The 230,686-nt window shown below is 68.1% G+C and carries 194 protein-coding genes, 6 tRNA genes, 7 pseudogenes and 2 riboswitches (1 of these 209 cut by a window edge); of the genes and pseudogenes, 140 read left to right on the plus strand and 67 right to left on the minus strand.

Annotated elements, in window-relative coordinates; genetic code table 11:
• On the plus strand, positions 1 to 412 hold the final stretch of the coding sequence (glmM, locus tag RM25_RS02880) for a phosphoglucosamine mutase (protein WP_013160545.1). The gene continues 959 nt to the left of window position 1, outside the view; 412 of the gene's 1,371 nt are visible here — the last part of the coding sequence; its start codon lies off the left edge, out of view; the stop codon is at positions 410 to 412.
• Between the two features lie 138 nt (positions 413 to 550).
• Here the strand turns inward: glmM and coaA are convergent, their stop codons facing one another.
• Positions 551 to 1,633 (minus strand): type I pantothenate kinase, encoded by a 1,083-nt coding sequence (gene coaA / locus RM25_RS02885; protein ID WP_013160546.1) that lies wholly within the window; start codon positions 1,631 to 1,633, stop codon positions 551 to 553.
• A 154-nt stretch (positions 1,634 to 1,787) separates the two neighbouring features.
• Here coaA and glmS point away from each other — a divergent pair, with 154 nt between their 5' ends.
• The 3 genes from glmS to RM25_RS02900 are packed head-to-tail and all read left to right on the plus strand — an operon-like array spanning position 1,788 to position 5,560.
• Positions 1,788 to 3,632, plus strand: a complete 1,845-nt coding sequence (gene glmS / locus RM25_RS02890; RefSeq protein ID WP_013160547.1) for a glutamine--fructose-6-phosphate transaminase (isomerizing) — start codon at positions 1,788 to 1,790, stop codon at positions 3,630 to 3,632.
• 40 nt (positions 3,633 to 3,672) lie between these two features.
• Positions 3,673 to 4,140, plus strand: coding sequence for a holo-ACP synthase (locus RM25_RS02895; protein ID WP_013160548.1), 468 nt, complete (start codon positions 3,673 to 3,675; stop codon positions 4,138 to 4,140).
• Position 4,141: 1 nt separating this feature from the next.
• Positions 4,142 to 5,560 (plus strand): NAD(P)H-hydrate epimerase, encoded by a 1,419-nt coding sequence (locus tag RM25_RS02900; RefSeq protein WP_013160549.1) that lies wholly within the window; start codon positions 4,142 to 4,144, stop codon positions 5,558 to 5,560.
• 28 nt (positions 5,561 to 5,588) lie between these two features.
• On the opposite strand, the gene RM25_RS02905 is transcribed toward RM25_RS02900, so the two are convergent.
• Positions 5,589 to 6,728: a glycosyltransferase family 4 protein gene (locus tag RM25_RS02905; protein WP_230579845.1), complete on the minus strand. Its 1,140-nt coding sequence runs from the start codon at positions 6,726 to 6,728 to the stop codon at positions 5,589 to 5,591.
• Positions 6,729 to 7,011: 283 nt separating this feature from the next.
• On the opposite strand from RM25_RS02905, the gene RM25_RS13145 reads away from it, so the two are divergent.
• From RM25_RS13145 to RM25_RS03025, 24 genes and pseudogenes are all read left to right on the plus strand, one after another.
• Entirely contained in the window at positions 7,012 to 10,143 is a 3,132-nt protein-coding gene (locus RM25_RS13145) for a DEAD/DEAH box helicase (RefSeq protein ID WP_052809094.1), read from the plus strand.
• 230 nt (positions 10,144 to 10,373) lie between these two features.
• Entirely contained in the window at positions 10,374 to 11,369 is a 996-nt protein-coding gene (gene tsaE, locus RM25_RS13390; RefSeq protein WP_052809095.1) for a tRNA (adenosine(37)-N6)-threonylcarbamoyltransferase complex ATPase subunit type 1 TsaE, read from the plus strand.
• A complete protein-coding gene (tsaB, locus tag RM25_RS02925; RefSeq protein ID WP_044636028.1) occupies positions 11,366 to 12,052 on the plus strand; it encodes a tRNA (adenosine(37)-N6)-threonylcarbamoyltransferase complex dimerization subunit type 1 TsaB in 687 nt (228 codons plus the stop codon). Before tsaE ends, tsaB begins: the two co-directional genes overlap by 4 nt.
• The gene (locus tag RM25_RS02930; protein WP_013160554.1) at positions 12,049 to 12,570 is read left to right on the plus strand and encodes a GNAT family N-acetyltransferase; all 522 of its coding nucleotides are present in this window, start codon (positions 12,049 to 12,051) and stop codon (positions 12,568 to 12,570) included. The genes tsaB and RM25_RS02930 overlap by 4 nt, the downstream gene beginning before the upstream one ends.
• Positions 12,567 to 13,640: a tRNA (adenosine(37)-N6)-threonylcarbamoyltransferase complex transferase subunit TsaD gene (tsaD, locus tag RM25_RS02935; protein WP_013160555.1), complete on the plus strand. Its 1,074-nt coding sequence runs from the start codon at positions 12,567 to 12,569 to the stop codon at positions 13,638 to 13,640. The genes RM25_RS02930 and tsaD overlap by 4 nt, the downstream gene beginning before the upstream one ends.
• Positions 13,641 to 13,713: 73 nt before the next feature.
• Entirely contained in the window at positions 13,714 to 15,594 is a 1,881-nt protein-coding gene (gene bluB / locus RM25_RS02940; protein ID WP_230845411.1) for a 5,6-dimethylbenzimidazole synthase, read from the plus strand.
• A 183-nt stretch (positions 15,595 to 15,777) separates the two neighbouring features.
• Positions 15,778 to 17,226, plus strand: coding sequence for a C1 family peptidase (locus RM25_RS02945; protein WP_196482626.1), 1,449 nt, complete (start codon positions 15,778 to 15,780; stop codon positions 17,224 to 17,226).
• Positions 17,227 to 17,280: 54 nt separating this feature from the next.
• Positions 17,281 to 17,766 (plus strand): NUDIX hydrolase, encoded by a 486-nt coding sequence (locus tag RM25_RS02950; protein WP_044636029.1) that lies wholly within the window; start codon positions 17,281 to 17,283, stop codon positions 17,764 to 17,766.
• A 143-nt stretch (positions 17,767 to 17,909) separates the two neighbouring features.
• Positions 17,910 to 19,136: an MFS transporter gene (locus RM25_RS02955; protein WP_044636030.1), complete on the plus strand. Its 1,227-nt coding sequence runs from the start codon at positions 17,910 to 17,912 to the stop codon at positions 19,134 to 19,136.
• A 24-nt stretch (positions 19,137 to 19,160) separates the two neighbouring features.
• Positions 19,161 to 20,525, plus strand: coding sequence for a class I SAM-dependent methyltransferase (locus tag RM25_RS02960; RefSeq protein WP_052809096.1), 1,365 nt, complete (start codon positions 19,161 to 19,163; stop codon positions 20,523 to 20,525).
• Positions 20,526 to 20,743: 218 nt separating this feature from the next.
• The gene (locus RM25_RS02965) at positions 20,744 to 21,385 is read left to right on the plus strand and encodes an ABC transporter permease (protein ID WP_044636031.1); all 642 of its coding nucleotides are present in this window, start codon (positions 20,744 to 20,746) and stop codon (positions 21,383 to 21,385) included.
• Complete coding sequence (locus RM25_RS02970; RefSeq protein ID WP_052809097.1) at positions 21,382 to 22,716, plus strand: ABC transporter ATP-binding protein; 1,335 nt, start codon at positions 21,382 to 21,384, stop codon at positions 22,714 to 22,716. Before RM25_RS02965 ends, RM25_RS02970 begins: the two co-directional genes overlap by 4 nt.
• A complete protein-coding gene (locus RM25_RS02975; protein ID WP_044636032.1) occupies positions 22,713 to 23,450 on the plus strand; it encodes an ABC transporter permease in 738 nt (245 codons plus the stop codon). Before RM25_RS02970 ends, RM25_RS02975 begins: the two co-directional genes overlap by 4 nt.
• A 3-nt stretch (positions 23,451 to 23,453) precedes the next feature.
• Positions 23,454 to 24,485, plus strand: a complete 1,032-nt coding sequence (locus RM25_RS02980) for a glycine betaine ABC transporter substrate-binding protein (RefSeq protein WP_196488112.1) — start codon at positions 23,454 to 23,456, stop codon at positions 24,483 to 24,485.
• A 236-nt stretch (positions 24,486 to 24,721) separates the two neighbouring features.
• Complete coding sequence (groES, locus tag RM25_RS02985; protein WP_013160565.1) at positions 24,722 to 25,018, plus strand: co-chaperone GroES; 297 nt, start codon at positions 24,722 to 24,724, stop codon at positions 25,016 to 25,018.
• A 21-nt stretch (positions 25,019 to 25,039) separates the two neighbouring features.
• Positions 25,040 to 26,632, plus strand: coding sequence for a chaperonin GroEL (gene groL, locus RM25_RS02990; protein ID WP_044636033.1), 1,593 nt, complete (start codon positions 25,040 to 25,042; stop codon positions 26,630 to 26,632).
• A gap of 146 nt (positions 26,633 to 26,778) precedes the next feature.
• Positions 26,779 to 28,299: an IMP dehydrogenase gene (guaB, locus tag RM25_RS02995; RefSeq protein ID WP_044636034.1), complete on the plus strand. Its 1,521-nt coding sequence runs from the start codon at positions 26,779 to 26,781 to the stop codon at positions 28,297 to 28,299.
• Positions 28,300 to 28,450: 151 nt separating this feature from the next.
• Positions 28,451 to 29,554 (plus strand): GuaB3 family IMP dehydrogenase-related protein, encoded by a 1,104-nt coding sequence (locus RM25_RS03000; protein WP_013160569.1) that lies wholly within the window; start codon positions 28,451 to 28,453, stop codon positions 29,552 to 29,554.
• 31 nt (positions 29,555 to 29,585) lie between these two features.
• Complete coding sequence (locus RM25_RS03005) at positions 29,586 to 29,915, plus strand: chorismate mutase (RefSeq protein WP_013160570.1); 330 nt, start codon at positions 29,586 to 29,588, stop codon at positions 29,913 to 29,915.
• Between the two features lie 303 nt (positions 29,916 to 30,218).
• Positions 30,219 to 30,308: pseudogene (locus RM25_RS13495) on the plus strand (zinc-ribbon domain-containing protein); the annotation flags it as partial.
• 228 nt (positions 30,309 to 30,536) lie between these two features.
• Complete coding sequence (locus tag RM25_RS03010) at positions 30,537 to 31,535, plus strand: hypothetical protein (protein ID WP_044636035.1); 999 nt, start codon at positions 30,537 to 30,539, stop codon at positions 31,533 to 31,535.
• Positions 31,536 to 31,559: 24 nt separating this feature from the next.
• On the plus strand, positions 31,560 to 33,272 hold the full coding sequence (locus RM25_RS03015; protein WP_044636036.1) for a hypothetical protein: 1,713 nt from the start codon (positions 31,560 to 31,562) through the stop codon (positions 33,270 to 33,272).
• 12 nt (positions 33,273 to 33,284) lie between these two features.
• The gene (locus tag RM25_RS03020) at positions 33,285 to 34,502 is read left to right on the plus strand and encodes a hypothetical protein (RefSeq protein ID WP_036939579.1); all 1,218 of its coding nucleotides are present in this window, start codon (positions 33,285 to 33,287) and stop codon (positions 34,500 to 34,502) included.
• A gap of 67 nt (positions 34,503 to 34,569) precedes the next feature.
• The gene (locus RM25_RS03025) at positions 34,570 to 35,409 is read left to right on the plus strand and encodes an N-acetylmuramoyl-L-alanine amidase (RefSeq protein WP_044636037.1); all 840 of its coding nucleotides are present in this window, start codon (positions 34,570 to 34,572) and stop codon (positions 35,407 to 35,409) included.
• 34 nt (positions 35,410 to 35,443) lie between these two features.
• Here RM25_RS03025 and epsC read toward each other — a convergent pair whose 3' ends face one another.
• Both epsC and cysK read right to left on the minus strand, forming a co-directional pair.
• Positions 35,444 to 35,995 carry a serine O-acetyltransferase EpsC gene (epsC, locus tag RM25_RS03030; RefSeq protein WP_013160575.1) on the minus strand — a complete coding sequence of 184 codons (552 nt, stop codon included), beginning with the start codon at positions 35,993 to 35,995 and terminating at the stop codon, positions 35,444 to 35,446.
• A complete protein-coding gene (gene cysK, locus RM25_RS03035; RefSeq protein ID WP_044636038.1) occupies positions 35,992 to 36,918 on the minus strand; it encodes a cysteine synthase A in 927 nt (308 codons plus the stop codon). The genes epsC and cysK overlap by 4 nt, the downstream gene beginning before the upstream one ends.
• A gap of 204 nt (positions 36,919 to 37,122) precedes the next feature.
• Between cysK and RM25_RS13155 the strand changes: the two genes are divergently transcribed.
• The 13 genes and pseudogenes from RM25_RS13155 to RM25_RS03085 all read left to right on the plus strand — a co-directional run bounded on the left by RM25_RS13155 (position 37,123) and on the right by RM25_RS03085 (position 50,160).
• Complete coding sequence (locus RM25_RS13155; RefSeq protein ID WP_230692595.1) at positions 37,123 to 37,506, plus strand: hypothetical protein; 384 nt, start codon at positions 37,123 to 37,125, stop codon at positions 37,504 to 37,506.
• Entirely contained in the window at positions 37,398 to 38,249 is an 852-nt protein-coding gene (locus tag RM25_RS13160; RefSeq protein WP_257009047.1) for an FGGY-family carbohydrate kinase, read from the plus strand. The genes RM25_RS13155 and RM25_RS13160 overlap by 109 nt, the downstream gene beginning before the upstream one ends.
• Positions 38,246 to 38,890 (plus strand): FGGY-family carbohydrate kinase, encoded by a 645-nt coding sequence (locus tag RM25_RS13165; RefSeq protein WP_257009048.1) that lies wholly within the window; start codon positions 38,246 to 38,248, stop codon positions 38,888 to 38,890. The genes RM25_RS13160 and RM25_RS13165 overlap by 4 nt, the downstream gene beginning before the upstream one ends.
• A pseudogene (locus RM25_RS03045) lies at positions 38,887 to 39,592 on the plus strand (L-ribulose-5-phosphate 4-epimerase). The gene RM25_RS13165 and the pseudogene RM25_RS03045 overlap by 4 nt, the downstream one beginning before the upstream one ends.
• 69 nt (positions 39,593 to 39,661) lie before the next feature.
• A complete protein-coding gene (araA, locus tag RM25_RS03050; RefSeq protein ID WP_013160579.1) occupies positions 39,662 to 41,182 on the plus strand; it encodes an L-arabinose isomerase in 1,521 nt (506 codons plus the stop codon).
• 26 nt (positions 41,183 to 41,208) lie between these two features.
• Positions 41,209 to 42,246 carry a LacI family DNA-binding transcriptional regulator gene (locus tag RM25_RS03055; protein ID WP_013160580.1) on the plus strand — a complete coding sequence of 346 codons (1,038 nt, stop codon included), beginning with the start codon at positions 41,209 to 41,211 and terminating at the stop codon, positions 42,244 to 42,246.
• Positions 42,247 to 42,489: 243 nt separating this feature from the next.
• Positions 42,490 to 43,470 carry an ABC transporter substrate-binding protein gene (locus tag RM25_RS03060; protein ID WP_036939569.1) on the plus strand — a complete coding sequence of 327 codons (981 nt, stop codon included), beginning with the start codon at positions 42,490 to 42,492 and terminating at the stop codon, positions 43,468 to 43,470.
• Positions 43,471 to 43,637: 167 nt separating this feature from the next.
• Positions 43,638 to 44,117, plus strand: a pseudogene (fruK, locus tag RM25_RS13170) (fructose ABC transporter ATP-binding protein FruK); the annotation flags it as partial.
• A gap of 210 nt (positions 44,118 to 44,327) precedes the next feature.
• Positions 44,328 to 45,140, plus strand: coding sequence for an ATP-binding cassette domain-containing protein (locus tag RM25_RS13175; RefSeq protein ID WP_230954628.1), 813 nt, complete (start codon positions 44,328 to 44,330; stop codon positions 45,138 to 45,140).
• The gene (locus RM25_RS03070; RefSeq protein ID WP_044636039.1) at positions 45,137 to 46,195 is read left to right on the plus strand and encodes an ABC transporter permease; all 1,059 of its coding nucleotides are present in this window, start codon (positions 45,137 to 45,139) and stop codon (positions 46,193 to 46,195) included. Before RM25_RS13175 ends, RM25_RS03070 begins: the two co-directional genes overlap by 4 nt.
• Positions 46,192 to 47,220: an ABC transporter permease subunit gene (locus RM25_RS03075; RefSeq protein ID WP_013160584.1), complete on the plus strand. Its 1,029-nt coding sequence runs from the start codon at positions 46,192 to 46,194 to the stop codon at positions 47,218 to 47,220. Before RM25_RS03070 ends, RM25_RS03075 begins: the two co-directional genes overlap by 4 nt.
• 294 nt (positions 47,221 to 47,514) lie before the next feature.
• The gene (guaA, locus tag RM25_RS03080; protein ID WP_013160585.1) at positions 47,515 to 49,068 is read left to right on the plus strand and encodes a glutamine-hydrolyzing GMP synthase; all 1,554 of its coding nucleotides are present in this window, start codon (positions 47,515 to 47,517) and stop codon (positions 49,066 to 49,068) included.
• 204 nt (positions 49,069 to 49,272) lie between these two features.
• The gene (locus RM25_RS03085; RefSeq protein ID WP_013160586.1) at positions 49,273 to 50,160 is read left to right on the plus strand and encodes a YwqG family protein; all 888 of its coding nucleotides are present in this window, start codon (positions 49,273 to 49,275) and stop codon (positions 50,158 to 50,160) included.
• A gap of 50 nt (positions 50,161 to 50,210) precedes the next feature.
• Here RM25_RS03085 and RM25_RS03090 read toward each other — a convergent pair whose 3' ends face one another.
• Positions 50,211 to 51,143, minus strand: coding sequence for a zinc-binding dehydrogenase (locus RM25_RS03090; protein WP_013160587.1), 933 nt, complete (start codon positions 51,141 to 51,143; stop codon positions 50,211 to 50,213).
• A gap of 308 nt (positions 51,144 to 51,451) precedes the next feature.
• Positions 51,452 to 51,787: a PspC domain-containing protein gene (locus tag RM25_RS03095; protein WP_013160588.1), complete on the minus strand. Its 336-nt coding sequence runs from the start codon at positions 51,785 to 51,787 to the stop codon at positions 51,452 to 51,454.
• A gap of 346 nt (positions 51,788 to 52,133) precedes the next feature.
• Here RM25_RS03095 and RM25_RS03100 point away from each other — a divergent pair, with 346 nt between their 5' ends.
• Positions 52,134 to 53,327: an ATP-binding protein gene (locus tag RM25_RS03100; protein WP_036939900.1), complete on the plus strand. Its 1,194-nt coding sequence runs from the start codon at positions 52,134 to 52,136 to the stop codon at positions 53,325 to 53,327.
• Positions 53,324 to 54,022, plus strand: coding sequence for a response regulator (locus tag RM25_RS03105; protein WP_013160590.1), 699 nt, complete (start codon positions 53,324 to 53,326; stop codon positions 54,020 to 54,022). The genes RM25_RS03100 and RM25_RS03105 overlap by 4 nt, the downstream gene beginning before the upstream one ends.
• A 236-nt stretch (positions 54,023 to 54,258) precedes the next feature.
• Here RM25_RS03105 and RM25_RS03110 read toward each other — a convergent pair whose 3' ends face one another.
• Positions 54,259 to 54,510 (minus strand): GlsB/YeaQ/YmgE family stress response membrane protein, encoded by a 252-nt coding sequence (locus RM25_RS03110; RefSeq protein ID WP_013160591.1) that lies wholly within the window; start codon positions 54,508 to 54,510, stop codon positions 54,259 to 54,261.
• Between the two features lie 289 nt (positions 54,511 to 54,799).
• On the opposite strand from RM25_RS03110, the gene RM25_RS03115 reads away from it, so the two are divergent.
• From RM25_RS03115 to RM25_RS03135, 5 genes are read left to right on the plus strand one after another with little or no spacing between them, the layout of a single operon-like run.
• Positions 54,800 to 55,816, plus strand: coding sequence for a siderophore ABC transporter substrate-binding protein (locus RM25_RS03115; RefSeq protein WP_013160592.1), 1,017 nt, complete (start codon positions 54,800 to 54,802; stop codon positions 55,814 to 55,816).
• Positions 55,813 to 56,844: an ABC transporter permease gene (locus tag RM25_RS03120; RefSeq protein ID WP_230843908.1), complete on the plus strand. Its 1,032-nt coding sequence runs from the start codon at positions 55,813 to 55,815 to the stop codon at positions 56,842 to 56,844. The genes RM25_RS03115 and RM25_RS03120 overlap by 4 nt, the downstream gene beginning before the upstream one ends.
• On the plus strand, positions 56,837 to 58,120 hold the full coding sequence (locus RM25_RS03125) for an iron chelate uptake ABC transporter family permease subunit (protein ID WP_257009049.1): 1,284 nt from the start codon (positions 56,837 to 56,839) through the stop codon (positions 58,118 to 58,120). Before RM25_RS03120 ends, RM25_RS03125 begins: the two co-directional genes overlap by 8 nt.
• Positions 58,009 to 59,043, plus strand: coding sequence for an IS30 family transposase (locus tag RM25_RS03130; RefSeq protein ID WP_044635816.1), 1,035 nt, complete (start codon positions 58,009 to 58,011; stop codon positions 59,041 to 59,043). Before RM25_RS03125 ends, RM25_RS03130 begins: the two co-directional genes overlap by 112 nt.
• Before the next feature lie 17 nt (positions 59,044 to 59,060).
• Complete coding sequence (locus RM25_RS03135; protein ID WP_036939556.1) at positions 59,061 to 59,816, plus strand: iron ABC transporter ATP-binding protein; 756 nt, start codon at positions 59,061 to 59,063, stop codon at positions 59,814 to 59,816.
• Between the two features lie 72 nt (positions 59,817 to 59,888).
• On the opposite strand, the gene RM25_RS03140 is transcribed toward RM25_RS03135, so the two are convergent.
• The gene (locus RM25_RS03140; protein WP_013160596.1) at positions 59,889 to 61,142 is read right to left on the minus strand and encodes a phospholipase D-like domain-containing protein; all 1,254 of its coding nucleotides are present in this window, start codon (positions 61,140 to 61,142) and stop codon (positions 59,889 to 59,891) included.
• Positions 61,143 to 61,278: 136 nt separating this feature from the next.
• On the opposite strand from RM25_RS03140, the gene RM25_RS03145 reads away from it, so the two are divergent.
• The 6 genes from RM25_RS03145 (at position 61,279) to RM25_RS03170 (ending at position 68,900) form a co-directional block, all read left to right on the plus strand.
• Positions 61,279 to 63,768 (plus strand): UvrD-helicase domain-containing protein, encoded by a 2,490-nt coding sequence (locus tag RM25_RS03145; protein WP_013160597.1) that lies wholly within the window; start codon positions 61,279 to 61,281, stop codon positions 63,766 to 63,768.
• Positions 63,769 to 63,891: 123 nt separating this feature from the next.
• A complete protein-coding gene (locus RM25_RS03150; RefSeq protein ID WP_044636041.1) occupies positions 63,892 to 65,340 on the plus strand; it encodes a cell division protein PerM in 1,449 nt (482 codons plus the stop codon).
• Positions 65,341 to 65,350: 10 nt separating this feature from the next.
• The gene (purN, locus tag RM25_RS03155; protein WP_044636042.1) at positions 65,351 to 65,962 is read left to right on the plus strand and encodes a phosphoribosylglycinamide formyltransferase; all 612 of its coding nucleotides are present in this window, start codon (positions 65,351 to 65,353) and stop codon (positions 65,960 to 65,962) included.
• A gap of 121 nt (positions 65,963 to 66,083) precedes the next feature.
• Positions 66,084 to 67,637 (plus strand): bifunctional phosphoribosylaminoimidazolecarboxamide formyltransferase/IMP cyclohydrolase, encoded by a 1,554-nt coding sequence (gene purH / locus RM25_RS03160; protein ID WP_044636043.1) that lies wholly within the window; start codon positions 66,084 to 66,086, stop codon positions 67,635 to 67,637.
• A gap of 73 nt (positions 67,638 to 67,710) precedes the next feature.
• Complete coding sequence (locus tag RM25_RS03165; protein WP_044636044.1) at positions 67,711 to 68,571, plus strand: bifunctional methylenetetrahydrofolate dehydrogenase/methenyltetrahydrofolate cyclohydrolase; 861 nt, start codon at positions 67,711 to 67,713, stop codon at positions 68,569 to 68,571.
• 5 nt (positions 68,572 to 68,576) lie between these two features.
• Complete coding sequence (locus RM25_RS03170) at positions 68,577 to 68,900, plus strand: DUF3017 domain-containing protein (RefSeq protein ID WP_052809098.1); 324 nt, start codon at positions 68,577 to 68,579, stop codon at positions 68,898 to 68,900.
• A gap of 181 nt (positions 68,901 to 69,081) precedes the next feature.
• Here the strand turns inward: RM25_RS03170 and RM25_RS03175 are convergent, their stop codons facing one another.
• Entirely contained in the window at positions 69,082 to 70,068 is a 987-nt protein-coding gene (locus RM25_RS03175; RefSeq protein WP_013160603.1) for a malate dehydrogenase, read from the minus strand.
• Between the two features lie 177 nt (positions 70,069 to 70,245).
• Between RM25_RS03175 and RM25_RS03180 the strand changes: the two genes are divergently transcribed.
• Positions 70,246 to 71,463, plus strand: a complete 1,218-nt coding sequence (locus tag RM25_RS03180) for an NADP-dependent isocitrate dehydrogenase (RefSeq protein ID WP_013160604.1) — start codon at positions 70,246 to 70,248, stop codon at positions 71,461 to 71,463.
• A gap of 191 nt (positions 71,464 to 71,654) precedes the next feature.
• Here RM25_RS03180 and RM25_RS12545 read toward each other — a convergent pair whose 3' ends face one another.
• Entirely contained in the window at positions 71,655 to 71,966 is a 312-nt protein-coding gene (locus tag RM25_RS12545) for an AzlD domain-containing protein (protein ID WP_013160605.1), read from the minus strand.
• Between the two features lie 62 nt (positions 71,967 to 72,028).
• On the opposite strand from RM25_RS12545, the gene RM25_RS13180 reads away from it, so the two are divergent.
• The gene (locus RM25_RS13180) at positions 72,029 to 72,262 is read left to right on the plus strand and encodes a hypothetical protein (RefSeq protein ID WP_230845413.1); all 234 of its coding nucleotides are present in this window, start codon (positions 72,029 to 72,031) and stop codon (positions 72,260 to 72,262) included.
• Positions 72,263 to 72,270: 8 nt separating this feature from the next.
• On the opposite strand, the pseudogene RM25_RS13185 reads toward RM25_RS13180, so the two are convergent.
• Positions 72,271 to 72,630 (minus strand): annotated as a pseudogene (locus RM25_RS13185) (AzlC family ABC transporter permease); the annotation flags it as partial.
• 293 nt (positions 72,631 to 72,923) lie between these two features.
• Between RM25_RS13185 and RM25_RS03200 the strand changes: the two are divergent.
• The 5 genes from RM25_RS03200 (at position 72,924) to RM25_RS03220 (ending at position 78,703) form a co-directional block, all read left to right on the plus strand.
• Positions 72,924 to 74,444, plus strand: coding sequence for a hemolysin family protein (locus RM25_RS03200; RefSeq protein WP_013160607.1), 1,521 nt, complete (start codon positions 72,924 to 72,926; stop codon positions 74,442 to 74,444).
• An 80-nt stretch (positions 74,445 to 74,524) separates the two neighbouring features.
• Positions 74,525 to 75,814 (plus strand): phosphotransferase family protein, encoded by a 1,290-nt coding sequence (locus tag RM25_RS03205; protein WP_013160608.1) that lies wholly within the window; start codon positions 74,525 to 74,527, stop codon positions 75,812 to 75,814.
• A gap of 129 nt (positions 75,815 to 75,943) precedes the next feature.
• Positions 75,944 to 77,008, plus strand: coding sequence for a BMP family ABC transporter substrate-binding protein (locus RM25_RS03210; RefSeq protein WP_080774465.1), 1,065 nt, complete (start codon positions 75,944 to 75,946; stop codon positions 77,006 to 77,008).
• Positions 77,009 to 77,079: 71 nt separating this feature from the next.
• Positions 77,080 to 78,111, plus strand: a complete 1,032-nt coding sequence (locus RM25_RS03215) for an RNase H family protein (protein WP_044636048.1) — start codon at positions 77,080 to 77,082, stop codon at positions 78,109 to 78,111.
• 76 nt (positions 78,112 to 78,187) lie between these two features.
• Positions 78,188 to 78,703 carry a 2'-5' RNA ligase family protein gene (locus RM25_RS03220; protein ID WP_036939541.1) on the plus strand — a complete coding sequence of 172 codons (516 nt, stop codon included), beginning with the start codon at positions 78,188 to 78,190 and terminating at the stop codon, positions 78,701 to 78,703.
• A 75-nt stretch (positions 78,704 to 78,778) separates the two neighbouring features.
• On the opposite strand, the gene RM25_RS03225 is transcribed toward RM25_RS03220, so the two are convergent.
• Positions 78,779 to 79,711, minus strand: a complete 933-nt coding sequence (locus RM25_RS03225) for an enoyl-CoA hydratase/isomerase family protein (RefSeq protein ID WP_044636049.1) — start codon at positions 79,709 to 79,711, stop codon at positions 78,779 to 78,781.
• Between the two features lie 193 nt (positions 79,712 to 79,904).
• Between RM25_RS03225 and metG the strand changes: the two genes are divergently transcribed.
• Both metG and RM25_RS03235 read left to right on the plus strand, forming a co-directional pair.
• Positions 79,905 to 81,698, plus strand: coding sequence for a methionine--tRNA ligase (metG, locus tag RM25_RS03230; protein WP_036939536.1), 1,794 nt, complete (start codon positions 79,905 to 79,907; stop codon positions 81,696 to 81,698).
• A 227-nt stretch (positions 81,699 to 81,925) separates the two neighbouring features.
• Entirely contained in the window at positions 81,926 to 82,849 is a 924-nt protein-coding gene (locus RM25_RS03235) for a Sir2 family NAD-dependent protein deacetylase (RefSeq protein ID WP_013160614.1), read from the plus strand.
• Positions 82,850 to 82,867: 18 nt separating this feature from the next.
• Here the strand turns inward: RM25_RS03235 and RM25_RS03240 are convergent, their stop codons facing one another.
• The 3 genes from RM25_RS03240 to RM25_RS03250 form a co-directional block, all read right to left on the minus strand.
• The gene (locus tag RM25_RS03240; RefSeq protein WP_013160615.1) at positions 82,868 to 83,512 is read right to left on the minus strand and encodes a DUF421 domain-containing protein; all 645 of its coding nucleotides are present in this window, start codon (positions 83,510 to 83,512) and stop codon (positions 82,868 to 82,870) included.
• Entirely contained in the window at positions 83,509 to 83,964 is a 456-nt protein-coding gene (locus RM25_RS03245) for a DUF3290 domain-containing protein (RefSeq protein ID WP_013160616.1), read from the minus strand. The genes RM25_RS03240 and RM25_RS03245 overlap by 4 nt, the downstream gene beginning before the upstream one ends.
• A 172-nt stretch (positions 83,965 to 84,136) precedes the next feature.
• Positions 84,137 to 84,502 (minus strand): MerR family transcriptional regulator, encoded by a 366-nt coding sequence (locus RM25_RS03250; protein WP_013160617.1) that lies wholly within the window; start codon positions 84,500 to 84,502, stop codon positions 84,137 to 84,139.
• 112 nt (positions 84,503 to 84,614) lie between these two features.
• Between RM25_RS03250 and RM25_RS03255 the strand changes: the two genes are divergently transcribed.
• Both RM25_RS03255 and RM25_RS12700 read left to right on the plus strand, forming a co-directional pair.
• Positions 84,615 to 85,022 carry a carboxymuconolactone decarboxylase family protein gene (locus tag RM25_RS03255; RefSeq protein ID WP_013160618.1) on the plus strand — a complete coding sequence of 136 codons (408 nt, stop codon included), beginning with the start codon at positions 84,615 to 84,617 and terminating at the stop codon, positions 85,020 to 85,022.
• A complete protein-coding gene (locus tag RM25_RS12700) occupies positions 85,019 to 85,189 on the plus strand; it encodes a hypothetical protein (protein ID WP_013160619.1) in 171 nt (56 codons plus the stop codon). The genes RM25_RS03255 and RM25_RS12700 overlap by 4 nt, the downstream gene beginning before the upstream one ends.
• A gap of 250 nt (positions 85,190 to 85,439) precedes the next feature.
• Here RM25_RS12700 and RM25_RS03260 read toward each other — a convergent pair whose 3' ends face one another.
• The 6 genes from RM25_RS03260 to RM25_RS03290 all read right to left on the minus strand — a co-directional run bounded on the left by RM25_RS03260 (position 85,440) and on the right by RM25_RS03290 (position 94,796).
• Complete coding sequence (locus tag RM25_RS03260) at positions 85,440 to 86,765, minus strand: ISL3-like element ISPfr2 family transposase (RefSeq protein ID WP_026138135.1); 1,326 nt, start codon at positions 86,763 to 86,765, stop codon at positions 85,440 to 85,442.
• Between the two features lie 907 nt (positions 86,766 to 87,672).
• Positions 87,673 to 88,674, minus strand: coding sequence for an IS481-like element ISPfr17 family transposase (locus tag RM25_RS03270; protein ID WP_144406025.1), 1,002 nt, complete (start codon positions 88,672 to 88,674; stop codon positions 87,673 to 87,675).
• Positions 88,675 to 88,864: 190 nt separating this feature from the next.
• Positions 88,865 to 89,485: a GNAT family N-acetyltransferase gene (locus RM25_RS11795; protein ID WP_052809099.1), complete on the minus strand. Its 621-nt coding sequence runs from the start codon at positions 89,483 to 89,485 to the stop codon at positions 88,865 to 88,867.
• A 506-nt stretch (positions 89,486 to 89,991) separates the two neighbouring features.
• A complete protein-coding gene (locus RM25_RS03280; RefSeq protein ID WP_026138135.1) occupies positions 89,992 to 91,317 on the minus strand; it encodes an ISL3-like element ISPfr2 family transposase in 1,326 nt (441 codons plus the stop codon).
• 465 nt (positions 91,318 to 91,782) lie between these two features.
• Positions 91,783 to 92,826, minus strand: a complete 1,044-nt coding sequence (locus RM25_RS03285; protein ID WP_044636050.1) for a zinc-binding dehydrogenase — start codon at positions 92,824 to 92,826, stop codon at positions 91,783 to 91,785.
• Between the two features lie 137 nt (positions 92,827 to 92,963).
• On the minus strand, positions 92,964 to 94,796 hold the full coding sequence (locus tag RM25_RS03290; protein ID WP_144406035.1) for a DUF2207 domain-containing protein: 1,833 nt from the start codon (positions 94,794 to 94,796) through the stop codon (positions 92,964 to 92,966).
• 347 nt (positions 94,797 to 95,143) lie between these two features.
• On the opposite strand from RM25_RS03290, the gene nifJ reads away from it, so the two are divergent.
• Complete coding sequence (gene nifJ / locus RM25_RS03295; RefSeq protein ID WP_172664100.1) at positions 95,144 to 98,782, plus strand: pyruvate:ferredoxin (flavodoxin) oxidoreductase; 3,639 nt, start codon at positions 95,144 to 95,146, stop codon at positions 98,780 to 98,782.
• Positions 98,783 to 98,785: 3 nt separating this feature from the next.
• Complete coding sequence (locus tag RM25_RS03300; RefSeq protein WP_036939518.1) at positions 98,786 to 99,793, plus strand: dihydroorotate dehydrogenase-like protein; 1,008 nt, start codon at positions 98,786 to 98,788, stop codon at positions 99,791 to 99,793.
• A 27-nt stretch (positions 99,794 to 99,820) separates the two neighbouring features.
• Here RM25_RS03300 and RM25_RS03305 read toward each other — a convergent pair whose 3' ends face one another.
• The 3 genes from RM25_RS03305 to RM25_RS03315 form a co-directional block, all read right to left on the minus strand.
• A complete protein-coding gene (locus RM25_RS03305; protein WP_013160626.1) occupies positions 99,821 to 100,363 on the minus strand; it encodes a 2'-5' RNA ligase family protein in 543 nt (180 codons plus the stop codon).
• 52 nt (positions 100,364 to 100,415) lie between these two features.
• Complete coding sequence (locus RM25_RS03310; RefSeq protein ID WP_013160627.1) at positions 100,416 to 102,197, minus strand: acetyl/propionyl/methylcrotonyl-CoA carboxylase subunit alpha; 1,782 nt, start codon at positions 102,195 to 102,197, stop codon at positions 100,416 to 100,418.
• Positions 102,198 to 102,352: 155 nt separating this feature from the next.
• Positions 102,353 to 103,168: an Fpg/Nei family DNA glycosylase gene (locus tag RM25_RS03315; RefSeq protein ID WP_044636052.1), complete on the minus strand. Its 816-nt coding sequence runs from the start codon at positions 103,166 to 103,168 to the stop codon at positions 102,353 to 102,355.
• Between the two features lie 646 nt (positions 103,169 to 103,814).
• Here RM25_RS03315 and RM25_RS12555 point away from each other — a divergent pair.
• Complete coding sequence (locus RM25_RS12555; RefSeq protein ID WP_144406036.1) at positions 103,815 to 104,294, plus strand: hypothetical protein; 480 nt, start codon at positions 103,815 to 103,817, stop codon at positions 104,292 to 104,294.
• Positions 104,295 to 104,384: 90 nt separating this feature from the next.
• On the opposite strand, the gene RM25_RS03325 is transcribed toward RM25_RS12555, so the two are convergent.
• From RM25_RS03325 to RM25_RS03340, 4 genes are read right to left on the minus strand one after another with little or no spacing between them, the layout of a single operon-like run.
• The gene (locus RM25_RS03325; protein ID WP_013160631.1) at positions 104,385 to 104,885 is read right to left on the minus strand and encodes an NUDIX hydrolase; all 501 of its coding nucleotides are present in this window, start codon (positions 104,883 to 104,885) and stop codon (positions 104,385 to 104,387) included.
• A 3-nt stretch (positions 104,886 to 104,888) separates the two neighbouring features.
• The gene (locus tag RM25_RS03330) at positions 104,889 to 105,617 is read right to left on the minus strand and encodes a Maf family protein (RefSeq protein WP_013160632.1); all 729 of its coding nucleotides are present in this window, start codon (positions 105,615 to 105,617) and stop codon (positions 104,889 to 104,891) included.
• A gap of 50 nt (positions 105,618 to 105,667) precedes the next feature.
• Positions 105,668 to 105,880 (minus strand): acyl-CoA carboxylase subunit epsilon, encoded by a 213-nt coding sequence (locus RM25_RS03335; protein ID WP_036939881.1) that lies wholly within the window; start codon positions 105,878 to 105,880, stop codon positions 105,668 to 105,670.
• Positions 105,881 to 105,927: 47 nt separating this feature from the next.
• On the minus strand, positions 105,928 to 107,502 hold the full coding sequence (locus RM25_RS03340; RefSeq protein WP_013160634.1) for an acyl-CoA carboxylase subunit beta: 1,575 nt from the start codon (positions 107,500 to 107,502) through the stop codon (positions 105,928 to 105,930).
• A gap of 131 nt (positions 107,503 to 107,633) precedes the next feature.
• On the opposite strand from RM25_RS03340, the gene RM25_RS03345 reads away from it, so the two are divergent.
• Entirely contained in the window at positions 107,634 to 108,980 is a 1,347-nt protein-coding gene (locus tag RM25_RS03345; RefSeq protein WP_013160635.1) for a threonine/serine exporter family protein, read from the plus strand.
• 107 nt (positions 108,981 to 109,087) lie between these two features.
• Here the strand turns inward: RM25_RS03345 and RM25_RS03350 are convergent, their stop codons facing one another.
• Positions 109,088 to 110,560, minus strand: a complete 1,473-nt coding sequence (locus tag RM25_RS03350; RefSeq protein ID WP_052809101.1) for an ABC transporter permease — start codon at positions 110,558 to 110,560, stop codon at positions 109,088 to 109,090.
• 114 nt (positions 110,561 to 110,674) lie between these two features.
• On the opposite strand from RM25_RS03350, the gene RM25_RS03355 reads away from it, so the two are divergent.
• A complete protein-coding gene (locus RM25_RS03355) occupies positions 110,675 to 112,000 on the plus strand; it encodes an ISL3-like element ISPfr2 family transposase (RefSeq protein WP_026138135.1) in 1,326 nt (441 codons plus the stop codon).
• Here RM25_RS03355 and RM25_RS12560 read toward each other — a convergent pair.
• Positions 111,966 to 112,175: a hypothetical protein gene (locus tag RM25_RS12560; RefSeq protein ID WP_144406037.1), complete on the minus strand. Its 210-nt coding sequence runs from the start codon at positions 112,173 to 112,175 to the stop codon at positions 111,966 to 111,968. The two genes, RM25_RS03355 and RM25_RS12560, sit on opposite strands and share 35 nt — an antisense overlap.
• Entirely contained in the window at positions 112,172 to 113,116 is a 945-nt protein-coding gene (locus RM25_RS03360) for an ABC transporter ATP-binding protein (protein ID WP_013160637.1), read from the minus strand. Before RM25_RS03360 ends, RM25_RS12560 begins: the two co-directional genes overlap by 4 nt.
• Positions 113,117 to 113,220: 104 nt before the next feature.
• Between RM25_RS03360 and RM25_RS03365 the strand changes: the two genes are divergently transcribed.
• Together RM25_RS03365 and RM25_RS03370 are read left to right on the plus strand one after the other, a co-directional pair.
• Positions 113,221 to 113,739, plus strand: coding sequence for a hypothetical protein (locus RM25_RS03365; protein WP_013160638.1), 519 nt, complete (start codon positions 113,221 to 113,223; stop codon positions 113,737 to 113,739).
• A gap of 120 nt (positions 113,740 to 113,859) precedes the next feature.
• A complete protein-coding gene (locus RM25_RS03370) occupies positions 113,860 to 114,432 on the plus strand; it encodes a MarR family transcriptional regulator (RefSeq protein ID WP_157763589.1) in 573 nt (190 codons plus the stop codon).
• A gap of 13 nt (positions 114,433 to 114,445) precedes the next feature.
• Here the strand turns inward: RM25_RS03370 and RM25_RS11800 are convergent, their stop codons facing one another.
• Positions 114,446 to 115,036 carry a TetR/AcrR family transcriptional regulator gene (locus RM25_RS11800; RefSeq protein ID WP_157761586.1) on the minus strand — a complete coding sequence of 197 codons (591 nt, stop codon included), beginning with the start codon at positions 115,034 to 115,036 and terminating at the stop codon, positions 114,446 to 114,448.
• 164 nt (positions 115,037 to 115,200) lie between these two features.
• Here RM25_RS11800 and RM25_RS03380 point away from each other — a divergent pair, with 164 nt between their 5' ends.
• The 4 genes from RM25_RS03380 to RM25_RS03395 all read left to right on the plus strand — a co-directional run bounded on the left by RM25_RS03380 (position 115,201) and on the right by RM25_RS03395 (position 118,347).
• Complete coding sequence (locus tag RM25_RS03380; protein ID WP_013160641.1) at positions 115,201 to 115,992, plus strand: biotin--[acetyl-CoA-carboxylase] ligase; 792 nt, start codon at positions 115,201 to 115,203, stop codon at positions 115,990 to 115,992.
• Positions 115,993 to 116,025: 33 nt separating this feature from the next.
• Positions 116,026 to 116,529, plus strand: a complete 504-nt coding sequence (locus RM25_RS03385; protein WP_044636055.1) for a PH domain-containing protein — start codon at positions 116,026 to 116,028, stop codon at positions 116,527 to 116,529.
• 81 nt (positions 116,530 to 116,610) lie between these two features.
• On the plus strand, positions 116,611 to 117,195 hold the full coding sequence (locus tag RM25_RS03390) for a TetR/AcrR family transcriptional regulator (protein ID WP_044636056.1): 585 nt from the start codon (positions 116,611 to 116,613) through the stop codon (positions 117,193 to 117,195).
• A 150-nt stretch (positions 117,196 to 117,345) separates the two neighbouring features.
• Entirely contained in the window at positions 117,346 to 118,347 is a 1,002-nt protein-coding gene (locus RM25_RS03395) for an IS481-like element ISPfr17 family transposase (protein ID WP_044636658.1), read from the plus strand.
• Here RM25_RS03395 and RM25_RS03400 read toward each other — a convergent pair.
• Entirely contained in the window at positions 118,344 to 119,060 is a 717-nt protein-coding gene (locus tag RM25_RS03400; protein WP_013160645.1) for a Type 1 glutamine amidotransferase-like domain-containing protein, read from the minus strand. The genes RM25_RS03395 and RM25_RS03400 overlap by 4 nt on opposite strands.
• Before the next feature lie 68 nt (positions 119,061 to 119,128).
• On the opposite strand from RM25_RS03400, the gene RM25_RS03405 reads away from it, so the two are divergent.
• Together RM25_RS03405 and purE are read left to right on the plus strand one after the other, a co-directional pair.
• Positions 119,129 to 120,310, plus strand: coding sequence for a 5-(carboxyamino)imidazole ribonucleotide synthase (locus tag RM25_RS03405; RefSeq protein WP_080774467.1), 1,182 nt, complete (start codon positions 119,129 to 119,131; stop codon positions 120,308 to 120,310).
• Between the two features lie 76 nt (positions 120,311 to 120,386).
• Entirely contained in the window at positions 120,387 to 120,863 is a 477-nt protein-coding gene (gene purE / locus RM25_RS03410) for a 5-(carboxyamino)imidazole ribonucleotide mutase (RefSeq protein ID WP_044636660.1), read from the plus strand.
• Between the two features lie 37 nt (positions 120,864 to 120,900).
• Here purE and RM25_RS03415 read toward each other — a convergent pair whose 3' ends face one another.
• Complete coding sequence (locus tag RM25_RS03415; protein WP_013160648.1) at positions 120,901 to 122,259, minus strand: LCP family protein; 1,359 nt, start codon at positions 122,257 to 122,259, stop codon at positions 120,901 to 120,903.
• Between the two features lie 125 nt (positions 122,260 to 122,384).
• Here RM25_RS03415 and RM25_RS03420 point away from each other — a divergent pair, with 125 nt between their 5' ends.
• The 5 genes from RM25_RS03420 (at position 122,385) to RM25_RS03440 (ending at position 129,906) form a co-directional block, all read left to right on the plus strand.
• Positions 122,385 to 123,464 (plus strand): mannose-1-phosphate guanylyltransferase, encoded by a 1,080-nt coding sequence (locus RM25_RS03420; RefSeq protein WP_013160649.1) that lies wholly within the window; start codon positions 122,385 to 122,387, stop codon positions 123,462 to 123,464.
• Positions 123,461 to 124,528 carry a hypothetical protein gene (locus RM25_RS03425; RefSeq protein WP_044636057.1) on the plus strand — a complete coding sequence of 356 codons (1,068 nt, stop codon included), beginning with the start codon at positions 123,461 to 123,463 and terminating at the stop codon, positions 124,526 to 124,528. The genes RM25_RS03420 and RM25_RS03425 overlap by 4 nt, the downstream gene beginning before the upstream one ends.
• A 332-nt stretch (positions 124,529 to 124,860) precedes the next feature.
• Entirely contained in the window at positions 124,861 to 125,121 is a 261-nt protein-coding gene (locus RM25_RS03430) for a WhiB family transcriptional regulator (RefSeq protein WP_044636058.1), read from the plus strand.
• Between the two features lie 196 nt (positions 125,122 to 125,317).
• Positions 125,318 to 128,557 carry a glycosyltransferase family 2 protein gene (locus RM25_RS03435; RefSeq protein ID WP_144406038.1) on the plus strand — a complete coding sequence of 1,080 codons (3,240 nt, stop codon included), beginning with the start codon at positions 125,318 to 125,320 and terminating at the stop codon, positions 128,555 to 128,557.
• On the plus strand, positions 128,554 to 129,906 hold the full coding sequence (locus RM25_RS03440; RefSeq protein ID WP_044636060.1) for a DUF5719 family protein: 1,353 nt from the start codon (positions 128,554 to 128,556) through the stop codon (positions 129,904 to 129,906). Before RM25_RS03435 ends, RM25_RS03440 begins: the two co-directional genes overlap by 4 nt.
• A 104-nt stretch (positions 129,907 to 130,010) precedes the next feature.
• On the opposite strand, the gene RM25_RS03445 is transcribed toward RM25_RS03440, so the two are convergent.
• Complete coding sequence (locus tag RM25_RS03445) at positions 130,011 to 130,451, minus strand: metallopeptidase family protein (RefSeq protein ID WP_013160654.1); 441 nt, start codon at positions 130,449 to 130,451, stop codon at positions 130,011 to 130,013.
• 177 nt (positions 130,452 to 130,628) lie between these two features.
• On the opposite strand from RM25_RS03445, the gene RM25_RS13190 reads away from it, so the two are divergent.
• From RM25_RS13190 to RM25_RS03470, 5 genes are all read left to right on the plus strand, one after another.
• Positions 130,629 to 131,018 (plus strand): DUF3499 domain-containing protein, encoded by a 390-nt coding sequence (locus tag RM25_RS13190; protein ID WP_255753005.1) that lies wholly within the window; start codon positions 130,629 to 130,631, stop codon positions 131,016 to 131,018.
• 115 nt (positions 131,019 to 131,133) lie between these two features.
• On the plus strand, positions 131,134 to 131,949 hold the full coding sequence (locus RM25_RS03455) for an HAD-IIB family hydrolase (RefSeq protein ID WP_044636061.1): 816 nt from the start codon (positions 131,134 to 131,136) through the stop codon (positions 131,947 to 131,949).
• 60 nt (positions 131,950 to 132,009) lie between these two features.
• Entirely contained in the window at positions 132,010 to 132,210 is a 201-nt protein-coding gene (locus tag RM25_RS03460) for a Trm112 family protein (protein ID WP_013160657.1), read from the plus strand.
• 7 nt (positions 132,211 to 132,217) lie between these two features.
• A complete protein-coding gene (locus tag RM25_RS03465; RefSeq protein WP_013160658.1) occupies positions 132,218 to 133,234 on the plus strand; it encodes an SIS domain-containing protein in 1,017 nt (338 codons plus the stop codon).
• A gap of 132 nt (positions 133,235 to 133,366) precedes the next feature.
• Positions 133,367 to 134,386, plus strand: coding sequence for a cation diffusion facilitator family transporter (locus RM25_RS03470; RefSeq protein ID WP_044636661.1), 1,020 nt, complete (start codon positions 133,367 to 133,369; stop codon positions 134,384 to 134,386).
• A gap of 155 nt (positions 134,387 to 134,541) precedes the next feature.
• Here RM25_RS03470 and RM25_RS03475 read toward each other — a convergent pair whose 3' ends face one another.
• Positions 134,542 to 134,805, minus strand: a complete 264-nt coding sequence (locus RM25_RS03475; RefSeq protein ID WP_013160660.1) for a DUF3039 domain-containing protein — start codon at positions 134,803 to 134,805, stop codon at positions 134,542 to 134,544.
• Positions 134,806 to 134,935: 130 nt separating this feature from the next.
• Between RM25_RS03475 and RM25_RS03480 the strand changes: the two genes are divergently transcribed.
• The 7 genes from RM25_RS03480 (at position 134,936) to RM25_RS03510 (ending at position 146,021) form a co-directional block, all read left to right on the plus strand.
• Complete coding sequence (locus RM25_RS03480; RefSeq protein ID WP_013160661.1) at positions 134,936 to 136,375, plus strand: MFS transporter; 1,440 nt, start codon at positions 134,936 to 134,938, stop codon at positions 136,373 to 136,375.
• 173 nt (positions 136,376 to 136,548) lie between these two features.
• Positions 136,549 to 137,601 carry a DUF2510 domain-containing protein gene (locus RM25_RS03485; RefSeq protein ID WP_013160662.1) on the plus strand — a complete coding sequence of 351 codons (1,053 nt, stop codon included), beginning with the start codon at positions 136,549 to 136,551 and terminating at the stop codon, positions 137,599 to 137,601.
• Between the two features lie 130 nt (positions 137,602 to 137,731).
• Entirely contained in the window at positions 137,732 to 139,921 is a 2,190-nt protein-coding gene (malQ, locus tag RM25_RS03490) for a 4-alpha-glucanotransferase (RefSeq protein ID WP_044636062.1), read from the plus strand.
• A complete protein-coding gene (locus RM25_RS03495) occupies positions 139,918 to 140,916 on the plus strand; it encodes an o-succinylbenzoate synthase (RefSeq protein ID WP_013160664.1) in 999 nt (332 codons plus the stop codon). Before malQ ends, RM25_RS03495 begins: the two co-directional genes overlap by 4 nt.
• 124 nt (positions 140,917 to 141,040) lie before the next feature.
• Positions 141,041 to 142,696, plus strand: a complete 1,656-nt coding sequence (gene menD / locus RM25_RS03500; RefSeq protein WP_013160665.1) for a 2-succinyl-5-enolpyruvyl-6-hydroxy-3-cyclohexene-1-carboxylic-acid synthase — start codon at positions 141,041 to 141,043, stop codon at positions 142,694 to 142,696.
• A 107-nt stretch (positions 142,697 to 142,803) separates the two neighbouring features.
• A complete protein-coding gene (locus RM25_RS03505) occupies positions 142,804 to 145,374 on the plus strand; it encodes an excinuclease ABC subunit UvrA (protein WP_013160666.1) in 2,571 nt (856 codons plus the stop codon).
• Positions 145,375 to 145,544: 170 nt separating this feature from the next.
• The gene (locus RM25_RS03510) at positions 145,545 to 146,021 is read left to right on the plus strand and encodes a hypothetical protein (RefSeq protein ID WP_013160667.1); all 477 of its coding nucleotides are present in this window, start codon (positions 145,545 to 145,547) and stop codon (positions 146,019 to 146,021) included.
• Positions 146,022 to 146,136: 115 nt separating this feature from the next.
• Here RM25_RS03510 and RM25_RS03515 read toward each other — a convergent pair whose 3' ends face one another.
• The 4 genes from RM25_RS03515 to RM25_RS03530 form a co-directional block, all read right to left on the minus strand.
• On the minus strand, positions 146,137 to 147,360 hold the full coding sequence (locus RM25_RS03515) for an isochorismate synthase (RefSeq protein WP_052809103.1): 1,224 nt from the start codon (positions 147,358 to 147,360) through the stop codon (positions 146,137 to 146,139).
• A 110-nt stretch (positions 147,361 to 147,470) separates the two neighbouring features.
• Positions 147,471 to 148,703 (minus strand): AMP-binding protein, encoded by a 1,233-nt coding sequence (locus tag RM25_RS03520; RefSeq protein ID WP_013160669.1) that lies wholly within the window; start codon positions 148,701 to 148,703, stop codon positions 147,471 to 147,473.
• A gap of 72 nt (positions 148,704 to 148,775) precedes the next feature.
• Positions 148,776 to 149,780: a 1,4-dihydroxy-2-naphthoyl-CoA synthase gene (locus tag RM25_RS03525; protein ID WP_013160670.1), complete on the minus strand. Its 1,005-nt coding sequence runs from the start codon at positions 149,778 to 149,780 to the stop codon at positions 148,776 to 148,778.
• Between the two features lie 162 nt (positions 149,781 to 149,942).
• Positions 149,943 to 151,298 carry a nicotinate phosphoribosyltransferase gene (locus RM25_RS03530; protein WP_013160671.1) on the minus strand — a complete coding sequence of 452 codons (1,356 nt, stop codon included), beginning with the start codon at positions 151,296 to 151,298 and terminating at the stop codon, positions 149,943 to 149,945.
• Positions 151,299 to 151,424: 126 nt separating this feature from the next.
• On the opposite strand from RM25_RS03530, the gene clpS reads away from it, so the two are divergent.
• The 8 genes and pseudogenes from clpS (at position 151,425) to RM25_RS03570 (ending at position 157,933) form a co-directional block, all read left to right on the plus strand.
• Positions 151,425 to 151,718, plus strand: coding sequence for an ATP-dependent Clp protease adapter ClpS (clpS, locus tag RM25_RS03535; RefSeq protein WP_112317802.1), 294 nt, complete (start codon positions 151,425 to 151,427; stop codon positions 151,716 to 151,718).
• Entirely contained in the window at positions 151,715 to 152,323 is a 609-nt protein-coding gene (locus tag RM25_RS11805) for a DUF2017 domain-containing protein (protein ID WP_048735089.1), read from the plus strand. The genes clpS and RM25_RS11805 overlap by 4 nt, the downstream gene beginning before the upstream one ends.
• Before the next feature lie 87 nt (positions 152,324 to 152,410).
• On the plus strand, positions 152,411 to 153,229 hold the full coding sequence (gene murI / locus RM25_RS03545) for a glutamate racemase (RefSeq protein ID WP_013160674.1): 819 nt from the start codon (positions 152,411 to 152,413) through the stop codon (positions 153,227 to 153,229).
• Positions 153,230 to 153,382: 153 nt separating this feature from the next.
• Positions 153,383 to 154,144: a ribonuclease PH gene (gene rph / locus RM25_RS03550; protein ID WP_013160675.1), complete on the plus strand. Its 762-nt coding sequence runs from the start codon at positions 153,383 to 153,385 to the stop codon at positions 154,142 to 154,144.
• Positions 154,141 to 154,761 (plus strand): annotated as a pseudogene (gene rdgB / locus RM25_RS03555) (RdgB/HAM1 family non-canonical purine NTP pyrophosphatase); the annotation flags it as partial. The gene rph and the pseudogene rdgB, both read left to right, overlap by 4 nt.
• Positions 154,762 to 154,948: 187 nt before the next feature.
• Positions 154,949 to 155,761, plus strand: coding sequence for a thymidylate synthase (locus tag RM25_RS03560; protein WP_013160677.1), 813 nt, complete (start codon positions 154,949 to 154,951; stop codon positions 155,759 to 155,761).
• Between the two features lie 87 nt (positions 155,762 to 155,848).
• Entirely contained in the window at positions 155,849 to 156,478 is a 630-nt protein-coding gene (locus tag RM25_RS03565) for a dihydrofolate reductase (RefSeq protein WP_013160678.1), read from the plus strand.
• Between the two features lie 3 nt (positions 156,479 to 156,481).
• Positions 156,482 to 157,933: a DNA polymerase IV gene (locus tag RM25_RS03570; RefSeq protein ID WP_013160679.1), complete on the plus strand. Its 1,452-nt coding sequence runs from the start codon at positions 156,482 to 156,484 to the stop codon at positions 157,931 to 157,933.
• A 203-nt stretch (positions 157,934 to 158,136) separates the two neighbouring features.
• Here RM25_RS03570 and meaB read toward each other — a convergent pair whose 3' ends face one another.
• From meaB to mutA, 3 genes are read right to left on the minus strand one after another with little or no spacing between them, the layout of a single operon-like run.
• Positions 158,137 to 159,150 (minus strand): methylmalonyl Co-A mutase-associated GTPase MeaB, encoded by a 1,014-nt coding sequence (gene meaB, locus RM25_RS03575; protein WP_013160680.1) that lies wholly within the window; start codon positions 159,148 to 159,150, stop codon positions 158,137 to 158,139.
• Positions 159,143 to 161,329, minus strand: a complete 2,187-nt coding sequence (scpA, locus tag RM25_RS03580) for a methylmalonyl-CoA mutase (protein WP_044636063.1) — start codon at positions 161,327 to 161,329, stop codon at positions 159,143 to 159,145. The genes meaB and scpA overlap by 8 nt, the downstream gene beginning before the upstream one ends.
• Entirely contained in the window at positions 161,326 to 163,242 is a 1,917-nt protein-coding gene (mutA, locus tag RM25_RS03585; protein WP_044636064.1) for a methylmalonyl-CoA mutase small subunit, read from the minus strand. The genes scpA and mutA overlap by 4 nt, the downstream gene beginning before the upstream one ends.
• Positions 163,243 to 163,591: 349 nt before the next feature.
• Positions 163,592 to 163,801: riboswitch (cobalamin riboswitch) on the minus strand.
• A 290-nt stretch (positions 163,802 to 164,091) separates the two neighbouring features.
• On the opposite strand from mutA, the gene cobI reads away from it, so the two are divergent.
• From cobI to RM25_RS03605, 4 genes are read left to right on the plus strand one after another with little or no spacing between them, the layout of a single operon-like run.
• Positions 164,092 to 164,850 (plus strand): precorrin-2 C(20)-methyltransferase, encoded by a 759-nt coding sequence (gene cobI, locus RM25_RS03590; protein WP_036939850.1) that lies wholly within the window; start codon positions 164,092 to 164,094, stop codon positions 164,848 to 164,850.
• A gap of 29 nt (positions 164,851 to 164,879) precedes the next feature.
• Positions 164,880 to 165,839 carry a precorrin-4 C(11)-methyltransferase gene (cobM, locus tag RM25_RS03595; RefSeq protein ID WP_013160685.1) on the plus strand — a complete coding sequence of 320 codons (960 nt, stop codon included), beginning with the start codon at positions 164,880 to 164,882 and terminating at the stop codon, positions 165,837 to 165,839.
• The gene (cobJ, locus tag RM25_RS03600; RefSeq protein ID WP_044636065.1) at positions 165,836 to 168,481 is read left to right on the plus strand and encodes a precorrin-3B C(17)-methyltransferase; all 2,646 of its coding nucleotides are present in this window, start codon (positions 165,836 to 165,838) and stop codon (positions 168,479 to 168,481) included. The genes cobM and cobJ overlap by 4 nt, the downstream gene beginning before the upstream one ends.
• Positions 168,474 to 169,715, plus strand: a complete 1,242-nt coding sequence (locus RM25_RS03605; protein WP_080774470.1) for a CbiX/SirB N-terminal domain-containing protein — start codon at positions 168,474 to 168,476, stop codon at positions 169,713 to 169,715. The genes cobJ and RM25_RS03605 overlap by 8 nt, the downstream gene beginning before the upstream one ends.
• Before the next feature lie 31 nt (positions 169,716 to 169,746).
• Here the strand turns inward: RM25_RS03605 and RM25_RS03610 are convergent, their stop codons facing one another.
• The 7 genes from RM25_RS03610 to bcp form a co-directional block, all read right to left on the minus strand.
• Positions 169,747 to 171,039, minus strand: coding sequence for a cobalt-precorrin-5B (C(1))-methyltransferase (locus tag RM25_RS03610; protein ID WP_080774471.1), 1,293 nt, complete (start codon positions 171,037 to 171,039; stop codon positions 169,747 to 169,749).
• Complete coding sequence (locus tag RM25_RS03615) at positions 171,036 to 171,689, minus strand: precorrin-8X methylmutase (RefSeq protein WP_013160689.1); 654 nt, start codon at positions 171,687 to 171,689, stop codon at positions 171,036 to 171,038. The genes RM25_RS03610 and RM25_RS03615 overlap by 4 nt, the downstream gene beginning before the upstream one ends.
• 96 nt (positions 171,690 to 171,785) lie before the next feature.
• A complete protein-coding gene (gene cbiT, locus RM25_RS03620; RefSeq protein ID WP_013160691.1) occupies positions 171,786 to 172,376 on the minus strand; it encodes a precorrin-6Y C5,15-methyltransferase (decarboxylating) subunit CbiT in 591 nt (196 codons plus the stop codon).
• 72 nt (positions 172,377 to 172,448) lie between these two features.
• Entirely contained in the window at positions 172,449 to 173,216 is a 768-nt protein-coding gene (locus RM25_RS03625) for a cobalt-precorrin-6A reductase (RefSeq protein WP_044636067.1), read from the minus strand.
• On the minus strand, positions 173,197 to 173,889 hold the full coding sequence (locus tag RM25_RS03630; protein WP_013160693.1) for an L-ribulose-5-phosphate 4-epimerase: 693 nt from the start codon (positions 173,887 to 173,889) through the stop codon (positions 173,197 to 173,199). Before RM25_RS03630 ends, RM25_RS03625 begins: the two co-directional genes overlap by 20 nt.
• Before the next feature lie 67 nt (positions 173,890 to 173,956).
• Positions 173,957 to 174,038, minus strand: a tRNA-Leu gene (locus RM25_RS03635).
• A gap of 83 nt (positions 174,039 to 174,121) precedes the next feature.
• Positions 174,122 to 174,610, minus strand: a complete 489-nt coding sequence (bcp, locus tag RM25_RS03640; protein WP_044636068.1) for a thioredoxin-dependent thiol peroxidase — start codon at positions 174,608 to 174,610, stop codon at positions 174,122 to 174,124.
• Between the two features lie 173 nt (positions 174,611 to 174,783).
• Here bcp and RM25_RS12705 point away from each other — a divergent pair, with 173 nt between their 5' ends.
• From RM25_RS12705 to RM25_RS03655, 3 genes are all read left to right on the plus strand, one after another.
• Positions 174,784 to 175,083 (plus strand): DUF3618 domain-containing protein, encoded by a 300-nt coding sequence (locus tag RM25_RS12705; protein ID WP_013160695.1) that lies wholly within the window; start codon positions 174,784 to 174,786, stop codon positions 175,081 to 175,083.
• A 47-nt stretch (positions 175,084 to 175,130) separates the two neighbouring features.
• On the plus strand, positions 175,131 to 175,559 hold the full coding sequence (locus RM25_RS03650) for a GroES family chaperonin (RefSeq protein WP_431978048.1): 429 nt from the start codon (positions 175,131 to 175,133) through the stop codon (positions 175,557 to 175,559).
• A gap of 57 nt (positions 175,560 to 175,616) precedes the next feature.
• Positions 175,617 to 175,689: transfer RNA gene (locus RM25_RS03655), tRNA-Lys, on the plus strand.
• Positions 175,690 to 175,820: 131 nt separating this feature from the next.
• Here RM25_RS03655 and RM25_RS03660 read toward each other — a convergent pair.
• From RM25_RS03660 to RM25_RS03675, 4 genes are all read right to left on the minus strand, one after another.
• On the minus strand, positions 175,821 to 176,594 hold the full coding sequence (locus tag RM25_RS03660) for a type 1 glutamine amidotransferase (protein WP_013160697.1): 774 nt from the start codon (positions 176,592 to 176,594) through the stop codon (positions 175,821 to 175,823).
• Entirely contained in the window at positions 176,588 to 177,901 is a 1,314-nt protein-coding gene (locus RM25_RS03665) for a Mur ligase family protein (RefSeq protein ID WP_044636669.1), read from the minus strand. Before RM25_RS03665 ends, RM25_RS03660 begins: the two co-directional genes overlap by 7 nt.
• Before the next feature lie 112 nt (positions 177,902 to 178,013).
• Positions 178,014 to 178,829, minus strand: a complete 816-nt coding sequence (locus RM25_RS03670; RefSeq protein ID WP_044636069.1) for a tyrosine-protein phosphatase — start codon at positions 178,827 to 178,829, stop codon at positions 178,014 to 178,016.
• A 70-nt stretch (positions 178,830 to 178,899) separates the two neighbouring features.
• Positions 178,900 to 181,254 carry an ATP-binding cassette domain-containing protein gene (locus RM25_RS03675; protein WP_044636070.1) on the minus strand — a complete coding sequence of 785 codons (2,355 nt, stop codon included), beginning with the start codon at positions 181,252 to 181,254 and terminating at the stop codon, positions 178,900 to 178,902.
• Between the two features lie 53 nt (positions 181,255 to 181,307).
• On the opposite strand from RM25_RS03675, the gene RM25_RS03680 reads away from it, so the two are divergent.
• Positions 181,308 to 181,814 (plus strand): HD domain-containing protein, encoded by a 507-nt coding sequence (locus tag RM25_RS03680; RefSeq protein ID WP_013160701.1) that lies wholly within the window; start codon positions 181,308 to 181,310, stop codon positions 181,812 to 181,814.
• Between the two features lie 221 nt (positions 181,815 to 182,035).
• Positions 182,036 to 182,164: pseudogene (locus tag RM25_RS12575) on the plus strand (IS481 family transposase); the annotation flags it as partial.
• A 224-nt stretch (positions 182,165 to 182,388) separates the two neighbouring features.
• Here the strand turns inward: RM25_RS12575 and RM25_RS03685 are convergent.
• The 3 genes from RM25_RS03685 to RM25_RS03695 form a co-directional block, all read right to left on the minus strand.
• Positions 182,389 to 182,464 (minus strand) — tRNA-His (locus RM25_RS03685).
• Between the two features lie 75 nt (positions 182,465 to 182,539).
• On the minus strand, positions 182,540 to 183,211 hold the full coding sequence (orn, locus tag RM25_RS03690; RefSeq protein WP_013160702.1) for an oligoribonuclease: 672 nt from the start codon (positions 183,209 to 183,211) through the stop codon (positions 182,540 to 182,542).
• A gap of 20 nt (positions 183,212 to 183,231) precedes the next feature.
• A complete protein-coding gene (locus RM25_RS03695; protein WP_013160703.1) occupies positions 183,232 to 184,497 on the minus strand; it encodes an MFS transporter in 1,266 nt (421 codons plus the stop codon).
• Positions 184,498 to 184,590: 93 nt separating this feature from the next.
• Between RM25_RS03695 and RM25_RS03700 the strand changes: the two genes are divergently transcribed.
• The 5 genes from RM25_RS03700 to RM25_RS11810 all read left to right on the plus strand — a co-directional run bounded on the left by RM25_RS03700 (position 184,591) and on the right by RM25_RS11810 (position 190,455).
• Positions 184,591 to 184,663 (plus strand) — tRNA-Arg (locus RM25_RS03700).
• Between the two features lie 73 nt (positions 184,664 to 184,736).
• Positions 184,737 to 186,239 carry a PrsW family intramembrane metalloprotease gene (locus tag RM25_RS03705; RefSeq protein WP_138427718.1) on the plus strand — a complete coding sequence of 501 codons (1,503 nt, stop codon included), beginning with the start codon at positions 184,737 to 184,739 and terminating at the stop codon, positions 186,237 to 186,239.
• 69 nt (positions 186,240 to 186,308) lie between these two features.
• On the plus strand, positions 186,309 to 188,156 hold the full coding sequence (locus RM25_RS03710) for a GTPase family protein (protein WP_044636071.1): 1,848 nt from the start codon (positions 186,309 to 186,311) through the stop codon (positions 188,154 to 188,156).
• On the plus strand, positions 188,153 to 189,796 hold the full coding sequence (locus RM25_RS03715; RefSeq protein WP_044636072.1) for a GTPase: 1,644 nt from the start codon (positions 188,153 to 188,155) through the stop codon (positions 189,794 to 189,796). The genes RM25_RS03710 and RM25_RS03715 overlap by 4 nt, the downstream gene beginning before the upstream one ends.
• A complete protein-coding gene (locus RM25_RS11810; protein ID WP_052809105.1) occupies positions 189,793 to 190,455 on the plus strand; it encodes a hypothetical protein in 663 nt (220 codons plus the stop codon). The genes RM25_RS03715 and RM25_RS11810 overlap by 4 nt, the downstream gene beginning before the upstream one ends.
• A 17-nt stretch (positions 190,456 to 190,472) precedes the next feature.
• Here the strand turns inward: RM25_RS11810 and RM25_RS03725 are convergent, their stop codons facing one another.
• A complete protein-coding gene (locus tag RM25_RS03725; protein WP_044636672.1) occupies positions 190,473 to 191,474 on the minus strand; it encodes an IS481-like element ISPfr17 family transposase in 1,002 nt (333 codons plus the stop codon).
• A 295-nt stretch (positions 191,475 to 191,769) separates the two neighbouring features.
• Between RM25_RS03725 and RM25_RS03730 the strand changes: the two genes are divergently transcribed.
• The 6 genes and pseudogenes from RM25_RS03730 to RM25_RS13400 all read left to right on the plus strand — a co-directional run bounded on the left by RM25_RS03730 (position 191,770) and on the right by RM25_RS13400 (position 197,483).
• The gene (locus tag RM25_RS03730; protein ID WP_044636073.1) at positions 191,770 to 192,270 is read left to right on the plus strand and encodes a single-stranded DNA-binding protein; all 501 of its coding nucleotides are present in this window, start codon (positions 191,770 to 191,772) and stop codon (positions 192,268 to 192,270) included.
• Between the two features lie 195 nt (positions 192,271 to 192,465).
• Positions 192,466 to 194,154, plus strand: a complete 1,689-nt coding sequence (gene ettA, locus RM25_RS03735) for an energy-dependent translational throttle protein EttA (protein ID WP_044636074.1) — start codon at positions 192,466 to 192,468, stop codon at positions 194,152 to 194,154.
• Between the two features lie 171 nt (positions 194,155 to 194,325).
• Positions 194,326 to 195,321, plus strand: coding sequence for a dihydroxyacetone kinase subunit DhaK (gene dhaK, locus RM25_RS03740; protein WP_013160710.1), 996 nt, complete (start codon positions 194,326 to 194,328; stop codon positions 195,319 to 195,321).
• On the plus strand, positions 195,309 to 195,950 hold the full coding sequence (dhaL, locus tag RM25_RS03745; RefSeq protein ID WP_036939456.1) for a dihydroxyacetone kinase subunit DhaL: 642 nt from the start codon (positions 195,309 to 195,311) through the stop codon (positions 195,948 to 195,950). Before dhaK ends, dhaL begins: the two co-directional genes overlap by 13 nt.
• A 12-nt stretch (positions 195,951 to 195,962) precedes the next feature.
• Positions 195,963 to 196,373, plus strand: a pseudogene (gene dhaM / locus RM25_RS13395) (dihydroxyacetone kinase phosphoryl donor subunit DhaM); the annotation flags it as partial.
• A 126-nt stretch (positions 196,374 to 196,499) separates the two neighbouring features.
• On the plus strand, positions 196,500 to 197,483 hold the full coding sequence (locus RM25_RS13400; protein WP_311317295.1) for a phosphoenolpyruvate-utilizing N-terminal domain-containing protein: 984 nt from the start codon (positions 196,500 to 196,502) through the stop codon (positions 197,481 to 197,483).
• Here the strand turns inward: RM25_RS13400 and RM25_RS03755 are convergent.
• The gene (locus RM25_RS03755) at positions 197,470 to 198,840 is read right to left on the minus strand and encodes a DUF4921 family protein (protein ID WP_013160713.1); all 1,371 of its coding nucleotides are present in this window, start codon (positions 198,838 to 198,840) and stop codon (positions 197,470 to 197,472) included. The two genes, RM25_RS13400 and RM25_RS03755, sit on opposite strands and share 14 nt — an antisense overlap.
• A gap of 56 nt (positions 198,841 to 198,896) precedes the next feature.
• Between RM25_RS03755 and RM25_RS03760 the strand changes: the two genes are divergently transcribed.
• A complete protein-coding gene (locus tag RM25_RS03760) occupies positions 198,897 to 200,933 on the plus strand; it encodes a M3 family metallopeptidase (protein ID WP_044636075.1) in 2,037 nt (678 codons plus the stop codon).
• Positions 200,934 to 201,053: 120 nt separating this feature from the next.
• Here the strand turns inward: RM25_RS03760 and RM25_RS03765 are convergent, their stop codons facing one another.
• Positions 201,054 to 203,882: an FAD-binding and (Fe-S)-binding domain-containing protein gene (locus RM25_RS03765; protein ID WP_080774473.1), complete on the minus strand. Its 2,829-nt coding sequence runs from the start codon at positions 203,880 to 203,882 to the stop codon at positions 201,054 to 201,056.
• 5 nt (positions 203,883 to 203,887) lie between these two features.
• Positions 203,888 to 204,346 carry a MarR family winged helix-turn-helix transcriptional regulator gene (locus RM25_RS03770; RefSeq protein ID WP_036939453.1) on the minus strand — a complete coding sequence of 153 codons (459 nt, stop codon included), beginning with the start codon at positions 204,344 to 204,346 and terminating at the stop codon, positions 203,888 to 203,890.
• A 165-nt stretch (positions 204,347 to 204,511) separates the two neighbouring features.
• Between RM25_RS03770 and RM25_RS03775 the strand changes: the two genes are divergently transcribed.
• Both RM25_RS03775 and RM25_RS03780 read left to right on the plus strand, forming a co-directional pair.
• Positions 204,512 to 206,401, plus strand: coding sequence for an AMP-dependent synthetase/ligase (locus RM25_RS03775; RefSeq protein ID WP_044636076.1), 1,890 nt, complete (start codon positions 204,512 to 204,514; stop codon positions 206,399 to 206,401).
• A 5-nt stretch (positions 206,402 to 206,406) separates the two neighbouring features.
• Positions 206,407 to 207,288, plus strand: coding sequence for an acyl-CoA thioesterase (locus tag RM25_RS03780; RefSeq protein WP_013160718.1), 882 nt, complete (start codon positions 206,407 to 206,409; stop codon positions 207,286 to 207,288).
• A gap of 146 nt (positions 207,289 to 207,434) precedes the next feature.
• On the opposite strand, the gene RM25_RS03785 is transcribed toward RM25_RS03780, so the two are convergent.
• The 3 genes from RM25_RS03785 to pepN all read right to left on the minus strand — a co-directional run bounded on the left by RM25_RS03785 (position 207,435) and on the right by pepN (position 212,659).
• Positions 207,435 to 208,256, minus strand: coding sequence for a hydroxymethylpyrimidine/phosphomethylpyrimidine kinase (locus RM25_RS03785; RefSeq protein WP_013160719.1), 822 nt, complete (start codon positions 208,254 to 208,256; stop codon positions 207,435 to 207,437).
• Between the two features lie 129 nt (positions 208,257 to 208,385).
• Complete coding sequence (gndA, locus tag RM25_RS03790) at positions 208,386 to 209,843, minus strand: NADP-dependent phosphogluconate dehydrogenase (RefSeq protein WP_013160720.1); 1,458 nt, start codon at positions 209,841 to 209,843, stop codon at positions 208,386 to 208,388.
• Between the two features lie 212 nt (positions 209,844 to 210,055).
• Positions 210,056 to 212,659 carry an aminopeptidase N gene (gene pepN / locus RM25_RS03795; protein WP_044636077.1) on the minus strand — a complete coding sequence of 868 codons (2,604 nt, stop codon included), beginning with the start codon at positions 212,657 to 212,659 and terminating at the stop codon, positions 210,056 to 210,058.
• A gap of 342 nt (positions 212,660 to 213,001) precedes the next feature.
• On the opposite strand from pepN, the gene RM25_RS03800 reads away from it, so the two are divergent.
• The 3 genes from RM25_RS03800 (at position 213,002) to ligA (ending at position 217,006) form a co-directional block, all read left to right on the plus strand.
• A complete protein-coding gene (locus RM25_RS03800) occupies positions 213,002 to 213,616 on the plus strand; it encodes a mycothiol-dependent nitroreductase Rv2466c family protein (protein WP_013160722.1) in 615 nt (204 codons plus the stop codon).
• Between the two features lie 224 nt (positions 213,617 to 213,840).
• Complete coding sequence (locus RM25_RS03805; protein ID WP_044636078.1) at positions 213,841 to 214,635, plus strand: hypothetical protein; 795 nt, start codon at positions 213,841 to 213,843, stop codon at positions 214,633 to 214,635.
• Between the two features lie 76 nt (positions 214,636 to 214,711).
• Positions 214,712 to 217,006: an NAD-dependent DNA ligase LigA gene (gene ligA / locus RM25_RS03810; protein ID WP_044636079.1), complete on the plus strand. Its 2,295-nt coding sequence runs from the start codon at positions 214,712 to 214,714 to the stop codon at positions 217,004 to 217,006.
• Here ligA and RM25_RS03815 read toward each other — a convergent pair.
• Positions 217,003 to 218,544: a hypothetical protein gene (locus RM25_RS03815; protein WP_044636080.1), complete on the minus strand. Its 1,542-nt coding sequence runs from the start codon at positions 218,542 to 218,544 to the stop codon at positions 217,003 to 217,005. The genes ligA and RM25_RS03815 overlap by 4 nt on opposite strands.
• 175 nt (positions 218,545 to 218,719) lie before the next feature.
• Here RM25_RS03815 and RM25_RS03820 point away from each other — a divergent pair, with 175 nt between their 5' ends.
• The gene (locus RM25_RS03820; protein WP_013160728.1) at positions 218,720 to 218,968 is read left to right on the plus strand and encodes a hypothetical protein; all 249 of its coding nucleotides are present in this window, start codon (positions 218,720 to 218,722) and stop codon (positions 218,966 to 218,968) included.
• 35 nt (positions 218,969 to 219,003) lie between these two features.
• Positions 219,004 to 219,070, plus strand: a riboswitch (guanidine-III (ykkC-III) riboswitch).
• 9 nt (positions 219,071 to 219,079) lie between these two features.
• On the plus strand, positions 219,080 to 219,394 hold the full coding sequence (locus RM25_RS03825) for a DMT family transporter (protein ID WP_044636081.1): 315 nt from the start codon (positions 219,080 to 219,082) through the stop codon (positions 219,392 to 219,394).
• 198 nt (positions 219,395 to 219,592) lie between these two features.
• On the opposite strand, the gene RM25_RS03830 is transcribed toward RM25_RS03825, so the two are convergent.
• Positions 219,593 to 219,665 (minus strand) — tRNA-Pro (locus tag RM25_RS03830).
• A gap of 259 nt (positions 219,666 to 219,924) precedes the next feature.
• On the opposite strand from RM25_RS03830, the gene RM25_RS03835 reads away from it, so the two are divergent.
• From RM25_RS03835 to clpX, 7 genes are all read left to right on the plus strand, one after another.
• A tRNA-Gly gene (locus tag RM25_RS03835) sits at positions 219,925 to 219,998 on the plus strand.
• A 130-nt stretch (positions 219,999 to 220,128) separates the two neighbouring features.
• The gene (gene tig / locus RM25_RS03840; protein ID WP_013160730.1) at positions 220,129 to 221,712 is read left to right on the plus strand and encodes a trigger factor; all 1,584 of its coding nucleotides are present in this window, start codon (positions 220,129 to 220,131) and stop codon (positions 221,710 to 221,712) included.
• Positions 221,713 to 221,936: 224 nt separating this feature from the next.
• The gene (locus tag RM25_RS03845; RefSeq protein ID WP_044636082.1) at positions 221,937 to 223,130 is read left to right on the plus strand and encodes an AI-2E family transporter; all 1,194 of its coding nucleotides are present in this window, start codon (positions 221,937 to 221,939) and stop codon (positions 223,128 to 223,130) included.
• A gap of 232 nt (positions 223,131 to 223,362) precedes the next feature.
• Positions 223,363 to 224,595 carry an AI-2E family transporter gene (locus RM25_RS03850; RefSeq protein WP_060762516.1) on the plus strand — a complete coding sequence of 411 codons (1,233 nt, stop codon included), beginning with the start codon at positions 223,363 to 223,365 and terminating at the stop codon, positions 224,593 to 224,595.
• An 86-nt stretch (positions 224,596 to 224,681) separates the two neighbouring features.
• Positions 224,682 to 225,317, plus strand: coding sequence for an ATP-dependent Clp protease proteolytic subunit (locus RM25_RS03855; RefSeq protein WP_013160733.1), 636 nt, complete (start codon positions 224,682 to 224,684; stop codon positions 225,315 to 225,317).
• Positions 225,318 to 225,340: 23 nt separating this feature from the next.
• Positions 225,341 to 226,030 (plus strand): ATP-dependent Clp protease proteolytic subunit, encoded by a 690-nt coding sequence (locus RM25_RS03860; protein WP_055344006.1) that lies wholly within the window; start codon positions 225,341 to 225,343, stop codon positions 226,028 to 226,030.
• 121 nt (positions 226,031 to 226,151) lie between these two features.
• On the plus strand, positions 226,152 to 227,429 hold the full coding sequence (gene clpX / locus RM25_RS03865) for an ATP-dependent Clp protease ATP-binding subunit ClpX (protein ID WP_013160735.1): 1,278 nt from the start codon (positions 226,152 to 226,154) through the stop codon (positions 227,427 to 227,429).
• A gap of 111 nt (positions 227,430 to 227,540) precedes the next feature.
• On the opposite strand, the gene RM25_RS03870 is transcribed toward clpX, so the two are convergent.
• Positions 227,541 to 227,855 (minus strand): hypothetical protein, encoded by a 315-nt coding sequence (locus RM25_RS03870; RefSeq protein WP_036939438.1) that lies wholly within the window; start codon positions 227,853 to 227,855, stop codon positions 227,541 to 227,543.
• A gap of 118 nt (positions 227,856 to 227,973) precedes the next feature.
• On the opposite strand from RM25_RS03870, the gene thrC reads away from it, so the two are divergent.
• The gene (gene thrC, locus RM25_RS03875) at positions 227,974 to 229,416 is read left to right on the plus strand and encodes a threonine synthase (RefSeq protein ID WP_044636083.1); all 1,443 of its coding nucleotides are present in this window, start codon (positions 227,974 to 227,976) and stop codon (positions 229,414 to 229,416) included.
• Positions 229,417 to 229,494: 78 nt separating this feature from the next.
• On the plus strand, positions 229,495 to 230,616 hold the full coding sequence (locus tag RM25_RS03880; RefSeq protein ID WP_013160738.1) for an ATP-dependent 6-phosphofructokinase: 1,122 nt from the start codon (positions 229,495 to 229,497) through the stop codon (positions 230,614 to 230,616).
• The last annotated feature ends 70 nt before the right edge of the window (positions 230,617 to 230,686 follow it).

Below are 230,686 nucleotides of genomic sequence, written 5' to 3' on the forward strand. Positions count from 1 at the left end.
TGGGTTCTCCCTGGGCGGCGAACAGTCCGGCCATGTGATCATGAGCGAGTTCGCCACCACCGGCGACGGCGTGCTCACCGCCCTGCACGTGGCGTCCCGGGCTGCCCAGACCGGCAAGAGCCTGGCCGAGCTCGCCGGAGTGATGCACCGCCTTCCCCAGGCACTGGTGAATGTGCCGAATGTGGACAAGTTGCGTGCGGCCCTCGACCCGGTGATCCAGTCGGAGGCGAATGCCGCCAACAAGAAGCTCGGCAATTCCGGACGCGTCGTGTTGCGTCCCAGCGGTACCGAGCCGCTGGTGCGGGTGATGGTGGAGGCCGCCACGCAGGACGAGGCCGATGAGATCGCCAATGCCCTGGCCAAGGTCGTCGCCGAGCGGGTGGGACTGAGCAAGGCGGGCCGGGCGAGCTAGCCGGACCAGCTAGCCGGACGCGACCGGACCAGACGGCCGGACGCCGGCCCACACACATCAGGACCAGCAGAGACGGGAGGGGCCGACAGCGTGAGCTGTCGGCCCCTCCCGTCTCGTGCTTGCCGAGTGCGGAGCGCCTCAGATCTTGCGGATGCGCACGCTCTCGATGCGATGATCCGAGCCCTTGCGCAGGATGGCGGTGGCCCGTGGCTTGGTGGGGGCGATGTTGTCGCGCAGGTTCGGCCCGTTGATCGCCTCCCAGACCTTCCTCGCCTCGGAGCGGTATTCCTCGTCGCTGAGCCCGGCATAGGTCTTGAAGAAGCTGTCCGGGTCGTCGGCGCTGGCCCGGAAGGCCACGGCACGCTCGACGAACCAGCGTTCGATGTCGGCCTCGTCGGCGTCGACGAAGACCGAGAAGTCCATGAAGTCGCCGACGGTCAGGCCGGTGTGCCCGTCGGGGCCCACCACTGCGGGCTGCAGCACATTGAGGCCCTCGAGGATCACGATGTCGGGGTTGTGGATGCGGTTCAGCTCTCCGGGAACGATGTCATAGAGCACCTGCGAGTAGACCGGCACCGACAGGTCGGGGCAGCCCGACTTCACGTCCACCACGAACTTGAGCAGGGCACGGCGGTCATAGCTCTCGGGGAAGCCCTTGCGGGCCAGCAGGCCGAGGCGCTCCAGCTCGGCGGTGGGGTACAGGAAGCCATCGGTGGGCACCAGCGCCACATTGGGGTGGGCGGCGTCGCGCGACAACAGCTCCTGCAGCAGGCGAGCGGCGGTCGACTTGCCCACGGCCACCGAGCCGGCCACGCCGACAATCAACGGCGTGCGCTCGGCGTCGAGCTGCAGGAAGTCGTTCTGGGCGGAGAACAACCGGCCACGGTTCTTCAGCCGCAACGAGATCAGCTGGGCCAGCGGCAGGTAGACCTCTTCGACGTCACGCTCGTCGGTCGGGTCCTGGCGGCTGCGCAGCCGCTCGACGGTCGCCTGGTCCAGCGCGATATGTGAGTCATGGGCCAACTGCGACCACTTCGCACGCGGCAGCTCGATCCACGGGCTGTCGGGCGTCGTGCCCTGCGAGGGCGACGCCGTGACATCGGGTTCGTCGACCCCCCGGGCGGCAAGCGCCTTGGCCAGGGCCTGCTCATGGGCCGTTGCATAGGCGGCGCGGAAGGGACTTCCGGACGCGGCGCCGGGGGCACCGTCAGGATTGCTCATGGGATCCCCGAGGGGGTCACCTCCTAGGTTGGCTTCCGCCTGACCGGGTCAATCATGCCCGTCCGCGGCAACACCGCGCACATCCACCCCCCGCCGGCGCCTGCCCACGCGTGCCGTGACCCAAGGAATTGAGTGAGTCCGTACTCTTATGGGCATGTGCGGAATCATCGGCTATATCGGGCCTGAGCAGGCTACCGGAGTGATCCTCGACGGACTGCGGCGACTGGAGTACCGCGGATACGATTCGGCCGGCATCGCCGTGCAGGACAACGGGCGGCTCGAATATCGCAAGAAGGCCGGCAAGCTGGCCAACCTCGATGCGGAGCTCGCGGAGCGTCCACTGCCCGAATCACACGCCGGTATCGGACACACCCGGTGGGCCACCCACGGCGTTCCCAACGACGCCAATGCCCATCCCCAGCTGTCGAATGACGGTCGGGTGGCCGTGGTGCACAACGGCATCATCGAGAACTTCGCCACACTGCGCGCCGAGTTGGGTGCCGAGGGCGTCGAGTTCACCTCCGATACCGACACCGAGGTGGCGGCCGCCCTGCTGGGCAGGGCCGTCAACCGGGGCAACGACCTCACCGTGGCGATGCGCGAGGTCTCCAAGCAACTGCACGGTGCCTTCACGCTGGTGGCCATCGACTCGCAGGAACCCGATGTGATCGTGGCCGCACGACGCAACTCACCGCTGGTGGTCGGCGTCGGGCAGGGCGAGAACTTCGTCGCTTCGGACGTCGCGGCGTTCATCGACCACACCCGCGAGGCCATCGAGCTGGGCCAGGACCAGGTGGTGACCATCACCGCCAACGACATCACCGTGACCGACTTCGACGGCGGCCCGGCCGAGACCCGCGCCTATCACGTCGATTGGGACACCACCGCAGCCGAGAAGGATGGCTACGACTGGTTCATGCGCAAGGAGATCTTCGAGCAGCCGAAGGCCATCTCCGACACCCTGCTGGGACGCTATTCGCCCCAGGGTGAGCTCACGCTCGACGAGATCCACATCAGCCCCGAGACGCTGCGTCGGGTGAACAAGATCATCATCCTGGGCTGTGGCACCGCCCACTACGCGGGCATGGTGGCCAAGTACGCCATCGAGCACTGGGTGCGCATCCCCTGTGAGGTGGAGCTCGCCAGCGAATTCCGCTATCGCGATCCGATCGTCGATTCGCAGACCTTGTGCGTGGCGATCAGCCAGTCGGGCGAGACGGCCGACACCCTGCAGGCGATCCGCCACGCCCGCGAACAGGGCGCCAAGGTGATCGCCATCTGCAACACCAACGGCTCCACGATTCCGCGCGAATCCGATGCCGTGATCTACACCTACGCCGGCCCCGAGATCGGGGTGGCGTCCACCAAGGGCTTCACCACCCAGCTGATCGCCTGCTACCTGCTCGGGCTCTACCTCGCACAGGTGCGCGGCATGAAGTTCGGCGACGAGATCCGCACGATCATGGACGAGCTCGAGGCCATGCCGGCCAAGATGCAGTCCGTGCTCGACCATGCCGACCAGATCTACACGCTGGCCAAGGGCATGGAGGACGAGGAGGACTTCATCTTCATCGGACGCCATGTTGGCTATCCGATCGCCCTGGAGGGCGCGCTGAAGCTCAAGGAGATCGCCTACCTGCACGCCGAGGGCTTTGCCGCCGGCGAGCTGAAGCACGGACCCATTGCGATCATCAACCCGGGCATGCCGGTGTTCGCCGTGGTGCCCCCGCAGGGCCGTGACCAGCTGCACGACAAGGTGGTCAGCAATATCCAGGAGGTCCGTGCCCGCGGTGCCCGCACCATCGCCGTGGCCGAGCAGGACGACAACGAGGTGGACCAGTTCGCCGAAGTGGTGATCTCGTTGCCGAAGGTGAGCACCCTGCTCCAGCCCGTGCTGGCGGTGGTGCCCCTGCAGCTGTTCGCCTGCGAAATCGCCACACTGCTGGGCAACGACGTGGACCAGCCGCGTAATCTGGCCAAGTCGGTGACCGTCGAGTAGCGCACCAACAGTGCCGGGCTGTCACCCGTGAGGCGGGGCAATGATTGTCGGAGTCGGTATCGATGTCTGCAGCGTGAGTCGTTTCGACGCCATGCTGGAACGCCACCCCGGAATCGTCGAGCGATTGTTCAACCCTGCTGAGACCAGGGTGCGTGGCCTGGCCCGTTCGGGACGCTCCCTGTCGGCCCGCTTCGCCGCCAAGGAGGCGCTGTCGAAGGCACTCGGTGCGCCGGGCAACCTGTCATGGCGTGACGCCGAGGTGGTCTCCGACGACAACGATCGTCCCAGCATGAAGATGCGCGGCTCGGTGGCCCGACGTGCTGCTGAGCTCGGCATCACCCGGGTGCACCTGTCATTGAGCCACGACGGCGGCATCGCCACGGCCATTGTCATCGCCGAACGCGACGAACCCGCAAGCGATGGGCCCGGAGGCGACGAACCGGGCAACGAACCGGGCAACAGCGCAGACCTCGACGAGGCCGAACGCGACGAACCGGGGCGCAACTGAGATGCGTGCCATTGCCACGGTGCAGCAGATCCGCGATGCCGAGCAGGCCTGGTTCGACGCCCATCCGGGCGAGGACCTGATGGCGGAGGCGTCGGCCCATGTGGCCTCGACCGCGTTGCAGATGGTGGGCGACCATGCCCGCGTGCTCGTGGTGGTGGGCACCGGGAACAACGGGGGAGATGGCCTGTTCGCCGCCCGTGACCTGGCCAATGCCGGCTGCGATGTCGCGGTGTGGTGCACGGGCAGCCGTTGGCACGAGGCCGGACGCGCCGCCGCGGAGGCAGCCGGCTGCGTGTTCGCCGATGCCCGGGAAGCAGTCGAGGGACTGGCCGAGGCCAGCCTGGTGATCGACGCCGTGCTGGGGATCGGCGGCCGGGCCGGCCTGCGTGAGCCGGTGGCGGAATTCGCCCGCGCCTGCGCCGACGTGGGGGTGCCCGTGTTGAGCGTCGACCTGCCCTCGGGCCTGGCGGCGGATTCGGTGGGTGCGCGCGACACGATCAGCTTCCGGGCCACCCGCACGGTCACCTTCGGCGCCCTGAAGCTGTGCCAGCTGGCCAATCCGGCCCGGCAGGCCTGCGGGCTCGTGGAGCTGGCCCCGATCGGGCTCCAGATCCCCTCCCCGCGCATGTGGGCCACCGAATTGGTGGACATCGCCGCCCACTGGCCCTTCCCCGGCGTCGATTCTGACAAGTACTCGCGCGGCGTGGTGGGGCTCGATACCGGCTCCGAGCGCTATCCGGGTGCTGGCGTGCTGTCGACCACCGGTGCCCTGTTCAGCGGCGCGGGCATGATCCGCTTCTGCGGGGCCCGGCGCTCGGCCGAGCTGGTCGGTGCGGCCATGCCGTCGGTCACCTTCGGGCCCGGACGCGTCGAGGCATGGGTGCTGGGATGTGGCTGGGGAGCACGCGACGACGCCGCATCGGTGATCGCCGAACGCCTTGCGACAGGAGTCCCCGCCGTGCTGGACGCCGACGCCCTGCGCGACCTGCCCGACACCGTGCCCGGCAACTGCCTGCTCACTCCGCACGCCGGCGAGCTGGCGCGCCTGCTCGGCCGGGATCGCGCCGAGGTGGAGGCCGATCCGGTGGCGGCGGCCCGCACCGCGGCTGCCCGCTATGGCGCGACCGTGTTGCTGAAGGGGTCGACGCAATATGTCGCGGAGCCGTCGGGCCGGGTGACCCTGGCCGTGGAGGGGCCCGCGTGGACCGCCCAGGCCGGCTCGGGTGACACCCTGGCCGGGATCTGCGGCACCCTGCTCGCTGCGGGCCTGTCGGCGCGGTGGGCCGGCGTGCTGGGGGCCTCGATCCAGGCGCTCACCGCGGCCGCCAAGCCGGGACCCTATCCGCCCGATGCGCTGGCGCACCGGATGCCGGGCGTGCTGGCCAAGCTGGCCGGCCGGGCCGCGGGTGCCCGCGACTGAGGTGCCCGCGACCGGGGGGCTTGCGCCGTCAGCGTGATTCGGCCTGCGCGGTGAGCCGGATCGCCGTGCGGTAGTGCTGCACCAGCTGTCCGACGAGTCGTGGCCAGGTGCGCGTCGCCATGGCGCGGTGGGCCTGGTCGCCGAGCCGGTGCCTCAGGGGCGCGTCCGCGACCAGGCGTGCGACCTGTGAGCGCATCGCGGCCAGGTCGCCGGGCGGATACAGGAATCCGGTGCTGGCTTCACGCACGATGTCGATCGGTCCGCCGCGACGCGGCGCGATCACCGGCACGGCGCATGCCGCCGCCTCCTGCAGGGTCTGGCCGAAGGTCTCCAGTTCACCGGGATGGACGAAGATGTCGAAGCTGGCCATGTGGCGGGCCACCTCGGAGCCCTCCATGGCCCCGGTGAACACGGCCGAGGGGAGGCGGGCGGCCAGTTGGTCCCGCAGGGGCCCGTCCCCGACGATGACGCATCGGATGCCGGGCAGGGTGCTGAGCGCCGACAGATCAGCCACGTTCTTCTCGGGGGCCAGCCGGCCCAGGAAGCCGACCACGCACTCACCGCCGGGGGCCCACCGACGGTGCAGGGCCTCGTCGCGGCGCGTGGGGGCGAAGCGCGTGGTGTCGACACCGCGTCCCCAGATGGCGACCCGACCGAAACCGTGGCGCACCAGTTCCTGCCGGGTGGCGGTGGACGGCGCCAGGGTGAGCGTCGCCGGGGCGTGGACGCGGCGCATGATGCCCCAGGCCAAGGGTTCGGCCCGGGCAGGGGACAGGGCGCGGGGCAGGTATCGGCCCAGGTAGGTGGGGAAATCGGTCTGGAACAGGGCGACGCTTGGTATGCCGAGGCGTCGGGTGGCCCGCAGGGCTGCGCGCCCGAGCACCAGGGGTGCCGCGATATGGGCCACATCGGGGGCGAAGTCGCCCAGCAGCTTCACCAGCTTGGAGGTGGTGGCGGTGGCGATGCGCACGGCCGGATACTGCGGCATGGACACCGACGGCACGGTGATCACCGGCGCTCCCGCGTAGGCGTCGGGAACCCCGCCGGGATCGCCGGGAGCCACGATGAGCACCTCATGGCCGTCGTGGCGCAGTTGCTCGACCACCCGCAGGACGGAGTTGGTGACGCCATTGACCTGGGGCAGGAAGCTCTCCGTCACGATGGCCACACGCACACCCGCATCCTAGGCAGTTGGGCATCCCGGGGAGTTGGCCATCCCGGGGAATTGGGGCGTCAGGCAGCTGGATCCGGGGTGGGTGCAGCTCCGGTGCAGGTGGTTCACAACCGCTCGTGACGAGGGGCTGCGACTGGCGCATCGGCGCATCGATGGTGGGGCGATGCGTTCGGCCCGTTAGACTGGGGGTTATTCCTTGGGATGTTCAATGTTCCGGCCCCTTGAGATCAGCAGGATCTAGTCGTAGGGGCTTCTAATCCCCCTCATGAGAGTGCCGATGCCAAAAAACAATAATTCCGCGCGCCCGAACCGCAAGTCGTCAGGTGCGTGGAGCCGTCCCTCGTCCGCACGCGGGCGTGGCAAGTCAAGTGCCGGTGGACGCGGCCGAGATGGATCAACCTCGCGCGGTCAGCGCGACTGGAATGACTCGCGCGGTCAGCGCGACTGGAATGACTCGCGCGGTGGACGCGACAGAAACGATTCGCGTGAGCGCAGTGACTCACGCGGCAAGCGCGATTGGAACGACTCACGCGGCAAGCGCGACTGGTCGAGCCGCCAGCAGTGGGGCTCCGAGGGCTACCGTCCCGCGGGCCGTTCGCGCCGCCACGACAATGACGCCTGGAACGAGGAGGGTCGCCGCCGCTTCGAGGGTGACTCCCGTGACAGCCGCGATTCCCGTGGCGGGCGCTATGACCGCGACAATCGCGGTGGACGATGGAACGACGACAATCGTGACCGTCGTGGCGGGCCGGATCGTCGCCGGAAGCAGTGGGACGACCGCAATCACGGTTCCGACCGCAAGCCGTGGCGTCGCGATGAGCGCGAGGATCGTGATCGTTCGCGTGGCTGGGGCCGTGATGACGCCCCCGATGCCCGTGGCGAGCGCCGCAGCAGCAATTGGACGTCCCGCACCGGCTCGCGCGCCGCATGGAAGCGCGAGGGTCGCGACGACCGTTTCAGTGGTGGTGGGCAGCGCAGTTCTGCGCGTGGAAATTCCTATCGTGGCGGCCAACGTCGCGATGACCGCTGGCGTGACGACAATGATCGTGATCGCAGCCGTGGGGGGCGTCCGCGCTCGTCCTCGCGCAGCGACCACTTTGACTCGCGCAGCGACCGCTATGACTCGCGTGATGACCGTCCGCGTTCGCACGGCTACCGCGACGACCGCGCGCGTTCCTTTGGCCAGCGCGACGACCGCTCGCGCGGCTACAACCGCGATGATCGTCCGCGTTCCTACAATCGCGATGATGAGCGTCGTGGGAACCGTTATGACCGCGACGACCGCAGCGCCCAGCGTGATCGGTCCGGCGACGAGCGCCGTGGCAATCGCTACGACCGCGACACGCGCTCGGACGATCGCCGGGGCAACCGTGACGACCGCTCCCGCTCGTGGGATCGACGCGAGGACCGCGACCAGCGGTCTGCCCACGACACGCCGGCGGACCGGCCCGACGCCAGCGTTGCCCTGCAGGGTGACGAGGTGCTCGACGGCCTGACCAGCCGCATGGAGGCTGCCAAGCGCGAGAAGTTCGAGGCCGACAAGCAGAAGAGCCGCGAGTCGTCGACCCCGGCACAGGATTCCGCCGACCAGGCGTCGTCCCCGGCCGAGGTCTCCGCCGACCTGTCATCATCCCCGGCGGAGGATTCCGCCGACCGGTCATCGTCCCCGGCGGAGGTTTCCGCCGACCAGCAGGCCGCCACCCCGGAGGATTCCGGGTCGGCCCCGGCCACGCCGTCGCAGGCCACCAACGATCAGCCGGACGATGAGTCCGCCTCCTCCGCGGCAGCCAGTTCCGAGCAGGCCAATTCCGACAACGTCAACCCAGAGCACGCCAACCCCGAGAACGAGGAAATCGTTAACCAGACATCCGTCGCCGAGCAGGCGACCGACGAGTCCGCTGCCGAGCAGCAGGCATCCGTCACCCAGAACACCGACCAGCCCGCCATCGACGAGTCCACCACCAGTGAGCCCGCGACCGGACGCCCCGATGATGCCCCCGCAACGGCCAACCGCCGTCGCGAGAGCAACGCCCGCACCGAGCATCCCCATGGCGCCGTGCGTCGCGAGGAGCGCGATGACGACCGCGTCGAGCCCGTGCGCCGCCAGAAGGGACGCACCCGCTTCAGTGAGCTGGGCGTGCCCCAGCCGATCGTCGAGGAGCTCGATTCGCAGGGCATCCTGGCGCCGTTCCCGATCCAGCAGGCCGCCATTCCCGATGCGCTGTCGGGTCGCGACGTGCTCGGCCGTGGACAGACCGGCTCGGGCAAGACGCTCGCCTTCGGCATCCCGGTGATCACCCGCCTGGCAGCCAGTGGCACGGGCCACGGTCGTCAGCCGCGTGCCCTGCTGATGGCCCCCACCCGCGAACTCGCCCAGCAGGTCAACGACGTGTTGTTCCCGCTGGCGAAGGCCATGGGGCTCAGCACCATCCTGGTGGCCGGCGGCATGAGCTACACCCCGCAGCTTCGGGCCCTGGAGCGCGGCGTCGACATCGTCGTGGCCACGCCCGGACGCCTCATCGACCTGATCGAGCGCGGTAGCGCAAAGCTCGGCGAGGTGCAGGAGGTCGTGCTCGACGAGGCCGACGAGATGGCCGACATGGGCTTCATGCCCGACGTCACCCGCATCCTCGACGAGATCTCGCGCGAGGCCCAGCACCTGCTGTTCTCAGCCACCCTCGACCGTCAGGTCGACACCATCGTGCGTCGCTATATGCACGATCCGGTGGAGCACGGCGTCGATTCGGCGAAGGCCTCCGTCACGACGATGCGCCACGAATTGTGGACGGTGAACGCCCGCGACAAGGCCGCGATCATCGCCCAGGCGGCGAACCGTCCCGGACGCACCCTGGTGTTCGTGCGCACCCAGCGTGACGCCGATCGCACCGCCGAGCAGCTGCGCGACCTCGGCCTGATGGCCGGGGCCCTGCACGGTGGCCTGCCCCAGGGCATGCGCGCCCGCGTGCTGTATGCCTTCCGCCAGGGCCGGGTGCCCGTGCTGGTGGCCACCGACGTGGCCGCCCGCGGTATCGACGTGGACGATGTCTCGTTGGTGCTGCAGGCCGACCCGCCGCATGACTCGAAGGACTACCTGCACCGTGCCGGACGCACCGCGCGCGCCGGCGAGGATGGCCTCGTGGCCACCCTCGTGCTGCCGCGTGCGCGGGGTCGCATGGCCCGCATCATGCGTGATGCCGGGGTCAATGAGCGTCCGCATCCGATGCGTCCCGGCGACCGGCTCGAGGAGCTGACCGGGGGCACCGAGCCGCATGACGAGCCGGTGCGCGAGGAGCAGTACCGCGCGATCATCGCGCCGCCGCGCCCGGTGAAGAAGCGTGGGGGCGGCCATTACAAGGGCAAGCCCTGGCAGCGACGCAAGTCGTCGGGTCGTCCGTACAAGCGCGGCTGACCAGCCCAGTCACCAATCTGCCCAGTCACCAGCCGGCCGGGTGTGGGGGAGCAATCTCCCGCACCCGGCCGGTTGCCGTTCCCAGCGGCGCCGGGTCCCGATGCCGGCGTCATGCGGCGGCCTCGATTCGGCCGTGTGTGTGGGCAGGGGGTGGGCGCCGTGGCCATCGCGTCCACGGGGATTCGGCGCCTGACAAGCCGGGCTGGACGCGGTTACTAGAATGGCAGTTCGTGACCACTGACGAGGTACAGCTGAGGCTGGCAGGCATTGACGATGCGCCGGACCTCCTGGCCATCATCCGCAGCGCCTTCGGCGTGCGCCGTCCCGCGTCCACGCCGCCCGCCGCGATGAGTGATTCCACCGAGTCGGTGCGACGGCGCATTGCCGCGGGTGCCGGTGTGATCGCCGCGGTGAACGGCGAGGATGCCGGGTGCCTGTTGCTGGGCTTCGAGCCCGACCAGGTGCTGACGATGTCGCGGGTGAGCGTGCTGCCCACCCACCAGCATGAGGGCATTGCCGCCGCCATGGCCCGCGCAGCGGCCGAATACGGGGCCGACCTCGGTTTCCGACGCGTGGAGCTGATGGCCCGCGCCGACTTTCCCGAGCTGGTCACCTGGTGGCAGCTGCACGGCTTCGAGGTCGATCGCGAGGTGCCCGGCGGATTCATCCTGGGTGCCGGGCTGCCGGTCAGCATCACGGTGCCCACACCCGAGGACATGCGTCGGCTGGGGGAGCTGCTCGCCGGCCACCTGCGCGGGGGCGACCTGCTCGTGGCCAATGGGGAACTCGGGGCGGGCAAGACCACGCTCGCCCAGGGGCTCGGTGCCGGGCTGCGCGTCGACGGCCCGGTGATCTCACCGACCTTCGTGCTGGCCCGCAACCACCATTCGTCGGTGGGCGGGCCCGACCTGGTACACGTGGACGCCTATCGGATGGGCTCGGCGGCCGAGCTGGAGGACATCGACCTCGATTCGTCGATGGCCGATTCGGTGACGCTGGTCGAATGGGGTGCGGGCCTGGCCGAGGGACTGGCCGACGACCGCCTCGACATCGACATCGTGCGCAGCGCCGACCCTGCGGACGACACTCGCGTGGTCTACCTGCGCGGCCACGGTGCCCGCTGGGCCACCGAAGACCTCTATCCACTGCGCGAATCCTTCGTGCCGGGCACCGCCCCGCACCGCTCCGCGCCACATGTTGCAGACCAGTCCGAGGAGACCGAATGACCACGTGGACCCTGTGTATCGACACCTCCACCGACGTGTGCGCCGGGCTGGCCCGGGACTCCGAGGTGGTGGCCAGTGCCCATGTGGGTGACAACCACTCCCATGTGGAACTGTTGATGCCCACCATCATGGGCCTGTTGGCCGACGCCGGCATCGGCCTGTCGCGGGTCGATCGCGTGGGCGTGGGTTCGGGGCCGGGACCCTTCACCGGCCTGCGCGTGGGCATGGCCACCGCCTTCACCCTCGAGGTGGCCGGCAACAAGCCGGTCAAGGGCGTGTGCAGCCTCGACGTGATGGCCGCGCAATGGCGCGCCACCGCCCCGGCACCCGACGAATTCGTGATCGCCTCCGATGCGCGCCGCAAGGAGCTCTACTGGGCCCGCTACGACCAGACGGGTCGCAGGGGAGAGCCCCAGGTCACCCTTCCGACCGCCCTGCCCGACCTGCCGATCGCCGGACCGGGCGTCGCCGTGTTCGCAGAACTGCTGACGTCGCGGATGCCGGCCGGTGCACCCACCTCGATCGATGCCGGCTTCATGGCCGCGCACCTGTCGCAGCTGCCCGATGCCGGTCGCGAGCCGATGTACCTGCGCGAACCCGATGCGAAGCCGCCGTCGGCCCGCAAGTCGGCGCTGGCGGGCAGCCATCGCCGCCTGGGCCCGGCCGTCCGAAGGACGCCATGACCGCCGCGCCCGCCGAGCCCCCGGATGATGCCGAGCTGGTCGAGGTCGGGGCGGGGGACCTCCCCGAGCTGGTGGCCCTGGAGTTCGAGGGCTTCCTGGGCCATGAGCGCTGGAGCGAGGCCTCCTGGCGTGCCGAGGTGTGCCGCGACAACCAGTGTGCCTTCGGGCTGCGCGTCGACGGACGACTCGTCGGTGCCGCCCTGGTGAGCGCCTGGGCGCCTGATGCGGAACTGTTGCGGATCATCGTGGCCCACGCCCACCGGCGTCGGCACTTCGCGGCGCGCCTGCTGGACGCCGCCACCGCATGGGCAACCAGCCGCGGGGCCACCCGGATGCTGCTCGAGGTGCGCGACGACAACCTCGGCGCGCTGGCCCTGTACCAGCGGGGCGGCTTCGTGCGCATGTCTGAACGTCGCAACTACTACGGGCCCCATGCCACCGCGCTGGTGCTCGTCCACACGCTTGAACCCGGCGTCACCGGAGCACCCGGCGACGCCACCAGGAAGGACACGCCATGAGCGAGCCATTGGTGCTGGGCATCGAATCCAGCTGTGACGAAACCAGCGTCGGCATCGTGCGGGGGGAACACCTGCTGGCCAATGAGGTGGCCAGTTCGGTGGAACTGCACGCCCGCTTCGGTGGCGTGGTGCCCGAGGTGGCCTCGCGGGCACACCTCGAAGCGATCGGCCCCACCCTGCGACGCGCCATCGAGACCGCCGACATCGACCTTTCCGAGCTCGACGCCGTCTCGGTGACCGCCGGGCCCGGACTGATGGGCTCCCTGGTGGTGGGCGTGGCGGCCGCCAAGGCGCTGGCCGCCTGCCTGAACAAGCCACTGTACGGGCTCAACCACCTGGTGGGCCATGTGGCGGTCGACCTGCTCGACCATCCGGACGACGAGCCGGCACGTCCGATCGCCAAGCCCTGCCTAGCGCTGCTGGTCAGCGGTGGGCACACCCAGCTGCTCAAGGTGGACGACATCACCGGCGGAATTACCGAGGTGGGCACCACGATTGACGATGCCGCGGGGGAGGCCTATGACAAGGTGGCGCGCCTGCTGGGATTGCCCTATCCCGGCGGCCCGGTGATCGACAGGGCCGCCCAGCAGGGTGATCCGAAGGCCATCCGCTTCCCGCGGGGCCTCACCGCCGGTCATGACATGGTCAAGCATCGCTTCGACTTCAGCTTCTCGGGCCTCAAGACCGCCGTGGCCCGTTGGGTGGAGACCCGGCGCCTGTCCGGGGACGAGGTGCCCCTCAACGACGTGGCCGCCAGCTTCCAGGAGGCGGTGGCCGATGTGATCACCGCCAAGGCGGTGGCGGCGGCGCAGTTCCACGGCATCACCCACATGATCATCGGTGGGGGCGTGGCGGCCAACTCGCGCCTGCGGGGCCTGCTGGCGGCCCGCACCGCGTCGGCAGGCATTGAGCTGCGGCGTCCCCGTCCGGCCCTGTGCACCGACAACGGGGCCATGATCGCCTGTCTGGGCGCGCAGGTGGTGAAGGCCGGCCTGGCCCCCAGCGGGCTGACGATCGCCGCCAATTCCGGTTTGCCGGTCGAGACCGTGGTCCTGCCGCCCGCTGCCTGAGGCGCATGGGGCGGACTCCCAGGACGCGGGGGTCGTCACCGTCGGAACGCCGCCCATCACTAGGCTGTTCGCCATGAGTGATGAGGCGCGTGATCCCGAGACGACAAACCCCGCTGACGAGCCCTTGCCGGGCGACCACCTGTTCGAACGTCCCGTCCCGAATGTGGGCGACGACTCATCGGTCAACGAGCGCGACCGTGATGTGAGTGGTTGGGCCTTCGACCAGGCCACCCAGGCGGCCCTCGACCGGGTGATCGGTGCCCGTCGCGATATTCGCCGCTTCCGTCCCGACCCCGTGTCGGACGAGCTGGTGCGCGAGGTGCTCAATGCGGGCCATGGTGGCCCCAGCGTCGGTCAGTCGCAGCCCTGGCGCTTCATCATCGTCAAGGATCGTCGCACTCGCGAGCGTGCCGCGCTGATGTCGGATCGTGAGCGGATGCGCCAGTCGCGTCAGCTCACCGCCGAACGCTCCCAGCGGCTCCTCGACCTGCAGCTCGAGGGCATCCGGGAGGCGCCCCTGGGCATCGTGGTGGCCTGCGATCGTCGCGCCCCCGCTGCCGGGGTGCTGGGCCGCAACACCTTCCACGACGCCGACATGTGGAGCTGCGCGGCGGCCATCGAGAACATGTGGCTCACGGCCCGTGCGCTGGGACTCGGCATGGGCTGGGTCACGCTGATGCAGCCCGACGAGCTGGCCGGCCTGCTGAACCTCCCCGAGGGCGTCACGACGCTCGGCTGGCTGTGCCTGGGCTGGCCCAACGAACGTCCGCCCTACCCGGGGCTGGAGCGGCGTGCCTGGTCGCACAAGCTGCCCCTCGACCAGGTGGTGATGACCGACCGCTGGCCCGACAACGGCCCCGAGCCGCCGGTGTCCGCCCTGGCCGGCATGGCCCCGGCCGAGCCGGTGGAATCACTGATCACCCGGCCCATCCCCGACGATCCCAGCTCGGTGCTGTGGTCCGATGTGCACGCGCCCAGCCCCCAACAGGTGGTGGATGCGCGCGACAAGGGCGAGAAGCTGCTCACCCCACCCGGATCGCTCGGCAAGCTCGACCAGGCACTTGACCGCCTGGTGGCTGCCAGCGGCGACCAGGTCACCGGCGGCACCCTGGTGCTCGTGGGTGCCGACCACCCGCTGAACGCTCACAAGGTGTCGGCCTTCGACCAGTCAGTCAGCCGTCAGGTGATGGAGGCCGCGTTGGAAGGACGCGCCGTGGGCGTGGTCACCGCTCGCAGCGCCGGACTCGACGTGATGGTGGTCGACGCCGGCATCGACGGCGGCCCGGTCGCTGGTTGCGAACTGGCCCGTCCCGAGGACGTGCGTGGCGACCTGGTGAACACCTCGGCCATGACCACCGCCGATGTGCGTCGCCTGGTGACCCGGGGACGTGAACTCGGTGCCCGCGCCGCGCAGCGCGGTGTGGTCTGTCTGGGCGAGATCGGCATCGGCAACACCACGATCGCCTCCGCGCTGGCATGCGTGTTCACCGGCATCACACCCGAGCAGGCCGCTGGGATCGGTGCCGGCTCCGACGCCAAGATGGTGGAGCACAAGGCCGAGGTGCTGCGCGCGATCTTCGCCCGCACCGACATCACCGCGCTGCGTGCCGATCCGGCCCTCGCGCTGGCGGAGGTTGGCGGCCCCGAATTCGCCGTGCTCGCCGGCGTCATCCTGGGTGCCGTGGAGGCCGGCTCCACCGTCGTGCTCGACGGGCTGGCGGGCAGCGTGCCGGCCCTGGCCGTGGTCGAGGTGAACCCGGCCGTGCAGTCCTATCTCATCGCGGGGCAGGTCAGCCGCGAGTTCGCCCATGGCGCGGTGCTCACCCGCCTGGGCCTGGAACCGCTGGTCAGCCTGCGCTTGCGCGCCGGTGAGGGAGTGGGGGCCTGCCTGGCCACCCAGATGCTGTTCACCGGACTGGCCGTGCGTCGCCAGTCCGGGCGCACCGAGGAGTAGCGCTCCCGCAGCGCACGCGCCCGTGCCAAGGAGCCCCGGCCGGACCATCCGGTCCTACCGGGGCCCCTTGGCCTGCGGTGGCCGGTTCGGTGGGCGGCTACCGTTGAATCATCCGCGGCGATGGCCGCTGGAGCCGACGCCGCTGCGATTCCGCGGCGTGACGCACCGACGTGATGAGGACCCATGAGCGAGAACACCGATCGGGCGAAGACGCCCACCACCAAGCCGAAGGGCGCCGCAGCCCAGCCGACCGGGCAGCCGTCGCAGGCCGACGAATTGCTGGCCACCACTGCGGTGGAGGGCTCACTGGCCGCCCTCGATGAGGCCCGCGTGCTCGATCCGTCATGGGCCGACACGGCCGCCAAGGACTTCCTGGGGCACAGCGCGGCCCGCGTGATGGGCAATGCCGTGGCCACCACGGACGTGGAGAAGCTCTCGCTCGATCGCACGGTGGTCACCTCGATCGATTCGTCGATGAGCGATCTCATCAAGGACGCGGCGATCACCGACCAGAAGCGCTCCGGACGGTGCTGGGCGTTCGCCGGACTCAATGTGTTGCGCGCCGCGGCCATCAAGCAACTGGAGGTGCCCGACTTCGAGTTCAGCCAGAACTTCATCTTCTTCTACTCGAAGCTCGAGAAGGCCAACTGGTTCCTGGCCCAGATGATCGCCGACGCGGATCGTCGCCTCGACGACCGCGAGGTGGCCGAACTGCTCGCGTCGCCGATCGGTGACGGGGGCTGGTGGCCCGAGTTCACCTTCCTGGTGTCCAAGTACGGCCTGGTGCCCAAGTACGCGATGCCCGACACCGACTCGGCCGCGAATTCGGCGGCGATGAACAAGCACCTCTCGGAGCTCCTGCGGCGCGCGACCCTGCGCCTGCGCCGGGCGATTGAGATGGACGATGATCCCGATGCCGTGCGCCTGGAGACGATGGATGCCGCCTTCCGCATGCTGGCCACCCACCTCGGCGTACCGCCCACCGAGTTCGTCTGGCAGTACCGCAACAAGGACGGCGACTTCACCCGCGTCGGCACGCTCACCCCGCGGGAGTTCGCCGAGAAGTACATGCCCGATCCCGATGTGTGGGCGGTGGTCGCGCATGATCCGCGTCCCGAGATCAGCCTTCACACGCTGTACGGCATCGACCGCAGCAATCGTGCGGTGGGGGCCCGCACCGCCAACCACGTGACCGCCGAGCTCGAAGTGCTCAAGGACGCTGCCATCGCCGCTGTGAAGGCCGGCCAGCCGGTGTGGTTCGCCTGCGATGTGAAGGCCCAGTTCGACAAGGACCTGGGCGTGTGGGACGCCCACCTGCACGACTACGAGGGCGTCTACGGCGTGGACCTGGCCATGGACAAGGCCGAGCGGCTCACCACGCGCAGTTCGGCCCCCACGCACGCCATGTGCCTGACCGGCGTCGACCTGGTGGACGGCGAGCCGCGTCGCTGGCGCGTCGAGAACTCGTGGGGCGACACCGTGGGCGAGAAAGGCTACTGGACGATGAACGACTCCTGGTTCGACGAATACGTCTACCAGGTGGTCGTGCCGGTCACCGACCTGCCGGAGGATGTGCGCGCAGCGCTCGACACCGAACCGACGATCCTGCCGAGCTGGGATCCCCTTGCCTGAGCAGGGAATCGCCACGCCCGTCGTGGGTCGGGGCGGAGCCGGGGGAGCGCGGACATGATCACGCCCACGCTCACCACCCTGGCGTTCATCCTGAGCCCCGATCGGCGTCAGGTGCTGATGGTGCATCGCATCGCCCGCTCGGACGATGACCAGCTGGGCAAGTACAACGGGCTCGGCGGCAAGGTCGAGCGCTATGAGGACGTGGTGGCCGGCATGCGCCGCGAGCTGCGCGAGGAGGCCCATCTCGAGGTCGACTCGATGCAGCTGCGCGGCACGGTCAGCTGGCCCGGGTTCAATCCAGACGGCTCCGACCAATTCGGGTTCATCTTCCTGGTCGATGCTTGGCACGGTGACATCCCCGAGGCCAACGAGGAGGGTCCGCTGGGCTGGCAGCCCATCGACGCCCTGGGGGAACTGCCGATGTGGGAGGGGGACCGCTATTTCGTGCCCCTGGTCTTCGATTCGGGCATCAGCCAGTTCCATGCGGTGATCCCCTACGAGGACGGGCACCCCACCTCGGCCAGCTGGTCGGTGCTGTAGCGCACGGCCACGGCCTCCAGCTGCGCCCCGGCCCAGTCACCATGCGACGCAACAAATCACGGCGTGGAGGCCTGCGGAGTGCAAGTTTTCGCGTTGAGCGGCCACGCTTTGAGAACACTGCCGGCCTCACGTAACATTCTGCGGTGAATTTTTGGCGAAAAGACCTCTCCCTGCTGCGTGAACCGGGCGTGGGCTTGCTGTTCGCCGGACGCACCCTCAACACGCTCGGCATGTCATTTGCGCCCGTCGCGCTGTCCTTCGGCATCCTCGGACTGCCCGGCGGTTCGGCCTCGCTGCTGTCCATCGTGTTGGCCGCGGAGTCGATTCCGCTGGTGCTCTTCCTGCTCGTCGGCGGTGCCCTGGCCGATCGCCTGCCGTGTCAGCGCGTGATCATGGCCAGCCAAGTCCTGGCATCCGTGTCGTACACCGCGCTGGCGAGCCTCATCGCCCTGGGCGTGGCCAATGCCTATGCGCTGTGTGCGGCCGCCGTGTTGTCGGGCGTCGGCGCAGCCATGGGGTTCCCCGCCTTCACCGGGCTCATCCCGCAGATCGTGGCACCCGACCGGTTGCAGACCGGCAACGCCCTGCTGTCCTTCGGTGCCGCCGTCGCGCGGATCGCCGGCGTGGTGGCCGGTGGCGTGGTCACGGCCGTGATCGGCGGAGCTGGTGGCCTGGGCGTCAGCGCACTGATGTACGCGTTGACCGCCGCCACCGCGGTGCGCCTGCACCCGCGCTACAACACCGGTGCCCGTGACGTGGTGCCGGGGCTGGTCAGCGACATGAAGGAGGGGTGGCGCGAGTTCGTCAGCCGGGAGTGGCTGTGGGTGGTCGTGGCCGCCTGGTCGCTGCTGAACATGTGCTTCAACGCGGCCCATGCCGTGCTGGGCCCGGTGATCGCCAAGGAACGACTTGGTGGGGCCGAACCGTGGTCGTGGGTGCTCGCCGCCGAGTCGGTCGGTGAGGTGATCGCGGTGTTCGTGGCGATGCGTTGGCGTCCGCGCCATCCGCTGCTCAAGCCCCTGATCATCACCATGATCGCCATGCCGGCACCCTTCACGATGCTCGGCCTGTCGGCACCGCTGTGGGCAATCATCGTGGCGTCCGCGCCGATGGGCCTGGCCTTCATGGTGTTCGACGCGATGGGATCGTTCATGCTCGGCCCGGTCGGACTGCTGATCGCCGGACCCCTGGCGGCCCATGTCGGGGCCGCCCCGGCCACCTTCGGTTGTGGCGTGTTGATGTTCCTCATCGCCGGCGTGGCCCTGTTCTCCCGTGATGTGCGCACCCTGGAGTGGAGCGAAGCGACCTCCGGGCCCGACCGCACCCCCGAGCTGGTCTCCACGCCGGTGGAGGTCACGGTCTCTGCCTGAGCCGGCCGGCCCTAGGCTCACGGTGTGGACTTGCACACTGCCCAGCTGCTGACCTCCCCGGAGGGCGAGCGCGCGCTCACCCTCGCCACCGGGCTGCCCGATCCGGATTCGTTGGGGGCCGGTGAGCGGATGCGCCGCGAGTTCGCGCCCGAGCTGGCGGCCGCCGCGCTCAGCCAGATGGGGCTGCGGCGACGGGCCCGGGCCAAGCTGGGACCCCGCGCCGACCTGCTGTTGTGGACCAGCGATGGCGTGGAGCAGGCCACCAGGGCATCGGTGTCGGCTTGGCGTGCCCGCCGCTTGGTGTCCGCCGGCATCACCACCGTGCTCGACATCGGCTGCGGAGCCGGTGCCGATGCCCTGGCCTTCCTCGACGCCGGGCTGTCAGTGACCGGGGTGGAGATAGACCCCGCCACCGCCCTGCTGGCCCGGCACAACCTGTCGACTGCGGATGCCGGCGCCGACGATCCACCCGGCCCCGCGGCCGCCGGTGGCCCCAGGCGTCCCGGCCCACGGGCCGTGGTGATCGCCGGTGATGGTGTGGAGTTGGCGCCCGGCCTCATCCAGGGCGCCACCAGACGGGTCTGCGTCTACCTCGACCCGGCCCGGCGTACCTCCCGGGGACGCAGCTGGCGGGTCGACGACCTCAGCCCGGGGTGGCCGTTCGTCGAGGCGCAACTGCGGGCCGACCACGCCACCTGCGTGAAACTCGGTCCGGGATTCCCCCGCGAGCTGTTGCCCGATGACGTCGCCGCCATCTGGGTCAGCGACCACGGCGACCTGGTGGAATGCGGGCTGTGGCACCTGCCGGGGGATGGTGCACCCGACGTCCCGGACCCCGGCGCCCCCGGCGGCACCGGGCGCATCGCGGTGCCGGGTTCACGCTCGGCGGTGTTGTTGCCCTCCGGCGTGCAGGCGTGGGCCGACCCCGGGGCCCCCGACTTCGAGGTCCGCGCGCCCGGACGCTATCTCTACGAGCCCGACCCGGCCGTGAGCCGGGCCGGCGCCTCCCGGGCGCTCGCGATCCAACCGGCGGCAACCGGGTCGTCGGGCACCCGCCAACCGGGCGGTGCACCGGTGCACATCTGGCGCCTGGCACCCGGCGTCGGCTATCTGTCCGGCGATGAGCCCATCGCCACCCCGCTGGCCACCACCTTCGAGGTGCTCGAGGTGATCGACCACCATCTGCCGGCACTGCGGGCATGGGTGAAGGCCCATCGAATTGGCACACTCGAGATCAAGAAGCGGGCCGTCGAAATCGACCCCGCCGCGCTGCGCAAGAAGTTGCATCCAAAAGGTCCGAATGCCGCAACTCTGCTGCTCACCCCCACCACGAATGGGCTGGCCGCACTGGTGGTGCAAAGGCTGCGTGACAGCCGCGCAAAACCCTGAATTGACACCCGGAATCGGGCGCTGAATCGGGGGTCCGGGTTGCATACAAAGGCCGACCCTCTATCCTTGCCGAGGTATGCCTGCCGCCCAGGGCTGCTGGTCTGACCGGCCCGGCCCCCCGTGATGTGGCCGTGCGGCGGGTGCTTGTGGATTGACGTACCGATACCGGGATGCGCCGTCCAAAAATCGACAGGAGATCGGAACCGAGATGCTTGCCAATGGGTGATTTCATTGCCTCGCGGTGGACGGACATCGTCTTCCGCAGCTATCAACATGCGTCCCTGGTGACCCAATCGGTGTTCATTGCCACCGTCATCGCCATCGCCCTCGCGGTGCTCGTCACGAGCATCCCCAAACTGGAGCCGATTGCCAATACCATCTCGACGATCGGCCTGACCATTCCGTCGTTCGCGCTGCTCGGAATTCTCATTCCGCTGGCCGGAATCGGCGCTGTGACCTCGATGATCCTGGTCGCCTTCTATGCGGTGCTCCCGATTCTGCGAAATGCCACGGTGGGCCTGTTGGGGGTGGACAAGACGCTCATTGAGTCCGCCGTGGGAATGGGGATGAAACCCTGGACCATCTTCTGGCGGGTGCGCCTGCCGCTGGCCTGGCCCATCATCCTCACCGGTCTGCGCGTCTCCACCCAGATGTCCATGGGCATCGCCGCGGTGGCCGCCTACGCCCTGGGCCCCGGCCTGGGCTCCTATATCTTCACCGGCCTGGCCCAGATCGGCGGCAAGAACGCCTTGAACTACGCCCTGGTCGGCACCATCGGCATCGTCGTCATCGCCCTGGTGGCGGATGCCGTCCTGGTGCTCATCGGCCGTCTGTCCATCTCGAAAGGAATCCGCGCATGAGCAGCGAATCCAGCACGCCTGATAATTCGACCACTGCCCGGCAGCCCCACGACGCGCCCGCGCCGGCCGTCCCCACGGCGGGATCCTCCGAGACCTCCGGCGTCGAGATCGTCTTCGACGACGTCGTGAAGGCCTATCCGGGCCAGGACATCCCGGCGGTCGACCACCTCAGCCTGACCATTCCGGCCGGGGAGATCGTCACCTTCGTCGGCCTGTCCGGCTCGGGCAAGACCACCAGCCTCAAGATGATCAACCGGCTCATCGAGCCGACCAGCGGCGCCATCACCATCGGGGGGCGCGATACCCGCGACCTGAACCCCGACAAGCTGCGCACCCAGATCGGCTATGTCATCCAGGGCGGCAGCCTGTTCCCGCACATGACGGTGGCCGACAACATCGCCGTGGTGCCGCGCCTGCTCAACTGGAAGAAGGCGCGCATCAACAAGCGCATCGACGAATTGCTCGTGCTGGTCGGCCTCGACCCGGCCGAATACCGCGAGCGCTATCCCAAGGAACTGTCCGGTGGGCAGCAGCAGCGCGTCGGCGTGGCCCGCGGGCTGGCCGCCGATCCGCCCGTGCTGCTCATGGACGAGCCCTTCGGTGCCGTCGACCCGATCACCCGGGCGCGCCTGCAGGACGAGTTGCTGGCCGTGCAGGCCACCCTGCACAAGACCATGGTGATCGTCACCCACGACATCGACGAGGCCATCAAGCTCGGCGATCGCATCCTGGTGATGAAGGACCACGGCCACATCGCCCAGTACGACACCGCCGAGCGCATCCTGGCCAATCCGGCCGATGAGTTCGTGGCCGATTTCGTCGGCCAGGATTCGGCGCTCAAGCAGCTCTCCCTGCAGACGCTGGCGTCGATCCAGCTCGAGCAGGCCGCCACCGTGCACGCCGGCGACTCGGTGCACACGGCCCTGCGCGAGGCGCGTCACCAGAAGCGCGATCAGGTGGTGGTGCTCGACGAGGACGATCGTCCCGTCGACTGGCTGTGGACGACGAACCTGCGCGGCAAGGTGGTGCATGCCCGCCCGGGACGCCAGCCGATCCTGCTCACCCGCGACGTCACCCTCGACACGGTGCTCGACACCCTGGTCACCTCGATGCACGAGGGGGCCGTGGTGATCGACGACGACGGCCACCTGCTCGGCATCGCCACCTTCGACCAGATCACCCAACATGTGCGCGACATCAATGCCAGCGCCGCGCGGACCCGCGCCGAGAAGGAGAGGGTCGCCGAGGAGGCCGACGCCCGTGCCGAGGCCGCCGAGAAGGCCGCCGCGGCGCAGGCCGCCACCGGCGAGTCCGAGGGGGCCACGAAGTGAAGTTGAAGCCTGAGGGCGCCAGCCGTCAGGTCATCGGGATCCCGATCCTGGTGCTTGTCGGCTTCATCGCGTGGCTCATCTGGCGCGCCACCGCAACCCTCGACGACATCGAGGCCCGCCAGCTCGCCTGGGGCACGATCGGCGAGTTGTTCGTGCAACACATCGTGCTCACGGCGATCTGCACCGTGGTGGTGCTGGTCACCGCCATCCCGATCGGCGTGCTGCTCACCCGTCCGCGCTTCCGGCGTGCCGCCCCTGCGGTGGTTGCCGTCGCGAACGCCGGGCAGGCTGCTCCCGTGATCGGCGTCATCGTCCTGTTGGCCATGGCCATGGGCTTCGGCGTGCCCACGGCCGTCGTGGCCCTGAGCATCTACGCCTTCCTGCCGGTGCTGCAGAACACCATCACCGGACTGCAGGGCGTCGATCCGACGCTGGTGGAGGCCGGTCGCGGCATGGGAATCTCCGACTTCGGGGTGCTGTGGCGCATCGAACTGCCGCTCGCCGTCCCGGTGATCATGTCGGGTGTGCGCACCGCACTGGTGCTGCTGGTGGGCACCGCCGCCTTCGGCACCTTCATCAATGCCGGTGGCCTGGGGGCCCTGATCCAGACGGGCATCACCCTGTTCCGCTTCCGCATCCTGGTGTCGGGAGCCGTGCTGGTGGCGCTGTTGGCGCTGCTGGTGGAGTGGGCCGGCCAGGTGCTCGAACTGGCAACGCAACCGAAGGGACTGTGAGCAATGGGCAAGCACGTGCATGAATCCCGGGTTGTGGACGGCACGCCGCGGGGGCTGCGTCCCTCGCCGCGTCGGCTGATGATCCTGCTGGTGGTGGCCTGTTCGCTGATGTTCTCGTCGTGTGCTCTGGGCACCGGCGGCGGGCTGTCGGCGAAGGGCAAGCTGGCCGGTTCGCTGGCCGACATCAGCCTGCGCGACCAGAGCGTCGCAGTTGGTTCGAAGAACTTCACCGAGCAGCTGGTGCTCGGCAAGATCGCGGTGATCCTACTGAAGTCGGCCGGTGCCGATGTGAACGACCTGACCAATATCCCGGGCTCGTCGTCGGCACGCCAGGCCCTGCTCAGCGGCCAGATCGACTTCCAGTGGGAGTACACCGGCACCGGGTGGATCAGCTACCTGGGCCATTCCGATCCGATCATCGATCCCGAACAGCAGTATGTGGCGGTGCGCGACGAGGACCTGGCGAAGAACCACATGGTCTGGCTCCCCCCGGCGCCGATGAACAACACCTACGGCTTCGCGATCACCCAGAAGACCAAGGACCGGTTGGGCGTCAGCAAGCTGTCCGACCTGGCGGCGCTGCCGTCGTCCGAGCTGAGCTTCTGCGTCGAGAGCGAGCTCAACAGCCGCAATGACGGCTTCGAGCCGATGGCCGCCAAGTACGACCTGTCGCTGGGCCAGGTGCAGCGCAAGGTGCTCGACACCGGCGCCATCTATTCGGCCACCGCCGACGGGCTGTGCAACTTCGGCGAGGTGTTCACCACCGATGGGCGCATCAAGGCGCTCAACCTCACGGTGTTGGAGGACGACCGGCACTTCTTCCCGAATTACAATGTGTCGCCCGTGATGCGCCAGAAGACCTACAACAAGGCGGCCGACCAGTACCGCGAGCTGTTCGACCCGGTCTCCAAGGCCCTCACCAACGATGCGTTGCTGGCGATGAACGCCGAGGTGGACGTGCAGGGTCGCGAGCCGGCCGATGTGGCCTATGACTGGCTCATCGCCCAGGGATTCATTACCAAGCCGAAATCCTGATCACGACGGTGACGGATGGGCGCGGGAGCTTCAGCAGGGATGAGCCTCCCGCGCTCAACTATCTCTGGCACTCGGCTTGATCGAGTGCTAGGCGGGGTATAACTTGTTAGTTGGCGCTCTCCGCTGGGGAGTGCCAACCCAGGGGATGGCACCGCGACGACGTCCCACTGGTCAGGACAAGATAAACGTGTGCGCCGGCAACCCCGGCGCTGGACTAGTGAAGAAAGGGGTTTGACGTGGCAACCACGATCAAGCCGCTCGAGGACCGTGTCCTCGTAGAGCCGCTGGAAGCCGAAACCACCACCGCTTCCGGCCTGGTGATTCCCGAGACCGCCAAGGAGAAGCCGCAGGAGGGCAAGGTCCTCGCTGTGGGGCCCGGCCGCGTTGACGACAAGGGCGTCCGCGTGCCGATGGACGTCAAGGAGGGCGACGTCGTCGTCTTCTCCAAGTACGGCGGCACCGAGGTCAAGTACAACAACACCGACTACCTGCTGCTCAACGCCCGCGACATCCTCGCGGTCGTCGTCAAGTAACGCCGGGACGGGATTAGTTATATGGCTAAGGAACTTGCATTCGACGAGGAGGCACGGCGCGCCCTCGAGCGTGGCGTGGACGTCCTCGCCAATACCGTCAAGGTGACGCTTGGCCCCAAGGGCCGCTACGTCGTGCTTGACAAGAGCTGGGGCGCTCCCACCATCACCAACGATGGTGTGACCGTGGCCAAGGAGGTTGAGCTCACCGATCCCTTCGAGAACCTGGGTGCTCAGCTGGCCAAGGAAGTCGCCACCAAGACCAACGACGTGGCCGGCGATGGCACCACCACCGCCACCGTGCTGGCCCAGGCGCTCGTGCACGAGGGCCTGCGCGCCGTCGCGTCGGGCACCAACCCCGTGGGGCTGAAGCGTGGCATCGACAAGGCCGTCAAGGCCCTGGTCGATTCCCTGCACAGTGCCGCCCGTGAGGTGCAGACCACCGATGACATGGCCAATGTGGCCACCATCAGCTCCCGCGACCAGGGCATCGGCAAGATCATCGCCGACGCCTTCGACAAGGTGGGCAAGGACGGCGTCATCACCGTCGAGGAATCGCAGACCCTGGGCACCGAGCTCGAATTCACCGAGGGCATGCAGTTCGACAAGGGCTATGTGTCGCCCTACTTCGTCACCGATCAGGATCGCATGGAGGCCGTCATGGACGACCCCTACATCCTCATCAACGACGGCAAGATCTCCTCGATGAACGACCTGCTGCCGGTGCTCGAGAAGGTCATCGCGGCCAAGGGTCAGCTGGTGATCATCGCCGAGGACATCGACGGCGAGGCACTGTCCACCCTGGTGGTCAACAAGATCCGTGGCACCTTCAATGCCGTGGCCGTCAAGGCCCCGGCCTTCGGTGATCGTCGCAAGGCGATCCTCGAGGACATCGCCATCCTGACCGGTGGCCAGGTGATCTCCGAGACCGTCGGCCTCAAGCTGGCCGAGGTGAGCCTGGAGGACCTCGGGCGCGCCCGTCGCGTGGTGGTCACCAAGGACGACACCACGATCGTCGAGGGTGCCGGCAAGGACTCCGATGTGCAGGGCCGCGTCAAGCAGCTGCATGCCGAGATCGAGCGCACCGACTCCGATTGGGACCGCGAGAAGCTGTCCGAGCGGGTTGCGAAGCTCGCCGGTGGCGTCTGCGTGATCAAGGTTGGCGCAGCCACCGAGGTCGAGCTCAACGAGAAGAAGCACCGCATTGAGGACGCCGTGTCCGCCACGCGTGCCGCCATCGAGGAGGGCATCGTCGCAGGCGGCGGTGCCGCCCTGGTGCACGCAGCCGATGCGCTGTCGGATCTCGATGTGTCCGGCGACGAGAAGGTCGGCGCGCAGATCGTGCAGCGCGCGGTCGTCGAGCCGGCCCGTTGGATCGCCGAGAACGGTGGCGAGCAGGGTTATGTGATCGTGTCCCGCGTGGCCGAGATGAAGGCCAACGAGGGATTCAACGCCAAGACCGGCGAGTACGGGAACCTCATCGACCAGGGCGTCATCGACCCGGTCAAGGTCACCCGCTCCGCGCTGGCCAATGCGGCATCGATCGCCAGCCTGCTGCTCACCACCGAGACGCTCGTGGTGAACAAGCCGGAAGAGGATGACGACGCCGCCAAGTAGGCACGTCGGATCACTGCGACGTTGAGACCCTCAGGATCGCAGTGATCGCAAGGCATGGATGGGGCTCCCTGTGGGAGCCCCATTTGTGCTTGTCAGGGGCGAGCTAGAATGCGTCCATCCTCAGGTCAAACGAAAGGGCTCATTCAATGGCAGATGGACTGAACGCAGCAGGAGCTCCGGAGCCCTTCGCTCCACTTGGCCTTACCTTCGATGATGTCTTGCTTCAGCCCAGCGAGTCCGATGTGATTCCCTCCGAGGTTGACACCAGCGCACAGATCACCCGCAACATCCGTCTGAAGACGCCGCTGCTGTCGGCCGCGATGGACACCGTCACCGAGAGCCGCATGGCCATCGCGATGGCGCGCGAGGGCGGTCTGGGCATCATCCACCGCAATCTGTCGATCGACGACCAGGCGCACATGGTCGATCGGGTGAAGCGCTCCGAGGCCGGCATGGTGGTTGAGCCCATCACCATCGGCCCGGAAGCCACGCTGGCCGAGGCCGACGAACTGTGTGGCAATTTCCACATCAGCGGCGTGCCCGTGATCGACGCCGACGACAAGCTGCTCGGCATCATCACCAATCGCGATATGCGCTTCGAGACCGATCCGAAGCGCCCGGTGCGCGAGATCATGACCAAGATGCCGCTGGTCACCGGCCCGGTGGGCATCAAGCCCGACGACGCACTCAAGCTGTTGGCCACCAACAAGATCGAGAAGCTCCCCCTGGTTGACGACCAGGGCCGCCTGAAGGGCCTCATCACCCTGAAGGATTTCGTGAAGTCCGATCAATACCCGCTGGCCGCGAAGGACCCGCAGGGCCGCCTGCGGGTCGGTGCCGGCGTGGGCGTCTTCGGTGATGCCTGGGAGCGTGCGATGGCCCTGGTGGACGAGGGGGTCGACGTGATCGTCGTCGACACCGCCCACGGCCATTCGAAGGCCGAGATGGACTTCATCCGCAAGCTCAAGGCCGAGAAGGCCGCTGCGGGCGTCGACGTGATCGGTGGCAATGTGGCAACCTATGACGCCGCCAAGGCGTTGTGCGAGGCCGGTGTCGATGCCGTGAAGGTGGGCGTGGGACCGGGCTCCATCTGCACCACCCGCATCGTGGCCGGTGTGGGCGTGCCGCAGGTGACCGCGATCTACGATTCGGCCAGGGCCTGTCGCCCCTTCGGCGTGCCGGTGATCGGTGACGGCGGGCTGCAGTACTCGGGTGATATCGCCAAGGCGATCGTGGCAGGTGCCGGCACCGTGATGCTCGGTTCCCTGCTGGCCGGTTGCGACGAGAGTCCCGGAGAGCTCGTCTTCATCAACGGCAAGCAGTTCAAGCAGTACCGCGGCATGGGCTCGCTGGGCGCGATGGCCACCCGAGGACGCCACATGAGCTACTCGAAGGACCGCTACTTCCAGGCCGATGTCACCAGCAACGACAAGATCGTGCCCGAGGGCGTCGAGGGTCAGGTACCCTACCGCGGTCCGCTCAGCCAGGTGGTGTACCAGCTGATCGGTGGCCTGCACCAGTCGATGTTCTACTCGGGGGCCCGCACCATCGAGGAGCTGCAGTCGCGCGGCAAGTTCGTGCGCATCACCTCTGCCGGCCTGCGCGAGAGCCACCCGCATGACATCCAGATGACCGTTGAGGCGCCGAACTATTCGACGCACCAGTAACCCATTGAGCTGAATAGCCATGAGTGCCCGGGACATTGTCCCGGGCACTCATGCGTCCGGGCTGCTTCGGGCGCTGCTGCCGGCCCCAGCCCTTCACCAGTAGACTCAGGAGCTGCGCCGGGGCGGGCCCGTCGCGGGATCGGAGAGCTTCATGTACGACATCGGGCGCAGCAAGCGTGCTGCCAAGGCCTTCTCGCTGGATGATGTGGCGATCGTGCCCTCGCGGCGCACCCGCGATCCCGAGCTGGTGAACCTGTCGTGGAAGATCGATGCGGTGGAATTCGACTTCCCTCTGATGGCTGCGCCCATGGACTCGGTGATGAGCCCGGAGACCGCCATTGCGTTCGGCAAGCTCGGTGGTCTGGGGGTGCTCAACCTGGAGGGCCTGTGGACGCGCTACGACGATCCGACCCCGCTGTATGAGGAACTTGCCACGATCTCCGACCAGGTGCGCGCCACGCGTCGCATGCAGGAGATGTACTCCGAGCCGATCAAGCCCGAACTGATCGCCGAGCGGCTGGCGCAGGTGCGCGAGGCCGGGGTGCCGGTGGCCGGATCCCTGTCGCCCCAGCGCACGCAGGAATACATCTCGGTGGTCGAGCAGGCCAACGTCGACTTCTTCGTGATCCGTGGCACGGCCGTGTCGGCCGAGCATGTCGCCAGCTCGGGGGAGCCCCTCAACCTCAAGAAGTTCATCTACAACCTCGACGTGCCCGTGATCGTCGGCGGTTGTGCCAGCTACCAGACCGCCCTGCACCTGATGCGCACCGGTGCAGCCGGCGTGCTCGTCGGCTTTGGGGGCGCGGCATCGTCCACCACCCGCCAGGTGTTGGGCATCGAGGTGCCGATGGCATCGGCCATCGCGGATGTCGCCGAGGCGCGCCGCGACTACCTTGACGAGTCCGGTGGTCGCTACGTGCACGTGATCGCTGACGGCGCCATGGGCACCTCCGGCCATATCGCCAGGGCCCTGGCTTGTGGCGCCGATGCCGCCATGATCGGTGGCCCGCTCGCCCGCGCCAAGGAGGCTCCCGGCAAGGGCTGGCACTGGGGCGCGGAGGCCTGGCACCAGACGCTGCCGCGCGGACGTCGCGTGCACTACGATTCGGTGGGCAGCCTGGAGGAGGTCGTGGTCGGCCCCAGCTCGGTGACCGACGGCACGATGAACCTCGTGGGGGCGTTGCGTCGCTCGATGGCCAGCTCCGGCTATCAGGACGTCAAGGAGTTCCAACGCATCGAGCTGGTCATCCGCTGACCCGGTGAGGCGGATCGGTAACCTTTTTCCCATGGGTGAGCACACGGACGGTGACGACATGACCGGTGAGCCGAAGCCCGTGCCAGCCGAGCTGGCACGGATGCGCGACAGCATCGACAACCTTGACGCTGCCGTCATCCACATCATGGCCGAGCGCTTCAAGATCACCCAACAGGTGGGGGAGTTGAAGGCCGAGCTCGGACTCCCGCCGTCGGATCCGACCCGCGAGCAGGTGCAGATCGATCGTCTGCGCGCCCTCGCGGAGGAATCCCATCTCGATCCGGAGTTCGCCCAGAAGCTGTTGGCGTTCATCGTCTCCGAGGTCGTGCGCCATCACACGGAGATCTCGGGCCAACGCTGAGTCCCGGTTGGTCCTGCTGGTTCGTCAGGCCTGCGCGGCTTCGCGATTCGGTTCCGGGCCACGCCCCACCCCGTGGGGAGGGGTGCGCGACGGGGCGGCATGCCCTTGCGCAGCCAGCGCCGAGCAGATCCACCAACCGTGCGATAACCCTCGGATAACGCTGCTTTCCCCCTATTTCCCCTGATAGTCTCCGCACAGGCGAAAGCTAGATTCGTGCTGTCATTCACAGCCTTGCCTGTGTGCGAACCAGGTCCTTCGTCGCTGTACCCCGAATCAAGAGCGTGCGCAGGGAAGGCTGGATTGATGAGTGAGGCGAACGGGCGTGTGTTGGTGTGTCCCAATTGTGGGTCGCCGGTCAGTGACGACGATGTGACGTGCCCCGTCTGCGGGGTCGATCTGCGCGGAGCCGATCTGGGCAGGGCCAACCTGCCCAGAGCCGGGAACGACACGGCAGCGGCAGGGGCATCATCGCCGACCCCGACGTCTGACACACAGTCCTCCGGTGCCCCATCGTCCACGACGGACTCGCCGGATGCCGAGCCGACCATTTCCGTCGCCGCTTCCCCTGACTCCACGACGCCGGTGGGGGACAAGGCGTCCGGCCCGGCAACCTCCCCGGCCGTGAGTGCCCAGGACTGGAGGGACTACTTCCAGCTGCTCAACGGCCGTGCGCCCACTGAGGCCGAGTTCCAGCGCGCCGTGGCCGATGGTGCCGCTCGACCGCTGCAGGCAGCCCCGACCTTCACGGAATCCGGTCCCCAGGGGGGTGGACAAGCCTCGCCAGTGCCGCCGCAGCAGGCGACTATGCCCCAGCTGCCGCTGATGGGCCAGCCATCGGCCGCCCCCGGGCAACAGCAAGCCTTCGGTCAACAACAACCCGTGGGCGCCCAGCAATTCGCCAGCCAGCAACAGTTCTTCGGGCAGCAGCCCCAGATGGCTGGTCAGCCACTGATGATGACCGCCCCCGTCCAGCCCGCGGCTGACAGCGCCTTCGTGGCGCACAGCAAGGGCTACTGGGCACACCTGAAGCAGGCATGGCTGCACCCGACGTCCATCGATGCGACCATCAAGGACGGCTATGCCTGGGTCACATATGGCATCATCCTGGCCGCCGTCGTGATCACCCTGACCTACCAATTCACCAGCGTCGGGAACTTCTTCAAGGCGCTCATCCTGTTTGGCGGAGCGGCGTTGCTGCTCACTGTGGTGGCTGCGGCGTTGACGCGTGTTGTGCTCAATGTGCGATGCACCTTCACCGACATGCTCAAGCTTGGCACCCAGTCGGTCATTCCACTGATGCCGATCACGATCCTGTTCATGCTCAATGACATGCTGCTCAACTCCCGCGTCAGCAGTTTCTATGGTTCCAGCACTGACCTGGAAGACCTGCTGAGTGACTTCTCCTCGGCAGGCTCCTTCTTCGTGGTCGCGACACTCGTGCTCCTGGGCGCGTCGCTCATCACGGTTCTCGTCTCGGTGATGATCCAGGGAGTCTATTTCTATCGGCTCTCCGCGATCACACCCGGCTCGAAAGTCGATCGCTACGGCTGGCTGGTGGTGATCAACACGGTGATGGTCATGCTCCTGGGGATCATCATCCTGTTGGCCTGGTTCAACTGATCTCCCAGCGGGGAAGGCATTGCGATGTCACAGGATGAATGGCTGAGGCAGTTCACGGCGGTCTACGGACGCCAACCCTCGTCCGAGGAGTTCCTCCGGGCCCGTGAGGGCGGCTTCGGGTCCCTGGACGCCGATCCCGTCCCTGGGGCAAACCCCGCAGCGCTCGACGGCAGCGCCCAATGGCTCGCCGACTTCCGCGAGCAGTCGGGCCGCCTGCCGACCACCCAGGAGTTCGCCGCGGCGAAGGCCGCAGGCTTTCCCCGCGGGGCCGGGCAGTCAACACCCCCGACACCGACCACTCCCCGTTCGGTCGGGTCCGCATTCAATGGGGCCATCCCGACCACCGGGGCCACCCCGGCTCCCACGGCGGGCACCCCGATGGGCGCCTCGTCGTCGTTCCCACCCGCTCCGCCCATACCCCCGGCACCCGCCATCCCACCCCTGGCCGCCCCGCCGTCCGGCAGCGGCGACAAGCCGCCGCTCTACCGTCGTTGGTGGGCCATCGTCGCCTATGTGGTGGTGTTGGCGCTCATCGCCGCCGCGGTGTGCTTCGGCATCCCCGGCACCGGAATCCACGGCCTGGTGAACAAGCCCGAAGCCGGCGCCTCCGGCTCCGCGTCGGGTGCCGCAGGCTCGGCCGCCGGCAGTGACGCCTCGGCGCGGGTTGCCTCGATGCCCGCCTCGGTGCCCTCATGCCCCCGCGGTTGGACGCCCACCACCTGGGCATCCTGGAACGGCGGGAACTCCCTGGTCTGCAAGGCCGCCGGAAAGTCCACCTTCCATGTGAATGTCACCGCCGGATCACAGAGCTACTCCACCGATGGGGCCACCACGAGTCCGACCGGCGGCTACGTCGCGAACTTTGATGGCGGTGCCTCGGCGATCGTCGCCTTCGCAGGTTCCCTGACTCAGCTGACCGCCTCGGGCGTTTCGACGGTGAATGTCACCAGCCAGGCATGGGACAACGGCTCGAGCTCCGGATTCACCGCGGTGCCCAGTGGCCATGTCACCGCGTGCCCCAGTGGTTCGTACCCCTTCTCGATGTCCGTGTGGGGCAACCAGTGGCTGTTCACCTGCGGCGCCGACCAGAGCAATGGCACCAGCTTCGTCTACAGCAACGGCTCCACGAGCGACGCCGGCGGCGGCGTGTTGAACATGTCGGGCAAGTTCTGTGGCGCCACGATGGACGCCTACTCGATCTGCCAGGGCGCCCAGGTGGTCACGGTGAGCAGTATTGCCCACGCCACCACCACGACCTATCCCACGCAGTCCAGCTACCTTCCGGGCACCGGGGTCACCAACGCCTACGGGCCACAGCAGGCCTCCAGCGACACGGATGCGCGCACCACGATGGACGCCGAGATCAAGCAGGACACCCCCTTGGCCGGGGCCTACCTGGTGGGGCAGTGGACGCCCCAATTGTCGGCCAAGTGGGACGGCGTCTCCTGGCAGGGCAAGACCTGGAGCAACCAGGACATTGCCAACCAATTCCGTGATTTCAAGCAGAAGTACTCCACGGCCATGATGCTGCGCTCAGCCGACTGGAGCACCCTGGGCTTGTCGGGCCACGACTGGGTCACCATGGTGGCCGGCATCTCATTCACGAACGCCGCCGACGCCAACCGCTGGTGCTATGCAAAGGGCTTCGACTCCGACAACTGCTTTGCTGTGCAATTGGGCCATGGGGCCCCCGATCAGACCATGCAGAAGTGGACGCCGGGACACTTCGGTGACTAGGAAGGCAGATCGATGAGGGACGAATGGCTGCGCCAGTTCCGGGCGACCCAGGGCAGGGACCCCTCGCCCGAGGAGTTCCTGACCGCCCAGCAGGCCGGGTTCCCGGTGCAGGCCCCCGCGCAGCCCCAGGCACCCGGTCAACCGCAGGCGCCGGCCCCATCCCAGACCCCTGATGCCCGCTGGCTCGCCGTCTTCCGGGCCAGTCAGGGACGCCTTCCCTCCACGCAGGAGTTCGCTGCCGCCCGCGCCGCCGGATTCCCGGTGGGGCCTCCCGCGCCCGCCGAACCCGCCACTCCCGGGCAGCTCCCAGTGGGTGATGAGCCCACCCAGATCATCCCGACGGCCGCGCCGGGGACCGCATGGTCGGCGCAGGGCTTCCAACCCACCCAGCCTGTCCAACCCAACCCCTCCGCCCAACCCAACCCCTCCGCCCAACCCAACCGGCCCGTCCAACCGGTACGGCCGACTGCGGTTCCGCCCACGCCCGTGGCGCCGTCCACCGGCGGGCAGCCCACGCAGGTCATCCCGGCGGTGGCACCGGTCACGCAGTGGCCCGGCCAACCGGTTCCCCCGGTCGCCGCCCCGTCGGGTGGCGACGGGCGCACACCGCTGTACCGGCGTCCCTGGGTGATCGTGGTGTACGTGGTGGTGGTCGCGCTCATCGCGGCCGGCATCTGCTTCGGGATTCCCGGCACCGGGATCCACGGCCTGCTCAATGCCCCCGCCGCGACGCCCTCGCCGAGCGCGGGCGCAGCGTCGCCGAGCGCGGGATCGTCGGCATCGGCCTCGCCGTCCCGCTCGGCCAGCAGCGCCAGCCCCAGCGTCACCCCCGATGGTGGAACCGTCGTGCAGTCGATCCAGGGGGTGCTCGACCAGGCTACCGCCGACCGCACCGGACTGGCCGGGGCCATCAACTCCTGTGACGTGGCCGCGCTCGGCACGATCACCGACAACCGGGCCCGCGAGATCGATGCGCTGCGCAGCGTCGAGGCCACCCGCATCCCGAATGGCCAGCAACTGGTCACCGACCTGATCACGGCCCTGGCGTCGTCGCAGAGCGCTGACCAGCAATATCTGTCCTGGGCGCAGGGCGGCTGTCAGGGCACCTACCCGGATTTCCCGAGCAATGCCGACGCCACGGCCAGGAAGAATGATTTCGCCCGCGTGTGGAATTCCTCCATCGTGGGCACCTATTCACAGGCGCGTCAGGTTGACCCGAATAAGTTCTGATCCCGTCGACGGCCCGCCACCGCACCGTGCGCGGCGTGCCGCACCCGCCCGCCGCTCGCGTCCGATCATGGTGGCGGTGGCCATCGCCGTGCTGGCCGCGGTGGCTGGCGCGATCGCCTTCCTGGTGCCGGGGGGATCGACCCGCCCGGTCCCGGTGGCGGCACCCTCGTCGTCAGCCAGTCGCCCCTGCACGCAGGCGGGACGCGCGACAGTGGTCTTCCTCGACCCCGGCCACGGTGCCGACCTGCCGGCGACACGGGCCACATCGGGCGGCAGCCAGGGCATCTACTCCGGTGAGAACACCTCGCAGGGCAACGAGCCCGCGGACGTCTTCGCGGTGGCCCTCGACGCGAAGGCGCAACTGGAGCGCGCCGGTTACGTCGTCGTGCTGTCACGCGACGGTGATCCCGACCCGGCGCGCCAGACACTGTGGCAGAAGGGACTACGTGCCGAGACCGCGATGGGGGGAGCGCCGGCAGACATCGGCGTGTCGATCCACACCGACCTGCCCGACACGGTGGGTGCCGGCCAGATCTACTACGACCAGCTCGGGGGATTCCGCACCAACACCTCCGACGGGTTGACCGCCCGGTTCACCGATGAACGCAGCGCGGCCCTGAGCAGGCAATATGCCCAACAGTTCCTGACGGCCCGTCAGGAGCTCGGGGCGGGCGCCATCGCGATGACGCCGGGCCATGACTTCCCGGCCGGGCGTGGGCTGGGATCGTGGGGCGACATCCCGATCATCATGCTCACCGCCCAACAGGTGCCCTGGGTGTACAACGAGGCGCCGCGGACCAGCGCGAACGGGTTGTCACCGGCCGACCGGGCGAACTACGCCTCGGCGATCGTGCAGGGCGTCGAACGCTCACTGGGCCCCGTCGTGGGGACCGGCACCTGCAGCTAGGTCCTGCGGGCTGCCACGCAGCAGCAGGCGTGGATCAGGCGATGACGTCGCCCGGACGCACCTCGCTGGGCACGCCGATCACCACCGCGCCGGGGGCGACGTCCTTCACCACCAGGGCGTTGGCGCCGATCTTGGCATCATCGCCGATGGTGATGTCACCGATGATCTTCGACCCGGCGCCCAACAGGACGCGATCGCCGATCGTGGGGTGGCGCTTGAAATGGCCACGGGAACGTCCGCCCAGGGTCACCTGGTGGTACATCAACACGTCATCGCCCACGATGGCGGTCTCGCCGATCACCACGCCCATGCCATGGTCGATGAAGAAGCGCCTACCAATGGTGGCCCCCGGATGGATCTCGATGCCGGTCATGAAGCGCGCGAACTGGCTGAGCAGGCGTGCCGGGAACTTCAGGGCTCCGCTCGTCTCCCACATGACATGGGCGATGCGGTACATCCAGATCGCGTGGAGGCCGGAGTAGACCAGCACGATCTCGAACTTCGAGCGCGCGGCGGGGTCTTCGCGCTGGGCGGCAAACAGGTCCTCGTTGAGACGGTCGAGGATGTTGCGAATCGAGATACTCACGAGTCCATCAAACCGGCAAACAGGGGCGTGGACAAATAGCGTTCACCGAAATCAGGGATGATTGCCACGATCGTCCGGCCGCGATACTGCGGACGTGCCCCGACTTCGAGTGCTGCCGCTACCGCGGCGCCCGATGAGATGCCTGCCAGGATGCCTTCCTCGGCGGCCAGACGCCTCGCCATCGCGAGGGCTTGGTCGGTGGTCACCGACAGCACCTCATCGACCACAGCGGCGTCATAGGTGTCGGGCACGAAGTTGGCGCCGATGCCCTGGATGCCATGGGCCGCGGCCCTGCCGCGCGACAGCAGGGGCGACTCGTCGGGCTCCACGGCGTACACGTCGACGCGCGGATCCTGCTCCTTCAGATAGCGTCCCGCACCACTGACGGTGCCACCGGTTCCGACGCCGGACACCAGTGCCGCCACCTCGCCGTCGGTGTCATTCCAGATCTCCGGGCCGGTGGTCGCGTGGTGTGCCGCGGGGTTCGCGGCGTTGGCGAACTGGCTGGCCAGCACGCCACCACGCTCGGCGGCGATGCGCTCGGCGGCCGTGACCGCACCCCGCATCCCCTCCACGGCGGGGGTGAGCACGAGCTCGGCGCCCAGGGCGCGCAACACGGCGCGGCGTTCCCTGCTCATCGACGCCGGCATGGTGATCACCACGTGGTAGCCGCGGGCGGCGCCCACCATCGCGAGCGCGATCCCGGTGTTCCCGCTGGTGGCCTCGACGATGGTGCCGCCGGCCCCCAGCGCGCCCGATTTCTCCGCGGCGTCCACGATGGCCACCCCGATGCGGTCCTTGACGGAGTTCGCCGGGTTGTAGAACTCAAGTTTGGTCAGCACGACGGCGTCCGTGTCGTTCACATGGTTGAGCCGCACAAGCGGAGTGCGTCCCACTACCTCGGTGACATCGTGGTAGATCATGCCAAGAATCCTAGGCTCGTCGATCCGGTGCCGGGCGGGCGGGGCGGACCCCCGGGAACCGGGCCACCTGAACTGATGCGGAAGGGATTTCACATTCAGGCCATGTGACCGGTAACATGATGTGAAAGGGAACCCCCCCCGCTGCACTGTCGCAACGCCATATCCCCGCTCTTGCCTGACCTTTGACATAGGAGTCCGAAGATCATGAGTTCTGCACCCAAGCCCCCAGAAACATATGTCGTCGGCGTCGACTACGGCTCCCTGTCGGGCCGGGCCGTGGTGGTCCGCGTGCGCGACGGCCGCGAGATGGGCGACGAGGTCTTCGAATACCCCCACGCGGTGATGGACGAGGTGCTTGACGCCACCGGCCACCAGCTGCCCCCCGACTGGGCCCTGCAGGACGCCAATGGCTACATCGAGGTGCTCAAGCACGCCGTTCCGGCCCCGTGGCCGCCTCCGGCGTCGATCCCGCGCGGATCGTGGGCATCGGCACCGACTTCACCGCCTGCACGATGGTGCCCACCACCGCCGGGGGCGTGCCGCTGCACGACCTGCCGCAGTTCCGTGAGCGTCCCCACGCCTATGTGAAGCTGTGGAAGCACCACGCCGCCCAGCCCCAGGCGGACCGCATCAACGAGCTCGCCCATGCGCGTCGTGAGCCCTGGATCAACCGCTACGGCGGCCTGATCTCCAGCGAATGGGAATTCGCCAAGGGCCTGCAACTGCTCGAGGAGGACCCGGAGGTCTACGCCGCCACCGAACGCTGGGTGGAGGCCGCCGACTGGATCGTGTGGCAATTGGGCGGCACCTATGAGCGCAATGCCTGCACCGCCGGATACAAGGGCATCCTGCAGGAAGGCCACTACCCGTCGCGCGAGTTCCTGGCGGCCCTCAACCCGGCCTTCGAGGACTTCGTCGACGACAAGCTCGACCATCCGATCGGACAGCTGGGCGATGTCGCCGGGCACCTGACCGCCCGGGCCGCCGCATGGACCGGACTCCCGCAGGGCATCGCCGTGGCCGTGGGCAATGTCGATGCCCACGTCACCGCTCCCGCCGCCCGGGCCATCGCCCCGGGCCGCATGGTGGCGATCATGGGCACCTCGACCTGCCATGTGATGAACCATGACGAGCTGCGCGAGGTACCCGGGATGTGCGGCGTGGTCGACGGGGGCATCACCAAGGGATCCTTCGGCTATGAGGCCGGACAATCCGGAGTGGGCGACATCTTCGCGTGGTTCACCCGGGAACTCGGGGCGCCGAGGCCCGGGACGCCGCCGATGAGGCCGGGGTCTCCCTGCACGAATACCTCACGGCGCTGGGGGCCATGAAGCCGACCGGCAGCCATGGCCTGCTGGCCCTGGACTGGCAGAGCGGCAACCGTTCGGTGCTGGTCGACCATGAGCTGTCGGGCCTGATCATCGGACTCACCCTGCAGACCCCACCCGAGGACGTCTACCGGGCCCTGCTGGAGTCAACGGCCTTCGGTACGCGCAAGATCATCGAGACCTTCAACGAATCGGGGGTGCCGGTCCGCGAGTTCATCGCGGCCGGCGGGCTGATCAAGAACCGGGTGCTCATGCAGCTCTACAGCGATGTGTTGCACATGCCGATCTCCATCATCGATTCCGAGCAGGGGCCCGCACTCGGCTCGGCCATCCACGCGGCCGTCGCGGCGGAGGCCTACCAGGACGTGCAGCAGGCGTCCGACCACATGGGCCAGCTGCGCGAGCACGTGTACGTGCCCGACCCGGCCGCCTCGGCGATCTACGACCGGCTCTATGCCGACTATGTCACCCTGCACGACTACTTCGGCCGAGGCGGCAATGACGTGATGCACCGCCTCAAGGCGCTGCGTCGCGAGACCCTCGCCGACGAGGTCGCCCGCGACGCCGCCCCCGGCGACCAATCCCGGATCAGTGACGACGCCCCGGTGGCCACCACCGGGGTCATGGAAGGAACCCTGTCATGAGCGAATTGCTGTTCACCCCCGAACAGATCACGGCCATCGAACGCACCCGCGCCGAGGTGTCGCAACTGCACCAGCTGCTCGTGCGCTACGACCTCGTGGTGTGGACCGGCGGCAACATCTCCGGGCGGGTGCCGGGCACCGAGTTGTTCGTGATCAAGCCCTCCGGTGTCGACTATCCCGAGCTCACGCCCGAGTCCATGGTCGTGTGCACCCTCGACGGTCGGAAGGTGGCCGGCTTCTCCGGCTCGCAGCGCAATCCGTCCAGCGACACCGCCTCACACGCCTACGTCTACCGCCACATGCCCGACGTCCACGGGGTGGTGCACACCCATTCTGACTTCGCCACGTCGTGGGCGGCGCGTGGCGAGGCCATTCCCTGCGTGCTCACGGCACAGGCCGATGAGTTCGGTGGCGAGATCCCGGTGGGTCCGCTGGCGTTGATCGGCGACGAGCAGATCGGACGCGGCATCGTCGACACGCTGCAGGGACATCGCTCGCGGGCGGTGCTCATGGCCAACCACGGCGTCTTCACCATCGGCAAGCACGCCCGCGAGGCGGTCAAGGCCGCCGTCATGGTGGAGGACGTCGCCCGCACGGCGCACTATGCCCGCGTCGGGGGAGAAGCCCATCGCGCTGCCCGGTGAGGCCGTCGACAAGCTGTTCGACCGCTACCAGAACGTCTACGGCCAGCCCCAGCAGTAGCCACGTCCCCGATCGGCCCAGACCCCCGATCGACCCAGACCCCCCGAACGACATCCGCGAAAGAGACCCATGTCACACAACATCATTCCCGACCTGAGCCAGCTCAAGGTCCTGTTCCTGGTGGGCAGCCAGGCCCTCTACGGCGAGGAGACGCTGCGTCAGGTCGACGAGCAGTCCGAGGCGATCCTCGCCCAACTGCGTGCCTCCAGCGACATCCCCGTCACCATCGAGCCGCACCAGCTGCTCACCGACACCGACGGCATCCACCAGGCGGTGTTGGCGGCGAACGCCGACCCGAGCGTGATCGGCGTCATCACGTGGATGCACACCTTCTCACCGGCGAAGATGTGGATCCGTGGCCTGGAGGCCCTGCAGAAGCCGCTGCTGCACTGGCACACCCAGGCAGGTGTCGCGCTTCCCTACGCCGACCTCGACTTCGACTTCATGAACCTGAACCAGTCGGCCCACGGGGACCGTGAGTTCGGCTACATCCTCACCCGGCTGGGCATTGCCCGGAAGTCGGTGATCGGACACGTCTCCGATCCCCGGGTGACCCGCGAGATCGGCTGGTGGACGCGCGCCGCAGCCGGCTGGAACGAGGTCAATGGCCTCAAGGTGGCCCGCTTCGGCGACAACATGCGCTACGTGGCCGTCACCGAGGGCGACAAGACCGAGGCCGAAGCGGTCTTCGGCGTTGCGGTGAACACCTGGGCGGTCAACGAACTGGCCGACGCCATCGAGCGCGCCAGTGACGCCGAGGTGGCGCGCACCATGGCCGAATACGACGAGCAGTTCGAGGTGGTGCCCGAACTGCGGGCCGACGGTGCCCGTCGTGGCGCGTTGCGCGATGCGGCACGGATCGAGGTGGGCCTTCGGGCCGTGCTCGAGGCCGGCGACTTCCATGCGTTCACCGACACCTTTGAAGACCTCGGCTCGCTGCCCCAGCTGCCGGGGATCGCGGTACAGCGCCTCAACCTGGATGGCTACGGCTTCGGGGCCGAGGGCGACTGGAAGACCGCGATCCTGGTGCGTGTGGCCAAGGTGATGGGCGCCGGGCTGCCCGGCGGGGCCTCCCTCATGGAGGACTACACCTATGACCTCACGCCCGGGGATGAGACGATCCTGGGCGCGCACATGCTCGAAGTCTGCCCCTCGCTGACTTCGCGCCGTGCGCGCCTGGAGATCCATCCCCTGGACATCGGTGGCAAGTCCGATCCGGTGCGTGCGGTGTTCACCGCCGATCCCGGCCCCGCCGTGGTGGTGGCCCTGTCGGACATGCGCGACCGCTTCCGGCTGACGGCCAATGTGGTGGACATCGTGGAACCCGAGCACTCGCTGCCCAAGCTGCCGGTGGGGCGGGCCTTCTGGAAGCCCCGCCCCAACTTCGTGACCTCGGCGAAGTCGTGGCTGGCCTCGGGTGCGGCCCACCACACGGTGATGTCATCGCAGGTGCCGGTGGAGGTCTTCGCCGATTTCGCCAGGATGGCCGGCACCGAGCTGGCGGTCATTGATGAGCACACCTCGCCGCAGGCGTTCCAGGATGCGCTGAATTGGAACTCCGGGTATTACCGTCTTCATCGTGGCGTGTGAGTCGCGGGATTTCCAGGGGGTCTGAGATGGCTGCAGGAACGGCGCCGAATATTCGCGACGTGGCCGAATTGGCGGGCGTGTCGCACCAGACCGTGTCGCGGGTGATCAACGACCACCCCAGCATCCAGCCGCAGACGCGGGCCCGGGTGGAGGCGGCCATCAAGACGCTGGGCTATCGCCCCAACAGCGCCGCCCGCTCACTGGCGCGGATGCGCACCGGGCGCATCGGCGCGATCGTCGACAGCCCCGAGCACTTCGGGCCGATGAACACCCTGCGCGGCGTGGAGGTGGCCAGCCGACGTGCGGGCTATTTCCTCAGCTCGGTGTCGGTGAACGACGATTCGGTGGACGCCATCAACCAGAGCCTGGAGTTCCTGCTCGACCAGAATGTCGAGGGGCTGTGCCTCATCGCCCCGCGACTTCCCCTGCTCGAGGTGATCCGGCGCCGTGGGTTGCAGATTCCCAGCGTCGTGATCGCCACCGACACCGCCCACCTGGTGGATGACAACGGGTTGCAGGCCAGCGTCGACCAGGAGCTGGGCACCCGCATGATGGTCGACTACCTGTTGGAACTGGGCCACACCCGCATCGCGCACCTGAGCGGACCCCATGACTGGGGCGACGCCCGCTCGCGCCGGGCCACCTTCGAGGCGACGCTGGCCGCGCACGGCCTGACGCCGGCCGCGATCGTCGAGGGCGACTGGAGCCCGGATTCGGGATTCGCCGCCGGTCCCGGACTCATCGAGGGCACCGGCGCCACCGCCGTGTTCTCGGCCAACGACCAGATGGCCCTGGGTCTGGTGCACTATCTCAGCGAGGTGGGCCTGCGCGTGCCCGACGACGTGAGTGTCGTCGGCTTCGACAACACCCCCGAGTCGGCCCACATGATCCCGCCCCTGACCACCGTGCGCCAGAACTTCGAGAAGCTCGGCGAGATGGCGATCGGATCGCTGTTGGCACGCATCAAGGGGGCCCGGGTCGAGCGTGAGACCCTGCGCACCCAGCCCTCCCTGGTGGTCCGGTCATCGGCCGGCCCACGTCCGGCGACGCAACGGTCACGTTGATGTCGTCCCACGATTCCACGACCGCGCGTCGTGGCCCCACAATCTTCGTCGGGCTCCGGAACCAGCCCGGCGACGGTCGTTGTCGATTACGGCGTTCTCGTACGACACGGCGGTTTCATTTATTCGCGTGTGACCGATAACAGACGAAATGGACACCCGGGCATAGACGCTCTGGATTCCCCCCACCAAGATGCAGCTGGTCGATGTGACGGCCCTGCGCAGCTCGAACAAGGAGGTTCGATTATGAGGAAGTTACTGAAGCTCATCGCGGCCCTGGGCGCCTTTGCCCTGGCCCTGACGGGATGCAGTGGCGGCGGTAGCGGTAGTGATTCGGGCAGCAGCTCGAAGACTCTCACCGTCGGCTTTGTGGCAGTTGGTCCCGAGGGCGGCTGGCGCACGGCGAACAAGACGAACATCCAGAACACCTTCAGCAAGGACAATGGCATCAACCTGAAGTACGCCCCGTCGGACAACGGCGACCAGGCGTCCCAGATCACCGCCATGACCTCGTTCATCGATGAGGGTGTCGACGCGATCCTGCTGTCGGCCACCGAGGCCACCGGCTGGGAGAACGTGCTGAACCGTGCGAAGGAGGCCGAGATCCCGGTCTTCCTGTTGGACCGTGGCATTGAGCCCGACAACACCTCGCTGTATGCCTCGCGCATCGCCCCTGACAACGTCGCCATCTCCGAGAGCGCGGCCAACTGGGCCGTCAAGCAGTTCCCCGAGGGCGCCAAGTACGTCGTGCTGGAGGGGCCTGCCGGCCTGTCCGTGGTGAACGACCGCAACAAGGGCTGGGATTCGGTGATGTCCACCCATCCCGAGTTCCAGAAGATTGCCAGCCAGTCCGCGAACTGGTCCCAGAATGACGGCAAGTCGGTGACCGAGACGCTCCTGAAGGCCAACCCGGGCATCCAGCTGATCTTCGCCCAGAACGACGAGATGGGCCTGGGCGCCACCCAGGCAGTCACCGAGGCCGGGCTCACGCCGGGCAAGGACGTCAAGATCATCACGATCGACGGCACCAAGGCGGCCCTGGAATCCCTGTCCGCCGGACAGCTGAGCTTCGTGGCCGAGTACAACCCGCTGTTTGGTGACATTGCGCTGAATGCGGTGAAGAAGGCAAAGGCCGGAGAGCACGTCGATGCGCTCTACACCGTCGATTCGGTGACCTTCGATTCGCCGGAGGCCGCCAAGGCGGCCCTGCCGAACCGCGCCTACTGATCGAGCAGATCGCACCCGGCCCCACGGCCGGGAGTCCTCCTCCAACACATCGGCGGATGTGGGGCCCTGGCACTGGGTCCAGGGCCCCACCCGCTCGATGTCAGCCGCTTCATCCAGCACATATCGAGGGTCTGAACATGACGGAACCCACGGCGCGAATCGTCGAAATGAGAGGGATCTCGATCGAGTTCCCCGGCGTCAAAGCGCTCCAAGATGTCGACCTCACTCTCTACCAGGGCGAAGTACATGCGCTCATGGGCGAGAATGGCGCCGGCAAGTCCACACTCATCAAGGCGCTCACCGGCGTCTACTCGATCGACTCCGGGTCGATCACCATTGCCGGGCGCAAGCGCACTCTCAACGGGACGGCCGACGCCCAGCGCGCTGGTGTCGCCACCGTCTACCAGGAAGTCAACCTCTGCACGAACCTGACCATCGGCGAGAACCTGATGCTCGGGCACGAGGCCCATGGTCCGCTCGGCATCAACTAGAAGAAGACCTACCAGCTGGCCAAGCAGGCCCTGGCGAGGTTCGGACTCGACCACCTGGATCCCCGGGCGCCGCTGTCCGACCTGTCCATCGCCATGCAACAGCTGGTGGCGGTCAGCCGCGCCATGGTCATCGATGCGAAGGTGCTCATCCTTGATGAGCCCACCTCGAGCCTTGACGCCCACGAGGTGGAGAAGCTGTTCTCAGTGATGCGCAGGCTGCGTGACCAGGGCGTGGCGATCCTTTTCGTGTCGCACTTCCTCGATCAGGTCTACGAGATCAGCGACCGCATGACCATCCTGCGCAACGGCCAGTTCATCGGCAGCTACCGCACCCGTGAGCTCGACCGCACCACCCTGATCTCCAAGATGATCGGCAAGGACTATTCCTCGCTGAGCACCATCGCCCGCGAGGCCGACGAGGTCGCGGGCACCGAGGCACGCACGCCGTTCATCAAGGTGCTCGGCCTTGGCCGCAAGGGCTCCATCGAGGCGGTCGACCTGGACCTGTTCGCCGGCGAGATCATCGGCTTCGCCGGCCTGCTAGGCTCGGGACGCACCGAGCTGGCCCGGCTGCTCTACGGCGCCGACAAGCCCGAGAGCGGCCAGATCGCCATTGACGGCAAGGACGTGTCGATCGGCTCACCGGCCACCGCCCTGAAGGACCGGATCGCCTATTCCACCGAGAACCGTCGCGATGAGGGCATCATCGCCGACCTCACCGTGCGCGAGAACATCATCCTCGCCCTGCAGGCGCGTCGTGGATGGATCCGACCGATCCCGCGCCGTGAGCAGGACGCGATCGCCAAGAAGTACATCGAGGCGCTCAATGTGCGTCCCCCTGACCCCGAGAAGCTCATCAAGAACCTGTCGGGCGGCAATCAGCAGAAGGTGTTGTTGGCCCGCTGGCTCGCCACCGAGCCCCGGCTGTTGATCCTCGACGAGCCGACACGCGGCATCGACGTCGGCGCGAAGTCCGAAATCCAGGAGGCCGTGGTCAAGCTCGCCAACGAGGGAATGTCGGTGATCTTCATCTCCTCTGAGCTGGAAGAGGTGGTGCGCCTCAGTCAGCGCATCCTCGTGCTGAAGGACAACCGGGCGATCGCGACGATCGCCAACGGACCCGATGTCAGTGCGAACACCATCGTCGACATCATCGCAAAGGAGGGTCAGGCAGCATGAAAGCCATCGTCAAGAACCAATATTTCTGGGGCATCATCGCACTTGTCCTGCTGATCATGGTCGATGTGATCAAGGACCCCTCGTTCATCCAGATCACAGTCAGCAACGGGAACCTCTATGGTTCCCTGATCGACATCCTGCGGGGAAGCGCCCCGGTGCTCATGATCGCGATCGGGATGACCTTGGTGATCGCCACCGCTGGCATCGACCTGTCGGTGGGTTCGCTGATGGCCGTGGCAGGTGCGGTGTCGATGGAGTTCCTGGCATCAGCTGCGAATTCCGGATCCACCGGCGCCGTGCTCACGGCGCTGGGGCTGTCCCTGCTGGTCACCGTCATTCTGGGCGCCATCAACGGCTTGTTGGTCTCCGTAGTGGGTCTACAGCCCTTCATCACCACGTTGATCATGATGATGACCGGTCGTGGCATCGCCAAGGTGATCACCGGGGGACAGAACACCTCGGCCCGCAGCGACGGCTTCGCGTGGATCTCCACCGGAACCGTGTTCGGGTTCCCCGTGGCGTTCGTGATCGCCATTGCCATCGTCGCCCTGGTGGCGCTCGTGGTGCGACGCAGTGCCCTGGGCATGACCATCGAATCGGTGGGCATCAACCAGCGGGCCAGCCGCATGGCCGGCATCAAGCCGCTGTACATCCTGTTCTCCGTCTACGTGATCAGCGGCCTGCTGGCTGGCATGGCCGGCGTGTTCGCCACGGCGAACGTGATGACCGTCGAGGTCTCCAAGACCGGCATGGACATGGAGATGGACGCGATCCTCGCGGTGGTCATCGGCGGCACCTCGCTGGCCGGCGGACGCTTCTCACTGGGCGGCAGCGCCATCGGCGCGCTGCTCATCACCACGCTGAACCGCACCGTGACCTTCCTCAACGTGCCCTCGGCGGCCACGCCGGCGTTCAAGGCCGCAGTGATCATCATCGTCTGCCTGCTGCAGTCCGAGCGGGTGCGCAATCTGTTCAAGACCCTCAAGCGCAGCCGACGCGTGGTCGAGGCCGCTCCGGCACGGGTCGAAGAGGTCAAGGAAGTGGTGGCGGCATGAGCGCCCAGACACTCAACGCGGCGGTGCCCACACGCGCACTGCCCAGCTGGCTCAAGATCGATCGCAAGCGCATCCCGACCCTCGCGTCGGTGGTCATCTTCCTCATCATGATCATCTACGGGCAGGCGGCCTACGGCCAGACCCTGACGATGAGCACGGCCTCCAACCTGCTGATCAACAACGCCCACCTGATCATCCTGGCGGTGGGCATGACCTTCGTGATCCTCACCGGGGGCATCGACCTGTCGGTGGGGGCGGTGATCGCCTTCAGCTCGGTGCTGGGCGCCCAGCTGCTCAATGCCGGCTGGAATCCCGTCCTGGTGATGGGGATCATCGTGGTGGTGGGTGGCCTGTTCGGGCTGGCCTCCGGCGTGCTGGTGCAGTACTTCAGGGTGCAGCCCTTCATCGCCACCCTGGCGATGATGTTCCTGGCGCGCGGCCTGGCGTCCATCCTGAGCACCACGCCGATCCGACTGGACGACGCCTCGGGGTTCCGCACCCTGGCCACCCAGTGGAAGGTGATCGACGGTCCGAAGGTGAATGACCTGGTGATCACGCCCAATGTGCTGATCGCCGTGGTGGTGGTCGTGGCCGGCTTCTTCATCCTGCACCGCACCCGCACCGGGCGCACGGTCTATGCGATTGGTGGTTCGGAGCCCTCGGCGGAGCTGATGGGCCTGCCGGTGAACCGCACCAAGTACCTCATCTACGTGATCAGCGGATTGTGCGCCGGCATCGCCTCGGTGGTGTACACCTCCAAGCTCGGGATGGCGCAGAACGTGACCGGCGTCGGCTGGGAGCTTGATGCGATCGCTGCCGTGGTGATCGGCGGCACCCTGCTGCTGGGCGGGGCGGGCTATGTGCTCGGATCGGTGCTCGGCGCGCTCGTGCTGGGGCTGATGAATGTGCTCATCGCCCGTGACGGCAGCATCCCGCCCGAGGCGACCACCATCATCACCGGCGCCATCCTGCTGCTGTTCGTGCTGCTGCAGCGAGCGGTGGTGAAGCGCGACCACAACGACTAGCCGCGCAGCGGCGTCGCACATCGTACGGATTTCCCCCCGTCCATGTCGGACCGACGGCAGTGCAGGTCACCAGAAATGGCCGACCGGCACTGCCGTCGTCATGTTCGGCGGGGCGTGGTTGACATGTTGACGGCGGTCGGGCTCGTGCGGGGCGGTCAACGTCCTGGCACGCTGCATGGTTGTGTGAATGCCCGTGGCCGGGGGCACCCGAACGTGACGGTGCGGCGCTGCACTGCGCGTCCATGGGTCCCGCGGGGCCGGGGCTCTTGCGCTGCACGCAATAGACTGGGCATCATGCCTGCGAGCCATGATCTTGTGCTGGTCGTCGACTATGGGGCGCAATATGCGCAACTCATCGCGCGACGCGTCCGTGAAGCACATGTTTATTCAGAAATTGTCCCCCATGCCATGAGCGTCGACGAGATGGTGGCCAAGAAGCCGACCGCCATCATCCTGTCGGGCGGACCGGCGTCGGTCTACGTGCCCGATGCGCCCAAGGTCGACCCCGCCCTGTTCAGCACCGGTATCCCGGTGTTCGGCATCTGCTACGGCTTCCAGCTGATGGCCGGGGCCCTGGGCGGCACCGTCGAGCACACCGGAACCTCCGAGTACGGGCGCACCAGCGTGGCCATTGACGACACCGGCGTGCTGTTGCACGACCTTGACGACATCTCCAGCGTGTGGATGAGCCATGGCGACTCGGTGACCGCGGCCCCCGCGGGATTCGCGTCGTTGGCCCGCACCGCCGGCGCTCCGATCGCTGCCTTCGAGGCGCCCGAGCGCAAGCTCGCGGGCGTCCAGTGGCATCCCGAAGTGGCCCATACCGAACGCGGCCAGGAAGTGATCGAGCACTTCCTGTTCGACTTCGCCGGCTGCAAGCCGACGTGGACCAGCAGCTCGATCGTCGACGACCAGGTGTCCAGGATCCGCGCCCAGGTGGGCGACAAGCGGGTGCTGTGCGCCCTGTCGGGCGGTGTCGATTCGGCAGTCGCCGCAGCGCTGGTGCAGCGTGCGATCGGCGATCAGCTCACCTGCTGCTTCATCGACCACGGCCTGCTGCGCAAGGGCGAGGCCGAGCAGGTGAAGCACGACTTCGTCCAGATCACCGGCGTCGACCTGGTGGTGGCCGACGAATCCGAGCGCTTCCTGTCCGCGCTGGCCGGCGTCTCCGAGCCCGAGGCCAAGCGCAAGATCATCGGGCGCGAGTTCATCCGTAGCTTCGAGGACGTGGCGCGCCAGATCGCCGGCGACAAGGGCATCGACTTCCTGGTGCAGGGCACCCTGTATCCCGACGTCGTGGAGTCCGGCGGCGGTGACGGCGCGGCGAACATCAAGAGCCACCACAACGTCGGCGGGCTTCCCGACGACCTGCAGTTCACCCTCATCGAGCCGCTGCGCGCCCTGTTCAAGGACGAGGTGCGTGCCGTCGGTGCCGAGCTCGGACTGCCCGACTCCATGGTGTGGCGCCAGCCGTTCCCGGGGCCGGGGCTGGGCATCCGCATCGTCGGGGAGATCACCCAGGACCGCCTCGACCTGCTGCGTGAGGCCGACGCGATCGCGCGCGAGGAGCTGACCGCGGCCGGGCTCGACCGCGAGGTCTGGCAGATGCCGGTGGTCCTGCTGGCCGATGTGCACTCCGTCGGCGTGCAGGGCGACGGACGCACCTACGGGCATCCGATCGTGCTGCGTCCGGTCAGCAGCGAGGACGCCATGACCGCCGACTGGTCGCGCCTGCCCTACGACCTGCTGGAGAAGATCAGCACCCGCATCACCAACCAGTGCCCCGAGGTGAACCGCGTCGTGCTTGACGTGACCAGCAAGCCGCCGGCCACCATCGAATGGGAATGACCCACGCCTGACGCAGGCCCTGACGCCCCGACCCCGCCTCCCAGCGGGGCCGGGGCGTCAGTTTTGTCAGTGGCGCCTGCCAGACTTGTCCCATTCGTGCCGATGAATCGTTGGCGCGGCTGCAGGGCGGCGTTGGCACCACGATGTGCCATCGACATATCCGGGGGAATTGCGCCGCAACCCCGCCGAAGATGAAGGATTTCCATGAGCCAAGACCTGAAGCAGGCCCTGTTCGGCGTGTTCGACGCGGTGCAGAAGAATGCGATCAAGTTGGATTTCGGAGCCGATCCCGAGCCCGGGGAAGCAGGACAGAGCCGGCTGGGTGGCCGACCTGACGTTCCCCGGGACTTTGAGTGGCCCCGCTTCCAGGACAAGGACGACGATTCTGCCGACGCCAATCGACCCCTGACCTTCCTGGCCCAGGTCAACCTTGCCGACGCGACCCGCTATGACACCGAGGGACTGCTTCCCACCGCAGGCGTGCTGAGCTTCTTCTACGAGATGGAGACCCAGGAATGGGGCTTTGATCCCCGGGACAAGGGCTCCGCCAGGGTCTTCTTCTTCGAGGACCCGGCGACGTTGCGGCCCGCATCGGTGCCTGACGACCTGGACGACTGGTTCCCCGACGGCCAGGCCATCTCATACCGGAACATGGTGGACCTGCCGGCCTGGTTGGGCTTCACCGAGCTCCCCGAGGAAGTGCGTAGGACGAACCCGCTGCCCGTGCCCCTGACGGACATCGAGTGGGAGGACTATGACGCGATGCGCGAGGAGTACGGCGCACCATCCGAGGGCGATGATGCGGTCACCACGAAACTGCTCGGCCACCCGGACGTGGTGCAGAACCCGATGGAGGCCGAGTGCGAAATGGTCACGCGGGGGATGGCTGACGGCGCGGAGGGCGAGGAGATCTCCCAGGAACTGCGCGACGACATCGAGAAGGCCAGCAGGGACTGGACCCTGTTGTTCCAGATGGGCACCGATTCCGGCCTGGAATTCGGCGATGTCGGCCACATCAATTACTGGATCAAGAAGCAGGACCTGGCCCGCCGTGATTTTGACAAGGCCTGGCTCATCCTGCAGTGCGGATGACCCGGGCGTCCGAGTGACGGTCCGGCGTCGGGGCGGGCGTCTGCGCGCACTCAGTGCGCGACGCTGACCACGATCTTCCCCATCTCGGTGCTGGTCTCCAGCGCCTCATGGGCCCGGCCGACGTCCGGGAGCGGGAATTCCCCGACGATGGGCAGGCTCAGGCCCTGCTGCGCCACCAGCGTGAGCATGTGGCGCAGCAGGGCGGGATTCACCTCGGTGGACTGGAAGTTCGTGAGGTACCCGCGAATGCTGAAGGGATCAAAGTCGGGCACCGTCCACTGGCCTCCCAACCCGCCGGTGACCACCACGCAGCCCCGGGGCGCGGCATGCCCCATGGAGTCATCCAGCGTGGCCGCCCCCACGAGTTCGAGCACCCCATCGAACCGTTCGGTGCCGGGCAGCGTCCCGGCGTCCACGAGCACCTCGTCAGCCCCCAGGGCCTCAAGGCGCGCAATCTTGCCGGGGCTACGCGTGGTGGAGGTCACCCGCACGCCGAACGACTTGGCGAGTTGCATCGCCGCGAGGCCAACGCTGCTGGTGCCACCGCGGATCAGTAGGGCATCACCGGCCGTCAGGTGCATCCGGTCGAGGGAACCCAGGGCGGTATAGAAGCTCTCGGGGATGGTGGCCAGCCGATTCCACGCCATCTCAATGCCCACCGGATACAGCTGGGAGTTCGGCACGAGCGCATATTCCTGGTAGCTGCCGTCGAAGTCGCGTCCCAGCCCACCCATGAGCGTCACGACGCGTTGCCCCACCTCAAGTCCGCTCGCCGGAGAGGTGGCGTGCACCCGTCCGACGGCCTCGATTCCGATCACCCGGGGGAACCGCACATCGGGGGAACCGCCGGCGCGCGTGATCAGTTCGGCATGGTTCACGCCGAACGCCATGACCTCGAGCACGCTGTGCGTGGCGGTCGCCTCGGGAATGGGACGTTCCTCAGGGCGGAAGGTGTCTGCGCCTCCCGGATGGTCCAGCACCATTGCCAACATCATCGTCACCCCGCCATCGCGCGTCGGATCGAACGGACGCCCGGTGCCGGTTCAGTGTGGGCGGACACGTGCACGGGGCGAACCCATCGTGACCTCAGGCTACTGCGGCGCTGCTGGGGCCGCAGCCGACAGGAACCGACCGCCCTGTTCCATCACGCAGCAACGCCCGAGTCCCGCTCACCACAGTCGGGATTCGGGCGTTGCTTGTGGGAAGCGACGAACGGGGTGACGTTCGCCGCAAGGTAATGGGGGAGCGCCGACCGGGGTGACGGTCGACGCAGGTCTTGTGCTGTGCGGGCCTACTTGGTGTCGTCGTAGGGGTTGAAGTCCTGCGGCCCGTCGTTCTTGTCGCGGAAGCCGTTGATCGTCCGCTTCACCGCATCGAGTCCCTTCGAGCCATCCACGCCGTCAGGGATCAACAGCCAGCAGATCAGATAGGCCCAGAAGGCGGTGCCGAAGGTGACCAGGCCAAGGATGATGAAACCGAGCCGAACCGCCAGTGCATCGATGCCCCAGTAGTCGGCCAGACCGCCGGCCACCCCGGCAATCCAACGGTTGTCGTGGCGACGTACCAGCTGCTTGGTGCCCATGGGTTCCTCCTGGATCGGGGTCTGCACCGCCCCTGCGGTGCGCATGGATCAATTCTTGCGCCGATCGCACTCAATTTCATCAGGGAGGCACCCTGAACGCACCCTGCTTGCCGGGTCAGCCCGACGGGGGACAGGGGGCGGCCCGTCCCGGATTCACGTGCCGGCCGACGAATGCCGCGTGGGTCGGATGGAACAATTGGCACCATTGGTCCACGGGGAACCTGAAGGGAGGCGGCACGACATGGGATCCACACGCCAGCGCGGCACGTCTTCCGAGCCGCCGCGGACGGGCATGAACGCTCCTGGCGGCGCCGTGCCCTCCTGGCCGGACGGTGCGTCGGGGCATCCGGCCGGCCGCGGACCGCGCTGGCCGGCGGGCCTGGCGCGGAGGATGCGCGGAAGCTGGCTCGGCGGGGTCTGCACCGGCATCGCCGACTACCTCGGCTCCCCGGTGTGGCCGGTGCGGTTGTGCTTCGTGTTGCTGGCCATGACCGCCTACCTCGGCGTGGTTGCCTACGCCGCGTTGTGGGCCTTCCTGCCGATCAAGGACGAGGCCGCCGAACAGGCCCGGGCGGTGCGTCCGGCACGCAAGCCCCGCAGCTCGCGGCGCCAGGACCTGGAGGTGTGGCTGTCCATCGGGCTGGTCCTGCTGCTGTGCCTGGGGCTGCTCGTGTTGAGCCGGCTGTTCGGTCTCGGCTCGATCCATGCCTTCTTCTGGCCCGTGGTGCTGGCCGCCGTGGGTATCGGACTCGTCTGGCGCCAGGCCGACCAGCCCGAGGAGGAACCCGACCGGCTCGTGCCACGTTGGATGGCGCCCCTGGTGAGCAGTTCCAAGTGGGCCACGGTGTTGCGCATGGGCCTGGGGATGACCCTGGTGGGGGCCTCGGTGCTCCTGGTGGCCTACACCCAGGTGGACGGCCCCTATCTGCCGGCAGTGCTGGGCATGGTGGCCCTGGCCCTGGCCGGCTTCGGGGTGCTCACCGCGCCCTGGATGAACCGGATGCGCAGCAACCTGGCACGTGCCCACGAGGAAAAGCTGGTGGCTGATGCGCGTGCCGACATGGCCGCCCACCTGCACGATTCGGTGCTGCAGACGCTGGCCCTGATCCAGCGTCAGGCCGATGACCCCAAGGCCGTGGCCAGCCTCGCGCGACGTCAGGAACGTGAGTTGCGCGAGTGGCTCTACGGGGAGGCGCCCGGCCCCCGGGACTTCCGCGCGGCGTTGCGCGATGCCGGCGCCCAGGTCGAGGACAGCAGCGGAGTGCGCGTCGAGGTGATCTGCGTGGGCGATGCCACGCTGAACGACGGCCTGTCGGCGATGATCCTCGCGGCACGCGAGGCCATGATGAACTCCGCGAAGCATTCGGGCGCTGACCACATCGACGTCTATGCCGAGGTCGACGATGATCACGTCGAACTGTTCGTCCGCGATCGTGGCGTGGGCTTTGATGCCGAGCAGATCCGAGCCGATCGGATGGGTGTGAGAAGATCGATCATCGAACGTATGGAGCGCCACGGCGGAACCGCTCAGGTGCGCTCTGCACCGGGGGAGGGCACCGAGGTGAAACTGGAGATTGCGCGATGACGAGCCTGCCCGGACCCCTGACCACCGATGAGCCGCGCCCGGAGGGCCCCCGGCGGGTGGTGCTGGTCGATGACCATGACATCTTCCGTGCCGGCGTGCGCCACGAGCTGACCGCCGCCGCACCCGACGAGATCGACGTGGTGGGTGAGGCCGGCGACGTGGAGCAGGCGGTCAAGGTGATCACCGGGACCACGCCCGATGTGGTGCTGCTCGATGTGCACCTTCCCGGCGGCGGAGGTGCCGAGGTGGTGCGCCAGGTTCACCAGATCGATCCCAAGATCACCTTCCTGGCGCTGTCTGTCTCGGACGCCGCCGAGGACGTGATCGCCGTCATCCGCGCAGGGGCTCGTGGCTATGTCACCAAGTCGATCAGCACCGCCGACCTGGTGGAGGCCATCGGGCGCGTCGCCACCGGCGATGCCGTCTTCAGCCCCCGTCTGGCCGGCTTCGTGCTGGACGCCTTCAGCGGATCGATCTCGGTGGAATCCATCGATGAGGACCTCGACCGGCTGAGCCAGCGCGAACGCGAGGTGATGAAGCTCATCGCCCGCGGCTACACCTACAAGGAAGTGGCACGCGAGCTGTTCATCTCGATCAAGACCGTGGAAACCCACGTGTCGAATGTGCTGCGCAAGCTGCAGCTGTCGAACCGCCATGAACTCACCAAGTGGGCCACCGACCGCAAGCTCGTCTAGCGACCCCGCAACGTCGATCATGCCGGGTGCACATCGTGGAGATGCGCGCCCGGCGTGATGCATGAGGTGGGGATGTGGAGTGGGGATCGGACCCGTGGGCAGACCTTGTGGTGGATCCCGTGGGTCAGCCTGTTGGGCTGACCTGTGGTGGATCCAGTGGGTCAGCTTGTTGGGCTGACCTGTGGTGGATCCAGTGGGTCAGCTTGTTGGGCTGACCCCGTTGCAGACCCCGTGGGTCAGCTCCTTGAGCTGACCTTGTTGTAGACCCACAGCACCAGGCAGCTGCCGACGACGGACAACAGCCACGTCCAGGGGCTGAAGAAGCCCGACAGCGGGCGGTGGAACAGCAGGCTGCCGAGCCAGCCGCCGGCCAACCCACCGACGACGCCGATGATCAACGAGCTGATCCAGCCAGCGCGCCCGCCGATGATGGCCTTGGCGATGGTGCCGCAGATGAGGCCCAGGATGATCCAAGAAATTAGTCCCATGGTTTCATGCTAACCGACCGGGGTGTGCACTGAGTGGACCGCCCCTCCACCTGAACCCCGGGATCCCCCTGTCCCGGACCCATTGCGACCCCTCATCCTGCGGTGCCCGGTGCGGCTGGCGACCTGCGATGGGGCTGCGCAGCTGCACGCCACCCCGACAGGGCAACGCGTGCCGGCTCGCAAAGAAGTAGGTTAGCCTCACCTAATGTGGGTCCCACCTGTTGGTGGGCTGTGCAATGACCCGCTCACGAAACACCACGTCCCCTCCCCATTCTCAGAGGAGAGCCCTATGTCATCCACCCGGTTCACGAACCGTGGAACCCTTGCCGTGGTCGCCCTGTCGGCGGCCCTGCTGGCCGGCGGACTCACCGCCTGTTCATCCGGCGCGGGTAGCGATACATCACCTGCCACCCACAGCGCGGCCGCGCTGTCGAGCATCGAGATCACCGACAACAACGGCACCCATACGGTCACGACCCCACCGCAGTCGGTCGTCGCCCTGGACAACCGCACCTTCGAGACGCTGTCCCAGTGGGGCGTCGGTCTCAAGGCCGCGGCCGTGTCGCTGATGCCGAGCACCATCTCGTACACCACCGACAAGTCCATCGTGGACATCGGCAACCACCGCGAGCCGAACCTGGAGGCCATCGTGGCGGCCAAGCCCGATCTGGTGATCAACGGGCAACGCTTCACCCAGTACACCGACGAGATCAAGTCGCTGGTGCCCGATACCACCATCCTCGACCTGGATCCCCGCGATGGGGAACCCTTCGACCAGGAACTGAAGCGCCAGACCACCGTGCTGGGCGAGGTCTTCGGCAAGCAGGCCGAGGCCAAGAAGCTCAATGACGACCTGGACGGCGCCATCGCACGGGTCAAGAAGGCATACAAGCCTGCCGACACCGTGATGGCGGTGAACACCTCCGGTGGCGAGATCGGCTTCATCGCGCCACATGTGGGACGCGCGCTCGGACCCGTCTATGACTTCGCGGGCCTGACGCCGGCACTGCAGGTGCAGGGTTCGTCCAAGGATCACAAGGGCGACGACATCTCGGTGGAAGCGATCGCCAGCTCCAATCCCACGTGGATCCTGGTGATGGACCGCGATGCGGCGATCTCGGCCGACGATCCGTCGTACAAGCCGGCCAGCGAGTTGTTGAAGAACTCCCAGGCCCTGGCCGGGGTGACCGCGGTGAAGGAGGGCAACATCGTCACGATGCCTGCCGACACCTACACCAATGAGTCGATCCAGACCTACACGGAGTTCCTCAACGACTTCGCCGCAGCGCTGGAATCCCGGGCGTGACCTTGCCTGATGCCACCCCGGTCCGCCGGACGCGCCACGGTGCGTCCGGCGGACCACCGCGCCCCGGGCCGGTGCCGGACCGCAAGCTGCTCGACCCCAAGCTGCTCGTGGGGATCGTGGTGGTCGCCGGGCTGTTGGTGCTGTCGCTGACCACCGGCGTCTACGACGTCTTCGGGGCCTCGGATGGTTCCCGGATGTTCCAGATCACCCGCGTGCCGCGCACCGTCGCGCTGGTCCTCGCCGGTGCCGCGATGGCCATGAGTGGCCTCGTGATGCAGCTGCTCACCCAGAACCGCTTCGTCGAACCCACCACCACCGGCACCACCGAATGGGCCGGATTGGGGCTGCTGTTGGTGATGGTGATCGCCCCGAACGCCAGTATCGGCACCAAGATGGCCGTGGCCGTCGTGGCGGCCTTCCTGGGGACGATGGTCTTCTTCGCCTTCCTGCGCACCGTGACCCTCAGGTCGTCGCTGATCGTGCCCATCGTCGGCATCATGCTGGGCGCCGTGGTGTCATCGATCTCCACCTTCATTGCCATCAGGATGGACGCCCTGCAGAGCCTGGGCGTCTGGTTCGCCGGCAGCTTCACCTCGATCCTGCGCGGCCAGTATGAGATCCTGTGGGTCGTCGCAGCGGTGGGAGTGGCGATCTTCCTGGTCGCCGATCGCTTCACCGTGGCCGGCCTCGGCAAGTCGGTCGCCACCGGGGTCGGCATGAACTATGAGCGCATCATCCTGATGGGCACCGGCCTGGTGGCGGTTGCCACCGGCGTGGTCACCGTGGTGGTCGGAAACCTGCCCTTCGTGGGGCTCATCGTGCCCAACATCGTCTCGCTGGCACGCGCTGACGACCTGCGCTCGAACCTGCCGTGGGTCTGCCTGCTGGGCATCGGCCTGGTCACCGTCTGCGATCTGTTGGGACGCGTGATCATCATGCCCTTCGAGATCCCCGTCTCCCTGATCCTGGGCATCGTCGGGTCGGTGGTCTTCGTCGTGCTCCTGCTGAGGCAGCGTCGCCGTGGCTGACACGCAGACCGAAGCCGTGGGGCGCGGACGCCCCGGACCAGCCGGGGGAGTGGGGGGCCCCGGCAGCGACATGGTCGTCGACACCCCGACCCGGGAAACCCCGCCGGTGCGCACGCACACCGGCGCCTTCGCCACCCGCGCGGCCCGACGTCGCTACCTGGTGGTCGTGGTCGGCCTGGCCGTGGCAGCGGTTGCGGCGTCCTTCGGGCTGTTGGCCTGGGCCAATCCGATGCCGGTGGGCTCCCGGGGATTCTGGAAGATCGCCCAACGCCGCCTGGCCAGCCTGGTGGTGATCGCCGTGGTGGCGTTCAGCCAGGCGCTGGCCACCGTTGCCTTCCAGACCATCACGAACAACCGCATCATCACCCCGTCGATCATGGGCTTCGAGTCGCTCTACCGCGCGGTGCAGACCAGCGCGGTCTACTTCCTGGGCGTGGCCGGCGTGGTGGCCCTGCAGGGGGTGCCACAGTTCCTGATCCAGGTGGCGGTGATGGTGGCCCTGGCCGTGGCGCTCTACGGCACCCTGCTCAGCGGACGCCATGCGAACCTGCAGGTGATGCTGTTGATCGGCATCGTGATCGGTGCCGGCCTGGGATCGGTGGCCACGTTCATGCAGCGCATGCTGTCGCCCAGCGAATTCGACGTGCTCAGCGCCCGCATGTTCGGCAACATCTCCAACGCCGAGGCGTCCTACCTGCCGGTGGCGGTGCCACTGTGCCTGGCCGCCGGGCTCGGCCTGTGGGTGCGCAGCCAACGCCTGAACGTGATGGCGCTGGGTGCGTCCGCCGCCACGGGGCTGGGGCTCAACCACCGCCGCGAGACGATGCTGGGCCTCACCCTGGTCTCGGTACTGATCGCCGTGTCCACCGCGCTGGTGGGGCCCATGACCTTCTTCGGGTTCCTGGTGGCCACCCTCACCTACAGCCTCGCCGGCACCCATGACCACCGCCGCATCTTCCCCGTCGCGGTGCTCACCGGCTTCGTGGTGTTGGCCGGCGCCTATTTCGTCATGCGCTATGTGTTCTACGCGCAGGGCATGGTGTCGGTGATCATCGAGCTCGTCGGCGGAACCACCTTCCTCATCGTCCTGCTACGAAAGGGGTGGTGTCATAGCGTCGAAGCAACACTCCCGGTCGGCGGGGGTCTGATCGGTGGAGTGTGCGGATGGCGCGGGTGGGGTTGTCGTTCAGTGACAGGTCGGAGATCTCGACGGCCTCGAAAGCGGGCTGGTCGGTGCGGAGGATCGCCCGTCACCTGGGGCGTTGCCCGTCGGTGATCTTGCGGGAGCTTCACCGGAACTCGACGAAGACCCGCGGCTACCAGGCCGTGACCGCAGACGTCAGAGCGCAGCGTCGGCGGGCTCGCCCGCAGCAGCGGAAGGTCGCGGGGGATCCGGTGCTGCAGGCGAGGGTGGAGGCGGATCTGGCCGCGTCGTGGACGCCGAACGAGATAGCGGGCCGGTTGCGTCTGGAGGCGACAGACCCGACCGTTGAACGCATGGCGAACTCTGCTGACGCACGCGGCCGAACCGTCTCCGGTGAGGCTATCTACCAGTACATCTACGCAATCCCGAAGGGTGAGCTCGCCCGCAAGGGCATCTTCCTGCAGTCCAAGCGGACCAAGCGCCGACCACGTACGACCGGGCGGACGCGCGGTGGCCCAATCGTAGGTATGGTCCCGATCGCGGAGCGAGGTGAGGACGCCGCCCAGCGTCGGGTGCCGGGGCACTGGGAGGGTGACCTGATCATCGGGAAGAACGGCACCTCGTGCGCGGCGACGCTGGTGGAGCGGATGAGCGGGTTCACCGGGCTGCTGGCCCTGTCCTCGAAACACGCCGAGCCAACCGCTGACGCGGTCATCGAGTTTTTCAACGACTTGCCCGAGATGATGAAGGCATCGTTGGCGTGGGACCAGGGCAGCGAGATGGCCCAGCACGCGAAGGTCTCCCTGGCCACGGCGATGCCGGTCTACTTCGCCGATCCCCACTCGCCCTGGCAGAGGCCCAGCAACGAGAACACGAACCGGCTCTACCGGGAGTATCTGCCCAAGGGCACGGTGATCCCCGATCACCAGCCCTACCTCACCACCATCGCCGAGGAGATCAACAATCGACCCCGCCGCCGACTGGGCTATCTCACGCCCACCGAGGCATTCGCTCGACTGCTCGCCGGCGAGCCCCATGTTGCTTCGACGCCTTGACATCGCCAGGGCCGACTGTGATCGCGCTTGCCGATGTGCTCAAGAAATACAGCCCCGAGGTGTGCATCGGTCCGGTTGACCTGCACATCCCCGACGGCGGCATCACCGCGCTGGTGGGGCCCAATGGGGCCGGCAAGTCGACCCTGCTCACCATGATCGGACGGCTGCTGGGCCTCGACACCGGCGTGATCGAGATCGCCGGCTACGACGTGGCGCGCACCAAGTCGGCCGACCTGGCCCGGGTGGTGTCGGTGCTGCAACAGGAGAACCACTTCGTCACCCGGTTGACCGTGCGCCAACTGGTCGGCTTCGGCCGCTTCCCCTATACCCATGGACGCCTGAGTGCCGCCGACGAGGAACTGGTCGACCAGGCCCTGGACTTCCTGGCGCTGCGTGACCTCGAAGCGCGCTACCTCGACGAGTTGAGCGGTGGGCAGCGTCAGCGTGCCTATGTGGCGATGGTGCTGGCCCAGGACACCGAGTACGTGCTGCTCGACGAGCCGCTCAACAACCTGGACATGCGCCATTCGGTGCAGATGATGCGCCACCTGCACCGGGCGGCGCGCGAGCTCGGACGCACCATCGTCATCGTGTTGCACGACATCAACTTCGCCGGACGCTATGCCGACCACATCTGCGCGATGAAGGACGGGAGAGTGGCGGCCTTCGGGCCTTCCGACGAGATCATGGATTCCGCCGTGCTCACCGAGGTCTTCGATACCCCGGTGGATGTGGTGCAGGGCCCCCACGGACCGCTGGCGGTGTACTACTGACCACCCGCCGGCCCCTGTTCCCGCCGGCCCCTGTTCCCGTCGGGCTCTGTTCCCGTCAGATTGGGACCGGGATCAGAACAGGGGGCGCCAGGGCGCGAGCAGCCATTCGGTGCCCTTCGCCACGATGCTGCGCCGTTCCCAACGGGCCAGGTCCATCTCGGTGCAATTGGACTGGTCGGTCAGGAAGATCCGCTCGAGGGCCGTTGCCACCTGGGGGCTGGTGATCTCGGCATTCACCTCGTAATTGCCCGCCAGGGACAGCCGATCGATATTCGCCGTGCCGATCGTTGACCAGTGGCCGTCGATCGTGGCGGTCTTGGCGTGCACCATCGCATTGTGGAACAGGAACAGCCGGATGCCGTCGCGCAGCAGGCCGGTGTAATAGCCGCGCGACAGCCAGTCGGCAATCACGTGGTTCGACTGCGCCGGCACGATGATGCGCACATCGACGCCACGCTGCGCGGCACGCGCCAGGGCGGTGCGCAGGTCGTCGTCGGGAATCAGATAGGCGCTGGTGAGCCAGATATTGCGCTGCGCCTTGTCGATGGCCTCGAGGTACATATTGCGGATCGGGAAGACCGCCCAGCGCGGCGTATTGCGCGACAACCGAACCGAGCCGTCCCAACGACGCTGGCTCGTATCGGGCAATTCGGGCATCGACGAGCGCTGGCTCGACAACAGGTGCACCGGGCGCAGGTTCCAGTAGTCGACGAAGGCATTCTCGAAGTCGGCGACGCTGGGACCCTCGAAACGGGCGTGGGTATCGCGCCAGGTGCGGGCGTAGCGTGACCCGATGTTGTAGCCGCCCATGAAGGCGACCCTGGAATCGACCACCAGGATCTTGCGATGGTCACGTCCCGAATTGCGCAGATTCCAGAACGCCACCGACTGCACCAACGGATGGCGCTTCACATGGATGTTGTCGGGAAAGCGGAAGAATGACGGGCGCACCACCATGTTGGCGAATTGGTCATAGACGATGTAAACGGCCACACCGCGATTGGCGGCCTCAATGAGTGCCTGCTTGAAATCCTGGCCAATGGGATCGTTCTTCCAGATGAATGTCTCGAAGAAGATCGTGTGCTTCGCCCGCCGGATGGCGGTGAGCATGTCGTTGTACAGGTCCTCGCCATAGGAATAGACACTGACCAGGTCGTCGTCGGCCCTGGCCTGGGTGACGGCACTGCGCGGGAAGCGGGCAGGGCCTGCCCGATGCTTGCGCACATTGTCGGCTGCCACCAGCACGCCGGCAGCGCCGAGTTGGGCGCCCAGAATGCCCAACAGGGCATTGCGGACAACGCGGCCGGTGGCAGGAGGAAGGCGCATGCGCACACTCTAATGTGCCGGTGGGCGCCCCGGCTCACCGGGCCGAATGGACCCTGTGGATGGTCGTCCCGCCCCAGCGACGGGGCAGTGGATGCGATGTGTGCGGCGCCGGCCGGCAGCATAGGCTTGAGCGGCCATGACTGACCAGACCCCTCCCGACCTGTTCTCCGCCTTTGACCAGCGCCTGTCGGCGTTGGGAGCGCCGGGTAGCGGCGAAGGCTTCGCTCCCCACACCCCCCACGACGCCCACGACGACGCGGAGGCCCTGCTGCACGGCCTGAACCCGCCGCAGGAACAGGCCGTGGTGCACGAGGGCTCACCGGTGCTGGTGGTGGCCGGTGCGGGCTCGGGTAAGACCAGGGTGCTGACACGTCGGATCGCCTGGTTGATCGCCCAGCGTGGCGTGCATCCCGGCTCGATCCTGGCCATCACCTTCACCAACAAGGCAGCCGCCGAGATGCGCTCGCGGGTGGCCGAGCTGGTGGGTCCGCGCACCCGCACGATGTGGGTGAGCACCTTCCACTCCGCGTGCGTGCGCATCCTGCGCACTGAGCTTGCCGAGGCCCCCGAGCTCGGGTTGCGGCGCAACTTCTCCATCTACGACGACACCGACACCAAGCGGCTCATGACCCTGGTGTTGCGCGACCAGAACCTCGACACGAAGAAGTTCCCGCCACGCACCGTGATGGGCTGGATCAGCAATGCCAAGAATGAGCTGCTGGGCCCCGGCGCCGCCGCCGAGCAGGCCGACAACGGCAATGAGGAACTGTATGCGCAAGCCTACGAGGAATATCAGCGTCGGCTCAGGGCCGCCAATGCGATGGACTTCGATGACCTCATCATGATCACCGTGCAACTGCTGCACGACCACCCCGATATCCGCGAGAAATACCGTCGTCGCTTTCGTCAGGTGCTGGTCGACGAGTACCAGGACACCAACCATGCGCAGTACCTGCTGATCCGCGAGCTCTGCGCGCCCAACGAGGACCAGATCGACGCCCCCCGCGTGGATCCGCCCGAGCTGCTGGTGGTCGGTGACTCCGACCAGTCCATCTATGCCTTCCGGGGCGCCGATGTGCGCAACATCCTGGACTTCGAGCAGGACTTCCCGGGGGCCCGCACGATCCTGCTGGAGCAGAACTACCGCTCCACCCAGACCATCCTGTCGGCGGCCAATGCGGTGATCCAGCACAACTCCGGGCGTCCGGTGAAGAAGCTGTGGAGCGACGCCGGTGATGGCGACAAGATCATCGGTTGGGTTGCCGACACCGAGCATGACGAGGCCCGCTGGGTGGCCGAGAAGATCGACGAGCTGCACGACCACCAGCAGGCCGCCTATTCCGACGCCGCGGTGTTCTACCGCACCAATGCCCAGTCGCGCGCCTTCGAGGAGGTGTTCATCCGGCTGGGCCTTCCCTATCGGGTGGTGGGCGGCGTGCGCTTCTATGAGCGACGCGAGGTGCGCGATGCGCTGGCCTACCTGCGGGCCATCGCGAATCCGGCCGACGATGTCTCGATCCGTCGGATCATCAACGTGCCCAAGCGCGCCATCGGTGCCCGGGCCGAGACCGCGCTGGAGATGTTCGCCGTGAGCCAGTCGATCCCGTTCAGCCAGGCCGTGGACCGTGCCGCCGAGGTGCCCGGACTCGCCACCCGTTCGCGCCATCAGGTGGAGTCCTTCGCCTCGATGATGGCCGGTTTCCGCGGACTCGTGGCGGCAGGGTCATCGGCCGACGAGGTCGTGGCCGCGGTGCTGAAGGACTCGGGCCTGCTCGACGAGCTGAAGGACTCCAAGGACCCCCAGGACGAGACCCGTGTGGAGAACCTCGTGGAGCTGGTGGCCGTGGCCCAGGAATTCGTCGCCCAGGCCCACACCCTCGACCTGTCGGCTGGGCTGCGGCCCGATGCGCCCGGCGATCAGGATGCCCCCGAACTGGCCGACGAACTGGTGGCCGGCATGCCCGAGGCCGATGACTCCCTGGGTGCCTTCCTCGAACGGATCGCCCTGGTGGCCGATTCCGACCAGATCCCCGATTCCGATCCGGACTCCGCCGGGGTGGTGACCCTCATGACGCTGCACACCGCCAAGGGCCTGGAATTCGACAATGTCTTCCTCACCGGCATGGAGGACGGCATCTTCCCGCACATGCGGGCCCTGGCCGACCCCGCCGAGCTGTCCGAGGAGCGGCGGTTGGCCTATGTGGGCATCACCCGCGCGCGCCGACGCCTGTTCATGAGCCGTGCGGCCGTGCGCACCGTATGGGGCCAGCCCCAGTACAACCCGCCCAGTCGCTTCCTGGAGGAGATCCCCGCCGAACTGATCGATTGGCAGCGCACCGGCGCTGACCTGACCAGTTGGGGTTCATCGGCCTCGGCGCGTACCGCGTCGGCCCGCCGGCAGACGAGCACGGGCGGCCCGGTGTTCGGGTCGGGGCATGGCGACCTACCACGTACCAAGACCGTCGCCTCCCTGGAGCCGGGCGATCGGGTGCTGCACTCGAGCTTCGGCATGGGCACCGTGGTGGCGGCGGCCGGTTCGGGGAACAACGCCACCGCCGACGTCGACTTCGGCTCGGCGGGCGTGAAGCGGCTGGCACTGCGCTTCGCTCCGCTGGAGAAGCTCTAGCGCCCGGCACCCGGCACGTCACCCCTCGGCACGGCACCGCGGGGGAGGGGCGCCCCTTTCGATAGTGTTCCAGCGGTAGTGGCGGAGGTGACGATGGCAAGGCGCAGGAGAACTCGCACGGCAGTGCTCGAGACGCACGCCGAGGAGTCCGAAACCAGCGTGCGCGATCGGGCGCGAACCCTGCCATGGCGTGCCACCACGGCCCTGTCGGCAGTCGGCACCGCACTGGCGAGCTGGATCATCGTGACCGCGTTCTGCTCGCTCGGCTGGCTGTCGCAGAGCCAGTCCAGCTATGCGCAGGTGCTCGAATTCGGCACCCATGCCTGGCTGCTCGGCCACGGCGTCCCGATGACCATCGAGGGCGTCCGGGTGTCAGTGATCCCGCTGGGCTTCGCCCTGCTGGTGATGCTGGTGACCACCAGTTTCGTCATGACCATCGCCCGTCACCTGGCCACGCGTGCCTTCGGCGGACGTGCCCGCACCGAACGTCAGGACGCCGAGGCCCGCGGCCTCGCCCTGCGCATGACCGTGTGGTTCACCGTCCCCTATATGGCGATCCTGGCCGTTGCGGCCAGTGCCACGGGGGAATCCGCCCAGATCGGACGCGCGCTGATCGGTGGATTGGTGATCTGCGGGCCCATCACGCTGATCACCACCGGACGCGCGCTGGGTTGGAGTGTCATCACCTTCAACCAGGGGGGTTGGATCCGCGGTGTGATCGCCGGCGTCTGGTCTGCGGTGGCGGCCCTGATCGGGGTGGCCGCCCTGGTGCTGCTCATCGCACTGATTGCCCGGCACGGCCAGGTGGGCGCCCTGCACAATGCGCTCAACCCGGGCGGGCTCGGGGGAGCCGTCCTCGCGATCGGGCAAGCCGCCTGGGTGCCCAATGCCGTGCTGTGGACCGCAGCCTGGCTGCTGGGAGCCGGATTCACCGTCGGCGACGACACCCTGCTCACCCCCCTGGTGTCCCGGTTGGGTCCCACCCCCGATTTTCCGATCCTCGGTGCCCTGCCCAGCGGCGCCGCCCCCTCGTCGGCAGGCCTTGCGTGGCTGCTCGTCGGCGTGCTTGCCGGCGCGCTGGGTGCCTTCGTCGCCGTGCGCGCACGACACAACAACGCCACCCAGGCGCTGCCCCCACGCAGGATGAGCACCGAGGCCGCCGCGCTGTGCGGGGTGTGCATCGGCGTGTTGTCGGGCCTGCTCGCCTGCGTGCTCATCGCGTTCAGCGATGGATCACTGGGCGTTGAGCGCCTGCGCCGGGTCGGGCCGATGATGGCCCGCGTCGTGGTGCTCGCCCCCACCCTGATGGGGGCCGGCGGCCTGTTGGCCGGTTACGGCGCCATGCATGTGTTCAAGCTCATCGCACGTCGCGGCGCTGCCGCACCGAGCCCTGCTCCCCAACCGGCAGGCACCCGCGCGAAGCGTCCGTCGCTGCGTGCCCTGCTGCGTCGTCGCGGGGAGGCGACGGTGCCCACGGCGTCCCGGCCCGACGACAACGACACCACCGACGCGGCACCGACCACCGATTCCGGCAGCGGGGCAGCGGACCCGGTGCACGGCGACGAAGGGTAGGCTTCCGGGCGTGGCTTATCGAGTCGTCGTCCTCGTCTCCGGGTCGGGCACACTGCTTCAGGCATTGCTCGACGCACAGGCCGCAGGCGCACTCGATGCGCGCATTGTCGCCGTGGGCTCTGATCAACCCGGTTGCCGGGCCCTGGCACGGGCGCAGGACGCCGGGGTCGACACCTTCGTCGTGCCGATGACCACGCTGCTGCCCCGCGGGAGCGCCGCCCGGCAGGCGTGGGACGAGGAGTTCGCCCGCGCCGTCGACGCCTGTTCACCGGACCTCATCGTGCTCGCGGGCTTCATGAAGCTGCTCGGCGAGCCCTTCATGCGTCGCTTTGCCGGGCGCGTGATCAATACGCACCCCGCGATGCTGCCGGCCTTCCCCGGTGCCCACGCGGTGCGCGATGCCCTGACCGCCGGGGCCACCACCACCGGATCGTCCATCTTCTGGGTGGACGACGGCGTCGACACCGGCAGCCTCATCGTGCAGGAGCCCGTGCCCGTGCGCCCCGGTGACGATGAGGACACGCTGCACGAGCGCATCAAGGTGACCGAGCGGCGACTGCTGGTGGCCACCGTCAATGAGCTGGCCCGGCGCGCGCCTGCCGGCGACCCCACGAGTGTTTGATCCCGCAAGTGTTTGACCCAACAGTTGTTTGACCCAACAGTGTTTGACCGAGCAGTGCTTGACACAGCAGCGCCTGACCGCACGAGCGTTGCAGCCAACGAATCACAAGGAGAGGCATCACATGACTGATCCCACCCGGGCCCCGATCCGCCGCGCACTGGTGAGCGTCTATGACAAGACCGGGCTCGAGGAGCTCGGCCGTGCCCTGGCCGCCGCCGGCGTCGAGATCGTCTCCACCGGCTCGACGGCCCGCAAGCTGTCGGAGGCCGGTGTGGAGGTGGTGCCGGTGGAGCAGGTCACCGGCTTCCCCGAGACCCTGGACGGACGCGTCAAGACGCTGCATCCCGCCGTCCACGCCGGGATCCTCGCCGATCGTCGCCTTGAGTCCCACCGCCGCCAGCTCGATGAGCTGGGCATCAAGCCCTTCGACCTGGTGGTGAGCAACCTCTACCCGTTCAGCCAGACCGTGGCCTCGGGCGCCGACTTCGATGAATGCGTCGAGCAGATCGACATCGGCGGACCCTCGATGGTGCGCGCCGCCGCCAAGAACCATCCGTCGGTGGCCATCATCACCAGCCCCGACCAGTACTCCCAGCTGACCGACGCCCTGGCGCAGGGCGGCTTCACCCTGGCCGCGCGCCGCGCGCTCGCCGCGAAGGCCTTCGCGCACACCGCCGCCTATGACGCCTCGGTGGCGAGCTGGTTCGCCGAACAGACCACCGACGAGGGCCTGCCCGGCTTCATCGGCCAGGCAGCCACCAAGCTGCACGACCTGCGCTACGGCGAGAACTCGCACCAGCGCGCCGCCGTCTACGCCGCCGAGGGTGCTGCCCCCGGCCTGGTGGGCGCCGAGCAACTGGGTGGCAAGGAGATGAGCTACAACAACTACACCGACGCCGATGCGGCCCGCCGCGCGGCCTACGACTTCTCGGGTCCGGCCGTGGCGATCATCAAGCATGCCAACCCCTGTGGCATCGCCGTGGGCTCCGACATCGCCGATGCCCATGCCAAGGCCCATGCCTGCGATCCCGTGTCGGCCTACGGCGGCGTGATCGCGGCCAACCAGATCGTCACGCTGGCCATGGCGCAGCAGGTGAAGCCCATCTTCACCGAGGTGATCGTGGCCCCCGACTTCGAGCCCGCCGCGCTGGAGCTGCTGCAGACCAAGAAGAACCTGCGCATCCTGAAGGCCGAGGACTTCCACTTCGACAAGTTCTTGTGGCGTGAGATCTCCGGGGGCCTGTTGGCCTCCGACCCGGATCGCCTCGACGCCCCCGGCGACCAGACCTCGGGCTGGAAGCTCGTTGCCGGCCCGGCCGCCGATGCCGTGATGCTGTCCGACCTGCTGTTCGCCTGGAAGGCCTGCCGCTCGGTCAAGTCGAATGCGATCCTGCTGGCCCACGACGGCGCCTCGGTGGGCGTCGGCATGGGACAGGTCAACCGGGTGGACTCGTGCCGCCTTGCGGTGAGCCGCGCGGGTGATCGGGCGAAGGGTTCTGTGGCCGCTTCGGACGCCTTCTTCCCCTTCTCCGATGGACCCCAGATCCTGCTCGATGCCGGGGTGAGCGCTATCGTGCAGCCCGGCGGGTCGATTCGCGACGAGGAGACCATCGAGGCGGCGTCGAAGGCCGGCGTCACGATGTACTTCACCGGGAATCGCCATTTCTTCCACTGAACCAGCCCACACTGGATCAGATTCCACAAGGACAGTTCCCATGAGCACACAGCCAACCGATCAAGGGGGATCCATGACTGCGCAGAGACTGGACGGCAAGGCCGTCGCGGCCCAGATCAAGATCGAGCTGAAGCAACGCGTTGACGCCCTGCGTGAGCAGGGCGTCAACCCGGGGCTCGGCACGGTGCTGGTGGGGGACGACCCCGCCAGCCAGATCTATGTCAACGGCAAGCACCGCGACTGCGAGCAGGTGGGCATCGAGTCATATCGCGTCGACCTGCCGGCCGATGCGACGCCGGAGCAGGTGGAACGGTCGATCCGCGTGCTCAACGACTCCACGATGTGCACCGGATACATCGTGCAGCTTCCGTTGCCCCCGCAGATCGATCCCAACTGGGCCCTGGAGCTCATTGATCCCGACAAGGATGCCGACGGCCTCACCTCGGACAACCTCGGCAAGCTCGTGCTGGGCCGCTCCGGGGTGCTGCCGTGTACCCCGCGCGGCATCGTGGAGCTGTTGCGCCGCTATGAGATCCCCCTGGACGGCGCCAAGGTCTGCGTCGTGGGCCGCGGCACCACCGTGGGACGCCCGCTCGGCCTCCTGCTGACCCGTCGTGATGTGAACGCCACGGTCACCCTGTGCCATACGGGCACCAAGAACCTGGCCGAGGAGACGCGGCAGGCCGACATCGTGATCGGCGCGGCCGGGCATCCCGGGCTGGTGACCGCCTCGATGCTCAAGCCCGGCGCCGTGGTGGTTGACGTCGGCGTGCGCCGCATCGAGGGCAAGCCGGTGGGTGACTTCACCGCCGATGTGTGGGACGTCGCCAGCTATGTGACGCCCAATCCCGGTGGGGTCGGCCCGATGACGCGTGCCATGTTGCTGGTCAACGTGGTGGAGCGCGCCGAGCAGATCGCCGCCCAGGAGCAGTAGTCCCGATGACCCCCGCCCCGCCGAGCAGCACGAAGCGGCCGGTTGCCGCGCCGCTGAAGCTCGATCGCCTGCGTGCCCAGTGGCCGTTGCTGCTGTGCCTGGCGTTCTTCGTGGCCGGAATGGCCGTCACGGCCGCCGCCCATTGGCGTCGTGGTGCCGTGCTGATGGGTGCCGGGCTGGGGCTTGCCGGAGTGCTGCGGCTCTTCCTGCCGCCGCGGCTCGCCGGGCTGCTGGTGGTGCGTCGGCGCTGGTTCGACGTACTCGTCGGCATCGTGGGGGGCACCACCATGTGCGTCCTGGCCATCCTCGTGCCGCCCCTCGAACGCTGAGCGGGCCGGGCCCGCGTCAGGCGGATTCCCACTGTCCATGGGGCACACACGTGCCCGGGGCAGCTGGTGTCCCCGGCGGCATGGCGGCCGATCAACGATGAATGGCGGGCCACCCGAGGGTGACCCGCCATTCATCGTGTCAGCCACGCGGCCGCGCCGCGCGCCAACTATCTGATCAGAATCAGATGAGGCCCATCTCGCGAACCTCGCCCTGCTCCTTGGTGAGCTCGTCGACGGTGGCAGCGATCTTCTTCTTGGAGAAGTCGTTCAGGTCGAGGCCCTGGACGATCTCGTACTTGCCGTCCTTGCAGGTCACCGGGAAGGAGCTGATGAGGCCCTCCGGCACGCCGTAGGAACCATCGGAGACGACCGACATCGAGACCCAGTCGTTGGCCGGGGTGCCGACGGCCCAGTCGTGCATGGCCTCAACGGTGGCGTTGGCGGCCGAGGCGGCCGAGCTCGCACCGCGGGCCTTGATCACCGCGCCGCCGCGCTTGGCGACCTCGGGGATGTAGGTGTTCTCGTACCAGGCTTCGTCGTTGACCAGCTCGTAGGCGTTCTTGCCGCCGACCTTGGTGTGGAACAGGTCGGGGAACTGGGTGTTGGAGTGGTTGCCCCAGATGGTCATGTTGGTGACCTCGCCCACGTTGACGCCCAGCTTCTTCGCGAGCATCGACTTGGCGCGGTTGTGGTCCAGGCGCGTCAGGGCGCTGAAGCGATCGTCGGGAATGTCAGGGGCATTGTCCTTGGCGATCAGGGCGTTGGTGTTGGCCGGGTTGCCGGTGACCAGGATGCGCACATCGTCGGCCGCAACCTTGTTGAGGGCCTTGCCCTGACCGGTGAAGATCTTGCCGTTCGCGCCAAGCAGATCGGAGCGATCCATGCCCTCCTTGCGGGGCATGGCGCCGACGAGCATGGCAAGGTTGGCTCCGTCGAAGACCTTCTCGGGGTCGTCGCCGATCTCGACGCCGGCGAGATTGGGGAATGCGCAGTCGTCGAGCTCCATGACCACGCCTTCGAGGCGCGGCAGGGCGGGGGTGATCTCGAGCAGGCGAAGCTCGATAGGCGTATCGCCGAGCAGCGAGCCGGACGCAATGCGGAACAGCAGGCTGTAACAAATCTGGCCGGCAGCGCCGGTAACGGCAACCTTGACGGGTGTAGTGCTCACGTGATTCTCCTCATCGATGAGAGTTTGAGGCGAGCCTATCGCTTGCCTGCGGGCAATGCCCGGATGGGTGGCGGGCCCCGCCGGACCACGAATTTGACCATTCAACGACAACAGGTGTGCAGGGCGGAATCATCGGTTAGGTTGTGCCCAGACGCATCAGATGAGAAAGGTGGCCCCATGGCCAAAATCAAGGTGGAAGGCACTGTCGTCGAGCTCGATGGCGACGAGATGACACGCATCATCTGGAAGCTCATCAAGGACGAGCTGATCCTCCCTTACCTGGACATCAACCTCGACTACTACGACCTTGGTATCGAGCATCGCGACGCCACCGACGACCAGGTGACGGTGGACGCCGCGAATGCCATCAAGAAGCACGGTGTGGGCGTGAAATGCGCCACCATCACGCCCGATGAAGCGCGTGTGAAGGAATTCGGCCTCAAGAAGATGTGGCGCTCGCCCAATGGCACCATCCGCAACATCCTCGGCGGCGTCATCTTCCGCGAGCCCATCGTGATCTCCAACATCCCCCGACTGGTGCCCGGCTGGAAGAAGCCCATCGTCATCGGGCGCCACGCCTTCGGCGACCAGTACCGCGCCACCGACGTGAAGCTGCCCGGTGCGGGCACCGTCACGCTCACCTACACCCCCGACGACGGCTCCGAGCCCATGGAGATGGAGGTCGTGAAGATGCCCGAGGCCGGCGGTGTGGCCATGGGCATGTACAACTTCAACAAGTCGATCGAGGATTTCGCCCGCGCGAGCTTCAACTACGGGCTCAATCGGCACTACCCGGTCTACCTGTCGACGAAGAACACGATCCTCAAGGCCTACGACGGCCAGTTCAAGGACATCTTCGCGCGCATCTTCGAGGACGAGTACAAGGAGCGCTTCGACGCTGCCGGACTCACCTACGAGCACCGCCTGATCGACGACATGGTCGCCTCGGCCCTCAAGTGGGAGGGCGGCTATGTGTGGGCCTGCAAGAACTACGACGGCGACGTGCAGTCGGACATCGTGGCGCAGGGCTTCGGCTCGCTGGGCCTCATGACGTCGGTGCTGCTCAGCCCCGACGGCAAGACCATGGAGGCCGAGGCGGCCCACGGCACCGTGACCCGCCACTACCGCAAGTACCAGGCCGGGGAGGAGACCAGCACGAACCCGATCGCGTCGGTGTTCGCCTGGACCGGTGGCCTGCGCCATCGTGGCGAGCTTGATGGGACCCCCGGGTTGGTCGCCTTCGCCGACACCCTGGAGAACGTCTGCGTGAAGACGGTCGAGAGCGGCCGGATGACCAAGGACCTCGCCTCGTTGGTCGGGGGCGATCAGGGCTATCTCAACACCGAGGACTTCATGAAGGCCCTGTCCGACGGCCTGGCCGAGGCGCTGCGCTGAGCCCTGCCTGCGCAGGCCAGTCGTCTGCTGTGTGAATCCATCGCCCCGGGGGAGTTGTCCTGCCGGGGCGGTGGTGTCCTCAGGGCCGGGCCGGCCCATTACGGCAGGCCGGCGAGCCGGGCTCGCCCACTAAGGCAGGCCGGCGAGCCGGGCTCGTCCACTAAGGCAGGCCGGCAAGCCGGGCTCGTCCACTAAGGCAGGCCGGCAAGCCGGCCGAGGGCAGCGGCCAGGGCTCCGAGGAGGACCACCACGATGAAGGGGGCCCTCAGCTTCAGGGCGATCGCCGCCACGAGCAACGACACCAGGCGCGCATCGGGGGTGAGTCGCTGACCCGACGACACCGTGTTCATGATCGTCAACGACGCCAACAGGCCCACCGTCATCATCTTGGCCAGCGCGATCACCTGCGGACGGTCGAGCACCGAGCGGGGCAGCAGGTATCCGGCGAGCTTGATCACGAACGCCGAGGCGGACGCGATGAGCACCCATGCGGTCAGGCTCACGGCGTGGCCCCCTCGTCGGGGTTGCGCCGTCGCCATGGTGTCGCCACTCCCACACCACCGCGGTGACCAGGGCGGCGATGATCACCGGGATGCCCGGCGGCACGATCGGAATCGTGATCACGGTGATGGCCGCCGAGACCACCGCAATGGCGATCGGGTCGCGCGACTTCAGCCGTGGCCACAGCAATCCCAGGAAGGCGGCGCAGGCCGCCCCGTCCAGTCCCCATTGCTTCGGGTCGCCCATCGCGTCCCCGGCCAGCGCCCCCACCAGGGTGAACAGGTTCCACAGCACATAGACGCCGACCCCGGCGGTCCAGAAGCCGCGGTGCTGCTCGGCCAGGATGTCCTGCGAGGTGGCCGTCGCATTGGATTCGTCGATGGTGATCTGCGCCATCAACGGGATGCGCCGGCTCGAGGGGCGCAGCAGGGCCTTGATCTGCATGCCATAGATGCCGTTGCGGATGCCGAGCATGGTGGCGGCTCCCCACGCGGCCGCTCCGGTGCCGCCCCCGGCGATCACGCCGATGAAGGCGAACTGGGAGCCCCCGGTGAACATCAGTGCGCTCAGCGCGCAGGCCTGCCACACGGTGAGCCCGGCAGTGACCGCCAGCGCTCCGAACGAGATGCCGTACATGCCCGTCGCCACGGAGATCGCCAGCCCCATGCGCACAGCAGGAGTGAGGCGTTCGCGCAGGGGGATGGGCACCCGGTCAGGCTAGTGGAAGCCCGCAGGCGACTGCCCCGGGACGGTCGGCTGCTGAGAAATCACGGGGCTTCCGGGCCGGCCGGGCATCGGGAATCCGCACGGTGACCACCGGTCCATCCCCGGCTCGTGGCGGGCCCGACGAGCCGCCTTGACTATTCTCGAAGACGTGAAGCTTGAGTCCGCTGCCCAGTCATCCCCCGATGCGGAGGGCCATAGTCCCTCGTCCAGTGTGCAGCTGAGGCGGTGCTGACATGCCCATCTGGGGCTCTATCGCCGTCATCTTCGTCCTGTTCTTCATCGGCGGCGTGTTCTCGGCCGCCGAGATGGCCCTGGTGTCACTGCGCGATGCGCAGATCGAACAGCTGAGCACCCGCGGCAAGCGCGGGCGTGCCGTCAAGGAGCTCACCTCCAACCCGAACCGCTTCCTGTCGGCCGTGCAGATCGGCGTCACGCTCGCCGGCTTCCTGTCATCGGCCTTCGGCACCGATTCGTTGGCCGGGGCCTGGGTGGCGCCCGCCTTCGCCCGCTGGGGTGTGGCGCCGGGCCTTGCCGGAGTGCTCGCGGTGATCGTGGTCACCGCGCTGATCTCGTTCTTCTCGATCGTGATCAGCGAGCTGTTCAGCAAGCGCCTTGCGCTGCAGCGTCCCGAGACGATGGCCCTGGTGCTGGCGCCCATCGTGAACGGGCTGGCCAAGGTCTTCCGTCCCGTGATCTGGGCCCTGGGAGCCAGCACCAATGCGTTGGTGCGCCTGGTCGGCTTCGATCCGAAGGCCGGCAAGGAGGGCGTCAGCGACGAGGAATTGCGCTCGATGGTGGTCAACGCGCATTCGCTGGGCGCCGAGGAGAAGCACATCGTCGATGAGGTCTTCAGCGCCGGTGACCGCAGCCTGCGCGAGGTGATGGTGCCGCGCACCGAGGTTGACTTCCTCCCGGGCAATATGACCGTCGACCAGGCGATCCGCGAGGTGCAGGGCGCCCCGCACAGTCGCTATCCGGTGATCGACGGCTCGCCCGACAGGGTGCTGGGCTTCCTGCACGTGCGCGACCTGATGGGCGTGGGTTCCACGCCCCGCAACACCCCCATCTCGAAGCTGGTGCGGCCGGTGCTGAGCCTGCCCGAGACCGTCCGGGTGCCCCGGGCCCTGTCGGACATGCGCCGGGCCCATTCGCACCTGGCGATCGTCCTTGACGAATACGGTGGCACCGCCGGGGTGGTCACCCTGGAAGACCTGGTGGAGGAACTGATCGGCGACATCACCGATGAATACGACGTGGTGGACGATGACACCCGCAAGCACCGCCAGCTGTCCGAGATCGATGGCCTGACGACGCTGGAGGACTTCGAGGACGCCACCGGCCATGTGATCCCCGAGGGCCCCTATGACACGGTGGCCGGATTCTTCATGACCGAGCGCGGCGAGGTCCCCACGGTGGGCGATTCCATCAAGGTCTCCCTCGACTCGGACGCCCCGGTCTCCGACGACGATGAGGACGAGGAGAAGCTCCGCGGCGACGACTATGAGCTCACCGTCACCCAGATGGACGGACGCCGCATCGCCTGGCTGCGGCTGCGTGCGCTGTCGGACACAGCCGAGCTCGGCGCAGGCGTCATCGAACCGGCCGCGGCCCAGGCGGCGACCAAGCCCGCCACCGAGCTCGCCGCGGACGGTGACCCGAACACGGTGGCCCATCTCACCGAGACACTCGCCCGCAACAAGGTGGCCACCGACGTCGGCAAGGCCGACCCGGGCGGCAACGCCCAGCGTCCATGAATACCCAGCGTCCATGAACATCCAACGCCCATGAACCAGCGCCCCCACGAGCTCCGCGTGATGCGGGATCCCGAGTGCCGATGAACCTCGAACGACGTGCGCCACGACGCGAACGCCAGCGTGCCCGCCGTGCGCTGACGCCCGACCCGGACGGCCTGCGCCTGCTGACCAGCACCGACGGCGTCGACTTCGCCCGCGCCGCCGTCGGCCAGTGCGGCGGCGAGGTAATCTCGGCGCGCCTGGACCACATCGACCACCAGCCCGGCCGCGGCACCAGCGTGCTCTACTCCTGCGATGTGAACTGGCCCGGTAGCCGTCGCCTCGAGCTGGTGGGGCTCACCTGGCGTGCCGGAGGGCTCAACCCCGCCGACCTGGACGCCGAGGTCTTCCACGATGACAACCACGAGGTGGCCGCGTGGATCTATCCCGAGGACCCGGACCTGCCCGGCCTGGCCCGGGCAACGGTCGTCGACCAGGTGCTGGCCCTGCTGCTGGAGCACCGGCTGGTGCCCGTCTCATGCGACGCCAGCCAACTCAGCCTGCAGATGGTCAGCTATCGTCCCCGTGCCCGGGCGGTGGTGCGGGCCAGCCTGCGCGCCGCCGGGTCGAACAGGCCCGCGATGGTGTTCTACCTCAAGGCGTTCACCGCCGCTGATGGTCCGCGCGCCCTGCGACGCCTGGAGATGATGGGCCGCGCCGGGCTTCCCGTGGCCCGCCTGCTGGCCGCCACCGACGACCAGCTGCTGGTGCTGGCGGCGCTCGACGGGCAGCCGATGGCCCACCACATCTTCGACGAATCCCCGGCCGTGAGCGGCGATCAGCTGGTCGGCCTGCTGGACGAATTGCCCGCCGGGCTGCTCGACCTGCCACGCCGTCCCGCCTGGGCCGACGCCGTGGGGCACTACGCCGACATGGTCGCCGGGCAATTGCCGGCCGCCGGCGACCGCGCCCGGGAGGTGGCCCGGGTCGTCGGCGCCGCGGCCGACACGGCACCGGCCGAGGAACCCACCCATGGCGACTTCCACGAGGGCCAGCTGTTCCTGTCCGGCGGGCGGGTCAGCGGGCTGCTCGACGTCGAGGCGGCAGGTCCCGGGCGGCGCGTGGATGACCTGGCGTGCATGATCGCCCACCTGAGCACCGTGCAACACATGGATGCGGGCCAGGCCGCCCGCACCGAGGTGTTGATCAGGCGGTTGTTGGCCTCCTTCGACGCGCGGGTCGACCCGGTGCAGCTGCGGCTGCGCGCAGCCGGCGTCGCCATCTCGCTGGCAAGTGGCCCCTACCAGGAGCAGGCACCCGATTGGAAGCACCAGACGCTGGGCATCCTGGCGGGGGCGGAGAACCTCATCCGGCGCGCCGAACAGCTCTAGCGCGAGGATGCCCGGGCCGAGCACCAACCGGCACAGACCGAACCGACACAGACCGACCCGACGCGGCGCGAACAGGCACGGGCCGACGGCCACTGGGGGAGCGGGCCCCGGGTCGGTAGCATCAGGGCCGTGTTGAAGCCCCGCCTGGTTGTCCTTGGTCTGTCGCTCGCGCTCGCGATGGTTGGTTGCGCGAGGACGCCGCCGAGCAGTGGTTCCTCGTCGGCCCACGCGCAGGTGAAGGCCTGCCTGGTGTCGGGTGCCAACGGCTTCGATGACAAGGGTGCCAGCCGGGCGGCATCGCAAGGGCTCGACAGGGCCGTCGCCCAGTTGGGCGTGCAGTCCGACCGGGCCGAGGCCCACTCGGTGGGCGACTATCCGGCGGCCATCCAGTCGATGGTGGGTGCGGGATGCACCTACATCCTCGGCGCGAGCCCCGACCAGTCCGACGCACTGGCCGCGGCGGCCCGCGCCAACACCGACCTGCATTTCGCGCTGGTGGGGGCCACCAAGCCGGTGAGCGAGAAGAACCTGAAGCTCGTGCGCTTCCAGTCCTCCCAGGTCGGTTTCCTGGCCGGCTACCTGGCGGCGGCCAGCAGTTCCAGCGGCACCGTGGGCACCTTCGGGGCCACCAATGCCCCCGCGGTCACCCTGTACATGGACGGATTCAGCCAGGGGATCACCTATTTCAACCAGAAGGCGTCCAAGGCGGTGAAACTCGTCGGCTGGACGATGGGCTCACAGAGCGGTGACTTCCTGGGCGGGGCCGACCCCTATTCCGACAAGGAGGGAGCCCGCGCCCGGACCGAGGACCTGATCGGTCAGGGCGCCGATGTGATCATGCCCGTGGCGGGGACTGCCGACACCGGTGCCGTCCAGGCCGTGAACGCCCATCAGGGCACCCGGCTGGTCGGCACGGGCAGCGACCTGTGCGCCAGCTACGTCGATGCCTGCGCCGCCACACTGGGGACTGCTGCCGCGGGAGTCGACCAGATGGTCTTCGACGCCATCGAGGAGGCGGGCGCCGGCTTCACGAACACCACGCTGGTGGGCACCCTGGCCAACGGTGGGGTGACGATGGTGGGCGTCGGCAAGGGCGCGCCGGTGGCGCAGAACATCGCGGACGACCTCACGGCGGTCTCCCAGGGCATCAAGGACGGCTCGATCAAGGTGACCTCGCCGTCCAGCGTGTCCTGAGCGCCGCCCATCCCCACCGCGGCAGCTCCCGGACGCCGGAACCCGGGGTGGCCCGCCGATAGGGTGACGGGGTGATCGTCGCTGCAGCAGATGGCTCCTCCCTGAACAATCCCGGCCCGGCCGGCTGGGCGTGGTTCATCGACAAGGACAACTGGGCGTGCGGGGGATGGCCCCACGGCACCAACAACCGGGGCGAGCTGATGGCATTGCTGCAGCTGCTCACCGCCACCGCGGGCGCGCCCGATGAGCCGCTCAAGGTGCTGTGCGATTCGCAGTATGTGATCAACTCCGTGACCAAGTGGATGGCCGGCTGGAAGCGTCGCGGCTGGGTGAAGGCCGACAAGAAGCCGGTGCAGAACGTCGAGTTGCTGAAGGCCATCGACCAGGCGATCACCGGGCGCACCGTCAGCTTCGAATGGGTGAAGGGCCACGCCGGGCATCCCCTCAACGAGGCGGCCGACACGCTCGCCCACGGCGCGGCCACGGCGTACCAGCAGGGCAAGCTGCCCGATCCCGGGCCGGGATTCCGCGGCTCGGGGCCGGTCGGGGTGCCGGGAGAGCCGGCACGCGGCAACGCGTCGGGACCAGCACGCGGCGACGCGTCCGAGGCGGCACGTGGCCGGGTCGCGCCGGAACCGGCGTCCACCCGGGAGCACCGCTCCGTGCTGGGTGCCCCCTCGCCGACGGTTGACCCCGACGCCGAGCCCGACCTGTTCAGCATCGCCGACGATCCGGCCGATGACTTTGCCGAGGTGGTGCGGGCCGAGCAATCCCTGCTCACTGACGAGGTGCGCTCCGATCCGGCCAGGTTGCGCGTGCTGTTGCACCCTGATTTCGTGGAGTACGCGGCCTCGGGGCGCATCTGGACCCGCGCCCGCCTCATGGCCCAGATCGGGCCGTTGCCGCGCAGGGTGACCTTCGAGGTGATGGGCCAGACCCGCCTGTCGGCGGACACGGTGTTGCTGCGGTGGAAGGCGATCGACTCCGCCTCCACCAGCCTGCGCAGTTCCATCTGGGTGCGCGACGACGCCCTGGGGCGTCCGCGATGGCGGCTGTTGTTCGCCCAGGGGACGGTGCAGGCCCCCGGCGCACCGAGAACATAGCGGCACCCCGAACACAGATTGCGCTGGTATCGAAGCCTGCCCACCATTCGGGCGCGGGTGAGGCACACTGAGTGCCATGGGGCACACAGTTATCCAGGTGCCGGTACCGGCACTCGAAACGGTCGTGCGACCTCATGTCCTGGCATCGCGGCCAGGCGTGAAGCTGCCCGACGACGACGTGGTTTGCGCGCACATCACCCTGTTGGGGCCGTTCGTTGACAAGACGGACGTCACGGCAGGGCTGGTGACAACGATCCGTCAGGTGTTCAACGACGTCCACCGTTTCGAATTCGAACTCACCGATTTCAGGGGCTTCGCCGACGGGTTGGTCTATTTGGCGCCCGAGCCGGCCGAGCCGTTCAAGCAACTCACCGAAAGGCTCGTCGAGGCATTTCCTGCGTGGCAGCCATATGGCGGTCAATTCGACGAGGTGATCCCGCACCTGTCGTTGGGCACCAGCCTTCCCGCCTACGAGATCATGGCCTTGTTGCGCAAGCTTCCCGTGGAGGAGGTGGCCGACAGGGTGACCCTCACCTGGTGGGGTGACGACGAGATCACCAACCTGGAGGAGTTCCCGCTGCTTGCGGACTGAGCTGCGGGATCTCCCGGCGGGAGGTTCCCCGGGGCTGTTCCCGGGGAACCGACCCGGGGAATCATCCTGAGGGGCTCAGCCGACGATGGCGCGGGCCTTGTCGGGATCAATGTCCTCGATACGGGCCACCGACCAGTGGGGCTGGCGGTCCTTGTCCACCAGCTGGGCCCGCACGCCCTCCACGAAGTCGCATTGCGGATCGGGGAGCAGCGCCCGGGCAATGGCGAGGTCCTGGTCGAGCACATCACCGACGCTGTGGAGCGTGGCTGCGCGACGGATCGCGGCCAGCGACACGGCGACCGACAGGGGGGAACGCGTGCGGATCAGCTCGCCGGCCTGCACGGCACGCTCATCGCTACTGGCCTCCAGGCGGGTGATGATCTCGCGGGCGTCGTCGCCCACGAAGTAGTCGTCCACCCATGCCAGGTCCAGGTCAGGCTTGGCGGACATCAGGTCAACCTGGTCGACCAGGCCCGCTGCCAGCGCCGTGTTCGCATCGATCGTGAGCCCGGTCAGGGCCAGCCACGTGCCGATCTCGCCCGGCAGTCGCGAGAACTCGAACAGCATTCCGACGTCGGGCCACAGCCCAATGCCCACCTCGGGCATCGCCATCGCCAGGTCGGCGGTGGCCACGCGGGTGGCCCCGTGCATGCCCAATCCCAGTCCGCCCCCCATCGCCACGCCGTGCAGGTGGGTGGTGACGGGCTTGCCGAACTGGGCCACGACGGCGTCCATCGCGTACTCGTCGGCCAGGAACTCCAGTGCGGACTGCACGCCGTTCTCGATCATCGTGGAGCGCATCCAGCGCACATCGGCGCCCGCGCAATAGGCACGGCCCTCGCCGCTGATGTCCAGGGCCTGCACGGACGCATCGTCGCGCCAGGCGCTCAGCTGTTCGGTGATCACGGCGATCATCTGGGGCGACAGGGCATTGAGCGCCGTGGGGCGCATCAGCCGCAGGTAGCCGGTGCCCTCACGCACCTCGAACTGCACATCACCATCGGCCATTGGCGTCTCCTCATCTCGTGGCGCCCCGAGCAGCCGTTGCATGCCCGTGGGCAGATCCGTCTCATCGGCGAGGCTATCGCGCCGGCAGGCGTGCGACCTGCTGCCGGCCCCGCTGGGTCCACGAGCGGCTGCCGGCCCCGCCGGGCCGCGGGCGTGCGTCGACACCAATGCCGTTCCCACTATTCTGGGGGCCATGTGCGCTCATATTCTTGCCACGGCCGCGTGGCCCTATGCCAACGGCCCCCGCCATATCGGTCACGTCTCGGGTTTCGGGGTGCCCTCCGATGTTTTCGCACGGTATATGCGCATGTCCGGTAATGACGTCCTGCTCGTGTCGGGTTCCGATGAGCACGGCACGGCCATCCAGGTGAAGGCCGATGCCGAGGGGCTCACCGCCCAGGAGACCGCCGACAAGTACCACCGCATCATCGTGGAGGACCTGCAGGGGCTGGGCCTGTCGTACGACCTGTACACACGGACCACGACGCTCAACCACGAGGCCGTCACCCAGGAGGTGTTCCGCACCCTCTACGACAATGGCTACATCATCGAGAAGACCCAGCTCGGGGCCATCTCGCCGAGCACGGGTCGCACGCTGGCCGACCGCTATATCGAGGGCACCTGCCCCATCTGCGGCTATGAGTTCGCCCGCGGCGACCAGTGCGACAACTGCGGGAACCAGCTTGATCCGATCGACCTGATCAATCCGCACTCCCGTATTGACGGTGAAGTTCCCGATTTCGTGGAGACCACGCATTTCTTCCTCGACCTTCCCGCACTCGCCGAGGAACTGATGACCTGGCTGAACTCACGCAAGGACTGGCGTCCCAATGTGTTGAACTTCAGCTACAACTTCGCCAAGGAGCTCAAGCCGCGGGCCATCACCCGTGACCTCGACTGGGGCATCCCGATCCCGGTTGAGGGCTGGGAGAACGACGACATGAAGCGCATCTACGTGTGGTTCGACGCCGTGATCGGTTACCTGTCGGGTTCCATCGAATGGGCGCGGCGCACCGGCGACCCCGATGCCTGGAAGGCCTGGTGGCAGGACCCCGAGGCCCGCAGCTACTACTTCATGGGCAAGGACAACATCGTCTTCCACTCGGTGATCTGGCCCTCCATGCTGTTGGGGCTCAACGGTGAGGGTTCGCGGGGCGGCACGCCCAGCAAGTGGCTCGGCAAGCTCGACCTGCCCACCGAGGTGGTCAGCTCGGAGTTCCTCACGATGAAGGGCTCCAAGGTGGACACCAGCCACGGTGTGGTGATCTATGTGGGCGACTTCCTGCGCGAATTCGGACCCGACACGCTGCGCTATTACATTGCGGTGGCCGGCCCGGAGAACAAGGACACCGATTTCACCTGGGATGAATTCGTGCGGCGCAACAACAATGAGCTCGCCAATGAGTGGGGCAATCTCGTGAACCGCTCCTTGTCGATGGCCTTCAAGAACAATGGCGAGATTCCGCCGGCCCATGAGCTGCTCAATGTCGACGCCGAGCTGCTGGCCAGCTCGAAGGCGGCATTCATCACGGTGGGCAAGCTCATCGAGGAGTGCAAGTTCAAGGCGGCGATCACCGAGGCGATGCGCGTGGTGGCCACCGCCAATCAGTACATCAGCCAGCAGGAGCCGTGGAAGCTCGGCGATGACACCGATCGGCGCGACACCGTGCTCAACACCGCCCTGCAGGTGGTGTCCGATGCGAACACGCTGCTCACCCCGTTCATGCCGCATTCGGCACAGAAGATCTTCGAGATGTTGGGCGGCACCGGCGTGTGGGCGGCCCAGCCCGAGATCCGTGAGGTGTCGGAGGGCGAGGGCGACCAGGAGCACAGCTACCCCGTGCTGATGGGTGACTATGACTCGGCCCAGGCGGTCTGGCAGTCGTTGCCCATCAAGGTCGGCACCCCGCTGACCAAGCCGGTGCCGTTGTTCCGCAAGCTGGACGAGGCACTGGCCGAGAACGGTCCGGAGTGGGCCAAGCTCTGAGTCGGGGGCATCGCGTCACCTGCCCGGGCTGCTCGCCGCCGGCTTCGGCTGAGGGCGAGCAGGCTTGGTTTCGGGGCGTGCCGACTTAGGCTGGGCCAGTCAGGGTCCGAGTCACTGGGGCATCGAGCCACAGGGACATTGGGCCACAGGGGCATCGAGCCACACGGGCATGGGCCGCAGGAACAGCCCGGGCACGATGGCCCGGCCAACCAGCAGGGGAGTGATGCATGAGCAGCGAGGCGATCAGTCGGTTTGCCCGCAGCCATGTGCGTCGCGCCACCAGTGGCTGGCAGCCGTCAACCAACCTGCGTGGCGACGTCGACCAGGCGCGTGAGCTGATCTCGGGGGCGGCCGGGGTGGTGGTGCTCACCGGTGCCGGCATGAGCACCGGCTCGGGAGTGCCCGACTACCGCGGTCCCGATTCGATCCGCGCCACGCCGATCCTGTACCACGAGTTCCGTCACGATCCGGTGGCCCGGCAGCGCTATTGGGCCAGGAATTATCAGGGCTGGGCCGTCATGTCGAGGGCACAACCCAATGAGGGGCACCGCGCGCTGTCCCGCTGGGAGCACACTGGCTCGCCCAGCCCGCTGGTCGGGGTGATCTCACAGAACGTCGACGGGCTGCACGAGGCCTCCGGTACGCGTCAACTGCTCACCCTGCACGGACGCGGCGCCGATGTGATCTGCCTTGATTGTGCCCGGATGTTCCCGCGTGCCGACATGCAGCAGTGGATGGCTGCGCTCAATCCCGGGGTGCCGATGAACGATCACCTGGGGCCGGCCGAGCTGCGTCCCGACGCCGACGCCGAGGTGGAGAACTGGCAGGGCTTCCGGGTGCCGCCCTGCCCGGCCTGCGGCGGGATGTTGAAGCCCGATGTGATCTTCTTCGGCGAGCCGGTGCCGCGCGGACGCGTCGCCGCCGCCTTCGCCTGGTGTGACGCCGCCGATGTGCTGCTGGTGGCCGGGTCGAGCCTCACCGTGATGTCGGGCCTGCGGTTTGCCCGGCACATGAACAAGGCCGGCAAGCCGGTGATCATCATCAACCATGGCGCCACCCGCGCCGATGAGTTCGCCACCGTGCGCCTCGACGAGGACACCACCCGCGTGCTGCCCGAGCTGGTCGGATTCGGCGGCACCGACCGGCGCTAGGCGGACGCGGGGCCGGGCTCAGTCGGTGAAGGCCGACACGTGGAGCTGCCCGTTCACATAACGGGCCATGTACACCTGACGCAGCGTGGTGCCGGCCCTGCCCAACTGGTCATCGAGCCATTCCTGGTTCTTGCCGGTCAGCTCGAGGGCATATTCGTCGATCTGCCCGTCGAGGATGATCGGGAACTGCGTCAGGTCGTCGCCCTCCATGGTGACCGTCAGCTGGCCGTTCTGCTCAAGCACGGCACGACGCACCTTCGCCATGTCGGTGGCGCCGCTGTTGCGCAGCTTGAGCGCCAGGTCGTGGGCCGAGACGCCCAGTCGTGCCAGTTGCGCCACGTCCAGGCGTCCATCACGCAGCACCTCGGTGGGTTCCCCGTCGATCACGTGCTTGACCAGGCGCACATGGTTTGACCCGAACTTCGCGCCCAGCACGATGAGCGTCCACAACAACAACACGATGAGGAACTGGATGGGCGTGATGGCGGAGTTGTAGATCATGCCGCCGACGATTCCGCCCAGCACATAGTTCTGCAGCTGGTCGATCGCGGAGTTGGGGGCCAGCATGCCCTTGCCCGAGAGGTTGATCTGCAACACGAGGCAGATGAAGCCCAGGGCGAGCTTGAGCGCCAGCGCCCAGAAGTCGTAGGGGACCATGGTCATTTCACGTACTCGATCTGTGAGTTCATCAGCTGGGTGCGGGTGAGCTGGTAGCTGCCGATGTTCTTGTCGTTGTTGAAGGTGACCTCGTAGAAGCTCTTGTCACCCACCTTGATGATCAGTCCGGTGGACAGATTGGTCTGGCTCACCGCGATGTCGCCGGTGGTGGAGTACTGCGCCTGCGCCACGTTGTCGATGAAGCTCATCATCTTGCCGGAGTTGTCCAGCGAGGCCTGCGACTCGAAGAAGTCCGTGGCCTGCATGGCCATGGCCAGCGCGGCGACCAACGAGACGATGATGAGCATCTCGCGCACCCTCATATCGCTACGGCGATGTCGGTAGAGGACGAGCAGCACCACCAGCGCCGCCAGGATCGCCCCGATCACCACCAGGCGCCAGTACAGGCCGGCATTGGTGGAGTTGGCCTGGAAATACGAGTAGGTCCACATCTTCATGCGCGGGGTTTCCTTTCATCCGGTCCGGACGACGGCACCGGCGGGGTGGGTTCGGCTGGCTGGCGCATCGCGGCGGCAGCTCACAGTACAGGTGGCCCTGCGCGGTGCCGGGTCGGGTGTGCCGGGGGGTGTGAGTGGCGCCATGTCGCGGCGCAGGCTCCTGCCCGCACCGTCAATGGCTGCTCTGGGACGCCAGCTTGGTGCGGTAGACGTCGATCTTGTCATCGAGGAACGCCAGTTGCTCGTCGAGGCGACGACGCCGGGCCTCGAGTTCACCGCGATGGCTCTGCAGCATGGCAAGGCGCACCGGCACGGTGGAATCGCCCTCATGGCGCAACTGGGAGTATTCCTGCACCTGGGCCAGGGGCATCCCGGTGTCGAGCAGCCGCTGGACGGCCCGGATCCACGCGATGTCGTGGTCGGTGTAGTCACGGTCGCCGACGTCGGAGCGGGAGGGCTCCAGGATGCCGCGTCGTTCGTAGTAGCGCAGCGTCGACGCGGGGATTCCGGTGATCTGGCTGACCTCACTGATGCGCATGGGGCGATCATCCACCGAATCGCGCTTGCCTTGAACCCTGGTTCAAACCCTAGCGTCGCAGTCGCCGGAGCCATCCGGCAGATAACCAGTCCTTCCAAGGAGACGCACGTCCATGACTGACAATCACACGACCAACGAACGCTATGACCGCGGGCTTGAGGCACTCAACCGCATCAATGGGAACAACGGGAACCAGGTGCTCGATTCGCTGGCCGATGTCGCGCCCGATCTGGGGCGTTGGATCATCGAGCAGGCCGGCGACGTCTACCCCCGTCCGGAGTTGGACATGCGCCAACGCGAGTTGGTGACGCTGGCAAGCCTGACGACCCAGGGCGACACGCACGACCAGCTCGTGGTGCACATCAACGGGGCCCTCAACGTGGGGCTGTCCCGCGCAGAAGTCACCGAGGCATTCCTGCACTGCGTGCCCTATGTCGGCTTTCCCAAGGTGCTCAATGCGGTGAGCGTGCTGCGCGAGGTGCTGGCGACGCGCGGGGCCGGGGCGCCGAGCGCGTCATGAGCACGAGCCGATTCGTCGCCGAGCTGGCCGATCTGATCTCTGCCAGCCATCGGATCGTGGCCTTCTCCGGAGCAGGAGCCTCCACCGGCTCTGGGATCCCCGACCTGGCCGGCATTGACCAGGTCCTGCGGGCCGATTGGGGGTTCAGCGGCTCGGTGTTCACTTGACCATAGATTTTGTGTATCGTGCCAACATCACAACACAAAGTCTCCGTCAAGGGATATGGGGTAATCATGCATCTTCGCAAGAATGGTATTGCTAACCGATCTCGGATACCTGTTAATAGTGTTGTGTGGATACCACTATCCTTGCTCTTGTCGTGGCTGATTGTTTTTCGAGCTGATTGGGGAGACCAGCCGGTTCTAGGGTGGATAGTCATGGCGATCATATGTGTGGTCGTTGCCAGTCTATCCTGGCTCATCCCAATCGGGGGTGTAGGAGTTGGGGTCTGAAGCCGCCGGTCTCGAGCAGGCTTCGGGCGATGTAGTTGGTCAGGTTGCGGAACCCGAGTGCGGAGCCGCGCAGGTGTTCGAGCCGTCCGTTGAGCGCCTCGGTCGGCCCGTTGCTGGTGCCGGGTCGTTCGAAGTAGGCGAGCACGTCAGCGGCTCGCTTCTTCAGGGTCCGGCCCAGGGTGGTGAGCTCGGTGAGCACCTTGGGGACGCCGGCGCTGAGGTCGGTGATCAGCTTCTCCATGAGCTCGCGGCCACGTTGCCGGTCCTCGTGGCGATAGGCGGCGATCATGCGCTGGTAGACACCCCAGGTCGCCTCGACCTCGACGTGAGCGTCATCAACGAACAGCGCGCGTAGCCTGTCGCTCTGCTTGTCGGTGAGCAGGTCCGCGCCGGTGTGCAGCGTGCGCCGCGACTTGTAGAGCGGGTCGTCCCTGAACCCACGGTGCCCGTGGATCGCGAGTTGGACCCGGCGCCGGCACCTGTCGAGGGCGTCACCGGCCAGGCGCACGACGTGGAAGGGATCCATCACCGTGACCGCGTCCGGGATCTCCTCTGCAGCGGCGGTCTTGAACCCGGTGAAGCCGTCCATCGCGACCACCTCGACCGCGTCACGGAAGGCGTCGTCGCGGTCGGCGAGCCAGGTCTTGAACGCCGCCTTCGACCGGCCCTCGACCATGTCCAGCAGCCTTGCTGGGCCGGCGCCATCGCGGACCGGGGTGAGGTCGATGATCACGGTGACGTACTTGTCGCCACGCCTGGTGTGGCGCCAGACGTGCTCATCGACGCCAATGACCTTCACGCCCTCAAACCGCGTGGGGTCGTTGATCAGCAGCCGCTTGCCTTCAGCCAGGACCGCGTTGTTGGCGGTGTCCCACGCGACCCCGAGTCCCTCGGCGACACGGGCGACGGTGAGGTGTGCGACCACGATCCCTTCCAGCGCCCACCGCAGCCCGGTGCGCGAGAGCTTCGCGCGTGGCTCCGCCGCGGCGCTGGTGTCTTGGCGCCACACGTGTCCGCAGTCGGCACAGCGGTAGCGGCGCACTACAACTTCCAGCACGGTCGGTCGCCAGCCCAGCGGCTCGTGGGCCAACCGCCGGATCACGGTGTCACGAGCAGCGCCTTCGCTGCCGCACCGTCGGCACCACTGATCTGGTTCCACCACGCGGCACGCGAGGACCGCACGATCCGGTTCAAGTCGTTGTCCGGTCACGCTCAGACCGAGGCCGTCGAGTCGAGCGAAGGCGGTCAGGTCAGGGCGGCCGAAGCCGGCCGGCGGGGTAGCGTCGGACACGTCGAGGTCTTTCGGATGGATGGCGTAGGAACCTCCATCGTCGGGAGACCTCGACGTCTATCTGCGGACCGACGCGCCCGGCCGACCTACACCCTCATCTGAGAAGACCCTCTATCCTTTGCGTGTCTTTGTCACTCGGGTCTGATTCGGCTGAGCGGAAAGAAGCATTTTAACGGACCTGTTGCACTATTCTTTGGGGTTTCATCGTTGGTAGCCATCATATTGGGAGGGGTGGCCGCCAGTTCAATTAATAGCATCGGGTCTGACAGAACGCCAATGCGGCTGATAAGTATTCAGGGAGTCCCAACGGTCGTCAAATTTGATAAAAACATGGTACTTTTCCGGTGATAGTTCGTCCGAGGGGTTAGCGTGCTTAGAAGGACGAGCATTCGCGTTGAGAATTCAGGGGGAAAGTATATTGCATTTGACAACGGAAGAAGGATTGGGGAAATCAATCTCGGAGAGACGAAGTATCTTCCCGAGACTGACACGGAGGAGAATCTCAGCCTATTTGTCGGGGCGGCGCTGATTCTCACGCCGGTACCTCTCGGGCTCCTTGCGTGTTGTGCCCTTCGCCGACCCGAGGGGATCCGACGCCTAGCGTGGACGAACATTTACGCGAGAGCGGCAGTCTCGATGGCAGCTTGGATTCTTCTGTTCTCCATAACGGGCGCCGGCGGGATCAATGACATCGATGCAATCGGGTGGGCGATGGGGCTGATCGCAGCGTTCTCTCTTCTGGGGTCATGGGTGGGCGTGGTCATTGTATGGCGAGAATCGTTGCTCGTTCTTGGAAGGCAGCCGCTGCGGAAAATATGGGGAGTCGTTGCGCAGCAATGTCTTTCGGTCTATATGCGTCAGGACTACGAATAATGCAGAGACCCGAGGCGGGGTGTGGCACCTTGGGCTAGATGTACTTCCCCGTGACGTTGTGAACGCGGGCTGAGGGAGTCTGGCCGCCGATCCCGGTGTGGGGTCTGTGGTGATTGTAGTGATGGAGCCAGGTCTCGTAGGCTGCGGCGCGCTCGGCTTCGCTGGCGTAGGGCTTCGCGTAGGCCCACTCGACGGCGAGGGTTCGGTTGAACCGCTCGACCTTGCCGTTGGTCTGCGGCCGGTATGGCCGGGTCCACTTGTGCTTCACCTCGTCGCCGAGCGCGTCAGCGAAGGCGCCTGACCGGTAGCAGGAACCGTTGTCGGTCATCACCGCGGTGACTGTGACGCCCAGGCCTGCGAAGAACGCGTTCGCGCGGGTCCAGAACCCCGCTGCGGTCTCTTTGCGCTCGTCGTCAAGGATCTCTGAGTACGCGATCCGGGAGTGGTCGTCCACGGCGTGGTGCAGATACCGGTAGCCGCGAGAGCCGGCTGCCCCGGCACGGGCTGCCTTGTCGCGGGCCACTCCCGCGTGACGGTCCTGCATGGATCCGCGACCGTGGGCACGCCACCCGCCGCCGTCGGGGATCCGGCCTTGTTTCTTGATATCTACGTGCACGAGCTGGCCCGGCGCGGCGACCTCGTACCGTGTCGGCTTCGGGCGGCGAACCGGCAGCCCGGTGGCCTGGTCGATGTTGATCAGCTTCGGCATCTTGTATCGGGCGAGCACCCGACCGACCGTGGAACGGTGCAACCGCAGGTGATACGCGATCCGGTGCGGACCCCACCGGCGAGTGAACCGCAACGCGACGATCCGATGCTCCGTCTTACGCGAAAGCCGGTTCGGTGACGAGGTGGGCCTCGAACTACGGTCGATCAACGGCAGCCCTGCCCGGTACCTGTCGGCCCACCGCTTCACCGTCGCGGGCGAGCACTGGAACCGTTCCGCCGCCCGCCGCAACGACCAGCCCTGTTCCACGACGAGAACAGCAAGACGACGACGCCCTTCCGGTGTCAAGGGTGCGTTAGCGTGAGTCACGAAGACCTCCGTGGTCAGGAGAGTGAGTGTGGTAACCCACATCCTGCCCGGAGGTCTTCGCTACCTCACCCGTTCACAACCTCCCGGGGAAGTACATCTAGAGAGGCGCAATGCGTGGGTATCTCCATGAGGTGCCGACACGGTGATGTCGACAAATCCTCCTAATAGTCTTGAGCTGCCCCTACGCCGCTCAGCGCGGCGATGTCACCGGCCGACGCATCGCCATCGGATAGCCGTCGGGAGTGATGTTCAACCAACGCGATGGGCGGAACCCGAAGCGTTCATACAGGCGCTGCGCGCCGGGGGTGGTGGCCTCCAGGCAACAGGCCAGCGGCGGGCCGGCGTCGATCGGTCCGAGCCGGTGGGCCAGCAGTTCCGCGCCGATGCCGGCGCCCCGTGCGTCGGGGTGCACGGCGATGTCCTCCAGGTACCAGTTCGGCTGGGCCGGGTGGGCCTTCTCGAGCCTGGCCAGCAGCCTGCGGGCGACGAGCACCTGGCGGGGCCCCAACAACACGGCGCAGCCCACGGCCTGCACCACGGCGCGGGCGAGCGAGAACTTCGGATTGGGTGCCTGCCATGAGGCGGCGCCCACGATGGCGCCATCGGGCTCGCAGCGCGCGACGTCGATGACACCGGTGCGGAAGGTCCCGGTGCGCAGGGTGAGCTCATAGAGCCTTGTCAGCCGGGCACGGCGTCCTGCTCCGGGAGGCACGATCCGTTCGATGAAGGGATCCGATGCGAACCCCAGCATCAGCAGGTGGGCGCACTCGGCAAGCTCTTCGCGGGTGGCGGGGCTGATGATGACGGGCATCGAATTCCTTCGGCAGGGAGCGCCAGGACCATATGGGTGCGTTCCCTTGGTGGCTGATGTTTGACCCTTGAAGCGTAGACGCGCACGTGCGTGGCTGTCCTGCCGATGGGCGGTGGCCGCATCTCACGGTGAGGCGTCACGATGGTCATGTGGGCATGCGGTGAATCACCCGGATCCGACAGGAGTTGGTACTTGCCTTCCTCTCCGCGACCGGCTGGGGCAGGCTCCCATGGTGCGGTTGTGACCAGCCGGGCATGTCAGGATGCCGGTCCCCCTAGGCTTCCAGTGAGTGGGGTCCGGAGCGGGTAGGAGGTTCGGGGATGAGGGGAAACGAGGTGGCAACCGCTCGCGTGGCCATCGGAGCCTGCGTGGCAGCAGGTGCCTTGTCGGTTCTCGTGCTTCCGTGGATGATGTTCACGGCTGGCGACGCAAGGATCGGGGTTGTCGCGGTGGAGTGCTTGGCTGGGGTCCTCGCGATTGTCGGAGCCCAGGCCTGGATTCATGGCTCATCCCAATCGGGGGTGTAGGAGTTGGGGTCTGAAGCCGCCGGTCTCGAGCAGGCTTCGGGCGATGTAGTTGGTCAGGTTGCGGAACCCGAGTGCGGAGCCGCGCAGGTGTTCGAGCCGTCCGTTGAGCGCCTCGGTCGGCCCGTTGCTGGTGCCGGGTCGTTCGAAGTAGGCGAGCACGTCAGCGGCTCGCTTCTTCAGGGTCCGGCCCAGGGTGGTGAGCTCGGTGAGCACCTTGGGGACGCCGGCGCTGAGGTCGGTGATCAGCTTCTCCATGAGCTCGCGGCCACGTTGCCGGTCCTCGTGGCGATAGGCGGCGATCATGCGCTGGTAGACACCCCAGGTCGCCTCGACCTCGACGTGAGCGTCATCAACGAACAGCGCGCGTAGCCTGTCGCTCTGCTTGTCGGTGAGCAGGTCCGCGCCGGTGTGCAGCGTGCGCCGCGACTTGTAGAGCGGGTCGTCCCTGAACCCACGGTGCCCGTGGATCGCGAGTTGGACCCGGCGCCGGCACCTGTCGAGGGCGTCACCGGCCAGGCGCACGACGTGGAAGGGATCCATCACCGTGACCGCGTCCGGGATCTCCTCTGCAGCGGCGGTCTTGAACCCGGTGAAGCCGTCCATCGCGACCACCTCGACCGCGTCACGGAAGGCGTCGTCGCGGTCGGCGAGCCAGGTCTTGAACGCCGCCTTCGACCGGCCCTCGACCATGTCCAGCAGCCTTGCTGGGCCGGCGCCATCGCGGACCGGGGTGAGGTCGATGATCACGGTGACGTACTTGTCGCCACGCCTGGTGTGGCGCCAGACGTGCTCATCGACGCCAATGACCTTCACGCCCTCAAACCGCGTGGGGTCGTTGATCAGCAGCCGCTTGCCTTCAGCCAGGACCGCGTTGTTGGCGGTGTCCCACGCGACCCCGAGTCCCTCGGCGACACGGGCGACGGTGAGGTGTGCGACCACGATCCCTTCCAGCGCCCACCGCAGCCCGGTGCGCGAGAGCTTCGCGCGTGGCTCCGCCGCGGCGCTGGTGTCTTGGCGCCACACGTGTCCGCAGTCGGCACAGCGGTAGCGGCGCACTACAACTTCCAGCACGGTCGGTCGCCAGCCCAGCGGCTCGTGGGCCAACCGCCGGATCACGGTGTCACGAGCAGCGCCTTCGCTGCCGCACCGTCGGCACCACTGATCTGGTTCCACCACGCGGCACGCGAGGACCGCACGATCCGGTTCAAGTCGTTGTCCGGTCACGCTCAGACCGAGGCCGTCGAGTCGAGCGAAGGCGGTCAGGTCAGGGCGGCCGAAGCCGGCCGGCGGGGTAGCGTCGGACACGTCGAGGTCTTTCGGATGGATGGCGTAGGAACCTCCATCGTCGGGAGACCTCGACGTCTATCTGCGGACCGACGCGCCCGGCCGACCTACACCCTCATCTGAGAAGACCCGGATTCATTCTTCCCTGCGCCGAGGCGACGCTCATTACGGGAGGACTGTCGCTGTACCCATCTTTTGCTTGATTCTGTTTGCCGCGGTCTTCTGCCTTGCGCTGGTTTATGCGTTCAGTGACCTTCTTGCGGGGATCATTGCAGTGGTCGTGGCTACCGCCTTCGAACTGGTCCTGGTGCTTCAGTGTCGGGCTGCGCGGGCAGAGCTCTCGAGGCGCCGTTAGTCCCTCCGATGGGGGAGCGGACGCCCCGCAATGGGTGGCTGGCAGTAGCGTCCAGACCTTGAACGACTCGGGGGCGGGAACCCACAGATCAGATCTGCGCGTTCCCGCCCCCTGTGTGGTCAACGGTTCGTTCAGGGCTTCACGAGGATGCGGATCGGGTTGCCCTTGTGGTTCTTCAGGTCGTCGATGCCGCGCTCAACCTCGGACAGCGGTACCACGTCGCTGATGGATTCGGACAGGTCCAGGCGTCCGAACGAGAGCATCTCGGCAAGGATCGCGATGTCCTGGCCCTGGTAGCCGAGGTGGCCACGCACCTGCTTGCGCTGCAGGTTGAAGTCCAGGAACGGGCCGGCGTCAATGTCCTGGTCGGACAGGCCCAGCGTGACGACCTTGCCGTTGACGTCGAGCGATTCGACGGCTGCCCGCACCGTGGCCTGGATGCCGACGGCGTCGAAGGCGACGTCGATCATGCGGCCGTTGGTGACTTCCTCGATCTTCTTCATCAGGTCGGGATCATCGGAGTGGAAGGCGAAGTCGGCGCCCAGGCGCTTGGCCCGCTCCAGCACCTCGTCGTTCAGGTCAATGGCGATCAGCGGCACGGCGCCGGCGCCACGCGCCAATTGCACGAGGTGCGTGCCGACGCCGCCGACGCCCCATATGGCCACGGCATTTCCGGTGTGCACCTGGGCGGTGCGCACCACGGCGGCGTAGGGGGTGGATACTGCGTCAGCGAGCAGGGCGGCCTGATCCATGGCAACGTTGTCGGGGATCTTGGTGAGGCCCATGGCCGAGGCCACGTGGTACTGGGCCCAGGCGCCGTCGTAGGCGAAGGCCATCAGGTGCAGGTGCAGGCAGCTGGCGAAGTCGCCGCGGCGGCACTTGCGGCACACCATGCAGGGACGTCCGGCCGAGGGGATGACACGGTCGCCGACGCTCCAACCGGTGACGCCCGGTCCGAGCTTGACAATGGTGCCGCTGGCCTCGTGGCCCTGGGTGACCACCGGCAGTGACGGCGGGAAGTTGCCATTGATCAGGCTCAGGTCGGAATGACAGATGCCACAGTAGGCGACCTTCATGAGAACCTCGCCGGGTCCCGGTTCGGGGATCGGGATCTCCTCGAGGTGAATACTGTGGTCCTTCGCGTAGAAACGCTCGGCAAGCATCGTTTCAGCCATGGGGTGTGCTCCTTTGAACGGCTGTCTTTACCCTCAAAACTATCTCGCTCTGAGCGGCGACCACGACGGGGGCACCCAAAGTTCACAGAAGGGCACTCAAGTCTGACCGTGCGAGAAGGACGTGCAGCCGGGCCGGCTCATTCGGAGTCGTCGAGCCCACTCACCGCAGCCGCATGGCGATCGGCGGCGGCCACGGCGTGGTTGAAGCTGCTGGTCAGCGAGCTCAGCGCCTCGATATGGCCCTGCGTGGCCCACACCGATCCGTGCAGGCTCTCGTACCACGCGAGCTGTGGGCGATAGCGGCCCTCGTCGGTGAGCTTCTGGAACAGCGCGGTCCACTGGGCGTCGACGCCGAACACGACCGCCCAGGGCAGGCAACGGCTGAAGACATCGCCGCTGTGCTTCCAGTCGATCAACTCGGGATCGGGATCGGACAGGAACTGGCGGAAGCCCTCGGCCTGTTCCAGCACGGCGCTGCCCTGGGGGGTGCGCGAGGGGGTGAAGGGCATGATCGCCAGCACGCAGATGCCGGCGAGGATGATGCCGGCCGACCACAGGCCCAGGCCCATGAAGCCCACGAACGGGATGAGCGTCAACAACCCGAACATGCAGATGACCACACCAAAGCGGTGTGAACGGAAGCGCGCCTTGTCGGGCGGCACCCGGAACCAACCCAGCGCCCCGACCCGGCGGGCGATGGCCTCGCGGGTGGTGGTGAAGCTGCCCTTTGCCCGGCTCGCCTCACCGGTGCTGGACGTCACCCGGATGCGTCCCTTGACCTTCGGGAACAGCCGCTTGAGCACGGTGCGCTCGTAAGTGGCCAGGGTGCTGGCGTCGGTCTGGGTGCGCCGGAACGTCCAACTGGAGTCATCCTCGCGGTGCACGGTGAGGAACCCACGCACCGCCAGGTCGATCAGGGTCGCCGTGATCTGGTCGGTTTCGGTGTGGGTCTCCAGGAGGAATCCAACCTCGCCCGGCAGCGTCTGTTCGGGGGGCTCGGTGCGCAGCGGCACGCGGCGACGCCCCCCGGTGACCACGCGGGTGTCGGGCGGCGGCTTGCGATCCCCGGCGTGCGAGGAATCCCAGCGTCGGTCGCGACCCTGCGTGAGGGCATAGCCGACGGAGCCGATCAGTCCGATGAGCCCGAAGGCCAGGCCGCCGATGATGTCCACGGCAGTGAGTGGGAAGCGGTCGGCCAGGGTGCGGTGGACGGTGTAGTCCTCGCTCACATCGGTGAAGGTGCCGCTCGGGTAGGTCACGTTGATGCGCACCGCGTCGGCGGCCGCCAGGTCCCTCACCGAGGCGCTGACGCCCGAGTCGTTGCTCGTGATCGGGCACGAGCCGACCGGTTGCAGGTCGGTGGCGCACCGGCTCGACGTGGCTGCCCCCGGAGCCTCGATGGTGAAGCTGGCCTCGTTGCGCGCGAGCGTGTCGACGGCGTCCACGGCCTCCCAGGCGAGCTCATCGCCACTGTCGGTCGGGGTGACCAGCCCGTCGATCTGCAGGCTCACCCGGTAGTGCTGCACGCCCCTGATCTGGTTGGTCTGGTCGCCGATGCGGAACAGGTCGGTGTCCACCGTGCTGGTGTGGCGCACGCCGGTGGGTGCCCCGCTGGGGCTGGTGACATCGGTGATGGTGTTGGTCAGCTGGCGGAACCGGGGCCGGCCCTGGGCGGGGGGCACCTCCACCCGACGCGGAAACGACAGTGCCGGTCCGGCAGAGCTTCCGTTCCCGGTGTCGAAGGTGGCGTCGATCACCACGGTTGCCACGCCCTGTGCGTCCAGTGAAAGCGTCTCGTCGTAGCGGGTGAACACCGGTTGGTCGGTCTGGGCACGGGCCGGCGTGCCGGGGCCGAGGGCCACCCACAGGGTCGCCATCATGGCGCCGAGCAGTAGCACCACGGCACCGTGAACCCCGCGGCGCATCCCGGAGGGTCCGCCGCGTGGCCGGCCCGACGACAAGTGCAACACTCTGGCAGGCTATCGCGAGCTTCCGGGGCCCAGCGGGCAATGCGCCTGACCCGCAGTGCGCCGGCGTCGGTCGCCCCCGGCGCAGGGTTGCGTCGCCGGGGCAGGGTCGTTGGCCCGAAGGCGGTGTTGCGTCGACGACGGCAGGTGCGGGCACGTCCGTGCGTATCCGCCGGCAGGTGCGCGTGCGGGCATCTCAGCAGGCCCATGGGGGCTCGTCCCCGGGGGTCGCGTGCGGTAAGAAAGGGGTAGAGCTCAGGAGGCCATGGATGACAACGAGCGTCGACCCCGATCACGGCACGACCACTTCTGCACGACCGACCGCGTCCGCGGGGCAACATCGCGAAACCATGGACGGCAATGAAGCCGCCGCCCGTGTCGCCCACGCGTTCAGCGAGGTGATCGCGGTCTACCCGATCACCCCGAGCTCCGCGATGGCCGAGAGCTGTGATGCGTGGAGCGCCGCCGGGCGCACCAACCTGTGGGGTGGCGTGCCCCAGGTGGTGGAGATGCAGTCGGAGGCCGGCGCGGCCGGTGCCCTGCACGGCGCCGTGACCAAGGGTGTGCTCGGCACCACGTTCACGGCCTCACAAGGCCTTTTGCTCATGATCCCGAATATGTACAAGATCGCCGGCGAGCTGACTCCGGCGGTGATCCACGTCGCGGCGCGCGCGGTTGCCACCCATGCGCTGTCGATCTTCGGCGACCACTCCGATGTGATGGCCGTGCGCCAGACCGGTTGGGGCATGCTCGCCTCGGCATCGGTGCAGGAGGCCCACGACCTGGCGGCGGTGGCCCATGCGGCCACGTTGCGCACCCGGGTGCCCTTCGTCCACTTCTTCGATGGTTTCCGCACCAGCCACGAGGTGAACACGATCGAGACCCTCACCCGTGATGACCTGACGGCACTCGTCCGCGAAGACGATGTTTCCGCTCATCGCGAACGCGGCCTGACCCCGGACGCGCCGATGTTGCGCGGCACCGCCCAGAACCCGGACGTCTTCTTCCAGGCCCGCGAGGCCGCCAACCCCTTCTACGACGTCACCCCCTCGGTGGTGCAGGAGGTGATGGACGAGCTGGCCGAGCGCAGTGGACGCCAGTACCACCTGGTCGACTACCACGGTGCGCCGGACGCCGATCGCGTCATCGTGATCATGGGTTCGGGTGGCGACACGGCCCGTGAGACCGTCGACGCCCTCAACGCGGCCGGGCAGAAGCTCGGCGTGCTGCAGGTGCGCCTGTTCCGTCCCTTCCCCACCGAGCAACTCGCGGCGGCGCTGCCCACCTCGGTGCGCCACATCGCCGTGCTCGACCGCACCAAGGAGCCCGGCTCGGCCGGGGAGCCCCTGCTGGCCGATGTGATCACCGCGCTGGCCGATGAGGCCGACCACTTCGATGCCGGCATGCCGAAGTTCACCGGCGGACGCTATGGCCTGAGCTCCAAGGAGTTCACCCCCGCCATGGTCAAGGCCGTCTTCGACGACCTGGCCACGCCCGCTCCGCATCGTCGCTTCACCGTGGGCATCAACGATGACGTCTCGCACCTGTCGCTGCCGGTGGACGACTCCTTCACCATCGACCATCCCGGCCTGACCGCCGTCTTCTACGGGTTGGGTTCCGACGGCACCGTCGGGGCGTCCAAGAACTCGGTGAAGATCATCGCGGCCGATGGCCGCTACGGCCAGGGCTATTTCGTCTATGACTCGCGCAAGTCGGGGGCCACCACGGTGAGCCACCTGCGCTTCGGCGACAAGCCGATCGACGCGCCCTATCTGATCGATGCGGCCGACTTCGTGGCGGTGCACCAGTTCGAGCTGCTCGAGAAGATGCCCACCCTCGACCTGGCCAAGCCGGGCGCGAAGGTGCTCATCAACTCGCCGTTCGGCGCCGATTCCTGGGCGCACCTGCCAGTGGAGATCCAGCAGATCATCCTCGACCGCAAGCTCGACGTCTGGGTGATCGACGCCACCGCGATCGCCATCAAGACCAAGCTGGGGCACCGCATCAACACGATCATGCAGCCCTGCTACTTCTACCTGTCGGGTGTGGTCGACCAGGCCGAGGCGATCCCGCGCATCAAGGAGAGCATCGACAAGACCTACGGCCGGCGCGGCCGGGTGATCGTCGAGCGGAACTTCGCCGCCGTCGACGCCGCCATCGAGGCGCTGAGCCACCTGGAGGTGCCCGCCGGCGTGGTCGGCGACCAGCACCGCATGGCGCCACTGCCCGACGCGGCACCCGACTTCGTCAAGCGCGTCACCGGCGCGATGCTGCGCGGCGAGGGCGACGCCCTGCCGGTCAGTGCGCTGCCCGTTGACGGCACGTGGCCGATCGCCACGAGCAAGTACGAGAAGCGTGGCATCGCCACCGACATCCCGATCTGGGACGAGAGCCTGTGCATCGACTGCGGCAAGTGCGCCATCACCTGCCCGCATGCGGCAATCCGCATCAAGGTGGCCCCCGAGGCCGAGTTCGCCGACGCCCCCCAGGGCTTCAAGTCGAAGAACTACCGCGACCGCAAGCTCGCCGGCCATCGCCTGGTGGTGCAGGTGGCCCCCGATGACTGCACCGGTTGCGGCATCTGCGTGGACGTCTGCCCGGCCAAGTCGAAGACCGAGGTGAAGCACAAGTCGCTCAACATGGAGCCGCGCCGTGAGCACCTCGAGACGGAGCGCGCCAACTTCGACTTCTTCCTGGGGCTTCCCGAGATCGACCGTTCGAAGGTACGTCACGACCAGGTGAAGGGCGTGGCCCAGTTGCAGCCGCTCTTCGAGTTCTCGCTGGCCTGCTCCGGCTGCGGCGAGACGCCCTACATCAGGACGCTCACCCAGCTGTTCGGCGACCGGATGCTCATCGCCAATGCGACTGGCTGCTCGTCGATCTACGGCGGCAACCTGCCGACGGCCCCCTACGCCACCAATGCGGCCGGACGGGGCCCGGCGTGGAGCAACTCCCTGTTCGAGGACAACGCCGAGTTCGGCCTGGGCATGCGCCTGGGCTGGGAACAGCAGAACGCCGAGGCACGACGCCTGCTGGAACATGTCGGGGGATTGGACGCCGACCTGGTGGGCGAGCTGCTGGGCGCCGATCAGCATGACGAGCCCGGAATCGACGCCCAGCGCGAGCGCGTGACGCGCTTGAAGGAGGCCCTGGCCGACCGTTCCGACGCGACGGCGCAGCGGCTGGCAACCCTGGCCGACGAATTGGTCGAGAAGTCGGTGTGGATCATCGGCGGCGACGGTTGGGCCTACGACATCGGCTCGGGCGGACTGGACCATGTGCTCGGCTCGGGGCACAACGTCAATGTGCTCGTGCTCGACACCGAGGTGTACTCCAACACCGGCGGGCAGGCGTCCAAGGCGACGCCCCGCGCGGCGGCGGCAAAGTTCGCCCCCCACGGCAAGGCGAGCGCCAAGAAGGACCTCGGCATGATCGCCCAGGCCTATGGCGACGTCTATGTGGCGCAGGTGGCCATCGGGGCCAACCAGCAGCAGACCGTGCGCGCCCTGTCCGAGGCGCAGGCATGGGACGGGCCGAGCCTGATCATCGCCTACTCCACCTGCATCGCCCACGGCATCGACATGGAGACGTCGATGACCCACCAGGGCGATGCGGTGCGCACCGGATACTGGCCGCTGTACCGCTTCCGTCCCAGCGAGGATGCCGATGCGGTGCCCCTGCACATGGACTCCAGGGCGCCGATGGGCAAGGTCGCCGACTTCATGGGCAGCGAGGCGCGCTTCGCGATGCTGCAGCGGGCCTATCCCGACCGGGCCCGTGAGCTGGGTGACCTGGCCCAGGCCGATGCCGACGAGCGTTGGCGCTACTACAGCCAGCTGGCCGGCGTCACCCGCGTGCTGCCCGCCGAGCGGGAGGGTGCTGCCGACGACGACCAGCCGGTCACCTCGCCAACTCCTGAGCCCGGTGGCACCGTGACGCCCCCGTCGGGCGATTCGGGAGCCGCGGGCACGACGAAAGCAGGGGAGTGAGCCATGACCACCAACGTCGACATCTCCACCAACTACCTGGGCCTGGAGCTGAAGTGTCCGGTGATCTCATCGGCCAGTCCGCTCAATGCCCACGTCGACAAGCTGCGTGCCATCGAGGCCGCAGGAGCCGGAGCCGTGGTGCTGCCGAGCCTGTTCGCCGAGGAGGCGGAGGACGAGGAGCTGGAGGCTGCCGGGTTGCTCGACAGCGGTGACGAGTTCGCCGAGTTCGCCTCCTCGCCGCTCGTCGAGGTGGACCAGGGCGACCAGGGCACCAACCGTCACGTGTTGCTCGTGCAGCAGGCCAAGCAGGCGCTCACCATCCCGGTGATCGCCTCGGTGAACGGCTCGCACCCGGGCAACTGGTCGGGCTACGCGGGCATGCTCGCCCGTGCCGGCGCCGACGCCATCGAGCTCAACCTGTACAACGTCGCGGCCGACCCCGGGCAGTCGCCCGAGGCGGTCGAGGACGACTACCTGACGATCATCACCGATGTGAAGAAGGCCATCGGCGACCTGCCGTTGGCGGTGAAGGTCTCCCCGTTCATCAGCTCGGTGGCCCACTTCGCCCCGCGGGCGTTGCAGGCCGGTGCCCGTGCGGTGGTGCTGTTCAACCGCTTCTACGGCCCCGACCTCGACCTTGAGGCGTTGTCGGTGCATCCGACATTGGCGCTGTCGACCTCAGCCGAGTTGCCGTTGCGCCTGCGCTGGGCGGGCATCCTGTCGGCCCAGGTGCCGGACCTGCAGATCGCGATCACCGGTGGCGTGCACAGCGGCGCCGATGTGATCAAGTCGCTGCTCGTGGGGGCCACCGTGGCCTGCACCACCTCGGCGGTGCTCAGCCGGGGGCCGGCGGAGATCTCGCAGATGGTTGCCGACATGCGCCAGTGGCTGGCCAGCCACGACTACGAGTCGGTGGACCAGCTGCGCGGTTCGATGAATGCCTCGTCGGTGGACGACCCGGAGGCCTTCGAGCGCGCCCAGTACATGCAGATCCTGCACAGCTGGAACTGACGACCACCCGACCGGAGCCGGGACCGATCAGCGCAACTCCCACTCGTCGAGCACCCGGCAATGGTCGGACTCGTACCAGCACAGCTGGATGCGGTCGGCGCGGCAGTGGGCGGGCACCAGCTTGCCCAACAGCGCGCGCGTCGACTGCACGCTCACCTGTGGTGAGAGTCGGTCCAGGCTCAGGTGGGGCACCGGTGCCGGGTGGCCGTAGCCGCGCACCTCGGGAAAGGCCTCGACGGCGCGGCCGATCGCGTCCCGCAGTGGCGCGTCGGGCTCGGGGCGTAGGTGAATGAGCCCATCGGGGAACACGCCCAGCTGCGACAATTCGAAGTCAAAGGGATGCAGGGCGTCCACGATCGGGGCGATGCGGGAACGCTCGGGCACCGCCATGAACGGCGCGAGCACCGTGATGTGCGCCTGGAAGAACCGCGGGTCGTCGCTGAGGAACGAGCGGTCGTAGAACCGTGTGCGTTCGCGGGCGAAGGGTTCCAGCTCGGGCACCGGCACCAACAGGACGGCATGGCCGCGCCACTGGGGGTCCATGCTCGCCAGCGGGTCGACGTCCGCCAAGTTCCCGACGTCCGCACTGCTTGTGGCGTCCGCACGGGGACGCCACCCCGGCTCAGGCGTCGGTGATCTCACAGAGCACATCACCGCTGGCGACGGCGGTGCCGGCGGCCACCAGGTTGTGCACCACACCGGAACGGTGGGCAGCGATGGGCTGCTCCATCTTCATGGCCTCGAGCACCAGCACGGTCTCACCCTCGTCGACGTGCTGGCCCTCCTGCACCGACGTCTTGACGATGGTGCCCTGCATGGGTGCGGTGAGCGCGTCGCCACTGACCTCGGCGATCTTCCCGCCGCCGCGACCACGCTTGGTGGGCTTGCGCAACTTGGACGACTTGGCGGGCCCGGCCTGCAGGCCTGCCGGAAGTGTCACCTCGAGGCGGCGGCCATTGACCTCCACCACGACGCTCTGGCGCTCAACCGGCTCCTCGGCCACGCCCAGATCGCCGGCGTAGGGCTCGATGTGGTTGTCGAATTCGGTTTCGATCCAGTCGGTGAACACGGCGAACTTGCCGTCCTCGGCGGTGAAGGCCGGATCGCGCACCACGGCCCGGTCGAAGGGCACCACGGTGGGCATGCCCTCCACGACCAGCTCGTCGAGCGCACGCCGCGCACGTTCCAGGGCCTCAACGCGGTCGGCGCCGTAGACCACCAGCTTCGCGACGAGTGAGTCGAAGGCGCCCGGCACGCTCATGCCGGCGTGGTAGCCCTCGTCCATGCGCACCCCGGACCCGCACGGCGGCTGGAACTTGGTGAGGGTGCCGGGGGCGGGCATGAAGTTGCGTCCCGGGTCCTCGGCGTTGATGCGGAATTCGAAGCTGTGGCCCTCAAGGCGGGGATCGGGGTAGTCGAGGTGGCCGCCGCAGGCGATACGGAACTGCTCGCGCACCAGGTCGACGCCGCTGACCTGCTCGGTCACCGGGTGCTCCACCTGCAGGCGGGTGTTCACCTCGAGGAAGCTGATCGTGCCGTCCAGGCCGACGAGGAACTCACAGGTGGCGGCGCTGACATAGCCGGCCTCCTTGAGGATCGCCTTCGACGACGAATAGAGCTGGTCGAGCTGATCGTCGCTGAGGAAGGGCGCCGGTGCCTCCTCGACGAGCTTCTGGTGGCGGCGCTGCAATGAGCAGTCGCGGCTGGACACCACGACGACGTTGCCGTATTCGTCGGCCAGGCACTGGGTCTCCACGTGGCGGGGACGATCGAGGTAGCGCTCCACGAAGCATTCGCCGCGTCCGAAGGCCGTGATCGCCTCGCGGGTGGCGGATTCGAACTTCGCCGGGATCTCCTCCAGCGTGCGGGCCACCTTGAGGCCGCGGCCGCCGCCGCCGAATGCGGCCTTGATGGCAATCGGCAGCCCGTGTGTCTTGGCGAATTCGATGATCTCATCGGCATTCTTGACCGGATCAGTGGTGCCGGGCACCTGCGGGGCGCCGACCTTCTGGGCGATGTGGCGCGCCGTCACCTTGTCACCGAGGGATTCGATCGCTGCGGGCGGGGGCCCGATCCACACCATGCCGGCGTCCACGACGGCCTGCGCGAAGTTCGAGTTCTCGGACAGGAAGCCATACCCGGGGTGCACCGCGTCGGCGCCGGAGCGCTTCGCGATGGCGATGATCTTGTCGATGTCCAGATAGGTCTCGGCCGGTGTGGCGCCGTTGAGCGCGAACGCCTCGTCGGCCATCTCGACGAACAGCGACGCAGAGTCGGCGTCGGCGTAGATGGCCACGCTTTCCAGCCCGGCATCCCTGGCGCCACGGATGATCCGCACCGCGATCTCGCCACGATTGGCAATGAGCACCTTCGTGATGGTGCGAGTGGTGTCGACAGCGACCACAATTCCTCCTGAAGCAACCCCGTTGGGTTCCCCAAGGAGTCTAGGACACCGGGCCCCTCACGGGGCGTCGCCCCGCGCCGTCGAGATTGCCGGCGCCGGCATTTCCAGTTCCGGGATCCACGATGGGCAGGCCTCCGGCGTCGCCGGGGGTGGGGTCAGTGACGTCGCTGGCAGCGTCCGCACCAGAACAGGTGGCGTCCCTCAAGGGTGGTCTCGTGGATCGGCGAGCCGCACACCAGGCATGGCTGGTCGGCGCGACGGTAGACATAGACCTCGCCCCCATGGGCGTCGACGCGCGGCGGGCGCCCCAGCGCCTCGGGGGTGTGTTCGGGATAGACGGTGTCGATGCGCCCGTCACGGACCCCCAGGCGCATCAGCTGCACGAGGTCGTTCCACATCAGGTCGAAGCTCGCCCGGTGGAGCTTGTTGCCGGGGCACTGGGGGTCAATGCGATGACGGAACAGCACCTCGGCCCGGTAGATGTTGCCGACGCCGGCGAAGATCGCCTGGTTCATCAGCAGCGACGCGATGGGCTTGCCCGAGCGGTGCACCTTCGTCCAGGCCCGTTCGGGATCGGAGTCGCTGCGCAGCGGGTCGGCGCCCAACTTCTTGGTGGCGGCCGCCTCCTCGTCCTCGGAGATGAGCCGGCAGATCTGGGGCCCGCGCAGGTCTGCGGCCCAGGTGCCGTCATTGATGCGCACGCGCACCTGGCCCACCGGCGGCGCCAGCTCGGTGAACGACAGCTTGCCGATGAGCCCCAGGTGGATGTGCACGATGGGATCGGCAATCGGTGCGTCGAAGCGCACGAACAGGTGCTTGCCCCATGCCTGGGCCTGCACCAGGGTGCTGCCATCGATCAGTGCGGCCGACTCGGCGAAGCGGCCCTGCGGGGAGCTCACCTGCACCTGTTCGTCGGCGAACAGCTCATTGAATCGTGCGGCAAGTCCGTGCAGTACGTGTCCCTCAGGCATGTCTTCAGGTTTACCTGACCGGACAACTGTCCACCGAAATGAGGATGGCACCGGTGGGGTCCGTCGGTTCCTGTCACCGTGGCGTCCACGGGTTCCGGCCCGGGGGAGGACCGGAACCCGCATGGTGGACGAGATGGCGCGCGGGCTGGGTCACGAGCGAGGTTCGGAGCTGCGCCGACGGCTGAGGTTGAACACCACGTAGGCCGTGTTGATAAGTGCACCCACCACCGGCAGTGCGACGGCAACTACCAGCATGAGGACCATGTGGATCCGACTCACTGGATACCTGTAGCAGAACCACACCGAAAGCAGAACGGACAAGGCCCATCCGCAAAGAATCGCGACTTCTCCCACGGATAGACTCATGATTCTGGCTCCTCATTTCTGGAAAGATTCATATTTTCCTGGGGGGATGGGAGATGTGCAACCGGGGGTCACGGCTCCAGTGTCTGACGCTGTCGGCCCAGGCGTCAAGGAATTCCAAGAGACTTGGCGGGATGCGGCGACGCCCGAGGGAGGCCGGAGGTGGATTCAAAGGGAATTGCTCTAATTCTCACGGGAGAATGAACGGCATCGCATGGGGCGTGGAGGGCCGTGAGCGTTCGGCAGGCGGGCCATTTCCAGCCCCAGCACCTACGCTGGTGGCATGCAAGCGAGTCATCCGTCCCGCAGTACGCGTTGGTGCGCGCTGATCGCCGGATGCCTGGGGTCCGCCCTGGTGCTCAGCGCCTGCTCGGCCGGATCGGGTGGCTCCACGGCCCCGGCCTCCTCAAGCCGGGCCGCTTCCGCAGTGGCTTCGCCCATCTCGCAGGCACCGTCGGTCGACCCGTCGTCCCTGGGTGGGGTGACGCTGGCCTCCCTGGGCTTCGTCAATGGTCCGCAGGGCTTTCGCGTGCCCGATGGCCTCGAACAACGTCAACGGGTTGACCAGACGAATGTGGTCACCCTCGTGGTGCCCGGTTCGCAGGGCCAACAGCTCTACGACTACCTGCGCAACGCCCTCAGCTCGCTGGGATTCACCCTCACCGCCGGGAGCGGGGACTCCCTGATCTTTGATGCACCCGGCTGGGAAGGTGCGTTCACCATGGACGACCAGCTGGCCGGCCTCACGCTGCGTCACCTCTGACGAGGTCGGCCCCAGAGCTTGGCCTTGACCCCGGCTCCAACAACCGGCCGGCAGGGCGCGTCGAAGCAGCCCGGACCACCAGCAACCGCGTCAGGCGTATTCGGGGTAGCGACCCGCCAGCACGACCTCGCGCGGGTTCTCCACGGCCACCCGGATGCGGCGCACCACCACCGGATCAATGTCGGCCGGCAGCGTGTCCACGCCGAACCAGCGCACTGCAGTGTTCTCCCGGTCGCCGGTGCCGGCCCGTCCACCGGTGACATGGCACCGGAAGACATGGTCGACGAAGGAGCACACGTCGCCGTTGGGATAGCGGATCGGGCCGAGCACGCCGGTCATCACCAGCCGCTCCACCTCCACGGCGAGCTCGGTCTCCTCGAGGCATTCGCGCACCGCGGTCTCCTCGGGGGCCTCGCCGGGCTCGACGATGCCGTCAATGGACGACCACCGGCCCGAATCAGACCGCTTGCCGAGCAGCACCTGCTGGCCGGTGTCACCCGGGCGCAGCACGATGGCCGACGCGCCGATCAGCCACAGGGGATCATGCCCGATCGCTGCGCGCAGTCGCAGGACGAAGTCGGGAGTGGTCATGGCCTATTCGCCCCGGTCGGCCGGTGCCCCGGGACCCTGCGGTGAGCCGGACTCGGCCGGTACGCCGGGTTTCGTGGCGGCGATGGCGCCGTGGCGTTCCTGCCACGCCTCACTCAGCGGGCGGTCCCACAGGCTGAACCAACTCACTCCCAGGTCGAGCAGCATCTGGCGCACCAGCGGCAACGAGATGCCCACGACATTGTGCGGATCGCCGTGCACGCCCATGACGAAGGGCCCACCCAGGGAGTCAATGGTGAAGCCGCCGGCCACGTTCTGTGGTTCGCCGGTGGCGGCATAGTCGGCGATCTCGGCATCCGTCAGGTCGGCGAAGTCGACGATCGTGGTGGCCACCCGCGTCTGCTCGTGTGCCATGCCATCGCGCAGCACGGCCACATAGTGGCCGGTGTGGATCACGCCCTGGCGCGAACGCATGCGGTACCAGCGCATCACGGCCTTCTCGGCGGTGCCGGGCTTGCCGACGATATTGCCCTCGATCTCGAGCATGGTGTCGCAGGCCAGCAGCACGACCGGTTCGTCCAGCAAGCCGCGTTCACGCAGCTGGCGGCGCACCGAGTTGCCCTTCTGCTCGGCCAGGCGGGCGGTGAGCTCGTCGATGCCCTCATCCATGTGGGCCGTCTCGTCGATGTCGGGGGAGATGGCGATCGGTCGCAGGCCGGCGGAGTGCAGGGTGGCAAGCCGGGCGGGGGATGACGAACCGAGAACCAGTTTCACGTCTTCAGCCTACTGTTCGCCCTATGCACCCGACATCGGGACGCGACCGCTCAGCGCAGGCTGCCCCGCCAGCCCTCGTGGGCCGGGATGAGCGGCTGGCGCACCACCCGCCAGTAGGACTTCCAACCGCTGGGCACCTGACGGTCCTCGTTCTCATAGGGACCCGACTCGGCCGTGAGCGCGGCCAGCACGGCCGCCACGGCACCGAGTTCCTCGTCGGTGGGGTCGCCCTTGACCACCAGCGGCGCGCTGGGCGCCGACAACGGGCCCGACGGCCATCCGCCACCACTGGGGTGGCCCGACATGGTGCTCACAGCGGGATGTTCCCGTGCTTCTTGGGCGGCAGCGCCTCACGCTTGGTGCGCAGCAGCCGCAGGAAGCGGATCACCTGCGAGCGGGTCTCATGGGGATAGATCACCTGGTCCACGTAGCCGCGTTCGGCAGCCACATAGGGGTTCGACATCTCCTCCTCGTACTCGCCCATCAGGCGCTCACGCTCGGCATCGGGATCGTCGGCCTCCGCCAGCTCCTTGCGGTACAGGATGTTGACGGCGCCCGAGGCACCCATCACCGCGATCTGTGCGGTGGGCCAGGCCAGGTTGACGTCGGCACCGAGGTGCTTGGAGCCCATCACGATGTAGGCGCCGCCATAGGCCTTGCGGGTGATCACCGTCATCTTCGGCACGGTGGCCTCGGCATAGGCGTAGATCAACTTCGCGCCGCGGTGGATGATGCCGTTGTGCTCCTGGTCGACGCCGGGCAGGAAGCCGGGCACGTCGACGAAGGTGAGGATCGGGATGTTGAAGGCGTCGCAGGTGCGCACGAAGCGGGCGGCCTTCTCGCTGGCCTTGATGTCGAGCACGCCGGCCAGCTGCGAGGGCTGGTTGGCCACCACGCCGATGCTGCGTCCCTCGACGCGACCGAAGCCGCACACGATGTTGGGCGCGTACATGCCCATCACCTCGAGGAACTCGTCATCGTCCAGCACGGTGCGGATGATCTCGGACATGTCATAGGAGTGCGAGGCGTCGTCGGGGATCAGGGCATCCAGCGTGCGGTCATGGTCGTTGATCGGCACGTCCACGTCATCGGGGAAGTCATAGACCGGGGGATCCTCGAGGTTGTTCTGCGGCAGGTAGCTCACCAGGTCGCGCACATATTCGATGGCATCGGCCTCGTCGGCGGCCAGGTAGTGGGCATTGCCCGCAATGGCGTTGTGGGTGCGTCCGCCGCCCAACTCCTCCATCGAGACGTCCTCGCCGGTGACCGTCTTGATCACTTCGGGGCCGGTGATGAACATCTGGCTGGTCTGGTCGACCATCACCACGAAGTCGGTCAGCGCGGGGGAGTAGACGTGCCCGCCGGCTGCGGCACCCATGATGAGGCTGATCTGGGGGATGACGCCCGACGCCATCGTGTTGCGGCGGAAGATCTCGCCGTACATCCCCAGGGAGACCACCCCCTCCTGGATGCGGGCCCCGCCGCCCTCGTTCATGCCGATCAGCGGTACGCCGGTCTTCACGGCGAAGTCGATGATCTTGCAGATCTTCTCGCCGTACACCTGTCCGAGCGAACCGCCGAAGATGCCGACGTCCTGACTGAACACGCAGACCGGACGCTCATGGATGGCTCCCACGCCGATGATCACGCCATCGCCATAGGGTCGACGCTTTTCCATGCCGAACTTGGTGCTGCGGTGCCGCCCGAATTCGTCCATTTCGGTGAAGGTGCCCTCGTCGAGCAGGGTGAGCACCCGTTCACGAGCGGTCATCTTGCCGCGAGCATGCTGCTTGTCGACGCTGGTTGCCGACGCGGCGTGGACTGCCTTGTCGATCCGGTCGCCGAGATCAGCGAGCTTGCCGGCGGTAGTACGGAGATTCGCCATAGGGGGAACCTTAGTCGTGCCGAATCGGTGTGCGACACATGTCCCGTAGCTCACACGCCCCGATGTCGGCGTGGCGCGCCAGCGGGTGTTTGCGTCGCTGCCGTGTCGGACGGTCGTGAAAGATTGGGGACGTGATCGACGACTCACGCCATGATCGGGACTTCATCGACGGAACAGAGGCGGTGGTGCGCCTGGGCTCGATGCTGCTCAGTGCCGGCACCGGCGCCTATCGGGTGAAGCATGCGATGGCGCGGGCTGCCGAGGCCATCGGCATGGACCGCCATGATGCGTCGGTGTCGCTGACCGAGATCATCACCACCACCCACAAGGGCGACAACTTCCGCACCGTGGTGCGGGAAGTGCCGCGGGTGGCCGTGGATGCCTCGCGGATCGGAGCGCTGGAACGCCTGGCGCGCGCCCTGCCCGACGGTTCCACCGCCCGCGAGCTCGAGGACCAGCTCGATCACATCGCACGCCATGTGCGCGGTCGGTGGCCGTGGTGGGTCAACATGCTCGCCGCCGGTATCGCGTGCGCCGCATTCGCCGTGCTGAACCACTTCTCATTGACCGACGCGGTGCTGGTCTTCTTCGGGGCCGCCTGCGGCCAGGGCGTGCGTCGGGCGCTGGCCAAGCGTGGGATCAACCAGTTCGGCACCGCGGCGCTGGCCGCTGCCACGGCCAGCTCGGTGTACCTGTTGCTCACGCTGGCCTGCCGCACGATCCCCTGGCATGTGCTCCACGGCGTGGATGGCACGGGCTATGTGGCGGCCATCCTCTTCCTCATCCCGGGCTTCCCGATGATCACCTCGATCCTCGACATCGCCCGCCTCGACTTCACCGCCGGCCTGCCCCGGGCGTTCTACGCGTTGGCGATCATCCTGTCGGCGGGCGCCGCCGCCTGGGCCGTCTCGCTGGCCACCGGCCTGCAACCACTGGTGCCCGGCGCGGAGCTGACCGGCGTGCTGTGGTGGGTGGGCAATGCCGCCGCCACCTTCGTGGGCATCTGCGGATTCGCCGTGATGTTCAACTCCACGCGCACGATGATGCTGCGCGCGGCGATCGCCGGGATGGTGGCAAATATGATGCGGCTCTACGCCCAGCGCATCGGCATGCCCACCCAGATGGCCAGTCTCGTGGGCGGATTCGTCGTCGGCATGCTGGCTTGGATGCTCGCCAAGAACAATGACCTGCCGCGCATCACCCTGTCGGTCCCCGGCGCAGTGATCATGGTGCCGGGCACGTCGATGTACCGCACGATGTACTGGTTCAACGCCCACGACATCACCCAGTCACTGGCCTATGGCACCGACGCCCTGGTGGGGGTGATGGCGCTGGCTGCCGGGCTCGCCGTCGCGCGCATGTGCACCGATCCGGGCTGGACGATGGTGCGCTGGCGGCGCAGCCCACACGCCTTCCTCAGCAGTGACGCCGAATTCGCCAAGCGCGACATCGACTATTCGGCGCCCTCTGATGAGTGATGCTGATCGACCGGGTGGGTCCACCGACGCGAGTGGGATTGGTCGACCGGAGGGTTGGACGACCGGGCGGCACTGGCCGACGCGCTGTCCGATGAGTCGGACCCGCCTCAGACCACCGGCATGTCGCGGCGTCGGTAGCCCACGAATCCAATCGCCACCAGCACCGCCGCAAGTGCGGTGATGACGAGCACGGGCGCCCAGGTCATCGGCTCCACCGGGAGCTTCGGCAGGTGGGCGAACGGGGAGGCCTTGAGCAGCCAGCCGGGGAACTTCAGCAGTGCCCCCAACTCGTCGACCACGACCACCCAGCCCAGGAATGCCCAGCCGAGCCAATCCAGGCGGGGAAGCCAGGCGAGTGCCACGAAGGCCAGTGCCGTGAGCAGCCAGATGCCGGGCAGCCCGATGAGGGCGCCACTGAACACCCGCCGCCAGCCCCCACCGCCGGGTGAGGTGGTGTGCAGGGTGGCCGCCGTCGCGCCCAGCAGTGCCACCAGCACCGCCGAGCCGAGCACGGCCTGCACCAGATAGGACCCCGCGAACCTCGTCCTCGTCAGGGGAGTGGCCAGCAACTGTTCCAGGTGCCCCGAGCTCTCCTCGCTGCGCATCCGCAGCACCGTCGCAACGCCGTATGCGGCGGCACCGAGGGCGGCGAAGGCGCTGATCAGCGTGAAGTAGAGGTCGTTGAGGTGGCCCACGCCTCCCATGGCGCGCAGCATCGCCTCGCCGTCGGCGTTGATCATGCCCTGCATGGAACCCGACATGCCGCCGGCCAGTGCCCCGAAGATCACATAGCAGGCAAGCCAGGCGATGAATGATCCGCGTTGCAACCGCCAGGCAAGGGCGGCCGCACTGCCCATGAGAGTATGGGCCGTCCCGGCGCGTTCCGCGAACAGGCCGGCACCCAGGTCACGGTGCGACAGCAGCACGAAGGCGAGCGCCACGGTGGCGGCGAAGAAGGCAAGCGGCACCACCAGGGCCCAGGCATGGTTCCCGTCGTAGGGCCGCACCTGCTGTCCCCAGCCCAACGGCGACAGCCACGACAGCACGTGGGCGGGCCGGTTCCAGTAGACATCGCCGATCATGCGCAGCACGAAGGACAGCCCGATCGCCGAGAAGGCCCAGATGCCGCAGGTGCGGTTGTTGGCCGACAGCTGCACCGCGACGGCCGTGATGCCGGTGAACGACAGGCCCACGCCGGCCAGCGCCAGTCCATAGAGCATTGAGCCGGCGGAGGGCCAGCCGCCGGCCCAGACGCACAGCCAGGTGACCAGCCCGCATGCCACCGACGTGGCACCGGCCAGGAGCACCGCGGCCGTCAGGGGCGCGTGGCGGGCGATCGGGGCGGAGCCGATCAGCTCCTGGCGTCCCGTCTCCTCCTCGGCGCGAGTATGGCGTCGCACCAGGGCCACCACCAGGAAGGCCAGGATGATGAAGTTGATCATCGCCATCTTCGTTGACCCGACCCCGCCGACCGAACCGACATCGGAGATGTGGCCGTACATCGCCACGACGCCGGTTGAGGCGTTGGCCGCCGTATTGGCCGCCACCAGGTCGGCCGGATGCGGATAGAGGCTGCCCATTGCCGGGTCTTCTCAGATGAGGGTGTAGGTCGGCCGGGCGCGTCGGTCCGCAGATAGACGTCGAGGTCTCCCGACGATGGAGGTTCCTACGCCATCCATCCGAAAGACCTCGACGTGTCCGACGCTACCCCGCCGGCCGGCTTCGGCCGCCCTGACCTGACCGCCTTCGCTCGACTCGACGGCCTCGGTCTGAGCGTGACCGGACAACGACTTGAACCGGATCGTGCGGTCCTCGCGTGCCGCGTGGTGGAACCAGATCAGTGGTGCCGACGGTGCGGCAGCGAAGGCGCTGCTCGTGACACCGTGATCCGGCGGTTGGCCCACGAGCCGCTGGGCTGGCGACCGACCGTGCTGGAAGTTGTAGTGCGCCGCTACCGCTGTGCCGACTGCGGACACGTGTGGCGCCAAGACACCAGCGCCGCGGCGGAGCCACGCGCGAAGCTCTCGCGCACCGGGCTGCGGTGGGCGCTGGAAGGGATCGTGGTCGCACACCTCACCGTCGCCCGTGTCGCCGAGGGACTCGGGGTCGCGTGGGACACCGCCAACAACGCGGTCCTGGCTGAAGGCAAGCGGCTGCTGATCAACGACCCCACGCGGTTTGAGGGCGTGAAGGTCATTGGCGTCGATGAGCACGTCTGGCGCCACACCAGGCGTGGCGACAAGTACGTCACCGTGATCATCGACCTCACCCCGGTCCGCGATGGCGCCGGCCCAGCAAGGCTGCTGGACATGGTCGAGGGCCGGTCGAAGGCGGCGTTCAAGACCTGGCTCGCCGACCGCGACGACGCCTTCCGTGACGCGGTCGAGGTGGTCGCGATGGACGGCTTCACCGGGTTCAAGACCGCCGCTGCAGAGGAGATCCCGGACGCGGTCACGGTGATGGATCCCTTCCACGTCGTGCGCCTGGCCGGTGACGCCCTCGACAGGTGCCGGCGCCGGGTCCAACTCGCGATCCACGGGCACCGTGGGTTCAGGGACGACCCGCTCTACAAGTCGCGGCGCACGCTGCACACCGGCGCGGACCTGCTCACCGACAAGCAGAGCGACAGGCTACGCGCGCTGTTCGTTGATGACGCTCACGTCGAGGTCGAGGCGACCTGGGGTGTCTACCAGCGCATGATCGCCGCCTATCGCCACGAGGACCGGCAACGTGGCCGCGAGCTCATGGAGAAGCTGATCACCGACCTCAGCGCCGGCGTCCCCAAGGTGCTCACCGAGCTCACCACCCTGGGCCGGACCCTGAAGAAGCGAGCCGCTGACGTGCTCGCCTACTTCGAACGACCCGGCACCAGCAACGGGCCGACCGAGGCGCTCAACGGACGGCTCGAACACCTGCGCGGCTCCGCACTCGGGTTCCGCAACCTGACCAACTACATCGCCCGAAGCCTGCTCGAGACCGGCGGCTTCAGACCCCAACTCCTACACCCCCGATTGGGATGAGCCCCATTGCCTCGGCCGAGTAGTAGTTGAGCGCCCACACCAACACCAGCGTGACGGCGATGAGGATGCGGTCACGTCGCAATGCCAGCCGCAGCAGGCTGGCCACGCCGCTGCCCCGGCGCCGCGTGGCGTCCGCGCCCCGACCACGGCGCGTGGCGAATGTCTGCCTGCTCACCGCTGGTCACCGGCGCTCGGTGCTGCCGGGGTGCCCGTCGGGACGGGATCGGCGTACTTCGACAGGAAGAGCTCCTCCAGGCTGGGCGGCTCGCTGACCAGTGAGGTGATCCCCGCGCGGGTCAGCACGGTGATGGCCTGGTCGAGGTGGGCGGCGTCCACCACGAAGCTGACATGGCCGCCGACCGTCCGCAGCTGGCTGATGCCGGGCATGGTGCCCAGCTCCGGTGCCTCGCGCTGCACGTCGGCGCTCACCGAGGTGGTGTGCATGGCGCGCATCTGCTCGAGTGTGGCGGTCTCGATGATGCGCCCGGCCTTGATGATGCTGATGCGGTCGGACAGCTCCTCGACCTCGGACAGGATGTGGCTCGACAGCAGGACTGTGGCCCCGCGCCCCTTCAGCTCCTGGACGCTGGTGTCGAAGGCGGCCTCCATGAGGGGATCCAGCCCCGAGGTGGGCTCGTCGAACAGGAACAACTCGGCATCGGAGGCGAGCGCCGCCACCAGCGCCACCTTCTGCCGATTGCCCTTGGAATAACTGCGGGCCTTCTTGGTGGGGTCGAGATCGAAGCGTTCGAGCAGCTCGTCGCGGCGTGCCGGATTCAGGTCACCGCGCAGCCGGGCGAGCAGGTCGATCACCTGGCCGCCGGTGAGGTTGGGCCACAGGTTCACATCGCCGGGCACATAGGCCAGGCGCTCGTGCAGGGTGCGCACATCGGCCCACGGATCGGCGCCGAGCACGCGTGCACTGCCGGAATCGGCGCGCAGCAGGCCGAGCAGGATGCGGATGGTGGTTGACTTGCCGGCTCCGTTGGGGCCGAGGAAGCCATGCACCTCGCCGGACTGCACGCTGAGGTCAACCCCGTCCAGGGCAGTGACCCGGCCGAAGGTCTTGACCAGGCCGTTGATCTCGATCGCTGTACTCACCCGAGTAGGACTCATGGGGCCAATCTACACACATTTCACGAAAGTGTGAATGTTATGAAGAGGTCTTCTCCCGAAGGCCCATGTGGCCGGGGGACAGGGGTCCCGACAGGGTGCCGGGGATGGCCGTTCGGCGGATGTTCGCCGATGATGTGCATGATGGCGGGGTGCAGATCTTTGTGACGTGGGCGGGCTTCCTGGGGGCCTGGTTGCTGGTTGCCGGGCCCCTGTTGCAGGGCGCGATCGAGCTGTGGGAGATCGGACGCAAGGGCCAGGGCGACGTGAAGCTCAAGCCGGCCGATCGGGCGTTGTGGTTGTCGCCGCCGGCCTACTACTTCGTTGCGCGGGCGCGCATTCGTCGCTGGGAGCGTGGTTCGGGTCGGGAGCGGGCGCGCTCGGTGCTGACGTCCTACGTCAACCGTGCCACCGGATGGTTCACCGTCGCGGGTGGCGCGTCTCTGATGGCCCTTGAAGCCACATGGGAACTGGCCGAGATCTACCACTGGGGCGTGGCGGGCTTCTGGTTGATCGTGGCCGGCCTGATGGTCGCCAGTCACCTGAACGTGGCCATCCGGATGTGGCGCCTGATGCGTGAGGTGCCCCCGCAGGGGTCGAACCCCGAGGTTTCGCCCACGAGCTGAGTCGGGCCGGCAGGGGCGGGTGCGTGTTAATCTGCATCCATTTCACGAACCAGTGAAAGTTCTGAAATCAGATGACGCCGGACGTCGGGAGGCCACCGGATGTCGGGAGGGCCAATGGCAGTGAGCACGCACGCTGAGGGCGAGCAGGATTCCGCAGGGCCGTCGGAACCGCGTGATGAGCAGGGGATCTCCGAGTTCGTCTCGCACTTCGGCGGCCTCATGGCGGCCAGCGGTATGCCGGGACTGACCGGCTATGTCTTCGCCCTGTTGTTGGCCCAGCCGGATGCCGAGCTCACCGCCCAGCAGATCGGGCAGGCCCTGAACGTTTCGCCGGCGGCGGTATCAGGGGCGACGAAGTACCTGGCCGACATCGGATTCACCCGCAGGTTGCGGCGTCCCGGAAGTCGCCGCGTGGTGCACGCCCTGAGCAGTGATGACTGGTATGACGCCCTGCTGGGACGCAGCAATGTGATCGAGGGCAGCAAGCGACTGTTCCTGGAGGGTTCGCGTGCCGCCGGCGGGGTGGGGACGCCAGCGGGCCGCAGGCTGTGGCTCAATGCCAAGTGGTTCACCAAGCTGGGTGACGCCATCGAGCGCGAGATGGCCGCCTGGCCGGCCGAACGCGAGGAACTGCTGCGCAGCCTTGGTGAGCTGGACGATGCGGACCCCCACGACGGGCCCGCGGAGTCCTGATCGACCTTGTGGGTCAGGCGCCCGGGTTGGAGCGCACCAGGCCTTCGAGCGTCTCCATCGACTTCGCCAGGCAGCGCCGCAGCGAATCCTGGTTGAATTCGTCGGGCGTGGTCAGCCAGGCATCCAGGGTCGTGCGCCAGATGCTGCGGGCCAGCGCCAGCGTCATCGTGGTGCTCGGGTCGTCGGGCGTGCTGCCGAGGCGACGCATCACCGCGGCCTGCAGGCGGGCATCCAGGGCCCCGCTGCGTCCGCGCATGGCATTGTGCAGGCCGGGGCTGTCCTGGGCCAGCTTCCGCACCGCCCGCACCTGGTCGCTGGTGAACTGCACCTGGTCGATGCGGTTGCCGATGACGTCTCCCAGGGCCCTGATCAGGTCAGGTTCGCGCCCGCTGGAGAAGTCCTTCAGGGCGCTGTCCGAGTAGGCGGCGACCTCAGGCATGAAGGCGTCGTACTTGGTGGCGAAGTGGTTGAACACGGTGCGGCGCGATACGCCCGCCGCCACGGCGATCTGGTCAACGGTGACCTTGTCGGCGCCATCGCGCAGGGCGAGCTCCAGCGCGGCCGCGCGGATGGCCCGTTTGGTCCTCTGCGAAATGCTGCTCACCACATCATCATTCACTCAGTGCAGAATCCCCGCAAGGACGCCGCGCAAGTCGCTGTTATCGGCGCCGTGGGCCGATGCAGGTGGGTTCGTCGCGGGATTGGAACCGGGGACGTGCGCCCGCGGGAGCGGCTGCGTCGTGACCGCCGGGCCTAGGCTAATGAGCCATGCCGACCACCGCGCCCGTTGACCCCGTCGAGCTCGAGCAGTTGCTGGGGAAGAACAGCTATTGGGGACCCATCCAGTGGCGCCCCGAAACCGGATCGACCAACGATGACCTCGTCGCCCTGGCCAAGAAGGGTGCCGCCACCGGACTCGTGGTGATGAGCGAGCACCAGGTGGGTGGCCGGGCCCGCTTCGACCGCGTCTGGCAGGACACCGCGGGCACCTCGGTGGCCACCTCGGTGCTGGTGGCGCCGACGCCACCGCCGTTGCAGTGGGGCTGGCTCAGCCTGTTGGTCGGTGTCGCGGTGCGCGAGGGCGTCGAGAACTACACGGGTGCGGTGCCCGGCCGCGTCACGCTCAAGTGGCCCAACGACGTGCTGCTCGACGAGCGCAAGATCTGCGGCATCCTCAGCGAACGGGTCGGTGATCGGGCCGTGCTCGGGTGGGGCCTGAACGTGAGCATGTCGCAGGAGGAACTGCCGGTGCCCACGGGAACGTCGCTGCTGCTGGCCGGCCTGCCGCACGCCAAAACGCCGCTCATGGCGGCCGTCCTCCAGGCGCTCGACCACTGGTTCGCCGTCTGGCAGCGCCGCGGGGAGATTCGCGAGGAGTACGCACGGGTCTGCGCGACGATCGGGCGCCGCGTCACCGTGCACCTCGACTTCGAGCATCCCGACCGGGGCAGTATCACCGGCGTCGCCACCGGCGTCGATCGCAATGGGGCGCTGGTCGTGGACGACGACCAGGGCACCCGGCGCGTGCTCACCGCCGGTGATGTGGTGCACCTGCGCTGAGGGGATCGGGGCCGCTGCTGCCAGAATGGACCCATGGGATGGCGACGACACCTGGGCGACGACGAGACCGTCATTGCCGACCTGCGTGCCCATCCCAAGGCGCTCGTGGTGCCCGTGGTCTTCCTGTTCGCCCTGGCGGCGGCCTGTGGCGTGGCCCTGGCCATGGTGCCGGCGGCGGTGGAGCCGTGGGCCGGTTGGCTGATCGCCGTCATCACCGCGGGGCTGGCGATCGCCTTCGTCCAGCGTCCGGTGTTGGCCTGGGCCACCACCCGCTATGGCTTCACCGACCGACGGCTCGTGGTGCGCGCTGGGCTGTTGCGACGCCGCCGCAGTGACCTCCCCTACAGCCGCATCACCGATGTGTCCTATGCGCGGGGACTGCTCGATCGCCTGTGGGGCAGCGGCACGCTGGTTGTCACCACCGCATCGGGCGCCCGCCTTGAGTTGATCGGAATGCCCCAGGTGATTGCCCTGCACCAGGCCGTCAGCCAGCTGGTCGCGGAGTCGCGTCCGGCCGCTCCCGACCTGCCATATTGAGCCGCTACGGTTGAGTGGGCGGGTCATGTTCCCGTCCGCCAAGGGTGTGCCCGCTCGACGGGCATCGAGAAAGGGCCGTCCATGCCGAAGATCAATGCCCCCACGGTGCGAGAGCATCACGAAAGGGTGTTGACGAGCCTCATCGACGCAGCCGAGCAGGTGCTGCGCTACGAGGGCCCCGACCAGTTCACCACCAGCGCCGTGAGTGCGCGGGCCGGTGTCGCGCGCAACTCCATCTACCGCTACGTCGACAGCGTCGACGACCTGCGGGGACTGGTGGTCGAGCGCTACATGCCGGCGTGGTTCCGGGCCGTCCAGGAGGCCATGGATGCCACGTCCGACCCGGCCCAGCAGATCGTGGCGTGGGCGCTCACCAACCTGGAACAGGCCACCATCGCCGGCCACGGCTGGTTGATGAAGGTGGGCGACAAGCGCCTGAACCAGCAGGCCGCAGGAACCGTGAACCAGGCCCACCAGAACATGTTCGCCGGGCTGGGGGAGGCATGGGCGCAGATCTCCGCGCCCAATGCGCGCCTGGGTGCGGCCATGACCGGGGGGCTGTTGAACTCCTGCATGAAGCAGGTGGAGGCCGGCATGGACTCCCATGAGGTTGCCGCCGGCCTGGAACGTGCCGTGCGGGCCCTGGTCGAGGCCTTCCGCAGGTAGCGCCCCCCCGAAGGCCCGGAGGACTTCCGGCCCAGTGTTCCGGGAAGGCCTAGATGTACTTCCCCGGGAGGTTGTGAACGGGTGAGGTAGCGAAGACCTCCGGGCAGGATGTGGGTTACCACACTCACTCTCCTGACCACGGAGGTCTTCGTGACTCACGCTAACGCACCCTTGACACCGGAAGGGCGTCGTCGTCTTGCTGTTCTCGTCGTGGAACAGGGCTGGTCGTTGCGGCGGGCGGCGGAACGGTTCCAGTGCTCGCCCGCGACGGTGAAGCGGTGGGCCGACAGGTACCGGGCAGGGCTGCCGTTGATCGACCGTAGTTCGAGGCCCACCTCGTCACCGAACCGGCTTTCGCGTAAGACGGAGCATCGGATCGTCGCGTTGCGGTTCACTCGCCGGTGGGGTCCGCACCGGATCGCGTATCACCTGCGGTTGCACCGTTCCACGGTCGGTCGGGTGCTCGCCCGATACAAGATGCCGAAGCTGATCAACATCGACCAGGCCACCGGGCTGCCGGTTCGCCGCCCGAAGCCGACACGGTACGAGGTCGCCGCGCCGGGCCAGCTCGTGCACGTAGATATCAAGAAACAAGGCCGGATCCCCGACGGCGGCGGGTGGCGTGCCCACGGTCGCGGATCCATGCAGGACCGTCACGCGGGAGTGGCCCGCGACAAGGCAGCCCGTGCCGGGGCAGCCGGCTCTCGCGGCTACCGGTATCTGCACCACGCCGTGGACGACCACTCCCGGATCGCGTACTCAGAGATCCTTGACGACGAGCGCAAAGAGACCGCAGCGGGGTTCTGGACCCGCGCGAACGCGTTCTTCGCAGGCCTGGGCGTCACAGTCACCGCGGTGATGACCGACAACGGTTCCTGCTACCGGTCAGGCGCCTTCGCTGACGCGCTCGGCGACGAGGTGAAGCACAAGTGGACCCGGCCATACCGGCCGCAGACCAACGGCAAGGTCGAGCGGTTCAACCGAACCCTCGCCGTCGAGTGGGCCTACGCGAAGCCCTACGCCAGCGAAGCCGAGCGCGCCGCAGCCTACGAGACCTGGCTCCATCACTACAATCACCACAGACCCCACACCGGGATCGGCGGCCAGACTCCCTCAGCCCGCGTTCACAACGTCACGGGGAAGTACACCTAGAGGACTTCCGGCTCCAGTATCTCGGTGAGCACCCCGCTGGCCGTGGGCTCGGTGCTGGGCATCAGGCGCAGGGCCGTGGGGCCCTCACGCTCGGCCAGGACGTCGGTGTACTTGCCGTTCTCGAAGTGCACGGCCACGCCGTCGTCCACCGCATAGCCCCCGGGCAGCATGCCGGTGGCGATCGCCTGGGTGTAGATGGCCCCGCGATCCTCGCCGTCGAGATGCGGGCAGAAGCTGCCCGACAGCATTCCCAGCCCACCACGCCAGCCGCGCAGGTCGCCGAAGGCATCGGTGAGGCATCCCTCGAACCAGCACGCCCCGCCGGCCGAGAGCCCGCCCAGGACCATGGTGCGGGAGGTGTCGGCAGCCATCAGCTTCAGGGTGCGGGAGACGCCGTGGGCGTCCCACAGGGCAAGCATGTTCACCGTGTTGCCACCCCCGACCAGCACCACGTCGGCTTCCGGCAGGCGCTTCACCGATTCGGCAGCTCCCTGCCACAGGGTGAGCACCATCGTGCGGACGCCCAGGCCCGAATAGGCCATCAGGAAGCGGTTGATGTAGGGCGCGGAATCGGCGGATGCGGTGGGGACGAAGCAGACCAGCGGCGAACGCTCGCCGGACACGTCCACCAGATAGCGATCCAGGCTGGTGGGGGCGCTGTTGGGCGCCATCGAGAAGCCGCCACCACCCATTGCCACGATGTGAGTGCTCATGACGTCATGATCTCACGCCGTCCACCGAGCCCGCGGGCCGGTCCGGGCACGCCGGATAGGCTGGAGGCGTGGAATCTGTGCACACGGTGGGCATCATCGGCGGCGGCCAGCTGGCCCGGATGATGTATGAATCAGCAATCGGCCTGGGGCTCGAGGTGAAGCTGCTGGCAGAGGGTCCCGATGTGAGTGCCGCGGAGGTGGTCCACGACGTCACGGTCGGCGACTACACCGACCCCGCGACGGTGAAGGCCTTCGCCAGGACCGTCGACGTGGTCACCTTCGACCACGAGCATGTGCCCACCGAGCTGCTCAGCGAACTCGAGCGTGACGGCGTGGCCGTGCGTCCGGGCCCCAAGGCGCTGGTCTACGCGCAGGACAAGGCGCTGATGCGCATGAAGCTCGGCGACGAGCTCGGACTGCCCTCGCCGAAGTGGCGCATCTGCGACGACGCCGCCGCCCTGGCGGAATTCGGCAACGAGATCGGTTGGCCGATCATTGCCAAGGAATCGCGCGGCGGCTATGACGGCCACGGCGTGTGGAAGCTCGACGGTCCCGGCGCGGCCTCCATTCCCTTCACCGATTCGCTGGCGGTCAGTGCCGGGGAGCAGGTGCAGATCCTGGCCGAGGAGTCCGTCGACTTCGCGCGGGAGCTGTCGGTGATCGCCGTGCGCAATCCCGACGGCGAGGCGGTCGCCTATCCGGTGAGCGAGACCGTGCAGGCCAATGGCATCTGCGTGGAGACCACCACCCCGGCACCCATGATGAGCAGTGACCACGAGGCCGAGATCCAGGCCCTCGCGTTGCACATCGCCAAGGAACTGGACGTGGTGGGAGTGCTCGCCGTGGAGCTGATGGAGCGGCCCGGCGGCGAGGTCGTGATCAACGAACTCGCGATGCGCCCCCACAACACCGGCCATTGGAGCATCGACGGCGCCACCACGAGCCAGTTCGAGAACCACCTGCGCGCCGTCGCCGGCCTTCCCCTGGGTTGGACCGAGGAACGCCAGCCGTGGTGCACCATGCGCAATGTGCTGGGCGGGGCCCGCAAGGACCTGCTGGCCGCACTGCCCGCCGTGCTCGGCGATGGCGGCCTGAAGGTGCAGCTGTACGGCAAGGCATGGCGCCAGGGACGCAAGATGGCCCATGTCACCGCCTACGGGGCCGACCTGGAGGACGTGCAGGAGCGCGCCCGTGCCGCGGCCCACTACCTGATGGGTGACGACGACGTGATGGAGGACGACGGTGAGTGATCCGCAAGCGCAGGGCGCAGGGGCGCAACAGGCATCGGGTGCCGCAGGCGACGACCAGCCGCTCGTCGGCATCGTGATGGGTTCCGACTCGGACTGGCCCACCATGCAGGCGGCCGCCGAGGCGCTCACCGAATTCGGCGTGCCCTTCGAGGCCGACGTGGTCTCGGCCCACCGGATGCCCGACGAGATGCTGGCCTACGGCCATCGGGCACACGAGCGGGGGCTGCGCGTGATCATTGCCGGCGCCGGGGGGGCGGCCCACCTGCCGGGGATGCTGGCAGCGGTCACGCCGCTGCCGGTGATCGGCGTCCCGGTGGCGTTGAAGAACCTCGAGGGCATGGACTCGCTGCTGTCGATCGTCCAGATGCCGGCCGGGGTGCCGGTGGCGACCGTGGCAATCGGCAATGCACGCAATGCCGGGCTGCTCGCCGTGCGCATCCTCGCGGCCGGCGACGCGGCGCTCACGGACAAGATGGTGCAGTTCCAGCACGACCTGGCGGACTCGGCGCGTCGCAAGGGCGAGGCAGTGCGTTCGAAGACGGTGCGCGCGTAGGTCCCGAGGACGCTGTGCCCGGTGGGCCGGTCGCCGTTCAGCTGGCGAACTGGTCCATGTCCTTGGTGTCGCCCTGCGCCAGCAGCCCGAACATCCTGGACGCCCGGGCCGAATCCCAGATCACCACCGATTGACCGTCGTCCGACCAGCCGGACGAGTTCGAGACGGGCACCTGCAGGGTCAGTCCCTTGCCGCCGGCCACGCTCACCATGCCGCGTCCGGCCCCCAGGGCGACGCCGGGGCCCATGTCCTTGCCGCGGGTGATCGCCTTGGACAGTGCCTCGTTCACATTCCACCAGCGCACCGGATTGGCCACGGTGGTGGGTGACATCACCTTCTTGCCCACCTTGGCGATCACCTCGCGCTGGCGCTTGGCGCGGCCCAGGTCACCCTCGGGATCGCCGTAGCGGTGGCGCACATAGCCCAGCGCATTGTCGCCGTTGAGCGTCTGGCATCCGGCCGGCAGGTCGATATTCGCCAGGGGGTCGGCCATGGGCTCGTCGAGGCACACCTGCACGCCCTTCACGGCGTCGATCATGTCGGCGAAGCCGGCGAAGCCGATCTCCATGTAGCCGTCCATGCGCAGGCCCGTTGCCCCCTCGATCGTCTGGGTCAACAGAGGTGCGCCACCGAACGAATAGGCCGCGTTGATCTTGTTCCGCCCGTAGCCCGGAATCGTGACATATGAGTCACGGGGCACGCTGATCAGCACCGAACGGCCGCCCCACGGCGGCGTGTACAGGATCATGATCGTGTCGGTGCGCTGGCCCTCGGCGTCCCCGGTGCCCAGGGCCGCCTTCTGTGCCTCGGTGAGGTTCTCGCGCGAGTCGCTGCCCACCAGCAGGATCGCCGTGCCCGGCTGCTGCGAGGGCCGACCGGCGGCGGCCGGTTCCCAGTCGACCTGGGGCATGGAGGCGAAGGCCCGCACCGGAACCGCCACCGTATAGACCAGCCACGCCAGCAGGACGATGAAGAAGGTGCGGAAGAAGTTGCGCACCGGATGGCGCGGTCGCCGGCGTCGGGGAGGCTGCGTGGCGGGGACGGGGGCCGGCACGGGACGACGCGGCGGGGCACCATTGCCGCCGCCGGTCGGTCCGGACCCGGCATGGCGGGGCACGGCGTTGGCCGCCCCATACCCGCCGGGCTGCTGTCCGCGACTCGCATACTGTGCCGACCCACCGGGCTGGACCTGGGCCGGGCGGGCCTGCTGCTGGGCCTGGCGGCGTGCGCGCTCGGCCAGGAACTCCTGCTCATGACGCTGGACGTCGGCGCGGTTGAAGGTGCTCGTCACGCGTGCCGGGCGTCCTGCCAGCGGATCGGGGGCCTCTTCCGGCCCGCGGCGATACAGCCAGTCAAGGTCAGCCTTCTGCTCACCCTCGTCATTCTGTTCGGCCATGGGCGACACGCTACCGGTCGCGCATCACGCCCCGCCATGAAACCACCGGCGGTGTACCCCACGGTGCGACGGGCCGGGGCATCCTCCTGACGGGCATGGCCGGGGTCGCCCGATAAGGTGGACCGGTGAGATATGCGGTGATCATGGCCGGCGGTTCGGGCACCAGGTTGTGGCCCCTGAGCCGTCAGGGCGAGCCCAAGCAGCTGCTGCGGATGATCGACGGCAAGAGCCTGTTGCGGCTCGCCTTCGAGCGCGTGGCGGGCGCCGTCGACCCCGCGAACATCCTCATCTGCACCGGTGCCGCCTATATCGACGAGGTCGCCCGGCAGATCCCCGAGGTCGAATCCCGCAATCTGCTGGGCGAGCCCGTGGGGCGCGATTCCCTCAATGCCGTGGCCTGGCCGGCGGCCGTGCTGGCGCGCCGGGACCCGGGGGCCGTCACCGCGATGATCACCGCCGATCAGATCATCGAGCCGGTGGAGGTCTTCCGCCAACGCCTCGACACCGCCTTCCGGGTGGCCGAACAGGACGCCGACGCCCTGGTGACCTTCGGCATCGTGCCCACCAGTCCGAACACCGGCTACGGATACCTGCACCGGGGCACCGACGTGCCCGGCTTCGTCGATGTCTCGCGGGTGACCGAGTTCAAGGAGAAGCCGGACGCCGCGACCGCGGCCCAGTACCTGGCGTCGGGACGCTATTGGTGGAACTCCGGAATGTTCGTCTGGCGCGTGGAGACGCTGCTGCGCCAGTTGAAGGTGCTGTTGCCGCAGACCTATGACGCGGTGCAGGAGCTGGCCGCCCATCCCGAACGCTTGGCGGAGATCTATCCGCAGCTGTTCAAGTCCTCGGTGGACTACGGGGTGATGGAGCCGGTGAGCCAGGGCAAGGCGCAGGCCCATGTCGTCGCGGTGGCCCTCGACACGCGCTGGGCCGACGTCGGCAGCTTCGCCAGCCTCTACCTGGAGCTGCCCCATGACGCACATGGCAACGTGGTGCAGGGAGCGGTGATCGCCGAGGACACCCACGACTGCCTGCTGATCAACGCCGACGTCGGCGATTCGGTGCTGGCTGTCGCCGGACTTCGCGATATGGCCGTGGTGCGTACCGCGGCCGCCACCCTCAGCTGCCCGCTGAAGGATTCCCAGCAGGTGAAGACACTGGTGGGACGAGTCGCCCATGAGGTGGATGCGGAGCTGGCATGAGCGAGCAGATATCGACCGTGAACCAGACCCCGAAGGCACCCCGCGTGCCGTGGGGCACCCGACTGCTGCGTTGGCGTGAACCCATCACCTGGGCGTCCATCCTGCTGACCATCGGGTTCCTGGTGGGCGGCGTGGTCGAGATCCTCCTCAACCTGTTCCGACGCGGAATGGGCTTCGGACGCGCGGCGCGGGCACTGTCGTCGTCGGTGGCAACCGGCTGGCTCGTGCTCGTGGTGCTGCTGGTCTGCGCCTGCGCCTACATCAAGCCGGTCACCGGCCATGCCAAGCTCCTGGCGCGGGTGGCCGCACTGGTCACCAGCGTCGTGGTGGCCTACGACCTCTTCCTGCTGGTGGCCGACCTGACCGGCGGGGGCACCTTCTCATCGATCGCCCTGGAGATCATCGGCGCACTGTTGGCAATGTCGGTGAAGGCCGTCCTGGCCCTCTTCCTGTGGCGGATGTCCGTGGTGCTGAAGGGGCCGAGGAAGGCTCCCGTGGTGGTGACCGCGCCCGAGCCGGGCCTGGCGCCCGTATGGCAGGCGGAGGAGGCCGTCGGCGATCAGTGGGCCCATCCCGGCACCCCTGCCGCGCCGGTGGGGGTCGCCCCCGGTGCAAGCGGCCTCGCGACGAATCCGGGCCAGCCGCCCGACTGGCGAAGCGGCATGCAGGGACTCTCGTCGGTGTTCGGGGGAGCGCGCGGCGCCACACCCGACCAGGGCCAGCCCGTCGGTCAGCAACCCCCGGCCCAACAACCTGGGGCACAGCAGCCGGCAGCCCAGCCACCGCAGCCCACCCAATGGCCACCATCGTCGGTGGCCGCCGCGCAGGCCCCGGCCGGGGGCCCGTCGTCCTCCCAGCCGCCCGCTGCCCCCCAGCAGGGGCAGGCTCCCCGAACCCCCTCGCTGATCAAGCTCGACGCGGCGGATCCCTCCGCGATGCCCGACAACAGCGCCGAGACCGGACCGGTGACCTTCACCGCCCGGGAACGGGCCGACGGCGCGCAGCTGGAACAGCCCGACGAGGATCACGGCGCTGACCCGGGGCGTCCCGCGCAGGACTCCTGAGCCGGTCCCGGGCCCAATCCCCATGGGGTGTGGCACCGCCCGATGAATTCAGCTGTCAGCGATCAGATGTGCCGACGCGCGGAGCATTGAAGTGACGCCGTCCCCTCGACGTGCTACTTGCGCGGGTGCGAGACACGCCGTGAAAAGCTGTCAAATTTCTCGACGCCAATGGGCGCGGCGACTGGCATCTCATTTGACCTTCGCTCCGTCAGGGAATGTAATTTCACCTGTGTAGTTCGTCCCGGGCGGTTCCGCCGGGACGCAGAACCCCCTCAGGGCGGCGATGGTTCATCGCCTGGGCCCTGTGCGGCCATTGATCGGAGGGAAGTGTGATGCTGGAGTTGCCGTCGTTCGATGACCCGAGCGAGGAGGACGTACTGAGCTGGCGTGAACACGCCCTGTGTGCCCAGACCGACCCGGAGGCATTCTTCCCCGAGAAGGGCGGCTCGACCCGCGAGGCCAAGAAGGTCTGCCAGTCATGCCCGGTACGCACCGAGTGCCTCTCCTACGCCCTCGACCACGATGAGCGCTTCGGTATCTGGGGCGGCCTGTCCGAACGCGAACGCCGCCGCCTGAGGACCCAGGCCAGCTGACCCCCGCGCGCCCGGTACCCTCCCACCGATGGGGGGAAATCGTCCCGGCGGCGCACCGTGATCGCCCCTGACAAGGCCTTCGATCCGCGCAACCGTCGCGCGCCTCGCGAGCCATCACCCACCGGCCCCCACCGGGCGGCCGAATTCGCCGCCGACCGCGTGGCTGGGCCGGTCGTGCACCGGTAGGGTGTGGCGCGTGACTCAGCCAGACGAGCATTCCCGGGACGACCGGGATCCGTGGGCCTGGGCGCACCGCCCCCACAATCCACCCGCCACCCCGCACGGCGCCGATGCCGTGCTCGGCGTGCTCATCGCCCACAACGGCGCGGACTGGCTGCCGCGCACCCTGGTGGCGCTTGCCGGCCTGCGCACCCGTCCCGGACGTCTGATCGCGCTCGATGCCGCCTCCGACGACGACTCCGCCCGGTTGCTCAACCGGGCCGTGCACGAGGGCATCCTCGACGCCGCCTACAGCGGCCCGGGCGATGTCGGGTTCGGCGCGTCGGTGCACCGCGCCCTTGACCTCGATGCACCATCGCAGGACGGTCAGAACGCACCGCAATGGCTGTGGCTGCTGCATGACGACCTGGAACCTGAACACGGCGCCCTGGACAATCTCCTGCGCGCCGCGAACCCACCGGAGGGCATGCCCGCTCCCGACGTCCTGGTGCCGAAGCTGCTGCATCCGCGGCTGCGCAACCATGCCGACCAGATGAGCGCCCTGGGCGAATCCATCGCGCCCAACGGGGCCCGCGTGCCCAGCGTCGAATCCGGCGACATCGACCAGCACCAACTCGACGCGGGCCCGGTGCTCGGGGGTTCGACCGCCGGCATGTTCATCCGGTTGGCGGCATGGCGGCAGCTCGGTGGACTTGACCCGGCGATCCCGCTGTACCGGGACGGGGTCGACTTCGGATGGCGCGCGCTGGAGGCCGGACTCGTCGTGCGCTCCTGCCCTCAGGCAGCCTTCCGCCATCGGGAGGCCGGACGGGTGGGTCTGCGCGACTCGCAGGTGGCGCCCAACGCCCAGATCGCCGACGCCGTGGCGGGCATGCGGGTGGCCATCGCCCACTCGCCGCATCCGGGGCGCGCCTCCCGTGCCATCACGGCGAGCTCATGGGGCACCGCCCTGGCCTATGTGATCGGAAAGTCACCGGGACGGGCTGCTGACCAACTGCGTGCCCTGCGGCAGCTCCGGGCGTCCCGCGATGAGACCCAACGCCTGGCTGACAGGGTCGGCCCGGCCTCCGCCCATGCGGTGCTGCCTGCCGGGGTGCTGCCCGACCGTGCCTGGAATGTGCGCCACGCGGCGGACACGTTGGCCGGACGGATGGGTGACGCCGTCTACGAGCTGCGCAACGACGAGGGCGGCTCCGGCCTCGACGAGCTGACCGGGAGCGACTACGCCAACGTGGCGGTGACCCGCCGGGTGCTGTCGGCACGACTGCTCACCGTGCTCATTGCCGTGGTGACCAGCCTGCTGGCGGTGCGCGGGCTGTTCGGCTCCGATCCACTGGTCGCGGCCCGACTGCTCCCGGCGCCCGGCGAGCTGTCACAGGCCTGGGCGGCCTGGGGAGTGCCCCTGCCGGGCGCCCATGGCGCCAACGCCCCCTGGCTGGGACTGGCGGCGCTGGGTTCCACGCTGGCCCTGGGCAAGCCCGATCTGTTCATCTTCGTGTGGTTGGCCTGCTCGGTCGGCCTGGCCACCTGGGTGTCGTCGCACCTGTTCGCCAAGGTCTGCGGGCGCGGCTGGTTCGCCAACGGCCTGGCATTGGCCTGGGGCCTGGCCCTGCCGGTCTGTGGAGCCATCTCGCAGGGCAGCATCGACCTGGTGGCACTGGCCGTGCTGTTACCGGGACTGGGCACGGCGCTGCTGCGCTGGCGCCAGCGACCGATCACCGGCGCCGAGGGCTGGCGGGCGCCGGGGGCCGTCGCCCTGTGGACGGGCCTCATCGCCATGTTCTTCCCCGCGCTCGCCCTCGCATCGCTGGTGCTGGCCGGCGGGCTGGCCCACGCCCGCCACGACCGACGCGGGGCGCTCGTGGCGCTGGGCGGTCCGTTCGTGATCGTGGCGCCCTGGCTGATCAGGCTGGTCACCACGCCGGGTCGGGTGCTGACCGGCATTGATCCCAGCGCCGCCGTCGCGGCCGACGCAGCGTCACCCCTGGCCCTGCTGTTCGGACGCGGGCTGGGCGCCAACACGCCCTGGTGGGTCTCCCTTGCCTTCCTGGGGCTGGTCGGCGCCGGCGCCGTGATCGGCTACCTGCGCGCCCCAGCCGACGAGCTGGATGCCACGACGCGCAGGGTGATCGCCCTGGCCGGTGCCGGCGCACTGGTCATGGCCTGTGCCCTGCCGCACCTGGTGGTCACCCTGGGTGACTCGCCGGTGCGTCCCACCGGCGTCGAGTGGTACCTGGCGGCAGTCTTCGTGGCGCTGGCCCTGACCGGTTTCGGTATCGGACGGCCCGTGCCCGTGCACGGTGAGCGCGCCCAGGACCGCCTGTTGACCCGAGCCCAGATCGCGCAGGGCCTCCTGATCGCCGCATCGGTGCTCATCGGCTCCGTGTGGTGGGTCGCCGGCGGTGCCACCGGCAGCCTGCATCGTGCCGGTTCGCCGGTGCCCAGCTACGTCGACGCGGTGGAGAACTCGCCACGCGATACCCGCACGCTGATGGTGCAGATTGACGCGCAGGGCAATCAGGGCACCGTCCGCTACGCCCTGTCCGACGCGCGATCCCCGCACTGGGGTGGCGGCGAATCCGACGCCATCTCGCCCGATCCCCGGCTGCGCGAGCAGGTGTCGTCGCTGGCCCGCCAGATCGCCCGGGGCGCACCCTCTGACGACATGGCGGCACGCCTCGCCCAGCTCGGTGTGGCACACGTGTGGGTACGCGGTGCCTCACCCGAGGCCAGGTCGTCGCTGGCCGACACCCCCGGAATGACCGCGGCCGTGGCCGACCAGGACACCACCGTCTGGACGCTCAACGAGCCCGTGGCCCGCTCCGTGGTGCGCGCCGACGGCAAGGAGACCCCCGCCGCCGGTGTCGTCCCGCCCGGTGACGGCGACCGGCTCCTGGTGGTCGCCGAGCCGGCCAGCGGACGCTGGCATGCGACGGTTGACGGGCACCAGCTGCGCCGCGCCGACAGCGGCGACTGGCGCCAGTCCTTCGCGCTGGGCAGTGCCTCGGGGCCGGTCAGCTGGCACGCCGCCACGGGCTGGGCGGGATGCGCCTGGCAGGTGATCGCGCTGGTCCTGGCCATGGTGCTGGCCGCCCCGGCGGCGACGAATCGCACCAATGCGCCGCGCCGGGCGTTGGCCTCCCGTGCCCCGGCCCGCCCGGCCCGACGGATCGCCGACCCGGAGGGCTTCACCATTCCCGACGCCGGCCCCGACCAGGCGCCGCGACCGGCGCGACGACGGGCGGCTGAATCATGAGCCCCGGACGCCGGGCCGCACCCGGAACGGCGGCAGACCTCGCCGAACGCGACGCCTGGCAGCGTGAGACCCACCGCGAACGACGCCTGCGCCTGCGCGAACTCGGCATCGTGGCCGCCGCGGTCGTGGTGCTGCTGGCGGTGCTCGCCATCGTGCCGCGCGCCCAGCTGCCCGCGCCCGCCTCCGTGCCGGTGAGCATCGGGCTGTCCAAGTCGTGTGCGGCCACCGAGCCGGGCACCCTGCTGGCCACCGCCAGCCAGGGGCAGCTGCGCGTCTCGGGAGCCTCCACCCAGACCCTCGACAGCCCGCTGTCGCAGCAGGTCGGTGCCGGCAGCGAGCGCATCTCGCCGGCCGACACGCAGGCTGCCGCATCAGGCGGCGTCTACGGGGTCAGTGGTGCCGCGAGCTGGTTCAGCCCGTGCGCGGAATCGCGCACCGACCAGGTGGTGCAGGTGCCGGGCGGCGAGGCCACCCTGTTGGTGAGCAACCCCGACAACTTCGAGGCGGTGGTCAGCATCACCCTGACCGGCCCGCAGGGAGCACTGGCCGCCGACGACCTGCGTGACGTGCGCGTCCCCGCGCACACCACCGCCACCCTCGACCTGTCGGCGCGCATTCGGGGCCTGCCCCAGGTGGGTGCCCGCATCCGGGCAACCCAGGGACGCGTCGCCGCCGTCGCCCGCTCCGGCTCGGCGGGTGCACTCGACTACCAGGACAGCACCGGCCTGGCCCGCACCTCCACGGTGGCCGCCGTGCCCTCGGGTGCCTCGAAGGTGACCCTGCTGCTGACCAACCCGGACACCGTGCGCACCTCGGCCAAGATCTCCGCAGTGGGGGAGTCCGGCTCCTTCGACCCCGGCAACGGCACGATCCTCATCGAGGCCGAGCGCACGGTGGCGGTCGATGTCTCCGGATCAGTCAGTGCGGAATCGGCCGCGCTGACCGTGACCGCCCGCAGCAACATCGCCGTGAGCGCCGTGGTGACACTCGGCACCGACGTGGGCCTGCTGGCCGGACGCACCGATTCGTCGATCACCTCGGGTGATTCAGCCGGCCTGGCCCTGCCTGGCCCGGCGCGCCTGATCGTGTCGAACCTGGCCGATGGGCCACGGGAGGTGACGGTGAACTGGGGTGCCGGCCAGGCCCCGCTGCGCCGCACGATCGCCGCGCAGGCGACGCTGGCATTGTTCACCCCGCAGGACGCCCGAACCGCCGAGATCAGCACCGGCGGACCCTTCGTGGCCGGCGCTGCGGTGACACAGACCGGACTGACCCTGATCCCGGCACAACCCATCCGCGCAACGCAGGGCGAGCTGGCGGCGCGGCCCGCCGTCGACCTGGGCCGCTGAGCGGGGCTTGCTCCAGCGCTGACCCCCCGGCGGAGTCCGCTCAATGCCCGACGGGCATGGCCGGCGCGGTGGGCGCCGGGCCCGTGCAGGCGGACACGAGTGCGCTACTGGTCCCCGTCATCGGGATCGATTTCGTCAATGCTGCGTCCGGTGAGGGCCACCAGCTGGTCCACGAGCGTCTCATGCACCAGTTCGCGCAACTGCGACTGATCGGCGGCCCGATGCTCCAGGGGCCGGCGGAACAGCACGATGCGCGCATTCTGACCCGGCTGTGCGTCCGTGGCGGAGGCCAGCGGAATGGCGTCACCGTAGTCGCCGTTGCTCCACAGCGCCCGCACGTCGGGCACCTCGTCGACGCCGATGTCGACATTGCGAATCACATCAGGGGCATGCGACGCCACCCGGGCAATGGCATCCTCGACGCAGGCCAGGAAGAGCCGGGTGCCACGCGGTGCCTGGGGCACCGGCATGGGGCGGTGGGTGTACGGATTGGGCAGGGCCAGCGGCCCGCGCAAGCCGCGTCCGTGACGGTCGCGAGTACGCATACTCCCAAGCCTAGGCGTTCGCCACGGTGGGGCCGGCCGTGGCGAACGACAGGTGAGGCGCACGACGTGTGTTTCACGGGGCGCGCGTTCCACGGGACACGCGTTCCAAGGCACACGTGGGTGGCGGGGGCGCGTCGTGACAAGGGCTTTGTCACCGCAGTGGCTAACCTTGTGCGGGTGAAGGCTCGGCGTTGTTCCCGGAACAGTTGCAGTGAGCGCGCCGTGGCGACACTCACCTTTTCGTATCCCGATTCCACGGCAGTGGTGGGTCCGTTGTCCGGCGAGGTCGAGCCGGGCACCTACGACCTGTGCGCCGACCACGCGCGCACCCTGAGCGTGCCGCGTGGCTGGCAGATCATCCGGCTGGCCGACATCGCGGAGACCGTGCCGGTACCCGATGACGATGACGACCTGCTGGCCCTGGCCAACGCCGTGCGTGAGATCGGCCTGGGCGGTGCGCCCATGCCCGCGCCGGCCCCGGTGCGCCAACCCGACGAATCGGGGATCGTGGAGCTGGCCCACCGTGGCCACCTGCGCGTGATCGCCGACCAGAAGCGGGCCCGCTGACGGTGACCCACCCCATTCGCTCGTCGCACCGCGATGTCGGCGGCACCACCGTCGTCGCCCGGCGGGACCTCCGCAGGCCCGGGCACGGGTTCCCCGGTGCATTAGGCTGGCCGGCATGACTGAATCGGCTTCCCCGGCATTTCCGGCGCTGGTTGCCTTCGATCTGGATGACACCCTCGCACCGTCGAAGTCGCCGCTGCCGCGTCCCATGGCCCGGGCACTGAGCGAACTGCTCGCGGTGCGTCCGGTCTGCATCATCTCCGGCGGACGCTTCCAGCAGTTCATCAGCCAGGTGCTGGAGCGCATGCCCGCCGACGCGCCACTGGGCAACCTGCACCTGATGCCCACCTGCGGCACCCGCTACGAGCGCTTCACCGGCGAGGGCTGGCATGAGGCCTATGCGCACGACCTCGATGCCGCCGAACGCGACCAGGCGATCGCGTCGCTGGAGGCCCGCGCCAAGCAGCTCCACCTGTGGGAGCCCGACGACATCGTCACCGGCCCCCGTGTGGAGGACCGCGGCTCGCAGATCACCTACTCGGCACTGGGCCAGAACGCCGCCGTCGACGCCAAGAAGGCGTGGGATCCCGACGGTTCCAAGCGCGAGGCGCTGCGTGCCGCCGTCGCCACCGACCTTCCCGATCTGGAGGTGCGGGCCGGCGGCTCCACCTCGATCGACATCACCCGCAAGGGCATCGACAAGGCCTACGGAATGCGGGCCCTGTCGGAGCAGACGGGCATCGCATTGCACGACATGTTGTTCATCGGCGACCGCTTGCAGCCGGGTGGCAATGACCACCCCGTGCTCACCCTCGGCGTGCCCTGCCACGCCGTGACCGGGCCTGATGACACTCTTGAATATCTGCACAGGTTGATTCCTTCCCTGCGAGCCGGCAAGCCCGCTGACCTAGAGCTCTTGCTGTCCGCCTGATGCGTCGCAATCGGCGCATCAGAGATCACCTGAGGCAGAAAGGAATGAAGGAGCACAACGATGGCCCTGACCGCCGAGTTGGAAATGCCGACCACCTTCCTGGAGATCGCTGCCTGCCCGCAGTGCCACTCCAAGCTGGCCGTGGACTACGAGCACAGCGAGCTTGCCTGCACGAACAGCCTGTGCGGGCTTGCCTATCCGGTGCGCGACGGCATCCCCATCCTGCTCGTTGACGAGGCCCGTTCCACCAAGAAGATCTGACACCTCCATGAGCGACTTCGATGATTCGACCCTCGACGATCCGCAGGCCCTCACCGTTGCCGACACGTTGATGCGTGAGCTGGCCTCGGTGGGCGCACGCATCCGCACCGAGGCCGCGGCGGTGACGCCCTGCAGCTCGCAGGGCCTGTCGTCATTGCGCGGCGTGGTCACCGTCGGCAAGGAGGCCCGCCTGGTGCGGGCCGTGCTCGAACCCACCAGCCGGGTGCCGTTCGTGGCCTGGCCATTCGCCGGCCTGCCGGCCTGGGTGGGTGCCCTCGACCTCGTGATCGTGCTCGGTTCGGGCGCCGGCGATGATCCTTCGCTGCTGTCCACCGTGGGTGAGGCCGTCAAGCGCGGTGCGGCGTTGATCGTGGCTGCCGAGGAGGATTCCCTGGTGGCCCGCGCCGCCAGGAGCTCGGCCACCCAGCTGGTGGCCACCCGCACGGGCGATCCGCTGGCCGCGGCCATCGCCGTGATGTCGATCCTGCATGACATCCGGCTCGGTCCCGAGGTGGTGCCCGCCGATACCGCCGAGGTCGCCGACATGGCCGCCGAGAACGCGAGTCCCTTCCGTGACCTGTCCGACAACCCGGCCAAGGACCTGGCCGTGGCACTGGCCGATGCACAACCCCTGGTGTGGGGCGGATCGGTGCTGGCCGCCCGCGCGGGACGACGGGTCGCCGAGGCGCTGCGCAGGGCCAGTGGCCGCGCAGCCCTGGCCAGCGGCTCGGAGGAACTGCTCCTGGTGATCGAGGGGGCCCCACCGCGTGACCCCTTCGCCGACCCCGGTGCCGGCCCGGCCTTGCGTCCGGTGCTGATCATCCTGGACGACCAGGCCAACTCCCCGGAGATGGACGTCGAACGCCAGCGGCTGGTCGCCGCCGCGCGGGCGCACGATGTGCGCGTGGTGACGCTGGATGCCGGGCGCGGTTCCGACCTGGACTGCTATGTCTCGCTGCTGCAGCAGGGCCGGTACGGCGCCGCCTACCTGTCGATCGGCCTGGGACGCCGACTGGGCGCGTAGTCGCCCCCTGTCCGGTCCACTGACGCGTCCACGGGCTGGCGGCGGATGGCCGACCCGTGGATGTGGACTTTCATGAAGGTGACGTGCACAGCTGATGGAGGCGTCGGGCAGATGAGTGAAGCAGCCGAATCCGTGGCGGACGAGTCCGCGTCGAATGGGTCCCCGGCAACCGGGCAGCCCGCGTCGGGCGAGCATGGCGGTACCAGGGCGACGATTGCCGCGCTGACGGCCAACCTGGCGATCGCCATCACCAAGCTGGTGGCCTGGCTGCTCACCGGGGCGGCCTCGATGCTCTCCGAGGCGATCCACTCGTTCGCCGACACGGGAAACCAGATCCTGCTGCTCATCGGCGGACGCCAGGCGAAGAAGCAGGCCAACCGCGCCCATCCCTTCGGCTACGGGCGCCAGCGCTACATCAACGCCTTCCTGGTGGCCGTCATCCTCTTCTCGGTCGGCGGCCTGTTCGCCCTGTACGAGGCCATCCGCAAGATCGGCGACGTCGCGCATGGCGAGGAGAACCAGCTGCTCAGCTCGCAGTGGTGGTGGGTGCCCCTGGCCGTGCTGGGAGTCAGCCTGATCGCCGAGGGGCTGAGCCTGCGCACCGCGATGCGTGAGACCCATGAGGCACGCCAGCGCCATCGTGGAGTGATCGCCTTCGTGCGTCGCTCGCGCTCACCCGAGCTTCCCGTGGTCATGTTGGAGGACTCCGCCGCGCTGATCGGCCTGGTCTTCGCCCTGCTCGGCGTTGGGCTCACACTGATCACCGGCAATGGCCTGTTCGACGTGATCGGCTCGGGCATGATCGGCCTGCTGCTGATCGCGGTGGCCGTGCTGCTCGGCGTCGAGATGCAGAGCCTGCTGCTGGGCGAATCGGCGATGCCCGAGGTGGAGGACGCCATCGTGGCGGCCTTGGACCAGACCCCCGGAGTGCGCGGCGTGATCCACCTGAAGACCGTCCACGTGGGCCCCGAACAGATCATGGTGGCCGCCAAGATCGACGTCGCGTCCAGCGAGAGTGCCGAGCAGCTTGCCGACACCATCGACGCCGCCGAGGTGAACATCCGCACCGCAGAGCCGATGTGCCGCTACATCTACCTCGAGCCCGATATCCGCGACGAGGACTATCACCCGGCACGCCCGACGACGGCCTGACAGTGGCCTGAGGGAGGCGCCCCCCCGGCACCGCCAGCACAGAGGAATCAGGACAGAAAAATATCGCGACCCCACCGGAGCGGGGTCGCGATATTCACGGTCTGCGTTGGGCAGCGCCCGCATCAGTGCCTGATGCCAGCGATGCCGGTGTCGGCTCAGGCGTCGGGGCCCTTGTCCTTGCCCGGCTTCATCGACTCCCAGATCTCCTTGCACGTGGGGCACACCGGGAACCGCTCGGGATTGCGCGAGGGCACCCACACCTTGCCGCACAGGGCGACCACCGGAGTGCCATTGACCATGGCCTCCATCAGCTTGCCCTTGGGCACATAGTGGCTGAAACGCTCCTCGTCGCCCTCTTCGCGCAGGGGCTGCGTGCGTTCCTTGGTGATCGTTTCCGAGCCGGGTGCCAACTGAGTCATGCCTCCATGGTGGCACAGTCACACAAGACATTCCGACACCGCACATTCGTCACCGGCCGTGCGCATCACCGACGGCGGGTTGGCCCGCGAACTTCCCATCGGTTTGCCCGGTTTGATTGGATGGACCATCGTGACGAACGCCATTGAATCCCGCACCGGCGAATCCCGCACCCGACCCAATCGTGGTCTGATCGTGGCGATCCTGGTGGGCGTTCTCGCCATCGCCTTCGAGGCATACGGCACGGCCACCGCGATGCCCGCCGTCGCCGGTCAGTTCCACCGCCTCGACCTCTACGACTGGGCCTTCACCATCTTCACCATTGCCCAGGTCTTCGCCATCGTGATCGGCGGACGGATGGCCGACCGCACCGGCGTGGTGGTGCCGCTGGTCGCCGGTTCGGTGATCTTCGGCATCGGACTGCTGGGGGCCGGCGCCTCCCCGTCGATGCACTTCCTGCTGGCGATGCGCGGCGTGCAGGGCTTCGGCGGCGGCGCACTCAATGTGGCCCTCATGGTGCTGGTGGCCCAGGCCTTCGGCGAGGAACAGCGCCAGCGGCTGATGACCGCCTTCTCATTCTGTTGGGTGCTGCCGAGCTTCGCCGGGCCGCCCATCGCCGCGGCGATCACCGAGAAGCTCAGCTGGCACTGGGTGTTCTGGGGACTGTTGCCGATCCTGGTGGCGGCCGTGGTGCTGGGGGCCATCTCCCTGCGGCGGGTGGAGCTGCCACACGGGGCCGCGTCCTTCGACGACCTCGACGCCCCCCGCGGGCCCGACTCGCGACCGGTGCCGATCTGGGCGGCCGGCGTGGGTGCCGGTGGGGCCGCACTGCTGCAGTGGGCCGGTCACCGGGTGGACCGCATCGACTGGATCGTCATCACCGTGGCGGTGGTGGGGATCGCCGCCCTCGTCGTGGCGCTGCCCGCCCTGATGCCCACCGGGTTCTTCCGGTTGCGGCCGGGCCTGGCCTCGGTGATGCCGGTGCGCGGCCTGCAATCGGGTGCCTTCATGGCCTCGGAGAGCTATCTGCTGCTGGTGCTCACCCAGTCCCGCGGGTTCAGCCTGCAACATGCCAGCTATCTGCTGTGCCTCAGCGCGGCCACCTGGTGCCTGGCCTCCTGGATCCAGGCGCAGCCGTGGCTGAGGCTGCGACGCGACCAGATCATCGCGCTGGGTGCCGTGATCAACACGGCCGGCCTGGGCGCCATGCTCGCCTGCGTCGCCATCGAGGGGTCTCCACTGGTCATCCTGATCGTCGGCTACGCGCTGGGCGGGTTCGGCATGGGCCTGGTGGTGGCCAGCACCTCGCTTGCCGTGATGACGCTGAGCCATCCCGCCCAGTTGGGACGCTCCACCTCGTCGCTGCAGGTGGCCGAGGGCATGGGCAACTCGGTGATCGTGGGCATCGCCGGATCGTTCTACGCCGCGTTGATGGGCCATTCGTGGCAGCTCGTCTTCGGATCGGTGTTCGTGGTGGCCGTCACCTGCTCGGCGGCCTCGATCATCTCGGCGCTGCGCATCGGGCCCGTGCGCAATGACGTGGCAGGGGTGGGCCCCCAGAAGTCCTGGTGAGGTGCGTGGCCGCCACGCCGTCGGGCTGAACGGTGGTGGGACCGGCCCGTGGCCGCTCGCGGCCTGCCGGCCGGGGCGGCCCCTGCTCGGCCGCCGGCCATGTAGCGGCGATCGATGGATTCGTGGGCGTTCCATGGGCGCTGGTTCGGTTGGTCGCATGGCATGCTAGGCCCGTGAGCGATTCCACCTTCCAGCCTGACAACCAACCCGGCCAGAGCGGTTCGGGCCCGACGCTGCCCCCCGCGGGGTGGTACCCCGACCCGGCTGACTCCGGCTCCCAGCGCTACTGGGACGGCAAGGACTGGACCAATGAGTCGCGCCGCCTGCAGCCGGCCGGCTGGTACGCCGATCCGGCGGGCAGCCAGCTGGAGCGCTACTGGGACGGGAACGCCTGGACCGAGCAGACGCGTCCGCCGGCGCCGGCCGCCCCGCAAGCGGGCCCTGCGGCCCGGGCCGCGGCGAACCCCGCCGCGCCGGGAACCCAGCAGGCACCCACCTACGGGCAGCAGGCTCCCGGCGGCTACGGCCAGCCGGCGGCCCCCTATGGCCAGGCGACCGGCCCGCAGGGCCAGCCCGTCGGGGCACAGGGTCAACCGGGCACCAATCCCTATGGGCCACAGGGCTATCCCGCAGCCGGGGCGCCGCCCTACTACCGCAGCCAGGGCGGATTCACCCCCTATGGGGTGCCCCAGACCGCCGATGGCGTGCGACTGGCCGGATGGTGGGCCCGCTTCGGCTCGCTGATCGTCGACGGCATCGTGCTCAACATCATCAACTCGATCGTGTTGTGGCTCCTCAGCTCGACCATCAGCGGTGGCATGGAGCGTTGGTGGAACGACATCATGTCCGCCGCGGCGAGCGGCAACACCTCCGCCGTGCCCCTGCCGACCGACCCGCAGTACGGCCATAGTTTCGTGATCCTGCTGACGGTCAGCGTGGTGATCAGCTTCGCCTACAGCGTGCTGCTGCAGAAGTTCTTCGCCGCCACACTGGGACAGATGCTGTTCGGGCTGCGCGTGGTGCCGGTCGACCACGGCACGGGTCCCTACCGGTTGTCCTGGTCCACGGCCCTGATCCGCAACGGCGTCTACGCGCTCATCCAGGCCGCAAGTTACGTCGTCGGCTTCCTGATCGTCGTCAACGGCCTGTGGCCGCTGTTCCAGCGTCGCCGCCAGACCTGGCACGACATGGTGGCCCGCACCCAGGTCGTCTCCATTCGTCCCTGAGCCGGTGATGGCCGTTGCCGGCCATGGTTTGGGGCTTTTCGGTGCACGTGGAAAGCTGGCACTTCGGCCGCCGCGCAGCGTCGGGATGGTCGGAATGATGTGAGCAGTTTTCTTCAGGGGGGATTGGGCCATGGCGCACAGTGACGCCGCTTTGGCGCAACTCGCCGAGCAGTATGGGATCGCCACGGAGTTCTGGGACTGGAAGGGCCGTCACACCGAGGTGGACGACGCCTCGGTGATCGCCGTGCTCGGCGCTATGGGCGTCGATGCATCCAGTCCCCACGCCATCGACAGCGCGCTGGCCGCACGCCGCGACCAGGCCTGGCGCGCCATGTTGCCGCCCGTCACCGTGGCGCGTGCCGGGGCCGTGCCCTATGTCAACCTGCATGTGCACGACGGGCGCCCCGCCCGGCTGGTGGTGCGCCTTGAGGACGGTGGCCAGCGCGACGCCAACCAGGTGGACAACTGGGAACCGCCCCGCAACATCGACGGACAGATGATCGGTGAGGCCACCTTCCAACTTCCCGGCGACCTGCCGCTGGGCTACCACCGGCTGATCCTCGACTCCGATGACCGCCATGCCGAGGCGACGCTCATCATCACCCCGCCGCACCTGGCCTGGCCCGAGCGCATGAAGAACTCGCGGGTCTGGGGCTACGCCGCCCAGCTCTACAGCGTGCGCTCACGCCAATCGTGGGGAGTGGGCGATTTTGCCGACTTGGCCGCCCTGTCGGCATGGTCCGCCGCCGAGCAACAGGCCGACTATGTGCTCATCAACCCCGTGCATGCGGCCGAGTCGATTCCGCCGATGGAGCCGTCGCCCTATCTGCCCACGAGCCGGCTGTTCGTCAACCCGATTTACGTGCGTCCCGAGACAGTCGTCGAATACACCGACCTCGACGATTCCGACCGCGCCCGGGTGGGCGCCCTGCTGAGCTCGCTGCGGGGGGAACTGGTCGGCGACGACCAGATCCAGCGTGACAAGTGCTGGGACCACAAGCGGCGTGCGTTGAAGATCATCTGGTCGGCAGGTCGCAGCGACGACCGGCAGATGCGCTTTGACGCCTTCCGCCACCATCAGGGCAGGATGCTGCGCGACTTCGCCACCTGGGCGGTGCTGTGCGAACACCTCGGGGGAGACTGGCGCACCTGGGAGCCCCGCTTCCGCCATCCCGATTCACCCGATGTGGGGGCGTTCCGGCAGGCGCACCTCGCCGAGGTCGACTTCCACGAATGGCTCCAATGGGTGGCGGCGCAGGCGCAGTCCGACGCCCAGGAGACCGCCACCGATGCGGGCATGGCCATGGGCGTGATCACCGACCTTGCCGTGGGCGTGGGGCAGTCGAGCGCCGATGTGTGGATGATGCAGGACCTGTATGCCCCCGGCATGACCGTCGGCGCCCCACCCGATGCCTACAACCAGCTCGGGCAGGGCTGGGGCCAGCCGCCGTGGCGTCCCGATCGGCTCGAGGCCTCGGCCTATGCCCCCTTCCGCACCATGGTGCGCAATGCGCTCGGCCACGCCGGTGGCGTGCGGATCGACCACATCATCGGCCTGTTCCGCCTGTGGTGGGTGCCCGAGGGGATGGGGCCGGCCCAGGGCACCTATGTGCGCTATGACCATGAGGCGATGGTCGGCATCCTCGCGCTGGAGGCCCAACGGGCCGGCGCCGTGGTCATCGGCGAGGACCTGGGCACCGTCGAGGCGTGGACCCGTGGTTACCTTGCCGAACGCGGCATCCTGGGCACCTCGGTGTTGTGGTTCGAAGAGGACGACCAGGGCAATCCGGTGCCTGCCGAGCAGTGGCGGGCGCTCACGATGGCGTCGGTCAACACGCACGACCTGCCGCCGACCGCCGGATACCTCACGAAGGCCCACGTGGCCCTGCGCGACCGGCTCGGGCTGCTCACCGAGCCGCTGGAGCGTGAGAATGAGCTGGCCGACCAGGAGCTGGAGCGCTGGCGGGCCTACCTGGAGTCGCGCGGGGCGCTTGATCCGTCCGTCGTCGATCCCGTGGAACGCATGGTGCTCGGGTTGTACAAGGTGCTCACCTGGACCCCCTCGCGCGTGCTCAATGCCACCCTGGTCGACGCGGTGGGCGATGCGCGCATCCAGAACCAGCCCGGCACCGTCAACCAGTACCCGAATTGGCGGGTGCCGTTGTGCGGGGCAGACGGCAAGCCCCTGCTGTTGGAGGACGTCTACGCCATGGAACGCCCGATGAGGCTGTCGGCCGTGCTGAACGGCCTGGACACGACACCCGAGCCATGGCGGCGCTCCACCAACCCGGAGTCGCGGCCGCTCGAGGACCGGGCATGAAGTCCGCCGCGCTCACCCATGTGCAGGTGCCCGAGGCGCTGCGCCGCCGCGGCATCGACGAGGTGCTGGTCTTTCAGGCCGGGCTGAGGCATCGCTTCCGTCGCATCGAGGTGCGTGACGGGCTGCTCCTGCACGGCGAGCAGGGCTGGGGGGAGTGCTCGCCGTTCTGGGACTACGGCGCGACGGAGTCCGCGAGCTGGTTGCATGCGGGCCTGGAAGCCGCCACCCGGCCGTTGCCCGCCCCCGTGCGCGACCTCGTCGAGGTCAATGTGACGATCCCGGTGGTCTCACCGACCCAGGCGCGGCGGCTGATCGCGGCCAGCGGTGGTTGCATGACCGCGAAGGTGAAGGTGGCCGACCCGGGATCTGACCTGCGCCAGGACTGCGCCAGGGTTGCTGCCGCGCGCGCCGAGCTGGGGCCCGAGGGCCGCATCCGCGTGGACGCCAATGCTGCCTGGTCGGTCGACGAGGCAGTGGCTGCGGTGATCGAGCTCGACGCAGCAGCAGAGGGCCTTGAGTACGTGGAACAACCCTGCCCCAGCGTCGAGGAACTCGCCCGGGTGCGCCGACGCATCACCGTGCCCGTCGCGGCGGACGAGTCGGTGCGCCGCGCCGACGATCCGGTGGCCGTCGCCAGGGCCGGGGCCGCCGACATCGTGATCGTCAAGGCGCAGCCGCTCGGTGGCGTGGCACGCGCCCTGGACGTGGTCGATCGGGCCGGCCTGGATGCCGTGGTCTCCTCGGCCCTGGACACCTCGGTCGGACTGGGCATCGGCACCGCCCTGGCAGCGTCCCTGCCGCGGCTGGGCCATGCCTGTGGGCTGGCCACCATCGAATTGTTCACCGGCGATGTCACCACGAGTCCACTCCTGCCCGAGGGCGGGGCCCTCGTGCCCCGACGCGTCGAGGCGGACCAGCCGGTGCACCAGGACGTCCCCCGGGCCCTGGTCGATCGGTGGGTCGAGCGACTCACCGCCATCTGCCACGAGCTCTAGGCCACGCCGGAAGGACCGTCGGACGAACACCGCACACGGGGGTGACCCCGGGGACGACACGAGCAGTTGATGAGAAGCGCCGGCGAGAAGAGCTGACACGGGAAGCAGGCACAGGAAGACACCCATGAGCAATACCGCAGATCCCCAGAACCCCCCGCAGGCGCGCTCCGGCGAACCGGCGGCTGCCGTGGGGCAGGCCGTGCCGGGCGGGCCCCCGGTGCGCTCGGCCGCCCTGGCCAGGGCGCTGGTCACGGCGCTCGTGGCGCACGGCCTGCGCGACGTGGTCTATTGCCCCGGTTCGCGCGACGCGCCGTTTGCCTACGCACTGGACGCGGCACAGCATGCCGGTTGGTTGCGGGTGGCGGTGCGCCTGGACGAGCGCGCTGCCGGCTTCCAGGCTCTGGGACTCGCCAAGGCGGCGGCCGCGCAGGGCACGGCGCGACCAGTCGCCGTCGTCACCACCTCGGGCACCGCGGTGGCGAACCTCCACCCGGCCGTGCTGGAGGCCGATGCCGCCGGGGTCGCGCTGGTGGTGGTGAGCGCCGATCGTCCCCACGAGATGTGGCGCACCGGGGCCAACCAGACCACTGAACAATTGGGGATTTTCGCCCATGCGGTGCGCCAGGAGGCCGACATCCCGGCCGGCTTCCCCGTGGACGGGCGCCTGTCGGGCCTTGTCCGACGGGCCATGACGGCTGCCCTGGGAAACCTCAACGGGAATTCCGGCCCCGTGCACCTCAACGTCTGCCTGCGCGAGCCCTTGAAGCCCGACGACCAGTGGTTGCCCGGGCCAGCGCCTGCGCCGGAGCCCCACCGGGAGGCACCCGGCGCACCCACCGAGCTGCCCATGCCCGACAGGACCGTCGTGGTGGCCGGCGACGGTGCCGGCGATCAGGCCCAGCAGGCAGCGACCGCCGGGGGATGGCCCCTGCTGGCCGAGCCGTCGTCGGGCGCACGCTTCGGCGCCAATGCGCTGACCGACTACCAACAACTGCTGGGTTCACCACTCGCCCCCCAGATCGAGGGCGTGCTGGTGTTCGGGCATCCCACCTTGTCACGTCCGGTCTCGGCGCTGTTGGCCCGCGACGACGTGCGGATGGTGGCGGTCACCTGCGGTTCCCGGTGGACCGATGTGGCCGGCCTTGCCCAGGTGGTGCGCGGCCCGGTGCACATCGCCAACAACCCGCAGGGGGAGTGGCTGGCACGGTGGATCGGGGCCGACGAGCCGGCGCCGCGCAGCACCAAGGACACGGCGGCACGACTGATCTGGCAGGCCCATGGCGCGCCCGACGCCCCGGCCCTGGTGCTGGGGGCCTCGGCAGTGATCCGCTCCTTCGACCGCCGGGCCGTCCCGGGGGACCATGCCCCCCTGGTGATCGCCAACCGTGGGCTGGCCGGTATCGACGGCACCGTGTCCACAGCCATCGGCGTCGCCGCCGGCACCGGGCGTCCGGTGCGTGCGGTGGTGGGCGACCTCACCCTGGCCCACGACGGCCTGGGCCTGTTGCGGGGGATGAACGAGGCCGTGCCCGACGTGCAGGTGGTGGTGCTGGCCGACCGGGGCGGCGCCATCTTCGCGGGACTCGAACACGGATCGGCGGCCCCCGCACTGCTGTCGCGCTATTTCCTGACACCCCAGGTGCTCGACGTCCGGCAGCTGGCCGGAGCGGTGGGGGCGTCCTACCGGCATGTGACAGATGTGCTGGAACTGCCGCAGGTCCTGTCCGAGCCGATCAGCGGCGCCAGCATCGTGGAGGTCGAACTGCCCCCGGTGGGGTGATACCGCCCCCGCTGGGGTGAGATGGCGCGATTCCGGTCCCGATCCGGGCCCCGGTCGCCCGATGTCCGGTCCGCGGCCCCCATACCGGCGGGGGAGATGATGGGACCATGCCACACGAGATCATCAGCGGCCACGACATGAGCGACTGGCCGACCACCATCGAGGTGCGCGGCGCGCGCGTCCACAACCTGAAGAACATCGATGTGTCGGTGCCGCTGGGCGAGCTCGTGGGGATCGCCGGGGTGTCGGGCTCGGGCAAGTCGTCGCTGGCCCTGGGCGTGCTCTATGCGGAGGGGTCGCGTCGCTATCTCGAGGCGCTGAGCACCTATACGCGCCGACGCCTGACCCAGAGCGCACGGGCCAGCGTCGACGAGGTGGAGCATGTGCCGGCCGCCCTCGCGCTGCGGCAGCGCCCCGGCGTGCCCGGAGTGAGGTCCACCTTCGGCACCTCCACAGAGCTGCTCAACAGCCTGCGCCTGCTGTTCTCGCGGCTGGCCAGCCACCAGTGCCCCAACGGGCACCATGTGCCGCCCACGATGAACGTGGCGCTCATGAAGCCCATCACCTGCCCGGTCTGCCAGGTGCAGTTCTACGGACCGGGTGCGGAGTCACTGGCCTTCAACTCCGAGGGGGCCTGCCCGCGCTGCCAGGGCACCGGCATCGTGCGTGACGTCGACGACTCCACGCTGGTGCCCGATCCCACCCTGACGATCGACCAGGGGGCGGTGGCGCCGTGGCACATGTTCGGCATCCGCGATGTGATGCAGCAGGCGGTGGTGCAGCTCGGCGTGCGGATCGACGTCCCCTTCAACCAGCTGACCGACCGCGAACTGGACATCGTCTTCCATGGCCCGGAGGTGAAGCGCGAGGTCACGATCCCCTCCAAGAGCGGCAAGGTGTTCGACCTCAACCTCACCTACCGCAATGCGCGTGATGCGGTCGAGAAGGCCCTCGACAAGGCCAACTCGGAGCAGAAGCTGGCGCGCATCAACCGTTTCCTGTCGGTGCAGGTGTGCCCCGAATGCCATGGCAGCAGGTTGTCGCCGGCCGCCCGCGCCCCGCTGGTGCTGGGCATCAACCTGGCGCAGGTCACCGCGAAGACCCTCGACGCGCTCATCGCATGGCTGCCCGGCATCGGGCCGTGGCTGCCGGCCGATATGCGTCCCATGGCGGCGTCGATCATCGGCGAACTCACCGGCAACGCCCAGCGACTGCTCGACCTGGGACTCGGCTACCTGGCGCTCGATCGGGCCGCCGCCACCTTGTCCACCGGCGAGCGGCAGCGTGTGCAACTGTCCCGCGCCGTGCGCAACCAGACCACCGGGGTGCTCTATGTGCTCGACGAGCCGTCGATCGGCTTGCACCCCTCCAATGTCGACGGCCTGCTGTCGGTGATCGGCAGCCTGCTCGACGACGGCAACTCGGTGGTGGTCGTCGACCATGACGTGCGCGTGTTGCGCCAGGCCGACTGGCTCATCGAGATCGGTCCCGGCTCGGGTTCGGGGGGCGGCACCGTGGTGTCCACCGGAACCGTGGAGAAGGTGTCGGACGACCCCGCCTCGCGCATCGGGGGCTTCCTGTCGGGGGCGCGGCGGGTGGAGGTGCGCACCCCGGTGACGCCCGACAGGGTCTTCACCGAGGGCCGCATCCACCTGGAGACCGCACCCCTGCACACCGTGCACGCCCTGTCGCTCGACCTGCCGCGGGGCCGCTTGTCGGCGATCACCGGGGTATCGGGCTCGGGCAAGACCACGCTGATCCTGGAGTCGCTCGTGCCGGCGCTGCGGGCGGCCGGTGGGGGAGAGCGCCTGCCGAGCCACGTCAGGGCCCTGGACGCGCCCGGCGTTGCGCGCACGAACCTGATCGATTCCTCGCCCATCGGCATCAATGTGCGCTCCACCGTGGCCACCTACTCCGGGGTGCTCGACGACCTGCGCAGGGCCTATGCGCAGACGCCCGATGCCCGTCGCCTGGGCTACAAGACCGGGGACTTCTCGTTCAACACCGGCAAGCTGCGGTGCCCCACCTGCGAGGGCACCGGGCAGATCTCGCTGGATGTGCAATTCCTGCCTGACGTGACGATCGTGTGCCCCGACTGCCACGGCCGACGCTATGCACCGGCCGCAGACGATGTCCTTCGCCCGCCGAAGCCCGGTCCGGGGGCCGGGGAGGACGAGGATGCCGGTGCCCTCAGCCTGCCCAGCCTGCTGGCGCTGACCGTCGATGATGCCTTGGCCAGGGTCGCCGACCTGCCGAAGGTGCATGCCCGGCTGCAGGTGTTGCGCGACCTGGGTCTGGGATACCTCACGCTGGGGGAGGCCACGCCGGCGCTGTCCGGCGGCGAGGCCCAGCGGCTGAAGCTCGCCTCGGAACTGGGCCGTGACCAGCGCGACGCCGTCTTCGTGTTCGACGAGCCGACTGTGGGACTCCACCCCCTCGACGTCGAGGTGCTGTTGGGCGTCTTCGAGCGACTCATCGACCACGGCGCCACGGTGATCGTCATCGAGCATGACCTCGACGTGATCGCCAACTCCGACTACATCGTTGACCTCGGGCCCGGGGGCGGCGAGGCCGGTGGTCGCATCATTGCCACCGGGACGCCGTCGCAGATCATGGACGACCCTCAGTCGGTGATCGGCCGCTACCTGCGTGAGGACCAGGCTCCCCGGCATCGCTGAGCGGGACCACGGCCTCCCACCCCCGGTGGACGCGCAGATGGCGCCGGGGGTTGAGGCGGCTCGTGGATCGCCAGCCCACCGGAGGGTATTATCGCGCAATTCCTGAATTCCCTTGACCGGTCTTGTCCGGGCTGCCCAGAATGAGCGGAACGGACAGTGAGGAATGGCCCATGTTGATGTCACGAGTTATCGCCGCGTGCTGTGCCGGTGCCGCAATGATTGCCATGAGTGCCTGTTCCTCGTCGCACGATTCCGGCATGATCGACGGCGCGGGCGTGGATGCGGAATACCGTCAGGAGGCGGCGACGCTGACCTGGCCCCAGGGCTTCCCCGACCCGGGTTCCAACTTCACGGAGAAGGACGGCGGTACCGGCGACGGCTATCCGGTGCACAGCTTCCCGGGGGAGGGCTTTTCGGCAGCCGATTCCACGTGGTGGTGCGCGTGGGTGAACTACTACGTGCAGGACCCAGCGGCACATGCGCAACAGAGCCTGGCGCAGATGCGCACGATCAAGGAAAAGCACCTGTATGCGAAGGCCGGCGCCCCGGACTTCAGGGAGAGCGTCGACGCCGAGATCGCGGCATTGGAGCTGGGCGACGCGGGGCTGCTACAGCTCGACTATCAAGCAAACTGCAAGGTGGACTAGTCAACAAACGGAATAGCCGATAAGCGGAGTAGTCACGAGATCGACTGGTCATTAAACTATTTCAGCGTGAGCGCGGGGCGCACCATGGTGCGGTTGTCAGGCCTGCATGGTGCCATTATCCGGCCGACAGGGCGCGACGCATGGGCTCCATCTTGGCATCGGTCTCGAGCCATTCGCGTCCGGCATCGGAATCGGGGAGTATCCCGGCCCCGGCGAAAAGGTCGGCATTGCGCGATCCGTCGTCGAATTGGGCGCAGCGCAGCGCCAGGGCCCATTGGCCCGATCCGTCCGGACGCAGCCAACCGACCGGGCCACTGAAGCGGCCACGGTCGAGGCCCTCGACGCGCTGGATCTGTGCGAAGGCGAGGTCACGCGGCGCCCCACAGATCGCCGCCGTCGGGTACAGCAGGTCGGAGATGTCGGCCGAACCATGTCCCGGACGCACCGTGGCCCGGATGTCGGTGGCCAGGTGGGTCACATTGGGCAGCCGCAGCAGGAACGGCCCGGTCACCTGCGCATCGAGCAGGCCGGCTTGGGCCAGGTGGGTGGTCACCGAGGTGACCGACAGCTCGTGTTCGCGGCGCTCCTTGGGATCGGTGAGCAGCTCCTCATCCCACTTCGGCTTGCGCGTGCCGGCCAGGATCCGGCAGTGGAACACCCCGTCGTGCACCTCGGCCAACAGTTCCGGGGTTGCCCCCACCAGCCCGTCGTGGGAGAACGTCCAGCAGTCGGTGAAGCGGGCCGCCAGGGTCGCCAGGATTCGTCGCTGGTCCAGCGCACGGTCGGCCCGGGCGTGCACACGTCGGGCCAGCACGACCTTCTGCATGACCTCGCCCGTGTCGCTCCCGACCGGCTCACTCAGCACCGCGCGGGTTGCGTCCACGGCCTCGGTCCAGTGCTCCCGGGACCCCCGGGGCAGCGTGAAGTCCACGTGCAGCTCGCTGGCCACCGCGAAATCGGCCGGGCGGGGATCGGCTGCGTCGGCGGGGAACACCCGGGTGGCCGCCCCCGGACGCTCGCGCATCACCAGCACCCGGGGCACCACCAGGAAGCCCGGCTGGGCCGGGTCGAAGGGGAACGATCCGAAGGCCGGTAGTCGGTCGCGACCCTCACCTGCCCACTGGGCGAAGTCCTGCCAGGCATGGGTCATCGGTGCATCGCCGGAAGCCTCGAAGCGGGCCTGTTCGCCCCAGCCCACCAGGGCGGGACCGTCATCGGGGGCGGCCCATACCCAGGGACGCTCCAGTTCCTCGGCGGTGACATCGGACGGGGCGCTCTGCAGGATCTGGCCCAGCCATTCGGCATTGCCCACGTGGCGCAGCTTGGCCTCGTCATGCAACGGTCGACCGTCCTTGGTTCGTTCGTTATCGTCTGCAGGGGCCACGGCGCCCAAGTCTACGGGAGCCTGTCGCCCGGTTGCATGTGACGGCGCCATCGCTGCCGGGGGAGTCAATCGCTCGTCCATGCCCCACCGTCGCGGCGCACCTGCTCGGCGTGGTTGCGCACCGCCAGGCGATCGAGCTTGCCCGACGCCAGCATCGGCAGGTGGTCGGTCACCACCACCACGCGCGGCGCCAACTGGCGTCCCAACAGCTCTCCGACGAGGTCACGCAGCGCCGCCGGTGAGTCCTGGGTCCACGCATCGGTGGGCACCACCACGGCGCTCACCACCTGCCCCCAGCGGGGATGGGGAAGTGCCACGACGGCGGCCCGGGCGACCATCGGTGCCGACAGCACTGCCGCCCGCACCTGGTCGGCGGCGACCTTCAATCCGCCGGTGATGATCACATCGTCCACGCGGCCGGTGACCTCCAGTCGCCCATGGCGCAGGTGGCCCAGGTCGGAGGTGGCAAGCCACTTGGTGCCGTTGAGCTGCGACACTCCGGGCTCGCCGTCCAGGTAGCCGCTCATCACCATCGGACCGGCAATCCAGATCGTGCCGCGATCGCTGCCGGCGTCGGGACGCTCACCCAGTGACAGCTCGACCCCCCGCAGCGGCCTGCCGTCGTAGACACAACCCCCGCAGGTCTCGCTCATGCCATAGCTCAGGTGCAGGGCGACGCCCGCGGCGAGCGCCTCGTCGACCAGCTGCCGGTCGGTGGCGGCGCCGCCCACCAGCACGGCCGACAACGAGCGCAACGCGTCGCGCCCGGCCGCATCATCCAGCAGGTCGCGCAGCTGCGTGGGCACCAGCGAGAGGTTCACCCACGCCTCGGGCCGCCCGGCGCGCGCGGCGCCCACCGCCGTGGCCAAGGATGCCGCGTCAAGGTGGTGCACCAGGCCGGGTCGAGTCCCGTCCAGCACGGAGCGGGCCACCACCTGCAGGCCGGCGATGTGGTGGGCGGGCAGCGTCAGCAGCCAGCGTGCCGGACCACCCAGTCGTTGGTCGGTGGCGCGGATGGACGCCCGCAGTTGCGCGGCGGACAGGCCCACCAGACGCCCGTGGCCGGTGGTCGAGCCGGAGGTGCGCATCACCAACCGCACATCGTCCGGCAGACGCACCATGCGTCGCGCGAGGTCGTCGCGCAGCGCCACCGGGTCCTCATCGGGGCCCAGGGGCATCAGCACGGGGGACTCGCGCTCGCACAGCAGCCGATGCACGGCGCCCGCCAGCGCATCGATCGACGACTGCGTGCGCTCGACGCGCAGCAGCTGCACCCTCGAGGCCGGGTCGGGTGTCATCGCAGGCCCCGTGTGGTCACGCCGTCCGCGGCGCAGGTCGGGCCGCCGGTGGGCCGGGATGTCATGGCCGGCTCAGAAGTAGTAGGGATACTTCGACCAGTCCGGCGCGCGGTGCTGCAGGAAGGCGTCGCGTCCCTCCTGGGCCTCCTCGGTCATATATGCCAGGCGCGTCGCCTCGCCGGCGAAGGCCTGCTGGCCGGCGATGCCGTCGTCGATCATGTTGAACGCATACTTCAGCATGCGGATCGACTGCGGCGACTTGGTGGCCACGGTGAGGCCCCAGTCGATCGCCGTGTCCTCGAGCTCGGCATGGGGCACCACCTTGTTGATCACGCCCCAGGCCTCGGCCTCCTGGGGTGTGTAGGGCTCGGCCAGGAAGAAGATCTGGCGGGCGCGCTTGTCGCCCACCTGACGGGCCAGCAGGCCAGCGCCGTAGCCGGCGTCGAACGAGCTCACATTGGCGTCCACCTGCTTGAACACGGCATGTTCGGCGCTGGCGACCGCCAGGTCGCAGACCACCATGAGGGAGTGGCCCCCGCCGGTGGTCCAACCGGGGATCGCCGCGATGATGGGCTTGGGGGTCGAGCGCATCAGGCGCTGCACCTCAAGGATGTGCATCCGTGCCCGACGGCCGCGGTCGATGCGTGAGCGACGCTGCTCGGTCATGCCCGCGGGGTCCGCGCCGCGCTCGCCATAGGGGGTCTGGTCGGCCAGGTACTGGTAGCCGTCGGTGCCGCGCGAGCGCTGGTCACCACCCGAGGAGAAGGCGTAGCCGCCGTCCTTGGGGGAGGGGCCGTTGCCGGTGAGGATGATCGCCGCCACATCGGGCGTGGAGCGCGCATCGTCGATGCAGCGGTAGAGCTCGTCGACGGTGCGGGGATCGAAGCCGTTGCGGATCTCGGGACGATCGATGGCGATGCGCACCACCGGCAGGTCGACGCCGGCCGGGACGCCATCGGCGGCGCCCCGTGAGATCAGTCGGTGGTAGGTGGTGTCGACGAGGGGATCGTCTTCGCTCTGGATCTCGCGCCAGCGCTGCGGGTCAAAGGTGTCGGACACACCGGGAAGGCTGCTCATAGCTGCGAAATTATCACCCGGGCCGACCGGATCGCCCACCGCCACCTCGCCGGGGGTGTCGACACGGACGGGCCCAACCATCACCCGGCGGGCGCTGCCGTGCGGGGCCGCGGACCGGATGCCCAGCGGTCCGGACGCCCCGCAGCTCAGATGTTCTGCAGTTCAGATGTTCTGCGGCGCCGGGCCGGCCTGGTAGACGTTCTCCAGGTCGTGGCCCTGCTCGTCGAGGATGATCGTGGGGATGGCCGGCTCGGCGTTCGAGATGCGGTGCGCATCCAGGGGGAGCTCGGCCCGGGCGGCCTCGTGGCGGTCACGGGCCGCCTGCAGGGGCTCGGCACCGACGATCGTCCCGTCGCTCACCAGCTCGGTCAGCAGCATGCGGTCGTTCGAGCCCACGCGCGGGGCGGCATTGATGCCGATCACCTCCGCCTGCGCCACCCCCTGGTCATCCAGGGCGCGACTGGCGAACTTGCGTCCACCGAGCGTCTTCTTGTTGGTCGAAGCCTTGGCCACATCGGCCATCGGCGCGTTCGGATCGTCCGACAGGGTGCGGGCGACCATCTTGTAGACGAAGCCACAGGTGGGATGGCCCGAGCCGGTGACCAGGCTGGTGCCCACGCCGAAGCCGTCCACCGGGGCACCGCGCAGGGCCGCGATCTGGTATTCGTCGAGGTCGTTGGTGACGATGATCTTGGTCTGCCTGGCACCCAGGGAGTCGAGCAGACGCCGCACGTGCTTCACCTCGGTGCTCAGGTCGCCCGAGTCGATGCGCACGCCGCCGAGCTTGCCGCCGGTCAGCTCCACCGCCTTGTGGATGGCCGCGTCGATGTCGTAGGTGTCCACCAGCAGGGTGGTGTCCGCGCCCAGCCACTCCAGTTGGGCGCGGAAGGCGTCCTCCTCGGTGTCGTAGAGCATGGTGAACGCGTGGGCCGCGGTGCCGCTCACCGGCAGGCCCCAGCGCCGGCCGGCCTCCAGGTCGGAGGTGCCGCTGAAGCCGGCGATCCATGCGGCGCGGGCGGCCGCCACGGCAGCCTCCTCGTGGGTGCGTCGCGCCCCGAACTCCTGGATCGGGCGGCCCTCCGCGGCCATCGTCATGCGGCTGGCCGCCGACGCGATGGCCGAGTCGTGGTTGTAGATCGACAGCATGAGGGTCTCCAGCAGCACCGCCTCGGCGAAGCTGCCCTCCACCTGCAGCAGGGGGGAGCCGCTGAAGAACAGTTCACCCTCGGGATAGCCGGTCACGTTGCCGGTGAAGCGGTAGCTCGCCAGGTATTCGGCCAGCATGTCGTCGGCGACGCCGGCGCCCACCAGGTAGTCGATCTGTTCGTCGTCGAACCGGAAGTTCTCGATCGCCTCGAGTGCCCGACCGGTGCCACCCACCACGCCGTAGCTGCGTCCGCTGGGCAGGCGGCGGGGGAACAGCTCGAACAGGGTGCGGTGGAAGGCCTGGCCGGTGTGCAGGGCAGCCCGCACCATCGTGAGCTCGTACATATCGGTCATCAGAGCCGTGGAGGTCATGGCTCCAGACTAGGGCGCGGGGTGCGCCGCAGGGGGTCACACCGGCGCGGGAGCACCGACTGCGCCCGGATCACCCGGGCCTTTTGCGTGATGGGTAAAGATAGACACATGTCCGAATCTGCACCGATGACTGCCCCGGAAGGTGGCACGGCACTCGCCGAGCGTCCTGCCGAGGATGCCCTCAGCGCCAACCCGTGGGTGACGGTGGTCTGGGACGATCCGGTCAACCTGATGAGCTATGTCACCCACGTCTTCTGTAGCTATTTCCACTATTCCCGCGATCGTGCCGAGCGTCTCATGATGCAGGTGCACATGGAGGGCAAGGCAGTGGTCAGTTCCGGAGGGCGTGAGGAGATGGAACGGGATGTGAACGCCATGCACGGCTTTGGCCTGTGGGCAACAGTGTCGCGGGCCGAATGATGCATGGTTTCCGGCGCCGCCGCGGCCAGCTCACCTGCACCTTCGAGGACACGGAGTTGACGATCCTGTGCTCCCTGACCAAGACATTGCTCCAATTGCTGCGCTCCGATGCGATGCCGCCGGTGCGTGCCAGCTCCTGGAATGATTCCAGCGATTGCTCTCCCGAGGCCCTGTTCGCCGAGCTGGAGAACCAGATGGGGTGCGAGGTCAAGGCCGATTTCGCCACCAATCCCGAGGTTGACCCCGTGTTGCGTCGCCTCTTCCCCGATGCCTACCGCGACGACGAGGGCGCCTCCACCGAGTTCCGCCGCTTCAGCCAGGCCTCCGAGCGTGACGAGAAGCTCGACGCGGCCGTTGCCATGCTGTCCGATATGAACCAGGTGGGCCACGACGGGCGCTGCGCCGTGCCTGACGAGCATGTCAACGACTGGCTCAAGACGCTGACCGCGCTGCGGGTGGCGGTGGCCGTGCGACTGGGCATCAAGACCTCAGCCGACGCCGACGAGTTGGGCGAACTGCCCGATGAGGATCCCCGTACCGCCGTCTTCTCCATCTATGAATGGCTGGGCTGGGTGCAGGAATCCCTGCTCGACTGCCTGCACTGACCCCGGGCGCCCGCGCGGCGCCCACGGCGGCAGTGTGGCCGGTCGGCCGATCCCGACGATTCAGGGTGCCCGTCTAGAGTTGGTCGGGTGAACAGGGACGTCAACGCGCCGATCGGAATCTTCGACTCAGGATTCGGCGGGCTCACCGTGGCCCGGGCCGTGGTCGACCTGCTGCCCCGCGAGGACATCATCTACCTGGGCGACACCGCCCGTGCCCCCTACGGTCCCCGTCCGATCGCCGAGGTGCGCGAGTTCGTGCTGCAGGCGCTCGACAGCCTGGTCGCCCGGGGCGTGAAGTCGCTGGTGATCGCCTGCAACACCGGATCATCGGCAGCCCTGCACGACGCGCGTGAGCGCTACGACCTGCCGATCACCGAAGTGGTGCTGCCGGCCGCCCGCAAGGCCGCCCGGATCACCCGCAACGGACGCGTCGGGGTGATCTGCACCCGCGGCACCGCCATCTCGCGGTCGTACAACGATGCCCTGGCCGCCTCGCCGGTGAAGCTGTTCACCCAGGTGTGCCCGCGCTTCGTGGAGTTCGTGGAGGCCGGCATCACCACCGGCCCCGAGGTGCTGCAACTCGCCCGTGAATACCTCGCGCCCCTGCAGGCCGACGACATCGACACCCTCATCCTGGGCTGCACCCACTACCCGCTGCTGTCCGGGGTGATCAGCTATGTGATGGGTGAGGACGTCACCCTGGTGTCCAGCTCCGATGAGTGTGCCCGCGCCGTGTTCGCCGAGCTCACCCGCGACGACCTGCTGCGCACCGAACCCCACGAGCCGCAGCGTGAATTCTTCACCACCGGCGACCCCGCCCAGTTCGGTGGCCTGGGGCGTCGCCTCATGGGTGGCTTCGTCAATGGCGTGCGCCAATTGAGGTTGTCCGAACCCGCCGAGTTGTGAGCCCCGGGCAGCCGGGTCAATGGCCCGGCGCACCCTCGGGGTGGGCCTGTAGCGAAAGTGTCCGGCCCGGTGCGGGTGAGGGTTGTCGCGAGCGTCTGCGGCCCGGTCCGGCCAGCATTGGGCGAACGGGGCATCACAGGTAGATTTGCAGGCGTGTCTGAATCGACGAAGTCCGTAACGCGGAGCGATGGCCGGTCACTTGATCAGCTGCGTCCCGTTTCCATCACCCGGCACTGGCTTGACCATGCCGAGGGCTCATGCCTCATCGAGGCCGGCCGCACCCGGGTGCTCGTGGCGGCGTCGGTCACCGAGGGCGTGCCGCGTTGGCGCAGGGGCTCCGGTCTCGGCTGGGTGACCAGCGAATACGAAATGCTGCCGCGCGCCACCAATACCCGCAATGACCGCGAGTCGCGGCGCGGCAAGATCAGCGGCCGCACCCACGAGATCAGCCGCCTCATCGGCCGCAGCCTGCGCGCCGTCATCGACTACAAGGCGCTGGGTGAGAACACCATCGTCGTCGACGCCGACGTGCTGCAGGCCGACGGCGGCACCCGCACCGCCTCGATCACCGGCGCCTATGTAGCCCTCCACGACGCCGTCGAGTGGCTGCGCGAGCGTGGCTCGCTGGCAGGCGAGCCCCTCACCGGCTCCGTCTCGGCCATCTCGGTGGGCATCGTCAAGGGCGTGCCGATGCTCGACCTGGCCTACGACGAGGACTCGACCGCCGACGTCGACATGAACATCGTGGCCACCGGCACCGGCGACTTCGTCGAGGTGCAGGGAACCGCCGAGGGCGCCACCTTCGACCGCAAGCTGCTGGGACGCCTGCTCGACCTGGCCGACAAGGGAAATCGTGAGCTGACCGACCTGCAACAACGCGTGATCGCCGCCGCCGACGGGAAGGCCCAGCTATGACCTCTGAAGTGCTGTTGGCCACCAACAACGCCAAGAAGCTCACCGAGCTGCGCCGGATCATCGTCGAATATGACATGGACATCCAGGTGCTCTCGCTGAAGGACATCGCCAGCTATCCCGAGCCGGAGGAGACCGAGTGGACCTTCGAGGGCAACGCCCTCATCAAGGCCCGCCAGGGAATGATCCACTCCGGACTGCCCGCACTCGCCGACGATTCCGGCCTGTGCGTCGACGCCCTGGGCCACATGCCCGGGGTACGCAGCTCGCGCTGGGACGGCCCCGAGCAGGAGGACATCGCCAACATGGAGTTGGTGCTGCGCCAGATCGAGGACGTGCCCCGCGGGCGTCGTCAGGCCCAATTCGTGTCGGTGATGGCGCTGGTGATGCCCGATGGCCGCGAGTTCACCACCCGGGGTGAGATGACCGGGCACCTGACCACGCGCCCGAAGGGCTCCCACGGATTCGGCTACGACCCGATCTTCGTGCCCGACGAGCAGGTTCCCGATTCCGAGGGACGCCTGCGCACCGCCGCCGAGATGTCGGCTGCCGAGAAGGACGCGATCAGCCATCGCGGACGTTCCGTGCGCGCCATGCTGCCGATCCTGGCGGCCCAGCTCGGCCTTGCGGCCCCCAAGGAACTCGACGACGAGGAAGAGATCGTCCCCGGATCGCAGAACTCCGGTCCGGCCCCCACCGCACCGCCCAGCGAATGGACCGCCTCCATCCCGGCGGTCGGCAAGCCCACGAGCGGTGCCAACCTGGGCGACCTGCCATCGGGCGGCGTCACCCCCCTGGAGCCCTGATATGCGTCAATACCTTGACCTGCTCACCCGCGTGATGGACGAGGGCATCGACAAGTCCGACCGCACCGGCGTCGGCACCCGCAGCGTCTTCGGCCACCAGATGCGCTTCCACCTGGCCGACGGCTTCCCGCTGGTCACCACCAAGAAGATCTACACCCGTGGCGTGTTCGGCGAGCTGCTGTGGTTCCTGCGCGGCGACACGAACATCGGCTGGCTGCACCGCAACAATGTGCACATCTGGGACGAATGGGCCGACGAGAACGGCGACCTGGGGCCCGTCTACGGCCACCAGTGGCGCAGCTGGCCGGTGCCCGGTGGCGGCCACGTCGACCAGCTCGCCAAGGTGATCGACCAGATCAAGAACGACCCCAATTCACGCCGCCTGGTGGTCTCGGCCTGGAACGTGGCCGAGGTCGACGACATGGCGCTTCCGCCCTGCCACCTGCTGTTCCAGTTCTACGTGACCCCCGGCGAGGACGGGCAGCCCGGCAAGCTGTCCTGCGGGCTCTACCAGCGCAGCGCCGACCTGTTCCTGGGCGTGCCGTTCAACATCGCGAGCTACGCCCTGCTCACCCACATGGTGGCGCAGGTGTGCGGCCTGGGCGTCGGCGACTTCGTCCACACCCTGGGTGATGCGCACATCTACCACAACCACTTCGACCAGGTGGCCGAACAGCTGTCCCGCACGCCCAAGGCGCTGCCGCGGTTGGCGCTCAACCCGCAGGTGAGGAACATCGACGAGTTCGAGCTGTCCGACATCACCGTGGAGGGCTACGAACCCGACCCCGCCATCAAGGCCCCCATCGCCGTGTGAGCCTTCCGCCGGGTGGCCACGGGGGCTGCGACCCCGGCTTGAGGTCGCCCACGGCCCGCGCGTCCATTCCTGAGTTGCCCACATTCCATGAGCCGAACCACCGAGGAGCAGATGATGACCGATGCGAGTGCAAGCCATGACAATGCCCCCAAGCGGGTGCTGCGCGACGAGGACGCCCCCGGGGTGGTCGCGATCGCCGTGGTGGCGACCAATGGCGTGATCGGCGATGGGCACGACCAGCCCTTCAAGTTCCCCGAGGACTGGGCCCGCTTCAAGCGCGTGACGCTCGGCCATCCGCTCATCATGGGACGACGCACCCACGACGCCATGGGCTTGCTCACCGGACGCACCAACATCGTCGTGAGTCGCACACCCCAGGCCGTCACCTGGCCCGATCAGGCGCCGGAGGGCTCCCATGGCATCGCCGTCTCGAGCATCGAGGAGGCACTCGCGGTGGCCTCGGGGCTGGACCAGCGCATCTACGTGATCGGCGGGGGACAGATCTACAAGGCCGCCTGGGACTGGCTGACCGACCTCGACATCACCGCCGTGCACGAACCGGCCGACGGCTCGGTCACCTTCCCCGAGATCAGCGCGCAGGACTGGTCGCAGACCAGCAGCGAGCCGCACGGGGAGTTCGACTTCGTGCACTATGCGCGCATCAGCGCACCGCGTCCGCTGCCCCCCGCCACGGGGGACGCGGTCGCCGACCACTGAGCGATGCGGGCCACGGCCAGCATCCTGCACCTCGACCTCGACGCCTTCTTCGCCTCGGTTGAGCAACGCGACAAGCCGTCCCTGCGCGGCAAGCCGGTTGCCGTCGGGGGCGTCGGGGACCGCGGAGTGGTGGCCACCGCCAGCTATGAGGCCCGCAAGCTCGGCCTGCATTCGGCGATGAGCACCTCCCAGGCCCGTCACCTGGCGCCGCACGCCGCCTATCTCAGCCCGCGGGGCGACGCCTACCGGCAGTCGAGCCGCATCGTGATGGCCCTGTTGGGCGAGCTCAGCCCGCTCGTGGAGCCCCTGAGCATCGACGAGGCCTTCGTTGACCTGGAGGCCGGCGGCCAGGACACCAGCCCCGAGGCGATCGCCGGCCTGGTGCGTGAGCTGCGCGCCGAGATCGTCCATCGCACCGAGGGCCTGCACGCATCGGTCGGTGTCGGCACCAGCAAGTTGATGGCCAAGCTCGGCAGCGAGCGGGCCAAGCCGAATGGGCAGTTGATCGTGCCACCGGGTAGCGAACGCGATGTGCTGTCGCCGCTACCGGCCAACGCCATCCCCGGGGTCGGGCCGGCCACCATGGACCGGCTGTCACGGTTGGGGATCCGCACCGTGGGTGACCTGCGGGAGGCCAGCGTCGCGGAGCTGGTGCGCGAGCTGGGGCAGGCCGTGGGGGAGTCATTGCACGTGCTTGCCTCGGGACGCGACGACCGGGCGGTGAGCCCACGCGGCGAGGCGAAGTCGATCTCGGTGGAGGACACCTTCGACTCCGACCTCACCGATCCGGCAGTCATCGCCTCGGTGATCGAGCGCGATGCGCGCGCGGTGGCCGGCAGGCTCACCCGGGCGGGCCTGTTCGCCCGCACCGTCACCGTGAAGGTCCGACTGGCCGACTTCACGACGCTGTCCCGCTCACGCACGCTGTCAGGCGCCACGGACAACCCGGAGCGGATCGCGGCGACGGCCCAGGCGCTGATCACCGGCGTGCGCATCGGGCAGGGATTCCGCCTGATCGGCGTCGGCGTGGGCGGCTTCGCGCAGGCCGCCCAGGAAGAGCTGTTCGTGCTCGACGACCAGCAGGCATCCGTGGCCCCGGTCATGGAGGAACGCCAGGTGGCCTCCGCGCTGCGGCGGGGCTCCCAGAGCTGGTCACCCGGGGCCGAGGTGGAGCATGACGAGCACGGCCGCGGCTGGGTGTGGGGATCGGGCCTGGGAGTGGTGACGGTGCGCTTCGAGACGCGTCGCACCGGGATCGGACCCGTGCGCTCCCTGCGTGCCGACGACCCCGCCCTGCATCGCGCCGGCCTGCTGCCGATGGAATTCGACCACCCGGACGAGGAGGCCGAGCCCGAACACGGACCCGGCTGGGCCCGCCTGCGTCCGACGTCGCCGACCCCGGATACAGGGGCAGACAGGGGGACGAGCACCCCCGGTACCTCCGACCCCGGCTGAGGGATCGGCGGTGGACCCGTGCCTGGCCGGGGGAAACACGGCGAGACAAGAGCAGGGCCGGATAGGAACATGGCCAGGCAGAAACACGGCTCGGCAGGAACACGGCCGGCCGGGTACATGGGGGGAGACAGGAACAGGGCGCCGTCCGCAGCTGCGGACGGCGCCCTGTTCACATCAGGAGATTCACGGGAGTGAGCGAATGCCTATGACGGATCCCATTCAAATCCGGGAACCGACTTGGCATAGGTCGACAAGAACTCCATCGACGCCTCCAGGGCGCTGGTGCGCTGCTCCGCAACCTCGTGTTCGAGCTTGTGGCCCAGCTTCAGCAGCTCGGGCGTGGACCGCAGCGAATCCAGAACAGCGCTCTGGATCTGCGACCACATCCAATCCACCTGCTGATCGGCGCGATACTGCTTGAGGCCCACCGTCTTGTCCACCCAGTCACGGTGTTCGACAACGGCCTTCCACACATCATCCAGCCCATCACCGGTGTAGGCCGAGCAGGTGAGCACCGGAGTGCGCCACCCATCGGCCTCGTCGTTGATGAGCTTCATGGCGATGGACAGATCGCGCGCGGTCACCCGCGCCTCGCCGGCATTGTCCCCGTCGGCCTTGTTCACGGCAATCACATCGGCGAGCTCCAGAATGCCTCGCTTGATGCCCTGCAGCTGGTCGCCCGAACCGGTGAGCGCAAGCATGAGGAAGGTATCCACCATGCCCGACACCGCCACTTCGGACTGACCCACACCGACCGTCTCGACGATCACCGTGTCATAGCCTGCGGCCTCGACGATGATCATCGCCTCCCGCGTCGCCCGCGCCACGCCACCGAGGTGGCCTGCCGAGGGCGAGGGGCGGATGAAGGCGCTGTCGGACTCAGCCAGCTTGCCCATGCGGGTGCGGTCGCCCAGGATCGAGCCGCCGGTGCGCGAACTGGACGGGTCAACCGCCAGCACCGCGACCTTGTGGCCACGATCGATGAGCCGCACGCCCATGGCGTCGGTGAACGTCGACTTGCCGGCCCCCGGCACCCCCGTCAGGCCAACGCGGATGGCGTTGCCCGAATGGGGGAGCAGGGCGGCGAGCAGCTCGCGAGCCAACGGCCGGTGAGCCGGCAGTGTTGACTCGACGAGCGTGATCGCACGCGCGAGGCCCGGGCGCTTGTTGGCGAGGACCTCGTCAACAAGCTCGGGGACATTGAACGGCCTAGGCATCGAGCGAAGCCCGCAGTTTCTTGACCAGCGAGATCGCCGACTCCGGAATGACGGTGCCGGGGGTGTAGATCTCCACGGCGCCGTCCTTACGCAGCTCGTCGAAGTCCTGCTCAGGGATCACGCCGCCCACGGTGATGAGGATGTCGGGACGTCCGAGCTTGTCCAGCTCCTTGCGCAGGGCCGGAACCAGCGTCAGATGCCCGCCGGCGAGCGACGAAACGCCCACCACGTGCACATCGGCCTCGACGGCCTGACGTGCGGTCTCCTCCGGGGTCTGGAACAGCGGGCCCACGTCGACGTCGAAACCGAGGTCGGCATAGGCGGTGGCGATGACCTTCTGGCCACGGTCGTGACCGTCCTGGCCCATCTTGGCCAGCAGGATGCGAGGACGACGGCCCTCGGCCTGCTCGAATTCCTCAACGAGCTCGCGTGCTTCCTCAACCTCAGGCGTGTTCTTCACTTCCTTCGAGTACACACCGGAGATGGTGCGAATCTGGGCGGTGTAGCGTCCGAAGACCTTCTCGAGCGCGTCGCTCATCTCGCCGACCGTCGCCATGGCGCGGCCAGCGTCGATGCACAGCTTCAGCAGGTTGCGATCCGGATCCTTGTCGTCGGGGTTGCCGGCGGCCCAGGTGATCTTGTCGAGGGCGGCCTTGACCTTCTCGGGATCGCGCTCGGCGCGCAGCTTGACCAGCTTGGCCTTCTGCTCGGCGAGCACCGTGGAGTTGTCCACCTTGAGCACATCGAGCGGCGGCTCGTGCTCCAGGCGGTACTTGTTCACGCCGATCAGCGGCTGGCGGCCGGAGTCGATGCGTGCCTGGGTGCGGGCGGCGGCTTCCTCGATGCGCATCTTGGGGATGCCCTTTTCGATGGCCTTGGCCATGCCGCCGACCTTCTCGACCTCCTGGATGTGACCCCATGCCTTGCGGGCCAGGTCCCAGGTGAGCTCCTCGACGTATGCCGAGCCGCTCCACGGGTCGATCACGCGCGTCGTGCCCGATTCCTGCTGCAGGAACAGCTGGGTGTTACGGGCGATGCGGGCGCTGAAATCGGTCGGCAGGGCGATGGCCTCGTCGAGCGAGTTCGTGTGCAGCGACTGGGTATGGCCCTGGGTGGCGGCCATGGCCTCGATGCAGGTACGCACGACGTTGTTGTAGACGTCCTGGGCGGTCAGCGACCAACCGGAGGTCTGCGAGTGGGTGCGCAGGCTCATCGACTTCGGGTTCTTCGGCCCGAACTGATGCACCAGCTTGGCCCACAACATGCGCGCGGCACGCAGCTTGGCAACCTCCATGAAGAAGTTCATGCCGATGCCCCAGAAGAAGGACAGACGCGGCGCGAACTGGTCGACATTGAGGCCCACCGACTCGCCGGCGCGGATGTAGTCAACACCGTCGGCCAGGGTATAGGCCATCTCGATGTCGGCCGTGGCGCCGGCTTCCTGCATGTGGTAGCCGGAAATGGAAATCGAATTCCACTTCGGCATATTGGCACTCGTGTAGGCGAAGATCTCAGAGATGATTCGCATACTCGGCTGCGGCGGGTAGATGTAGGTGTTACGAACCATGAACTCCTTGAGGATGTCGTTCTGGATCGTCCCGGCGAGCTGCTCGGGCTTGACGCCCTGCTCCTCGGCGGTCACCACATAGAGGGCCAGGATCGGCAGCACGGCGCCGTTCATGGTCATGGACACGCTCATCTGGTCCAGCGGAATGCCGGCGAACAGCTCGCGCATGTCATAGATGGAGTCGATGGCCACACCGGCCATGCCGACGTCACCGGCGACGCGGGGATTGTCCGAGTCGTAGCCACGGTGGGTGGGCAGGTCGAAGGCAACCGACAGGCCCTTCTGGCCGGCCGCAAGGTTGCGGCGGTAGAAGGCGTTCGACTCCTTGGCCGTGGAGAAACCGGCGTACTGGCGAATCGTCCAGGGACGGAACGCGTACATGGTTGCATACGGGCCGTGGACGAACGGCGGGATACCTGCGTAGGTGTCCAGCCAGTCCATGTCCTTGTAGACGTCTTCGTTGAACAGGGTGCCAACCGGAATCTGCTCGGCCGTCTCCCACGCCTCTCCGGTGCCGGCCTTGGCGGCCAGTTCCTCGAAGCGTCGTGCGGCATCAGCAGGAACCGGGGCATTGCCGAGGTCAACTGAATCAAAACGGGGCAGAGTGCTCACTTCGCGACTCCCAAGATATCAAGGGTGGAGGACAGGGTGTCGACGACATCCATGCCCATAAACAGGCGTCCGTCGATCAGCTTCTCGGCCTCGGCGGCGTCATCACCGAACTCCTTGAAGGCGCCCGACAGGTACAGGGCCTTTGCGCCGGCGGCCTTGAGTGCCTTGGCGACCTCAAGTCCCTGCTGCGCGTAGACCTTGGCGGACGAGCAGAGGTCGGCCACCTGGGCGCCCGACTTCTTGAATGCCTCGACGATCTCGGCGGTGGTGCCGCCTTCGACCTGCGGGGTGTCGATGCCGGCGATGTGCCACACCGGGCTCGAGAAGCCCTCGCGGCCACCGAAGTCGCGACGGGTGCCCAAGCAGGCCAGGAACACCTTGGGGCGCTCGGAGACGCTGGTGGAGCGATCCATCAGCTGCTCGAACACCTCGGAGTCGCGATGCCAGGCCAGGCCCTTGCGCGCCGGAGCGGCGGGGAACGGCTTGGTCTCGATGCTGCGGGCCCCGATCATCGGGAACTCGCTGACCGCGGTGATCGGCTGCTTGCGGTTGGCCAGGCGCTTGGCGCGCTCGGCATTGCAGGCGTCGAGCACCTTGGTGACGTGCTCGGTCATGACGGCCTTCGACATGCCACCGAGCTTCTCGACCTCCTGGAATTCCTTCCAGGCGGCGTCGGCCAGGCTGCGGGTGAGCGACTCGACGTAGTAGGAGCCACCGGCCGGGTCGTTGACGCGGCCGATGTTCACCTCTTCGGCGAGCACGATGCCCGTGTTGCGCGCGATGCGCAGCGGGAAGTCGTCCTCCGGCAGGCCGAGGGCCTGGGTGAAGGGCAGCGTCGTGATCGACTCGGCCCCACCAACGGAGGCGGAGAAGGTGGCAATCGAACCGCGAAGGATGTTGACATAGGGGTCTTCGCGCGTGAGCTCACGCCAGCTGGTGATCGCATTCTGGCGGGCGCCGCGCTTGTCCTCGTCCACGCCGAAGACCTCGCCGATGCGGGCCCATGCCTCGCGCAGGGCGCGAAGACGGGCGATCGTGAGGAACTGGTCGTGGGTGGCGGTGACACGGAAGTTGATCGTGTCGAAGGCCTCGGTGGCGGTGAAGCCCTGCTCGACCAGGGCGCGCACGTACTCCGCGCCGGTGGCCAGTGCCCAGGCGAGCTCTGCCACGTCGCCGGCACCGGCGTTGTGGTAGATGTTCGCGTCGATCGTGACGGCGCGCGAGTCCGGCGAGAACTTCGCCAGGCGGCGCACCCAGTCACCGAGCACGGTCAGATCCGGCTCGGTGCCCTGCAGGGCTGCGAAGCCGATGGGATCCAGGCCCAGGTTGAGGGCCAGGTCCTTCGCCGGCTTGTCGGAGCGCTCGTAGACGCTCACCAGGGCCTCGGCGGCGGCACCCTGGTCGTAGCGGCTGAAGACCTCCACCTTGGTCATTTCCAGCAGGACGTCGGAGAGGACCTCGTCGAGGTGCTCGGGTGCGATCGCGTCGGGATCAACGCGCAGCAACAGGGAGGTGACGCCACGCTCCAGGCCTTCGAGGATCGCCTTGCGGGTGAACTTCTCGTCGGGATCCTCGTGCAGGGCGCGCACGTCCCAGGCATCCATGTCGCCGTTGCGCACCGTGGTGCCGCGGGTGAAGGGGGTGACGCCGGGGTAACCCAGCTTCTTCGGCGCGTCCTTCGGACGGTACATCGGCACGATGTCGATGCCATCGACGGTGTGAACCGTCAGGCGCTTCAGACACTCGGCGAAGGTCAGCTGCTTCTCCGGTGGACGACCACGGTTGAATACCTTCTCAACTTCGCGCTCCCACTGCTCCTCAGTGGCCTTGGGGAAATCCCCGGCCAGACTGAGTGTGGTGGGAGTGAGGTCGTCAGTGTCGGCGGGGTTGGTCCCCTGATCCGTGCTGCTCATGCGACTCCTGCTCCTGAAAGGGTCAAGGCACCCCGAGGGGTGCCGGTAACTGATTGCCGGGCGATGCGATGCCGGGCATGCCATGCGGGGCATGGCACCACCAACAGCGCGACCGGGTCCTCGTGGGCGGCGATCAGGCCGTCCGGGGTCGGGGACCCACGGTGCCCGGGGGCTGCGCCGCAGTGGCAGGGGAGCGAGGCGTTAACCTCGCGCTGCGTGGGGGCGTGCTTGCGGGCCACGTTGCCGACAATGTGATTCACAGGTGCTCCTCGGCATCTGAAATCGTCCCCGAATGCCAAACACGGCCCTCCCGGGCCGGATCGGACATCTGGAAACGCGAGGGCGTCAACAGATGTTGTCGCTGCTGGCAGGTCTTCGGACTCATGGGCATTGCGAGATCACTCCCGACTTCCTCCACTACTACTTCCCAGGCGTTGCCGCCCAGTGCCTTACGTTGTGTCGTTCCCATTGACCGCTGCGGGACAGTTCCGGAATTACACCGGATTCCCTCTTGCGACGACTGCCGTGGGGCAGCCGAACCAGCACTACTAGCCTACACAAGTTCCGCCTCGGGCGGACAGGCCCTCACTCACTCGCGCGCGCTCGCGCGTGGGCGCGCCCGGGTGCGCGCGAGGTCGGGCGCAGACGCTCCCGGGCACCGGATGATCGATGTGGAAGACTGAGCGCGGCAACGAGCGCGAGGAATGCCGGTGACCGGGGGCCATGGCCGCCCGGGAGTCCGCGACGGTCCCGCCACTGTGAGCCGGTGAAGCCGGCGAGTCAGACACTCCGCCGGTGCCGCTGACCATTGGGCGAGGTACCTGAGGAGGCCACATGGCTGACCATGACGTGCACGAGGACGACGAGCGCCGGCTGATCGGCGTGGGCGTTGGCCCGGGCGATCCGGAACTTGTGACGCTGAAGGCATTGCGTGCCCTGCGGGCTGCTGATGTCATCCTGGTGCCGGCCACCGAGCGGTCATCGGCCAGCGGGCCGGGCCGGGCCGAGAAGATCGTGCTCGACGTGGCCCCCGAGGTCGCCGAGCGCATCGTGCGGGTGCCGTTCTCGATGGCGCAGCGTCGTGGTGTCGGTCCGAAGCGCAGTGGCAGCTGGCAGGCCAGCGCCCGGGCTGCCCTCGACGCCTTCGAGGGCGGGGCCCGTGCCGTGGTGCTGGCCACCGTGGGCGATCCGAGCGTGTACTCCACCTTCAGCTACCTGCGCGGCACCGTCGCCGAGGCGCTTGCCGACATCGCCTTCGAGGTGATCCCGGGCATCACCGCCATGCAGGCCATCTCGGCGGCCAGCGACCTGCCCCTGGTGGAGGGACGCGAGATCCTGGCGCTGGTGCCGGCCACGGTGGGTCCGGAGCGCCTTGACGCCGTGCTCGACGTCGCCGATTCGGTGACCATCTACAAGGGCGGACGCACCCTGCCGCAGGTGATCGCCCAGTTGAACGCCCACGATCGCAACTCGGTGGTGGGCACCGACGTCTCCCTGCCCACCCAGAGCCTCGTCGATGCCGACGAGCTGTCCGCCGACGAGACCCTGCCTTATTTCTCCACCATCCTGTCGGTGCCGAAGCGCAAGTCCACCGGGGGAGCCCTGTGAGCCGGCGCGACGAAGGAGACCAGAAGACCATGAGCGATACCCGCTCGCACGAGCCCGACCCCGCTGCCGGGAACGAGGCGGCCCCGTTGCGCGGCAAGGTCGTGTTCGTGGGTGCGGGCCCCGGTGCCGCTGACCTGATCAGCGTGCGGGGTGCCCACGTCATCGCGCAGGCCGACATCATCATCTGGGCATCCAGCTTGGTGCTGCCCGACGTGGTGGCCGACCACAAGCCGGGCGCCGAACTGGTCGATTCGGCGGCACTGTCGCTGGAGGACCTCGAGCCGCTGCTGACCCGTGCCCATGACGAGGACCTGCTGGTTGCCCGCGTGCACACCGGCGATCCCTCGATCTACGGCGCCACCGCCGAGCAGCGCGACCTGTGTCGCAGCCTCGACCTGGCGTTCGAGACGGTGCCGGGCATCTCGGCCTTCTCCGCGGCCGCCGCCCGGATGAACGTCGAGTTGACGGTGCCCGAGGTGAGCCAGTCGATCACCATCACGCGCCTGGAGGGCGGCCGTACGCCGATGCCCGAGGGGGAGACCATCGCCTCCTTCGCGGCCCACGGCGCCACCATGGCCGTCTACCTGTCGGCGGCGCGCAATCGTGCGCTCCAGGAGGCGCTGATCGAGGGCGGCTATGCACCCGCGACTCCGTGCATCATCGGGTTCGAGGTCACCTGGCCCGGCGAGATGATGCTGCGCTGCCGCCTCGACGAGCTGTCCGACACCATGCGCGAACACAAGCTGTGGAAGCACACCATCGTGCTCGTGGGTCCGGCGCTGGCCGAGGGCCCCATTGCCACGCGCAGCCACCTGTACCACCCCGGATTCCGCCACGAATACCGCGACGCCGAGCCGCAGGCCAGCAAGGAGCTGAGGGAACACGGTGCCCTCGGCATCAATGCGGACAGTTCCAAGGCCATCAACCAACACGGCGCCGGCAACGACACCACCGGGGCACACCGATCGACAGAAGGCGAGCAGGCATGATTCGCGTACATGGTTTCCTCGGCGGCATCAGTGAGGCCCTGCGCGCCGATCTGGCGACTGCCGACCTGGTGGTCGGTGGGCGCCGTCAGCTTGACGACGCCGGCGTGCTCGCCGCCCAGCGGGTCGAGCTGGGCGCCCTGGCCCCGGCCATCGAGCGCTTGAAGGCCCTGGATGACGACAAGCTGGCGGTGGTGATCGCGTCCGGTGACCCGGGATTCTTCGGCATCCTGCGTCCGCTGCGCCGTGCCGGCCTGCACTGCGAGGTGGTGCCCACCATCACCTCACTGCAGGCCGCCTTCGCGGCCGTGGCCCTGCCCTGGGACGATGCCCAACTGGTGAGCGCCCACTCGGGCGGCATCGAGGCAGCGATCCGCATCGCCGGGGTGCATCCGAAGGTCGGCGTGCTCACCGCCCCCGGCAAGGGACTCGCCCAACTGGTGGCAGCCCTTCGCGGCCGCGACAAGCACTTCGTGGTCGCCGAGCGACTCGGCGAGGCCGACGAGCGCGTCCGCGTGTTCGACGAGGCTGCTGCCCTGACCGTGGACGAGGATGACCTGGCCAGCCCCTATGTGGTGCTCATCCTCGACGCCGCCCCCGAGTCCGCCGAGGCAGTGGGCCACAGCCCGCAGCTGGCCGGCGACCCGAATGCCCCGGGCCCCGATGATCCCAAGCCGGCAAGCAATACCCGTGCCGACGGCTCGGACCGCGCCCCGATCATCGGCCAGGTGGTCAACACCACCCGCGCCCGTCACCAGGCCGACCAGATCGACCAGGCCCTCGGCGTCGAGTCGAAGCGCTACGACGGCCCCGCCTCGGCAGGCCTGGTGGCCGCCTGGGGCGAATGCGACCTGATCGTCTCCCACCTGGCACTGGGCGCCACCACGCGCCTCATCGCGCCACTGCTGGCCGACAAGCACACCGACCCCGGCGTCGTCGTGGTCGATGAGGCAGGACACTTCGCGGTGCCGCTGGTGGGCGGCCACATCGGGGGAGCCAATGAGCTGGCCCGCCGCATCGGCGAGGCGCTGGACGCCACCGCCGTGGTCTCGACGGCCACCGACTCGCTGGGCATCCCGGCGCTCGACCAGCTCGGCTGGGCGGTCAGCGGCGACGTCGCCGGTGTCACCGCCGCCATCATCGACGGCGCCCCGGTCTCGGTGCTGCGCGAGCACCTGTGGCCGATGCCGCCCCTGCCGGGCAATGTCCTGGTGCCCGCCCCCGGCGAGCCGGCCGCACCCGGAACCGTGGGGCGCGTCGTGGTCACCGACCGCGCCGCGCCAACAGCAGGCGGCGCATCAGACGACCAGCTGCCCACGGTGGTCCTGCATCCCGACAGCCTGGTCGTCGGCATGGGCTGCAACAAGGGCACGTCGGTGGAGGCGCTGCGCGAGCTGCTTGACGCGACGCTGGCCGGTGCCGGCCTGGCGAAGGAATCCATCGCGGCGCTGGTCAGCGTCGATGCGAAGGCCGGCGAGCTGGGCTTGATCAAGCTGGCCGACGAGCTGGGCGTGCCCTATGTCACCTATCCCGCCGATCAGCTCGCCGAGCAGGACGCGCCGAACCCCTCGGCCGTCGTGGAACGCGAGATCGGGAGCGGCTCCGTGTCGGAGGCCAGTGTGCTGGCCCGCGGTGCCGAGTTGATCGTCGAGAAGCACAAGAGCACTGAGGCCACCTGCGCCATCGGACGCATCCCTGCGCGCGGTCGCCTGCACGTGGTCGGTCTTGGCCCCGGTTCGCGTGACCTGCTCACCCCGCGCGCCGCCAATGTGGTGCGTCATGCCAACCTGGTGGTCGGCTATGGACCCTATGTGCGTCAGGTGCGCGACCTGGTCAGTCCCCATGCCGAGGTGATGGCCACCAAGATGGGCACCGAGGAGCAGCGCACCCGCGCGGCCATTGACGCCGCCCGCTCCGGGCTGGATGTGGCCTTCCTGTCGGGCGGTGACCCGGCGATCTATGCGATGGCCAGCCCCACCCTCGAGATGGGCACCGACGGGGTCGACGTCGACATCGTGCCGGGGGTCACCGCCGAGCTGGCGGCCTCCGCGATCCTGGGGGCACCGCTCGGCCACGACCACGCCACCATCAGCCTGTCCGACCTGCACACCGACTGGGATCTCATCCTCAAGCGGGTGCGGGCCGCGGCACAGGGCGATTTCGTGATCACGCTGTACAACCCGCGCTCCCGCTCGCGCATCCACCAACTGCCCGATGCCCTGGCGATCATTGCCGAATACCGCGGCCCGGATACCCCTGTCGCCTCGGTGTCGCAGGCGGAGCGGCCGCAACAGCATGTGCACATGTCGTCGCTGGCCGACTTCCAGCCCGAATGGGTCGACATGAACACCATCGTGATCGTCGGCTCCGACACCACCACCTTCGCCACCAGCGGTGAGGGGCGTCGCATCATCGTGACGCCGCGCGACTACCACTGGATGGACGGCGCGGTGAGCGGCCACAAGCGGCTCAACTACCCGCACGGCAGCCGCCCCCGTGTGTCGCGTGCCGAGTTCAAGGGGCAGGCCGCCCCGCAGGCCGACGCCGCGCAGCCCCAGTCCGCCCTGCCCCAGGTCACCCAGTCCCGGACCACGGCTGCCCAGCCCGGCTCCGATGTCCCCACCCAGGAGGATTCCCATGACTGATCTCGTCCCACTGGTCATTGCCGCGCACGGCACCCGTGACGCACAGGGCCTGGCCCAGACACGCGCCTTCGCCGACGAGGTGCGGGCGGCCCTGCCCGGGGTGCACGTGGAGCTCGGTTTCGTCGAACTGGCGGAACCTGACGTGGCCGGTGCCGTGCACAATGCACTGGCCCACATCCCCCACGCCGTACCCTCCGACGAGCCCGAGTTGGTGGTGCTGCCGCTCATGCTCAACACGGGCGGACACGTCAACAGTGACATCCCCGAGTTCATCGAGGCCGGACGCGACGGCCACCGGGTGTCCTACGGCGGACCCCTCCTGCCCGATCCGCGTGTGCGCCAGGTGCTCGAGAAGCGCATCAATACGGCGCTCGCGCCTGCCGATGGCCCGGCGTGGCGCGCCGACGACACCAGCCTGGTGCTGGTGGGGCGCGGTGCCCTCACCACGCGGGCCAACGCGGAGCACTACCGCCTCACCCGCTATGTCGGCGAGGAGGTCGGCTTCGCCGGTGCCTTCCCGTCGTTCATCCAGGTGGTGCGCCCCTCCGTGCCCGAGGCGCTCACGATGGCCGTCGACGCCGGTGCCACGCAGATCCTCGTCGGCCCCAACTTCTTGTTCCGCGGGCGCCTGCGCACCTGGCTGTCCGAGCAGGTGGACGCGTGGCTGGAAACCCATCCGGGCATCGAGGTGCGCATCAGCGATGTATTGGGGCCCAGCCCCCTGATCGCCGAGGTCTTCGCCGACCGCTATCGCGAACAGGTCGGCGAACCCGGCAACGGCGATGGCGCCCCCGTCTACCTGTCGGGCCTGCGCCTGGCCGGACGCAGGGTGCTGGTGGTCGGTGCCGGGCATGTGGCCGAGCGACGCATCCCGCGCCTGCTGGAGGCCGGCGCCCGGGTGCGCGTCGTGGCCCCCAACGCGGGTATCCGGGTGGCCCGGTTGGCCGAGCAAGGGCGCGTCGACTGGCAACAGCGCGGCTTCACCGACTCTGACGTCGACGAGGCATGGTTCGTGCTGGCTGCCTCGAATGATCCCGAGGTGAACGCCCGGGTCTCGGCGGAGGCCGAGCGCCAGCGGGTGTTCTGCGTGCGCTCCGACAAGTCGTCCGACGGCACTGCGTACACACCGGCCACCGAGGAGGCCGGCGGAATCACCGTGGCCGTGGTGGGCCATCGCAATCCCCGCCGCAGCGTGCGGGTGCGCGACGAGCTCCTCAAGGCGCTCCAGGTCTAAGTGGCGCCGCCCCCGGCGGGCACGGGCCCGGTCAGTGTGCCGCGGCAGTGAACGGTGACCGGCCGATGATCGTGCCTGTCCTATCGGTGCAGATCACCTCGATGTCGATGGGTGCGTCCACGGTGATGGCCGCCTGTTGTGCCGCGGCGCGGGCCACGAGGTCACCCAGCTCGATGCCGGCGTCGCGGGACAGCTGGTAGGCCTGCGAGGCCGTGTGTGCGGCCCCCACGGCTGCCACGAGTTCGTCATCGCCGCCACCCACCCGGGCCAGTCGCGCCAACTGCTCCTGGTCGACGCTCGTGCGATGGGAGTGCAGGTCGAGGTAGCCATTGGCCAGCTTCGACATCTTGGCGAAGCCGCCACAGATCGTCAGGCGCGGCAGGGGATGGGAGTGCAGGTACTTCAGCACGGCGCCGGCGAAGTCGCCCATGTCCAACAACTCGACGTCGGGGTAGAGCTCCCGGGCAATGCGCTGCGAGGTCGAGCCGGTGCAGGCCGCCGCATGGCTGGCCCCATCGGCGCGCGCGACGTCGATTCCCTCGTGGATGCTGGCGATCCATGCCGAGCATGAGTAGGGGACGACCACCCCGGTGGTTCCCAACACCGACAGGCCACCCAGGATCCCGATCTTCGGATTCCAGGTGCGCTGCGCGATCTGTTCCCCGTCGTCGATCGACACTGTCAGCACCACGTCGGGTGAGCCATTGCCGCCCGCCGAGCGGTCGGCCGCGGCCAGGTTCTCGGCGATATAGGTGCGCGGCACGGGGTTGATGGCCGGTTCGCCCACCGACAGGGGCAATCCCGGTCGGGTGACGGTGCCGACGCCGCTTCCGGCGCGAAAGGTTATGCCGCTGCCGGGGCGTCCGCGTTCCACGGTGGCCCGGATCACGGCCCCGTCGGTGACATCGGGGTCGTCGCCGGCGTCCTTGGTGATGGCTGCCATGGCCGTATCGGCACTCAGCTGCTCGAAGGTGAGGGCGAAGGCGGGGCGTCGTCCTGCCGGGAGTTCGACCTCGACCGGATCGGGGAAGTTCCCGGTGTGCAGGGCCGACCAGGCCGCGCGCGCTGCGGCGGCCGCACAGGCGCCGGTCGTCCACCCAGGACGCAGGCCGGACGAGGTCAGCTGCGCCTCACGGCCGCTGGTCTGGGCACGGCGCCCCTCGCGGGCCAGGCGGGCATCATTGCCCGGCCCGGCAGGAGCATCGGCGCTTGTCACATGGTGTGGCGGCTCGCCGGCGGGTGCCGGTGTCGCCCCCGAATCCCGACCGTGGGTGTGGGGCTGGCCGGCGTCGGAGCCGGTGGCATCGGGCTGGCCGGCGCTCATTCCCGGTGCTCGTTGGTGAGCTCGGCGCTGGAGGCAAGCGCGTTGATGGCGGCAACCGCGATGGCGGACCCGCCACGCCTGCCCAGCAGCGTCAGGTAATCGAGGCCGGCATCATCATCGACCAGCGCCTGCTTGCTCTCCGCGGCACCCACGAAGCCCACCGGAATCCCGATGACGGCGGCGGGTTTCTCGCCGGTCTCGTGCACCAGCTCGAGCACTCGGAACAGGGCCGTCGGAGCATTGCCGATGGCCACGATCGAGCCCTCGAGCCGGCCCTCCTCATGCCACAGGTCAACGGCCGCCGAGGTCTTGGTGACGCCCTTTTCCTCGGCGATGCCGGCAAGGCGGGGGTCCTTGATATGGGTGATCACCTCATTGTCGCGGGGCAGCCGGGACCGGATGATGCCAGTGGCGGTCATCGAGGAATCACACAGGATGGGGGCCCCCGCGCGCAGGGCCGTGCGTGCGGCCTCACCGACGCCGGTGGTGAAGGCGATGTCGGCGGCGATCGCCGGATCGGCGGCGGCATGGATCATGCGCACTGCCACCGGTTCGAGGTCGTCGGGGAACCGCGACAGGTCGGCCTCGTCGCGGATGATGCGGAACGACTCGCGGTAGATATCCGATCCGCGGTTCAGGTAATCACTCACAGTTGGTCTCCGTGTGGTTGGTCTTCAGGCAGTTGGTTCCCGCGCGGCCGACCACCGCGCAAATTGTTCCCGCGCAATGGGTGACCGACGGACGAGTCACGGCTTCACCCAGGTCCAGCTGGTCACCATGCGCAGCGGCTTGAAGCCGTGCAATGCACCGATGTGATCGCCGTTGTGCACCTCGAGGCGCATGAGCTCGCCACCATGGTCGAGTGCCAACTGTCCGATCACCAGCTCGGCCTCCAGGGTGACGGCGTTGACCACGAAACGACCCCCGGTGTGCAGGGCGTCGATGCAGCGGGCGGCAAGGCTGGCGGTGAGCCCGCCTCCGATGAAGATCGCATCGGGATCCGGGAGCTGTGGCAGGGCCTGCTCGATGTCGGACTCCACGATCGTCACCTGGCCGGGCAGGGTGAGGTTGGCCGCGTTCTGGCGGGCGTGTTCGGCACGATCCGGGCGCTGTTCGACGCCGATTGCGCCGCATCCCGGGTCGGTGCGGCACCACTCGATGGCGATGGATCCGGCCCCGGTGCCCAGGTCCCACAGCATCTGGCCGGGCAGGGGACGCAGCGCCGCCAGGGCGACGGCCCGGATCGGGTGCTTGGTGATCAACCCGTCATGGACGAAATGGCTTTCGGGCAGCCCGGGCGTGCGGCCCAACAGGCTCGAATCAGGGTCAGTGGTCACCGGTTCAGGCTATCGTCCGTGGCCCCCGTGGCGGTATCGGTTCCGGGTGGGCCGGTCATGGTCGACGGGGGCTCAACCCAGCGCGGAACGCACCCAGTCGAGCGTGTCGGCCACGTCATGGAGCACGATTCCGTAGTCAGGGACCGGTGGACGGGCGATCATCACCACGCGGGCACCGGTGCGGGCGGCCACCACGAGTTTCGCGGCTGGCTGATCCCCGCCGGAGTCCTTGGTCACCAGGGTGGCGATGCGATGACCGGGATCGTCCATCAGCGCCTCCTCGGCGGCTTCGCTGAAGGGGCCGCGGGCGTTCAGCAGCCGCCATCGCGGCGGGAGCCCTTCGTCGGGGGCGTCGATCACCCGGTGGGTGATGTCGCGATCACCCAGGGCCAGGTATTCAGCCGTCGCCTGGCGGCCCACGGTGAGCAGCACCGGATCGGGCAGCGCTCGCACCACCCGGACGGCGGAGGCATTGTCGGCCACCCAGATCCAGGTGGCGGCGTCGGGCTGTGCCGCCCAACTGGTGGGCACCAGCCGGGCCAACGGAAGGTCGGCCCGTCGGCAGGCCCGGGCCGCGTGCGCGCTGATGGTGGCCGCGAAGGCATGGGTGGCGTTCACCACCACGCGTGGCCGATTGTCATGCAGCCACCGGGCCAGCCCCTCGACGCCGCCGAAGCCGCCATGGCGCGTGGGGCCCGGTAACTGCCGCGGAGCCCGGGTGCGGCCCGCCAGGGAGGTCAGGGCGCTGATGCCGGCGTCGGTCAGAGTCCGGGCCAGTTGCCGGGCAAGCCGGGTGCCGCCCAGGACCAGCACCTCGGGATCAATGCTGCCCGTAGACATTCTGGTAACGGTCGTTGAGCTTGTCGACGTCGTCGGGGGCGATTTCGATCACCCCACCGAGTTGTTGGGCGGCCCACATCGTGTGCGCCACCTCCTCGGTCATCGCGGCGGCCTTGACCGCGGCCTCGGCGTCGCGCCCGATGGTGAATGGCCCATGGTTCTGCATGAGGACGGCGGGCGACCTGGGGAACTGCTTGAGCGTGTCGACGACACCGGCTCCGATCGCCTCCGATCCGATGAGGCGGAAGGGTCCCACGGGCACGGGGCCACCGAATTCGTCGCCCATCATGGTCAGCGCGCAGGGGATCGACTTCCCGGTGGCCGCCCAGGCGGTGGCATAGGTGGAGTGGGTGTGGCATACGCCGAAGACCTCGGGCATGTGCCGATAGATGTAGGCATGCGAGGAGGTGTCGGAGGAGGGCGAGCCGGCGCCGTCCACGAGGTTGCCCTGCAGGTCGGTGACCACCATCGATTCGGGGGTCAGGTGCTCGTAGCGCACGCCGGAGGGCTTGATCACCAGGAGGTCGGCCGAGTGGAGGCGCTGCGAGACATTGCCCGCGGTCCACATCACGAGGTTCCAGGCCACCAACTGGTCGTGCAGTGCGGCGACGACCTCGCGCACGGCACGGACCTCCGCCCGAGTGGCCTGCGAGAAGTCCTTGAGTGTTGCCATGCGGCTTGCCTTGTCCCGCCCGCGGAACCGGGCGTGTCGCGTGGGGCGCGGAATCGCCGCGTCCGGGTACCGGAGAAGGGACTTGAACCCTCACGCCTTTCGGCACAGGAACCTAAATCCTGCGTGTCTGCCAATTCCACCACTCCGGCTGAGCGCGACCAGTGTAGCGACCGGTGCCGTGGCCCCCGGCGTGGACAGGACGGGGCAGCTGCGCCGTTGCGGGCGCGGTGGCTCAGACCGCGGCGGGGATGCCGAGCTTCTTGCGCAGGCGGTCCACATGGCCGGCGGCGCGCACGTCGTAGAGGGCCTCGCGCACAGTGCCCCTGCCGTCGGCGTCGACGTCCACCACGAAGGTGGAGCGGATGATCCCGTCGATGGGCTTGCCGAAGATCATCTTGGTGCCCCACACGCCGTAGGCATCGATGGCGGTGTGCTGCGGATCGGCCAGCAGCGTGACGCGCAGGTTCTTGCGCATCCGGAACTTCGCCAGCTTGTCGGTGGTGTCGGGTGAGATGCCGATCACGTCGACGCCCGATTGGGTGAACTCGTCGAGTGAGGCGGTGAAGTCGATGGCCTGCACGGTGCATCCGGGGGTGAGGGCCGCGGGGTAGAAGTAGACCACCACGGTGCGTGCGGCGTGGTCGGACAACCGCACGATGTTGCCATCGGCGTCGGGAAGTGCGAATTCAGGGGCCGGGTCACCGGGGGCAAGCGTCGACATGCTCCCAGATTAGGACACCGGCGAAGTCGACCCCGCATTGCACTGTGGCCACGCTATCCCGGGGGTGTGGGGTGAAGGACACCGTGATCTGCAATAGTCTGGGGCGAACAGAAAAGGCCGTCGCGCGCGATTCGTGTGCCTGTGGCGGTTATCGTCATCGACTGGAGGACGCCGTGGCTCAGCCCGAAACCAATATTGACCGGATCCGGGAACGCATTGCCGCCTCCCGCGACGACCTGACCTACGGCATTGAGACGCTCATCTCGACCGTCCACCCGACGGCGCTGAAGAACCGCGCCATCGACGAGGGCAAGGAATTCGCCTCCGAGAAGGCCGACGAGGCCAAGTCGGCATTCATCGACGAGAACGGCCCCCGCTGGGACCGCATCGGCACCGTGGCACTGGCTGCTGCCGGCGTGATCGTGCTGGCGATTTCCGTGCGTGGCCTGGGCCGCGTCATCCGCGGCAAGTGACCCCTCCCGGGGCGCTTGGTACACAGATGTCCGACGACCAGATTCCCGTGACACCTGCGACGGCGGGGGCGAACCCCGTTCCCGTCGCACAGGACGCACAGGACACCTCGTCGACCCTGCAGGCCGCGGCGCCGGCGGACGTGCCTGATGCGGGCCATCTCGAGGAACCGCCGATCCGGATGCTGCACGAGCGCGTACTCGTGTCGATGGAGTCCGAGAAGGGCGAACATCGCAGCGAGGGCGGCATCCTCATCCCGTCCACCGTGCAGATGGCACATCGCCTCGCCTGGGCCCGCGTGATGGCCGTCGGCCCCAGCGTGCGCGCCGTGAAGGTGGGCGACCGGGTGCTGTTCGACCCCGCCGAGCGTTCCGAGGTGGAGGTGCGCAACAAGGTCTACGTCCTGCTGCGCGAACGCGACCTCCACGCGGTGGCCGATGAGCAGCTGTCCGACGCCGAAACCGGGCTCTACCTGTGAAGATGGCACCTCGATTTTGTATGAAAGGCCATCCACTCGTATAGTTGTTTGTCGCACGCGCTGCTAGCTCAACTGGCAGAGCATCTGACTCTTAATCAGAGGGTTCAGGGTTCGAGTCCCTGGCGGCGCACAGTGCAGGAGATTGAACGAAGAGGCTCCTTCCGGATCATCCGGAAGGAGCCTCTTCGTCTGTTCGGTGATGGTTCGGGGCGCTCGTCCGGTAAGGGTCCACCTTCCCGGACCCGCCGCGACGGTGCTCCCTCAGCTGCGCTCGCCGAGCCAGCGGGTGTCCTCCGACAGGCTCTTGGTGTGGCGCACCACATTGATGCGTTGGTGGCGCAGCGTCGCCAGCTCGTCGTTGACCTGTTCGTTGGGCAGCGGTTCGAGCCTGCGGTCCAGGGCGACGCCCAACAGGTAGTCAGCCAGCAGGGGATTGCGCGGCAGCAGGGGGCCATGGGGATAGATGCCCATCACACGCCCCTGGACGGCCCCGTCGGTGCCGTCGCCACGGTTGCCGACGCCGAGCTCCACCCTCGCGAACGGGGCAGCCTTCGGACCCAGGGTCGTATAGCCACCATGGTTCTCAAAGCCGGTCAGCAGGTAGTCGTCGCCCTCGGGCGTCATCCAGTGGCTGAGCACCTCGCCGACGGCGCGGACCGGGCCACGACGGGTGTCCACATCCAGCAGTCCGAGTCCCTCGATCACGGTGTCGTCGTCGCCGACGGTGAAGCTGTTCCCCAGGATCTGGTAGCCGGCGCAGACGGAGAACAGCACGGCCCCGTCGTCCAGCGCCCGGAAGAGCCCACCATCGGCCCGCAGGGCGTCCACGGCCGCGATCTGGGCCTGGTCCTCGCCGCCACCCAGCAGGTAGACGGCCCCGTTGGTGGGCACCGGCTGGCCCGGTTCCACCATGATGAGCTCCGAGGCGATGCCGCGCCACGACAGGCGCTTGGCCAGCACCATGCCATTGCCGCGGTCGCCGTAGATGCCCAGCAGGCTCTGGTAGACCACCACGATCTTGATCGGCTTCACCATGTCACGCCACCCATCCGGCACAGGTTGAGGAAGGCCGTATAGGTCGCGAGCACGTCGACCTGGCCGGGATAGTCGCCGTGCAGTGCCTCGGACAGGTCAGGGACGATCGAGTGCTCCACCTCGGCGTACGAAAGCCGCACCGCCAGGTCCTGGGCCCGCGGGCCGGTGCACACCACGTGCTTGCCCGCCAATTGCTCGAAGTCGACATCCCACAGCCAGCTCACGTCGGCGCCATCGGCGATGGCCGAGTCGATGGCCAGGATCACCGGATCGGAGTCCATGATGAGGATCGATTCGGCCCATCCGGCCGGGTTCTTGGCGAGCAGCAGGCGTGCCCGCGTCTCGCCGAAGGTGCCCACCGCGAAGCGGCCTGCGGGCGCCCGGACGCCGGCCATGGCGTCCAGGGCGATCTGCGGGTCGACGCCCATGATGATGGCCGCGGCGAAGGCGCAGGTGGCGTTGCCGCGGTTGAAGCGTCCGGGGACCTGCAGGTGCAGCGTCCAGTGCTGGCCCTGCGGGGTGGAGATGTCGTCGCCACGCACGGTGAAATCGGGCTGGTGCATCCGCAGCGGGCAGCCGGGGCAGTGCCAGTCGTCGGTCTGGTAGATGAGCACCGAACCGCAGTTCGGGCACAGCGCGGCATCCTGCGTCCAGCCGACCCCCATGTCGACCCACACGGCGCGGTGGGCGGCCTCCGCCGACCAGGTGACCAGGGGGTCATGGATGTTCGCCACGGCGACCGGACCAGCGGTGCCGGTGGCGATCAGGGCATCGCGCCACTTCTTGCCGAGTGACTTGATCTCATGGTGGCGGTCGAGCTGGTCGCGGCTGAAGTTCAGCATGATGAGCACTTCGGGATGGCCCTGGGTGATGAGCTCGGGCACCACCTGCTCATCGGTCTCCAGCACGGCTAGGGGTGCCGACATGTTCTGCGAGATCGCCGAGGCGATGCCCTCGCGGAGGTTGGCGCCGTCGGCATTGGTCACCACATTCTGGTCGCCCTTGACGGCGCGCAGGGCGGCGGTCAGCAGGTGCGTGGTGGTGGTCTTGCCGTTGGTGCCCGAGACGGCGGCGATGCGGCGCCCGGCGATCAGCTCGTCGAAGGCGGGCGGATAGAGCTTGGTGATCACCTGGCCCCGGATCGAGGTGCCGGTGCCGCGTCCGGCGGCCCGCGACGCCAACGCGGCCAGGTTGCCCAGCCCGATGGCGGCATCGCGCCAGACGCGACGTCCCAGTCCGGTGCCGAACGGGAGGGCGTTGATGGGTTGGGCTCGTCCGGGTGCGGGCCTCGAGCTGTTCGACGGCATGGCCCCCATTGTGGCAGCCCGTGCATAACGCCTTGCCGGGATGGCGGTCAGCGTGTCGCCCGGTGGGCCGCGGCCGGGGCTCCCGGGGGTGACGGGGGATGTGGCCGGGTGCTCAGGCGGTGAGTGCTGCCCGCAGCGTGTCCTGGGCGTCGTCGTCCATGCCCAGGCCGTCGCGGAAATAGCCGGTGATGGAGCCGAACCGCGAGGTCATCTCGGTGAGCGCGGTCTGCAGGTACTTGGGGTCGACGCCCAGTACGGGGGTGAGCGTCGAGGGGTCGCCGCCGCCGCCGGTGAACTTCTTGATCATGGCCGCGGCGCTGCGTGGCAGGTACTGGTTCGTCAGTTCGTAGTCGTGGAAGACGTCCGCCTCGTCGACGCCCAGGAGCAGCAGCAGTGCGGCCGCGGCCCAGCCGGTGCGGTCCTTGCCGGAGGTGCAGTGGAACAGGGCCGGGCGGTTCGCCGGGTCGGCAATGTCGGTGAAGAAGGACCGGTAGGCGCGCAGGGCGCTGTCGGACGAGACGATCTGGCGGTAGGTCTCGTCGAAGATGGCTGCGGTCTGGTCGCCGGCGAGCAGCTGCGAGGCACGCAGGGGGTCCTTGATGGCCTCGAGCATCTCGTCGGGGGCCGCACTGGCGGCGTCGGCCAGCACGTCGGCGAGCACCACGTGCATGCCGTCGGGCACCACGTCGGATTGGGCGGTGCGTTCCACCTCGGTGCGGAAGTCGAAGATCGTGCGGATGTCGCGGCGCTGCAGGGCGTCGGCATCGGCGGGGGACAGGCGGCTCAGCGCCGCCGAGCGGTAGAGCACGCCGGTGCGCACCCGGCCGCCGCCGGCGATCGGGTAGCCGCCGATGTCGCGCAGGTTGGGCAGCGACTCGAGCTCGATGTGGGCTCCCGGTGCGGGTTGGCTGGCAGGGTTCGCGGTCACGGGGCGACGCTACCAAGCCGACCCCCGGGTTCGTCCGGAAGATTGGGGGCGCCGCTCAGGGCGGGCCGGCTCAGGACCCCAGGTACTCGGCGAGGTAGCGGGCGGTGGGCCCGGAACCGGTGGCGGCCAGGTCAGCCGGATGGCCCTCGAAGGTGACCTGGCCGCCCTGGTTGCCGGCCCCGGGGCCCATGTCGATGATCCAGTCGGCGTGGGCCATCACGGCCAGGTCGTGCTCCACCACGATCAGGGAGTGCCCCTGGTTCACGAGCTTGTCGAGCAGCGCGAGCAGTTGCTCCACATCGGCCGGATGCAGTCCGGCAGTGGGTTCGTCGAGCACCTGGATGCCGCCCCTGGCCCCCAGCTGGATGGCCAGCTTGAGTCGTTGGCGCTCTCCGCCAGACAGGGTCGTGAGCGGCTGGCCGAGCGACAGGTAGCCCAGCCCGACGTCGATCATGCGTCCCACGATCTTCTGGGCGGCGGCGATCTTGGCCGGTCCGGCGCCGAAGTAGTCGCGCGCCTCGTCGAACGGCAGGGCGAGCACCTGGGAGATGTCGAGGCCGGCCAGCTTGTAGAGCAGCACGCCCGGCTCGAAGCGCTTGCCCTCACAGACCTCGCAGACGCTGGAGACCCCACCCATCATCGCCAGATCGGTGTAGACCACACCGGCACCGTGGCAGTTCGGGCAGGCTCCCTCGGAGTTGGAGCTGAACAGCGCCGGCTTGACGCCGTTGGCCTTGGCGAAGGCCTTGCGCACCGGGTCGAGCAGTCCGGTGTAGGTGGCGGGGTTGGAGCGGCGTGAGCTCTTGACCTGCGTCTGGTCGATGTAGACCGCCTCGGCGTCGGCGGGCAGTGATTCCTGCACCAGCGAGCTCTTGCCGGAGCCGGCGACGCCGGTGACCACGCAGAGCACTCCCAGCGGGATGTCGACGCTCACATCGCGCAGGTTGTGCAGGCTGGCGTGGCGGATCGGCAGGGTTCCGGTGGGGGTGCGCCAGGCCTGCTTGGCCGCAACGCGGTCGTCCAGGTGGCGGCCGGTCAGGGTGTCGGACGCCCGCAGCCCGGCCAGGTCACCCTGGCAGCAGAGTTCGCCGCCGTGGGACCCGGCGCCGGGTCCGAGGTCGACGATGTGGTCGGCGATGCGGATTGTCTCTGGTTCGTGCTCCACCACCAGCACCGTGTTGCCCTTGTCGCGCAGCTGCAACAGCATCTGGTTCATGCGGTGCACGTCGGCGGGGTGCAGGCCGGCGGTGGGCTCGTCGAACACATAGGTGATATCGGTCAGTGGCGAGCCGATGTTGCGGATGAGCTTGACGCGCTGTGATTCGCCGCCCGACAGGGTGCCCGACGCCCGATTCAGGCTCAGGTAGCCCAGGCCGATGTCGTCGAAGGCGGTGAGGATCGCGCGCAGGGTGGTGACCAGCGGGCCCAGTCCCGGCAGCTCGAGGCCACCGAGCCAGTCGGCCAATTCGGTGACCTGCAGGGCATTCGCGTCGGCGATCGACAGGCCGTCGATCTTCGACGAGCGGGCTTCGGCAGACAGTCGCGTGCCGTCGCAGTCGGGGCAGGTGGCGAAGGTGACCGCCTTGTCGACGAAGGCCCGGATATGTGGCTGCATCTGTTCGGGGTCCTTGGACAACATCGATTTCTGAAGGCGCGGCACGAGGCCCTCGTAGGTCATATTGATGCCGGCGATCTTGCGGCGTTCCGGCTCGTGGTAGAGGAAGTCGTTCAGTTCCTTCTTGGTGAACTGCTTGATGGGCTTGTCGGGGCTGTACATGCCCGATTCGGCGTAGATGCGGTAGTTCCAGCCGCCGGCCTTGTATCCGGGGGCCAGCATGGCGCCCTGGGACAGTGACAGGTCCTCGTCGTAGAGCTCGGCCAGCTTGAATTCGGAGATGGTGCCGCGTCCCTCGCAGCGGGGGCACATGCCGCCGACCACGTTGAAGGAGCGCTTCACGGCCTGGGCTTGTCCGGTGGTTCCCTTCTTGACGGTCATCGTGCCGCCGCCGCGCATCGTGGCCACGTTGAACGAGAACGCCTTGGGTGAGCCGATGTGGGGGCTGCCGGCGCGGCTGAAGAGCACCCGCAGGAAGGCGTCGGCGTCGGTGACGGTGCCGACGGTGGAGCGCGGGTTGGCGCCGAGTTGCGCCTGGTCCACCACGATCGCGGTGGTGAGGCCCGACAGGAGGTCGACGTCCGGACGGCCCAGGGTGGGCATGAATCCCTGCAGGAAGGCGCTGTAGGTCTCGTCGATGAGGCGACGCGATTCCGAGGCGATGGTGTCGAACACCAGGGAGCTCTTGCCCGATCCCGAGACCCCGGTGAACACAGTGAGCTTGCGCTTGGGGATCTCCAGCGTGATGTTCTTCAGGTTGTTCTCGCGGGCGCCCTGCACCCGGATCATGTCGTGTGGAGCTGAGGCCATGGGAAGAAGTGTATGGAGCGGGATGCGGGGATGGGTCTGTCCATACTGGTGACATGGACAACGTGGACGATGGCGCGCTCACGAGCACCGATGCCGTCGGGTTGGCGCGCGAGGTAGCGACGCGGGCCCATGCCGGCCAGGTGGACAAGGCGGGGGAGCCCTACATCGGTCACCCACGGCGGGTGGCGCGGCGTGCCGGCGAACTGGCTGGCGGGCGGGGGTCGGGGTTCCGCGATGCGGCGGAGGCGGTCGGCTGGCTGCACGACGTGGTGGAGGACACCGAGCTGGATGGCCCAGACCTTCGTCGGCTCGGGTTCAGCGACGAGGTTGTGGCGGCGGTGTTGGCGCTGACGCGCAGGGTGGGGGAGCCCGAGCCCGATTATGCGGCGCGGGTTGCCGCGAATGAGCTCGCGATGGTCGTGAAGCGCGCAGACCTGGCCGATAACACCGACCCGGCTCGCACGGCGTTGCTCGATGAGGAGACCCGGGTGCGGTTGGCGGAGAAGTATCGGGTGTTTCGGGGGTTGTTGGATGCGGCCTTGTTCGAAGCGGGTGAGTGAGTCGGCCTGCTATGCGTCGTCGCTGTCGGCCTTGGAGGGCCAGTTGATCGCAGTGCTTCTTGAGATGCCCGCCGCCGCGACCGGCACACCGTTGCGGGTGGCGGCTACCAACTCCTGCTTAAGTGTCCTTCCTCGGGAGGTTGTGAACGGTTCGGGTCGTAAGGGAAGACCTCCGGGCAGGATGTGGGTTACCACACTCAATCCTGACCACGGAGGCCTTCATGACTCACGCTAACGCACCCTTGACTCCTGCGGGCCGTCGCCGGTTGGCGATCGTGGTCGTCGAAGCGGGATGGTCACTGCGCCGGGCTGCGGAACGGTTTCAGGTATTAGTGGGCGCCGCGAAACGGTAGGCCGATCGTTACCTGAACGGTGAATCTTTGACTGGCCTGTCGGCGCCTCTGGCGAGTTGTCCATGACGCCCGGAACGGGCCACGGAGTATGTTCCGCGTTCTCCGACCACATACCCAACTGCGCGGGCAAGAACACCTAGGGGTCGCCCCATCTCGGCGGAGGGTGCTTTGCTGCGAACACACAAAAACGGCCCCCGCAGGGACCGTCCTCGTGTCATAGGTGGGGTGGATGACGAGACTTGAACTCGCGACCACCTGGACCACAACCAGGGGCTCTACCAGCTGAGCTACATCCACCATCGCTGCCCCGTGGGGCAGCTGTTGTATGTTAGCGGACCTTCAATGGTCACCCAAAATCGGCGACCCTCCGAGTCAGTCCTTGGAAGCCGAACCGGTGTCGGGCTCGCCGGCGAAATCGGCCTCGGGCGGCTCGTCGGGGTCCGAGAATCCGGTGAGGCTGCCCTGGTACTTGTGGGCGAGCGCACGTGCCTCGGACGCCGTGGGGCCGGGCTCGGGAACCATGATCGCGGCGCGGAAGTACTTCAACTCCTCGATCGATTCCTGGATGTCGGCCAGCGCACGATGGTTGCCGTGCTTGTCGGGGGCCTGGTAGTAGGTGCGCGGGTACCAGCGCTTGGCGAGCTCCTTGATCGAGCTCACGTCCACATTGCGGTAGTGCACCCAGGCCTCGAGCTCGGGCATGTCCTTGGCCAGGAAGGTGCGGTCGGTGCCGATCGTGTTGCCGGCCAGCGGCGCCTTGCGCTCGGTGGGCACGTACTTCTTGATGTAGGCGAGCACCTGCTCCTCGGCCTCGCGCATCGTCGTCTTCACGTTCTTCAGCTCCGCGAGCAGACCCGACTTGGTGTGCATCTCGGTCACGAACTCACCCATATGGTCGAGGGCGTGTTTGCTGGGCTGGACGAGCACATCAATGCCATCGCCCTGCACATTGAGTTCGCCGTCTGTGACCAGACAGGCAACCTCAATCAGTTCGTCGTTGGCAAGGTCAAGCCCCGTCATTTCGCAGTCGATCCACACGAGCATGTCTTTCATAACGCACAACTCTAGCCCCGGGTCGACGCGTCACCCGACGGTTCGGGTCCCGGGCCACCGCCAGCACCCACCGTCACCTCGGCCTCGTCGGGCACCACCTCACGCGGCACATAGCGGGCCAGCCAGCCGGTGCCGGCCAATCCGATCGCCCCCACCAGGATCGATGCGAAGGGCAGGCTCACCAGTGCGGTCGCGGCGCTGACGATCAGCGGTCCCAGTGCGGCGCCGCCGTCGCCGAAGACACGCCATCCGGCCAGGAACTGCGGACGCCCATAACTGGGGGACATGTCGGCGCCCAGCGTGTTGACGATTCCGCTCGACACGCCGTTGCCGAAGCCGAGCAGGCAGGCGACCAGCGCAATCGTGCCGGCGGTGTGGCTCAGCGGGAGCGCCAACAGGCACAGGCTCATCACGGCGATCGTGGGCACCGACACGAACCAGCGTCCGAAGCGGTCCATGATCCATCCGCCGGGGAAGAACAGCAGCACGTCGAAGCCCATTGAGATCGAATAGATCAGGCTGGTGGCCGCCGGCGAGATGCCATGCGCCTCACACCACAGCGGGATGATCGTCTGGCGCACCGAGCGGATCAGCATCAGGCACAGGCACCCGACACCCAGCGTCAACAACACGTGGCGGTGCTGCCGCAGGATGTCGAAGGTGGCCGGATGGTCCTCCTGCTGGCGCTGGCGGATACCCCGCAGGCCCGTCGGCTCGCCCGGAAGTGAGGGCATGGCCAACGTCACGACAGCGGCCAGGAAGCTCATCGCCCCGGCGAAGCAGAAGGCGGTGATCAGGTCCCAGCGGGTGATCACCGCGGCCGCCGCCAGGGGTCCGATGAACCAACCGATGCGGAAGACGCCCCCCAGCGTCGACATGGCACGGGCTCGCCAGTGCACCGGGATGCGTTCGGTGATGTAGGTCTGGCGGGCAAGGCTGAACACCGCCGCGGTGAGGCCCTGCAGGAACACGGCGATGGCCAGGACGACCAGCGAGCGCGCCACGAAGACCATCGCCATCGTGCAGGTGTCGATCAGGCAGGCCGCGACGATGGCGTATTTCTCGCCGAGGCGGTCGGCGACGATGCCTGCCGGCAGGTCACCCATCACCTGGGCCAGTGCATTGAGGGCGGTGATGAAGGCGGCCAATCCGACGCTGGCGCCCAGCGCTCGGGCCTGGATTGCCACGAGCGGGATCACGGCCCCGAATCCGATGGACGCCATCAGAGTGGGTCCATAGACCGCGAACAGCGTGCGGCCCCATCTCTGTTTCGTCACAAGTAGACAGTCTGTCACCGGCGCACGACCCGCCGCGGGCGCGACCACGGGCCGACGCCGACCCGGGCGCTCCACACCATTAGGCTTGTCATGGGCCCGGTAGCTCAGGGGATAGAGCAGCAGCCTTCTAATCTGTCGCGCGTGGGTTCGATTCCCACCCGGGCCGCCCAGCAATCGTCCACTCACGATCGCGCATGGCCTGACAGTTGACGCAAAGCGTGGGCCAGTAGGCTGTCGACGTGCCCACGTCACCCCCAACCCCGAAGGCTGTTGCGAGTCCGACGGCCCTTGAGCGCCGCGAGCGCAGGCTCGTCGGCCTGCCGGCACCAGCAGTGCCCGGACGTGGCTGGTTCTCCTCGGCACTGCACCGCCCGACCACCTGGCTGCTGGTCGTCTTCTTCCCGCTGTGCGTCTTCCTGCTGTGGCGGGTCTACCTGATGTTCCGGGTGCAGACCATCACCTCGGTTGCCCAGGCCACCGAAAAGGCCGGCCAGCGCGTGGAACCCACCGTCGGCCAGTTCAACGAGGCCGTGGTCAAATGCGCCCAACTCGCGGCCATCTCGCTGGCGATCGGGCTGTTCCTCTATTTCCTGATCGACCGCATCCACCGCACCGGATTCCTACTCAAGGTCATCTGCGTGTTCTGGGGCGGCGCCGTCGCCGTGTACTTCGCGGTGTTCGTCAACAGTTGGGTTGCCGCCCTGCTGGGCGACAGCGCGAACGACGAGTCCGCCTCGACGAAGGCTGCGATCTACGTGGCGCCCTTCGTGGAGGAGTTCGCCAAGGCGACGGTGCTCATCCTGCTGGCGATCCTGGTGCGTCGACGCCTGGTGAGTGCCATCCAGGTGGTCACCCTCGCGGGCCTGTCGGCGATGTCGTTCGCCGCCACAGAGAACATCACCTATTACCTGAAGACCTATATGTCCGCCGCAATGGTCTACGGGCAGGACCCGACCAGCGCCCTGCGCGCCATGTTCCTGCAGCGTGGACTGCTCACCTGGTGGGGGCATCCACTGTTCACCACGTGCACCGCCATTGGAGTGGCCTTAGCCATGCGCAACCGCAGCAAGTGGGTGCGCGTCGGCGCACCCCTGGCCGGCTATCTGTGCGCGGCGACGCTCCACATGCTCTTCAACGGGTCGAGCCTGTTCTTCGGCGATGACGCCGGGGCGGCCATGACCTTCCTGCTCATCTTCGGTGCCAGCGGCGTGATCGGACTGCTCATCCGCTACTTCATCCACCTGCGCTCGGAGGGCCGGCTGGTGGGCCAGCGCCTGGCCGACTTCGTGCGCGAGGGCTGGCTGGACCCCCGCGATCCCCATGTGTTCAGCGGCTTCTTCCGACGCGTCAAGCTGCTGCTCGCCGCCCTGCTGCGTGGCCCCCGCACCCTGATCGCCACCGTGCGCATCCAGCGCGCCATGATAGAGCTCGCCTATCTGCGGGCCTCGGTCACCTGGGGCACCGTGGACGAGGCCGGACAGCTCCGCTCGCGCGAACTGTTGGCCATCATCCGTGACGCGCGCGGCACCGGGCTCAGCGAGACCGACGGCCTGCACATCAAGCCCACCAACTGGACGTTGCGCAACATCCGCGCCGCGCTGGGGCGTCTCATCGCGCGGCTTCGTCCGCGCCGCAGTCCCGGTTCGACACCGCCCCCGGCACCACCGCCCACCGCCACCCCGGTGATCCCGCCCAGCCCGCAGGCAGGCCAGCCCGTGGGCGCCGGGCAGCGCTGGGGATGATGGCGCGTGCGGGCAGGATGGCAGATGAGGGCCACGAGGTCCTGAGCAGAAGAGGGGAATCGGTACACCATGGGAATCGCTGAGGGCCGGGCCACGGCTGGCGCCCGTGACCGGGCCGATGAGTCACTCAGTGAGTCCCTGGGCAGGCTGCGCGCCGACCTCGGCAGGGTGCGCCTGCCGCTCGAACTTGCCGACGCCCCCGACCGCGAACGGCAGGCGGCCGCGATGGCCGCCCAACTCACTGACTATGTGCTGCCGCGGCTGGCCAACATCGACGCCCCGCTCCTGGCGGTGGTCGGCGGCTCGACCGGCGCCGGAAAGTCCACGCTAGTCAACTCCCTGATCGGCCGGACGGTCTCCCGGGCCGGGGTCATCCGTCCCACCACGCGCAGCCCACTCCTGGTGCACAACCCGGCCGACGCCGCCTGGTTCACCGATGACCGCATCCTGCCCGGCCTAGTACGCACCACGGTTGAATCCGTCGGGGCGCAGTCCCTGCAATTGGTTCCCGAGCCGACGCTGCCACAGGGCCTCGCGCTGCTGGACGCCCCCGACATCGATTCCGTGGTCGCCGACAACCGGGCATTGGCCGGCCAGCTGTTGGAATCGGCCGACCTGTGGTTGTTCGTCACCTCCGCCGCCCGCTACGCAGACGCCGTGCCATGGTCATATCTCACCCGTGCCGCCGAGCGGGGGGCGGCGGTGGCCGTTGTCTGCGACCGGGTGCCTCCGGAGGCGATGCGAGAGGTCCCGGCCGACCTCGCCCGCCTCATGAGCGCCCAGGGGCTGGCTGACGCACCCCTGTTCCCCGTGCCGGAGACCACGCTGGACGCCTCCGGCCTGCTGCCGGCAGACATCGTGACGCCTATTCGTGATTTCCTCGCCGGGTTGGCCGGCAACAATCAGCGGCGCCGCCAGGTGATCGCGCAAACCCTGCGCGGTGCGATCGGGGCCATCGTGCGCGGCAGCACCCGGGTGGCCGACGCCCTCGACGAGCAGAACCGGGCCGCCAACCAGCTCAATGCCGACGCCACGGGGGCCTTCACGCGTGGTGCCGAGGCGGTGTCGGCCCAGTCCGCCGACGGCACCCTGCTGCGCGGCGAGGTGCTCGCCCGCTGGCACGAGTACGTGGGCACCGGCCAGATCACCCGCTTCATCGATGACACGGTGGGCCGACTGCGCGACCGCATCGGCAGGGCCCTGCGCGGTGAGCCCGGACGTGGCGAACAGGCCGCCGAAGCGGCCAGCAGCGGCTTGGAGCAGCTCATCGTCGCTGCTGCCGAGGACGCCACGGAGCAGGCCGCCACCGCCTGGCGCCAGTCGGTGGCGGGTCGGCCCCTGCTGGCCGAAGACCCACAGCTGGGCCACACCTCCGCCGACTTCGCCGCCCGGGTGGGTGTCGAGGTGCGCGACTGGCAGGGCGAGGTGCTGGAGCTGGTGCGCGAACAGGGCCACGGCCGTCGCCGCACGGCCCGCATCGCCGCGGCCGGCGTCAACGGCGTGGGGGCCGCGCTGATGCTGGTGATCTTTGCCCACACCGCCGGACTCACCGGGGCCGAGGTGGGCGTGGCCGGTGGCAGTGCCGTGGTGGCCCAACGCCTGCTGGAATCCATCTTCGGCGACGACGCGGTGCGTCGGCTCGCCGCAACCGCCAAGGAGTCCCTCGATGCCCGGGTGCAGGGCCTGATGGCCAGCGAACTCGTGCGCTTCACCGACGCCCTGCGCCGGCTGGGCATCGACCCCGAACTGGCCGGGGCGCTGCGGCACGCGGCTGCCGGGGCCGATGCCGCCAGCGCTGGAAATGCGCAGTCGCTGATGCAGGCCATGAATGCCGCCGGCGCGCCACGAGATGACACGGCACGCGATGACACGGCACGCGATGACACGGCAAGGGACGACGAGGCAGGCCAGCAATGATCTTCGGACGGCGCCAGAAGTCGGGGCAGGTCCCGCTCGGCGAGCGCATCACCGCCCTGTCGCAGGCAGCGGACCTGTGCCGCGGGCGCGTCGACGACGCGCTGGTGGACGCGGCGCTGCAGGCCGCGCAGCGGGCCGATGAGCGGCTCGGCCTGGGCGGCGAATACACCGTGGTGGCATTGGCCGGGGCCACCGGCTCGGGCAAGTCGAGCCTGTTCAACGGACTGGCCGGGGCACAGATCGCCACCGCGGGCGTCCGTCGGCCCACCACGGACCGCACCCTGGCGGCCTGGTGGGGAGACACCGAACCCGCCGAGTTGTTGGACTGGCTGAATGTGCCCGTCCGCAGGCCACTGGGCCGGGGCCGTCCCGAACTGTCCGGCCTCGTGCTGCTGGACCTTCCCGACTTCGACTCCACCTCTGCCCGGCACCGCGTCGAGGTGGAGCGCCTGCTCGGGCTCGTCGACATGTTCATCTGGGTGGTCGACCCGCAGAAATACGCCGACGCCGCCCTTCACGAGCGCTACCTGGCCCCGTTGGCGGCCCATGCCGGTGTGATGACCGTCGTGTTGAACCAGGCCGATCGCCTGACGCCCGAGGAGCTGCGGGCAGCCAGTGGCGACCTGCGTCGCCTGGTGGATGCCGATGGGCTGGGCAGCACGCCGCTCATGGTCACCTCGGCGATGTCCGGCCTGGGGGTCGACGACCTGAGGCGCCGCATTGCCCGGGCGGTCCGCGACCGCAAGGTGGTGACCGAACGCCTCGCCACCGATATCGACCAGGCCGCGGTCGCGCTGGCGGGCCAGCTCGGGGAGCCCGCCACGATGAGGCTTCCCCGCGAACGCCTTGACGCGCTCGACCAGGCGTTGGCGGAGGCCGCCGGGATCCCCCTGGTCACCCGTGCCGTCCTGGTGTCGTCGCGACACCGGGGATCACTGGCCACCGGCTGGCCGGTGCTGAGCTGGCTGGGGAGGTTCCGTCCCGATCCGTTGCGACGCCTGCACCTCGGCCTGCCGGCCCTGCGGGGCCGGGGGACTGGTCAGCAGGCCAACCCGCCCGCCCAGGTGCAGCGCACGGCCCTGACCGGCGCCTCGGGGGGAGTGCAGGCGGCGCAGGTCTCCAGGGCCGTGCGGGCCCTGTCCGACGATGCCTCACGGGGCCTGCCCGCGGGCTGGGCCACCGCCGTGCGTGCGGCGTCGGTGTCCCATGCCGACGGACTGGCCGACGCCCTGGACCATGCGGTCGCCACCACCGGGCTGGCGATGGGTCGCGGACGGCGTTGGTGGGGTGTGGTGCGGATCGTCCAGTGGTTCCTGTTCGCCGTGTTGGTGGTGGGGGCCGGCTGGATGATCATCAACGCGCTGCTCGGCGGCGACCTGCTGCCGGTGCCGCGGTGGCGTCAGATGCCCGTGCCGGTGCTGCTGATGGTGGGCAGCGCACTCGGCGGGATCGTGGTGGCCGGTCTGGCCCGCCTCGGGGTCGAGGTCGGTGCCCGACACCGCAGTGCCGACGCGCAGGAGGCACTGATGCTGGCAGTGGCGCGCGTCACCGATGTGGCGGTCATCGCGCCGGTGGAAAGTGAACTTGAACGCTATGAGCAGGCGCGGCAGGCCGTCGCGACCGCGAAGGGAGAACAATGAGCGGGAATGTGGATCTGGGAATCGGCGCACTGGAGACCCTCCGGACGGTGCCTTTCTGGCGCACCGACGAGGTGCCCCGCCACGTGGCCAGGCGCATGCTGGTGATTCCGGGGGTCCGCTATTCGTGCGACCGGCCCCTGCTGAACTGGACCAGCACCATCGCCCACCAACACGGCTGGTGGGTGCAACAGGCCCAGTGGGAGCTCACGCCGCAGACGAACCAGGAGGAGATCATCGCCCGCGCCCTCGAGCTGCTCGACCATGACGCCCCGGATGCCGACCAGACGATGGTGGTCGCCAAGTCGATGGGTTCACGGGCAGCGTCCACGGCCAGCGCCAACGGCTGGTGCGGCATCTGGCTCACCCCACTGCTCGACGTGGAGGAGGTGCGCGCGGCGCTGCTGGAATACCACGGTCCGTCACTGATCGCCGGAGGCAGCATCGATCCCCATTGGGGCCCCGATGATTCGGTGCGCACGGTGCACATCGGCCGCGCGGGCGATATCGAGGGCGAACTCGACGAACTGGGCACCAGCTGGGTCGACGTGGCCGGAGCCAACCATTCGCTCGAGGTTCCCGACGACTGGCGCGCCAGCCTCGCGGTGCAGCGCAGCCTGTTCGAACTGGCCGACGGCTTCATCGACGTCCTGTCGCAGTAGCGCCGCCCGGCCACGGCCTAGCTGTACTTCCCCGTGACGTTGTGAACGCGGGCTGAGGGAGTCTGGCCGCCGATCCCGGTGTGGGGTCTGTGGTGATTGTAGTGATGGAGCCAGGTCTCGTAGGCTGCGGCGCGCTCGGCTTCGCTGGCGTAGGGCTTCGCGTAGGCCCACTCGACGGCGAGGGTTCGGTTGAACCGCTCGACCTTGCCGTTGGTCTGCGGCCGGTATGGCCGGGTCCACTTGTGCTTCACCTCGTCGCCGAGCGCGTCAGCGAAGGCGCCTGACCGGTAGCAGGAACCGTTGTCGGTCATCACCGCGGTGACTGTGACGCCCAGGCCTGCGAAGAACGCGTTCGCGCGGGTCCAGAACCCCGCTGCGGTCTCTTTGCGCTCGTCGTCAAGGATCTCTGAGTACGCGATCCGGGAGTGGTCGTCCACGGCGTGGTGCAGATACCGGTAGCCGCGAGAGCCGGCTGCCCCGGCACGGGCTGCCTTGTCGCGGGCCACTCCCGCGTGACGGTCCTGCATGGATCCGCGACCGTGGGCACGCCACCCGCCGCCGTCGGGGATCCGGCCTTGTTTCTTGATATCTACGTGCACGAGCTGGCCCGGCGCGGCGACCTCGTACCGTTTCGGCTTCGGGCGGCGAACCGGCAGCCCGGTGGCCTGGTCGATGTTGATCAGCTTCGGCATCTTGTATCGGGCGAGCACCCGACCGACCGTGGAACGGTGCAACCGCAGGTGATACGCGATCCGGTGCGGACCCCACCGGCGAGTGAACCGCAACGCGACGATCCGATGCTCCGTCTTACGCGAAAGCCGGTTCGGTGACGAGGTGGGCCTCGAACTACGGTCGATCAACGGCAGCCCTGCCCGGTACCTGTCGGCCCACCGCTTCACCGTCGCGGGCGAGCACTGGAACCGTTCCGCCGCCCGCCGCAACGACCAGCCCTGTTCCACGACGAGAACAGCAAGACGACGACGCCCTTCCGGTGTCAAGGGTGCGTTAGCGTGAGTCACGAAGACCTCCGTGGTCAGGAGAGTGAGTGTGGTAACCCACATCCTGCCCGGAGGTCTTCGCTACCTCACCCGTTCACAACCTCCCGGGGAAGTACACCTAGCAGCCGCCACCCCCATTTCCGGGACTTCCCGGGCCTTGTCCACTGATTCCTGAAGCGCGCCGAAACGCATCCACAGGCCCGGTTGGCCCCGGGATGTTTCCGGCAATCAGCCCACACTGCGGTATATCCGACGTCGCGATCCTGCGGCGCCGGGGACAACCGAGGGTGCGCGGCACCCGGAATGGGGAATCACCATGGACACCGCAATCAGCATGGCCGGAAATGTTGGCACCGAAGTCGACTACACCTCCGGCGAGGGCTATTCCTTCGCCTCCTTCAGGTTGGCCGCGACGCCACGGATCCGACGGGGCGGCGAATGGACCGATGGCGAGACCGTGTGGACCACGGTGCAGGCGGTGAACCGCACGGCGGAGAACGTGCGGGCCAGCGTGCACAAGGGCGAGGCGGTGGTGGTCGTCGGCAGGCTGAGGGCCCGTCGGTGGGTCGGCCAGGACGGCCAGCAGCACGAGCGACTGGTGCTTGAGGCCAAGTCCGTGGGCCACGACCTCGCCAGGGGCACCAGCCGATTCACGCGCAATGAACGGATGGCGCCCGCCGAGCCCCGCGCCGACTCCGGTCCGGCACCGCAGTCCCGACCGGACGGGGAAGGTTGTGGGGCCGACGACGAAGCTGAGTCGCTGCCGGCGGAATCACTGGCCTCGGTGGAGGACGGCGTGGCCGAGCCGGCTGCCTGAGCCCCGCGGGTGGGCCGCGCGAGGTGACCGCATGTGTCGGCGCTGGCATACTTGACCACGCGGCGCCGACATCTGCCCGCGTTCTTTCCTCTCCCGTGCGTGTTGGCCATGCCTGCGCGCCGGTGCGGAACGTGCGCGTCGGGCACTCGGCCGCACATACTCCACACATCGCAAGCGAAGGAACCACAGGCCCATATGGCTGAATTCATCTACCAGATGCACGACGTCAGGAAGACCGTTGGCGAGAAGGTCATCCTCGACGGCGTGACACTGTCGTTCTATCCGGACGCCAAGATCGGCGTCGTGGGTCCCAACGGGGCTGGAAAGTCCACGCTTCTCAAGGTGATGGCCGGCCTGGAACCCATCAACAACGGCGAGGCATATCTCGCCAAGGACGCCACGGTGGGGCTGCTGCAGCAGGAGCCCCCGCTGACCGAGGACAAGACGGTGCTCGAGAACGTCGAGGAAGCCGTCGCCGACCTCAAGGGAATGCTCAACCGCTTCAACGAGATCTCGGCGGAGATGGCCAACCCTGACGCCGACTACGACGCGCTGCTGCCCGAGATGGGCGAACTGCAGGAGCAGCTGGATGCCCGCAACGCGTGGGACATTGATTCCCAGCTGCAGCAGGCCATGGACGCACTGCAGTGTCCGCCGCCCGATACTCCGGTGAACGTGATGTCGGGTGGCGAACGCCGCCGCGTCGCCCTGTGCAAGCTGCTGCTCGAGCAGCCCGACCTGCTGCTCCTCGATGAGCCCACCAACCACCTCGACGCCGAGTCGGTGAACTGGTTGGAAGCCCACCTGAAGGCCTATCCGGGTGCGGTGCTGTGCGTGACGCACGACCGCTACTTCCTGGACAATGTGGTCACCTGGATCTGCGAGGTCGACCGCGGTCGGCTCTTCCCCTACGAGGGCAACTACTCCACCTACCTGGAGACCAAGCGCAAGCGCCTGCAGATCGAGGGACAGAAGGATGCGAAGCGTGCCAAGATCCTGGAGAAGGAACTCGAATGGGTCCGCTCCAGCCCCAAGGCCCGCCAGGCCAAGAACAAGGCACGCCTGGCCCGCTACGAGGAACTGGCCGCCGAGGCGGAGCGTTCGCGCAAGCTCGACACCGGTGAGATCAACATCCCGCCGGGCAAGCGCCTTGGCGCCGAGGTGCTCGACGCCAACAAGCTGCACAAGGGCTTCGACGGCCGGATCCTGTTCAACGGGCTGAGCTTCGACCTGCCGCGCGCCGGCATCGTCGGCGTGATCGGGCCGAACGGCGTCGGTAAGTCGACGCTGTTCAAGATGATCGTCGGGGAGGAGACCCCCGACAGCGGCGAGCTGAAGGTCGGCAAGACCGTCGAGATCAGCTATGTCGACCAGAACCGCTCTGGCATCGACCCCGAGAAGAACGTCTGGGAAGTCGTCTCGGACGGCCTGGACTACATCAAGGTCGGCAACTTCGAGGTGCCGAGCCGCGCCTACGTGGCTGCCTTCGGCTTCAAGGGACCCGACCAGCAGAAGCCATCCGGCGTGCTATCCGGCGGCGAACGCAACCGACTCAACCTGGCGCTGACGCTCAAGCAGGGCGGCAACATGCTCCTGCTCGATGAGCCCACCAATGACCTCGACGTCGAAACGCTGCAGAGCCTTGAGGACGCACTGTTGGAATTCCCGGGCTGTGCCGTGGTGATCAGCCACGATCGCTGGTTCCTTGACCGCGTCGCCACCCACATCCTCGCCTGGGAGGGCGAGGGCGAGGACGGCAATGACCCGCAGTGGTTCTGGTTCGAGGGCAACTTCGCCGACTACGAGACGAACAAGGTCGCCCGCCTTGGCGAGGAGGCCTCGCGTCCCCACGCGAGTCGCTACCGTCGCCTGACACGCGACTGAGCAACACCACCGGCCGGATCGCTTCCGTGCCGATGACAGACGGCTGGGCGGGTGCACATCTGTGGCACCCGCCCAGCCGTCGTTGCGCCCAACCCCCGCCGGGGATCGCGCCGCGTCCGCAAAGCGACCCCAACCCTTGTTGGGTCCCCGCAACACTGAGAGACTGGCGCCATGAAAAAGCTCATCAATGATGCCGAGCACGTGGTGGCCGACTCCCTGAGGGGAGTCGCCGCAGCGCACCCGGGAGTGCAACGCGTCGACCTGGACAACAAGATCGTCTACCGTGCCCAACCCAAGCAGGCCGGCAGGGTGGCGGTGATCTCCGGCGGCGGCTCGGGCCACGAGCCCCTGCACTCCGGCTACGTCGGGGAGGGCATGCTCGACGCCGCCTGTTGCGGCGAGGTCTTCACCTCCCCGGTACCCGATCAGATGGTGGCCGCCACCAAGCAGGTCGACAACGGTGCCGGTGTGCTGCAGATCGTCAAGAACTACACCGGCGACGTGATGAACTTCGACATGGCCTCCGAGCTGAGCCAGGCCGATGGCATCGACGTCGAGTCGGTGATCGTCAATGATGATGTGGCCGTCGAGGACTCCCTGTACACCGCCGGGCGACGTGGCGTCGGACTCACGGTGCTGCTCGAGAAGATCGCCGGCGCCGCCGCCGAGGAGGGACGCGACCTCGCATCGATCAAGCAGCTCAGCGAGAAGGTCATCGCCACCGGACGCTCCTACGGTTGCGCCCTCACGCCGTGCACGGTGCCCGCCGCCGGCAAGCCGAGCTTCGAACTTGCCGACGACGAGATGGAACTGGGCATCGGCATCCACGGCGAGCCCGGCCGCAAGCGGGTCAAGATGGGCACCGCCGCCCAGATCGCCGCAGAACTCGTGGACCCCGTGCTGGCAGACCTCGACTTCACCGGGCCGGTCATCGCCATGGTCAACGGGATGGGCGCCACGCCGCTCATCGAGCTCTACCTGATGTACGGCGAGATCGAACCCCTGTTGGCAGCCCGCGGCATCACCGTGGCGCGCAACCTGGTCGGCAACTACATCACCTCGCTGGACATGGCGGGTTGCTCCCTGACCCTGCTCAGGGCCGATGACGATCTGGTGAGATTGTGGGATGCGCCGGTGAACACGCCGGGACTGAGGTGGGGAATCTGATGGGCGACGAACGCGTGACGAAAGTGGCGGCCTGGCTGCACGACTATGCCGACACGATCACCGAGCACTCCCAGGAACTGACCGACCTCGACCGCGAGATCGGTGACGCCGACCACGGCTTCAACATGGAACGCGGCGTCAAGGCCATTGCCGCACTCGATCCGGCGCAATTCGCCGACCCCGGCGCCTACCTCAAGAAGGTCGGCATGACGCTGGTCAGCACCGTCGGTGGTGCGGCCGGGCCGCTCTACGGCACGCTCTTCCTGCGCATGGCCACCGCGCTTCCCACCGACACCGCCCTGACCACGGCCACCTTCGCGAAGGCGCTGCGGGCCGGGCTCGAGGGCGTCACCCAGCGCGGCAAGTCGGCAGTGGGTGACAAGACGATGGTTGACGCGCTGGCGCCGGCAGTCGAGCGCCTCGAAGCTGACGCCGCCGCGGGGGACAAGCTGGCCAATGCCCTGAAGCATGCCTCGACCGCCGCCCAGCAGGGACGCGATGCGACCGTTGACCTGGTGGCCCGACGCGGGCGTGCGTCGTACCTGGGGGAGCGCAGCAAGGGCCATCTCGACCCGGGAGCCGCAAGCCTCACGATGCTCATTGAATCCGCAGCACGCACGCTGAGCTGACCGGAGGCCAGGATGATCGCACTGCTCGTCGTGTCCCACAGCCGCCCGCTGGCACAGGCAGCGGTGGAGTTGGCGGTGCAGATGGTGCCGCCCGACCAGCGGCCACCCATCCGGATCGCGGCGGGCCTGGACGACGGCTCGCTGGGCACCGATGCGACAGCGGTCTCCGCCGCCCTCGAAGAGCTGGCCGGGGCCGACGGGGTGCTGGTCTTCGTCGACCTCGGATCGGCCCTGCTGAGCGCCCAGATGGCCCTCGAGTTCGTCGATCCCGACCTCGCCGCCCGCGTGGTGATCTCACCGGCACCCATGGTGGAGGGACTCGTGGCCGGCGTGGTCACCGCCGCCGGGGGAGCCCCGATCACCCGTGTCGATGCCGAGGCACGCTCGTCGCTGAACGCGAAGATCGAGCAGCTCGCCGACGAATCGCCGTCCCGGGACACGGCCCCCTCCGCGGACGGATTGCCGTCCAAGGACTCCACCCCGGCCGTCGCAGTGGGCGCCGGGGGCCCGACCCAAGCGGATGGACACCGGCTCGTCTGGGACTACACGATGACCAACGTCCACGGCCTGCACGCCCGACCCGCCGCCGCCGTGGTCTCGGCACTGAGCGGCCTTGATGCGCGGGTCGTCATCTCGAATGCCACCAGCGGTGCCGGCCCGGCCGATGCCCGCAGCGTCTCATCCCTGGCGGCCCTGCAACTGCACCAGGGCCAGGTGATGCACGTTGAGGCGTCGGGGGCGGCAGCCCCACAGGCGCGCCAAGCCCTCGACGAGCTCGCCGCCCGGCAGTTCGGTGACGCCACCAACGGCAACCCGTCCGAGGCAGGCAACACCCCCGGTCGCGCGTCGGAGGGGGAACGACCTCAGCAGGATGCCAGCCCCGCCCCCGTGGCCACCGCGGTGGTCGAGGGGCCCGTGCACATCATCGATCCCGATCCGGATGTCGCCGGCTACCGGGCCGGCAGCGCCGCCATCGAACAGGCCCGCTTCGACCAGGCGCGCCACCATGTGGCCGGCTATCTCGATGATCAGGCCAGCGGCCCCTTCGCCGCAATCTTCAACGCCCAGAAGGCACTGCTCAACGATGCGTCGCTGCGCACGGGCGTCAGCTCCGCCATCGATAAGGGAGCCAGCAGCATCGAGGCGGTCTCCGCGACGATGGCCGGACTCAGCGCCAGCTTTGACAAGCTCAGCGACCCCTATCTGCGCGAGCGTGGCCAGGACGTGCGCTCACTCGACCGCCTGCTGCGCTCGGCAATCGTGGGGGCCTCGCTGCGCTGGCCCCGGGAGGCACCAGCGGGAGTCTGGGTGTTGCCCGAACTGGACGCGCTGAGCGCCGCGACCGCCGACACCGCACGCTGCCGGGCCATCATCACCCTGCGGGGCGGTGACACCGGCCACGGGGCCATCATCGCTCGCCAACGCGGCATTGCGCTGTTGCTGGGCTATCCGGACGCGGCGCGGTTCACCGAGGGCCAGGAGATCAGGGTCGACACGGTCGCGCGTCGCGCACGCCCGGTCAACGAATCCTGATCGGCCGGTCGCGGTTCGTGTCCCGGCGCTGCAGCAGCGGGTTGTACATCAGCGAGTTGTACTGGGCCGGGCATTCGATGTCGAGCAGGATGTTGTCGGCGAGCCGCCCCTGGCGGCGCAGCGCGTGCAGGCGCGGCACCACCCGGTCGCGCAGATGCCAGGGATCAATCGTGTTGAGGTAGATCTTCGTGCCGCCCTCGAACCCGGCCAGGGTGGACACCCGCCACTTCAGGTTGATGCGCCATGGCATGGGCACGTCCATGTCGGGGGCGCGGTGGTGCCATTCCTCATTGGACGGAACATCCATCCCGGTGGCCGCGTGGCACGCATGGACCAGCGCCGACATGTCGTCGAGTTCCTTGTCGGACTGGTTCCAGGGCTCGCAGGTTGCCGACTTCGAATAGATCTCCAGGGTCGGATAGCGGTGCCCGAACCCGGCGAAGACGATCGCACTGTCGTTCTCGGCGATCACCAGGTTGTGCTGCACGGCGGTGCCCAGCAGCAGGTCGTTGTAGATATTCGGATTGCTGCGCAGCCGCTCCACCTCGCCGGCCGCCTGGGTGCCGTGCTGGTCGATCGCGACCAGTTGCTTGTGCAGGTGATCGAACGACGCCCCTGCCGGCCGCAGCCAGTTCTGGAAGACCGCCACATAGCGGGCGTAGCGATTCTGCCGGTACAGGTCGGCCAACGTGTCCACGGTGAAGCGCATGTACTCGGCATGTTCGTCGGGGGACAGGGCACCGGAGCCCGCCAGCTGCGAGCTGTCGGTGGCGCCGTCCACGAAATGGCGTCGCGCCACGATCACGTCGTGCCCGCCGGCGAAGAAGCCGATGGCGTCATCCAGCAGCTCGTCATCGGGGGTGGCCCTCACCTGGGCCGGTGCGAGCCCGGAGGCCGCCAGCTTCGTGCGGCTGATGGCCAGCAGGTGCTCCCGCCCGCCGGCGTCATTGCGGTAGGCGCGATAGCGGGCCATGGCCGCCGGGGAGGGCTTGTAGTCGTAGTTGGCCACCCAATAGGGGTAGCCGACGATCTCGAACAGGTTCGGGATGCGCCGGAACTCGGCCACCGTGTCGTGCAGGTGTTCGGGCAACACACCGGTGAGCGTCTGCCAGCCGTCAGCGCCATGCACACGGCGCGCCTTCTCGGGCGGGGTCTCGGCCATGCGGTCGGCGCAGAACGCGCAACTGTGCCCGAAATCGTCGGCGCTCAGCGCCCTGGGGTCATTCACCGGGGTCGCCAGCGGACGGTTGCCGCGGCCCGGCACGGTCCACACCTCCACCCCCGACAGCGGATTCACCTGCTTGACGGTGCCGTCTGGCATTGTTCGGATGGCTTCGGTCAGGCCCAGCGTCGGCATGGCCGACAGTCTAGACGGGGCTGTTGCTGGCCCGCCCGGGGGTGTTTGATTGAACGGTGAGTTCTTCGCTACCCCTCCAGTCCGAGTTCGAGCTTGCCGACTTCGCCGCCCTGGCGCCCGGTGACTACGAGCAGATCGTGCATGACGCAATGGCCGCCGAACTGTCCGGCCTGCGCCTTGTCTCCGACAACCCCGAGCCGGCGACCGTCGCCAACACGATCGAGGCCTGGGAACGTGCGGAGCTCGCGCTGTCACGTGCCACGGCGGCGTTCTTCACGCTGCACGATGCCGACACCAGCCCGGAGCTGGATGCCGTGGCCGAGCGCCTGTCCAGCGAGCTGGCGGCCCACCACGACGCGATCATGCTCGATGCCGGGCTCTACGACCGGGTACGCGATCTGTCGCAGGCGGTGGAGGCCGGCGCCGAGCCGGGCGACGAACAGGTCACCTGGTGGCTCCACGAGCGCCTGCGCGATTTCCGACGCTCCGGCGTCGCCCTGTCGCCGGAGGACCAGGAACGGCTGCGCGTGCTCAACGCCCGCATCGCCAGGCTTGAATCACAGTTCGGCCAGCGCGTCGTGGCCGGCCGCAACGAGGCGGCCGTGCACATCACCGATCCTGCGGAACTCGCCGGGCTGAGCGAGGAACAGCGCACCGAGGCCGAACGCGCCGCCGGCGCCCGCGACCTGGACGGCTGGCTGCTCGAGCTGGTGAACACCACCGGCCAGGACTGGTTGGCCTCCCTGTCGCACCAGGAAGTGCGGCGCCGGGTCTTCGAGGCGTCCATGTCGCGGGGTGCCACCGGCGGCAATGAGACCGGCAGCCTCGTGGTGCAGCTGGCCCGGGTGCGCGCCGACCGGGCCGCCCTGCTCGGCTACGCCAGCCACGCCGCCTATGTGGCCGATGGTGGCTGCGCGAAGACGGTGGACGCCATCCGCGGCCTGCTCGATCCCTTCTCGAAGCTGTCGGTACACCAGGCCAGCGAGGATTCGCTGCGCTTCCGCGAGATCTTCACCGACCTGGCCGTCGGCAAGGAATTCGGCCCCTGGGACTGGTCGTGGGTCGCATCGCGTGAGCGTGCCCGCGCGGAGCTCGACGACGAGGCCCTGCGTCCCTACCTGGAGTTCGAGCAGGTGCTCACCCGCGGGGTCTTCGAGGCTGCGCACCGCCTCTACGGCATCACCGTGGAGCGTCGGGAGGGACTCACCGGGTACACCCCCGATGTGCGCGTCTACGAGGTGCACGAACAGGACGGCACCGTGCTGGGGCTGCTGCTCCTGGACCCCTGGGTACGCCCGAGCAAGCAGGGTGGGGCGTGGATGACCGACCTGGTGAACGCCAACTCACTCACCGGCGCGAAGCCCGTGGTCACGCTCAACACCAACATCACCCGTCCGCGCGCCGGGCAGCCCGCCCTGCTGAGCTGGGACCAGGTGATCACCTGCTTCCACGAGTTCGGCCACTGCCTCCACGGGTTGTTCGCTGACAGCCGCTATCCGTCGCTGGCGGGCACCAATACCCCGATCGACTACGTCGAATTCCCCAGCCAGGTCAACGAGCGCTGGGCCCGCGATCCCGAACTGCTCGCCCACTATGCGCGTCATTGGCGCACCGGTGAGCCCCTGCCCTCCGATCTCGTGGGGGCCCTGGTCAACACCGATCAGGGCAATGTCGGCTTCGACGACCTGGAGCTCGTCGCGGCGATGCAGCTCGACCAGGCCTGGCACAGCTCCTCGCCCGAGCAACTGCCCACCCAACCCGGACAGGTGGATGCCTTCGAGAACGAGGCCCTCGAGGAACGCCGCGTGGCCTTCGTGCTGGTGCCGCCGCGTTACCGGACGCGCTATTTCAGCCACATCTGGACCACCGGCTACGACGGCGCCTACTACGCCTACCTGTGGGCAGAGGTCTTCGATGCCGACGCCAGCGCCTGGTTCGACGAGCACGGCGGACTCGACCGCGCAGCGGGTGAGCGCTTCCGCCGCGAGGTGTTGGCCCCCGGTGGCTCCGTCGACGTGATGGCCGACTACCGCACCTTCCGCGGTGCCGACCCCGACGTGAAGTACCTGCTGGCCCGCCACACCCGCGGCTGACTCGGCGTCGTGGCTGCGCACCCCGGCGGCGCGACGAGCGGAAACGCAGGGGATAGACAAGGGGGCCCGTGCCGTCAATGCGACGACACGGGCCCTTGTTGTTGATCGGATCTGGTCGACCTACAGGTGCGCGGCGATCAATTCACCCAGCGTCAGCGCCTGACGCTGCCGCAGGTCGTTGATCTGCTTGCGGCAGCTGAAGCCGTCGGCCAGCAGGATGGCATCGGGACCGGCGGCGTCGATGGCCGGGAGCAGATCGTGCTCCGCAACCTTGATGCTCACCTCGTAATGGCCCTTCTCCACACCGAAGTTGCCGGCCAGCCCGCAGCAACCACCCAGGGTGACCACCTTGGCGCCGGTGCGTTCCAGCAGCTTCTGGTCGGCAGCCCAACCGAGCACCGACGACTGGTGGCAGTGCGGCTGGGCGACGATCGTGTGGCCCGACAGGTCCGGGGGATTCCATCCTTCGGTCTTGCCCAGCAGTTCGGCCAGGGTGTGGGTGGCATGTGCCACCTCCGCGACGCGTTCATCGCCCTCCAACAGCTCACCGGCGTCGGAGCGCCAGACGGCCATGCAGCTGGGCTCCATGCCAACGATGGGCGTGCCGGCCTTCGCGATCGGATAGAGCACATCGAGGGCCTTGCGCAGATGGGCCTTCGCGCCATCGAGCTGGCCGGTGGTGATCCAGGTGAGTCCGCAGCAGGCATCCTGTTCGATCATCCGGGGCGCATAGCCCGCCGAGATCAGGGTGGCCACCAGTCCGAGCAGCTGGTTGCCCTCGAAGGCGTCGGAGAAGGAGTCGGCCCAGATGGCGACCGGCTTGCCCTGCGGCTCGCGACGCGCGATCTCGCGGGCGGCATCCTTGCGGGCCGAGGCGCCCTTGCGGAACTTCGGCATCGGGCGACGCTGGTCGACCCCCGCCATCGCCCGCACCACGTGGCGCAGTCCCGGCGTCTGGGTGAACAGATTGCCCAGTGCCCCCACATGCAGCTTGGTGACCAGGCGTCCCCAGGTGGGCAGGTGGCCCATGGCGTAGTGCGACATCGGGCGCAGGTGGTGCTTGAACTTCTCGTACAGCACCCGCGACTTGTAGGCGGCCATGTCAATGCCGGTGGGGCACTCCCGACGGCAGCCCTTGCAGGCCAGGCAGAAGTCCAGTGCCTCGGCCACCTCGGGGGCGCGCCAACCGCCTGTGATGAGCCGGCCGTTGATCATCTCCTGCAGCACATGGGAGCGTCCGCGCGTGGAGTCGCGCTCGTTGCCGGTGGCCTGGTAGCTCGGGCACATCACGCCGCCGGCCTTGGTCGAATTGGCCAGGCACTTGCCCACGCCGGTGCACTGGTGCACGTGGCGGGTGAACAGCGGATCGGACAGTCGCAGGGGCGCGTTGATGGTTTCGGCCACCCGCACGTCCACGTCGGTGGGGCGCGGGTCGACGATGACGCCGGGGTTGAGCAGGTTCTTCGGGTCGAACAGGTTCTTCACCTGGCCGAACAGCTTGATCATGTCGCCGGAGTACATGAGCGGCAGGAGCTCGCTGCGCGCCCGGCCGTCGCCGTGCTCACCCGACATGGAGCCGCCATGGCTGGCCACCAGCTTGCCGGCGGCGATCATGAAGTCGTGGTAGCGGTCGGTGCCACCGGGCTGGTCGAAGGGGAAGTCGATGCGACAGTGCAGGCAGCCATCGCCGAAGTGGCCGTAGGGCAGGCCGTGCAGGTTGTGCTCCTCGAGCAGCTTCTCGAAATCGGCCAGGTAGGAACCCAACTGGGCCGGCGGAACCGCCGAATCCTCCCAGCCGGCATAGGCCGGATTCTTCAGGGCGACGCCGGCCAGTCCGGCGGCATCGGAGCGGATGCCCCACAGCCGCTGGGCCTGGGCGGGATCGTCGATCACCCACCCCTCGAGGCAATCGCTCTCGCGGGTGAGGCGCTGCGCCTTGTCGGCCAACTCGGCCGGGTCATCGCCGACCATCTCCACGAACGCCCAGCCCTCGCCGCGGGGCAGCGGAGGCACCGCCGAGGGGCCCAGTCGGGTGGCCACCAGGTCCGCGAGGCGGCTGTCCATGCCCTCGACGGCGGTGGGCTTGAACTCCAGGATCTTGGGGGTGTCCGCGCCGGCATCCACCATCGTCGGATAGCCCAGGGCGACCATGATCTTGTGCGGGGCATCGGCGACCAGGCGCACGGTTGCCTGCGTCATGATGGCCAGGGTGCCTTCGGTGCCCGACAGGAACCGGGCGACATCGCGGCCGTTCTCGGGCAGCAGGTGCTCCATGGAGTAGCCCGACACCTGACGGGTGAAGCGGCCACATTCGGTGCGGATCATGCCCAGGTTCGATTCCACGATCTCATTGAGCCGGGGGAAATCATTGGACTCGCCGGGCCCGACCCTCAGCTCCTGTCCGGCACCGGTGATCACGTCCAGCGAGATCGTGTTGTCGGCGCTGCGCCCATAGCCCAGTGCGCGCGGACCGCAGGCGTTGTTGCCGATCATGCCGCCGATGGTGCAGCGGCTGCTGGTGGAGGGGTCGGGGCCGAAGCGCAGCCCGAAGGGGCGCACCGCCTGCTGCAGCACGTCCTGCACCACGCCGGGCTGGACCGTTGCCGTGCGGGCATCGGGATCGATCGACAGGATCTTGTTCAGGTGGCGGCGCATGTCGACGACGATGCCGTTGCCCACGGCATTGCCGGCACAGCTGGTGCCTGCGCCACGGCCGGTGATGGGCAGGCCCACCGCCAGGGCGGCCTGCACCACATGGCGCAGCTGGTCGGTGTCGGCCGGGGTCGCCACGACCGTCGGCACCACGCGGTAGACCGACGCGTCGGTCGAATAGAGGGCCCGGGTCAGTGTGGAGGTGTCAAGGCAGTCATCACTGCCCAACTCACGGCGCAGCGCGTCGACGCGGTCAGACAGCTCGTTAACGGGGATGGACTGGACTGATGCACTCACGCGCCTCAGTCTGCCACTTCGAGCACCGCCCCCATGACGCGTCCGAGCGCCCGCAGATCGTCGGGCGTGGCCACGTCGATGAGGATGTCGCGCACCGAACGCACGTGCGTGGGGGCCGCCTCGACGAGCAGCGCCATGCCCTCGTCGGTGAGGCTGGCGACTACGCCACGGCGGTCGTCATTGGCACGTTCGCGGCGCAGCAGGCCCTGATTCTCCATCCGCTTGGCGGTGTGGGTGAGGCGTGAGCGCGACTGGTAGACGCGTTGCGCCAGGTCGGACATGCGCAGACTGTGGTTGTCGGACTCCGACAGGGTCACGAGGATCTCGTACTCATTCAGGTCGAGGCCGAATTCTGCGAGCGCGAGGTTCAGGTGGCTGTCGATGCGTGCGACACCGGCCAGGCAGCTGCGCCAGATCCGCTGCTGGTCGGCGGTGAGCCATGGGGGGTTGGTGGCACCGGACATGGGAGCAGTCTAAGGGAGCCCGGCGGGGATCGTGGCCGTATCGTCGCGCGTTCACGCAGGGGTGAGCCAGTGACCACGAGCGGCGCGGGCCACGTCGGCACTGGTGCGGCTCCCCTGATGCGCCGATAGGATCAAGGGGTCTGTCGGGCCTCGAAAGGTGAAGTGATGAACAGCGTTCGCGAGGAGATCCTCAGCGCCTGCCCACCCAGCTATCCGGCTTCCTTCCGTGCACGGGTGGCCCGGGCCCCCCATGCGGTGGCCTACCGGGTGCCGCAGCACCAGGAGCCGGAGGTCTGGAAGGACCTCACCTGGTCGCAGGTTGCCGACGAGGTCGACCAGATCGCCGCAGGCTTCATTGCGCTGGGCGTACAGCCCGAGCAGCGGGTGGCGATCGCCGCGATGACCAGGATCGAATGGGTGCTGGCCGACCTGGGCATCGCCTGCGCCGCCGCGGCCACGACGACCGTCTACCCGAACAGCCAGCCCGATGACGAGCTGTTCATCCTGCAGGACTCCGAATCGGTCATCGTGGTGGCCGAGAACTGGAAGCAACTCCAGAAGGTGGTTGACCAGTCAGAGCTCAATGCGCAGGTACACCACATCGTGCTGTTTGACGATGATCGCCCCATCGACCGGGCCGACGCCGGCGGCGATCGGGTGGTCACCTGGGATGCGCTCCACGCGCTCGGCCGTGACTACCTGGCGGCCCATCCCACGGCGCTCGACGAGCGGCTCGATCTCATGGAACCCGAGACCCTGGCCACCCTGGTGTACACCTCGGGCACGACAGGTCGGCCCAAGGGCGTCCGCATCCCGCACAGGGCGTGGACCTATCAGGGCGAGGCCATGCACCACATGTGGCGCGGCATCATCGACGACCGCGACGTGGTCTACCTGTGGCTGCCCCTGTCTCATGTCTATGGACGCGACCTGCTGGCCGCCCAGATGGCCATCGGCTTCATCATGCCGGTGGACGGGCGCATCGACCGCATCGTGGAGGGGATGGGGGAGACCCATCCCACGATCATGGTCGGAGTGCCGCGCATCTACGAGAAGATCCGGTCGGCGGTGATCACCCAGAGCCCGGCGAACGGCATCCAGGGTCGCATTGCGCGCTGGGCCTTCGCGGTGGGCCGCGAATCGCGTCCCTACCGGTTGGCCGGCAAGCACCTGCCCTGGCCCGCGCGGCTGCGTTACGCCGTGGCCGACAGACTGGTGTTCAGCAAGCTGCGCGACACCCTGGGCGGATCGATCCGCTTCATGATCTCGGGATCCGCCAAGTTGTCCACCCAGGTGCAGACCTGGTTCTACTCGGCCGGCCTGCTGGTGCTCGAGGGCTATGGGCTCACCGAGACCGCGGCCATCGCGGCGGTGAACCTGCCCGACAAGCCGAAGTTCGGCACGGTCGGCCCGGTCACGCCCGGCATCGACGCCCAGATCGCCGCCGACGGCGAGTTGCTGCTCAGCGGCCCCATCGTGGCGGATGGTTACTATCACCTGCCGAAGGAAACCGCCGAGGCCTTCGAGGATGGTTGGTTCCACACCGGCGATATCGGCCACTTCGATGAGGACGGCTATCTGACGATCACCGATCGCAAGAAGGACCTCATGAAGACCTCCAACGGCAAGTACGTCGCGCCGCAGAAGGTGGAGGCGGCCCTGCTGGCCAATGTGCCCTACATCTCGCAGACCGTCGCGGTGGCCGACGGTCATCCCTATGTGATCGCCCTGGTGACGATGGATCACGACCAGCTGATGCGCTGGGGCAAGAACCATGGCCATCCCAACGATGACTATGCGACGCTGAGCCAGCTTCCCGAGATCCGCGAGTCGATCGACAAGTTCGTGCGCAAGGCGAATGAGCGGCTCCACCGTTGGGAGACCGTCAAGCGCTATGCGATCCTCGACCACGAGTTCGCTCAGGACACCGGCGAGCTGACGCCGAGCATGAAGGTGAAGCGTCCGGTGGTGCTGGCGCGCTACGAGAAGACGATCGACGACCTGTACGAGCAGACCACGGTGTCCGACCTGACGCCCTTCACCGGCGGTAAGTAGCGTCCATGGCCTCCTTCCACGCCACGATCCCGCTGCGCTGGTCCGACCTGGATCCGCAGGGCCATGTGAACAATGTGGTCGTGCTCGACCTGGCGCAGGAGGCCCGGGCGCGCTTCATGGCCGGCGGCTCGCATCCCGAGCTGCTGCTGCACGGCAGCGTGGTGGTCAAGCAGCGCTCGGAGTTCCTGCGGCCGATGATGCTGGACGGCGGTCCGGTTGAGGTCGAATTGAGCACCACCAGCATCGGTGCCGCCCGGTTCATCATGAGCTACCGGATGGTGCAGCGCGGCGAATTGTGCGTGCGGGCGGCCACCTCCATGTGCCCCTTCGACTTCCCGCACCAGCGGGTGCGCAAGCTCACCGCCGGCGAGCGGGACGCCCTGGCCACCATCTCGGCCCCCGATGAGCCCTGGAGCCCACTGCCCGCGATGAGGCTCGACGAGCATGCCGTGGAGACGGCGTTCCAACCGCGGTGGAGCGACCAGGACCGCTACGGGCACGTCAACAATGTGCGCACGCTCGACTGGCTGCAGGAGGCACGCGTCGAGGCCACGACGGCAATGGCCCCCCAGATGGCCCGGGCGGGCATGGTCGATGCGGCCCAGCGGCTGCCGGGCAGTTGGGTGGTCGCGCGCCAGGACACCGAATACCGCCATCAGCTGCGGTGGCAGTCCTCGCCCTATCTCATGCGGACCGGGGTGCTGCGCGTGGGGGCGAGCTCGACGACCTTGGGCTGCGCCATCATCGATCCCGACGACCGCACCGCCCATGTGCGGGCCCGCACCGTGCTGGTGCATGCCGGGGCGAACGGACGCCCCGAGCCCCTACCTGCGGACGTGCGCGAGCAGCTGAGGTCATATCTGCCGACCCCGGGGGACGGCGCCTAGGTCGAACGCCGGACCGTGCACAGGGGCAGGGTCCCAGCCCGTCGGCCGCGTGCCCCGGGCCCTGTTCGACACGATCGTGAGTCGGGAAGGGCGGGCAACCACCACATGGTGATTGCCCGCCCTTGCCTGTTGTCAGTTGCCAGTGGTCAGTTGGTGGCCAGCGCCGGCTCGCGGTAGTAGCCCTGGAACACGCAATCGAACGGCGCATTGCCGTGCATGCGGTGTTCGATGGACGACACGACCACCTGCTTGGCCGTGCGGGCGGCATCCAGCGGGGTGGCACCCTTGGCGATCTCGGCGGTCACGGCGGCGGCGAGTGTGCAGCCGGCCCCGGAAACCCTCTCCTCGCCGATCGCGGGCACCTCGAGCACCTCGAGCGTGGAGCCGTCATAGAACACGTCCAGCGCGGTGCCGGTGTCAAACAAGGTGCCGGCCTTGGCCAGCACATTCGGTACGCCCTGGTCGTGGATGCGCTTGGCAGCATCCTTCAGCTGCGAGACATTGGTGATCTCGTCCATGCCCGACAGGATCTGGGTCTCGAACAGGTTGGGCGTCGTCATCGTCGCGAAGGGCATGACCTGGGCGCGCAGCGCATTGTCGGTGTCGAGCGCGGCGCCGGCCTCCTGGCCCTTGCAGATGAGTACGGGGTCGACGATCACCTGGTCGAAGTCATATTCCTTGAGCGCCTCGGCCACCACGTTGATCGTCGTGGGGGTGCCCAGCATGCCGATCTTCACGGCGTCGATGTGCCCGTGCACGGCCACGGCGGCCTCGATCTGGTCATGGATCACCTGGGGGTCCACCGGCACGAAGCGGTGTCCCCAGTCGTTGTTCGGATCGAACGAGACGATACAGGTCAGCGAGGTGGCGCCGAAGACGCCGAGCTGCTCGAAGGTCTTGATGTCAGTCTGGGCGCCGGCTCCGCCGGAGGCCTCGGACCCTGCAATGGCGAGTGCAATCTTGGTCACACAGCAAGTTGTACCCGATGGGTGGAAATCATGCCGTGCATCTCGCCGACCGGATGAGGTGATCGCCCACCCGCCGCAGGGGGTGTGGTGGCGGGTGGGCGATCCCGGAATGCTCGGTCGACTGGGTGCTCAGTCGATGCGGGTCTCGCTGTGGTCACCGGTCCATTCGATGTGGAAGTGGCCGTGGTCGTCAACGCGCTCGTAGGTGTGTGAGCCGAAGTAATCGCGCATCGCCTGGGTCAGGGCGGCATTGACGCGGGGGGCACGTGCCATGTCGTAGTAGGCCAGCGTCGCGCTGAACACCGGGGCCGGCACACCCGACTCGGCCGCCTTGCTCACCACCCGGCGCCATGCCGACTGGTTCGCCTCCATCTCCGCGGACACCGAGGATGCGGCCATCAACGACACCAGGTCGGGATCGTCGGTGTAGGCCTGGCGGATGCGCTCCAGCAGCTTCGCCCGGATGATGCAGCCGGCCCGCCAGATCTTGGCGGCCTCGGCCACGTTGATGTTCCAGTCGTATTCCTGCCCGCCGGTGCGGATCTCGTCGAAGCCCTGCGCATAGCTGACCACCTTGGAGCACCACAGGGCCTTGCGGACGTCCTCGATGAAGGCGGTGCGATCATCCACCGACACGGTTCCGTCGGGGCCGGCCAGGTACTTGCGCGCGGCGGCACGCAGGTCGTCGTGACTTGATTCGGCGCGTGCGAACACCGCCTCGGCGATCCCATTGGTGGGCACGCCCAGCTCGAGGGCCGTCTGCACGGTCCAGGTGCCGGTTCCCTTCATCTGGGCGCGGTCCTTGATCACGTCGATCAGGTCGGCACCGGTGCGGGGATCCTTCTGGCGCAGCACGATGGAGGTGATCTCGATCAGATAGCTGTCCAGGTCGCCCTTGTTCCATTCGGCGAACACGTCGGCGCACTCCGCATTGGTCAGGCCGACGCCGCGCAGCAGCTCGTAGGCCTCGCCGATCACCTGCATGTCGGAGTATTCGATGCCGTTGTGGATCATCTTCACGAAGTGCCCGGCCCCATTGGGGCCCATCCAGGCGCAACACGGATCACCGTGGTAGTGGGCCGAGATCGTCTCGAGCATCGGGCCGAGGATCTTGTAGCTCTCGGGGCTTCCGCCGGGCATGATCGACGGGCCCTCCAGGGCGCCGGTCTCACCGCCCGAGATGCCGGCTCCCACGAAGTGGAAGCCCTTGGCGGCGATGGCCTTCTCGCGACGGATCGTGTCGCCGAAATAGGAGTTGCCGCCGTCCATGATGATGTCGCCGGGCGACAGCAGTGGCAGCAGCTCATCGATCGTTGCGTCAGTCGGTGCGCCGGCCTTCACCATGAGGATGATCGAGCGGGGCGTGGCGATCGAGTTCACGAAGTCCTCGATCTTCTCGCTGGGAATGAACGAGCCCTCGTTGCCGTGCTCGGCGATGAGCTTCTGCGTGCGCGCGTAGGTGCGGTTGAACACCGCCACCGTGTAGTCGTGGTGGGCCAGGTTGCGGGCGAGGTTGGAACCCATCACCGCCATCCCGACGACGCCGATGTTGGCCTTGGTCTGACTGCTGGGGGCTGTCTGCGTCATCCGTTATCTCCTCGACGAGTGCATGGTCGCATGGGCGGAGGGTGATCTCTCCGCGTCCAATCCATCATGCCATCGCCCGAGGTGATTGGTCCCTGCGTGCATCGTGCTGAAAGCGATCGCCCCGGGGAGTTCCCCGGGGCGATCGCTTTCAGCGTCGTGACGCTTCCGCTTCGTGGCAGTCGTGTTCGTGACAGTCGTGCGGTGGTGGGCGATCAGCCCAGCTGGCTGGCCGCGAACTCCTGGGCGGCGATGGCCCGCAGGCTGGCGTCGCGGCGTTCGGTGATCACATGGCGCACCGATTCCGACAGCTCACTGGATTCGACCCACTTGTCGACGCGTTCGATGAAGGCGCGGTCGGCGAGCGGCGAGGGCCACAGGTAGGTGAGCACGGCCTGGCTGGCCGCATGGCCCTGGGTTGCCCAGATGCCCTGTTGGGCCGAGATCAGTTCGCAGACCTGCAGGTAGCGGTCAACATAGGGGGCCAGCAGTTCCTCCTGGCCGTACTGGACGAAGGCCGCGCAGATCCGCAGGTGCGTGGCATTGGGCACCTTCGGGTCCTCGGTGGCCAGGGCCCAGGCCCGGGCCTTCTCCTCGGCATTGTTCAGTGCGGCGCGCGCCCCGGCAGCCCGCTCGGAGCCCGAGATGGTCTTGTCGAGCTGTTCCTCGGCGGCAATCGCGTCGTCATCGACGGCGCCCATGCGGGCCAGGGAGCTGAGAATCGCCCAGCGGCGGTCTTGGTCGATCTCCAGGCCCACCGGCACCTCCTCATTGCTCAGCCAGCCACGGATCAGCGTGATTCCCTCGGGGGAGTCAACCGATCCGATGAGTGCGTCGGTGAACGCCAGCTGGTGCTGCGAGCCGGGTTCGGCCTTCTCGAGCTCGGCGGCGATGCCCGCCACCAGGGCGCGGTTGGCCTCCTCACGGTGGGCCGGCGGGGTGTAGGCCTTCGAGGCTCCCAGTGCGTTGCGCAGCTGGGTGCGCACGGCCGTCATGTCGGTCTCCGACCCGATGCCGCGGGTGACCGTCGAGATGTACTCGTCGGTGGTCAGCTCGGCATCGCGGTTCATGTCCCACACGCAGGTCCACACCACGGCCCGGGCCAGCGGATCGGCCAGCTCGGTGATGTGCTCGATCGCGGCGTCCAGGGACTGCTTGTCGAGGCGGACCTTGGCGTAGCTGAGGTCCTGGTCGTTGAGCAGCACCAGGGCGGGACGGGGCTGGCCCACCAGGGCGTCGACCGACGTGCGCTCACCGCTCACATCGAGTTCGAGGGACGTGGTGCGCACGAGTTGCCCGTCGCGCAGCTCATAGCAACCGACCCCGATGTGGTGGGTGCGCAGCGTCGGATGCTCCACCGGAGCGGTCTGGATGATGTCGAAGCGGGTGAAGGCCCCCGAGTCGTCCACCTCGACCTGCGCGCGCAGGGTGTTGACGCCGCTGGTCTTCAGCCATTGCTCGGCGAAGCCGTCAAGGTCCTTGCCGGACGCCTTCTGCAGCGCACCCAACAGGTCGGAGAACTCGGCGTTCGCGTAGGCATGTTCGGTGAGGTACTCGCGCACGCCGGCGAGGAAGTTCTGTTCGCCCACGTAGGCGACCAACTGCTTCAGCACCGAGGCGCCCTTGGCATAGGTGATGCCGTCGAAGCTCTGGTCAACCGTCTCCAGGTCAACCATGTCGGCCGCGATCGGATGGGTCGTGGGCATCTGGTCCTGCACATAGGCCCAGCCCTCACGGGCATTGGCGAAGCTGACCCACGGGTCGATTCCGCCGAAGCGGTCGACGATCCGCTTCTGGGCGAAGTGGCTGCACCATTCGGCGAAGCTCTCATTGAGCCACAGGTCGTCCCACCAGCGCATGGTCACCAGGTCGCCGAACCACATGTGCGCCAGCTCATGGAGGATGGTGTTGTCGCGCTGCTCGTAGTCGGCCGAGGTCACCTTCGAGCGGTAGAGGTACTCGTCGCGGATCGTCACCGCGCCGGCATTCTCCATGGCGCCGGCGTTGTACTCGGGCACGAACAGCTGGTCGTACTTCGCGAAGGGATAGGGGCGCCCGAAGGCCTCCTCATAGACCTCGAAGCCCCGCTGGGTGGTGGTGCGGATGCGGTCGGCGTCCAGGTACTGGGCCACCGACTGGCGGCAGACGATGTTCGCGCCGAGCTCGCCCTTCGTGGACGTGATCGTGCCCTGGTTCACGAAGTACTCACCGGCGATCAGTGCGGTGATGTAGGTGGAGATGGGGGCGGTCGCCTCGAAGTCCCAGCGCTGGAAGGCCGGGGCGTCCGTGGCGGTCGCGGGCGGGGTCGGTGAGTTCGACACCACCGTCCAGGCGCTCGGTGCGATGACGCTCAGCTGGAAGCTTGCCTTCAGGTCGGGCTGCTCGAAGCAGGCGTACATGCGCCGTGCGTCAGCGGTCTCGAACTGCGTGTAGAGGTAGACCCGCTGGTCGGCGGGATCGACGAAGCGGTGCAGGCCCTCGCCGGTGTGGGAATAGCGGCACAGTGCATTGATGCGCAGCTCATGCTCGCCGGCCTCGGCGCTGAAGGGCAGGCGCACCCCGGTAAAGGTCGAGGCATCAAGGCGGGTCCCGTCCAGCTCCGCCGAGACGACGGAATCGGCGATGAGGTCGATCCAGGTGTCGCCACCGCTGGTGGAGAAGTTCACGATGCTGGTCGACACGAAGGTTTCATCGGGTTCGGCCAGGGCCCTGCCGAATCCATCGCCGCCCGTGAGGTCGACACTGACCCGGTACGACGTGACCGACAGCATCGCCGACCGTGCGTGAGTCTCGTCACGGGTGAGGTTGGCAGGGTTCATCGTGAGGCTCCAAACTATTTCCGACGTGATGCCGTGCGCTCGTCGTCATGCGGTTGATCCCCAATTCAGCAGGTTCCACCCGATGACGATCCGGCTCGGGGCCGCCATTCACATGTCGGTCCACCTGTGAGGCTATCGGTAAGGCAAGATGCAAGGCCACGCAGGGGTCGCGCGTCGCAGATATTTTTGCTTGTCAACTGCCTTTCAGGAAGCCCGAAACCCGGCTGCCCGGGCCATTTGATCCGGTAGTGGCCCGCGGCGCCGGGCGTCCGCCGGGGATTGCGTGGTGATTGTCACGGCATTGGCCTTGTTCCGGGCGCATGAACAGGCGAGGCTGTATGCATGAGTGATTCGACGCAGACCGTGGACTTCTGGTTCGACCCCGCATGCCCCTGGGCATGGATGACGAGTCGCTGGATGCTCGAGGTGGAAAAGGTGCGCCCGGTGCACACCGTTTTCCATGTGATGAGCCTGGCGGTGCTCAATGAGGGGCGTGACCTCGATGCGGGTTACCGCAAGATGATCGACACTTTCTGGCAGGGTGCCCGTGCCTGCATCGGGGTGGAACAGGAGCACGGCCCCGAGGCGCTGCGCAATTTCTATACGGAGCTGGGCACGCGCTATCACCTCCACGACGAGCCGCGCGGCGACATCGAGGTGATCCGCGCGGCGCTGCGGGCACAGGGCCTGGATGAGTCGATCGCCGACAAGTCCGACACGGACGTCTACGACGAGGCACTACACGCAAGCCACCATGAGGGCATGGACCCGGTGGGCGACGATGTGGGCACCCCGGTGATCCACATGAACGGCATGGCCCTGTTCGGACCGGTGATCAGTCCCGCGCCCAAGGGGGAGCAGGCCGGAGATTTGTTCGACGGATTCTCCAAGATGGTCGCCTATGACGGCTTCTTCGAGCTGAAGCGCACCCGCACCCGCGAGCCGATCTTCGACTGAGCGACACCCCGGGCCGACGGCCATTGCATTAGCGTCGGCCCCGAATCGGGACCTATGCCGCCGGGGCGCGGTGTGAACGGGCCACGGTCTCGTCTAGGCTCGTAATTGGAATTCATTCAGGTCATTTGTGGGGCCCCACGATCGTTGCAATCCTTGTCCCGGGAACAGACCGGAGTGTTGGCGCCCGGGGCAACGCAACCCGGGGCAATGCAAGGAGCGAAGCTGTGGACGAGGTGGGTCGCGCGATCGAGCACAACGACGAGATGGGCGCTGACGAGCAGGCCGGGGCGGACTACACCCCGGCTCGCCGTGCGATCGATCCCATGGCCGGTGCCGTCGCCCGGGTGACGGCCAGCTACTCGGCGCGTCGCGCAATGCCCGACCCCTCGTCGCAACTTGATTGGGACGATTTCCTGCGTGGTGGCGCTGCCGGGTATGAGGCCCAACGCACCGTCACCGGGCTGCGCGCGCTCATCGACCGCCTGCTGGGACGCAGCAATGAGGAGGCCGCGCGGCGCCTGGACCAGGATGCGGATGAATTGCTCGCCCAGGAGCTGCTGCGGTTGGCCGCGCTGGATCCGCGCTGGGGTTTCCTGCAGCTGGCCCGCTCCAACTCCGGGTTGTCGGCCCTGCAACACATGGTGGTCGGTCCCGGCGGGGTCTACCTGCTCAATGCCAAGAACCATCCGGGGGCGAAGCTCTTCGTGGAGGGCGACACCTTCCTGGTGAATGGGCACGATCGTCCCTATGTCTCCTTCAGCCGCGTGCAGGCCAGCACCGCACGCACCCTGCTGAGCCGCGATTCGGGACTCGACCTGGGCGTCACCGGCATCATCGTGCCGGTGAAGGATCGGCGGTTGACGATCCAGCAGGCCCCCGATGACGTCGAGGTGATCGAACGCAACGGGCTGGCCGAATGGTTGCTCAACCAGCCCGAGGAGCTCAATGAGCATGAGGTGGTCAAGGGCTTCACGGTGGCCCGCGAGGCCACCAGCTGGCGTCCCCGCTGGAGCGAATGACGTTTCCGGGCGCTGACCGGACCGCCCGCATGGTTTGCCGTTCGGCGAGGGTATCGGCGGTTGGCATGATGGAGTCATGACAGCGCACGAAGATCCCGACGAGGACATCCCCACCGGCCTTGATGCCGCAGTGACGGTGAAGGTTGCCGGTGTCGACCAGCAGCGACGGCACGCTGAGCTGGTCAAGGAGATCGACGACGCGCAGGAGGCCTACTACGGTCGTGACAAGCCGTTCATCACCGACGCGCTGTATGACGAATTGATGCTCGAGCTGCAGAAGCTCGAGGCCGAATATCCCTCGTTGCGCACCCCTGACAGCCCCACCCAACGCGTGGGGGCGCCCCAGGAGGAGACCGATTTCTCGCCGCTCACCCATCCCTCGCAGATGCTCAGCCTCGATGACGTCTTCAGCATCGACGAGCTCAAGGAGTGGATGACCCGGACCGAGGCCGCGCTGGGCCACACCCCCGAGTGGCTGTGCGAGGTGAAGATCGACGGGTTGGCCATCGACCTCCAGTACGTGAACGGCCGGTTGCAGACCGCGGCAACCCGTGGCGACGGACGGGTGGGGGAGAACATCACCCCCAATGCACGCACCATCAAGGCGATCCCGCAGCGCCTGCGCCCCGATCCCGCCCAGGATTTCCTGGCCCTGTTCGAGGCCCGGGGCGAGGTCTTCGTGCCGCTGAAGGAGTTCGCCGCCTACAACGACAAGCTCGCCGACCAGGGCAAGCCGCAGTTCGCGAATCCGCGCAATGCCGCGGCCGGCTCGTTGCGGCAGAAGGACCCCCGGGTCACCGCGCAACGGCCCCTGTCGTCGATCTGCCATGGCCTGGGCGTTGCCGACGGCCTGGCCGTGACGCGCCAATCCGATGCCTACGCCGTGATGAAGGCCTGGGGACTACCGATCAGTCCCTACAACAAGGTGGTGCACTCCCTCGACGAGGTGCTCGACTTCATCTCGTATTACGGCCAGCATCGCCACGACCTGATCCACCAGATCGACGGCATCGTGGTGAAGGTCGATTCCTTTGCCGAGCAGCAGCAGCTGGGGGTCACCAGCAGGGCGCCGCGCTGGGCCATCGCCTTCAAGTACCCGCCCGAAGAGGTGAACACGCGGCTGCTCGACATTCGCGTGAAGGTGGGGCGCACCGGACGCGTCACCCCCTACGGCGTGATGGAGCCCGTGCAGGTTGCCGGGTCGGTGGTGTCCAGCGCGACATTGCACAATGCCTACGAGGTGGAGCGCAAGGGCGTCCTGATCGGGGACATGGTGGTCCTGCGCAAGGCGGGCGATGTGATTCCCGAGATCGTGGGACCGGTGGTGGAGATGCGCACCGGTGCCGAACGCCCCTTCGTGATGCCCACCCACTGCCCGTCCTGTGGCACGAAGCTGGCCCCGGAGAAGGAGAGCGACAAGGACATCCGGTGTCCCAACTCGAAGAGTTGCCCCGCGCAGTTGCGCGAACGCCTGTTCTCGCTCGCGGCGCGTTCGGCGCTCGATATCGAGGCCCTGGGCTATCAGGGGGCCGACGCGATCCTGAGGGCCGGCGTCCTGGACAATGAGGCCCAGTTGTTCAACCTGACGCCCGAGCAGCTGGTGACCGTGCCCTTCTACACCCGCGGCGCCACGCCCCGTGAGCTGAAGGAACCGGCCCTGGTGCCGCCGCCCGGCATCAGGGATGGACGCGTGCTGTCGGCCAACGGACGCCGGCTCCTCGAAAACTTGCGCACCGCCCGCCACCAACCGCTGTGGCGGGTCCTGGTGGCGCTGTCGATCCGCCATGTCGGGCCGACGGCGGCCCGTGCCCTGGCGGCCAGGTTCGGTTCCATGGACGCGATCCGCGCGGCGGGCGTGGAGGAATTGGCCGACACCGACGGGGTGGGCCTGATCATCGCCGAGGCCGTCCGCGACTGGTTCACCGTGGACTGGCACCTCGAGATCCTCAACGCCTGGGCAGCCGATGGGGTCTCGATGGCCGATGAGAAGAGCGCCCGGCCGGCCCAGACGCTGCGCGGGCTCACCGTGGTGGTGACCGGGTCGCTGCAGGACTTCACCCGGGACTCCGCCAAGGCCGCCATCACCGACCGGGGAGGCAAGGCCGCCGGATCGGTCAGCCGCCATACCGACTACGTCGTGGTCGGTGAGAACGCCGGGTCCAAGCAGGCCAGGGCCGAGCAGTTGGGAGTGCCCATGCTCGACGAGGCACAGTTCCGGGAGCTGCTTGAGCACGGTCCCACCCCGGCGTCGGAAACCCCGGCGTCGGAAACCCCCGCGCCGGAAACCCCCGCGCCGGAAACCTCAGCCCCGACGACCAGGGCCAGTGGCGCACCCGGGACCCCGCCCGAAACCCGCGACCGGCGCAGCTAGGCCCACAACAACCAGCTCAGCGTCGGCCCGTCGGGCGAGGACGCCGCCAGCCACGCGCGCGTGTCCTCGATCTCGTGGGCGAGGCTGGCACCGAGCCGCTGCTCGACCTGCCAATTCGTCGGGGCCAGCGCCAGGATGGCGCAGGCCTGGGCGGTGCGCACAGAATCGCCGTCCGGCAGCGGTCCGGGCAGGGGGCCGTGGAGCAATCCGATCGTCTGCCACACGGCCGGGGTGGGGGAGTCGGCCCGGGTGAGGATGGCATGCAGGGCCCCGCACAGCGGGTCGTGGGGATCCATCGGCACGGTGGCGTCGAAATCGAGCATGGCCGCCCGGGCGGCCAGCGATGCGCTCAGCCAGGCGAGCATGGGGCCGGGGCCGGGAGCAAGGCCGTCCAGGCGCTGCAGGGCCGCGGCCATGCGCGTGGCGTCCGCGAACGCCCAGTGCAGCAGTGCGGCAGTCGCCTCCGGTGCGATGCTGTTGCCCGGCGGGGCATCGCTCAGCTCCTGGAAGAAGTCGTCCAGGAAGCGTTCGGCGTCGTCATGGGGGATCAGGTGGGCGGTGTCGGCCCTGTCGATCAGGGCTGCGTCGGAGCCCCGGGCGGTGCGTGGGTCCACCTGGCCCAGGATGGCGGCGGCAACATCGCGCAAGACGCGGTCGGTGCCGGCGTTCCAGGTGATGGTGAAGCTGGAATCGATGCCGGGACCGTGGATGCCGATGTCATGCGTGCCGCCGGCGGCACTGAGCTGGGTGCCGTGTTCGTCGGTGACGATCTCCACGTCACCGGTGACTGCGGCGTCGGGCAGGTCGATGAACAGCGGCTCACCGGCGCGCGGCGTGCAGTCCGGGGGCAGCCAACCCGGCAGGGTGCTGGTGGCGTTCATGAGGCTGGCGAAGCGTTCGATCACCCAGGTGGTGGAATAGCCGCGCTCGGGAGTCAGGGTGAGCAGGGGCGGGCCCAGCGCAATGCGATGGGTCGCCGACCCGCCCGGTGTCCGGGTTCGGGACGGGGGAGGCGTCGTGCCGGCCTCGTCCGGCCAGGCCTGACCGTGGCTCAGGTGTGCCGCCGTGACGAGGCCATCGCCCGGTCGGTCGTCGAGGACCAGAAGCGCCGAGCTGCCGCCCACCCAACGTCGGGCCGGCCCCGGCGGCGTCCACAGCAGGGTCGGGGGCTCCACGGCGACCGTTTCAGCGTGGGTCGCCAGTGCGACGCGCAGGCTGAATCCCGGCTGGGTGCTGATGCGCACCGTGGCGCGCGTGGAACCCGGTTGCCGGCTGGACGACAGGTGGCTGGACGACAGACTGGCTGGCGCCGTGGCATCGTCCGCGGGTTGGTCGTCGCGGGTCCACTGCCACTCAAACTCATCATCGTCCAGCGTGGCCGGCCCGGGGACCCACGGGGTGGGGAAGTCGACGGTGAGGGTGCCCAGCGGGCGACCGTCCTCGGCGTCGGACAGGGCGACGCTGCCGGCGTGTGACCCGGCGGTCAGCCGCAGGTGATGCCATTCCAACTGTCGTCGCATCGCATCCTGCCCGGTCACTGTGATCCCCTCATCGCCCCGAACCTAGCGCACGGCCACGGCGGGGAAGACGCAGCATGTGTCGCACCGTGGGGCGTGTCCGGGACGGCCCGGCGCCGGTCGGACGATGCCCTGCGTCCGTGGCGTGGCCCAGCTCCCGCCTGACGGATCATCGCCCGGATGGCAGCATGGGGGCATGACGGACACAGCAGATCCCCGCCCCGGGGGTGGGCGCGGTCAGCACGACAAGGGATCGGCGGACGCACGGGGCAGGTCCGGACGATCGAAGGACGCGCGGCCCAAGGAATTGGGTCGCGACGGCATCACCCCCTTGGTGGATGCGGATCGGGCGCTCCGGGTGCGTGAGATCGGCCATCCCACTGCCGCCATGCGCAGTGCGGCGCGTTCCACGGCGGCCCGCAGCATCACCGGGCGCCGCTCCTGACCGTCTTTGCGTCCGGGGCGTCGGTTAACCTTGGGCCAGTTGCCCGTTGAGGGCTTCCCGGACGAGGGGTGCCGTACCCGGTGCGCGACAAGACGGCCCATGGAGGTTGTCATGTCATGGATCGTTCTGGTGGTGTCCGGGTTCCTGGAGGCCGTCTGGGCCCTTGCCCTGGGTCGTTCCCACGGATTCACCCGACTGGTGCCGACGGTCGTGTTCGCGCTCGCACTGGTGGCGAGCATGGCGGGGCTGGCATTTGTGATGCGCCGCCTGCCGGTTGGCACGTCGTACGCGGTCTGGACCGGTATCGGAGCCGCCCTCACGGTCACCATCTCGATGCTGACCGGTCAGGAGCCCGTCTCCGCGATGCGCATCGTGTTTCTGGCCATGATCGTCGGCGGGGTCGTCGGGCTGAAATTCGTCGCCTGAACCAGATGTACAGATCATTCACAGAAACTGTGAATGTTGGCGAATCCGCTAGTCACGTGGGGGATCGGCCGATGCCCCCACAAGCGGGATCTGTTATCTTTTTGGGGTGTCGTTGGTCATGCGGGGGGCATGACCAACGACACGCTCATGTTCGGTGACCATGCCCAGCAATGTTCGTGGCCATGTGATGGCCGGGGGTCGGGGTGACCGGACTCGAACCGGCGACTTCCTGCTCCCAAAGCAGGCGCGCTACCAACTGCGCCACACCCCGTTGGGCCCTGCAGCTCGTTCAACCCTGACGTGCGATGAACCCTGCAGTGCGATGAATCCTGCAGTCCGTTCCGGGTCTGCAGCACAGTGCACGCTACCGCAAACGGCCCCGTTGCCGCGCCGTGGTGGAACCTGCCCGGGTACTGGGCGGGCTGGCTGGAATTGCCCCGGCGGGGCCACTCATCGGGCCTGCGGATGGCGCCGGATCGGCGTTCACGGCGATGATCGTATAAGCTGACAGCCGCCCGGCAGCGGGCAGCGCGAACGTAGCTCAATGGTAGAGCCCCAGTCTTCCAAACTGGCTACGCGGGTTCGATTCCCGTCGTTCGCTCCACTAACCACAGCGCGTCTGCGTCCCCATGTCCCCGCACGGGCCATCTTGGCGTCGTCCGAGGCCGCTGGTTAGGATTGGCAGGCGTTGTATGTACGCGCCTGCGTGTCTTGTCCCAATATCAGGAGTCCTAGTGCCCAGCACCGTCGAGAAGTTGAACCCGACTCGGGTGAAGCTCACCATCGAAATGCCTTTTGCCGAACTTCAGCCGAAGATCGACGCGGCCTACAAGCAGATCTCCGAGCAGGTGAACCTTCCCGGTTTTCGCCGTGGCAAGGTGCCGGCCCGCCTCATCGATCAGCGCTTCGGTCGCGGTGCCGTGCTGCAGCAGGCCATCAACGACGCGATTCCGGACGCCTACAGCAAGGCCGTCCAGGACAATGAGCTCTTCCCCCTGGGCCAGCCCGATATCGAGGTGTCGAAGCTTGAGGACGGCGATGTCGTCGAGCTGTCGGCCGAGGTGGACGTGCGCCCCGACTTCGATATTCCTGATTTCTCGGGCATCAAGGTCGAGGTCGAGCCCGCCAAGGTGAGCGACGAGGACGTCAACGAGCGCGTGGAGCTGCTGCGCGAGCGCTTCGCCAACCTCAAGGAGGTGGACCGCGCCGCCAAGGATGGTGATGTGGTCAACTTCGATCTCTCGGCCACCCAGGACGGCGAGCCCGTGCCGGACGCCGAGTCGAATGGCATGCAGTACCGCGTCGGCGCAGGCGGCATGGTCGACGGCCTCGATGAGGCGCTGGTGGGCATGAAGGCCGGCGACGAGAAGAGCTTCAGCTCGAAGCTCGTGGGCGGAAGCCATGGCGGCCAGGACGTGGACATCAAGGTGACGGTCAACAAGGTCAACGAGCAGGAGCTGCCCGCCCTTGACGACGACTTCGCCCAGCTGGTCTCCGAGTTCGACACGGTCGACGAGATGCTGGCCGACCTGCGTGACAACCTCGAGCGCATGGCCCGCATCGGCCAGGCCAATGAGGCCCGCGACAAGATCGTGGAGCAGGTCGTGGAGAAGGTTCCCTTCGAGCTGCCGCCTGCGGTGCTGGAAGCCGATGTCAAGGGCTACCACGACCAGATCGAGAACCAGCTCAACCAGTCGGGCCTCACCCTCGAGCAGTACCTCGAGGAGGCCGAGGACGAGAAGGCCGACACCCCCGAGGAGTTCTGGGCCGAGATCGACAAGCGTGCCGAGCAGGGCCTGCGCGCACAGATCGTGCTGGACAAGCTCGCCGAGGAGCAGAACGTCGGCGTGAGCCAGGAAGAGTTCACCCAGCTCATCCTGCAGAAGGCCCAGCAGAACGGCACCACACCGGAGCAGGAGCTCCAGCACATGAGCGAGCACAACCACATGCCCGAGTGGATGGGCGAGGTCCGCCGCGGCAAGGCGCTCAACACGATCGTCGATGAGGCCGTGGTGACCGACACCGACGGCAACGCGGTTGATCTGAAGCACCTGCAGGCCGATGGCACCATCGCCGAGCCCGCTGCCGATGAGAAGGCCGAGGACGCCGACAAGGCCGAGGACGCCAAGGCCGACAAGCCTGCCAAGAAGCCCGCCGCGAAGAAGCCCGCGGCCAAGGCCACCAAGGCGGCGGCGTCGAAGGCGGCCCCCAAGGCTGACAAGAAGCCGGCTGCCAAGAAGCCCGCGGCCAAGAAGCCTGCCGCGAAGAAGCCGGCCGCCAAGAAGGCTGATGAGGCGCCGGCCGACGACGCCAAGTGATCGTCCACCGGTGATCGCCCCACGGTGAGCACCGGCAGCAGAATCGGGAGTCCTTCCTCGGAGGGGCTCCCGATTCTGTGTTTGGCTGATGCATCTGGGCGGCGCTCGTGCTTGCTAGGCTTTCCCCGGCCTGCGACACACAGTGCTGTGCGTGGCACCACGCTTGTACGAGGACACGCCCCAACGACAACACTGTTGTGTGACACCACTGGAAGGATCGGCCGATGAGCCAACCCGAGGAAGCAGAGCCGGTCATCCCCGATGGCGCCACTGCCGCGTACGCGCTCGCCGAGGACGACGGCACCACCGTCGCGGGGCCCACGTCCCCGGCCCAGGCCGCTGCGCCGCCGACCCGTTCGCCGGGGATACCCCGCTATCTCCAGATCGCCGGCGGCATCGTGTTGTCCCTGGGTGCGCTCCTGCTGCTCAAGGAATTCGGCAGCACCTTCGCGCCGATGTTCCTGGCGCTCAACCTCATGGTCACCGCGTATCCGCTGCACACCTGGTTGGTGCGCAAGGGGTGCCCCTCGCCGCTGTCGGCCGTGACCACCGCGCTCGTCGTCTTCGTGGTCCTGCTGGCGATGGTGGCCGGCCTGGTCTGGTCGGTCAACGAGACCGTGACGCTGCTGCCGCAGTATGCCGATGAGTTCACCGGATTGTTCAACTGGTTCATCGACCGCGCAGCACAACTCGGCTTTGACCAGGCCAGCCTCATGCAGGCCTTCAAGAGCATCGATCCCAACAGCATCTTCTCGGCGGCGAGCTCGGTGCTCAATGGTGCCTCCGGCTTCGTCGCCATGCTGGCGATCCTGGTCACCACCCTGGTGTTCATGGCCATGGACACCTCCGGCTTCGCGGCCCGCATCCGCATCGCCGGCGCCACCCATTCGCGGATGGTCACCGGGCTGGTCTCGTTCAGCCGCGGGATCCGTCGCTATTGGGTGGTCACCTCGGTGTTCGGCCTCATCGTCGCCGTCCTGGACGTGATCGCGGTGGCGATCATCGGCGTGCCGCTGCCCATCGTGTGGGGCCTGCTCAGCTTCCTGACGAACTACATTCCCAATATCGGCTTCGTGGTGGGCCTCATCCCGCCGGCGCTGGTGGCGCTGGTGGCGCTGGGTTGGAAGCAGGCGCTGGTGGTCGTGGTGCTGTACTGCGTGCTGAACTTCGTGGTGCAGTCGATCATCCAACCGCGCTTCACCGGCGAGTCCGTCGGCGTGACGCCCACCATCTCGTTCATCTCGTTGCTCGTGTGGGGCCTCGTGCTGGGCGGGCTGGGCACCCTGCTGGCGCTCCCGATGACCCTGCTGGTCAAGGCGCTGATCATTGACACCGATCCCCGGGCGCGATGGGTGAATGCCTTCATCGCCAGCAATCCGGGCGATGCCCAGGGGGCGGCGCAACAGGCCGAACTGTGATTCTGCCCCCGTCCCGGTGGAGGTCCTGACGGGGGAGCGCAGCAGGCGTGGTCCGTTGTGCCCTGTGGTGGTTCCCGGTGGGGCCGTGGTGGTTCCCGGCGGAGCTGTGTCGGTTCCCGGTGGACCCCTGCGGGTTGCTGGTGGAACTGTGCCACGGCAGGGCGATCGCGTCCCCTAAGCTGACCCCGACGTGCCGCGTCGCCACGCACCCGGCGCCATCGAGGAGACGATCATGCAATCCGACCAGGATCAGTTCGGCACTGCCGGCACTTCGTCACAGGATGACACGGGTCGCACCTCGCCTGACGTCGGCGGGGCCGCCACCGCCCGGGCGGAGGACCGCCCGAAGAAGGCCGGCTCGTCGGGCGCCACGAGGAGCACCAGCGTGGCCCAGGGGCCCTTCCGTGGCCAACCCCGGTGGCTGCCACGCATGAGCGTCATCTTCATCGCCATGATCGGCATCGCCGGTAGCATCTGGCTGTTCCGGCAGTTGTCGTGGCTGCTGGCCCCGGTCTTCCTGGGGCTGAACCTGGTGATCGCCTTCTACCCGATCTACTCAGGCCTGACCAGGCGGAAGTGGCCCAGGGCGTTGGCCGCCATCGTCATGGCCCTCGCGCTGCTGTCGGTGGTGATCCTGGCGGTGGCCTCCATGGCATGGGCGGTGGGCACGCTCATCGGTGCGATCCCCAGCTATGTGCCGCGCATCCAGGCGATGTACGGCGACCTGATGCAGTTCCTGGTGCAGCACCACATCAGCGCCGATGCGGTGAGTGGCTTCTACAGCCGCATCGACCCGAACAACGTCCTGTCGGCCCTCACCGGGGTGCTCGGCTCGATCTCGGGCAGCATCGGCGCCGGTACGGTGGCGCTGACCACGATCCTGATGCTGCTGGTCGATTCGGTGGGGTGGAAGAGGCGGCTCGGCATGGTCGAAGTGGGCCACCCGCGCGCCATCGGGGCGATCCGCGATTTCGCCCACGGCACCCGCCGCTACTGGTTGGTGTCGATGGTCTTCGGCGCCATCATGGCCGGGCTGAACGCCATCGAGCTGAAGATCCTCAATGTGCCCCTGATGGGGGTGTGGGTCGTGCTCACCTTCATCACCACCTTCATCCCCTCAGTCGGCTTTTTCTTCGCCATGGTGCCGCCGGTCATCGTCGCCCTGGTGGTCAACGGGTGGCAGAACGCCCTGTGGTTGATGGCCATCTACTTCGTCACGACGTGGATCGTGCAGGGCTTCTTCCAGCCGAAGTTCACCGGCAACGCGGTGGGCGTCAACATCACCACGTCGTTCATCTCCCTGCTCTTCTGGGCCTGGGTGTTCGGGCCGTTGGGGGCGCTGATCGCGCTGCCGGCCACCCAATTGGTCAAGTCGTTGGTGTTGGACGCCGACCCCAAGTCGCGGTGGGTGAGTGCGCTGATCGCCCCCGAGCCGAGCGTCGTCGGCGCCGATCCCCAAACTTGAGTCCCCACGCCTCAACTTCCACGCCGGAAGCGAAATGCGGACCCTCCTCCTCCGGTTTGGGGTCGGCTACGGGTAGGTTCGGACATGTGAACGACATCGCGAAAAACCCCGTGCTGCCCTCCCTGGCGGCCGGAGGAGCCAGCGGTTTCGGCCTGAGTGACAACGTCTACCAGTCACTTCTGGCCAACCGCATCGTGTTCCTCGGCTCAGAGGTGAAGGACGAGAACTCCAACGCGATCTGCGCGCAGATGCTGCTGCTGAACGCGGAGGACCCGCACAGGGACATCTACCTGTACATCAACTCACCCGGCGGCTCGATTGACTCGGGCATGGCCATCTACGACACCATGCAGTGGATCAGCAATGACGTGGCCACCGTCGCATTGGGCCTGGCCGCGTCCATGGGTCAGTTCCTGCTGTCCGGTGGTGCGAAGGGCAAGCGCTTTGCGCTGCCGCACGCACGCATACTGATGCACCAGCCGTCCGGCGGCATCGGCGGCACCGCGTCTGACGTGAAGATCCAGGCCGAGCAGAGCATCCACCTCAAGCATGAGATGGCCGCCCTGATCGCTGGTCACACCGGCCAGACGGTGGAGCAGATCGAGAAGGACTCCGACCGTGACCGCTGGTTCACGGCGCAGCAGGCACTCGAATATGGCTTCATTGACCATGTCTACGAGCGTGCGTCCAAGATCTCTGACACCGACGCCCCGAATCAGTGACTTCTGAACCAGTGAGGACCTTCATGACCAACAATGTGACACCCGGTCTGATTCTGCCTACGGCAGGGCAGTCCCCGGTGGCGCCCGGTGGCTTGGCCACCTCGCCGTCGGCGGAGTACTACATCCCGCAGTGGGAGGAGCGCACCAGTTACGGTGTGCGTCGGGTTGACCCCTACACCAAGCTGTTCGAGGACCGCATCATCTTCCTCGGCACCCCGATCACCGATGATGTCGCCAATGCGGTGATGGCCCAGCTGCTGTCACTGCAGTCGATGGACGTCGACCGTCCCATCTCGATCTACATCAACAGCCCCGGTGGTTCCTTCACCGCGCTGACGGCCATCTACGACACCATGCAGTACCTGAAGCCCGCCGTGCAGACCATCTGCCTGGGTCAGGCGGCGTCCGCGGCGGCAGTGCTGCTCGCGGCCGGTGCCAAGGGCCAGCGCCTGGCGCTGCCCAACAGCCGCATCCTGATCCACCAGCCCGCCATCAGCGGGGAGGGAAGCTACGGCCAGTCCTCCGACCTGGAGATCCAGGCCAAGGAGATCCTGCGCATCCGCAGCCTCATGGAGCAGATGCTGGCCGACGCCACGGGCCAGCCCGTGGAGCGCATCAACCGCGACGTCGAGCGCGACAAGTACCTGACCGCCGAGGAGGCCAAGGAATACGGCCTCATCGACGACATCCTGACGTCGCTCAAGGACTCGTGAAAACAAGGGGCCACCTGAGCGGTCGCTCCTGCAACTAAGCACCAAAGCCCGCCCGGGCCGGTGGGGTCTCTTGTCCCACCGCCCGGGCGGGTTACTCTGAGTGTCCACGAGAGGGGGCGTCATGGCGCGCATCGGGGAGAGCGGCGACCTGTTCAAGTGCTCGTTCTGTGGAAAGAGCCAGAAGCAGGTCAAGAAGCTCATCGCGGGTCCGGGTGTTTACATCTGTGACGAATGCATCGATCTGTGCAACGAGATCGTCGAAGAGGAGTTCTCGGAGAGCACCGAGAAGGAACAGGGCGGCGAGCTTCCCAAGCCCGCCGAGATCGTCTCCTTCCTGAACTCCTACATCATCGGGCAGGACGCCGCCAAGAAGGCGCTCGCGGTGGCCGTCTACAACCATTACAAGCGCGTCCAGGCGCAGGCCGACAGCTCGTCGAAGCATGACGACGATGTGGAGCTCGCGAAGTCGAACATCCTGTTGATCGGCCCCACCGGGTGCGGCAAGACCTACCTGGCACAGACCCTGGCGCGCATGCTCAATGTGCCGTTCGCGATGGCCGACGCCACCGCCCTGACCGAGGCCGGCTATGTCGGCGAGGACGTCGAGAACATCCTGCTCAAGCTGCTGCAGGCCGCCGACTTCGATGTGAAGCGCGCCCAGACGGGCATCATCTACATCGACGAGATCGACAAGGTGGCCCGCAAGTCGGAGAATCCCTCGATCACCCGCGACGTCTCCGGTGAGGGGGTCCAGCAGGCGCTGTTGAAGATCCTGGAGGGCACCGTCGCCTCCGTTCCGCCGCAGGGCGGGCGAAAGCACCCGCACCAGGAATTCATCCAGATCGACACCACCAATGTGCTGTTCATCGTGGGGGGTGCCTTCTCCGGCCTGGAGGAGATCATCGCCGACCGCGTCGGCCAGGGTGGCGTGGGCTTCACCAACGATTCGGTCAAGCGCCAGCCAGTGGGACTCGATCCCTTCGCCGGTGTGCGCCCCGAGGACCTGCACACCTTCGGGTTGATCCCCGAGTTCATCGGCCGCCTGCCCGTGATCACCACGGTGCCCAGGCTCGACGCCGATGTGCTGCGCCGCATCCTCGTGGAGCCGCGCAATGCGCTGGTCAAGCAGTTCGAGAAGCTCTTCGAGCTGGACGGCGTGGAGTTGGAGCTCACCGACGACGCGGTCTCGGCGGTTGCCGAGAAGGCGGTCACCCGCAACACCGGCGCGCGCGGATTGCGCGCGATCCTCGAGGAGACCCTCCTCGACGTGATGTTCGAGGTGCCCAGCCATGAGGAGATCGGCCAGGTGGTGATCACCGGTGACGTCGTGCACGGCGACGCCCAACCGACCATGCTCACCCGGGCCGAGATCGCCGAACGGCACAAGCTGTCCGCCTGACACTGTTCACCGATGGCCCACGCCAGCCCTCAGCACACGACCCGTACGCCCCGGATTCCCGGATCGGCGTGCGGGTCGTGCACGTTCCGGCCCCGCGCTCGGGACGGGGAGTCACAGCGCGGGAATCGGCAACCAACTCCCGCCGCGTCGGCGGAGCACCCGTGGGGGAGACACCACGGCCACCTGTGACACCTGCTGGGTGATCTGGGCGCCATGGCGCCGGGCGCGCGCATCCTCGTCGGCATCATGGGAGCCCGCGATGGTGAACCGCACGGTCACCGTCGGCACCCCCGCGGGCATGTCGAGGCGCACATCGTCGCAGTGGAGCGGCGCCACCACGGCTGCCCGCGCCACCTCCAGGACCTCGTCGGGACGGTGCCCGGGACGCAGGCCACTGACCTGGAACTGCACTCGAAATGATGGCATGGGCCCGATCTTCCTCCCCGCCACGTTCATGGCCCCCGCAATCCCGGTGTCCGGTCGGTCGGGTTCTCGCATCGTTGCCGTGGGGCACGGCGCGGTGCTCGGACTGTAGCCTGATGACGTGCGCTATGTGTCAACCCGTGCCGCGTCCGCCGATGCCTCGGAGCCCTTCTCCGACATCCTGCTGGAAGGCCTCGCCCCCGACGGGGGCCTCTACCTGCCCGTCACCTACCCCCGGGTCGATGCACAGACCCTCACCCGGTGGCGCGCCGTGCTGGCCGAGCAGGGCTATGCGGCGCTGGCTGCCGAGGTGATCGGCCTCTATATCGATGACATCGGCCATGATGACCTGCTGGAACTGTGTCGCAGGGCCTACACCGCCGAGAAGTTCGGCGACCCCCAGATCGTGCCGGTGACGCGCATCGGCGACGAACCCCTGTGGCTGGGGCACCTGTCCAATGGACCGACGGCGGCCTTCAAGGACATGGCGATGCAGTTGCTCGGGGAGTTCTTCGAGTACGAGCTGCGTCGCCGGTCCAGCTGGCTGACCATCGTTGGCGCCACCAGCGGCGATACCGGAAGCTCGGCCGAGTATGCGATGCGCGGACGTGACGGGCTGAGCGTCGTGATGCTGACCCCGGCGGGCAGGATGACCCCCTTCCAGCAGGCCCAGATGTTCGGCCTGCAGGATCCCAACATCATCAATGTCGCGGTCGACGGCGTCTTCGACACCTGTCAGGACCTGGTGAAGGCCCTCAACGCCGACGCCGAGTTCAAGCATCGCTGGCACGTCGGTGCCGTCAACTCGATCAACTGGGCCCGCCTGGTGGCCCAGGTGGTCTACTACTTCGCCTGCTGGCTGCGCGTCACCACCAGCGCCGACGAACAGATCAGCTTCGCGGTGCCCACCGGGAACTTCGGCAATGTCTGCGCCGGGCACATCGCCCGCTCCATGGGATTGCCGATCAAGCGCCTCATCGTGGCCACTAATGAGAACGACGTGCTCGACGAGTTCTTCCACACCGGCCGATACCGGGTGCGCGGCGCCGTCGAGACCGTGGCCACCTCAAGCCCCTCCATGGACATTTCGAAGGCCTCGAACTTCGAGCGCTTCATCGCCGACCTGTTCGGACGGGACGGTGCGACCGTGCGCAGGCTGTTCGACCAGCTCGCCCGCACCGGGGAGTTCGACATCTCGGGGACGGCGCAGTTCACGGCCGTCAGCCAGCAGTACGGCTTCGTCTCGGGCCATTCCAGCCATGCAGACCGCCTGGCCACCATCGAGCGCCTGTGGACCACCGACCAGATCCTCATCGACCCGCACACCGCCGACGGCGTCCATGTCGCCGAGCAGTTCGCCGGCGACGAGCAGATCGTGGTGCTGGAGACCGCACTTCCGGTCAAGTTCGCCGACACCATCAAGGAGGCCACCGGGGAGTTGCCACCCGTGCCGCCGCGCTTCGCCCACATCGGGGAGGGGCCGCGTCGGGTCATCGAGATGGGCGACGACCTGGGCGCCCTCAAGAAGCTCGTGGCCGACACCGTGGGCACCCTGCGGGCCTAGCTCAGCACCGGCGCGGCGACCATCGAACCATTCCCGTGCGATCGTCATCGGACGGGATCAGCAACAAAGGAGACAGCAATGAGCATGCGCGTCGGAATTCTCACCTCCGGTGGAGACAGCCCCGGCCTCAACGCCGCCATCCGTGGATTCGGCAAGGCCGCCGTGAGCACCTACGGCATGGAACTGATCGGCTTCCGCGACGGGATGCGGGGCCTGGCGGAGAACCGCTTCATGCAGCTCGACTCGCACGCACTGTCCGGCATCCTCACCACCGGCGGCACCATCCTGGGCACCAGTCGCGACAAGGTGCACAAGATGCTGGTCGACGGCAAGGTGCAGAACATGATCCCCGTGATCAAGAAGAACTACGAGAAGAACAAGCTGGACGCCCTGGTCTGCCTGGGTGGCGGCGGCACCGCCAAGAACGCCAAGCGCCTGTCCGACGCCGGCATGAACGTGATCACGCTGCCCAAGACGATTGACAATGACCTGGTGGGCACCGACCAGACCTTCGGGTTCGCCACGGCCCTGGAGATTGCCACTGATGCGGTCGACCGCCTCCATTCCACCGCACACAGCCACCATCGCATCATCCTCACCGAGATCATGGGGCACCGTGCCGGATGGCTGGCATTGGGTGCGGGGATCGCCGGTGGCGCCGATGTGATCCTGCTGCCCGAGGTGCCCTACAACGTCGAGTCCATCGCCGCGGCCATCAGCCGCCGCTCCGCCCATGGCTCGAACTTCTCGGTGGTGGCCGTGGCCGAGGGCGCGCGCAATGAGCGTGACGCCGCCGAACTCGCCGCCGCCGACGCACTGGTGCGCGAGGCCGATTCACCGGTGGCCCGCGACGCCGCGAAGACCCACCGGGCCAATGTCGAGGCCTCGCATCGGGCCCATACCTTCACGCTGGCCACCGAGCTGGAGAAGGCCACCGGACTCGAATCGCGCGTGACCATCCTGGGCTACGTCCAGCGCGGCGGCACGCCGTGTGGACGCGACCGCGTGCTGGCCACCGTGCTCGGCACTGCCGGCGCCGACCTGGTCGCCAAGGGCGTCTTCGGTGTCATGGTCGCCGCGAAGGGCGACGGGGCAGAGCCGGTTCCGCTCGAGGAGGTGGCCGGCAAGATCCGCCGCGTACCCGTCGACCACCCGTGGATCCGGGCGGCCAAGGAGGTCGGCACCGGGTTCGGCGACTGACCGCGCCCGGCTGGGATCCCAGTGGGGTTGGACCCCAACGGGCTGGGAACACAACGGGCTGGGCCGCGAC

The sequence above is a fragment of the Propionibacterium freudenreichii subsp. freudenreichii genome, assembly GCF_000940845.1.
In the GTDB taxonomy this organism is placed as follows: domain Bacteria; phylum Actinomycetota; class Actinomycetes; order Propionibacteriales; family Propionibacteriaceae; genus Propionibacterium; species Propionibacterium freudenreichii.

What these genes read in the sequence shown, in the direction of transcription:
- RM25_RS03110 (WP_013160591.1), bottom strand. Translation starts at nt 54,510, where the DNA reads ATGGGACTAATTTCTTGGATCATCCTGGGCCTCATCTGCGGCACCATC.
- RM25_RS03325 (WP_013160631.1), bottom strand. Translation starts at nt 104,885, where the DNA reads ATGACCACTCCCGACTTCGTCCTGCGACTGCGCGCAGCGATCGGGCAT.
- RM25_RS03440 (WP_044636060.1), top strand. Translation starts at nt 128,554, where the DNA reads ATGAGCCCCGGACGCCGGGCCGCACCCGGAACGGCGGCAGACCTCGCC.
- RM25_RS03825 (WP_044636081.1), top strand. Translation starts at nt 219,080, where the DNA reads ATGTCATGGATCGTTCTGGTGGTGTCCGGGTTCCTGGAGGCCGTCTGG.
- RM25_RS03385 (WP_044636055.1), top strand. Translation starts at nt 116,026, where the DNA reads ATGGGATGGCGACGACACCTGGGCGACGACGAGACCGTCATTGCCGAC.
- coaA (WP_013160546.1), bottom strand. Translation starts at nt 1,633, where the DNA reads ATGAGCAATCCTGACGGTGCCCCCGGCGCCGCGTCCGGAAGTCCCTTC.
- RM25_RS03495 (WP_013160664.1), top strand. Translation starts at nt 139,918, where the DNA reads ATGAAGTCCGCCGCGCTCACCCATGTGCAGGTGCCCGAGGCGCTGCGC.
- RM25_RS03845 (WP_044636082.1), top strand. Translation starts at nt 221,937, where the DNA reads ATGAGCCAACCCGAGGAAGCAGAGCCGGTCATCCCCGATGGCGCCACT.
- metG (WP_036939536.1), top strand. Translation starts at nt 79,905, where the DNA reads ATGTGCGCTCATATTCTTGCCACGGCCGCGTGGCCCTATGCCAACGGC.
- RM25_RS03365 (WP_013160638.1), top strand. Translation starts at nt 113,221, where the DNA reads ATGGCCGTTCGGCGGATGTTCGCCGATGATGTGCATGATGGCGGGGTG.
- cobM (WP_013160685.1), top strand. Translation starts at nt 164,880, where the DNA reads ATGAGCGATACCCGCTCGCACGAGCCCGACCCCGCTGCCGGGAACGAG.
- RM25_RS02900 (WP_013160549.1), top strand. Translation starts at nt 4,142, where the DNA reads ATGCGTGCCATTGCCACGGTGCAGCAGATCCGCGATGCCGAGCAGGCC.
- RM25_RS03400 (WP_013160645.1), bottom strand. Translation starts at nt 119,060, where the DNA reads ATGAGCACTCACATCGTGGCAATGGGTGGTGGCGGCTTCTCGATGGCG.
- RM25_RS03170 (WP_052809098.1), top strand. Translation starts at nt 68,577, where the DNA reads ATGACCCCCGCCCCGCCGAGCAGCACGAAGCGGCCGGTTGCCGCGCCG.
- RM25_RS03245 (WP_013160616.1), bottom strand. Translation starts at nt 83,964, where the DNA reads ATGAAGATGTGGACCTACTCGTATTTCCAGGCCAACTCCACCAATGCC.
- purE (WP_044636660.1), top strand. Translation starts at nt 120,387, where the DNA reads ATGGGTTCCGACTCGGACTGGCCCACCATGCAGGCGGCCGCCGAGGCG.
- RM25_RS03225 (WP_044636049.1), bottom strand. Translation starts at nt 79,711, where the DNA reads ATGGCCGATGGTGATGTGCAGTTCGAGGTGCGTGAGGGCACCGGCTAC.
- RM25_RS03610 (WP_080774471.1), bottom strand. Translation starts at nt 171,039, where the DNA reads ATGAGCGCCGGCCAGCCCGATGCCACCGGCTCCGACGCCGGCCAGCCC.
- RM25_RS03100 (WP_036939900.1), top strand. Translation starts at nt 52,134, where the DNA reads ATGCGCGGAAGCTGGCTCGGCGGGGTCTGCACCGGCATCGCCGACTAC.
- RM25_RS11810 (WP_052809105.1), top strand. Translation starts at nt 189,793, where the DNA reads ATGAGCGGGAATGTGGATCTGGGAATCGGCGCACTGGAGACCCTCCGG.
- RM25_RS03255 (WP_013160618.1), top strand. Translation starts at nt 84,615, where the DNA reads ATGACTGACAATCACACGACCAACGAACGCTATGACCGCGGGCTTGAG.
- cysK (WP_044636038.1), bottom strand. Translation starts at nt 36,918, where the DNA reads ATGATCTACCACGATGTCACCGAGGTAGTGGGACGCACTCCGCTTGTG.
- RM25_RS03430 (WP_044636058.1), top strand. Translation starts at nt 124,861, where the DNA reads ATGCTGGAGTTGCCGTCGTTCGATGACCCGAGCGAGGAGGACGTACTG.
- RM25_RS03800 (WP_013160722.1), top strand. Translation starts at nt 213,002, where the DNA reads ATGAGTGATTCGACGCAGACCGTGGACTTCTGGTTCGACCCCGCATGC.
- tsaB (WP_044636028.1), top strand. Translation starts at nt 11,366, where the DNA reads ATGACCACGTGGACCCTGTGTATCGACACCTCCACCGACGTGTGCGCC.
- RM25_RS03095 (WP_013160588.1), bottom strand. Translation starts at nt 51,787, where the DNA reads ATGCGCACCGCAGGGGCGGTGCAGACCCCGATCCAGGAGGAACCCATG.
- malQ (WP_044636062.1), top strand. Translation starts at nt 137,732, where the DNA reads ATGGCGCACAGTGACGCCGCTTTGGCGCAACTCGCCGAGCAGTATGGG.
- RM25_RS03115 (WP_013160592.1), top strand. Translation starts at nt 54,800, where the DNA reads ATGTCATCCACCCGGTTCACGAACCGTGGAACCCTTGCCGTGGTCGCC.
- bcp (WP_044636068.1), bottom strand. Translation starts at nt 174,610, where the DNA reads ATGTCGACGCTTGCCCCCGGTGACCCGGCCCCTGAATTCGCACTTCCC.
- RM25_RS03780 (WP_013160718.1), top strand. Translation starts at nt 206,407, where the DNA reads ATGGCCTCCTTCCACGCCACGATCCCGCTGCGCTGGTCCGACCTGGAT.
- RM25_RS03105 (WP_013160590.1), top strand. Translation starts at nt 53,324, where the DNA reads ATGACGAGCCTGCCCGGACCCCTGACCACCGATGAGCCGCGCCCGGAG.
- RM25_RS03415 (WP_013160648.1), bottom strand. Translation starts at nt 122,259, where the DNA reads ATGGCCGAACAGAATGACGAGGGTGAGCAGAAGGCTGACCTTGACTGG.
- RM25_RS03140 (WP_013160596.1), bottom strand. Translation starts at nt 61,142, where the DNA reads ATGCGCCTTCCTCCTGCCACCGGCCGCGTTGTCCGCAATGCCCTGTTG.
- RM25_RS03060 (WP_036939569.1), top strand. Translation starts at nt 42,490, where the DNA reads ATGAGGAAGTTACTGAAGCTCATCGCGGCCCTGGGCGCCTTTGCCCTG.
- RM25_RS03360 (WP_013160637.1), bottom strand. Translation starts at nt 113,116, where the DNA reads ATGAGTCCTACTCGGGTGAGTACAGCGATCGAGATCAACGGCCTGGTC.
- RM25_RS03530 (WP_013160671.1), bottom strand. Translation starts at nt 151,298, where the DNA reads ATGACCTCCACGGCTCTGATGACCGATATGTACGAGCTCACGATGGTG.
- RM25_RS03665 (WP_044636669.1), bottom strand. Translation starts at nt 177,901, where the DNA reads ATGCCGTCGAACAGCTCGAGGCCCGCACCCGGACGAGCCCAACCCATC.
- RM25_RS03015 (WP_044636036.1), top strand. Translation starts at nt 31,560, where the DNA reads ATGTCACAGGATGAATGGCTGAGGCAGTTCACGGCGGTCTACGGACGC.
- RM25_RS03625 (WP_044636067.1), bottom strand. Translation starts at nt 173,216, where the DNA reads ATGTCTACGGGCAGCATTGATCCCGAGGTGCTGGTCCTGGGCGGCACC.
- ligA (WP_044636079.1), top strand. Translation starts at nt 214,712, where the DNA reads ATGACAGCGCACGAAGATCCCGACGAGGACATCCCCACCGGCCTTGAT.
- RM25_RS03315 (WP_044636052.1), bottom strand. Translation starts at nt 103,168, where the DNA reads ATGCCTGAGGGACACGTACTGCACGGACTTGCCGCACGATTCAATGAG.
- RM25_RS03710 (WP_044636071.1), top strand. Translation starts at nt 186,309, where the DNA reads ATGGGAATCGCTGAGGGCCGGGCCACGGCTGGCGCCCGTGACCGGGCC.
- RM25_RS03850 (WP_060762516.1), top strand. Translation starts at nt 223,363, where the DNA reads ATGCAATCCGACCAGGATCAGTTCGGCACTGCCGGCACTTCGTCACAG.
- RM25_RS13165 (WP_257009048.1), top strand. Translation starts at nt 38,246, where the DNA reads ATGAAGCCGACCGGCAGCCATGGCCTGCTGGCCCTGGACTGGCAGAGC.
- purH (WP_044636043.1), top strand. Translation starts at nt 66,084, where the DNA reads ATGACTGATCCCACCCGGGCCCCGATCCGCCGCGCACTGGTGAGCGTC.
- RM25_RS03870 (WP_036939438.1), bottom strand. Translation starts at nt 227,855, where the DNA reads ATGCCATCATTTCGAGTGCAGTTCCAGGTCAGTGGCCTGCGTCCCGGG.
- RM25_RS03505 (WP_013160666.1), top strand. Translation starts at nt 142,804, where the DNA reads ATGCCACACGAGATCATCAGCGGCCACGACATGAGCGACTGGCCGACC.
- RM25_RS03205 (WP_013160608.1), top strand. Translation starts at nt 74,525, where the DNA reads ATGAACCTCGAACGACGTGCGCCACGACGCGAACGCCAGCGTGCCCGC.
- RM25_RS03240 (WP_013160615.1), bottom strand. Translation starts at nt 83,512, where the DNA reads ATGACCATGGTCCCCTACGACTTCTGGGCGCTGGCGCTCAAGCTCGCC.
- RM25_RS02930 (WP_013160554.1), top strand. Translation starts at nt 12,049, where the DNA reads ATGACCGCCGCGCCCGCCGAGCCCCCGGATGATGCCGAGCTGGTCGAG.
- RM25_RS03565 (WP_013160678.1), top strand. Translation starts at nt 155,849, where the DNA reads ATGAGCCGAACCACCGAGGAGCAGATGATGACCGATGCGAGTGCAAGC.
- RM25_RS03085 (WP_013160586.1), top strand. Translation starts at nt 49,273, where the DNA reads ATGAGCCAAGACCTGAAGCAGGCCCTGTTCGGCGTGTTCGACGCGGTG.
- RM25_RS03000 (WP_013160569.1), top strand. Translation starts at nt 28,451, where the DNA reads ATGTACGACATCGGGCGCAGCAAGCGTGCTGCCAAGGCCTTCTCGCTG.
- nifJ (WP_172664100.1), top strand. Translation starts at nt 95,144, where the DNA reads ATGGACGGCAATGAAGCCGCCGCCCGTGTCGCCCACGCGTTCAGCGAG.
- RM25_RS03560 (WP_013160677.1), top strand. Translation starts at nt 154,949, where the DNA reads ATGCGTCAATACCTTGACCTGCTCACCCGCGTGATGGACGAGGGCATC.
- RM25_RS03860 (WP_055344006.1), top strand. Translation starts at nt 225,341, where the DNA reads ATGACCAACAATGTGACACCCGGTCTGATTCTGCCTACGGCAGGGCAG.
- RM25_RS03455 (WP_044636061.1), top strand. Translation starts at nt 131,134, where the DNA reads ATGACTGAATCGGCTTCCCCGGCATTTCCGGCGCTGGTTGCCTTCGAT.
- RM25_RS02950 (WP_044636029.1), top strand. Translation starts at nt 17,281, where the DNA reads ATGATCACGCCCACGCTCACCACCCTGGCGTTCATCCTGAGCCCCGAT.
- RM25_RS03300 (WP_036939518.1), top strand. Translation starts at nt 98,786, where the DNA reads ATGACCACCAACGTCGACATCTCCACCAACTACCTGGGCCTGGAGCTG.
- RM25_RS03055 (WP_013160580.1), top strand. Translation starts at nt 41,209, where the DNA reads ATGGCTGCAGGAACGGCGCCGAATATTCGCGACGTGGCCGAATTGGCG.
- glmS (WP_013160547.1), top strand. Translation starts at nt 1,788, where the DNA reads ATGTGCGGAATCATCGGCTATATCGGGCCTGAGCAGGCTACCGGAGTG.
- RM25_RS13175 (WP_230954628.1), top strand. Translation starts at nt 44,328, where the DNA reads ATGATCGGCAAGGACTATTCCTCGCTGAGCACCATCGCCCGCGAGGCC.
- cobJ (WP_044636065.1), top strand. Translation starts at nt 165,836, where the DNA reads ATGATTCGCGTACATGGTTTCCTCGGCGGCATCAGTGAGGCCCTGCGC.
- RM25_RS11795 (WP_052809099.1), bottom strand. Translation starts at nt 89,485, where the DNA reads ATGCCCGTCATCATCAGCCCCGCCACCCGCGAAGAGCTTGCCGAGTGC.
- RM25_RS03680 (WP_013160701.1), top strand. Translation starts at nt 181,308, where the DNA reads ATGGACAACGTGGACGATGGCGCGCTCACGAGCACCGATGCCGTCGGG.
- guaA (WP_013160585.1), top strand. Translation starts at nt 47,515, where the DNA reads ATGCCTGCGAGCCATGATCTTGTGCTGGTCGTCGACTATGGGGCGCAA.
- RM25_RS03220 (WP_036939541.1), top strand. Translation starts at nt 78,188, where the DNA reads ATGGGGCACACAGTTATCCAGGTGCCGGTACCGGCACTCGAAACGGTC.
- RM25_RS03520 (WP_013160669.1), bottom strand. Translation starts at nt 148,703, where the DNA reads ATGACACCCGACCCGGCCTCGAGGGTGCAGCTGCTGCGCGTCGAGCGC.
- bluB (WP_230845411.1), top strand. Translation starts at nt 13,714, where the DNA reads ATGAGTGATGAGGCGCGTGATCCCGAGACGACAAACCCCGCTGACGAG.
- RM25_RS03660 (WP_013160697.1), bottom strand. Translation starts at nt 176,594, where the DNA reads ATGGTGAAGCCGATCAAGATCGTGGTGGTCTACCAGAGCCTGCTGGGC.
- gndA (WP_013160720.1), bottom strand. Translation starts at nt 209,843, where the DNA reads ATGACGCAGACAGCCCCCAGCAGTCAGACCAAGGCCAACATCGGCGTC.
- RM25_RS03180 (WP_013160604.1), top strand. Translation starts at nt 70,246, where the DNA reads ATGGCCAAAATCAAGGTGGAAGGCACTGTCGTCGAGCTCGATGGCGAC.
- RM25_RS03525 (WP_013160670.1), bottom strand. Translation starts at nt 149,780, where the DNA reads ATGAGCAGCCTTCCCGGTGTGTCCGACACCTTTGACCCGCAGCGCTGG.
- clpS (WP_112317802.1), top strand. Translation starts at nt 151,425, where the DNA reads ATGACTGCCCCGGAAGGTGGCACGGCACTCGCCGAGCGTCCTGCCGAG.
- RM25_RS03770 (WP_036939453.1), bottom strand. Translation starts at nt 204,346, where the DNA reads ATGTCCGGTGCCACCAACCCCCCATGGCTCACCGCCGACCAGCAGCGG.
- RM25_RS03730 (WP_044636073.1), top strand. Translation starts at nt 191,770, where the DNA reads ATGGACACCGCAATCAGCATGGCCGGAAATGTTGGCACCGAAGTCGAC.
- menD (WP_013160665.1), top strand. Translation starts at nt 141,041, where the DNA reads ATGAGCAATACCGCAGATCCCCAGAACCCCCCGCAGGCGCGCTCCGGC.
- RM25_RS02980 (WP_196488112.1), top strand. Translation starts at nt 23,454, where the DNA reads ATGGGCAAGCACGTGCATGAATCCCGGGTTGTGGACGGCACGCCGCGG.
- araA (WP_013160579.1), top strand. Translation starts at nt 39,662, where the DNA reads ATGTCACACAACATCATTCCCGACCTGAGCCAGCTCAAGGTCCTGTTC.
- RM25_RS03075 (WP_013160584.1), top strand. Translation starts at nt 46,192, where the DNA reads ATGAGCGCCCAGACACTCAACGCGGCGGTGCCCACACGCGCACTGCCC.
- groL (WP_044636033.1), top strand. Translation starts at nt 25,040, where the DNA reads ATGGCTAAGGAACTTGCATTCGACGAGGAGGCACGGCGCGCCCTCGAG.
- RM25_RS03200 (WP_013160607.1), top strand. Translation starts at nt 72,924, where the DNA reads ATGCCCATCTGGGGCTCTATCGCCGTCATCTTCGTCCTGTTCTTCATC.
- RM25_RS03235 (WP_013160614.1), top strand. Translation starts at nt 81,926, where the DNA reads ATGAGCAGCGAGGCGATCAGTCGGTTTGCCCGCAGCCATGTGCGTCGC.
- RM25_RS03880 (WP_013160738.1), top strand. Translation starts at nt 229,495, where the DNA reads ATGAGCATGCGCGTCGGAATTCTCACCTCCGGTGGAGACAGCCCCGGC.
- dhaK (WP_013160710.1), top strand. Translation starts at nt 194,326, where the DNA reads ATGAAAAAGCTCATCAATGATGCCGAGCACGTGGTGGCCGACTCCCTG.
- RM25_RS03445 (WP_013160654.1), bottom strand. Translation starts at nt 130,451, where the DNA reads ATGCGTACTCGCGACCGTCACGGACGCGGCTTGCGCGGGCCGCTGGCC.
- mutA (WP_044636064.1), bottom strand. Translation starts at nt 163,242, where the DNA reads ATGAGCAGCACGGATCAGGGGACCAACCCCGCCGACACTGACGACCTC.
- RM25_RS02945 (WP_196482626.1), top strand. Translation starts at nt 15,778, where the DNA reads ATGAGCGAGAACACCGATCGGGCGAAGACGCCCACCACCAAGCCGAAG.
- RM25_RS03070 (WP_044636039.1), top strand. Translation starts at nt 45,137, where the DNA reads ATGAAAGCCATCGTCAAGAACCAATATTTCTGGGGCATCATCGCACTT.
- RM25_RS02970 (WP_052809097.1), top strand. Translation starts at nt 21,382, where the DNA reads ATGAGCAGCGAATCCAGCACGCCTGATAATTCGACCACTGCCCGGCAG.
- RM25_RS03605 (WP_080774470.1), top strand. Translation starts at nt 168,474, where the DNA reads ATGACTGATCTCGTCCCACTGGTCATTGCCGCGCACGGCACCCGTGAC.
- RM25_RS11805 (WP_048735089.1), top strand. Translation starts at nt 151,715, where the DNA reads ATGATGCATGGTTTCCGGCGCCGCCGCGGCCAGCTCACCTGCACCTTC.
- RM25_RS03250 (WP_013160617.1), bottom strand. Translation starts at nt 84,502, where the DNA reads ATGCGCATCAGTGAGGTCAGCCAGATCACCGGAATCCCCGCGTCGACG.
- pepN (WP_044636077.1), bottom strand. Translation starts at nt 212,659, where the DNA reads ATGAACCCTGCCAACCTCACCCGTGACGAGACTCACGCACGGTCGGCG.
- RM25_RS03775 (WP_044636076.1), top strand. Translation starts at nt 204,512, where the DNA reads ATGAACAGCGTTCGCGAGGAGATCCTCAGCGCCTGCCCACCCAGCTAT.
- RM25_RS03165 (WP_044636044.1), top strand. Translation starts at nt 67,711, where the DNA reads ATGACTGCGCAGAGACTGGACGGCAAGGCCGTCGCGGCCCAGATCAAG.
- RM25_RS03090 (WP_013160587.1), bottom strand. Translation starts at nt 51,143, where the DNA reads ATGGTGCTGGACCATCCGGGAGGCGCAGACACCTTCCGCCCTGAGGAA.
- RM25_RS03425 (WP_044636057.1), top strand. Translation starts at nt 123,461, where the DNA reads ATGAGCGAGCAGATATCGACCGTGAACCAGACCCCGAAGGCACCCCGC.
- RM25_RS03350 (WP_052809101.1), bottom strand. Translation starts at nt 110,560, where the DNA reads ATGGGCAGCCTCTATCCGCATCCGGCCGACCTGGTGGCGGCCAATACG.
- RM25_RS03380 (WP_013160641.1), top strand. Translation starts at nt 115,201, where the DNA reads ATGCCGACCACCGCGCCCGTTGACCCCGTCGAGCTCGAGCAGTTGCTG.
- RM25_RS03510 (WP_013160667.1), top strand. Translation starts at nt 145,545, where the DNA reads ATGTTGATGTCACGAGTTATCGCCGCGTGCTGTGCCGGTGCCGCAATG.
- RM25_RS03820 (WP_013160728.1), top strand. Translation starts at nt 218,720, where the DNA reads ATGACGGACACAGCAGATCCCCGCCCCGGGGGTGGGCGCGGTCAGCAC.
- RM25_RS03130 (WP_044635816.1), top strand. Translation starts at nt 58,009, where the DNA reads ATGGCGCGGGTGGGGTTGTCGTTCAGTGACAGGTCGGAGATCTCGACG.
- RM25_RS03715 (WP_044636072.1), top strand. Translation starts at nt 188,153, where the DNA reads ATGATCTTCGGACGGCGCCAGAAGTCGGGGCAGGTCCCGCTCGGCGAG.
- RM25_RS12700 (WP_013160619.1), top strand. Translation starts at nt 85,019, where the DNA reads ATGAGCACGAGCCGATTCGTCGCCGAGCTGGCCGATCTGATCTCTGCC.
- RM25_RS03285 (WP_044636050.1), bottom strand. Translation starts at nt 92,826, where the DNA reads ATGGCTGAAACGATGCTTGCCGAGCGTTTCTACGCGAAGGACCACAGT.
- guaB (WP_044636034.1), top strand. Translation starts at nt 26,779, where the DNA reads ATGGCAGATGGACTGAACGCAGCAGGAGCTCCGGAGCCCTTCGCTCCA.
- tsaD (WP_013160555.1), top strand. Translation starts at nt 12,567, where the DNA reads ATGAGCGAGCCATTGGTGCTGGGCATCGAATCCAGCTGTGACGAAACC.
- RM25_RS03630 (WP_013160693.1), bottom strand. Translation starts at nt 173,889, where the DNA reads ATGGCAACACTCAAGGACTTCTCGCAGGCCACTCGGGCGGAGGTCCGT.
- RM25_RS12555 (WP_144406036.1), top strand. Translation starts at nt 103,815, where the DNA reads ATGCAAGCGAGTCATCCGTCCCGCAGTACGCGTTGGTGCGCGCTGATC.
- RM25_RS02965 (WP_044636031.1), top strand. Translation starts at nt 20,744, where the DNA reads ATGGGTGATTTCATTGCCTCGCGGTGGACGGACATCGTCTTCCGCAGC.
- orn (WP_013160702.1), bottom strand. Translation starts at nt 183,211, where the DNA reads ATGCTCGTGTGGATCGACTGCGAAATGACGGGGCTTGACCTTGCCAAC.
- RM25_RS03005 (WP_013160570.1), top strand. Translation starts at nt 29,586, where the DNA reads ATGGGTGAGCACACGGACGGTGACGACATGACCGGTGAGCCGAAGCCC.
- RM25_RS03340 (WP_013160634.1), bottom strand. Translation starts at nt 107,502, where the DNA reads ATGGCGAATCTCCGTACTACCGCCGGCAAGCTCGCTGATCTCGGCGAC.
- meaB (WP_013160680.1), bottom strand. Translation starts at nt 159,150, where the DNA reads ATGCCTAGGCCGTTCAATGTCCCCGAGCTTGTTGACGAGGTCCTCGCC.
- RM25_RS13155 (WP_230692595.1), top strand. Translation starts at nt 37,123, where the DNA reads ATGAGTTCTGCACCCAAGCCCCCAGAAACATATGTCGTCGGCGTCGAC.
- RM25_RS03755 (WP_013160713.1), bottom strand. Translation starts at nt 198,840, where the DNA reads ATGCCGACGCTGGGCCTGACCGAAGCCATCCGAACAATGCCAGACGGC.
- RM25_RS13145 (WP_052809094.1), top strand. Translation starts at nt 7,012, where the DNA reads ATGCCAAAAAACAATAATTCCGCGCGCCCGAACCGCAAGTCGTCAGGT.
- clpX (WP_013160735.1), top strand. Translation starts at nt 226,152, where the DNA reads ATGGCGCGCATCGGGGAGAGCGGCGACCTGTTCAAGTGCTCGTTCTGT.
- RM25_RS03020 (WP_036939579.1), top strand. Translation starts at nt 33,285, where the DNA reads ATGAGGGACGAATGGCTGCGCCAGTTCCGGGCGACCCAGGGCAGGGAC.
- RM25_RS03570 (WP_013160679.1), top strand. Translation starts at nt 156,482, where the DNA reads ATGCGGGCCACGGCCAGCATCCTGCACCTCGACCTCGACGCCTTCTTC.
- RM25_RS02895 (WP_013160548.1), top strand. Translation starts at nt 3,673, where the DNA reads ATGATTGTCGGAGTCGGTATCGATGTCTGCAGCGTGAGTCGTTTCGAC.
- RM25_RS03465 (WP_013160658.1), top strand. Translation starts at nt 132,218, where the DNA reads ATGAGCGACTTCGATGATTCGACCCTCGACGATCCGCAGGCCCTCACC.
- RM25_RS03675 (WP_044636070.1), bottom strand. Translation starts at nt 181,254, where the DNA reads ATGGCCTCAGCTCCACACGACATGATCCGGGTGCAGGGCGCCCGCGAG.
- RM25_RS03475 (WP_013160660.1), bottom strand. Translation starts at nt 134,805, where the DNA reads ATGACTCAGTTGGCACCCGGCTCGGAAACGATCACCAAGGAACGCACG.
- RM25_RS03145 (WP_013160597.1), top strand. Translation starts at nt 61,279, where the DNA reads ATGACTGACCAGACCCCTCCCGACCTGTTCTCCGCCTTTGACCAGCGC.
- RM25_RS13400 (WP_311317295.1), top strand. Translation starts at nt 196,500, where the DNA reads ATGACCAACGTCCACGGCCTGCACGCCCGACCCGCCGCCGCCGTGGTC.
- ettA (WP_044636074.1), top strand. Translation starts at nt 192,466, where the DNA reads ATGGCTGAATTCATCTACCAGATGCACGACGTCAGGAAGACCGTTGGC.
- RM25_RS03025 (WP_044636037.1), top strand. Translation starts at nt 34,570, where the DNA reads ATGGTGGCGGTGGCCATCGCCGTGCTGGCCGCGGTGGCTGGCGCGATC.
- RM25_RS03460 (WP_013160657.1), top strand. Translation starts at nt 132,010, where the DNA reads ATGGCCCTGACCGCCGAGTTGGAAATGCCGACCACCTTCCTGGAGATC.
- RM25_RS03390 (WP_044636056.1), top strand. Translation starts at nt 116,611, where the DNA reads ATGCCGAAGATCAATGCCCCCACGGTGCGAGAGCATCACGAAAGGGTG.